The following is a 224,435-nucleotide window of genomic DNA, read 5'->3' as shown; positions in this document are numbered from 1 at the left end:
GGCTGGCGCGGTTGATCTCGTCCGCCAGCAGGATCTGCGCGAACACCGGCCCGGGGTGGAACACGAAGGCCTCGCGGCCCCGCTCGTAGACGGACACGCCGGACAGGTCGCTGGGCATCAGATCGGCCGTGAACTGCACGCGCGAAAACTGCAGCCCGAAGGTGCGCGCCAGCGCGTGGGCCAGCGTGGTCTTGCCGACGCCCGGCACGTCCTCGATCAGCAGGTGGCCACCGGCCAGCAGGCAGGCCACGCAGTCCTGGACTTGAGCGGTTTTTCCCACGATCACCGTGTTAAGCTGATCCAGGAGAGACTTCAATTTGGGCTGTGCAACAAGCATGGCAGGACGTTACACGAAATGACCAGCGATGGCCGGCAATCATGAATAAAACCGGATACTTCACCAGCCCGTCTTGTCGCCAGCACGAGATGGGCGAAGGCCACCCCGAATGCCCGGCCCGGCTGGACGCCATCGAAGACCGCTTGCTCATCACCGGCGTGGCCGACGCCCTGGAGCGGCGCGAGGCGCCTGAAGCCTCTCTCACCGATCTGGAACTGGCCCACACCCGCACCCACATCGCCGCGTTGCGCGGCCTGACCGACGGGCTGCGCGACGAGATCGACGCAGGCGGCCCGACCCATGCCCAGCTCGACCCCGACACCTCGCTATGCGTGCACACCTGGGACGCCGCTCTGCATGCGGCCGGCGCCGCGCTGGCCGCCACCGACGCCGTGATCGCCGGCGAGCTGGAAAACGCGTTCTGCGCCGTGCGCCCGCCGGGTCACCACGCCTGCCGCGATCACGCGATGGGTTTCTGCTTCTTCAACAACGTCGCGCTGGCGGCGGAATACGCGCTCGCGCGGCATGGCCTGTCCCGCGTGGCCATCGTCGACTTCGACGTGCACCACGGCAACGGCACCGAAGACATCGTTTGCGGCGACGAGCGCATTCTGATGGTGAGCTTCTTTCAGCACCCTTATTACCCCGAGGGCGGCTCGCTTTCCACCGCGGCCAACCTGGTCAACGTGCCGGTGCCGGCCTACACCAAGGGCATGGAGGTGCGCGAGATCATCGAAGCCGAATGGATGCCGCGGCTGGAGGCTTTCGAGCCGGAGATGATCTTCATCAGCGCCGGCTTCGACGCGCACCGCGAGGACGACATGGGGCAGCTGGGCCTGGTGGAGGCGGACTACGCCTGGATCACCTGGCGCGTCAAGGAAGTGGCCAAGCGCTACGCCAAGGGCCGCATCGTGAGTTGCCTGGAAGGCGGCTACAACCTGAGCGCGCTGGGCCGCAGCGTAGAGGCGCACGTGCGGGTGCTGGCCGATCTTTGAGCGCCGTCACCTGTGCATAAGGCCGTGACCGCAGGGACCCGAGTGGCATGGACAGCCTGCAGACTTGGCTCGCCGCGCTGACCCGCCCTTCGGCGCTGGCCGAAGGGACGGTGATCGCCGCGTGTGTGTTGGCCGCGCTGGGACTGGCCTGGGCCTTGCGCCGCGGCCTGGGCTGGCGCGAGGAAGGCTCCATCCTGTTCGGCCGCCGGCTGGTCGACGGCGTGTTGTTTCCCCTGTTGCTGCTGTGCCTGGCCTATGTCGCGCAGGCCCTGGTGGCGCACCGGCTGCCGCTGGCGGTGTTCCGCATCGCGATTCCGGTGTTGATCTCGCTGGCCGTGATCCGCCTCGGCGTGAAGGTGCTGCAGGTCGCGTTCAGGGATGCCCCGGTGGTGCGGGTGCTGGAGCGCACCATCTCCTGGGTGGCCTGGCTGGCGGTGGTCCTGTGGGTGAGCGGCCTGCTGCCGGTGATCCTCGAGCAGCTGGACCAGATCCGATGGAAGGTGGGCGGCTCGACGCTGTCGGTACGGACCATGATCGAAGGCGGCCTCACCGCCGGCACGGTGCTGATCATCACGCTGTGGATCTCCTCGGCCATCGAGGCGCGGCTGCTGCATGCGGCCACTGGAGGCGAACTGTCGCTGCGCAAGGCCGTGGCCAATGCCACGCGCGCGTCGATGCTGTTCGTGGGCCTGCTGGTGGCGCTGTCCTCGGTCGGCATCGACCTCACGGCGCTGTCGGTGCTGGGTGGCGCGGTGGGCGTGGGCATCGGCTTCGGGCTGCAGAAGCTCGCGTCCAACTATGTGAGCGGTTTCGTCATCCTGGCCGAGCGCAGCATGCGCATCGGCGACCACGTGCGCATTGACGGTTTCGAGGGCCGCATCACCGACATCAACGCCCGCTACACCGTGGTCAGCGCCCCCAATGGCCGCGAATCCATCGTGCCCAACGAGATGCTGATCACGCAGCGCGTGGAGAACTGGTCGCTGAACAACCGGCGCATCGCGCAGAACACGGTGGTGTCCGTCGGCTACGACAGCGATGTCGACCGCGTGATGACCTTGCTGGCCGATGCCGCGCGCGCCGAGCCGCGCGTGCTGGCCGAGCCGGCGCCCTCGGTCACGCTGTCCAATTTCGGCGCCGACGGGTTGGAGTTCACCGTGGGCTACTGGATCGAAGACCCGGAGAACGGCCTGGGCAATCTGCGCTCGGCGATCAACCTGGGCATCCTGCGTGCGCTGCGCGCGGGCGGTATCGAGGTGCCTTATCCGCAGCGGGTCGTGCATGTGCAGGGCGCGGGCGAGGTGGTGGAGAGCAACCGTTCCGGCACGTTGCCAGCGGCCGGAAACCAACCGGCGCGTCAGGGTTGACCTGGGTGTTCGGGGCCGGCTGGCGCGTTGCTGTGTGGATGGTGTCGGTGCTCTCCTACGTCGAGCAAGCTTACAAAATTTTTTCATTTGGCGAAATATTCAGACTACATCATTGAATTCAAAGGAAAATTTCTCCTGGTACGGCCCTTGCATGATGGTCTTCACTCAACATCAACCAGGGAGATTTCATGAAGAATCTGTTCGTCAAGGCCATGCTGGCTGCTGCAGCCGTGGCTTCGTTTTCGGCGCACGCCGTGTCGGTGAACTACACCTACACCAACACGAACGTCGCCGGTGGCGACCAGTCCGGCAAGACCAGCCCATTCCTGACGGCAGCCAATGTGGCCACGCCAGGCTCGAATGTGTTCGTGGAAACGTTCGGGGCCCGCAACGGCGGCGGCAACAGCCAAGGCTGCGGCCTGGACACCCCGTCCAATCTGGTCAGCCTGAACGGCGGCACCTATGACTTTCGCAAGGGCACCGTGGCCGGTGTCGCCGCGGCACCTGCCGGCGACAGCGGCTGCTACGCCTACGGCCCCACCGCGAACGGCTCGCTGCCAGACGTTGTGACGGTCAACTACTCCGGCTTGCTGTCCACGCTGGGCTCGAACGCCAGCCTCAACTATCTCGGCCTGTATTACGGCTCCATCGACACGTACAACGATCTGATGTTCTACAACGCCAATGGCGACCTGATCACCACGGTCACCGGCGCCAGCCTGATCGCGCAGTTCAACGGGACGTCGGGCAACCAGTCGGCAGATTCGTCGAACATCTACGTGAACCTGTTCTTCAGCCCTGCCGAGCAGTTCACCAGCTTTGCGTTCTCCACGACTGGACGGGCGTTCGAAATGGACAACGTGGCGGTCGGCATCAATGTGTCCAACAACGTCCCCGAGCCTGGCTCCCTGGCGCTGCTGGGCATCGGCTTGGCTGGCCTCGCGGCTGCTCGCAAGCGCAAGAAGGCCTGAGACTCAGCGCCCTGCAAAACCCGCTTCGGCGGGTTTTTTTTGACCGCCTGAAGGTCCTTCGGTCCCGGTGGTTGCATTTTTCAGGGCCAGCGCTGTCAGGGCGTCGCCCGAGTGTGGGTCCGGCGTCGCTCTATGGGGAATGTACAAGCGCCGGCCACCGTGGCGCTCGACCACTAGCATGGTGGCGGGCAAGCCGATCAGTCGCACGAAGTCCTGCAGCACCTGGGGCAGCAGTTCGGTCGACAGATCCGCCCATTCGCTCACGATGTGGCGCCTTTCGCCGTGGCGCGCTTGTGCCAGGACTTCAGGGCCTCGATGCGGGCTGTTAGAAGGCTAAGTCCACGACACAACAGCAGACTTGCTTTGCAAAAAATTTACCGCCAGCGTCGTTAATTCATCAGGCCGGCAGCAGCCCGGCGCTCCGGTAGCCGTCCATGAGCGCGTCGAAGAGCGCGATGTCATTGCGGCTCCGCGCCATGAGCTGAGCGCCGGCGACGGCGGCATAAATGGACTTGGCGCGCTGCTCGCTGGTTTCGGGCGAGAGGCCCATAGCAACAAGCACCTTCGTCAGCCACGCCACATTGACGTCAGCGAAAGCCTGAACCTCTGTTTTCACTTCGTCGGGGAGCTCGTCGTACTCCGCCGACATGAAGCTGACCAGGCACAAGCGGTTCTCGTTTTCAAGTGACTTTCGAAAAATGCTCGGGTAGTTGCGGAGCGCGGCGCGGCTGTCGCCGACCTCCGCGAGCATCGCATCTAGCCCAGCAGCGGTGTCTTGCCAGTAGCGCTTCGCGACAGCGGCAGCAAGGTCTCCCTTGGTTGCGAAGTGGTAGTAAAGGCTCGTGTGCTTGACGCCTACCGTCCCAGCCAACTCACGAAAGTTCAACCCCGCGTAGCCGCGCGACTGCGCAGCCAGCCTCGCGGCTTCCAGGATGGACTCGCGTGCGTTGTTCGGGTCTGGCTTCCGTCCCACGTTAATTTTCCCTTCGACGAAAAATTCTTTGACACGGGTCAATTCTACCGCTTATGATTTATCTACCAAGTGGTTGGTAATCAAATCTGAAAGGACTTTCATCATGGCTCAAGACCTCACTTTCCTCGACGCCACCAAGCTGGCTGAACTCATCCGTACCCGCGAAATTTCCTCCGTGGAAGTCGTCGCGGCGCACCTCGACCGCATCAAAGCGGTAGACCCCAAGGTGAACGCAATCGTGACTCTCGCAGACGGCGCGCTCGAAGCCGCAGAGCAGGCGGACGCCGACGTTAAAGCGGGCAAAGAGCTCGGCCCGCTGCACGGCGTCCCGTTCACAGCAAAGGACTCCATCGATACTGCCGGCGTGCTCACGCAGCGGGGCTCGCCCATCTTCAGGGGCCGTACGCCCGATGCCGACGCCGAGAGCGTGGCGCGCATGAAGAAAGCGGGTGGCATCCTGCTGGCCAAGACGAACCTCCCTGAGTTTTCCTACTGGATAGAGAGCGACAACCTGCTGTCGGGCCGCTCGAACAACCCTTGGGACCTGACCAAGACGCCTGGAGGCTCCAGCGGCGGTGAATCAGCAGCCATCGCCGCGGGCATGTCGCCGATAGGCCTGGGCACTGACTTGGCCATCTCCGTGCGCGGTCCAGCCGCTCAGACCGGTATCGTGTCGCTGAAGGCCACACACGGTCGTGTGCCGATGACTGGCATCTGGCCCCGCGTCCCACGCCGCTTCTGGCACGTCGGTCCTATGGCACGCAGCATTCGTGACTTGGCGCTGGCCTTCTCGCAGCTCGCCGGCCCGGACGGCAAGGATGCCTTCGCCACGAGCACGGTGCAGTTCGATGCTGGTATCGGCCGCCAGCCCGGCCGGCATCTGCGCGTTGGCTGGATGACCGGCCCCGGCTTCGGCCCGGTCGACCCAGAGGTGCGCGCGACCGTGTCCGCCGCCGCAGACGCGCTCAAGGGGCTGGGCATCCACGTCGAGGAAGTCGGCATCCCGGCTCTGGAGAAAGACTTCGCCCTCGATGTCTTCAACCGTCTGCACGTGATGGAAATGAAGGCTGCGTTCGCAGAAGCCACGGCCGGTCGTCATGACGACGAAATCTACAAGATGGCCAAGACCATGCTGAGTCTGCCGGATACCTCGATGACGGACTTCATCGACGCCGAACAGGGCGCAGAGCGCATCCGTGACGGCTACGCCGAGTATTTCAAGAGTTTCGACGTACTGCTCACGCACGTCCTTCCGATTCCCGCCCACAAGCACGGGATCGCCGAGTTCGTCATCGATGGGCACAAGGTCGATGCCACGTACCTTCAAGGTGCAACCGTCCCCCTGAACGTCACAGGTCTGCCAGGCATCTCGATGCGCTTCGGTACGAGCAAAGAGGGCATGCCTATCAACGTGCAACTGGTGGGGAGTTGGCTGGCGGAGTCGACCATTCTGCACGTGGCCTCGCTGCTTGAGGGCGTGAGCCGGGTTCGTGACCTGCATCCTGCGCTCTGACCCTCGTGCCGGTTGAAATGCCCAGCGCATGGGTAGCCGGCAGGTTGGCCAAAAGCTACGCGGCCTTCGGTCGAGTCAAACCGAGGGCTGCCCACGTGGGAACGCCATGGACAATTCATCCGAATCGCACGCCTATGCGTTCAAGGCGTGGTTGAGGCGACCAACTTGCAAAGCATTGACCCCGGGACAAACGAGGTTTCGCTCGACCGCATCGGCGGAGTGGCTCCGTCCAATCAAAAACAACTGGCTGCACAGATGCCGATGAAAAGCAGCCCGCCCTAATGCCGACGTACCGACTGTCTGCTTCTGGCCGAAAGCTACCATCGTATCAGGCACCTTGAGCGCTGGAAAAGTCACTCGAACAGGCTGACCTGATCGCGATTCACGTCAGCCGCGCGGCCGACAATGTTCCAGATTTGGCGCTCCGTCAGATGGTGCTCGGCGGCGAGTTTGCTGGCCGACTTCGGGCCGATCTCCGAGCGGATGCGCTGGTCGCGAAGGTGGCGCAGCGCGACCACGGCCTTGGGAATGTCGAAGTGGTCCTCGCGCCCGTACACCGCACTGAGCTGGGCCAGTTTGTCGACGCCGATCAGTTGCGCAAGATGATGATTCGGCGTCGCATTGAGCGGGATGTACAAGCGCCGGCCACCGTGATGCTCGACCAGCTGCATGGTGGCGGGCAGGCCGACCAGGCGCACGAAGTCCTGCAGCACCTGGGGCAGCAGCTCGGTCGACAGATCGGCCCATTCGCTCACGATGCGGCGCCTTTCACCGTGGCGCGCTTGTGCCAGGCCTTCAGGGCCTCAATCACCGCCGAAGCCTGCTTGGTGGGCAGGAACTTCAGGTCGGCGACACCCATGCCGGCGGTGCGCCCCACGAAAGCCATCATTGCGGCCTTCGAGCCGTCCTTCACGCCGCCTGCCTTCACCAGCTGCTGCCAGTACCAGTCGATCTTGTCGGCCTGGCTGAAGGGCTTCTTGGCAGGCTTCCAGCCGCTGGTTTCCAGGTGGGCAAGAAAGGCCTTGCGGCCAGCGGCGTCGAGCTGGCTGGCCGACGTGACGCCCGTCCTGGCCTGCAGGATGACGCGGTAGTCGTCGTCGGACCAACCCAGGGCGGCGACGCCGATGTGGATGCGCGCCAGGTCGGCGTTGCGATTGTCGCGGGCGAGCTTGCTCATGCGGGCTCCTGAAACAGCCGGTCAAGCAACGGATCGATGATCCACACCCAGATCCCGATCAGGCTGGTCACCAGGAAGCCGATCTGCTGCGCGAAGAAGAACCAATGGTTGTGGCTGTATCGCCAAAGAAAACGTTGGTCACTGCCAAAGCGCGCGGCGCGCAATTCAATGTGGGGAGGTGACCGTTTTGACATGACGGATGCGGGAGGGAAAAATTTCGGTCGCTAGATTTGGCGCGGGTTTCCGGGCGATTTGGGGTGTTTCGGGGCTGACGGTGGTTTTGGCACGGAATGGGACATCCAGGGCAGCGAAACGGCCAGTATGGGCACGGAACGGGCCGAAGTGGGCCGGTGGTGGGTGCGAGTGATTCAACGGGCCTAGAGGCCAGTTTTCATTGGGAAAACAGCTTGCAGCGCAGCGCGCAAAAGGCTTGTGACGGAGGCTTCGCTGTGGTCTTGATCGGGGCTGGAACTCGGACGTTGGGAACTCGGACGGGATCTCGCGTCCGAGTTCGAAAAAGCCAATGCTGTCATGAGGTTACGTACGCAGCGGCCGACAGGCTTCAACGTCCGAGTTCCGTGAACTCGGACGCTATCTCGGACACATTGGCTGGTTAAAGTCGGACGCTTCTCGGGCAGCGCAAGGCCGGCAGTTACAGTGATCGACGGGGCTGGAAAAGCCAGTCGAATAGGTTGACCTGGTCACGGCTTACGTCAGGGGCGCGGCCGACAATACTCGAGATTTGGCGCTCGATCGGGTGGCGACCGCCGGCCACTTTCGGCCGTAAGTTGACGCTGATACGATGACCCCTTTCGGCCACTACCGGACTTCGGCTCCGCGCAGGCTCAGCTGAATTCCACCCTCGACTTCTTCCACGGCTACTTCACGAATCGAAGCAGCGGCACGTCGGCACGCGTCGATGTCATTCGTTGCGTCCAAGCCTCCAAGGCGCACGGAACGCATGATGTCCAGACGCGCTATTTCCTCGAAGCGCACATCGGAACCAGCCTTGACCGTTTCCGGGCCGATGTCCATCCTCCTGGGCACGTACATGTAGAACGCCATGCCGGAATGAAGATGCCAGTGAGCTAGAAAGTGCCCGGCATCGGACAGGCTCGCGAGCACATCTTTCCAGTGATTCATGCGTCGATTATCGGGGTCGAGCAAGGTCCGGTATGGAGCGCGTCGGAAGACCGCTTCGGGCCCAAAGCTGCCGGTCGGCATTTCCCCAAAGCAGACATTGGTGAGTCCTCAATTGCAGCGACTCAGAATTTCTCACCGGGATGTTGTTTCGACACCGAAGCTTTAATGCAGTCAAGGAGTGCCATGCCATAGCTTTGTCGCCGCGCCATCGCGTTGTACTTTCCGAATGAAGGCCTCTGAACAGCTTCTCGCAACTGAGATTTTTCCGAGTCGGTGAAGCTTTCATAAGACGGCGACAAGGCCCGCCCTTGTTCAAAGGTGTCCTTCATAAGCTGCTTGCCAGACGCCAAAAATCTCACTCCGAGCGAAGACTCAAAAAAAGCAGTGAGTTCGGCAACGTCTTCGCCTGCTAAACCTTGGTTCGCCATTGCCCGAGCAATGCATGGAGTCGCATCGCCGAGTTCCGTAGTTGCGACGAATCCCATAAATCTGGCGTACTCCTCGTCACTTCCTTGCTTGCGAGCTCCAAAGACGCGCGATGACACTTCGGCGGAAGCTTTGTAGCTCTCAAGGTATTGGGATGCTCGAACTAGCCGCTCGAAATCTGGCACATCGGCTTGCTGGGCTGACGCAATGCTTGAAGCCATTGAAAAAACCACCGCGGACGCCAGGGAAAATGTTCCTACCGCTCGACTGCGGCGCAGCAACAAGTTAAACAGCGACCTTGAGGACAAGCAATCGTTTGAGGCCAAGGCTGGCTGAGAGTCGTTGTATTTCATGAATTAGCTGAGCGAAAGCAATGTCTGCTGTTGGCCGAATCTAGCCGTTGGGCCGAGAGTAGTCCACAGCCGCGCTAGGAAAGTGTTTTGCAACCACGCGTGGCCTGCGGTCGGATTGGTCCTCTTCCGGGTCCAACTGCTCGGGGTAAGAAAAATGGACTGAAAGCTGCGACCCAACAAGCCCGTATTCCAGGCCACGCCATGAACGGGCAGGCACCTTATCTGCACCGGTCTCCCAAAACTCGTACGTCAAGGTTTTTAGCTCTTCTGACGCAAATCGGAAATTGACTTTCCCTCCGGCATCTGAAAAAAGCACGGAAAGGCCGGTGACGCCGTCTTCTACCTCTGCGTAGAGAAGCAACTTACGCGCATCGACAGGGCACATTTTCTGCAGGGCAAGGCCGACGAGTTGAATGTAATCTTGCATCTGGAGCTAGTTTTAACTGACTGCTTTTGGCCGAATCCGGGCATCGTATCAGGCGGCACAGGGCCCAAAGCGGGCTTGCAGAATGCTCGATAGCTGTCGTTCAGAGACTCATTCCGTCTACAGTTTGTAGCATTGCCATCCGCTTTTCGCGCGGAAACATGCCCTTATCCAGAGCCAGAAATGCCTCCCTAACCACAGCGTACCGGGGAGGGTTCACGAGCTTTGCAAGTATCAAAGCCCTCATGGTTAGATGCTCAATTGGGCCACCAGCGGTCGGGTTCGTATCGGCCAAAGGCTTCTTATTTATCCATTCCTCGACCTCCTTGAGGTCAGCGAAGCGCGGATAAAAAACCTTCTCCGAATGGTCAAGAAGCTCCACTAACTGACCCGCAACTTTCTGGACGTCTATTTCGACCGAAGTCGGCGACACCGTCATGGGGGGTAAATTTTGCTCCCTGGGTTTGTAGAGCAAGGTCCATGTGTGCAACTGGTCCTCGCCGTAAACCATCCCCAACGTGTTCCAAAGTAGTTCGACCTTCTCATGACGTACATGGGCGAAGCAATTGATTTCGTAGAACTTCCCGGCTCCCCTTGCGGTGCCTTGGTTTACAACCACGAAGGAGTCCTCACCGTAATCTCGCTTCCGAACGAAGCAGTCCCATTTTTTCGAAAGCTCGAAGCCGTGTTCGACTAGCTTAGGTCGAAGAATCTTGGCAATTGCTCGCTCCATCCGGTCCATGTTTTCGATTTAGTCGTTGGCTTGTGCAACCGAATGACGGCTCTTGGCCGAAAGCTGCCATCGTATCAGGCACCTTGAGCGGTGGAAAAGTCACTCGAACAGGCTGACCTGATCGCGATTCACGTCAGCCGCGCGGCCGACAGTGTTCCAGATTTGGCGCTCGGTCAGATGGTGCTCGGCGGCGAGTTTGCTGGCCGACTTCGGGCCGATCTCCGAGCGGATGCGCTGGTCGCGAAGGTGGCGCAGCGCGACCACGGCCTTGGGAATGTCGAAGTGGTCCTCGCGCCCGTACACCGCACTGAGCTGGGCCAGTTTGTCGACGCCGATCAGTTGTGCCAGATGATGACTCGGCGTCGCGTTGAGGGGAATGTACAAGCGCCGGCCACCGTGGCGCTCGACCACCCGCATGGTGGCGGGCAGGCCGATCAGGCGCACGAAGTCCTGCAGCACCTGGGGCAGCAGCTCGGTCGACAGATCGGCCCATTCGCTCACGATGCGGTGCCTTTCGCCGTGGCGCGCTTGTGCCAGGCCTTCAGGGCCTCGATCACCGTCGAAGCCTGCTTGGTGGGCAGGAACTTCAGGTCGGCGACACCCATGCCGGCGGTGCGCCCCACAAAGGCCATCATTGCGGCCTTGGAGCCGTCCTTCACACCGCCCGCCTTCACCAGCTGCTGCCAGTACCAGTTGATCTTGTCGGCCTGGCTGAATGGCTTCTTGGCAGGCTTCCAGCCACATGCGGCCAGGTGCGCGAGGAAGGTCTTGCGGCCGGCCGCGTCGAGCTTGCTAGCCGATGTGACACCGGTCTTGGCGTGAAGAATGGCGTGGTAGTCGTCATCGGACCATTGCAGGGCGGCCACGCCGATGTGAATGCGCGCCAGGTCGGCATTGCGGTTGTCACGGGCGAGCTTGCTCATGCGGGCTCCCGAAACAGCCGGCCCAGCAACGGATCGATGATCCACACCCGGATCCCGATCAGGCTGGTCACCAGGAAGCCGATCTGCTGCGCGAAGAAGAACCATTGGTTGTGGCTGTATCGCCAAAGAAAACGTTGGTCACTGCCAAAGCGCGCGGCGCGCAATTCAATTTGCCAATCCAATTGACCGCCATCGCCCGCGCGACAGGCCAACGGAAAAGCCTCCCTCTATAATCGTTTGAAATAGCACGACCGTTCTTTTTTATGGCTGATCATCCGGCGATAGCGGGGTGATGGCCAAGTCGCCGGAGAGCTGCGGCATAGAATCTGCCGTGGTACGTCTCAGTCAAATTCAATAACTCTCTGGAGCCAAACTCATGAAAGTCCTGGTCGCCGTCAAACGCGTGGTTGACTACAACGTCAAGGTGCGCGTGAAGTCCGACAACACCGGCGTGGACATCGCCAATGTCAAGATGAGCATGAACCCCTTCGACGAGATCGCCGTCGAAGAGGCCGTCCGCCTGAAGGAAAAGGGCGTCGTGACCGAAGTCATCGCCGTCTCCTGCGGCGTCACGCAGTGCCAGGAAACCCTGCGCACGGCCATGGCCATCGGCGCCGACCGCGCCATCCTGGTCGAGACCACCGAAGAGCTGCAACCGCTGGCCGTGGCCAAGCTCCTCAAGGCCCTGTTCGACAAGGAACAGCCCGGCCTGGTCATCCTCGGCAAGCAGGCCATCGACGACGACAGCAACCAGACCGGCCAGATGCTGGCCGCACTCGCCGATCTGCCGCAGGCCACGTTCGCCAGCAAGGTGGAAGTGGCCGACAACAAGGCCACCGTCACCCGCGAGGTGGATGGCGGCCTGGAAACCATCAGCTTCAGCCTGCCGGCCGTGGTCACCACCGACCTGCGCCTGAACGAGCCGCGCTACGTCACGCTGCCAAACATCATGAAGGCCAAGAAGAAGCAGATCGACATCTTCAAGCCCGAAGACCTGGGCGTCGACGTGAAGCCGCGCCTGAAGACCCTGAAGGTCAGCGAGCCGCCCAAGCGCAGCGCCGGCATCAAGGTTCCCGATGTCGCAACCCTCGTATCCAAACTGAAAACCGAAGCCAAGGTGATCTGACATGACCGCACTCGTAATCGCTGAACACGACAACGCCTCGATCAAGGGCGCCACGCTCAATACCGTGACCGCCGCCGCCCAGTGCGGTGGCGATGTGCATGTGCTGGTGGCCGGCGCCAATGCCGGTGCGGCCGCCGCCGCCGCCGCACACATCGCCGGTGTGAGCAAGGTCATCCATGCCGACGCGCCGGGCTTCGAACACGGCTTGGCCGAAAACGTCGCCGCGCAGGTGCTGGCCATCGCCTCGAACTACAGCCATCTTCTGTTCCCCGCCACCGCATCCGGCAAGAACATCGCCCCGCGCGTGGCGGCCAAGCTCGACGTGGCCCAGATTTCCGACGTGACCAAGATCGACAGCGCCGACACCTTCGAGCGCCCGATCTACGCTGGCAACGCCATTGCCACCGTGCAGAGCAGCGACGCCACCAAGGTCATCACCGTGCGCACCACCGGCTTCGATCCGGCGGCGGCCAGCGGTGGATCTGCCGCGGTGGAAACCGTCAGTGCCGTGGCCGATGCGGGCAAGTCCAGCTTCGTTGGCAGCGAGATCGCCAAGAACGACCGCCCCGAACTCACCGCCGCCAAGATCATCGTCTCCGGTGGCCGGGCGCTGGGCAGTGCCGAGAAGTTCAACGAGGTCATGACGCCGCTGGCCGACAAGCTCGGTGCCGCGCTCGGTGCATCGCGCGCCGCGGTCGATGCCGGCTACGCACCGAACGATTGGCAGGTGGGCCAGACCGGCAAGATCGTGGCGCCGCAGCTCTACATCGCCGCCGGCATTTCGGGTGCGATCCAGCATCTGGCCGGCATGAAGGACAGCAAGGTCATCGTGGCCATCAACAAGGACCCGGAAGCGCCGATCTTCAGCGTGGCCGACTATGGCCTGGAGGCCGATCTGTTCACGGCCGTGCCCGAACTCGTCGCCGCGCTCTGAGTCGGCTTGTGAGCTGATGGACAAGGGCATCGCGTGCGGTGCCCTTTTTTTGACCCCAAACCCAGAAAAACCGCGAGAGACAAGCCATGAGCTACACCGCCCCGCTGAAAGACATGCTGTTCAACATCCGCCATCTGGCGGACATCGACGCGGTGGCGCGTCTGCCCGGCTTCGAGGACGCAGGTTTCGATACGGCGCAGGCGGTGCTCGAGGAAGCGGCCAAGTTCAACGAAGGGGTGCTGGCCCCGCTGAACTGGGAAGGCGACCGCAACCCCTCGAGCTTCAAGGACGGCGAGGTCACGACCACGCCCGGTTTCAAGCAGGCGTTCCGCCAATTCGCCGAAGGCGGCTGGCAGGGGCTGCAGCATCCCGTGGAGTTTGGCGGCCAGGGCCTGCCCAAGACCATTGGTGCGGCCTGCATCGAGATGTGCAACAGCGCCAACATGAGTTTCGCGCTGTGCCCGCTGCTCAGCGATGGCGCCATCGAGGCACTGCTGACTGCGGGCTCGGACGAACTCAAGGCTGTCTACCTGGAGAAACTGGTCAGCGGCCAGTGGACCGGCACGATGAACCTTACCGAGCCGCAGGCCGGCAGCGACCTGGCCATGGTGAGGAGCCGCGCCGAGCCGCAGGCCGATGGCCGCTACAAGGTCTTCGGCACCAAGATCTTCATCACCTACGGTGAACACGACATGGCCGAGAACATCGTGCACCTGGTGCTCGCGCGGGTGGTCGGGGCACCCGAGGGGGTGAAGGGCATCAGCCTGTTCGTCGTGCCCAAGTTCCTGGTGAATTCCGACGGCAGCCTGGGTGCGCGCAACGACGTGCACTGCGTGAGCATCGAGCACAAGCTGGGCATCAAGGCCTCGCCGACGGCGGTGCTGCAGTACGGCGACCAAGGTGGCGCCACCGGCTTTCTCGTCGGTCAGGAAAACCGCGGCCTGGAGTACATGTTCATCATGATGAACGCCGCGCGATACGCCGTGGGCGTGCAGGGCATCGCACTTGCCGAGCGCGCGTACCAGAAGGCCGTGCAGTTCGCGAAGGACCGCGTGCAGAGCCGGCCGGTGGATGGCTCCATCGCGGCCAGCGCGCCGATCATCCACCATCCCGACGTGCGGCGCATGCTGATGACCATGCGCGCCTACAGCGAGGGTTGCCGCGCCATGGCCACGGTGGCCGCCGCGGCCTACGATGCCTCGCACCACCACACGGATGCCGAAGTGCGCAGGCAGAACCAGGCGTTCTACGAATTCCTCGTGCCGTTGATCAAGGGCTACAGCACCGAAATGAGCCTGGAAGTGGCCTCGCTCGGCGTGCAGGTGCACGGTGGCATGGGCTTCATCGAGGAAACCGGTGCGGCGCAGTACCTGCGCGACGCGAAGATCCTGGCGATCTACGAAGGCACGACCGCCATCCAGGCGAACGACCTCGTCGGCCGCAAGACCGCGCGCGATGGTGGCCAGACGGCGAGGGCGATCGCCCAGCAGGTGGCCGCCGCCGAAGCGGATCTGCGGGCCCAGGGTGGCGACCATGCGCTGGCCGTGGCGCAGAGGCTGCAGGCCGCGCGTGAAGCCTTCCTGGACGCGGTGGACTTCGTGGTGGCCGGTAGCCGCACCTGTCCGAACGCCGTGTATGCCGGCAGCGTGCCCTACCTGATGCTCGCGGGCAACCTCGTGGCCGGCTGGCAGATGGGCCGCGCTCTGCTCGCGGCGGAGAGTTGTCTGGCCAAGGGAGAGGATGCGGCTTTCATGCAGGCGAAGATCGTCACCGCGCGCTTCTACGCCGATCATCTGTTGAGCAAGGCCCCAGGCCTGCGCAACAGCATCGTCGAGGGCGCGGACAGCGTGACCGCGCTGGCGCTGGAAGCCTTTTGAGGTACAGAGTCGCTATCAAAGGGATAGCGACTGTCGCGCCGTAGACAGGCGTTGCAGCCTGATTCTTCCTAAGATCGCACGATCACCTTCCGGAGACCGCATGTCCAGACTTCCCCCCGTCCTGAGCCATCTGCCGCTGCCCATCATCGGCTCGCCGCTGTTCATCATCAGCAATCCCAAACTGGTGATCGCGCAATGCATTGCCGGCGTGGTGGGCGCCATGCCGGCATTGAACGCGCGGCCGGCCGAGCAGCTCGAGGACTGGCTGGCCGAGATCACCGAAACCCTGGCGGCCTACAACCAGGCGCACCCGGATCGGCCGGCGGCGCCCTTCGCCATCAACCAGATCGTGCACAAGTCCAACGACCGGCTGGAGCACGACATGGCGCTGTGCGTGAAGTACAAGGTGCCGATCCTCATCACCTCGCTCGGCGCGCGCGAGGACATCAACGCCGCGGCGCACAGTTACGGCGGCGTGGTGCTGCACGACATCATCAACAACAAGTTTGCCAAGAAGGCGATCGAGAAGGGCGCTGACGGCCTGATCGCCGTGGCCGCGGGCGCGGGTGGGCATGCCGGCGTGAAGAGCCCGTTTGCACTGATCCAGGAGATCCGGCAATGGTTCGACGGCCCGGTGGCGCTGAGCGGGGCCATCGCCACGGGTGGGGCGGTGCTGGCTGCGCAGGCGATGGGCGCCGACTTCGCCTACATCGGCTCGGCCTTCATCGCCACCTTCGAAGCCCGTGCGAGCGACGCGTACAAGCAGGCCGTCGTCGACGGAAACTCCGACGACATCGTCTACAGCAATCTGTTCACCGGCGTGCACGGCAACTACCTCGCACCATCGATCCGCGCGGCCGGGCTGGACCCGGACGCGCTGCCCGAAAGCGACCCGACCAAGATGAATTTCGGCGGCGACGCACGCAAGGCCTGGAAGGACATCTGGGGTTGCGGCCAAGGCATCGGCGCCATCGACAAGGTGCAGAGCACGGCCGACCTCGTGGCCCAGCTCCAGCGCGAATACTTCGAGGCGCGGGCGCGGCTGGCGCTTTAGCCGAAGCGGATGCCGGGTGTGCCGGCACGCCAGGCTGGGTACTTGTGCATCACGCCGGCCAGCAGATCGGAAGCTTCGAACGCCGACAGCCAGGCCTGGAGTTCCGGCCAGGCTTGTGCCGAGAACCAGTCGGCATCGACATGCGCGAACTGCCGTACGAACGGCGCGATCGCCATGTCGGCCAGCGCGGGTCGGCTGCCGAACAGATGCGTGGTCTGGCTCAGCCGGGCTTGCAGCGGCGCCAGGATGGCGGCAGCCGCTTCCCGATGCGACACACCGGTCTCCGGATAGCGCTGCGGGTACTTGTAGCGGTCGAGGTGAAACTTGAACGGGCCGTCGATCTGCTCGATCAGGGCCAGCATGTCGTCCAGGTTGCCCAGCGGCGGCACCAGCCAATCCTCGGGATCGTGGCGTGTCAGCGCCCAGCGCATGATGTCCAGGCTCTGCTCGAGGACCGAGCCGTCCGCATCCACAAGTACCGGCACCGTGGCCTTGGCGGAAACCAGCCGTAGTTCGGCGGGTTTGTCGCGCAGCACCACCTCGCGCAACTCGCAGACCTGGCCGCTGACGCGCAGCGCCAACCGCGCACGCATCGCATACGGGCAACGGCGAAACGAATACAGCACCGGCAACGCCGCCATGTTCAAGTTCGCGGGTTCGGCGGGGCCTGGCGGGCGCCGATATGGGCCTGTTGGCGTTCCCGCGCCAGCGCCACCTGGCGTTCGCGCTCCAAAAGATTGCGTTTTTCGGCTTCGCTGCGGCTGTCGTGGCAGCGCGCGCAACTCACGCCGCGCACGAAGTGGGGTGAGGCGCGATCTTCGTCACCGAGCGGATGGCGACAGGAACGGCACAACTCGAGATCGCCGGGTACCAGACCATGGCCCACCGAGACCCGTTCGTCGAACACGAAACACTGGCCGTGCCAGCGGCTCTCATTCTCGGGCACGGTTTCCAGGTACTTGAGGATGCCGCCTTCAAGGTGGTAGACCTCCTCGAAACCCTGGGCACGCAGCAGCGCCGTCGACTTTTCGCAGCGGATGCCTCCGGTGCAGAACATCGCCACCTTGGGCTTGCCGGCGAGCGGCTGGCCCGGCGCCGAGGCCTGGCGCACCCATTGCGGAAGTTCGGTGAAGCGCTGTGTGTGCGGATTGAGCGCGCCTTCGAAACTGCCGATGCCGACTTCGTAATCGTTGCGCACATCGACGACCACCACATCCGGGTCGTCGAGCAGGCGGTTCCAGTCCTCGGGCTTCACGTACTGCCCGGCCATCAGACCGGGCCGCACTTCTGGCACGCCCATGGACACGATTTCGCGTTTCAGCCGCACCTTCATCCGGTAGAACGGCGCGTGGCTCGCGTGGGCCTCCTTGTGCTGGAGATCGTCGAATGCCGCATGGCTGCGCAGCCAGGCCAGCACATGCCGCACCCCCTGCACAGGGCCGGCAATGGTGCCGTTGATGCCTTCCTCGGCAAGCAGGATATTGCCCAACACGCCGTTTTCTGCGCACACCGCCATCACGCGGGGCTTGAACTCGGCAAAACCAGGCAATTCCACGAACTTGTAGAACGCGGCGGTCAGGAAGTCATTCATCGGATGGGAGGGGTTGCGGCCGAGAGTTTAACGGGGCGTGTCCGCGCTTTTGTCGAGGAAATTTACAAACTCGCGCCAGGTTGTCCAATGAAATGCGGAAAATCGAGAAAATCCATTACGAATCAATGGGTTATTCGCGGTAACGGGGTACGGCACAATTTATGCTACTTAGCTGCTGAAGCGGCATTGCGCTTTTGCGTATTGTGTGACTTATGCCATCGACGACCGAAATGCATCGGGTAGAGTCAGTGGCTGTTGAAATGGTTTGAAAAAAGGCTCGTATGAACGAAAAGAACGAAAACGTGGGTGAAGAAAAGATGTTGGAAGAGACCAACGCAACGCAGCCGTCCGTGCGTTTGCCTTCACGCCGCCGCCTGATCAAACTCGGTGCAGCCGGTGTCCCCGTCGTCGCTACCCTTGCAAGCAGCCCTGCCATGGCCTGGAGCTGCCGCGCGCCATCGGCCTGGGGTTCGAACATGACCGGCAACCTGACCAAAAGCCAGGCCGCCAACCCGGGCCAGAAGTTCTATACCGACGAAACCTGGACAGTGACCAACTGGGCGACCAACACGGCGCGTTCCAACACTGGATTCACCGCGGCCCCGTGGGTCCAGCTCAAGTCGATTCGCTCGAACATCTACTACGGTATCGACAGTTCCGTGGCAGACGCGGACAAGTACAAATACGTCACCATGTCTGCGCTGGTCAGCAACCTCGGTATCGTGCTGCCGCCAGGCGTGAGCGGCTCCACGCCGGTGGTCACGGTGCTCACGACGGCCGACGATTTCACGAAAGCCATCATCACGGCGCAACTGAACTACTTCTTCCCGAGTTCAGCAAACCAGATGAACACCTGTATCGTGGTGCGCGGTCAGAACCAGCTGCCGCTCATGGCCAGCGGTACCTACACCCCCGCGGGCGGCGGTGCACCTTGGGACAAGACCCAGATTCTGACCTACCTGCGCGGCAACTACATCGCCAAGCCTTGAGTCCGGGCCGCGCGGCGGTGGCGTTTGCGAACGAGCCCCTTGTTTGAACGCAGCCATGTCGCTGTGGTCGAGAGCAGGTTCGGGTGAGCACGTCTACCGTGAATGGCCCGATGAAGACCATGCGGTCGTTTATGACGCGGCCTCCGGAAGCACCCATCTGGTCGAATTACTGGGCATGGAAGTCCTTCAACTTCTAGAGTCCTCGCCACGCACACCAGCCGAAATCGCTGAAGTGCTGGCCGCTCGGTTCGACGAGCAGGACGGGCCGGCCATCGTCGAGTACATTAAGACGACGCTGCTGCAATTGCAGGACGCCGGTCTCGTTGTTTCCAAATCTCTTTGAAAATTTCCGAACTTACGCAGGCTGAGTTGAGCGGCGCGTTGCGTCGCGGTAGCCTGCTGCTCGATCTGCATCCTTTCGTCGCGCGGCTCAAGTCGAATCTGCCCACGCTGGCGCACGACCTGGCGCTGATGTACGCCGATTTCCCGGTCTTGCCGCCTGATACCTTCGCCGATTTCCATGTCGAGATCGCGCGTGAGGCGCCTTTGCGCAGCGGGTTCAAGCCCGAAGCCGTGTTCTATCTCGATGGCCGGCCGTTCTTCATTCCCCTGTCGCCGGGCCAGGCCTTCGCCGGGCTGGAATGGGGACTCAACTGGTGCGTGACTTCGACCAGCCACCAATACCTGATCTTCCATGCCGCCGTCATCGAAAAAGACGGCAAGGCCGCTGTGTTCCCGGCGCCACCCGGCTCGGGCAAGAGCACGCTGTGCGCCGGCCTGGTGATGAAAGGCTGGCGGCTGTTGTCCGACGAACTGGCCTTGTACGACATCGACAATGGCCTGATCTACGGCATGGCTCGGCCGATCAACCTCAAGAACCGATCGATCGACGTGATCCGCACCTTCGCGCCCGACGCATGCCTCACCGTGCCGGTGCCCAATACCAGCAAGGGCACGGTGGCGCTCGTCCGTCCACCGGTCGAGAGCGTGCTGCGCGTGCGCGAGCCCGCGCGGCCCCATTGGGTGGTGCTGCCCAAATACCAACGTGATGCCGCACCCGTCATGGCGCCGCACAGCCGTGCGCAAAGCTTCATGCTGCTGGCCGAGCAGTCCTTCAATTACCACCTCCACGGCCGGCGCGGCTTCGACGCCATCGGGCAACTGATCGACCAAGCCGGGTGTTTCCAATTCACCTACAGCCGACTCGAGGACGCAGAGCGCGCCTTCGAAGCATTGCGGCAAGGCGGTGCGGCATGAGCCAGCCGCGTAGGCCGATCCAGCGGGATCTCATCCTGCGCGCGTTGCTGGCGCCCGCATCGGTCACCGGTTTGTCGCCGCTCGAGTGGGATCTGTTGATCCGCCAGGGGCGCCGGGCCAACCTATTGGCGCGGCTGGCCTACCGGCTCGGCGATGCCGGCCTGATCGATGCCGTGCCCCCGCGTCCACGCCTGCACCTGCTGGCCGACAAGCTGTTGTCGGACCGGCAGATCGTGTCGGTGCAGTGGGAGGTCGAATGCCTGCGTCGCGAACTTGCCGACGCCAAGGTGCGCACCGTGCTGCTCAAGGGCGCGGCCTACGTGATGGCCGGCCTGCCCGCGGCTGCGGGGCGGACCTTCTCCGACATCGACATCATTGTGCCCAAGACCAAGTTGGCCGACGTGGAGAGTTGGCTCATGGCGCACGGCTGGCAGAGCGCGAAACAGGACGAGTACGACCAGCGCTATTACCGCCAGTGGATGCACGAGATTCCGCCGCTGACGCACATCCGCCGCGGCACCTCGCTCGACGTGCACCATGCGATCCTGCCCGAGACGGCGCGCATCCAGGTCAACACGCCGGCGCTGTTCGAAGGCATCGTGCCGCTGCCGGGCGCGGCGCACGTCGACGTGCTGCAGCCCTGGGACATGTTGCTGCACAGTGCCACCCACCTGTTCCACGAGGGCGAACTCGACAACGGCCTGCGCGACCTGTTCGACCTGGACAGCCTGCTGCGCCATTTCGGCGCCACGCCCGGTTTCTGGGAAGGCCTGGTGCCCCGGGCACTGCACCTCGGCCTGCAGCGCCCGCTGTATTACGCGTTGCGCTACACCACGCTGCTGCTCGAAACCCCGGTGCCCGAAGCCGTGCTGCAGGCGGCGACCGTGGGCCGGCCCGCATTCGGGGTGGCGGCGCTGATGGATGCTTGTTACACGCGCGCCTTGCGGCCGGCGCATGCCAGCACCAGCAGCCTGGGCACCTGGCCCGCCCGTTTCGCGCTGTATGTGCGGTCCCACTGGATTCGCATGCCGTTCGGCCTGCTGGCGCTGCATCTGGGCCGCAAGGCCTTCGTGCGGCCGAAGCGGCCCGAGCCTGAAAAAGTCGTCGATCCGCACGACGACACGCCGGCGCCAACAACCGCAGGCAAGCCTGCGGACACCGCTGCCGCGGGCTGATCCCGGCTCAGGCGCTGCGTTGCGCGCGCAGATCGCTTCCGGCGGCAGTTTCGGGCTGCTGCACGGCCTGCATGCCGCATACCACGTCGCCGATGATCATGATCGACGGGCTGCCCAGCCGTTCGCGCGCGATGGTCTCGCAGAGCGAGCCCAGGCTGGTCAGCGCCTGGCGCTGGGTGGCCAGCGTGGCGTTCTGCACCACGGCCACGGGCGTGCTGGCCGGCAGCCCGGTCAACAACTCGTCCTGGATGTGCCGCACGCCGCTCACGCCCATGTAGATCACCAGCGTCAGCTTGGCACTGTGGGCCGTGGCGGCGAGCGCGCGCCAGTCGGTGCCGGTGTCGCCAGGCTTGGCGTGGCCGGTGACGAACACCACGCCGTGGGCGTGCTCGCGGTGTGTCAGCGGCACGCCGACCGAGGTCACGGCCGCCAGGCCCGAGGTGATGCCGTTGACCACGTCCACCTCGATGCCGGCCGCGCGCAGGTGTTCCACCTCTTCGCCGCCGCGGCCGAAGATGAACGGGTCGCCGCCCTTGAGCCGCACCACGGTTTCGCCTTCGCGCGCGGCCATCACCATGAGTTTTTCGATGAAGGCCTGCGGCGTGGATTTGCAACCGCCGCGTTTGCCCACGTGCACGATGCGTGCGGTGGGTGAGGCGAAGCTGACGATGTCCTCGTTCACCAGGTCGTCGACCAGCAGCACGGTGGCGGCCTGGATCGCACGCAGGGCCTTGATCGTCAGCAGTTCCGGATCGCCCGGGCCGGCGCCAACCAGGGTGCAGCGGCCGCTGGCGCTGCCGGAGGGCCGTGCGTTCGGAAAGGCCCTGTCGGCTGCGGCGACGAGGCTGGCGGTGGATGCATCGGGAGGTGTGTTCATGCCGTTCATGCGGTTTGGGCCTCGAGGGCGGTGATCTGTTTCGTGAGGCGCAGCAGCAGCGCCACCTGCCGGGCAATGGGCGTGGGCACCGGTTTGCGGCCGGCCAGCACGTCCTGGATGTAGCGCGCGGTGGTGTCGGCGTCGATGTCCTTCGGCAGTTCCGGCACGGCGGCCAGGGGGCCGGCCTGGGCTTCCTGCAGCACGGTGGACTCGCCGGCCAGGAAGCCGGTCATCTGCGGCAGGCGGCGCGGATCGGCCACCACTTCGCCTTCGGTGCCGCGCAGCAGCATCGCGTGGCTCTTCATCAGCGAGAACGTGGCGCCCATCGACACCGCGTATTCGGGATGCGTGTAGCTGCTGACCACCAGGCTGGCGCCGGCGCAGGGGGACATCAGCTTGACCAGGCTGTGTGCCGGGTTGCGCAGGCCGACCACGCGGCGCACATCGAGCAGGCGTTTCAGGCCGGGGCAGAGCAGTTCGGTGGCCGCATAGGCGACTTCGCCATTTGCTACCTTTCTGATAGCAGACAGCGCAGGAAGATCAAGCGCTGTAAGCACATTTGGTACAAAAACGCGTTGCGATTCGGTGGCCGTGCCGTGCAGCAGCACCGGCAGGCCCTCGCGCGCCAGCAGCAGGGCCAGCAGCGGCGTGAGCACCGGCAGCTTGCGCGCCCCGTTGTAGCTCGGCAGCACCACGAGCGGGCGGTCCGAGGCGGGCAGGGCGTCGATGCGTGCCGCGGTGGCGTCGAGGAAGCCGGCCATCTCGGTCGGGGTTTCTCCCTTGATGCGCATGGCCAGGCAGAAGCCGCCGATCTCCAGGTCGGTCACGCTGCCGTCGAGCACCTGGCCGAACAGGTCCGCCGCCTGATCGCGGCTCAGCGAGCGCGCGCCTTCCTTGCCGCGGCCGATTTCCTTGATGTATTGGCTGATTCCCATGGGGCTCGATTGTCGGGTATGGCTGATGACTTTTGGTTATGAGATGGCTTTTGGCTTCGTCTGGGCCCGGCTTTCAGGCCGGCTGCCTTGCGGGCATGGCCATGCGCACCAGCCGGCGCACCTCCGGCAGGCAGGAGCCGCAGTTGGTGCCGCATTGGAGCGCGGCCTGCAGCGTCGCCAAGCACTTCGCTTCTGTGTCGACGACCGTGTTCGACTGCGACGCGATTTGTGCCTGGATGGCCATGTCGGTCACGTTGAAGCAGGTGCAGACCTGCTTGCCGCGCGCCTGCAACGCCACCGGCGCCTTCGCGCCCGGCACCAGCAGCAGCCGGCCGTAGGCCTGGGCCGGCAACTGGTCCTGCAGCAGCGTCTTGATCCAGCCTTCCGCACTGATGTCGCCGGCGAGCACGAAGCCTGCGACTTCGGCGCGCTCGGCTGTGCGCAGCAGCCGCACGGCGCGGCGCTGGCCCTTCCTGCGGTCGGCATAACGCAGGACTTCGGGGCCGCTCAGGCCGAGCAGGGTTTCGATGCGCGCCACCACCGCGTCGGGCGCGGCCTCGTATCCCGCCGCGCGGAACAGCAGGCCGGTGCGCTCGCGGCCGAAAGGCACGCAGGTGGCGAACGGAAACAGCGCCATCAGCTCGCGCAACTGCTCGCGCGCGGCCAAGGCATCGTCTTCGGGCAGCCAGGCCACGCCGAGCAGGGCCCAGGGCAGTTCGGCCTTCAGGATCTTCACCGCCGTGTGCTTGAGTTCGGGCTGCTTGGAGACCGGGCAATACGCCGGGTTGGTGACGGCGTTGATGCCGCCGAGCCGTTTACCGCTGGTGCTCACGCCGCTCAGGTATTCCTCTCCCCAGTGCATGGCGACGAAGGCCTGCGTCGGCGCGACCTCGGTTGACGTCTGCGCTGGCAGCATGATGGAGCCGCGGCGCGAGGTCAGGTGCACCAGGTCCCCGTCCTTCAGCTGGAGCCGGGCCATCGCCTGGGCATGCAGCTGCACGGCCGGCTCGGCCACGTGGCCGAACAGCCGGCCCAGGGTGCCGGTGCGGCTCATGCCGTGCCAGTGGTCGCGCAGCCGGCCGGTGGTCAGCGCGAAGGGATAACGCGCGTCGCGCGGCTCGGCCACGCCTCGGTAGGGTGTGTCGGCGAAACGCGCGCGGCCGTCGGCCGTGGGGAATACGCCGTCCGCGTAGAGCCGGGCCTGGCCAGTCGCCTCGCCTTCGCGCAGCGGCCACTGCTGCGGCCCCTTTTCATCCAGCATGGCGTAGCTCAGGCCGGTGATGTCGAGGTCGCGGCCGCGGGTGGACTCGCGGTGCTCGTTCCAGATGGATTCGGCGTCGGGATAGGGGAACAGGCTGGCGGCCGCGCCACGCGCGGGCATCAGGGCTTCGAGGCGACGTGCGAAGTCCACGGCGATCGACCAATCGTGGCGCGTTTCGCCCGGCGCGGCGACGGCGGGGCGCACACGGCTGATGCGGCGCTCGGAATTGGTCACGGTGCCGATCTTCTCGCCCCAGGTCGTGGCGGGCAGCAGCAGGTCGGCGTAGTCGCAGGTGGCCGTGGTGGAGAAGGCCTCCTGCACGATCACCAGCTCGGCGCGTTCGAGCGCGCGGCGCACCAGCGCCTGGTCGGGCAGGCTCTGCGCGGGGTTGGTGCAGGCGATCCACAGCGCCTTGATCTCGCCGTCGGCCGCGGCCTGGAACATGTCCACCGCGGTCTTGCCGGGCTTGGACGGCACATCGGCCACACCCCACAACGCCGCCACTTCGGCGCGGTGCGCGGCATTGGCCAGGTCGCGGTGGCCGCTGAGCAGGTTGGCCATGCCGCCGACCTCGCGTCCGCCCATGGCATTGGGCTGGCCGGTGAGCGAAAACGGGCCCATGCCCGGCTGGCCGATCTGCGCCGTGGCCAGGTGCAGGTTGATCAGCGCGGCGTTCTTGTCGGTGCCGGCGCTCGACTGGTTCAGGCCCTGGCAGTACAGGCTCAGTGTGGCACCCGAGTTGGCGAACCACCGTGCCGCGGTGAAGAGCTCCTCCCGGCCGATGCCGCAGACCTCGGCCACGCGGTCCGGCGTGCAGTCGCGCAGCGTGGCCTTGAGTTCGTCGAAACCGTTCGTGTGTTCATGGATGTACTGGCGCTGCGTCCAGCCCTCCAGCAGCATGATGTGCAGCATGCCGTTGAACAGCATCACGTCGGTGCCGGGCTGGATGGCCAGGTGCAGATCGGCGGTCCCAGCGGTATCGGTGCGGCGCGGGTCGACCACGATGACCTTCATGCGCGGATTGGCCGCGCGCGCGTCCTCGATGCGGCGAAACAGGATCGGGTGCGCCCACGCCGTGTTGCTGCCGGCGATGAACAGGCATTGCGCGTGGTTCAGGTCGTCGTAACACGCGGGCGGCGCGTCCGCCCCCAGCGTGCGTTTGTAGCCCGCCACCGCGCTGCTCATGCACAGCCGCGAATTGGTGTCGACATTGTTGGTGCCGATCAGGCCCTTGGCGAGTTTGTTGAAGACGTAGTAGTCCTCGGTGAGCAACTGCCCCGAAATGTAGAAGGCCACGGCGTCCGGGCCGTGGTCGCGCACCACCTGGGCGAACTTGCCGGCGGCCAGGTCCAGCGCCGTGTCCCAGGCCACGGGTTGCGGCGGCTGGCCGCGTTGCAGGCGCTGCATCGGCTGCAGCAGCCGCGTCTGGCGTGTGATCGCGGCCGTTGCCGTGAGGTGCAGGGTGGACCCCTTGGTACACAGCCGGCCGAAGTTCGCCGGATGGTCCGGGTCGCCGCGCATGCCGGTGATCTGGTCACCCGTGGATTCGATGACCACGCCGCAGCCAACGCCACAGTAGGGACAGGTGGATCTGGTTTCCGTCACGCCTCGGATCCTTGGTTCGCTTCCGGTTCATCGACATGGTTCTCGCCGAACATCAGCTTGTCGCGGATGTCGGCCACGTTGCGGCCTTCGCGCAGCAGCTTGAAGTAGAAGCTGCCGTCCACCGTGTCGCCATACAGGCAGGCGCCGACCAGCTTGTCGCCGCGCAGCACCAGCTTCTTATAGACGCCGCCGAACGGGTCGCTCATCACGATTTCCTCCGTGCCGTCGCCACCCTGGAACTGGCCGGCGCTGAACAGGTCGATGCCGGTGACCTTGAGCTTGGTGGAGGTCTGCGACCCGACGTAGCGGCCGATGCCGGATTGCGCGAGATGGTTGGCCGCCACCTTGGCCTGCTCGAACAGCGGCGCCACCAGGCCATAGGCGATGCCGCGGTGCGCGGCGCATTCGCCCACCGAGTAGATGCGCGCGTCGGTCACGGTCTGCATGGTGTCGTTGACCACGATACCGCGGTCGACGTGCAGCCGCATCTTCTCGGCCAGTTCGGTGTTGGGGCGGATGCCCACGGCCATCACCACCAGGTCGGCCGGGATCTCGCGGCCGTCCTCGAAGCGGATCGCCGTGACGCGGCCTTCCGGGCCGCCCACGAGTTCCTTGGTCTGCGCGCCCAGCAGGAAGCGGAGCCCACGCGCTTCCAGCGACTGTTGCAGCAGCCTGCCCGCGACATCATCGAGCTGACGTTCCATGAGCCAATCGTTCTTGTGCACCACCGACACCTTCATGCCGCGCAGGGCCAGGCCGTTGGCGGCCTCCAGGCCCAGCAGTCCACCGCCGATGACCACGGCGTTCTTGTACCGGGTGGCCGTGTCGATCATCTCGTTGGTGTCGGCGATGTCGCGGTAGGCGATCACGCCCCGGAGGTGGTTGCCCGGTACCGGCAGCATGAAGGCGTTGGAGCCGGTGCACATCAGCAGGCGGTCGTATTCGGCTTCGGTGCCGTCCTCGGCGCGCACGATGCGGTTCACGCGGTCGACTTCGACGACCTTCTTGCCCGCATGCAGCGTGATCTGGTGCTCGGCGTACCAGGCCCATGAATTCAGCACGATCTCGTCCAGCGTCTGCTCGCCGGCCAGCACCGGCGACAGCATGATGCGGTTGTAGTTGGGGTGTGGCTCGGCGCCGAAGACGGTGATGTCGTAGAGCTCGGGGGCGATCTTCAGCAGCTCTTCGAGGGTGCGCACACCGGCCATGCCATTGCCGATCATCACCAGTTTCGATTTTTTCATGGGGTAGCTCCAGGGCGTGCCGGGCGGCGATGCGGTGTCAGGCCAGGCCAGTCGTGGCGCGGGGGGCCGGGGCCAGGTCGGTTTCCGTGCGGCGCATGGCCAGCGCCGCGTCCAGCAGCTTCTGCTCGGCGGATTTGTGCTGTGCAGAGAATCTCACGGAGATCGCGCACAAAGAAGTGCCGGCCACGATCAGGCCGAGGATCAAGAGGGTTTGTTGCGGCGTGTCGGTCGCCTTGTTCAGGAAGCCCGCGGCCACCGCGCCGATGTTGCCGCCGGCGCCGATCAGCCCGGCCACGCCGCCCAGGGCCTTGCGGTCGACGAAGGGCATGACCGCATAGGTGGCGCCGCAGGCCATGTGCGTGAACAGGCCGAACAGCGCCATCGCGCCGATCGCCAGCGCCACGCTGTCGGCCTTGCTGAACAGCACCAGGCCGATGCCTTCGCCGAGCATCAGGCCGAACAGCAGCAGCGTTCGGCCGTCCAGGCCGCGGCGCGCGGCGATGCGGTCGCTGGCGATGCCGCCGAGCGCACGGGCGAACAGCGCCAGCGCGCCGAAGATGCCGGCGGCGAAGCCGGCGTTGGCGATCGACAGGCCGAAGCGGTCCACGTAGTAGCTGGCCGCGATGTTGTGGATGAAGATCTCCACGCCGAAGCAGGCGCCGTAGGTGGCGGCCAGCATCCACACGCGGTAGTTGCGGCAGGCCTGCAGGAAGATGGCCATGCCACCCTTCTTGCCGCCTTCGATCTGGATGCCCCTGGCGCGCAGGTCGACGATGTCGCCCTGCGGCGTGTCCTGCGTGTAGCGCGCATAGACGAAGGCCATCACCACCATCGCCACGCCGGGCACGAACATCGCCACGCGCCAGCCAAAGGCCTGCTCCACGCCGAGGCTCAGCACCGCCGCCACCACCAGCGGCATCAGGCTCTGCGCGGCGCCGCCGCCGGCATTGCCCCAGCCGCCCACGGTGGCGTTGGCCGTGCCGACCACGTTCGGTGCGAACATCACGCTCGTGTGGTACTGCGTGATGACGAAGGAAGCGCCGATCGCGCCGATGCACAGGCGGAAGAACAGGAACACTTCGTATGACTTGGCGAACGCCAGCCCGAACACCGGCAGGGCGCCGACCAGCAGCAGCCAGGTGTAGGTGCGGCGCGGGCCGTATTTGTCGCACAGCGGGCCGATGATGAGCCGCACCAGGATCGTCACCGCCACCGAGGCGATGTTGATGTTGGCGATCTGGTCCTTGGTGAGGCCAAATTCGGCGCGGATCAGCGGCATGAGCGGTGCCGCCGCGAACCACGCGAAGAAGCACACGAAGAAGGCCAGCCAGGTGACGTGAAAGGCCCGCATCTGCGGCGTGGAAAACGAGAACAGGTCGATGCGGTTGGCCTTCGGGCCGGTGGCATTGACGGTGGGGGAGGAAAACAACATGGCGACTCCGGGGCCGGCTGCGTTCGAGCCGGAGGGTGAGGCACACCATTCGCGCACTTCGTTGTGCGCTGGCCCGCGGTGCTGGGGCAAAGACCGAACGCTGCGTCGCGTTCAGGGAAAGCTCAGCAAAAGCCATGCCATATCATTGCCACTGCCTCGCCAGCACGGCCGCAAAGATGGTGCGCGACTTGCGTACAGCCTCTAGTCGAATGTCCTTTTCCCTCTGAAAGCCACGAATTTCCCCCATGATTTCTGCCCTTGTCGACCTGCACGGCCTGGAGGCCACGAAAGGACCGCATCCCCTGGTGGCCGACCTGGAGGCCGCGGGCATCCAGGTGCTCGGCGCCAGCATCGATCGCAGCAAATTGGTGCAGGAAGTGGTGCGCCATGCACCAGATGTGGTGATCTGCCTGGATCCGCTGCCCAGCGACCTGCTGTTCAGGACCACGCAGGCCATCGCCGACACCGCGCCGTGCCCGGTGATCGTGTTCACCAACGACGCGGGGGTGGAGCACATCGCGCGCGCCGCCGAGTCCGGCATCCATGCCTACGTGGTCAACGGCTATGGCGCGCACCGGCTGCGGCCGCTGATCCACATCGCGCAGGCACGCTTCAAGCGCGAGCGCGCGCTGCAGACGCAACTCGCCGACCTGGCCAACCGCTTCGAGGAACGCAAGATGGTGGACCGCGCCAAGGGCATCCTGATGCATGCGCGCCAGGTGTCGGACGACGACGCCTTCCAGATCCTGCGCACGGCGTCCATGCACACCAACCAGCGGCTCGGCCAGGTCTCGCAGCAGATCATCCACTCCGCGCGTTTCGCCGATGCGGTGAACCGCGCGGGCCAGTTGCGCATGCTGTCGCAACGGCTGGTCAAGCTGCAGTTGCTGCAGATCGCCGGCGCTGGGCAACAGGCGCAGCCGCTGCTGCAGGATTCGGTGCAACGCATCGAGGCCAACATCGCCGGTCTGGGCAAGACCCTTTCCAAACCCACCTTCGGCGACCTGCTGGGTCAGGTGGTGCGGGGCTGGGGCGAGCTCAAGGCCGCGCTCGATCCGCAAGGCGGCATCGATGCGCGCCAGGTGATGCGCGTGGACAGCCTGGCCGAGCGCCTGCTCGACGACGCCGAGCGCCTGACCAACGACCTCGAACACGCCGGTGCCGCGCCGCCCTTGCACGTGCTCAACGTGGTGGCGCGCCAGCGCATGTGGTCGCAACGCTACGCCAAGTACGCGCTGCTCGGCGCCATGGGTGCGGTCGGTGCCGGCGGCGGCGTGGCCGCGCGCAACCAGGCCGGCCTGCTGGAGGCGCGCACGGCCTTCGAACAGGCATTGAGCTTCTTGAACGGCATCCCGCTCACCTCCACCGGCATCCGCGCCTCGCTGGAAACCGGTGCTTCGCACTGGCGGCACATGGTGGTGGCGACCGACGGCCTCCAGGGTGGCGGCGCGGCGATCGGACAGCTCGCTGCAGCGAGCGAAGGTGTGCTCGATGTCTTCGAGCAGTTGACCGAGGACTATGAGAACAGCATGCAGATGCTGGTCGGCTGACGCAGGATTTTCGCGGGGCGGTTGACGCCCTGGTTTGATCGTGGAATACTGTGATTAACAACAGTACTTCATGAGCGACGCCCACATTCCCCTGCACGCCCTCAAGGGCCGCGGCGCGGCCACCCGGCTGGCGCACCGTTTCGAGCGTGAGCAGCGCGGCGCGTTCGACGACGGCTGGGGCACGCTGGAGGATTCGGAGAAGGACCAGGAAGAGGCCTCGGCGCCGCAGACCGAGGTGCGCTTCGAGGACGTGAAAAGCGCCATCACCCGCAACAGTTCGCCCGACATCTACTTCGACTACGGGCTCAATCCCTATCGCGGCTGCGAGCACGGCTGCATCTACTGCTACGCGCGGCCGACCCACAGCTACCTGAATCTTTCACCCGGCCTTGACTTCGAAACCCGGCTGATCGCCAAGCGCAACCTCGCCGAAGTCATGGCAAGTGAACTGCTGGCGCCGCGCTACGAGCCGCGCCTGATCGCCATCGGCACGGTGACCGACGGCTACCAGCCCATCGAGCGCGAACTCGGCCTCACGCGCGCGGCCATCGAGGTGCTGGTGCGCTGCCGGCACCCGGTGGCCATCGTCACCAAGGGCAGCGGTGTGGAGCGCGACATCGATCTGCTCGCGCCGATGGCGGCGCAGCACCTGGCCGCGGTGTATATCACGGTGACCACGCTCGACGGCGAACTGGCACGCAAGCTGGAGCCGCGGGCGGCCGCGCCCTACCGGCGGCTGCGTACCATCCGCATGCTGGCCGAGGCCGGCATCCCCGTCGGCGTGAGCGTGGCACCGCAGATCCCTTTCGTGAACGACGACATGGAGCAGGTGCTGGCCGCCGCCTTCGATGCCGGCGCGCGTTCGGCTTTCTATACCGTGCTGCGCCTGCCCTGGGAGGTGAGTCCGCTGTTCCGGCAGTGGCTCGAACTGCACTACCCCCAGCGCGCCGACCGTATCATGGCTCGGGTGCAGGACATGCACGGCGTCAGCGATGCCCAACGGCAGAGCGGCAAGGACTACGATGCGAATTTCGCCACGCGCATGAAGGGCACGGGCCTGTGGGCCGACCTCATCCGCCAGCGGTTCGAGAAAGCCTGCGCCCGGCTCGGCATGAACCGCGTGCGGCACGAACCCAGGCTGGACCTGTTCCGCCCGGCGAGCCTGCTCGGCCAGGCATCGCTGTTCTGACGGCGGTCAGGGGCTTTTCGTTGCCGCGGCCTGCCGGTCGGTACAGGGCGCGAACAGGTCGAGTGCCGGCTGGTAGACCGCGGTCTGCACGCCCAACATGCCCAGCACCGAATGGAAGTAGTTGTCGTGGCTGATGCGCTCGTCGGCGCGTTTTTGCAGGCAGCCGGTGCTGATGCGGCTGCGGGCCTCGAAGGCCGGCGACAGCCAGGTGATCCACGGCACGTGTTTCTGTACGTCCGGCGCGATGTTGTAGGGCATGCCGTGCAGGTAGATGTTGTTCTCGCCGAGCGATTCGCCATGGTCGGCCACATACATCATGGCCGGTGCCGACGCCGTTTCCTGCGTCTTGAGCCAGTCGACGGCCGAACTCAGGAAGTGGTCGGTGTAGAAGATGGTGTTGTCGTAGGCATTCACCAGTTGCGCGGGCGAACATTCCTGCAGCGCGTTGCTGGTGCATTCGGGCATGAACTTCTTGAACGCCGTCGGCGTGCGCTTGTAATACGCCGGGCCATGGCTGCCCATCTGGTGCAACACCACCACCACGCCTTTGGCGCGGCGCTCGGCGGGCAGGGCCTTGATGCGGCCGTCCAGGTCCTTGAGCATGATGTCGTCGAAACATTCTCCCTCGCTGCACAGCGCGGGATCCTGCAACTGCGTGGTGCTGACGTTGGGTATGCGGTCGCAGGCCCCCTTGCAGCCCGACTGGTTGTCGATCCACAGCACCGCCATGCCACTGCGCGAAAGCACGTCCATCAGGCCTTCGTAGTTGGCCTTGCGGTCTTCGAAGGCGGTCCGGCCGAGGTGCGAGAACATGCACGGCACCGAGGCCGCGGTGTTGGTGCCGCAGGACCAGGCGTTGCGGAAGCTGGTCAGGCGCTCGTCCGGCCGGGCGGCCAGGGCGGACAGGCCGGGCGTGGTCGGCCGCGCATAGCCGTTCAGGGCGAAGTTGCCGCTACGGCCGGTCTCGCCGAGCACCAGCAACAGCAAGGGCGGCTTGCTGGCCGTGTCCGTCGCGTCGGCGATCCGGGCGTCCTGACCGAGCGGCAGGATCCTGGTGTTGTCGCGTTCGAAGGGCTTGGCGGCCACCTTGCCCAGGGCGTAGAAGGAGTTCAGCGGATTGATGAGGTAGCGCAGCTGGGTGTGGTTGCGCATCAAGGACGACATGTCCTGGAACACGGCGAACAGCGCGCCGATCAGCACCGCCAGGCCGAGCGCGAAGCTCAGCAGGTTGCGCAGCAACTGCCGCAGCACCGGCGTGCGGCGCACCGGCTGGCGCCAGGCCCACCAGGCCGGCAGGATGCCCAGCACCACGATGGCGGCCGCGAACTGCCAATTCAGCAGGTCGCGCGTTTCTCGGGCGTCGGTCTGCAGCGCGTTGACCATCATCGTCGGGTCGATGACGATGCCGTAGGCCATCATGAAATAGCCGCCCGCGGCCGCCGACACCAGGAACAGCGTGATCGCCGGCTTGAGCGTCCAGCGCCAGGCGAAAAGGCTCAGCAGCGCCGTGGTGGCGCCGGCGATCATCACCGCGAAACACAGGCCGAACCACAGGCCGCGAACGGTCTGCAACTCGGGCAGTTTCAGCAACTCACGCCACAGCGGCAGGTTGCACACTGTGGCGATCCACAGGCTGGCGGCCAGCATCAGCCAGAGCGACTGGCGCTGCCGTTCGGGCCGTTGGGCCGGCGATGTGGAGGAGGGCGCGACTGCGGAGAAGGAAGGGGGCTGGGGCCGGGACATCCCTCCATTGTCGCGCCAGCCGAGGGCATTAAGCCTGCTTTAAGTCGATCGGCCCGCGCTTTGGCGCGATGAGGGCGGCGCAGCGCGGCCGGGCTTGGGCGGCTTGCCGGAGCGCAGCGCGGCTTCCCACGCGCGGCGTCCCCACAAGGCAGCCTCCGACCGGTCCTCGAAGACATCGGCCGGTGCCTGCCGGTAACTCATGGCCGTGATCCGGCCCTGGCGTTCGTAGCTGAAGGCTGGCAAGTCCAGCGCATCGAAGAACCCGGCGGTCTGCGCGTCTGCCTTGAGATAGAGCGTCTCGCGCACCACCAGGGCGAACATGCGGCCTTCATGGTAGATGCCATGGCCGCCGAACATGCGCCGGGCCTGGATGCGGCCCATGCCTTCGAAAACCTCGTGCAGACTCTGAACGAACGCGCTCATTGGGGCTCGCGCCGTTTCAGGCGCCCACCAGCGTCGCCGCGTGGTGGCGCAGATGGTCGGCCATGAAGCTCTGGATGAAGTAGTAGCCGTGGTCGTAGCCCGTATGGCGGCGCAGCGTGAGTGGCTGGCCCAGGCCTTCACAGGCGGCTTCGAACAGATGCGGATGCAATTGTTCGGTCAGGAATTTGTCGGCCAGGCCCTGGTCGATCAGGATGCCCTGCGGATAGGGCGCGACCGGCTGGTGCCGCATGAGTTGCGTGGCGTCGTGTTCGAGCCAGCGGCTCTGGTCGGCGCCGAGGTAGCCGCCGAAGGCCTTCTGGCCCCACGGGCATTGCGTGGGGGCGCAGATCGGCGCCAGGGCCGACAGCGACTGGAAGCGGCCGGGGTGGCGCAGCGCCAGTGTCAACGCGCCATGCCCGCCCATCGAGTGGCCGAACAGGCCGATGCGCTCGCTGTCGATCGGCAACGCGGCACCCACCAGCGGCAGCAGTTCCTGCATCAGGTAACTTTCCATGCGCCAATGCGTGGCCCAGGGGGCTTCGGTCGCATCGAGATAGAAACCGGCGCCGACGCCAAAGTCCCAGCTGGCGCCCTCGCCCTCGACCTGCGCGCCGCGCGGGCTCGTGTCAGGTGCGATCAACGCGATGCCGAGTTCGGCCGCGAGGCGCTGCGCACCGGCCTTGACCATGAAGGTTTCTTCGTTGCAGGTCAGCCCCGCGAGGTACATCAGCGCCGGCACCGGGCCTTGTCCTGGTTGCACGGCCTGCGGCGGCAGGAACACCGAAAAGCGCATCGGCAGGCCGATCTCGCGCGAGTCATGTTCGTAGAAGCGCAACACGCCGCCGAAGCAGCGGTGCTCGGACACCAGCTTCAATGTTTCAGCCATGGCTCAGTACAGAACCACGCCGCGGATCGACTCGCCAGCTTTCATCAAATCGAAACCCTTGTTGATGTCTTCCAGCGGCATGGTGTGCGTGATCAGGTCGTCGATGTTGATCTTGCCTTCCATGTACCAGTCGACGATCTTCGGCACGTCGGTGCGGCCGCGCGCGCCGCCGAAGGCCGAGCCTTCCCACTTGCGGCCGGTGACGAGCTGGAACGGCCGGGTGCTGATCTCGGCGCCGGCTTCGGCCACGCCGATGATGATGCTGCGGCCCCAGCCCTTGTGGGTGCACTCCAGCGCCTGGCGCATCACCTTGGTATTGCCGATGCATTCGAAGCTGTAGTCGGCACCGCCGTCGGTCAATTGCACGATGGCATCGACCACGTTCTCGGTGTTCTTCGGATTGATGAAGTGCGTCATGCCGAATTGGCGCGCCATGGCTTCGCGCTCGGGGTTCAGGTCCACGCCGATGATCTTGTCGGCGCCGACCATCTTCGCGCCCTGGATCACGTTCAGGCCGATCCCGCCCAGTCCGAACACCACCACGTTGGCGCCGGCCTCCACCTTGGCCGTGAAGATCACCGCACCGATGCCGGTGGTCACGCCGCAGCCGATGTAGCAGACCTTGTCGAACGGCGCGTCCTCGCGGATCTTGGCCAGCGAGATCTCGGGCGCGACGGTGTAGTTGCTGAAGGTGCTGGTGCCCATGTAGTGGAAGATCGGTTGGCCGTCGAGGCTGAAGCGGCTCGTCGCGTCAGGCATCAGGCCCTTGCCCTGGGTCCCGCGGATCAGCTGGCACAGATTGGTCTTGCGCGACAGGCAGAACTTGCACTGGCGGCACTCCGGCGTGTAGAGCGGAATCACGTGGTCACCCTTCTTGAGGGTGGTGACACCGGGGCCGACGTCGACCACGATGCCTGCGCCTTCATGGCCCAGGATGGCGGGGAAGATGCCTTCCGGATCGGCACCCGAGAGGGTGTAGTAGTCGGTATGGCAGATGCCGGTGGCCTTGATCTCGACCAGCACTTCGCCGAACTTCGGGCCTTCGAGGTCGACGGTTTCGATGGTCAATGGGGCGCCGGATTTCCAGGCGACGGCGGCTTTGGTTTTCATTCGGATGTTCCCTGCGGTGCGATGGACAAACCTGCACTATAGCGACGCCGACGAAGCACGGCCCGCCGGCGGCATGGCGCCGGGAGGGAACTAGATCGGCCGAGCGAGAATAGGCGCCCAGTTCTCCCAGGAGCCAGATTGCGAACCGCTTTTTCCATGTTCCCCGCCGCCGCCGTGCCGCGCCTTCGCCGTGCCGTGGCGGCCCTGCTGGCCGGCGCGGCGCTCGCCGGCTGCATGTCCACCCCACCGGTGGCGCCGCCAGCATTGCCCACGGTGCAGATTCCCAGCGCCGCGCTACGGCCGCCGCGCATCGGCCTGGCGCTCGGCGGCGGTGCGGCGCGGGGCTTTGCCCATGTGGGCGTGATCCAGGTGCTCGAGGAGGCCGGCATCCGGCCCGATCTGGTGGTCGGCACTTCGGCCGGCAGCCTGGTCGCGGCGCTGTATGCGAGCGGCAAGAGCGGCGCGCAGCTGCTGCGGGTGGCGCAGACCATGGAAGAGGCCGCATTCACGGACTGGACGCTGCCGATCTTCAGCCGCGGCATGCTGCGCGGCGAGGCGCTGGCGCGTTACGTCAACGCGCAACTCGGCGGCAAGCTGATCCAGGACATGCCGCTGCCCCTGGGCATCGTTGCCACCGACCTCAACAGCGGACAGGGCGTTCTGTTCCAGCGCGGCGACACCGGTACGGCCGTGCGGGCCTCCAGCGCGGTGCCAGCGGTGTTCCAGCCGGTGAAGATTTCGGGTCACGAATACGTGGACGGTGGCCTGGTCTCGCCCGTGCCGGTGCGTTATGCGCGGCAGATGGGGGCCGAACTGGTGATCGCGGTGGACATCTCCAGCCCGCCCGAGGGCAACCTGGCCGGCGACACGCTGCAGATCCTGCTGCAGACCTTCGCCATCATGGGCAAAAGCATCAACACCTACGAACTGCGCGACGCCGACCTGGTGGTGCGGCCCGGTCTCCTGGGCGTGCAGAGTGCCGACTTCAACGCCCGGCTGCGCTCCATCGAAGCGGGCCGGCAGGCCATGCTGCAGGCCTTGCCCCAGCTCAGGACGGCGATGGAAGCCAGGCGCAAATAGACCTTGAGTGACGACGCCAGACAAAAAAAGGCCCCGTCTTGCGACGGGGCCCTGCAAGGATCCCTGAGCCGGATGGCTACGAAAGGACCCGAGGAGACTCTCTGAAATCCGAGTCGTGCAGCGAATTAACGCTTCTTGGTGGCAGCGGCGCCAGCGTTCACGGCGGTCGTGGCCACAGCCTTGAAGTTGGCTTCGGCGACGTCGGAAGCTTGCTTCACGGCCTTTTGCACGGATTCGAAAGCGTTGTTGGCGGTGGCCATGGCGCTCTTCATCACGGCGACGGCGGATTCGGAACCGGCAGGCGCGTTCTTCACGGCGCTGTCGACCAGACCGGCGATCTTCTTCTGAGCTTCGGAAGCTTGCGATTCGATGGCCTTGGTGAATTCGGTGCCGGTGCCTTGGGCGATGTCATACAGGTGACGGCTGTAGGCGGCGGTCTTCTCGGCCAGAGGCTGCAGCAGGCTGGCTTGCAGGGCCAGCAGCTCTTGCGCGTCCTTCACGCTCAGCACGGCTTGCGAGTGCGAAGCGGCTTCGGACAGGGCAGCCTTGGAAGCGGTCACGTTCAGCTCGACCAGTTTTTCCACGCCTTCGAAAGCCTTGTTGGTCAGGCCGAACAGGGTTTCGACGGTTGCTTTGTGGGAAGCCAGAATTTGTTCTGCGGTCAACATAATCAATATCTCCAGTAAATAAAAAAAGGGAACCTAGGGACTGCTCCGACTGATCTTTCCGGCCGACCCGGTTATGTTGCAGTGCAGCATGGATTGAATTATAGGCACCGATTCCTGGCTGGCAAGCGCTTTTCGCTGCACTGCAACATATTAGGGCGCAGCTCCTAAACCGCGCGGCCGCCTCGATCCGGAGATAGCGCAGGCGTAAAAAAACCGCCCAGGCATTGCTGCACTGGACGGCGTAGAGGCTCTCGCCCTTCAATCCGATGTCGCGCCGATATGCTCCGGCGCGACGCTCCCTGATGGGTTACATGCCGTACTTGGTCTTGGCGTCGGCGATGCAGGTGTCCTTGGCATTGCCGCTCATGGCGTCGCAGCGTTCCTTGGCCGCGGCATACAGCGCCTTGCGGTTGTCGGCCGTGGCTTCCTGGCGGGTTTCGGCGACCTTGGCGGTGTTGCCGTTATTGGCCTTCATCGCCGATTCGGCGACCTTGGCATTGCCCAGGGCCACGGTGTGGGCCGCCTTGGCATCCTTCACGCACACGTCCTTGGCGTTGCCGGAGAGGTCATCGCACTTTTCCTTGGCCGTGTCGTAGGCGGCGTCGGCCTTGGCCTCGCGCACCTTCACGTCGTTCTTGGCGCTGGGCTTGTACTGGGCATCGTTTTCGGCCTTGGCGACCTTCTCGGCGCCCTTGGCTTCGGAGACGCAGATGTCCTTGGCATTGCCGCTCATGGCACCGCACTTGTCGCGGTTGACCTTGAAGTCGGCTTCGATACGCTCGTTCTGTGCCTTGTGCTCGGCCGAGGTCAGGGCCATGGCGCCCGTGGCGCAGCCCAGGGACATGGCGAGGGCGAGGACGAGCTTAGTGTTCTTGATATTCATGGTGTTATTCCTTCAGAGTCAAAGTTGTGATGGAGATGATTTGGGAAGCGGGATCAGGATTTCTCGAAGAAGAAACTGGGGTTCTTCTTCTCCCAATCCAGCACTTCACGGTCCGCGGCTTCCTGCGTCAGGCCGTGGCGCTGCTGGATGCGGCCGATCAACTGGTCGCGGCGGCCTTCGAAGACGTCGAGGTCGTCGTCGGTCAGCTTGCCCCATTGCTCCTTGAGCTTGCCCTTGAACTCTTTCCAGTTGCCTTCGATGCGATCGCTGTTCATATGGCTCTCCTTCTTTTTTGCGGTACATGTCCGCCGGCTGCAACGCGTCTTGCGTGGTCAGTTCCGGCGTGAGATGACTGTAGGCAGAGCGGCGCGGCCGGGTGGTAGGACGCGCCGATTGCGGGGCGTAGGCTGAAGCCGACATTCGTTGCCCGCCAGGGATGCCACAATGGCGCTTCAGAAATACGGTCCACCGCCTACCGCCCGGACAAGCGGAGTGCCCAGCCTGCCTCATCATGATCATCACCAGCCTGCTCGACACCGACCTCTACAAGTTCACCATGATGCAGGTCGTGCTGCACCAGTTTCCCGGCGCGCAGGTGGAGTACAAGTTCAAGTGCCGCAACCCCGGCGTGCAACTCGCGCCCTATGCGGCCGAGATCCGCGACGAGATCCGCTCGCTGTGCAGCCTGCAGTTCCAGGACGCCGAACTCGCCTACCTGCGCTCGATGCGCTTCATCAAGAGCGACTTCATCGATTTCCTCGGCCTGTTCCGGCTCAACGAGAAATACATCCAGGTCACGCCGCAGCCCTCGGGCGAGATCGAGATCTCGATCAAGGGGCCGTGGCTGCACACCATCCTGTTCGAGATCCCGGTGCTGGCCATCATCAACGAGGTCTATTTCCGCAACACGCAGACGGTGCCTGACTTCATCGAAGGCCGGCGGCGGCTCGACGTGAAGATCGGCGAACTGCATGCCGAGGGCCTGGGTGAGCTGAAGATCGCCGACTACGGCACGCGGCGCCGCTTCAGCAAGGCCTGGCACGAGGAGGTGCTGCGCGTGCTGGTGGCGCGGCTCGGCGCCGGGCCGCGCGGGCAGTTCGCGGGCACCAGCAACGTGTTGTTCGCCATGAAGCTCGGCCTGACGCCGCTGGGCACCATGGCCCATGAATACCTGCAGGCCTGCCAGGCGCTGGGTCCGCGGCTGCGCGACAGCCAGGTGTTCGGCTTCGAATCATGGGCCAAGGAATACCGCGGCGACCTGGGCATCGCGCTGTCCGACGTCTATGGCATGGACGCCTTCCTGCGCGACTTCGACATGTATTTCTGCAAGCTCTTCGACGGCGCGCGGCACGACAGCGGCGACCCGTTCCAGTGGGGCGAGCGGCTCATCGCGCACTACCGCAACAACCGCGTCGACCCGTTGACCAAGACCCTGATCTTCAGCGACGGCCTCACCGTGCCGCGCACCATCGAGCTGTACCGCCAGTTCCAGGGCCGCTGCCTGCTGGCCTTCGGCATCGGCACCAACCTGACCAACGACCTCGGCGATCCGCCGGCGCACGTGCCGCTGCAGATCGTCATCAAGATGGTGCGCTGCAACGGCCAGCCGGTGGCCAAGCTGTCCGACACGCCGTCGAAGAACATGTGCGAAGACGAGAAATACCTGGCCTACCTGCGCCAGGTCTTCGAGATCGCCTCGCCAACATGATGCGCCGCGCCATACTTTCGCTGGCGCTGTTGTCGCCGGGCCTGGCGCTGGCGGCCGAGGTGCCGGGCGCGCAGCTGTCGGCGCTCTGGGGCGTGCCGTTCGCCGGCATCCTGCTGTCGATCGCGCTGTGTCCGCTGTTGACGCCGGCCTTCTGGCACCACCACTTCGGCAAGATCGCGGCGGCGTGGTCGCTGGCCTTCCTGCTGCCCTTCGCCGCCGTCTACGGCCCGGCGCTGGCCGGCAGCAGCCTGGTCCACGCGCTGGTGGCGGAGTACATCCCGTTCATCATCCTGCTGACGGCCCTGTTCACCGTGGCCGGTGGCATCTACATCCGGGGCAACCTGCATGGCAGCCCGGGGCTGAACACGGCCATCCTGGCCATCGGCGCGGTGCTGGCCAGCTTCATGGGCACGACCGGCGCCTCGATGCTGTTGATCCGCCCGCTGATCCGCGCCAACGACAACCGCCTGCACAAGGCCCATGTGGCGATCTTCTTCATCTTCATCGTGTCCAACATCGGCGGCTCGCTCACGCCGCTGGGCGACCCGCCGCTGTTCCTCGGCTTCCTCAAGGGCATCGATTTCTTCTGGACGGTGAGCCACATCTTCCAGGAGACGCTGTTCCTGATCGGCGTGCTGCTCGCCTTGTTCTATGCGCTGGACAGCTGGTATTTCCGCAAGGAAGGCGTGCTGCGTGCCGACCCGACGCCCGACACAGGGCGCGTCGGCTTCGATGGCGGTCTCAACTTCTTGCTGCTGCTGGCCGTCATCGTGCTGGTCTTGCTCAGCGGCCTGTGGAAGTCTCCGGTGGCCTTCGACGTGGCCGGCACCGAGGTCGGCCTGCCCGGCCTGGTGCGCGACGCCGGGCTGGTGCTGGTCACGCTGCTGTCGCTGTGGCTCACGCCCGCCAAGGTGCATGCCGACAACCAGTTTTCCTGGGGCCCGATGCAGGAGGTGGCCAAACTCTTCGCCGGCATCTTCCTGACCATCATTCCGGTGATCGCCATGCTGCGCGCGGGCACCGACGGCCCCTTCGGCGCGGTGGTGGCGGCCGTCACCCGGCCCGACGGCCAGCCCGACCCGGCCATGTATTTCTGGGCCACGGGGCTGTTGAGTTCCTTCCTCGACAACGCGCCGACCTACCTCGTGTTCTTCAACACCGCCGGCGGCCATCCGCAGACCCTGATGACCACGCTGGCACCGACGCTGGCGGCCATCTCCGGCGGTGCGGTGTTCATGGGGGCGAACAGCTACATCGGCAATGCGCCCAACATGATGGTCAAGGCCATCGCCGAGGAACGCGGCGTGCGCATGCCGAGCTTCTTCGGCTACATGGCCTGGTCGGTCGGCATTCTGGTGCCTTTGTTCATCGTGACCACCTTCATCTGGTTCAAGTAGTGACCATTCCCAACATGTCCAAGCCCAAGATCCTCGTCGCCCGCGCCGTCTTTCCCGAAATCATCGCCCGGCTCGAACAGCATTTCGACGTCGAAGCCAACCCGTCGGACACCGTCTTCACCAAGGCCGGTCTCATCGAGCGGCTGCAGGGCAAGGCCGGCGCCTTCACCACCGGCAGCGAACGCATCGACGCGGAGGTGCTCGAGGCCTGCCCGGATCTCAAGATCTGCGCCAACATGGCGGTCGGCTACAACAACTTCGACATCGACGCCATGACGGCCGCCGGCGTACTGGCCACCAACGCGCCCGACGTGCTGACCGAAACCACCGCCGACTTCGGCTTCGCGCTGCTGATGGCCACGGCGCGGCGCATCACCGAGAGCGAACATTACCTGCGCGCCGGCTTGTGGACCAAATGGGGGGTGGACATGTTCACCGGTGCCGAGATCCATGGCAGCACCCTGGGCATCATCGGCATGGGCCGCATCGGCCAGGGTATCGCCAAGCGGGGCGCGCACGGCTTCGGCATGAAGGTGATCTACCACAACCGCTCCCGGCTCGACCCGGCGCTCGAAGCCGAATGCAAGGCCCGCTACGTCGGCAAGGAGGAACTGCTGAAGACCGCCGACCACGTGGTGCTGGTGGTGCCGTATTCGGCGGCTTCGCACCACACCATCGGCGCGGCCGAACTCGCGCTCATGAAGCCCAGCGCCACGCTGGTCAACATCGCGCGCGGCGGCATCGTGGACGATGCGGCGCTGGCCGTGGCCCTGCGCGAGAAGCGCATCGCCGCCGCGGGCCTGGACGTGTTCGAAGGTGAACCCGTGGTGCATGCCGCGCTGCTGGACGTGCCCAACGTGGTGCTCACGCCGCACATCGCCAGCGCCACCGTGCCCACCCGCATGGCCATGGCCCGTCTGGCCAGCGACAACCTGATCGGATTCTTTGAGGAAAACAAGCCGCTCACGCCCATCAATCCTGCGGTATTAGCTACAAAATAGATAGTATCGATGCCGTTTGACCTGTCTGCGCTGGGCTGGATCGCCATCGGTCTGGCCGTGCTGAATTTCATCCTGTTGGCGGTGCTGCTGCTGCGGGGCGCGCCGCGCTTCGATCCGGCCGAGGTGCTGGCTGGCGTGCAGCAGGGCAACGAACACATCGAGCGTGAACTGCGGCGCGAAATCACGGAATCCGGTCGTGCCGCGCGCCAGGAACTGGCCGGCAACATGGCCACTTTCCAGCGCACGCTGATGCAGCAAAGCGGCGAGGCACTGCGCACGCAGAACGCGCAGATCGACGCGTTTGCGCAGCAACTCACGCTGCTGCAGAAGACGCTCTCGGACACCCTCACCACGCAGTTGCAGAACCTGAGCGAGGCCAATGCGCGGCGCCTGGGCGAGGTGCGCGCGACGCTCGAATCGCAACTCGCCCAGTTGCAGCAAAGCAATGCCGCCAAGCTCGACGAGATGCGCCACACGGTGGACGAGAAGCTGCAGACCACGCTCGAGGCGCGGCTGGGCGAAAGTTTCAAGCAGGTGGCCGACCGGCTGGAGCAGGTGCACAAGGGCCTGGGCGAGATGCAGTCGCTGGCGCAGGGCGTGGGCGACCTGCAGCGGGTGCTGACCAATGTGAAGACGCGCGGCATCTTCGGCGAGGTGCAGCTCGGGGCCTTGCTCGAACAGGTGCTCACGCCCGAGCAATACGGCAAGCAGGTCGAGACCAAGCCGCGCAGCAACCAGCGCGTGGACTTTGCCGTGCGCTTCCCCGGCCGCCAAGGTTCGGATGGCGACGGCGCGCCGGTGTGGCTGCCGATCGATGCCAAGTTCCCGCGCGACGACTACGAGCGCCTGCTCGACGCGCACGAACGGGCCGACGCCGTGGCCGCCGAAATCAGCGCCAAGGCGCTGGAAGCGCGCATCCGCGCCGAGGCGAAATCGATCGCCGAAAGCTACCTCGCGCCGCCGCACACCACCGACTTCGCCATCCTGTTCCTGCCGATCGAAAGCCTGTATGCCGAGGTGTTGCGCCGTCCGGGCCTGATGGACAGCCTGCAGCGCGACCACCGCGTGACACTCGCCGGCCCGACCACCTTGCTGGCCATGCTGAACAGCCTGCACATGGGTTTCCGTACGCTGGCGCTGGAGCAGCAGGCCAGCGAGGTGTGGAAGGTGCTCGGTGCGGTGAAGACGGAATTCGAGCGCTACGGCGAATGGGTGGCGCGCATCCGCGAACAGGTGCAGAAAGCCTCCGACACGCTGGACAAGGCCGACACGCGCACGCGCCAGCTGCGCCGCGCCTTGAAGGTCGTGGAGGCGCTGCCCGACGCGCAGGCCAAGGCCTTGTTGGCCATCGATGCGGTAGACGAAGAAGATGCGTCCACCGGCAGTTCATGAGGCTTGAAGCATGAACGCTGCCCTGGCCCGCCTGATCCTGGCCCACGTCTGTGTGCATGCCTGCATGGCCGGCACCCGGCTGGCCGCGCCGTTGCTCGCGCTGAGTCAGGGTTATGGTGCCATGCCGGTCGGCTTCCTGCTGGCGCTGTTTGCGCTGACCCAGGTGTTCCTGGCGCTGCCGGCCGGACGTTATGCCGACCGCCACGGTCTGCGCCGGCCGGTGATCTATGCGGTGGTCGCCGCCGTGCTCGGCGCGGGCCTGGCGGCGGTGTTCCCGATCTACCCGGTGTTGTGCTTCGCGGCGCTCACCACGGGCGGCGCCACCGGCGTGGCCTCCATCGTGCTGCAGCGCCATGTGGGCCGTGTCGCCGAGGGCGCAACCCAACTCAAGCAGGTGTTCAGCTGGCTGGCCACCGGGCCGGCGTTTTCCAATTTCTTCGGGCCCTTCTGTGCCGGCCTGATGATCGACCACGCCGGCGCCACGGCCGGCGCGCTGTCCGGTTACCGGACCGCGTTCGCCGCCATGGCGCTGCTGCCCATCGTCAGCTGGCTGCTGGTGCGCACGGCGAAAGAGCTGCCGCGCATTCCGCATGTGCCGGGCGCTGCAAAGCCGCGGGTGTGGGACCTGCTGCACGAGCCCATGCTGCGCCGCCTGCTGCTGGTCAACTGGGCGCTGTCCTCGTGCTGGGATGTGCACACCTTCGTCGTGCCGATCCTGGGCCACGAGCGCGGATTGAGTGCGTCCCTGATCGGTGGCATTCTCGGCGCGTTCGCCATCGCCGCGGCCGCCGTGCGCGTCATCATGCCGCTGCTGGCCGAGCGGCTGCGCGAATGGGCGGTGATCACCGGGGCGATGGTCGCCACGGCGGTGCTGTTCGCGGTGTATCCGTTCTTGCCGACCGCCTGGACCATGGGCCTGGTGTCGGTGCTGCTCGGCCTGGCGCTGGGCTCGGTGCAGCCCATGGTGATGAGCACGCTGCACCAGATCACGCCCGAGCACCGCCACGGCGAGGCGCTGGGCCTGCGGCTCATGAGCATCAACGCCTCCAGCGTGCTGATGCCGATGCTGTTCGGCGCCCTGAGCTCGCTCATCGGCGTGGCCGGGCTGTTCTGGATCGTCGGCGCCTTCGTGGGTGGCAGCGCCCGCGGCGCCTGGCTGCTCAAGCCTCCAGCTGATAGAACGCTTTGATCGCGTCCCAGCCGGCCTGCGGCTCGTCCACGTACTGGAACAGCTTCAGGTCCTCGGGCGAGATCGCGCCTTCCTCGATCAACACGTCCAGGTTCAGCAGGCGCTTCCAGTAGTCGGAGCCGAACAAGATGATCGGCACCGGCTTGGCCTTGCCGGTCTGCACCAGCGTCACCACTTCGAAGAGTTCGTCGAGCGTGCCGAAACCGCCCGGGAAAGCCACCAGCGCCTTGGCACGCATCATGAAATGCATCTTGCGCAGCGCGAAGTAGTGGAACTTGAAGTTGAGTTCCGGCGAGACGAAGCGGTTGCCGCTTTGCTCGTGCGGCAGCGCGATGTTCAGGCCGACGGTGAGCGCGCCCATCTCGTGCGCGCCGCGGTTGGCCGCCTCCATGATGCCCGGCCCGCCGCCGGTGCAGATGTAGAGGCGATCGGCGGCTTCGCGGCCGGCGCTGTAGGTTGCGACGAGCCGCGCGAACAGCCGCGCCTGGTCGTAGTAATGGGCGTTGCGCATGCGCCGCTCGGCGACCTTGCGCATGGCCGGGTCGTCGCTCGCGCGTGCGGCGGCCAGTTCCTTCTGCGCATCTTCCGGTGCCGGAAAACGCGCGCTGCCGAAGACGACGATGGTGTTTTCGATGCCGAGTTGCTGCTGCTGCAGGTCGGGCTTGAGCATCTCGAGCTGGAAGCGGATGCCGCGGGTCTCGCGGCGCAGCAGGAACTCGGGATCGGCGAAGGCCAGCCGGTAGGCGTCCGCGGCCAGGGGATCACCGTTGTTGGCGTGCGCCTGAAGGTCGGCCCAGGCCTGGGCGAGCTTGCTTTCTTTGATATTTTCAGTGGTTTCCATAGGGGGCCATTGTGGGGGTAAAACGGCGGCTTTCCGTTGGCTTTGCTCCCGGCTGGGCGCGCAGGTTTTTCCTGGTGTCCTACAGCAGTCTCAGGCAACGCCGACACCTGTCGAGCACAGCTTAAATGATAGTGATCACAGGTAGATGACGGGTGTCAGTTACCGCAAACCACCGCAAAGGATTTGACATGAACAAGAACCAAGTTTCCGGCCGCGTCGACCAGGTCGCCGGCAAGGTGAAGGAAGTCGCTGGCAAGGCCGTCGGCAACGACCGGCTGGAAGCCGAAGGCAAGGTTCAGAAGGGCATTGGCAAGGTCGAGGCCACCGTGGGCGATGCCCGCGAGAAGGCCAAGGACACCGCCAAGAAAGCCGTCGACAAGTTGTGATCCGCACCGGCCAGCCGCTTCGGCGGCCGGTCGCCATTTGACCGGGAGACAGAAATGCATCAATTCAAGCAAGCGAACCCAGGCCTGCGCACGACCCTGGTGGCGGCAGGCGCATTGGCGCTGACCCTGGGCCTGTCGGCCTGCAACAAGCAGGACGGCGGCCAGACCGTGGGACAGAAGCTCGACAACGCCGTGGCCAAGACCGAACAGGCGGCGGGTGAAGCCAAGAACGACGCGAAGAACGCCATGGCCTCCGCCGAATCCTCGATGAAGGGTTCGGGCAGTGAAGCCAAGGCCGACGCGAAGGAGGCCGCCAACGCGGTGGCCAACACCGTGGACGACATGGCGATCACCACATCGGTTTCCGCCGCGCTGGTGAAAGATCCGGACCTGAGCGCCATCAAGATCAACGTCGACACCAAGAACGGCGCGGTCAGCCTCAGCGGACCGGCCCCGTCGGCTGCCGCGAAGGAACGCGCCACCTCGATCGCACAGGGGGTCAAGGGTGTGACATCGGTGACCAACAACTTGACGGCACCGGCTGGCTGATCCGATCCTGGTGACAGGGGCCAAAAAACTGCTTCCACGGAGGCAGTTTTTTTATGCCCTAGAAGCTGGGGAGGAGGGCCGCGACGACCGGCCAGGCGGTGGCATTTCGCCGGATCCTTCGCCGCAAGATGTGCAAAGACAAAGGGCAGGCTCTGGACGTTCCAGATGCCTGCCCTTGAAGGTCCGGCGGGGCACGCCCCGCGGTCCTGGCCTCGACGGCCGGGATTAAGGACGGATCACGAGGTTGTTGCGCACGCTGTTGACGCCCTTGACACCGCGAGCGATCGATTCGGCGGCAGACTTTTCGGTTTGCGACTTGGCGAAGCCGGACAGCGCCACCGTGCCGTTCAACGTCTGCACGTTGATGGCGCCGGCATCGACGGCCTTGGATTCGACGAACTGGGCCTTCACCTTGGTGGTGATTGCCGCGTCGTCCACGTACGCCCCAGCCGATTGCTGGTCGCGGACGACCGCGCAGCCGGTGGTGACGATGGTGATACCGGCCAGGGCGGCGAAAGCGAGAGCACGAGCGTATTTCATGATGATTCCTTCAGATATTTTGAGTTTGTGTCGGTGCGTAGTTGAAAGACATCCGGGTCTGCGGCACCACGCCGACCCGGCTGCAAAAAAGGATAGCGGACTTCATGCCCCGTCCGCGTTCGGCGGTGCGAACAGCGTCACGGCGGTCGAGGTGAATCCCGACGATTTCAAAGGCGCGAGCAGCAGGGCTGTCAACGGCAGGATCTTCCACGGCTTGATCACCATCGCCGCGGCGCCCACGGCCGCCGCGATTCCGACCATCTTGAACGGCTCCTGGGCCGCGTATTCATCGATCGAGGGGCGGGCGATCTGCACCGCGTAGTTGACTGGATGGTTGCGCCACCAGCTGCGCGCCAGGAACTTGAGCTTGCCCCAGGTGCCACGTGGCGCCAGCGCCGGATCTTCGCTCATGCGTTCGTCTTCATCGTGCTGTGGCAGGCGGCCCCTCGCCATGTGGCGGGAGATGGCGTTGCGGCTGAGGGCCAGGCGTTGCTTGGCACTCAGGGAGGTGATGTCCAGGCCTTCAACGTCCATGATGGCCTCCGGCGGCGCGCAAGGTGGCGACATCGCTTTCGATCTGCGACTTGAATTCGGCATAGTGGCCGCCCGACAGCGGTTTCCTGGCGAGCACGAAGGCGACGAGCGCCAACAGCAGCGCCACGCCGGGCACCGCCGCCAGTGCCCAGTGGAAGTGGCCGTGCATCACGCCCAGCATCACCGCGGTGCCGGCAAGCGTGAGGCACAACATCAGCATCAAGCCCATCATCACCCAGGCCATCGCCTTGACGACGAGCTCCGTACCCACGGACTTGGTTTCCTCGCCGAGCAGGGCGGTGTAGCCCGAGAGATGGTCCACGATGAGATCCGGTCGTGTGACCAGCGTGGAAAAGATGGGATGCAACATGGCGGGCGGCTTGGGTGGCTGATGGTGTTTAGGAAAGGCGAGGCCGCTTCTGGTCGACGGGCTGCGGGGCGGTCAGTAGTCGTTGTGGTTGCGACGCGAGACCAGCAGCGCCGCGATCACGGCGCCGGCGGCAGCGGCGATCAGCACCGACTTGACCGGTTGCTCGGCCACGTAGCGGGTGGTCACGTCGGCGTATTCGGCAAGGCGCTGCTGCGCCTTGGCGCGTGCATCCTGGGCGAGTGCGCTGCTGCGGCGTGCGAGTTCCTGGGCCCGGCTGGCGATGTGGTCGATGGCGGGATCGATGCTGGCGCGCAGGTCGCGGGCCTTGCGGTCGGCCCGGCCGATCGCGTCGTTGGCCAGGTCGCGGGTGCTGGTCACGGCTTCTTCGGCCGTTTGGAACACGGTGTCGGAGAGGTCACGGGTGGCGGACTTCAGGTCGTCAGTCTTGGAGAAAGGGGAGTACATGGCGATGTCCTTATAAAAATGTTCTTGCAAGAGGAGGCAGCTTCAACTCTTCTTGAGCAGGCTGATGACGAAACTCACCACGGCCATGATGGCGAAGATGAAGAACAGGATCTTGGCGATTTCCACGGCACCGGCGGCGATGCCGCCAAAACCGAAGATGGCCGCGATGAGCGCGATGACGAGGAACACCACGGAGTAATGCAGCATTTGTTTCTCCTAGTCGGGTCGAGGCCCTTGGGTTGCATTGGGACTCGGAATCGAATCGCCTGCCGCTAGGTTAAAGACACTGCTGTCGAGAGCCGATCAGTCTGGGGCGGCTCGCCGCGTCATCCGCTGCGCGGGTTGCGCGTAGGACCGGGCCGACGGTGCGGCCGGCCGCGCGGCGATGCGGCTCAAGTCGCCGAAGCCGCCGGCTTGCTGGTGGGCAATACGGCGGAGATGTGGGTGCCGCCGCTCACCGAGGAGGTGATCGTGAGCTTGCCGCCGGCGGCCTCCACGCGATGGCGCATGCCGGTCAGGCCATGGCCCGAAGGCGAGAAGTGGCTGGAGTCGAAACCCCGGCCGTCGTCGCCCACGTCCACCGAGATGTGGCCGCCATAGTTCTGCATGCTGACCGTGACCTGGCTGGCCTGCGCATATTTGCCGATGTTGGTGAGCGACTCCTGCACCAGCCGGTAGACGGTGAGTTGCGAGGATTCGTCGAGCTCCACCGGCTCGAGGTTGGTGGTGACCGGCAGGCCGGAGCGGTCGCCGAATTCGCGCGTGAGGATTTCCAGCGAGGCGTGCAGGCCGAGGTTGGACAGCGAGGAGGGGCGCAGGTCCTCGATGATGCGGCGCTTGAGCGCGATCACGCTGTTGAGCGTTTCCGTCAGATGCTGCAGCCGCTGCACCGCGTCGGGCGACTCGCTGCCCATGCGCGACTTGAGCCGCGCCACGTCGAGTTTGGCGGCGGTGAGCAGGGCGCCGAGCTCGTCGTGCAGTTCGCGCGCAAGATGGCCGCGTTCCTCCTCGCGCACCTGCTGCAGGTGGGTGGCCAGTTCGGCCAGCGTGGCCGTGCGTTCCTTGACCTGCTGGCCCAGCAGGTCGCGTTCGCGCTGCAGGCTCTGCTGCTCGCGCTGGTCCACCGCCTTGAGGGCATTGGTCTGGCGCAGGTACATGTAGAAGGCCAGCAGGCCGATGACGGCGACGATGGCGATGCCGATGCGCGACAGCTGCAGGGACTGCGTGATCTGCGACTGCCCGCTGGACAGCCGATGCCGGCTCACGTCGATGAGCTGGTAGGACTGGTTGCGGATCGCATCCATCTGCTCCTTGCCGACGTCGGTGGTCAGCACGAATTTCCAGGCGTCGTCATTGCCCTGCTTGCGCAGGCGCACGCTCACGTCCATCTCGGCGAGTTTGCCCTGCACGCTGCGCGACAGCATCGCGAAGCCGGCCAGTTCCTCGGGATGCGGCATGTACAGGCGGCGCAGCGTGTCGAGGTTGGTGTTGAGGTTGGAAGTGGCGAGCTGGTACGGCTCGAGGTAACGCGCATCACCGGTCAGCAGGTAGCCGCGCTGTCCGGTCTCGGCGTCCAGCATGTACTGCAGCAGCTTGTTGAGCTCGCTGCTGGTCTGCTGCGCCTCGGAGATGCTGCTGAGTGCATCGACCGAGCGCTTGTAGGCCGTCTCGTTGATGCCGACCAGAACACAGGCGGCAGCCACCGCAAGCGGCAGGCTGATCGCCATCTTTGGAATAGAAAACCATCGCATAGACGTGTCCAGTGACTTAAGCCAGTTAATTCGTGAATAATGAGCAACGTGCAATCGGCCGATATGACCGCAACCGCTGCAAATTCAAGTTCATGCCTGCGGCTGCAGGCACCCAAAAGAGAGAGAGATCCAGATGATCAAGATCGGCATTGTGGATGACCACGCCATCGTCCGTTCCGGACTGAAGCAGTTTTTTTCCGACCACGTGGACCTGCGTGTGGTGGGCGAGGCCGCGAGCGGCCGCGAGGCCATCGACCTGGTGCGCAACACCGAGATGGACGTGCTGTTGATGGATCTGTCCATGCCCGGGCAGACCGGCATCGACGTATTGGCCATGATCCGCGCCAAGGCGCCGGACCTGGGCATCCTGATCCTCAGCGGTTATCCCGAGGAGCACTACGCGATGAACCTGATCCGCCAGGGCGCGAGCGGCTACCTGAACAAGGAGTGCGACCCGATGGAGATCGTGAACGCGATCCGCACGGTGTCGATGGGCCGGCGCTACATCACGCCGGCGGTGGCCGAACTGCTGGCTCAGCAGATCAACCGCAAGGGCGACGCACCGGCGCACGAACAACTGTCGGAGCGGGAGTTCCAGGTGTTCCTGAAGCTGGCCAAGGGCGAGACGGCAGGAGACATCGCCAATACGCTTTCGCTGAGTGTGAAGACGGTGAGCACCTACCGCACGCGTCTGATGGAGAAGCTCAACCTGGCGTCCAACAGCGACCTGACCTACTACGCGCTGAAGAACAAGCTGATCGATTGATGGCCTGAGCGGCATCAGGCGGCTTCAGATCCTGGAATCAAGATCTCTCCGCCTGTTCGACGCAGAAGTCGATCAGGGCGTCGATTTCATTGGATTTGTCGAAGACCGCATCGACCCCGAGTTGCTCACAGCGCTTGCGGATGTCGGCGGTGGCATAGTTGCTCAACACCACGATCTTCTGGCCCGGCAGGCGTTGCCGCACCGCGGACAGCACCCCGAGCCCGCTGCCTTGTTTGAGGAAGAGATCGACGATCGCCAGATCCCAGTCGGCTGCATGCTCCGACAACCACGCCTTCCCCTCGTTTTCGGTTTCGGCCGTGCCTACGGCTTTGATGCCCGCCAGTTCTTCCAGCGTGGCGATCAGATTTTCGCGAATCGTCGGATTGTCTTCGACGATATATGTTCTCAGTCCCACGTTTAGCCCATGTCAAGCGGTTGGTGCTATGCATCTTCATCGATCGCGTGCAGTCCAAACCGGTAGCCGAAGGATTTGAAAAGCATTCTCTTGAACGTACCGCCTCGATCCATTGCATTGTGCCAGTGCCGAGGGTCGGAGTTCGTAGGACTCGGCCTACAGTCGCGCCGCTGTAGGCCAGTTCCCACGGCACTTTCCGCCGCGGACCCACCGCGCGGTGCAGCATCCGTGGCAACAATTTGTGAGCGACGGGCGTGATCCCGTCGGAACAACCAGCCCACGATCATGCAAGCCCTGTTCAACTCCGCGCTGGCCGCTGTGGCTACGCTCACCGCGGCCGCGTCGATTGCCTTCGGCGAAACCGCCACTGCGGATCTGGCCCTGGCTGGTGCCCGGCCATCCGGGCCTCCGGTGGTGCAGAAGCTCGACTTGCAGCGCTATAGCGGCGCCTGGTTCGAACAGGCACGCCTGCCCAACGTGTTCCAGCGGGAATGCGCCTCCGACGTGATCGCGCGCTACACGCCGCAAGCCGGGGGGCTGAAGGTGGTGAATGGCTGCCGCACGGCGAATGGCGGATCCCGGGAGGTCGAAGGAGAGGGCCGTCGCGTGGCCGCGCTGGGCTCGCCGGAAGGCCAGCTCGAAGTGCGTTTCGCCCCGCGCTGGCTCAGCTGGCTGTCTGCCGTCTGGGCCGACTACTGGGTGCTCGAAATCGACCCTGACTATCAAGTGGCACTGGTCGGCACGCCCGACCGCGAATATCTCTGGCTGTTGTCGCGCGCGCCATCGCTGCCCCAGGCCGAGCGCCGGCGCTGGCTGGCGAAGGCGGCGCAATGGGGCTATGCCGTCGACAAGGTGGTGCTCACGCCGCAGTCGCCCGATGGCGCGCCTGGCCCCGATCACACCGAGACCCACGGAACCCACGAGACCCAGGAAACCCACGAGACCGTCTCGCGACGCTGACAGGCTGCGCCGGGGCGCCGTATGCCGGCCCAGCCGGACCGGCATCGCTCTGCTGATAAGCTCGGCCGATGCCTGATCTCAGTCTTTCCGCGCTGCTGCGCCAGCGCGCCTTCGTCCGCATGTGGTTCGCGCGCTTGTTCGGCACCACCGGCAACCAGATGCTGATGGTGGCCGTGGGCTGGCAGATGTACGACCTGACGCACAGCGCTTGGGATCTGGGCCTGGTCGGCCTGTACCAGTTCGTGCCGGCGCTGCTGCTGACCCTGGTGGCCGGCCATGTCGCCGACCGAGTCCACCGCGGCCACATCGTCGCGGCCTGCCTGGCCACGCAGGGCTTGGCAGCCATCACCCTGGTGCTGGGCACGCAGGGTGGCTGGGCCAGCCGCGAACTGCTGCTCGCCGTGTCTGTGGCGCTGGGTGTGGCGCGTGCTTTCCAGATGCCGGCGCAGCAGGCGCTGACACCGATGCTGGTGCCGCCGGCAATGCTGCCACGCGCCATGGCGCTGAGTTCGGCCGGCATGCAGTCGGCCATCATCGGCGGGCCGGCCCTCGGCGGCGTGATCTTCGTGGCCGGTGCCAGCGCGGTCTACGCGACCTGCGCCGTCCTGTTCCTGATCGGCGGCGTGCTGGTTGGCGGCCTCCGCTACGGACACACGCCGGCGCCACGGGAGCCCGTGACGGTGCAGAGCCTGCTGGCCGGCGTGTCCTTCATCTGGCAGCGCAAGCCGGTGCTCGGCGCGGTGTCGCTCGACCTGTTCGCGGTGCTGCTCGGTGGCGCCACCGCGCTGTTGCCGATGTATGCCAAGGACATCCTGCACACCGGCCCTTGGGGCCTGGGCCTGCTGCGGGCGGCGCCTGCCGTGGGCGCGCTCGTCACATCGGTGGTGCTCACGCGCTGGCCGCTGGAGCGGCGCGTGGGCCGCACGCTGCTGCTGGCGGTGGGGTTGTATGGCGTGTGCATGCTGGTGTTCGGCGTGTCGCGCGACATCCGGCTGTCGATGCTGGTGCTGGCCATCTCCGGCGGGGCCGACATGGTCAGCGTGGTGGTGCGCCAGACCCTGGTGCAGCTCGAGACGCCGGACGGCATGCGCGGCCGTGTCAGCGCCGTGAACTCCGTGTTCATCGGCGCGAGCAACCAGTTGGGCGAATTCGAGTCGGGCGCCACGGCGGCGCTGTTCGGTCCGGTCGGATCCGTGGTGCTGGGTGGCATCGGCACCCTGCTCGTGGCGGCGGCCTGGACGCGTCTGTTCCCGTCGCTGGCCCGCCGCGACCGCATGGCGTAGCGCGGCGGCCGTTACTTTACGGTGCAAATCAAGCTGTCGGCGGAATGGAACCCTGTAGTTTCCCCAATGGCTTACTAAAATTGTGGGTTTAGATTGACCACAGGCCGTTCGCTGGTTGAACGGCTCATCACTCGAGACCATCCGACATGAGTTCTGCACCTCTTCACGCCAACGCTCCCGCCGGGAAGCGTCCCCTCTACAAATCGCTATACGTCCAGGTGCTGACCGCCGTGGTCATCGGTGTGCTGCTGGGTCATTTCTATCCGCAGACCGGCGAAGCCATGAAGCCGCTCGGCGACGGCTTCATCAAGCTCATCAAGATGATCATCGCCCCGATCATCTTCTGCACCGTGGTGGTCGGCATCGCCGGCATGGAGGACATGAAGAAGGTCGGCAAGACCGGCGGCCTGGCCCTGCTGTATTTCGAAATCATGAGCACCCTGGCGCTGATCGTCGGCCTGATCATGGTCAACGTGATCCAGCCCGGCTCCGGCATGAACGTCGATGCGTCCACGCTCGACACCAAGAGCATCTCGGCCTATACCGGGCCGGGCAAGATGACGGGCACGGTCGACTTCATCCTCAACGTGATTCCGTCCACCGTGGTGGACGCCTTCGCCAAGGGTGAGATCCTGCAGGTGCTGCTGTTCGCCGTGATGTTCGGTTTCGCGCTGCACAAGTTCGGCGGTCGCGGCACCATGGTGTTCGACTTCATCGAGAAAATCTCGCACGTGCTGTTCGACATCGTCGGCATCATCATGAAGGTGGCCCCGATCGGCGCCTTCGGCGCGATGGCTTTCACCATCGGCAAATACGGCATTGGCTCGCTGTTTTCGCTCGGCAAGCTGATGGGCACGTTCTACGGCACCTGCCTGATCTTCGTGTTCCTGGTGCTGGGCATCGTGGCGCGGTTGCACGGCTTCAGCATCTGGAAGTTCGTCAAGTACATCAAGGAGGAACTGCTGATCGTGCTCGGCACCTCATCGTCCGAATCGGTGCTGCCGCGCATGATGGAGAAGATGGAGAACCTCGGCGCCAAGAAGTCCGTGGTCGGCCTGGTGATTCCCACCGGCTATTCGTTCAACCTCGATGGCACCTCGATCTACCTGACCATGGCGGCGGTGTTCATCGCTCAGGCCACCAACACGCCACTGACCTTGTCGCAGGAGCTCACCCTGCTGGCGGTGTTGCTGCTGACCTCCAAGGGTGCGGCGGGCGTGACCGGCAGCGGCTTCATCGTGCTGGCCGCCACGCTGTCGGCCGTGGGCCATGTGCCGGTGGCCGGCCTGGCGTTGATCCTGGGCATCGACCGCTTCATGTCGGAGGCGCGCGCGCTGACCAATCTGGTGGGCAATGGCGTGGCCACCATCGTGGTGGCCAAGTGGACGGGCGACCTCGACAACCAGCGTCTGCAAGCCGGCCTGAACAACGAGACCTGGGTGGAAGCCAACGAGCCCGAAGCCGTGCTCGACCAGAAGACCGCCACGCTCGGCGGCGCAGGCTCAACCGGCCGGTGATTCCCGCGGGCCGTTTGGCGCTGCGGCGCCGAACAAAGCCCGCCGCGCTTCCTCGCTCAGTACCGGCGCCCGCAGCTCGCGGCCGAGCGCCAGCCCGCGCTTCACCGCCGGCCGCTGCGATACCTGGTCGTACCAGCGCTGCACCTGCGGAAAATCCTTGAGCGTCACCTTCTGAGCGCGGTGGATGCGCACCCAGGGCAGGATGGCGATGTCGGCGATCGAATACTCCGGCCCGGCCACGAACTGGCCGGTGCGTCCGAGCTGGGCGTCCAGCACCCCATACAGGCGGTGGACCTCGCGGCCGTAGCGCTCGATCGCATAAGGAATCTTTTCGGCCGCGTAGGCCAGGAAATGGCCGTTCTGCGCGGCCATCACCCCAAGGCCGCCCACCTGCCACATCAGCCACTGCAGCGTCTCGTGCCGAGCGCGCACCTCGGTGCTGAGGAAACGGCCCGTTTTCTGCGCCAGGTACATCAGGATCGCTTCGCTTTCGAACAACTCGATCGGCGTGCGGCCCTGGGTGGGATGGTCGTCGATGAGCGCCGGCATGCGGTGGTGCGGCCCGAGCAGCGCCATGAATTCGGGTGTGAACTGCTCGCCCCGGCCGATGTTCACCGGGACCATGCGATAGGGCAGGCCGCACTCCTCCAACATGATGGAGACCTTCCATCCGTTGGGCGTCGGCCAGTAATGCAGCTCTATCATTTCCATTCCTTAGCGCAGGTGCTGAGCGGGCCGAATCCCCGCACAACAAATTGGGTGCAGTCGCAGTATTTCATGCTTCACGGCGCGTGAAACGGTAAAAAGACCGTGCATTTGCATCAAAGCACAGACAAGTGTTGCGTATTACTTCAACCTGAACGACACGTCGCAGGCGACCGGGCAAGGTCGCGAACGGTCGCCATCCGGCTTCGTGCGGCACAATGATTCCATGAGACAAACCTCCGTACACCATGTGCCGGGCACCACGCCTCTGGTACTCGACTCGCCGCACAGTGGCGTGTGTTACCCCGACGATTTCGACCACGCCTGCGACTTCATGCTGCTGCGCCAGGCCGAAGACACCCATGTCGAGAAACTCTACGATTTCGCGCCCGCGCTCGGCGCGGCCTGGATCGAGGCGCACTTCCCGCGCAGCTACCTGGATGCGAACCGCGACACCACCGAAATGGACGTGTCGCTGCTCGACGCACCCTGGCCGCATCCGGTGGCCACCGACCCGCAGGTGATGGCCAAGGTACGGCTCGGCAAGGGCCTGATCTGGCGCACCACCGACGACGGCATGCCGCTTTACCGGCGCAAGCTCTCGGTGGCCGAGGTGGAGGCGCGCATCGCCAGCTGCTGGACGCCGTACCACGCGGCCGTGGCCGAAGCCATCGGGGCGGCGCACGCGCGCCACGGCTACAGCATCCACCTGAACTGCCATTCGATGCCGGCCGTGGCCTCGAAGTTCGCCACCGGCTTCCCCGGCGAGAAACATGCCGACTTCGTGATCGGCGACCGCGACCAGACCACGGCCAGCCCGGCGCTGTCGCGGCTCATCGTCGACCACCTGCAAGGCCTCGGCTACGACGTGGCCTACAACCATCCCTACAAGGGCGTGGAACTGGTGCGGCGCCACAGCGATCCGGCCGCGCACCGCCACAGCATCCAGGTCGAGATCAACCGCAAGCTGTACATGGTCGAGGAAACCCTGGAGATCACCGAGGGCTTCGCGCCGCTGCAGGCCAGCCTGCGCTCGCTGGTCGAGCTGCTGCGCACAACCGACCCGAGGGCCTTGTGATGGACCGCGTCGATTGTGTGGTGATCGGGGCCGGCGTGGTCGGCCTGGCGGCGGCGCGTGCACTGGCGTTGCAGGGGCGCGAGGTCATGGTGCTCGAGGCAGCCGACGGCATCGGCACGGGCACCAGTTCGCGCAACAGCGAGGTGATCCATGCCGGTATCTACTACGCGCAGGGCTCGCTCAAGGCGCAACTGTGCGTGGAAGGCAAGCGACGGCTGTACGCCTACCTGGATGAGCGCGGCCTGGCGCACCGCCGCTGCGGCAAGCTCATCGTGGCCACCGACGCCGCGCAGATGGCCGCTTTGCAGGGCATCATCCAGAAGGCCGCGGCCAACGGCGTGGACGACCTGGTGCTGCTGAGCGCGGCCGAGGCCCAGGCCATGGAGCCTGCGCTGCGCTGCGTCGGCGCCGTGTTCTCGCCGAGCACCGGCATCGTCGACAGCCACGCGCTGATGCTGTCGCTGCAAGGCGACCTCGAACATGCGGGTGGCCTGGTGGTGCTGAATTCGGCGCTCGACCGTGCCGCGTGCACGCAGGAAGGTATCGCGCTCGTGGCGCAGGACGGCACCGAGCTGCTGGCCACCAGCGTGGTCAACGCCGCCGGACTTGGTGCGCAGGCACTGGCCCTGCGTTTCGACGGACTGGCGCGGGAGCACGTGCCGCCGAGTTATTTCGCCAAGGGCAACTACTTCACCCTGGCCGGGCGCGCGCCGTTCAGCCGGCTCATCTATCCCGCGCCCGAAGCGGCGGGTCTGGGCGTGCACCTCACGCTCGACCTCGGCGGCCAGGCCAAGTTCGGGCCGGATGTGCAATGGGTGGACTCACCCGACGACCTGGTGGTCGATCCGGCCCGCGGCGACGCCTTCTACGCCGAAGTCCGCAAGTACTGGCCCGGTCTGGCCGACGGCGCGCTGATCCCGGGTTATGCCGGCATTCGTCCCAAAATCCAGGCGCCGCACGAGGCCGCGCACGACTTCGTGATCCAGGGGCCGGCCGTGCACGGTGTGCCGGGCCTGGTGAACCTGTTCGGCATCGAGTCGCCCGGCCTCACGAGTTCGCTGGCCATCGGCGAGCGGGTGGCCGGGTTGCTGGCCAGCGCTAGAGCGTCCGGTTGAACCACCACAGCGACAGCGCCGCCGCCACCACCGCCAGCAGCGCCGCGGCCAGCGCCAGCAGGCCCGACAACTCGGTTTCGCGCGCCTCCACCCGCATGCGGGTGCTGAGGTGCTCGTACACCGTGCGCAGGTTCTCCGCCGTGCCGGCGTAGAAGTATTCGCCCTGGGTGGTCGCGGCCACGGCCTTGAGACTGGGTTCGTCGAGCCGCAGGTACATGGACCAGCCTTCGGAGCTCGCGACCTCGCCGTCCACCGTGCCCAGTCCCACGGCATACACCTTCACGCCGTGGTCCGCCGCCATCTTTGCGGCCTGCTGCGTGTCCACGCCGGTGGTGCGCCGGCCGTCGGTGAGCAGGATGATGGCGGCCGAGGTATAGGAGCCCGGCGCCACGGGTGCAACTTCCTTCTTCGGAGGCTGATCGGCTTTTCCGGTCGCGTCCAGGGGCTTGCCGCGCTGGCGCCGCTCGCCGAATGTCATTTCGCCCAGGTCGATGCCTTCCTCGGGGAACAGTTCGGCCAGCGAGGCCACGATGCCGCTGCCCACGGCCGTGCCGGTCTGCATCTGGAACTTGTCGATCGCCGCGACCAGGTCTTCACGGTTCAGCGTGGCCGGCTGCACCAGTTGGGCCGAGCCCGCGAAGGTGACGATGCCGACCCGCACGTTCTTAGGCAATTCCTGGAGGAAGGCCTTGGCGGCCTCCTGCGCGGCGACCATCCGGTTGGGCTTGACGTCGTTGGCGCGCATGCTCAGCGACACGTCGATGGCCAGCATGATGGTGGCATGGTCGGAGGGCAGGGCGATCCTGGCCATCGGCCGCGACGCGGCCAGCACCAGCGCGGCCATGGACATCAGGAGCAGTGCCGGCGGCAGATGGCGCCGCCAGTGGATGCCGCCGCCCATCGCCTGCCGCACGGTGGACAGGTTGGAGAAGCGCAGCGTCCGCACCTTCCTGCGCCGCAGCAGCCAGACATAGGCCAGCACCAGCAGCGGCAAGGCGAACAGCAGCCAAAGGGTTTGCGGCCACAGGAAACTCATCGGAAGGTGCATGATTCCCTCGGGATGTCGGGCTGGATTGATGCGGTGCAGCATCCATTGTGTACCCGACTTCCAGGAACCGTGCCCGCGGGCCCGAGAAGCCCCCGGTTCCGCATCCGCAGGCGAGGGCGCTCAGCGCCGGACGCTGGCTCGGATCGCCTCGGCTGCCTGGCGCACCAGGGCCGGGCCACGGTAGATCAGGCCGGTGTAGATCTGCACCACGTCGGCACCGGCGGCGATTTTTTTCACCGCGTCGTCGCCGCTCAGGATGCCGCCCACGCCGATGATTGGGAAACCAGGGCCCAGCGCAGCGCGCAGCTGGCGGATCACCTGGTTACTGGCCTCGAACACCGGCGCGCCGCTCAGGCCGCCGGCTTCTTCGGCATGCGGCAGGCCGGCCACGGCCTCGCGCGAGATGGTGGTGTTGGTGGCGACCACGCCGTCCATGGCATGCCGTTTCAGCGTCGCGGCAATCACGGCCACCTGGTCGGCGTCGAGGTCGGGCGCGATCTTCACGAAGATCGGTACGCGCCGGCCGTGCTGCGTGGCCAGTGTCTCGCGGCGTGCCGCAACGGCCGACAGCAGGCCATCGAGGGCTTCGTCGCTCTGCAGCGCGCGCAGGTTCTTGGTGTTGGGGCTGGAAATGTTGACCGTCACGTAGTCGGCATACGGATAGACGCCATCGAGCGCGGCCAGGTAGTCCTGCGTGGCCTGCTCGATCGGCGTGGCGGCGTTCTTTCCGATGTTCAGGCCGAGCAGCATGGGCAGGCCGCGCGTGGTTTTGCGGAACCTGGCGCGCTGCACGTTGGCCAGGAACGCGTCCAGTCCTTCGTTGTTGAAGCCCAGGCGGTTGATCAGCGCATTTTTCTGCGGCAGGCGGAACATGCGCGGCCGCGGGTTGCCGGGCTGGGCCTTGGGCGTGACGGTGCCGACCTCGACGAAGCCGAAACCCATGGCGCCGAAGGCGTCGATGCAGCGCGCGTTCTTGTCCAGGCCCGCGGCCAGGCCGACGCGATTGGGGAATTTCAGGCCGGCGAGGGTGATCGGGTCGTCGATCCGGGCCTGTGCGAACGCGCATTGCAGCGGCGTGTTCTGCAGCCGGGCCAGGTTATCAAGGGTGAATTCATGCGCGGCTTCCGCGTCCATGCTGAACAGAAAAGGACGGGCGAGGCCGTAGGGGAGGAGGGACATCGGATAATTGGGCTTGTGATCGAGCAAACAACATCAGCAAAACCCGGATTTTCCCAGATGAGCACCACCAACTCCGTTTTGTCCCAGGACGCCCTCAAAACCCTGGTCGGCCTGGCCGCGCTGAAATATGTCGTGCCCGGCGAAATCGTCGGCGTGGGCACCGGCTCCACGGTCAACAAGTTCATCGATGCGCTGGCCACGATGAAAGACCAGATCAAGGGCGCCGTGTCGAGCTCCGAGGCTTCCACCGAACGCCTGAAGGCGCTGGGCATCCCGGTGTTCGATGCCGGCGAGGTGGCCGAGCTGTCGGTCTACATCGACGGCGCCGACGAGATCGACAGCCATGGCTTCATGGTCAAGGGCGGCGGCGCGGCGCTCACGCGCGAGAAGATCGTGGCGGCGCAATCCAGGCGTTTCGTGTGCATCGCGGATGCGTCGAAGCTGGTGCAGACGCTGGGCAAGTTCCCCTTGCCGGTGGAGGTCATTCCCATGGCCACGACCCGCGTGATCCGCCAGTTCGCAGCCATGGGCGGCACGGCTCAGGTGCGGATGAAAAACGGCGCACCGCTGGTCACCGACAACGGGCAACACATCGTCGACGTCACGGGCCTGTCCATCGTCGATCCCCTGGCTTTCGAGTCGGAAGTGAACCAGTGGCCGGGCGTGGTGACGGTCGGGGTGTTCGCCCACCAGAAGGCGAACGTCTGTCTTCTCGGGACCGACGAAGGCGTCAAGACCCTGACGTTCTGAGCCCCGCGGCTCAGAACTGGATGCCGGCCGGATTGGTGTTCGACGGCGCGTTGCGCGGCTGTTGGTCGGCCTGCGCCGCCGGTGAGGCATTGCCCGATGGTGCGGCGGCCGGTGCGTCCAGGGGTTTGGCAGCCACCAGCGGCGTGGCCGCCGGTGCGCGGTAGGTCGGGGGCAACTGCGAGGTCTTGGGATAGGCCGCGGCATCGAGGTACTGCGTCCACTCCACGTCCGAGAAGCCCTTGAGCTGCTGCCCGCCGATGGTGCCGAACGGCAGGTTGCTCTCGCCGCTGATGCGCTTGAGCGCGTCGATGTCCTCGTTGGTGGTGATGGTGCGTTCGCTGAAAGGCACGCCACGGCTCACCAGCAGGTTGCGCGCGGCCGCGCAGGGGTTGCAGTCGGGCGCGGTGTACAGCGTCACCGGGAACCGGCGCACGATCTGCTGCAGTTCGTAGGGCAGGCCGGCGCCAGCACTGGCGCCCGATGCGGCGCGTCCCCCGGTGCTGACACTGGCCTTGCCGGCCGCGGCGGGCGGCGGCGGCTGGTCGGAGAACGAGACCTTGCCGTCCGGCCCGACGATGCGGTAGACCGTCTGCGCCGATGCGCCCTGGCCGGCGATGGTCAACAGCGCCAGGCAAGCGGCGGTCAGGGTGATCTTCGACAGGGTCGGCAGGTGCATCGTCGTGGTGTCTTCAGAAGTGGATTCGAACAATCAAGCCATGCCCTGGTGCCGCAACAGCGCGTCGAGCGTCGGTTCCCGGCCCCGGAAGGCCTTGAACGACTCCATCGCCGGGCGGCTGCCGCCGGCCTCGAGGATGGCCTCGCGGTATTTTCGTCCGGTTTCGATATTTGGCAAGCCGTCGGTGCCCGCGGTTTCCTCGAAGGCCGCGTAGGCGTCGGCGCTCAGCACCTCGGCCCATTTGTAACTGTAGTAGCCGGCCGCATAACCACCGGCGAAGATGTGGCTGAAGGTGTGGACCGAGCGGCTGAATTCGGGTGCCGGCAGCACGGCCACTTCGGCGCGCACGGCGCGCAGCAGCGCCATGAAGTCACCGGAAGGATCGTGGTCGGTGTGCAGCAGCATGTCGAACAGCGAGAACTCGATCTGGCGCACGGTCTGCAGGCCGCTCTGGAAGTTCCGCGCGGCGACCATCTTGTCGAACAAGGCGCGCGGCAGCGGCTCGCCGGTATCGACATGGGCCGTCATGTGCTTGAGCACGTCCCATTCCCAGCAGAAGTTCTCCATGAACTGGCTCGGCAGTTCCACCGCGTCCCACTCGACGCCGCTGATGCCCGACACGTCGCGTTCGTTCACCTTGGTCAGCATGTGGTGCAGGCCGTGGCCGAACTCGTGGAACAGCGTGGTCACGTCGTCGTGGGTGAGCAGCGGCGGCTTGCCGTCCACGCCGCTGGCGAAATTGCAGACCAATTGGGCAATCGGCGTCTGCAGTTGGTGGTTGTCCGGCCGCAGCCAGCGCGCGCGCACGTCGTCCATCCAGGCGCCGCCGCGTTTGCCGGTGCGTGCGGACGGGTCGAGGTAGAACTGGCCGACGAGTTGCGGTGCCAGGCCAGGGCCTGCCGGGCGTTCGATGCGGTAGAACGCCACCGACGGATGCCACACCGGCGCCACATCCTGGCGGATCGACACCTCGAACAGGGTCTCGATGATCTTGAACAGGCCGGCCAACACCTTGGGCGCGGTGAAGTACTGCTTCACCTCCTGTTCGCTGAAGGCGTAGCGCGCTTCCTTGAGCTTCTCGCCCACGTAGGCCCAGTCCCAGGGTTGCGGGTCGGCCAGGTCGAGCTGGCCCGCGGCGAATTCGCGCAGGTCGGCCACGTCCTTCAGGGCGTAGGGGCGGGCGCGGGTGCCGAGGTCGCGCAGGAAGGTGATGACCTGTTCCGGCGAATCGGCCATCTTCGGCACGATCGAGACCTCGCCGAAGTTGCGGTAGCCGAGCAGTTGCGCTTCCTCGCGGCGCAGTGCCAGGATTTCGCGGATCAGTTCGGTGTTGTCGTACTGCAGCGCATCGGGCGCGGCCTGATCCGAAGCCCGGGTGACGTAGGCGCGGTAGAGCTTTTCGCGCAACTGGCTGCTCTGCGCGAACTGCATCACCGGCAGGTAGCAGGGCATCTTCAGCGTGAGCTTGAACAGGCCTTCCCGTCCGTCGGCCTTGGCCGCGGTGAGCGCGGTGGACAACACGTCTTCGGGCACGCCGGCGACTTCGTCGATGGTGGCGTAGTAGGCGTAGGCGTCGGTGGCATCAAGCGCGTTTTCGCTGTATTTCTGGCTCAGCTCGGCCTGGCGTTCCTGGATCTTGGCGAACCGTTCCTTGGCCTCGCCGGTGAGGTCGGCGCCGCTCAGCACGAAGTTGCGCACGGCATTCGCATGGGCGCGGCGCTGCTCGGGGTTCAATGCCGCAGGGTCGATGGCCTTGTACTTGGCGAACAGGCGTTCGTCGGCGCCCAGGCGCGTCCAGAACTCGGTCACGACGGGCAACGCGGCGTTGTAGGCTGCGCGCAGTTCAGGCGTGTCGGCCACGCTGTTCAGGTGGCTCACGGCGCCCCAGGCGCGGCTCAGTTCCTCGGTGGCGACGTCGAGCGTGGCGGCGATCGCCGTCCACTCGGCGGGGAAGTCGGGCTGTGTCACCTTCTCCAGCGCGGTGCTGGCGTTGGCCAGCAGGATGTCCATCGCGGGCTGTACATGTTCGGGCTCGATGCGATCGAACAGCGGCAGGTCGGAGAAATCCAGCAGCGGATTGGCGACGAGAGGATGGGAGAGGATCGGATTGGTCATGGTGTTTAGTTGGCGCCAGGGCGGTTTGGTTCAAGTGCAAGGTCGCATGCGGCTCAATCGCCGCGATAGCGCCCGGCCATCAGCGGCTGGCGTTCTCTGCCGCCGTGATGGTGTTGACCAGCAGCATCGCACGCGTCATCGGGCCGACGCCGCCGGGCACCGGCGTGATCCAGCCCGCGACCTGGCTCACGCCGTCGAAATCGACGTCGCCGCAGAGCTTGCCTTCGTCGTTGCGGTTCATGCCGACGTCGATCACCACCGCGCCGGGCTTGACCATGTCGGCCGTGAGCACGTTGCGCTTGCCGACCGCCGCGACGATCACGTCGGCCTGCAGCGTCATGGCCTTCAGGTCCGCCGTGGCGCTGTGGCAGATGGTCACGGTGGCGTTCTGCTGCAGCAGCATCAGCGCCATGGGTTTGCCGACGATGTTGCTGCGGCCGATGACCACCGCGTGTTTGCCACGCAGGTCATAACCGATGGATTCGATCATCTTCATGCAGCCGTGCGGCGTGCAGGGCCAGAAGCCGGGCTGGCCGACCATCAGCGCGCCGGCGCTGGCGACGTGGAAACCGTCCACGTCCTTGGCCGGGGCGATGGCCTCGATGACCTTGTGGCTGTCCATGTGTCGGGGCAGCGGCAACTGCACCAGGATGCCGTGCACCAGCGGGTCGTTGTTGAGGGCATCGATGCGCGCCAACAGTTCGGCCTCCGCCATGCTCGCAGGGTAGCGTTCCAGCGTAGCCTCCAGGCCGGTCTGCTGGCTGTCGTTGACCTTGTGCTTGACGTAGACCTGGCTGGCCGGGTCGTCGCCGACCAGCACCACGGCCAGGCGCGGCGCGATGCCGCGGGCCTTGAGCGCGGCCGTGCGGCCGGCGACTTCGGTACGGATTTTCTGGGCGAGGGCGTTGCCGTCGATGCGTTGGGCTGTCATGTTTGTGGCTCACCCCCAGTCTGCGCGCACGGCGTGTCGCTGCGCCAACCCCCTGGCAGGGGGCGAACCCAGTGGCCCGGCAAAGCCGGTTCCACGGGTTCCCTGGCATTCGATCCGTTGTGTCGTTGAATGGGAGCTGATCGTAAAAGTTGTTAAATGAAAACGCCCGCTGGCCTAGGCGAAACGGGCGTGGGTAGCTATGGTGTTGATAGCGTCAGGCAGGCATCAGGACTTTGGTGCCTGCTGGCCGAGTGCGATCTTCAGCAGGTCGGCCACCGTGTTGGCATTGAGCTTTTCCATGATGTTGGCGCGGTGCGCCTCCACCGTCTTGATGCTGATGCCCAGGTCGTCGGCGATCTGCTTGTTGAGCCGGCCAGCCACGATGCGCTCGAGCACCTGGGTCTCGCGCGAGGTGAGCTTGGACAGCAGCGCGCCGCGGCTGGCAGCCTGCTGATGGTCGGTGAAAGCGCCCTTGGCGTGTTCGAGCATGCGTTCGACCAGACCCACCAGTTCGTCTTCCTTGAAGGGCTTCTGGATGAAATCCATGGCGCCCTTCTTCATCGTGTCTACCGCCATCGGCACGTCGCCGTGGCCGGTGATGAACACGATGGGCAGCGGCGACTTGCGTTCGATGAGCCGGTCCTGCAGTTCCAGGCCGGTCATGCCGGCCATGCGGATGTCGACGATCAGGCAGGCCACCTCGCGCTGGTCGTAGCGGCTCAGGAAGGATTCCGCCGAATCGAAGCAGCGGACGCGGTAGTCCTTGCCTTCGAGCAGCCATTGCAGCGAGTCGCGCACGGCTTCGTCATCGTCCACGACGTAGACGGTGCCCTTTTTTGGAATCAAACTCATGCAGTCACTCCGGAGTCTTTAGGAAAATCTTTGAGGGAATTCGCGGGGTTGGCGGCCTGTTGCGCCACCGGCGTTCCGGCCGGGTGCGCAGCCTGTTGAGGGACCGTGCTCGAAGCGGGGTTCGACAGTGCCAATGCGGGTTTTGCCAACGGTATCCAGAATGTGAAGCGGCAGCCTGTGCCTTCCGTTCCATTGTAAAGGTTCTCGGCCTGCATCCGGCCCATGTGCGACTCGACGATGCTGCGGCACAGGTTCAGTCCGATGCCCATGCCTTCGGGCTTGGTGGTGAAGAAGGCCTCGAACAGCCGTTCCTTGACCTCGGGCGCGAGGCCGCGGCCGGTGTCGGTCACGGAAAACTCGATGCCGGGCTTGTCCTCCTCCAGCTTCGGCAGCACGCGCAGCTCGATGTTGCGGTGCGCCGTGGGCCGCTCGGCCAGGTCGATGGCTTCGGCGGCGTTGCGCAGCAGGTTCACCAGCACCTGCTCGATCAGGATCGGATCCACCAGGAGCCGTGGCAGCCGCGCCGCCACGTAGTGGCTCAGCCGCACATTGCGCCGGCGCAGTTCGATGTTGGCGAGCTCCACCGCTTCGAAGACCATATTCTCCACGTCGGACAGGCTGCGGTTGGGCTCGCTGCGTTTCACGAAGGACTGGATGCGCTGGATGATCTGGCCCGCGCGCTGCGCCTGGCGGGCGGTCTTCTCGAGTGCGGCGATCAGGTCGGCCTCGGCGATGCCCGCGCCGTTGATGCGCGAGATGATGCCGTTGCAGTAGTTGGTGATCGCCGCCAGCGGCTGGTTCAGCTCGTGGGCCACGCTCGACGCCATCTCGCCCATGGTGATGAGCCGGCTCGAGCTCTGGGCGCGCTCGGTCTGCGCCGCGTATTGCTCCTCGGCGCGCCGGCGCGGCGTGATGTCGGTGGCGATCACCATCTGCACCAGCCGGCCGTCGACCCAGCTCAGGTAGCGCGAACGCACTTCCAGCCACTTGCCGAGCGCGGGCGCGTAGATCTCGGCGCTTTCGACCTCGGTATTGGTCAGGCTGTCGGTGGGCAGGCCGGCGAAGGAGTCGACGTCGTCGAGCGCCTCGTCGTTATCTGGGTTCACCGGCATGCCGGCCTGGGCCACAAGTTCCTCGTGCCCGTCGGTCTGCACGCCGAACCAAAGGCGATAGAGCTTGTTGGCGAACAGCAGTTCGTGGCTGTTGATCGGCGCCACCGAGACCGAGGCGTCGAGCGCCTCGAGCACGGTGGTGAAGCGTTCGTACGAGGCGGAGAGCTGTTCGCGGATGCGGTTGGGCTCGGTGATGTCGGTCATCGAGGTCATCCAGCCGGTCTGCTTGCCCACCGCGTCGATGAGCGGTGACACATACAGCCGTGCGTCGAAGATCGAGCCGTCGCGGCGCTTCACCCGCACCTGGAAGCCGGTGGGCGTGGAGCGGCCGTTGAGTTCGTCCTCGAGCCGGGCCACCAGGTAGTCGCGGTCTTCCTCGGGCCAGTAGACGAAGGGCGCGGTCTTGCCGATCAGTTCGGACTCGTTCCAGCCCGTCATCTGGCAGAAGGCCGCGTTCACGTAGCTGATGCGGCCCTGCAGGTCCAGCGCACGCATGCCGGTGAGCATGGAGTTTTCCATCGCGCGGCGGAAGTTGGTCTCTGCGACAAGGGCTTGTTGCGCCTGCAATCTGCGCCGGGTGTGGCGCCAGTTGCCGATCAGCATCCAGGCGGTGAGCACGCTCAGGGCGCCGACCAGCCAGAACAGGCCGCTGCCGATCACGCCCTGCGAGGTGCGGTAGGCCTGTGCGCGCAGCACCAGGCCGTTGCCCACCGGCGACACCGGCACCTCGTAGGCCTCGGCCTGGCTCGACCAGGGCATGAAGCGACTGCCGACCGGGCGGATCGGCAGCGCATTGCCCGCCAGCACACGGCCGTTGCCGTTGAGCAGCGAGACGGCATATTTGGCCTGCACCTCGGACGGCACGCCATAGCGCAGCAGGCCCTCGTTCGCGTATTCCGCCAGCAGCACGCCGGAGAAGCGGCCGCGGTCGTTCAGCGGGATGTGCAACTGCAGCAAGGCCACGGCCTCGCTGCCCGCGGGTTGTGCGTAGATCGGCTGCTGCAGGTCGCGCGCCAGGCTGAAAGTGCTCTCGGTGTCGCCGCCAGGGCGCAGCACCTGGTCGGTCACGCGCGCCTGCGCCGGCGGCAGGCTGGGCGCGGAGTAGGCGGCGATGACGCGGCGGCGTTCGTCGATCCAGCTCACGGTCTGGACCTCGGGGTATTGCGCCACCAGCGATTCGGCGCGGCTCACGAATTCCTGCGCGTCGACCTCCTCGTTGGAGATGTCGCGGCCGATGCGCATCAGCTGTTCCTGCCGCTCGAGCAGGCGCAGGCGGATCTGCTGCTGCGTGTATTCGACGTCGCGTTTCACGGCCTCCTGCTCACGCTCGATTTCCTGCAGCCGCAGGTACATGAACGAGGAGCCGATCGCGGCGAAGAAAAGCAGCACCGCCACGAGCGGCGCGAGCATGGCGTAGCGGTCCTGCCTGTGCGGCGTCTGCCGCCTCCACCAGGTGCGCCACCAGTTGCCACGCCGCGACGGCCGCGGGGTCGGATTGAGAGGCGATGGGCGCGATGGCATCCCTGGAGTGTAGAGGAGCCGTGTCGCTTTTAACCGCAAAGGCGCGAGGCCGCGTGCGTAGTTCTTCGGATGGTAAAAATCACATTATGAAATCAATAATCGCATCTTGAAATCTCAAAACAATTATGAGAAACTCCCTTGCGTCAGTCGAAAAAACTGCCGTTTCAACCATCAGAATGACGTCACCAACAAGAGGAGACAACGCATGTCAGCATTACCCCTGAACGTCGGCGCAGCCGCGAACGACGCGGACAGCCAGGAAACCCGCGAGTGGATGGATGCCTTGTCCGCCGTGATCCAGAGTGAAGGTCCGGAGCGCGCCCATTTCCTGTTGGAGCAGCTCCTCGAGCACGCGCGCCAGAGCAGCATCGACATGCCGTTCTCGGCCACCACCGGCTACGTGAACACCATCGAGACCGACAAGGAAGAGCGTTCCCCCGGTAATTTGGAAATTGAAGAACGCCTGCGCGCCTACATGCGCTGGAACGCCATGGCCATGGTCGTCAAGGCCAACCGGCTGCACCCGGCCGACGGCGGCGACCTCGGCGGCCACATCGGCTCCTTCGCCTCGCTGGCGAGCATGTTCGGCGCCGGCTTCAACCACTTCTGGCACGCCGAGAGCGAAAACCACGGCGGCGACTGCCTCTACATCCAGGGCCACGTCTCGCCGGGCGTCTATGCCCGCGCCTACCTCGAAGGCCGCCTGACGGAAGAGCAGCTGCTTCACTTCCGCCAGGAAGTCGACGGCAAGGGCCTGTCCAGCTACCCGCATCCGAAGCTGATGCCCGAGTTCTGGCAGTTCCCCACCGTCTCCATGGGCCTGGGCCCGCTGATGGCCATCTACCAGGCGCGTTTCCTGAAATACCTGCACGCCCGCGGCATCGCCAACACCGAAAACCGCAAGGTCTGGGTGTTCTGCGGGGACGGCGAAATGGACGAAGTCGAATCCATGGGCGCGATCGGCCTGGCCGCGCGTGAAAAGCTCGACAACCTGGTCTTCGTCATCAACTGCAACCTGCAGCGCCTGGACGGCCCGGTGCGCGGCAACGGCAAGATCATCCAGGAACTCGAAGGCGAGTTCCGCGGTGCCGGCTGGAACGTGATCAAGCTGATCTGGGGCAGCAACTGGGATCCGCTGCTGGCGCGCGACAAGGACGGCGCGCTGCGCAAGATCATGATGGACACGCTGGACGGCGACTACCAGGCCATGAAGGCCAACGACGGCGCCTTCGTGCGCAAGAACTTCTTCGGCAAGGACCCGCGCACGCTGGAGATGGTCGCGAAGATGAGCGACGACGACATCTGGAACCTGCGCCGCGGCGGCCACGATTCGCAGAAGGTCTATGCCGCCTTCCACGCCGCCGTGAACCACAAGGACCAGCCGACCGTGCTGCTGATCAAGACCGTCAAGGGCTTCGGCATGGGCAAGATCGGCGAAGGCAAGAACAACGTCCACCAGACCAAGAAGCTCGCCGACGAGGACATCAAGGCCTTCCGCGACCGCTTCAACATCCCGATCCCGGACAGCCAGATCGCCGACGTGCCTTTCTACAAGCCGGCCGACGACACCCCCGAGATGAAGTACCTGCACGAGCGGCGCAAGGCGCTCGGCGGCTACCTGCCGCACCGCCGCACCAAGGCCGACGAGAGCTTCACCGTGCCGTCGCTGGACACCTTCAAGTCGGTGATCGACCCGACCCCCGAAGGCCGCGAGATCTCGACCACGCAGGCCTACGTGCGTTTCCTCACGCAGCTGCTGCGTGACCAGGCGCTGGGCCCGCGCGTCGTGCCGATCCTGGTCGACGAGGCGCGCACCTTCGGCATGGAAGGCCTGTTCCGCCAGGTCGGCATCTACAACCCCGCGGGGCAGCAGTACACGCCGGTCGACAAGGACCAGGTCATGTACTACAAGGAAGACAAGGCCGGCCAGATCCTGCAGGAAGGCATCAACGAAGCCGGCGGCATGAGCAGCTGGATCGCCGCGGCCACGAGCTACAGCACCAGCAACCGCATCATGGTGCCGTTCTACGTGTACTACTCGATGTTCGGCTTCCAGCGCATCGGCGACCTGGCCTGGGCGGCCGGCGACATGCAGGCCCGCGGCTTCCTCCTGGGCGGCACGTCGGGGCGCACCACGCTCAACGGCGAAGGCCTGCAGCACGAAGACGGCCACAGCCACATCCTGGCCAACACCATTCCGAACTGCGTGAGCTACGACCCGACCTTCGCGCATGAAGTCGGCGTGATCCTGCACCACGGCCTGAAGCGCATGGTCGAGAAGCAGGACAACGTCTTCTACTACCTGACCCTGCTCAACGAGAACTACGCCATGCCCGGCCTCACCGCCGGCACGGAAGAGCAGATCATCAAGGGCATGTATTTGTGCAAGCCCGGTGGCGCACAGAAGAACCGCGTGCAGTTGCTCGGCTCGGGCACCATCCTGCGCGAATCGATCGCCGCCCAGGAACTGCTGGCCAACGAATGGGACATCGCCGCCGACGTGTGGAGCTGCCCGAGCTTCAACGAGTTGACGCGCGACGGCCAGGACGCCGACCGCTTCAACCTGCTGCATCCGCTGGAGACGCCGCGTGTGCCGTTCGTCACCGAGCAGCTCGCCAAGAGCACCGGCCCGGTGGTGGCATCCACCGACTACATGAAGGCCTACACCGAGCAGATCCGTCCGTACGTTCCCAAGGGCCGGACCTACAAGGCCCTGGGCACCGACGGTTTCGGCCGCAGCGACTTCCGCAGCAAGCTGCGCGAGCACTTCGAGATCAACCGCCACTACATCGTGGTGGCCGCGTTGAAGGCCCTGTCCGAGGACGGCGTGGTGCCGGCGGCCAAGGTGGCCGAGGCGATCGCGAAGTACGGCATCAAGGCCGACAAGATCAACCCGCTCTACGCGTAAATTGCGCGTCAAAAGCTAGCTTCGAAGAACGGCGCCGTCTCCACGCGGCGCCGTTTTCCCCTGTTCCTGGAGACAAAACATGGCATTGATTGAAATTAGCGTCCCCGACATCGGCGACTTCGACGAGGTGACCGTCATCGAACTGCTGGTCAAGCCCGGCGACACGGTGAAGGCCGAACAGTCGCTGATCACGGTGGAAAGCGACAAGGCCTCGATGGAGATTCCATCGTCGGCCGCCGGTGTGGTGAAAGAAGTCAAGGTCAAGCTTGGCGACAAGGTCAAGGAAGGCTCGCTGGTGGTGATGCTCGAGGCCGAAGGCGGTGCCGCGGCCGCGCCCGCACCGGCTGCTGCGCCCGCAGCGGCCGCCGCCGCACCTGCGCCAGCGCCTGCTGCCGCGCCCGCTGCTGCGGCTCCTGCCGCGGCCAGCGGTCCGGTCGAAGTGTTCGTGCCCGACATCGGCGACTTCAAGGACGTGACCGTGATCGAGGTGATGGTCAAGACCGGCGACACCATCAAGGTCGAACAATCGCTGATCACCGTGGAGTCCGACAAGGCCTCGATGGAAATCCCTTCCTCCGCCGCCGGTGTGCTCAAGGAACTGAAGGTCAAGATCGGCGACAAGGTCAACATCGGTGACCTGCTGGCCGTGCTCGAAGGCGCGGCCGGTGCTGCACCTGCCGCACCAGCGCCAGCACCGTCGGCCGCACCTGCCGCCGCTGCACCGGCCCCGGCGCCTGCCGCCGCCGCTGCCGCGCCGGTGGCCGCCAGCGCTTCGGTGCCGGCCCACAACCCGACCACCGCACCCACCGGCGCACTGCCGCACGCATCGCCTTCGGTGCGCAAGTTCGCGCGTGAACTCGGCGTGCCGCTCGAAGAAGTCAAGGGCAGCGGACCCAAGGGCCGCATCACCGAATCCGACATCCAGTCCTTCACCAAGTCGGTGATGGCGGGTACGGCGCAGACCAAGGCCCAGGCCGCGAACGCACCCAAAGCCGCGGGCGGCGGTGGCGAGGCGCTCGGCCTGCTGCCGTGGCCCAAGGTCGATTTCACCAAGTTCGGCGAGATCGAGCGCAAGGACATGTCGCGCATCAAGAAGATCAGCGGCGCCAACCTGCACCGCAACTGGGTGCTGATCCCGCACGTCACCAACCACGACGACTGCGACATCACCGAGCTCGAAGCTTTCCGCGTGAGCATGAACAAGGAGAACGAGAAGGCCGGCATCAAGCTGACCATGCTCGCCTTCATGATCAAGGCCTCGGTGGCCGCGCTGAAGAAGTTCCCCGAGTTCAACAGCTCGCTCGACGGCGAACAGTTGGTGCTGAAGAAGTACTTCCACATCGGCTTCGCGGCCGACACGCCGAACGGCCTGGTCGTGCCCGTGATCAAGGACGCCGACAAGAAGGGCGTGATCCAGATCAGCCAGGAAATGGGCGATCTGGCCAAGAAGGCGCGCGACGGCAAGCTCGGCCCGGCCGACATGAGCGGCGCCTGCTTCACGATCTCCAGCCTGGGCGGCATTGGCGGGCGGTATTTCACGCCGATCATCAACGCGCCCGAGGTGGCGATCATGGGCGTGTGCAAGAGCCAGATCGAGCCCAAGTGGGACGGCAAGGCCTTCGTGCCAAAGCTGATGCTGCCGCTGTCGCTGAGCTGGGACCACCGTGTGATCGATGGCGCGGCTGCTGCGCGCTTCAACGCGTTCTTCGGCCAGGTGCTGACGGACTTCCGCCGGGTCCTGCTCTAAATGACCACGGTCGTTGTCGTCAAGAAGGCGGGCCAGGTGGCGATCGCCGCCGACACGCTGGTGACCTTCGGCGACACCCGCCTGGGCCACCGCTTCGAGGACAACAGCAAGATCTTCAAGGTGGACGGCACGGGCGGGCCGAGCTACATCGGCATGGCCGGCACCGTGGCGCATTTCCCGGTGCTGCGCAAGGCCATGACGGCCATGCCGAAGGACCAGTTGCACCTGGGCAGCAAGGACGATGTCTTCGAGACCTTCTCCAAGCTGCACGCTGTGCTGAAGGAAGGCTACTTCCTGCAGACCAAGGAAGACGACAACGACCCGTACGAATCGAGCCAGTTCACCGTGGTGGTGGCCAACGCCAGCGGCATCTATGGCCTGTATAGCTACCGCGAGGTGTTCGAGTTCAAGGAGTTCTGGGGCATCGGTTCGGGCCGCAGTTTCGCGCTGGGCGCGCTGCATGCGTCCTGGAACACGGCCAAGAGCGCACGCGAACTCGCGCTGCAAAGCGTGAACACGGCTTGCGAGTTCGACAAGAACTCGGCCGGCCCGGTGGAAGTGTTCACGCTCAAACTGAAGAAATGAGACGGTGAGCGCGCTGGCTGCGCTCGCCGACAACCCAATGTGGAGATGAAAAATGGCAGCCGTTGAAATCAAAGTTCCCGATATTGGCGATTTCGCCGAAGTCACCGTGATCGAATTGCTGGTCAAGGTGGGCGACACCATCAAGCCCGAGCAATCGCTGATCACCGTGGAGAGCGACAAGGCCTCGATGGAAATCCCGGCCTCGCAAGGCGGCGTGGTCACCGAGCTGAAGGTCAAGCTCGGCGACAAGGTGGCCGAAGGCTCCGTCGTGCTCGTGGTGGAAGCCGCCGGCGCAGCGTCCGCACCAGTTGCTGAATCAAAACCGGCTCCAGCGCAGGCAGCACCTGCGCCAGCTGCTATGAATACCGTAGCGGTACCAGCGCCCACTGCGGCCAGCTTCGCCGGCACCGCCGACCTGGAGTGCGACGTGGTCGTGATCGGCGGCGGCCCCGGCGGTTATTCCGCGGCGTTCCGTGCGGCCGACCTGGGCCTGAAGGTCATGCTGGTCGAGCGTTACGCCACGCTGGGCGGTGTCTGCCTCAACGTGGGCTGCATCCCGTCCAAGGCGCTGCTGCACGTGGCCTCGGTGATGGACGAGGTCAGCCACATGGCCGCGCTCGGCGTGGACTTCGGCGCGCCGACGGTGGACATCAACAAGCTGCGCACGCACAAGGAGAAGGTCATCGGCAAGCTGACCGGCGGCCTGGCCGCCATGGCCAAGATGCGCAAGGTCACCATCGTGCGCGGTGTCGGCTCGTTCGTCGGCGCCAACCACCTGCAGGTGGCCGAGACCACCGGCAAGGAAGGCCAGGAGCAGACCGGGAAAACCCAGACCATCGCCTTCAAGAATGCCATCATCGCCGCCGGTAGCCAGGCCGTGAGCCTGCCGTTCATGCCAAAGGACCCGCGCGTGGTCGACAGCACCGGCGCCCTGGCGCTCAAGGAAGTGCCCAAGCGCATGCTGATCCTCGGCGGCGGCATCATCGGGCTGGAAATGGGTACGGTGTACAGCACGCTGGGTGCACGCCTGGACGTGGTGGAAATGCTCGACGGCCTGATGCAGGGCGCCGACCGCGACCTGGTCAAGATCTGGCAGAAGATGAACGCGCCGCGCTTCGACAACATCATGCTCAAGACCAAGACCGTCTCCGCACGCGCCTTGCCCGAAGGCATCGAAGTGACGTTTGCTTCGGCGGAAGAGGGCGGCACCGCACCCGCGCCGCAGGTCTACGACCTGGTGCTGCAGGCCGTGGGCCGCACGCCCAACGGCAAGAAGATCGCCGCCGAGAAGGCCGGCGTGGCCGTCACCGACCGCGGCTTCATCAATGTCGACATCCAGATGCGCACCAACGTGCCGCACATCTTCGCCATCGGCGACATCGTCGGCCAGCCCATGCTGGCGCACAAGGCGGTGCACGAGGCGCACGTGGCGGCCGAAGTCATCGCCGGCGAACTGCAGGGCAACAAGGAACTCGCCGCGGCCGCGTTCAACGCCCGTGTGATCCCGAGCGTGGCCTACACCGACCCCGAAGTGGCCTGGGTCGGCCTCACCGAAGACCAGGCCAAGGCGCAGGGCATCAAGGTCAAGAAGGGCCTGTTCCCGTGGAACGCTTCCGGCCGCGCCATCGCCAACGGGCGCGACGAAGGCGTCACCAAGCTGCTGTTCGACGACTCCCCCGAGGCCCACGGCCACGGCAAGATCCTCGGCGGCGGCATGGTCGGCACGCACGCCGGCGACATGATCGGCGAGATCGCGCTGGCCATCGAGATGGGCGCCGACGCGGTGGACATCGGCAAGACGATTCATCCGCATCCGACGCTGGGTGAAAGCATTGGTATGGCGGCTGAGATTGCGCACGGCAGCTGCACCGACGTGCCGCCGCAGAAGAAGTAAGTTCTTCGCTTAGGTTGCTACTGATTCGGTAGCTGGCCGCGCAGGTTCCGAAAGGGCTGCGCGGCTTTTTCATGCCTGAATCGACGGTCGTCCCTGTTGCCGACCCTGTCCGTATTACCACTTTGGGCAGCCGTCATAGCGGCACGGCATTCGGTATATTCCTTGCTGCACAAATTGAAACAAATGCCCAGCCTTTCCCCGGCCCGTCGATGAGCCTTCGCCCCGAATCCGCCACCAAAGTCTTCGCCGCTCCCCTGGACTGGACCGCAACACCCGCCGAGGGCGAGCCCGAGAACCCGTGGCGCATCGCGCTCGAGGCGACCGGTGCCGGTGTGTGGGACTGGGATTTGCGCACCGGCGTGCAGCACCACTCGAAGCGATGGGAGGAGCTGCTGGGTTATGACGGCACGGCGCATCTCGAGGGTGGCTACCGCGAGTTCATCAATCTGGTGCATCCCGACGACATGCCGGCGCTGCAGGCGGCGTTGGGTGCCTGCCTGGACGGTTCGACGCCCGGCTTCCAGCAGGACGTGCGGCTGCGGCACCGGAACGGTGCGTGGATCTGGATCGCCTCGCGCGCCACCGTGGTCGAACGCGATGCGGCCGGCAAGCCGCTGCGGCTGATCGGCAGCCACACTGACATCACCGAGCGCAAGCAGGCGCAGATGGCGGTGCAGGACACCGAGAACCGCTGGCGACTGGCGCTGGAGAGCACCGGCGACGGCGTCTGGGACTGGCACATCCAGAGCGGCGCCGAATATTTTTCCAAGCGGTTGATGGAGATCTACGGCTTTGGCGAGGGCGAGATGGCGAACCTGGCCGAGGAAATCGACGGGCGCACGCACCCCGACGATCTCGCGCAGATGCTCAAGGACCGCCAGGCGCATTTCGACGGCCTCACCGCCACCTATTCGAACGAGCACCGGGTGCGCTGCAAGGACGGCACCTGGAAATGGGTGCTGAGCCGCGGCATGCTGATCAGCCGCGATGCCGAGGGACGGCCGCTGCGCATGATCGGCACCCACACCGACATCAGCGACCGCAAGGCCTCCGAGGTGCTGATCTGGCAGCAGGCCTTCTTCGACACGCTGACCGGCCTGCCCAACCGGCGCATGTTCCGCGACCGGCTGGAGCAGGAGATCAAGCACTGCCGGCGCGATGCGCAGCAGCTGGCCATCCTGTTCATCGACCTGGACCATTTCAAGGAAGTCAACGATACGCTGGGCCACGACAACGGCGACCTGTTGCTGGTCGAGGCCGGCCGGCGTATCCAGGCCTGCCTGCGCGAGCTCGACACCGTGGCGCGCATGGGCGGCGACGAATTCACCGTGATCCTCACCGAGGTCAACGACGGGCGGCGGCTCGAACCCACGCTGCAGAAGATCCTGCGCGCGCTGGAGCGGGTGTTCCAGCTCGGCAACGAACAGGTCTTCGTGTCGGCCAGCATCGGCGTCACCCTGTACCCGTCGGACGCGCAGGAGATCGACGGCCTGTTCAAGAATGCCGACCAGGCGCTGTACGTGGCCAAGGGCGCGGGGCGCAACCGCTACAGCTTCTTCACGCCTTCGCTGCAGGAGGCGGCGCAGACCCGGGCCAGGCTGGCGGCCGATCTGCGCCATGGCCTGCTGGAGCACCAGTTCCGCGTGGTCTACCAGCCCATCGTCGAACTCGCCACCGGGGCGGTCCACAAGGCCGAGGCGCTGATCCGCTGGCTGCATCCGACGCGTGGACTGGTCAGCCCCGCGCATTTCATCCCCATCGCCGAATCGAGCGGCCTGATCGTGGAGATCGGCGAGTGGGTGTTTCAGCGCGCGGCGCGGCAGGTGCAGACCTGGCGCGAGCGCCTGCATCCCGACTTCCAGGTCAGCGTGAACAAGTCGCCCGCGCAGTTCCAGCACGACGGCGAGGGACGTCCCTCCTGGGGCAGCCAGCTCGCCGCCATGGGGCTGCCGGGACGCAGCATCGTGGTCGAGATCACCGAAGGCCTGCTGCTCGACACCAGCCGGCGCGTCACCGACCACCTGATGGCGCTGAGCGATGCGGGCATCGAGGTCTCGCTCGACGATTTCGGCACCGGTTATTCCTCGTTGTCGTACCTGCAGAAGTTCGACATCGATTTCATCAAGATCGACCAGTCCTTCGTGCGCCACCTGGTGGCCGACTCGACCGACCTGGCGCTGTGCAAGGCCATCATCCTGATGGCCCACGAGCTCGGCATCAAGGTGGTCGCCGAAGGCGTGGAGACGGCACAGCAGCGCGACCTGCTGACCGAAGCCGGCTGCGACTATGCCCAGGGCTACCTGTTTTCGCGCCCGCTCTCGGCACCGGAATTCGAGGCCTGCCTGGCGAACCGGCGCTTCCTGCCGGTGACCTGATTCCACTTTCCCGAAAAAAACTTGCGCACGGGTGCATCCAAAACCGGCGCTGGCGTGTAGTACCTGCAGCAGCCGTGAAACGCTGCGTTCCGGTTCCCAACGTCAACCTTCGAGGAGATTTCCATGTCGATCAAAAAACTGTCCGCACTCTCTGCCGTGGCCGCCGCATCCGCTGTCCTGCTCGGCGCCTGCGGCTCCATGGGCGCTGCGCCCGCCATGATGTACAGCCAGGCCAGCCTGCCCGATGCCGTCAAGGTGCCGGCCGGCAACAGGGTGGCCATGGAGACCGTGGGCGTGGGCGAGGTCACGTACGAGTGCCGCGACAAGGCCAGTGCCCCGGGCATGCCCGCCGCGCCCGGCATGATGGAATGGGTTTTCGTCGGCCCGAACGCGGTGCTCAACGACCGCGGCGGCAAGGCCGTGGGCAAGTATTACGGCCCGCCGGCCACCTGGGAATCGATGGACGGCTCCAAGGTCACGGCCACACAGCTCGCGGTGGCGCCGGCCGGCGCAGGCAATCTGCCCTACCAGCTGGTGAAGGCCAATCCGGCCATGGGCAGCGGCGCGATGGCCGGCGTGACCCACATCCAGCGCGTGGCCACCAAGGGCGGCGTGCCACCGGCGACGGCCTGCAGCCCGGCCAACAAGGGCGCCAGGGAAATCGTGAAGTACCAGGCCGACTACATTTTCTGGAAAGCGGCCTGATCGGAAATTTGCCGCCGTCCGCAAAACATGCGGCCGGCGGCGGTTTCGTGGACTAACATCGGCGCGGGCGCTGTTGCCCTTCCAACCGACCGGGCCGAGCGGACCGACTTTTCCTTTCGTGACGACCGACGCCCACCACGCAGCCGACACCTTCGATTACGAACGAGCGTTGCAGCGGTGCGCGCGGGGCGATCGCATGGCGCTGCAGGAGATCTACCGCCGGGAAAGCCGCCACCTGCTGGGCGTGGTGCTGCGCATCGTGCGCCAGCGCCAGCAGGCCGAGGACGTGGTGCATGACGCCTTCATCAACATCTGGAGCCGCGCGGAGGGTTTCGACGCCACGCGGGGTTCGGGCCGGGGCTGGATCTACAGCGTGGCGCGCAATCTGGCGCTGAACGCGGTGCGCAACGGCGCGCGCGAGGTGTCGGTCGACGAGGAAACCGCGGAGGCTCTTGAAGTTCGACAAGCCATGGACGCCCATTCACAGACCGTCGACGCGTTTGCCCTGAATGCCAGCGTGGGCCGGCTCAACGATTGCCTCGCCCGGCTGGAGCCCGGCCGGCGCAACTGCATCCTCTACGCCTATGTGGACGGGTGCTCGCACGGCGAGATCGCACAGCGCACGCAAACCCCGCTGGGCACGGTCAAGGCCTGGATCAAGCGCGGCATGCACACCTTGAAGGAGTGCATGGGATGAGCGCAGCGCCGGGCGACGATGATCTTGCGGCCGAATACGTGCTCGGCACCCTGTCGGCCGCGCGCCGTCGAGAGGTGGAGGCGCGCATCGACGTCGACGCTGAACTGCGTGCCGAGGTGCTGGCCTGGCAGGAACGCCTGCTGCCGTTGACGGCGTTGGCCGAACCCGTGGCGCCATCGGCGCAACTCTGGCAACGCATCGAGCGCAGCCTGGCCCCGTCGAAGATGCTCCAGGCGCGTCCGGCGCGCGGACGCTTTGTTGGCTGGTGGGACAACCTGCAGCTCTGGCGAGGCCTGGCCGGTACCGGTTTCGCCGCGGCGGCTGTGCTCGCCGGCGTGCTGGTGACGCGGCTGTCGCCGGTGCCGGCGCCGCAATACATGGTGGTGCTGGTGGCGCCGCAGGACAAGGCGCCCGGCTGGGTGGTACAGACCAGCGACAGCCGACGGCTGAGCCTGATCCCGCTGGGCGCGACCGCGGTGCCGGCCGAGAAGTCGCTGCAGTTCTGGACCAAGGGCGACAATTGGAGTGGGCCGGTCTCGCTCGGCCTGGTCAAGCCCGGCGAGACGGTGCAGATACCGCTCGACAAACTGCCGCCGCTGCAGCCGAATCAATTGTTCGAGCTTACGCTGGAGCCGGCGAACGGATCGCCCATTGACCGGCCGACCGGGCCGATCCAGTTCATCGGCCGCGCCGTGAAGCTGATCTGAGGTGCGGCGCAGGGGCTGGGCATGTTAGATGCTTACGCTCGACTGACATCGGCCCGCACCGGGCCGCATCCAGCCGGGCAACACGGGAAGGGGTCGACGACAGTGGCAACGGGGCAAGGGTCTTCACCGATGGGAACGCCGGGCAGCGCGCGCGCGCGCCGGCTGTGGCGCCTGGTCGTGGCCGGCCTCATGGCGGCCTCGATGGTGACCACGATGTCCGCCCGGGCCGATCCAGCCTGCAAGCAACTGGTGGCTACCGGCAATCCGGAATACCCGCCTTTCCTGTGGCGCGACCCGGCCAACGAGACGCGGTTGATCGGCGCCAATGCGAGCCTGATGCAGTTGTTGTCCAAGGAAATCGGCGTGCCCATCGAAGTCCGTTACGCGGGCTCCTGGGCGCGGGTGCAGGAAGAAGCACGGCTGGGCCGCGTGGACCTGGTCGCCGGTGCGTTCTTCACCACCGACCGACTCGACTACATGGACTACGTCTACCCGCCGCTGCGCGAGACCAGTTCGGTGGTGTGGGAGCGCCAGGGTGCGACGCAGAAGTACCAGCAGTGGGCGGACCTCAAGGGCCGCGCCGGCGTCACCGTCATCAACAACAGTTTCGGCGAGGAGTTCGACCGTTTCGCGCGCGCGAACCTGAAGATCGCCACCGTGCCGAGCCTGGAGCAGGCGCTCAAGATGCTGCAGCTCGGCCGGGTGGACTACCTGATCTACGAGGAAGACCCGGCCAACGCCTACATCGCCCAGCTCGGCATCGGAGGGCTGGTCGCTGCCAGCCCACCGGTGAGCAATGAACGCCTGTACCTCACGCTGTCGCACAAGTCGAGCTGCAACACGCCCGAAATGCGCGCTGCGCTGGCCAAGGCCCTGTACAAGTTCGGCCGGCAGAACGTGATGAAGAAACTCGTCGACGCCGGCATCCAACTCTGGCGTACCCAGTAGGCGCTACGCCGATCGACCAAGCCGAGTAACGTGCCCAAGCTATCGCTCAGACAGGTCATCACGCTGGGCGTGGCGCTCGGCATCACCTTGCCCGCGCTGCTGCTGGGCAGCCTGGTGTTGAAGGAGCGGCACGAGCGCGAGCTCGCGCTGCGCATCGGGGAGCCGATGGCCCAGTACGCCCAACTGCTCTCCAGTGCGATGGCGATGCCGATCTGGAACGTCGACAAGGCGGTGGCCAAGCAACTGGTCGACTCGGTGATGCGCAACCCGGACGTGGTCGAACTCACGGTGATGGACGAGTTCGGCAACGTCTTCGTGAGCGCGGAGGAAAACACCCGGCGCAGGGGCACGGTGCTGCGCCAGCAGCGCGGAGTCAATCTCGATGGCCGGCCGATCGGCATGGTCACGGTGGCCTTGAGCACGGCGCGCATCGAGCAGCAATGGTGGGGCGATTTCGCGCAACTGGGCCTCGCGCTGCTGGCCCAGGTCGGTGTTTCCTTCCTGCTGGTGTTCTTGCTGGTCGACCGGCGCGTGGTGCGCCCGCTGTACAAGCTGCAGCTGGCCACCGCCAAGCTGGCGCGCGGCGAATTGGAGCAGCCGCTCGACTGGCACCGCCGCGACGAGATCGGCAGCCTGGCGCTGGGCCTGGACCAGATGCGCGCCGCGCTCGGCGCGCTGATCGCCGAACGTGACATCAAGAACGCGGACTTGCGCCAGGAACTGCACGATCGGCTGCAGGCCGAGGAAGCCCTGCGTTTGACCGACGCCAAGTTCAAGGCCATCTTTCACGCGTCGCCGCTGGCGATGACGGTGTCGCGACATGCGCCGGGTCACCCCATCGTCGACATCAACGATGCCGGCCTGCGGCAGTTCGGCGGCTCGCGCGAGATGCGGCTCGGCCAAAGCCACGGTTTGTTGTGGCGCCGAGCGCGCGACCAGGCGCATGCCCTCGAGGTGATCGAACACACCGGGGAGATCAAGGGTTTCGAAGCCTGGCTGCGCCGCATCGGCGATCAGGCCGGGGACGAGGATGACAATGCGATCCTGTGCGAGATCTCCGGGCGCATGGTGGCCCTGGGCAGCGAACAGTTGATCATCCTGGTGCTGGAAGACGTGACCGAGCGCAAGCGCGCGGCCGAGATGATCTGGAACCAGGCCAACTTCGACCGCCTGACGGGACTGCCGAACCGCCATCTCTTCCAGGAACGACTGGAGCAGGAAATGGCGGAGGCCGCGCGCGAGGGACGCTCGTTGGCGCTCGTGTTCTTCGACCTCGATCTCTTCAAGGAAGTCAACGACACGCTGGGCCACGAGATGGGGGACGTCCTGCTGCAGGAGGCCGCCCGCCGCCTGCGAGTGGGGGTGCGGCAGAACGACCTGCTGGCGCGGCTCGGCGGGGACGAGTTCACCCTGATCCTGAGCGGCCTGGCCGACATCGGCGACGTGCACCAGATCGTGCAGGACGCGCTGGAGCGGCTGGTCGAGCCTTTCGTGCTCGGCGGCCAGCAGGTGCACATCTCGACCAGCGCCGGCGTGACCTTCTATCCGCAGGACGCGACGCTGGTCGAGACCTTGCTGAAGAATGCCGACCAGGCCATGTATGCCGCCAAGAGCCAGGGCCGCAACCGCTACAACGTGTTCACGCCGTCGATGCAGGACGCGGCGCAAAAGCGCATGCGGCTGATCAACGACCTGCGCGTGGCCATGGCCGAGAAGCAGTTCAGCATCCATTACCAGCCGATCGTCGACCTGCGGACGGGCCAGGTCCACAAGGCCGAGGCCTTGATCCGCTGGCGCCATCCGGTCGAGGGCCTGGTGAGTCCGGCCGATTTCATTCCGATCGCCGAGGAGACCGGCATGATCGTCGAACTCGGCGACTGGGTGTTCCGCGAGGCGGTGAAGCAGGTGGCGGCATGGCGTCGGACGCACCATCCGCAGTTCCAGGTCAGCGTCAACGTCTCGCCGATGCAATTCCGCAACGAGGGCATCGACCAGGCATCGTGGCTCGCGCACCTGAGCGCGATGGGCGTGCCGGGCCAGGGGGTGCTGGTGGAGATCACCGAAGGCTTGCTGATGGATGCCGGGCACAACGTGAGTGGCCAGCTGCAGGTGTTCCGGCAAGCCGGCATCGGGCTGTCGCTCGACGATTTCGGCACCGGGTATTCGTCGCTGTCCTACTTGAAAAAGTTCGACATCGATTTCCTCAAGATCGACCAGTCCTTCGTGCGCAATCTCACCACCGACCCGGACGACATGGCGCTGTGCAACGTGATCATCGTCATGGCCCACACGCTGGGCCTGAAGGTGGTGGCCGAGGGCGTGGAGACGCCCGCCCAGCGCGACCTGCTGGCCGCGGCCGGCTGCGACTACGGGCAGGGCTATCTGTTTGCGCGGCCGGCGCCGGCCGGCGAGATGCCGTTCGCGCTGCCCATGGCGGGGCTCAACCGGCCTTGATCACGTCGGCCGGCAGATCGCGGCCGTGGTACTTCTTGTAGATGGCGTTGAGCTTGCCGTTCTTGAGGTTGGTGGTGACCCAGCCGTTGATCCACTCCTTGAGCTTGGGCTCGCCCTTGTTCATGGTGATGCCCAGGCCCGAGTCGAGCTGCGAGAACTTCAGCTCGAAATTCTTGCCCGGCGCGCGCTTGTTGATCTCGCCCATGTTCGACGGCGTGCTGGAGAAGATGTCGACCTGTCCGGTGACCACCGAGGTGATCAGCGTGGCGTCGTCTTCGTAGCGCATGATCTCGGCGCCCTTGGCTTCCTTGGTGGTCAGCGTGTCGTTGGTGGTGGCGCGGGTCAGGCCGATGCGTTTGCCGGCCAGGTCGGCGTAGCCAGTGATCTTCATGTCCTTGGGCGCGGCGACCATGATGGTGATGGCGGAGTAGGGGATCGAGAAGTCCACCACCTTGGCGCGCTCCTCGGTGATCGACAGGCTCGAGATGACGAGATCGGCCCGCTGGGCCTGCAGCGTGGGGATGCGCGCGGCGGTGGTGATCGGCACGATCTCCAGCTTCACGCCCAGATCCTTGGCGAGTTCGGTGGCCGTGTCCACGTCCGAGCCCGTGGGCTGCAGGTTGGCATCGGCATAGCTGAACAGCGGCGTGCCGATGGCGATGGCCACGCGGACCTTGCCAGCCTTCTTGATGTCGTCGAGCTGATCGGCCAGCGCGGCATGGGCGCCGAATGCGAGCAGGGCGGCCGCCAGCGCGGTGCGGGTGAGGATCTTCGAGTTGTTCAAGTCAGTCTCCTTGGGGTTGTGAATCGGGGGGAAGGAATGCGGTAGCTGTGGCCCAACGGCCGGCCTCAAAGCCCGTTGTCCAGGAAAGCCCTGAGCTCGGGGGTCTGGGGCGCGTCAAGCATCTCTCCGCCGCCGACCTCCCAGACCTTGCCCTGGTGCATGTAGATGATGCGGTCGGCCACGCGCTTGGCAAACGCCATCTCGTGCGTCACCAGCAGCATGGTCATGCCGCCAGCGGCCAGGTCTTCCATCACGCGCAGCACCTCGCCGGTGAGCTGCGGATCGAGCGCGGAAGTCACCTCGTCGAACAGCATCACCTTGGGCGACATGGCCAGCGAGCGCGCGATGGCCACGCGTTGTTGCTGGCCGCCCGAGAGCTGCTCGGGATAGGCGCCGGCCTTTTCCTTCAGCCCGACCTGCTCGAGCACCCGCAGCGCGACCTGGCGCGCTTCGGCCGTGGCCAGCTTCTTCACGTGCTTGAGTGCGAGCAGGATGTTTTCTTCCACCGTGAGGTGCGGAAACAGGTTGTAGCTCTGGAACACGATGCCGACTTCGAGGCGCAGCTGTTTCAGGTCGATGGCCGGGTCGTCGACCCGGATGCCGCAGACCTCAATGCTGCCCCGGTCGATGACTTCGAGCCGGTCGATGCAGCGCAGCGCCGTGCTCTTGCCCGAGCCGCTGGCGCCGATGATGGCAATCATCTCGCCCTTGGCGACCTCGAAGGAAACACCCTTCAGGACCTGGTTCGAGCCGAAGCTCTTGTAGACCTGATCCAGCTTAACGATGGCCCCCCGGCTGGCCACTGCGTGTGCTTCGCCACCCCCCGTGGGGAAGGCTTGTCCGCCTTGGGGGCGGCCCTGCGGCGTACTATCGATTGGCGACATTCAGTTTTCTCTCCATCGCTTCGCTCCAGCGCGAAAGCGGATAACACAGGGCAAAATAGAACGCGCCGACGATCGCGAAGATCAGGAACGGCTGGAAGATCGAGTTGTTGATGATCTGGCCCGCGCGGGTGAGTTCGACGAAGCCGATCACCGAGGCCAGCGAGGTCATCTTGATGATCTGCACCAGGAAGCCCACGGTGGGCGGCAGGGACAGCCGTACCGCCTGCGGGATGATCACCAGGCGCAGCGTCTGCCAGCGCGAGAACGCCAGGCATTCTGCGGCCTCCCATTGCGGCTTGGGCATGGCCTCGACACAACCGCGCCAGATGTCGCCGAGGTAGGCGCTGACGTAGATCATCATCGCGATGCCAGCGGCCGCCAGTGCAGGCAGCGAATAGCCGTACACCGACAAGCCGAAATACACGATGAACAGCAGGATCAGCAGCGGGATGCCCTGCACGCATTCGATGTAGACCAGCGCCATCCAGCGCAGCCAGGCCTTGTGCGAAATGCGCGCCAGCATCACGCCGAAGCCGCCGACGCTGCCGAGCACGAAGGCCAGGGCGGACAGCACCAGCGTCCACCAGATCGAGGTGAACAGGTACAGCAGGTGGGTCCCGGTGAAGCTGCCGAGGCCGAAGTTCATGCCGCACCCCCGCGGCTGGCCACCGCTGCCGTGGGCGGCAACGCCGTCGCCCGGCCGTTGCGCGCATTGAGCGCCGCGGCCTGGCGCACCACCCGGCGGCGGCGGAACAGGTATTCGCCGAGCAAGCTGGTCAGCAGCTTGATCGCCAGCGACAGGACCAGGTATAGCGCCGCCACCACGATGTAGGTTTCGAGGGAGCGGAACGTGTCCGACTGCACGGTGTTGGCGATGGCCGTCAATTCCTCCGCCGAAATCTGCGAGGCCATGGCCGAGGCCTGCATCATCAGCAGGAACTGGCTGGTCAGCGCCGGATACACCTTCTCGATCGACGGCTGGAGCATCACGTGCCAGCCGATGCGCCATTTGGACAGGCCCAGGCATTCTGCTGCCTCGATCTGGCCCCGGGGCACGGATTCGAGTCCGGCGCGGATGATTTCCGCGGCGTAGGCGGCGATGTTGATGATCATCGCCAGCACGGCCGCGGCGAAGGTCGGCATGCGCACGCCGAAGCTGGCCAGGCCGAAGTAAAGCAGGAAGATCTGCACCAGGAAAGGTGTGTTGCGCACGACCTCGATGTAGGCCGAGCAGATCTGCGAGATCGGCGTGATCCTGCTGCGCTTGGCGAACGCCACCAGGGTGCCGACCGCCACGCCGACCACGACCGCCACGGCCGTCATCTTCAGCGTCAGCCAGGCACCGTTGAGAAAGACCGGCCAGTAGGGCACGAGCGGAGAGAAGTCGAGGTGGTACTTCACGGCCGCACGCCCGGCGCAAAGGCGGTGGAATCCACCCGGTTCATCAGATTCATCAACACCCTTGCTTATCTGTTGTCGTACAACGAGAGCTGCGATTATGGGAGGATTGGTCAGGCCAAAAGGGGTGGGTAATCCCTGGGACGGGCCACGTAAATGCCATGACCTATCTCGATGCGACGGCGAAATCGAGGAACTTATTCACGGTTAGTTGTAACCGTTAAATTTCACTTATGTCGATTTTATTAACAGTTTTCGCCCAAAGGTTTTTGAATTATCAATGTAAGTAATTGATTTATAACAAAAAATTTCTTTGGCATGGCTTTTGCTTAACTGTTTCAACTCTAGATTCACTAGAAATAATCAAGGTCAAATATGAAAAAATTGTTTGTAAGTGCAACGTTCGCTGCCGTCGCTCTGCTGTCCGTTCCGGCGCAGGCCTTCACCGTGTCCTTCGCCTACACCAACACCAATGTTCCTGGTGGTGATCAATCCGGCAAGACCAGCGTTCTGCTCGGTGCCAACAACGTGGCGACGCCCGGCTCCGGTGTGTTCGTCGAAACGTTCAGCGCCTTGAATGGTGGCGGCAATTCACAAGGTTGCGGACTCGACACGCCTTCCAACCTGGTCAGCATCACCGGCGGTTCCTACGGTTTTCGCCAGGGCTCGGTCGCGGGCGCTGCAGCACCCGCCGGCGACAGCACCTGTTTTGCCTACGGTCCTGCCATCGGCGGCAAGCTGCCTGACGAAGTCAACATCAACTATTCCGGCCTGATCGCTGCCGCTGGTGGCAACACGCTGAACTATCTGGGCCTGTACTACGGTTCGATCGACACCTACAACGATCTGATCTTCTACAACGCGCAAGGCGGCGTCATCACCACGGTCACCGGTACCAGCCTGATCTCGCTGTTCAAGGGCACCTCGGGCAACCAGACGGCCGACTCCTCGAACATCTACGTGAACCTGTTCTTCAGCCCTCAGGAGCAATTCACCAGCTTCTCGTTCAGGACCACCGGCATTGCCTTCGAAATGGACAACGTGGCCGTTGGTTTCAACGTGAGCGCCGTTCCCGAGCCGGGCTCCATCGCGTTGATGGGCCTGGGCCTGGCCGCGCTGGGCGTGAGCCGCCGCCGCAAGAGCAAGGTCTGATCACGACCTGAGCGGCGGTCTCAGGACTCCCCGTTCGCCCAGAAGCCCGCCGGACGCGTCGTCCGGCGGGCTTCTGTCATTGGGCCGACGCGGCCCTCGCAACCGTTATCATCGGGGAGTGGACAGCACGCTGCCGGATTGGATCCGGCGTTTGCCGCCGCATCCACGCATCTGCCCGTAGCTCAGTTGGATAGAGCATCAGCCTTCTAAGCTGAGGGTCACAGGTTCGATCCCTGTCGGGCAGGCCAACCAATGGCCACCTTCACCATGTCGCGGCCATCTCATGTGGAAGCCCGCCTGGCAAGCGCGGCTTCATGGTTTTTGAGTACGCCGGTGAATCGCTTGCGCCAGAGTCGATGGCTTACGGTAGGATGTAACGAAACCCTTCGTCCTCGCCCGAGAATCGACGCTGATGCCCAATACCGCGAGCCTGCTCCCGTTCGCACGAGGCCGACAGATTCCTTCCTGGTGGTCTTGGCTGGCATTGAGCCTGGTGCTCATCGCTGGCGTGGTGCTATCGGTGCACGAGGCGCTGCGCATCCGTACTGCCGAGACGACGCTGTTGCAACGGAACTTCGACAAAGATGTGGACGATGCGCTGGCCTTGGTGCTGGCGCGGGTCGCCGCGCAGGAGCAACTGCTGCGGGCCGGCCTCGGGCTGTACACCGCTTCGGACGAAGTCAGCGCCACCGAATGGCAAACCTTCACCCAGCAGATGCGGCTGCATGGCCAGTATCCGGGCCTGCGCTCGTTCGGCTATGCCGGCCGCATCAAGGCGGTGCCATCGGCTTCGCCACCGGAGCAGATGCCGGTGGTGTACATCGAGCCGACCGACGAGGCCGCGTCCGGCGGTGCGCGCAACAGGATGCTGCGCGGACTGGACATGGCAGCGTTGCCGGTGCTCCAGTCGGCCATGGTGCTCGCGCGCGACAGCGGTGAAGCCGCCCTGTCCGGCAAACTCGAACTCGCCGGCATGCCCGGTGTGCCGGCCGAGGTGCAGTCGGTGATGTACATGCCGCTGTACGACGGCAATGCGGTGCCGGGGGAAGTCGCGCAACGGCGCCAGGCGATCCGGGGTTATGTGTTCGGTTTCTCGCGCATGGACGAACTGGTGGAGTCGGCGCTGCTGGGCCAGGTCGATGCCATGGCGGTGGAGTTGTTCGACGGGCGGCTTCCCGTGCCGGAAGGGCGCATCTACAGCGCCCGCACCGCCGTCGCGCGCGGCGAACCACCGGCGTTGGAGCGCGTGGCGCAGTTCGAGATGGGGCAGCGTGGCTGGACGCTGCGCTTCGAGGCCCTGCCAGCGTATGCCGCCACGATGCCTGCGGGCCGCTCGGCATCCGTGCTGGCGGCGGGCCTGCTGCTGACCTTGTTGTTCACCGCTGCCCTGGCCTTCCTGATGCGCCAGCGCGCCCGCGCGGAACGGCGGGCGGCATCCATGGGCAGTGCCTATCGGCGCAGCGAAGCACGCGCGCAGACCATCGTCGCCCACACCTCGGAAGGGATCCTCACCACCGACGCCGATGGTCGGGTGCTGAGCGCCAACCCCGCGGTCGAGGCGATTTTCGGCTGGGCTCCAGAAGCCCTGGTGGGGCGACCGCTGGAGAGCCTGGTCGCGTTGCCGCTGGGCGAACTTGGCCAGCCCGATACCGGCGATACGTTGCGCCGCGAACTGGCGGCCACTACCCTTGACGGCCGCCAGGTCCTGGTGCGCGCCGCAGCCAGCGTGATGGTGCTCGATGGCCAGAGGGGCTATGTGGTGATGCTCAGCGACATGACGCAGCAAAAGCTGTCCGAGCTGGCCGCCGCCCGCATCGCACAGCTCAACACGGCCATCCTGCAGAGTGCGCCATTCATGGTGGTGAGTTGCGACAAGGCCGGCGTGATCCAGAGCGTGAATGCGGCCACCGAGCGCATGTTGTGGTATCGGCGGGACGAGCTTGTCGGCCGCAGCGTGTTCGAGACTTTGCTGCTGCACGACGAGCTGGTGGCCCACGCGGCCCAGGCTTCGATCGATCTGGGCATGGAGGTGCCTGCGCGCGCCCTCGGCGCCCGCGCGTTGCGGGGGCTGGCCGACGAGAGCGAATGGACACTGCTGCGCAAGGACGGATCGGCGTTGCCGGTGAACTTGGCGGTCGCGGCGATGCGCGACGCGCGTGGCCTGCCAACGGGTTTTGTCGGCATCGCCTATGACATCAGCGAGCGCAAGCGTTCGGAAAACTACATCCGCCATCTGGCGCACCACGACGCGCTCACCGCGCTGCCGAACCGGCTCCTCCTGCAGGACCGCGTCGAGGTGGCCATCGAGCATGCCAAGCGCAGCGGCCGGCAGGTTGCAGTGATGCTGCTCGACCTGGACCACTTCAAGCAGATCAACGATTCCCTCGGGCATGGGGTCGGCGACGCGGTGCTGCAGGCCGTGGCCACGCGGCTGCGTGAGACGGTACGGCATTCCGATACGGTGGCCCGCATGGGCGGCGACGAATTCTGTGTGGTGCTCAGCGACCTCGACGATCGGGCCGAGGCGGTGCTGGTGGCCCAGAAGATTCTGGAGGCGGTGCGGCCGACGATGCCGGTCGGTGAGCGGGAACTGCACATCACGGTCAGCGTCGGCATTGCGGTGTTTCCCGACGACGGCCTGGCGCTGGCGGCGCTGCTGCAGAACGCCGACATCGCCATGTACGCCTCGAAGAAGCGCGGACGCAACGCATTCGAAGCCTTCGCGCCTGCGATGCAGGCCGATTCCAACCTGCGCATGACGGTGGAGGAGGGGCTGCGCACGGCGTTGGCGCAGGAAGAACTCGTCCTGCATTTCCAGCCCAAGGTGGCATTGGCCGATGGCCGCCTCCTCGGGGTGGAGGCGCTGCTGCGCTGGAACCGGCCCGGCCATGGCCTCGTCGCGCCCAGCGACTTCATCGGGCTGGCCGAGGATTCCGGCCTGATCCTGCCGATCGGGGAATGGGTGCTGCGCCAGGCCTGTGCCGACGCCGTGCGCATCAGCACGCGGCTGGGCTACGCGGTGCCGATGGCGGTGAACATGTCGCCGCGCCAGTTTCGCCAGCCCGGGCTGCTGCACCGGGTGGAGGAGGCCCTCGAGACTGCCGGCCTGGCGCCCGCGCTGCTGGAGCTCGAAATCACCGAAAGCGTGCTGATCGACGACACGGAAGTCGCCGCCGCGCTGTTGCAGGCGTTGCATCGCAAGGGCGTGCGCCTCACGATCGACGACTTCGGTACCGGGTATTCGAGCCTGAGTTATCTGCACCGTTTTCCGGTCACGACGCTGAAGATCGACCAAAGCTTCATCGCCGACCTGCCGAGCAATCCCTACAGCGAGGCCATCGTGGCGTCGGTGATCGGCCTGGCCCGGTCACTCAAGCTGCATGTGGTGGCCGAAGGCGTGGAGACTGCCGAGCAGCACCAGCGCCTTTGCGCCCACCAGTGCGAGGGCGGGCAGGGTTATCTGTTCAGCCATCCCCTGTCGCTGGAGGCGCTGTGCCAGATGCTCGAGCAGCGCCAGTCCGTCGAGGCTGATGTGACTTAGCCGGCAGGCCGGCGCTCGTGCTGGGTCTTGCCGAACAGGACCTCGCGGGCCTTGTCGTCGGTGATCGGCTTGCGCAGGCCCGCCAGCACTTGCACGCCGCGCTGCACCGCCGGCCTCGCACCGACGCGGTCGAACCAGTCTTTCAGGTGCGGATGGTTGGCCCAGTCGATGCCCTGGTTCTGCCAACTGCGCAGCCAGGGAAAGATGGCGATGTCGGCGATGCTGTAGGTCGCGCCGGCGATGTACTTGTGGCTGGCCAGTTGCGTGTCCATCACACCGTAGATGCGCCTGGCTTCGTTGGTATAGCGGTTCACCGCATAGTCGATCTTTTCCGGCGCATACATGCGGAAATGGTGGGCCTGGCCCAGCATCGGGCCGACGCCACCCATCTGGAACATCAGCCACTGCAGCACCTCGAACTTGCGCCGGTCCGACTTCGGCAGGAACTTGCCGGTCTTGGCGGCGAGATAGAGCAGGATCGCTCCGGACTCGAACAGCGCGATGGGCTGGCCGTCGGGGCCGTCCGGGTCGACCAATGCCGGGATCTTGTTGTTCGGACTGATCTTCAGGAACTCGGGCTTGAACTGGTCGCCCGCGCCGATGTCGACCGGAATCGCCTCATAGGCGAGCCGGCATTCCTCCAGCATGATGTGCACTTTGTGCCCGTTCGGCGTGGCCCAGGAATAGACTTGGATCATGGATTCACTCGCGATGAGAGTCGCTTTCCTGGCCGCAACGGCCAGGCTTCGCAAGCCTCGACTCTAGGCGAAATCGCATCTTTTCGCCGGCCAGGCCGGCCGGTGGCCCACCCAGTCAACGGGCATTGACGTCGGCGGCTCAGCCGGCGTACTTGCCCAGTTCGTTTTTCGCGATGGCGTTGCGGTGCACTTCGTCCGGGCCGTCAGCGAAACGCAGCGTTCGTGCATGGGCATAGGCGTAAGCCAGCGGGAAGTCGTCGCACATGCCGCCCCCGCCATGCGCCTGCATGGCCCAGTCGATCACCTGGCAGGCCATGCTGGGCGCCACCACCTTGATCATGGCGATGTCGTTCTTGGCCACCTTGTTGCCGGCCACGTCCATCAGCCAGGCGGTCTTCAAGGTGAGCAGCCGTGCCATGTCGATCTTGCAGCGCGCCTCGGCGATGCGTTCCTGCGTCACTGTCTGGGCCGACACAGGCTTGCCGAACGCCACGCGCGACGAACTGCGCCTGCACATCAGTTCCAGCGCCCGTTCGGCCAGCCCGATCAGCCGCATGCAATGGTGCACCCGTCCGGGGCCGAGGCGACCCTGGGCGATTTCGAAACCCCGTCCCTCGCCCAGGAGGATGTTGGACGCTGGCACGCGCACGTTGTCGAAAGTCATCTCCATATGGCCGTGCGGCGCATCGTCGTAGCCGATGACCGACAGCGGTCGGATCACCTTCAGGCCGGGTGTGTCGGCCGGAATCAGGATCATGCTCTGCTGTGAGTGCCGCGGCGCATCCGGGTCGGTCTTGCCCATGGTGATGTAGATCGCGCAGCGTGGATCACCGGCGCCCGAGATCCACCACTTGCGACCGTTGACCACGTAGTCGTCGCCATCGCGCTCGATGCGCGTTGCAATGTTGGTGGCGTCGCTCGAGGCCACGTCGGGCTCCGTCATGGCGAAGGCCGAGCGGATTCGGCCCTCGAGCAGCGGCTTGAGCCAGCGCTGCTTGTTGTCCTCCGAGCCGTACCGCGCGATGGTTTCCATGTTGCCGGTGTCGGGGGCGGAGCAGTTGAAGACTTCGGGGGCCCACGGCACGCGGCCCATGATTTCGGCCAACGGTGCGTATTCCTGGTTCGTCAGCCCCGCACCATCGAAGCCGGCCACGGCCGCGCTGTCCACGGGCAGCCACAAGTTCCACAGCCCGGCGTCGCGTGCCTTGGCCTTCAGGCCCTCAATGGTCTGCAGTGGCGTCCAGCGTTGGCCGGCGGCGGTGTTGGCCTGCAGTTCGGCGGTGAATTTCGGCTCGGCCGGATAGACATGCTCGTCCATGAACCGCAGCAGGCGTGCCTGCAGTTCCTTGGTCTTGGGGGAATAGTCGAAGTCCATCTGTTTCTCCGGAAGTGGATTGCTGGTTGATAGGCCGGTGCGCCCGGATCAGGCTTTTTGGGCGAACTGCCATGCCATTTCGGCCAGCGGCCGTGCGCCGGCGCCCGAGGCCACGGCCTGCGCGCTGGAGGCCGTACCGGCTTCCGCGCGTTTGGCAATGCCCTGAAGGATGGCGGCCAGGCGGAACATGTTGTAGGCCATGTAGAAGTTCCAGTCCGCCTGCAAGGCGTCGAAATCGGCGAGGCCGGTGCGTTCGCAATACCGGCGCATGTAGTCGGCCTCGGCAGGAATGCCCAGGCGCTGGAGGTCGAGCCCGCCGATGCCGCGGAACATGCCCGGCGTGATGTGCCAGGCCATGCAGTGGTAGCTGAAGTCGGCCAGCGGATGGCCGAGCGTGGAAAGCTCCCAGTCGAGCACGGCCAGCACCCGCGGCTCGGTCGGGTGGAACATCAGGTTGTCGAGCCGGAAGTCGCCGTGCACGATGCTGGTCTTGCTGTCGTCGCGTGCGCTGGCCGGCATGTGTTCGGGCAGCCAGGCCATGAGCTGGTCCATCGCCGGGATCGGCTGGGTGATCGAGGCAAGGTATTGCTTGCTCCAGCGGCCGATCTGTCGCTCGAAGTAGTTGCCGGGTTTGCCGTAGTCGCCCAGGCCGCGCGCCGCGTAGTCGACCTTGTGCAAAGCGGCGATCACACGGTTCATCTCGTCGTAGATGGCGCTGCGCTCGGCCGGCGCCATGCCGGGCAGCGCCTGGTCCCACAACACCCGGCCCTGCATGAATTCCATCACGTAGAAGGCCCGGCCGATCACGGATTCGTCCTCGCACAGGCAGAGCATCTGGGGCACCGGCACGTCGGTGCCATGCAGGCCGCGCATCACGGCGAATTCGCGTTCCACCGCATGGGCGGAAGGCAGCAGCTTGGCCTTCGGGCCGGGCTTGGCGCGCATCACGTAACTCTGCGCGGGTGTGACCAGCTTGTAGGTCGGATTGGACTGGCCGCCCTTGAAGATTTCCACCTTGAGCGGGCCGGCGAAGCCGGGCAGATGGTCGGCCAGCCAGGCGGCGAGCACGTCCTCGTCGAAGGCCTGGGCGCCGGTGACGGCGCGGGTGCCGACGAAGTGCTGGAAATCGGTCATGTGGATGCTTCCCGGATGAGGTTGAAGGCCACGCCGCCGACGGCCTTCAGTTGTTGTCGGCGTCGACGATGCGCATCAGCGCGTCGCGGTTGCGTACGGTGAGGCCGGCAGGTTCGATGCGGATGACCTCGTCGCGCTCCATCGCCTTGAGTTCCTGGTTCACGCGCTGGCGCGAGGCGCCGAGCAGTTGCGCAAGTTCCTCCTGCGCAAGCTGCAGGCTGATGCGCACCTCGCCCGCGTTGGCCAGGCTCTGCACGCCGTAACTGCGCACCAGGTGGATCAATTGCTTGGCCAGGCGCGCCCGCAGCGGCAAGGTGTTGAGGTCTTCCACGAGGCCGAACAACTGGCGGATGCGACGCGCGGAAAGCCGCAGCAGCGCCTCGTAGAGTTCGGTGTGCGTGGCGAGGATCTTCTTGAAGTCGGCCTTGGCCACACACACGATGGTGGTATCGCCATGCGCATAGGCGTCGTGGGTGCGACGGTCGCCGTCGAAGATCGCCACGTCGCCGAACCAGATGCCCGGCTCCACATAGGTCAGCGTGATCTGTTTGCCCGACACCGAGGTCGAGCTGACGCGCACCGCGCCCAGTGCGCAGGCGATCCATTCCTCGGGCGGTTCGCCACGGACGGCGATGAGTTCCGCGTCCTTGTAGCGTTTGACGTAGGCGCATCGAAGAATGTCGTGTCGAAGAGAAGGTGAAAGGGTGGAAAACCAACGCCCTGCGTTGATCGCCGCGCGCTCTTCGATGGTAAGAATCGGTTCGTCCATGGACTGTCTTCTGAGTGACTGCTGAAAGCGCGATTGTCACGCGCGGGACGACGCCGATGGCTCAGGGTTGTCACCTGAGCGTCTGGGGCGGGGCCGATGGCCTCAGTGGTAGCCTGGGGTCTGCTTGTTCAGGAACGCGTCGATGCCAATGCCGGCGTTGGCATGGAAGAGGTTCTTCACGAAATGGTCTCGCTCGCTGGCCAGTTGCTGCGTGAGCGTGTTCCCGGGTGCGTCGTTGACCAGTTCCTTGATGCTGGCCAACGCATTCGGCGCGCGGGCGTTGAGCCGCTCGGCCAGCGCCAGCGCTTCCGCCAGTGCCTGTCCGGCATCGACCAGGCGATTGACCAGCCCGAGCGAGTGCAGGCGCTCGGGCGGCATGCGTTCGCCGAGCAGCAGCAGTTCGGCCGCCAGCTGGCGCGGCAATGCCCGCGACAGACTCCAGCTCGCACCGCCGTCTGGTGAGAGCGCGACGTTGCTGTAGGCCATGACGAAGACCGCGTTGCGCGCCGCGACGACCAGGTCGCAGGCCAGCGCCAGCGAAAACCCGGCACCTGCGGCGGCGCCCTCGACCGCGGCGATCACCGGTTTGGGAAAGGTGCGGATGGCTTCGATCCAGTTGTGCAGGCTCTCCACACTCTGCGCCGGGACCTGTGGCGACAGCGCGCGGCTTTCCTTCAATCGCAGCAGGTTGCCGCCGGCGCAGAAGGTGCTGCCCTCGCCGGTAATGACCACGCTGCGCACATCGGGGCTGGATTCAGCCACGCTCAGCGCCTCCACGCCAGCCGCGTAGATTTCAGGGCCGAGGGCGTTGCGATGCTCCGGATTGCTGAGGGTCAGCACCATGGTCTGGCCATGGCTGATACTTTTGAGTTCGGCGGGCATGGAAATCCGTGGTGGCAGGAACGGGAAGCCCTGGCTATTTTTCCTCGTGGCGCAGGCTTAGGCCGATGGCGCCGCGGCGGCGCAGCCAGGGGCTGGGACGGTAGCGGGGGTCACCATACACGGTTTGCAGGTTGAACAGCACTTCCAGGACGTTCGTCGGGCCGTAGCGGTCGCCCATGGCCAGCGGGCCCAGCGGATATCCAAGGCCGAGCGTGACGGCCGTTTCGAGATCTTCGGGCGAGCAGATGCCCTGCTGGCACATGTCGGCCGCGATGTTGACGATGGTGGCGACCACGCGCTGGCTCACGAAGCCGCCGCTGTCGCGGATCACGCTGACCGGCTTGCCGTCGCGCGCGAACAGCGCATGCGCCGCGTCGCGCATGTCGATGCGGGTCGCCGGGTTGGTGGCCAACACGCGGCGCTTGGTGGCCGCGTCCTCGACCAGCATGTCGATGCCCACGGTGCGCGCGGGATCGAGCCGCTCCACCACCGCCACCGTGGTCACGTCGAAGCCCAGCGGCGCCACCAAGGTCAGCGCGGCGGGGGAGGGCGCGCTGCCGGTTTCGATCTTCGCACCCAGGTCTTTCAGGAGCTGCAGCAGTTCGGCCCGACGGCTCGCCCGCGGCGACACCCATACCGGCGGCAACTCGGCCACCGTGGGCACGGGCGGCTCGGCCGGCATCTGCGCCACGCCATCGGCATACCGATAGAAGCCTTCGCCGACCTTCTTGCCCAGCATGCCGCCGGCCAGGCGTTGCGCCGTGATCACGCTCGGGCGGTAACGCGGCTCCTCGTAATACTGGCGGTACACCGACTCCATCACCGGATGCGACACGTCGAGCGCGGTGAGGTCCATGAGTTCGAACGGGCCGAGCTTGAAGCCGATCTGGTCCTTCAGGATGCGGTCGATGGTGGCGAAGTCGGCCACGTTTTCCCCGACAATGCGCAGCGCCTCGGTGCCGTAGCCGCGGCCCGCGTGGTTGACGATGAAGCCCGGCGTGTCCTGGGCCTGGACCGGCGTGTGGCCCATCTGCTTCGCGTAGGTGGCCAGGTCGGCGCTGACGGCGGGCGCGGTCTTGAGGCCGGCGATCACTTCCACCACCTTCATCAGCGGCACCGGATTGAAGAAATGGAAACCCGCGAACTGCTGCGGCCGCTTGAGCTTGGCGGCGATCGCCGTGACCGAGAGAGAAGAGGTATTGGTGGCCAGCACGGCCGTGCTGGCCACGATGTCCTCGAGCTCGGCGAACAGGGCCTGCTTCACATCGAGCCGTTCCACGACCGCTTCGACCACGAGTTGGCAATCGGCCAGATCGGCAAGGCTCGTGGCGGACTGGAGGTTGGCCTTGGCCGCGCCGACTTGCTCCGCACTGAGCCGGCCTTTCTCTGCCAATTTGTCCCATTGCGCAAACACAGTGTTGCGCGCTGTTGTCACCGCGTCCGCCTGCATGTCGAAGAGTTTGACCGTGCTCCCAGCTTGTGCTGCAATTTGCGCAATGCCGCGGCCCATGGCCCCCGCGCCAACGATTCCGAGGACTGGATACATAATTTTCATGGCGCGAATTATCACTTCCTGTTTCTGATGGTATGGTGTGATCGGATCTATAAAAATTTGTAAAAAATTGCAGTGAAACTACGAAATACCCTCCTCGGATCCACCTTGCTGGTTGCCGCGTTTGGCAGCTCCGCGCTGTCTCTGGGACGTGCCCGTGGTGCGGTGGTTCTGGGGCAGCCGTTGGACCTGTTGGTCGACGTGCGGCTCGATCAGGCGGACGACGCCGTGGGCCAGTGTTTCGATGCCGAAGTGTTTCATGCCGACAGCCGGGTCGATGGCAATCGCGTGCAGGTGACGGTGCAGAACGTCACGCCGGCGCTCGGCGCGGTGGTGCGCATCCGCTCGTCGGCGATCGTTGACGAACCGGTGCTGAGCGTCACACTACGTTCGACCTGCGGGCAGACCGCCTCGCGCCGGTACGACTTCCTCACGGATTTTCCCGTCGAGACGCGCTCCAGTGCGGTGCCGACGGTGATTCCGTCGGCGGTCACGACGGGTTCTTCGAGTGCGGCCCCAGTGCCCCAGGACGCGCCAGCGGGTATTGCTTCTGCACCAGGCGCCAGCGCTGCACCAGCGCCAGCGCCAATTCGTGTGGCCCCGGCACCGGTTCCGCGCGCGGTGGTCGCGCCGCGTCCACCGCGACCCGCAGCCGCGGTGGCAACTCGCCCACCGGCGGCAGCTCCGGTGCGCGCCCGTGAACAACAACAGACGGCGCGCACGGCCCAGGCATCTGCAAGCGAGGCTGCGCAAAGTCGTCCGCGGCTGCGGCTGGATGCGGCCACCGTCGCGGAAGACCGGTTGGTGCCGCTCAAGTCGTCATCCGAACTCCTGAGCGCGCCGACCGACAATGCCCAGCAACGCGCCGAAGCCACCGCGGCATGGCGTTCGCTGAACCAGTTGCCGGCTGAGAATCCGCAGGACGAGAAAGACCGGTTGCGCCTGCAGGCGCTCGAGGCCGAGGGCAAGGCGCTGAAAGCACAGCTGGCCAAAAACGAAGAAGACTTCCGCTTGCGCCTCGAGCGGCTCGAAGCCAACCGCTACGACAGCAACATCGTCTATCTGCTGCTGGCCCTGTTGTTCGCCGCCTTGCTGGCCGCGGCCTTTTTCTGGAACCGGGCACGCAAGAGCGTGGCCCTGGTGGCCGACTGGTCGCGTCAGAACGATCCCCAGGTGGCTGCAGCCGATGCTGCCGCGCTCGCCGTTCAGGCCGGCACCGTGAACTCGCGCCAGGCGCCGCTGGAGCCCGAATACACCGCGGCTACCCGCAACCCCACGCGGCCGGCGCCACTCGCCCCGGCGGTACCCGCGGCAAAGGTGGCGGATCCGGAGATCGACGAATCGTTGTTCCAGGACCTGAAGAAGCTCAACACCATCACCTTGCCGCAGGTCCGACCAGCGGCTTCGGCCAGCCTTGGGGCCCCGGCGGCGGGCCATGCTGCGCGTGGCCTTTCGCCGGAAGATTTTTTCGACGTTCAGCAGCATGCCGACTTCTTCGTCTCGCTCGGCCAGTACGACCAGGCCATCGACGTTCTGAAGAAGAACATCGACGAGAACATCGAGGTCAGCCCGCTGGCCTATCTGGAACTGCTGAAGATCTATCACACGCTGAGCCGGCAGGACGACTACAACCACCTGCGTGACGACTTCAATCGCATCTTCAATGGCAATGTGCCGCCGTTCGCCTCGTTCAACGACGAAGGGCGCGGCCTGGAGGACTATCCCTCGGCCCTGCTGGCCATCGAAAACAACTGGGGTACGCCGCAGGTGCTGGACGTCATCGAGTCCAACCTGTACCGCGCGCCAGGTGCGTCGTCCGGCCCGGCCTACGACCTTGCGGCCTACCGCGAATTCCTGCTGCTGTACGCGATCGCCAAGACCATGGTGCGGCGCAGCGGCACGTCCTCCGTCGACATTCCCCTTGGCAGGGTGACGCGCGAGGCGCCGCTGGCGGCGACGGCTCCCGCAGTGCCGTTGAATGCGGCAGATGCAACCAATGCCGCGCTCGCCGCCAGCATGGTCGCTCATCCACCGGTCTCCAGGCCGCCACCGCCTTCCTTCGAGAACTCGCTGTCGGCCCTGCTTCTCGACGAGCCAGTGTCCCCCGAGCCCTCGGTCGGTGATTCGCCGACGCAGCCGATGCTGCTGATGGCGGACACCAGCATGCCGCCGGTGCAGCCCGCGTCGGGGGTGGATATTCCTTCCTACAAACAGCCGCTGGATCTCGACCTGGACTTGGACCTGAATCTGGATTTCTCGAATTCGGAGCTGCAGGTGATGGGACATTCGCACGATGTGAGTGCACCGCCGCTGCCGATGTTGGACTTGCCCGAATCTTTTCCACCGAGCCCGCCAGCCGGGTCGCCCGCGCCGGCAGATGTCCCTCCCGGCTTCCCGCCGTCGACTGGCCTGGACAGCAATCTGATCGAGTTCGACCTGTTCGATCCGAGCATCGAAGCCAAGATCTCGCCCAAATCGAAGTGAGCCGAGGCGGAAGTTTTCCGCCTCCGGATGTTCACGAGCTGTTCAACGCCTTACCTGCAGCGAGCCCGGATTCACGATATTCACCGGCGTGCCCTTGATGAAGTTCAGCACGTTGTCGAACGCGGCGCTGAAATACATCTCGTAGCTGTCCTGCTCCACATAACCGATGTGCGGTGTGCAGATGCAGTTCTCGAGCCGCAGCAATGCGTGGCCCTGCAGGATCGGCTCGCTCTCGAACACGTCGACGGCAGCCATGCCGGGATGGCCACGGTTCAGTCCGGCGAGCAAGGCGTCGGGCTCGATGAGTTCGGCGCGGGAGGTGTTGACCAACAGCGAGGTCGGCTTCATGCGTGACAGGTCGTCCAGCGTGACGATGCCACGCGTTTCCTCGTTCAGCCGCAGGTGCAATGAAACGATATCGGCCTCGGCGAAGAATGCTTCGCGGCTCATGGCCACGCCCAGCCCGTCGGCCAAGGCCTTCTGCCGCGAGGCTTCCCGGCCCCAGACCATGACGTTCATGCCGAAGGCCTTCGCATAACCGGCGATGATCTGGCCGATCTTGCCGTAACCCCAGATGCCGATGGTGCGCCCCCTGAGCACGGTGCCAATGCCGAAGTTGGGCGGCATCGAGCCGGCCTTCATGCCCGACTGCTGCCACGCGCCATGTTTGAGCATGCCGATGTATTGCGGCAGCCGGCGCGTGGCGGCCATGATCAGCGCCCAGGTGAGTTCGGCCGGTGCGATCGGCGAGCCGCCGCCTTCGGCCACCGCGATGCCTTTCTCGGTGCAGGCGCCCACGTCGACATGCGGGCCGAGCCGGCCTGTCTGCGAGATCATCTTCAGCTTGGGCAGCTTTTCGATGAGTTGGCGGTTCAGGTGGGTTCGTTCGCGGATCAGCACGATGATGTCGGCGTCTTTCAGCCTCACCGACAACTGGCCCAGGCCCTTGACGGTGTTGGTGTAGACCTTGGCGGCATAGGGTTCGAGCTTGGCGGCACAGTTCAGCTTGCGCACCGCATCCTGATAGTCGTCGAGAATCACAATGTTCATGGCGCCATTGTGCCTTGAGGCCATTTGATTTTCCGCCCGCAGGCCGCAAGCCAGGCCTTCAGGCGCGTAGCGTTAACACGCTTTTACAGCGGGGTCGCTGACCGTCAGCCCATGGCCAGCGCCGATGAGGTGCCCGCCTCGAGTGCGGCCAGGCGATCGAGTTCGGCGCAGACGTCGGCCATGCGGCCTGAAATCACCATGCGGCCGACGAGCGTCGACGAGGTGGACGCATCCATGACACGGACCACGCGCAGCGGCCGTTGCGCCCGCAGGCTGCGTGCAGCCTGCCGCGGCGCGGTGGGGCAAGGCAGCAGCGGCGCCGCCGCGTGATCGGAACCAAGTGAGACGAAGCCACCACCAGGTGTCATGTGGCCGGCGTGTGGTACCGCATGGCCGCTGCGGCCACGCGAGCGCGCGGGCCGATGCCAGACTGCTGGCGGTGCGTTATGCGCCGAAGCGGCCCGCTGGTCGCGCGGCGCAAGCCAGCCGATCACACCTTGCAGCGACTCGATCAGGTTGGCGGCAGAAAACAATGCGATTCCCATGTGAAAACTCCTTTGGTACCAGAGATAAGACACAGGCAGGATTGCAAAAGAACACGCCGCAACGGGGTTGCCGGCCGCTTGCACGGCCCAACGCCCGCCACCCGTTGTGGCATGGGGATGCGCGAGAGCGCTACATGAGCATGGTGTTGCGGATCAGCCCGACGGCCAGGCCTTCGATTTCGAAGGGTTCGCCGGGGGACACCACGATGGTCTGGAAGTCGGGGTTCTCGGGATGCAGCTCGATTGCATCCCTGGTGCGCCTGAAGCGCTTCACGGTGACCTCGTCGCCGAGGCGGGCGACGACGATCTGGCCGTTCTTGGCTTCCTTGGCCGACTGCACGGCCAGCAGGTCGCCGTCGATGATGCCGATGTCGCGCATCGACATGCCGCGCACCTTGAGCAGGTAGTCGGGCTTGTGCTGGAACAGGCTGCTTTCCACGTAATACGTCTGGTCGACGTGTTCCTGCGCCAGAATCGGCGAACCGGCGGCCACGCGTCCGACCAACGGCAGGGCCATCTGCGCCATGCCGGGCAGGGGCATGCTGTAGCGGCTGCGCGACTCGTTGATGGAGCGCAGCGTGTCGCTCTTGAGCCGGATGCCGCGTGACGTACCGCTGACGAGTTCGATGGCCCCTTTTCGCGCCAGGGCCTGCAAGTGCTCTTCCGCCGCATTCGCCGACTTGAACCCGAGTTCGGCAGCGATCTCGGCGCGGGTGGGCGGGGCGCCGGTACGCGACACTGCGGTCTGGATCAGTTCCAGGATTTGTTGCTGGCGGGCGGTGAGTTTGGCGGGAAACTGGGTCAAATCCATGTGTGGCTCCGGAGCAGTGCAGGGCATGAGGTTCTGGATCGTCAGGCTGTTTGAATATCCAGTACCTGTATTTTTGTTCAGTTTTTGAAAGATTGCAAGCGATGTCGGAAAAATCTGTTGAAACTTCCACGGCTCGCATCGTGGTGCTGGGCACCGGCGGCACCATCGCCGGCACGTCCGCCACGGCCGGCGACAACATCGGCTACACCGCGGCCCAGGTCGGTGTGGACCAATTGCTCGAAGCCATTCCTGCACTGGCCCGAAGCGGCTATGGCATCGTCACCGAGCAGGTGGCGCAGGTCGACAGCAAGGACATGGATTTCGCCGTCTGGCAGGCGCTGGCCGGCCGCGTGGCGCACTGGCTCGCGCAGGACGACGTGGCCGGCGTGGTGATCACGCACGGCACCGACACGCTGGAGGAAACCGCGCTTTTCCTGCAGGCCGTGCTCGATCCGGCCAAGCCCGTGGTACTGACCTGCGCGATGCGGCCGGCCAGTTCGCTGTCGCCCGATGGCCCGCAGAACGTGCTCGATGCCGTGGCCGTCGCCGGCAGTGCCGGTGCGCGTGGTGTGGTGGCCGTGTGCGCGGGCGTGGTGCATGGCGCCTTCGACGTGCAGAAGGTGCACACTTACCGGCTCGATGCGTTCGGCTCGGGTGATGCCGGGCCGGTGGGTTATGTGGAAGAGGGCGCGCTGCGACTGTTGCGCGCCTGGCCGTCGGGCCGATCGCTTGTTCCCGCGGGCATTGCGGGCAAGGTCGTTGGCGCCTCAGCCGTGGCTGCGGCGGACTGGCCGCGCGTCGAAATCGTCATGAGCCATGCGGGCGCGGGCGCAGGCCTGGTCGAGGCGTTGGTGGCGCAGGGCGTTGCTGGCCTGGTGGTCGCCACCACCGGCAACGGTACGGTGCACCATGCGCTGGAGGCCGGCCTGCTTGCGGCGCAGGCGCAAGGCGTGCAGGTGTTGCGCGCCACCCGCTGCACCGGCGGCCGCATCCTCACCACACCAGGCGCTGTGCTTCCCGATGCAGGCAGCCTGTCGCCGGTGAAGGCACGCGTGGCGCTGCTGCTGATGCTGCTCTCTCCAGCCCGCACATGAAAAAGGCCGCTCCTCGGAGCGGCCTGGTTTTGGTGCAAGGGCGTGTCGATCAGGACGAGAGGGCCTTGAGTGCGCGCGCGGTGATCTCGTCCACCGTGCCCATGCCGCTGATGGCACGGTACTTCGGGGCCACCTCCGGTTCGGCCTTGGCCCAGTTGGCGTAGTAGTCGACCAACGGGCGGGTCTGCGCGCTGTACACCTCGAGGCGCTTGCGCACGGTTTCTTCCTCGTCGTCCTTGCGCTGGATCAGCGGCTCGCCAGTCACGTCGTCCAGGCCCTCGACCTTCGGCGGGTTGAACTTCGTGTGGTAGGTGCGGCCCGAAGGTGCGTGCGAGCGGCGGCCGCTCATGCGTTCGATGATGGCTTCGAAGGGCACGTCGATCTCGAGCACGTAATCCAGCTTCACACCGGCGGCCTTCATGGCTTCGGCCTGCGGGATGGTGCGCGGGAAGCCGTCGAACAGGGCGCCGACCGCGCAGTCCGGCTGGGCCATGCGTTCCTTGACCAGGTTGATGATGAGATCGTCGCTCACCAGGGCGCCGGATTCCATGACGGCCTTGGCCTGCAGGCCCAGGGGCGTGCCGGCCTTCACGGCGGCACGCAACATGTCGCCGGTGGAGATCTGTGGGATGCCGTATTTCTGGCAGATGAAGGTGGCTTGCGTGCCTTTGCCCGCGCCAGGTGCGCCCAACAAAATCAATCTCATGGATGTCCTCGGAGTTTTAGAAGTCGTGGCGATGCTGGCCGCGCAAGTGGCCGCAACGCTTCATTGGAGAAGGATAGCATGCGCCACCCTGCAGCTGGCTGACAGGCGACGCGCGCGGCGTGTGTGCGCCCGTTCGGCTCAGCGTGGTGTCAATACAGTTTGCGTACCCGTTCCAGGTCGTCTGGCGTGTCGACACCCGGGCCCGGCGCATGTTCGGTCACATGCACCGCGATGCGGTGGCCGTGCCACATCGCACGCAGTTGCTCGAGGGCTTCGCAGACCTCCACCGGCGCCTGAGCCAGCGTGGGAAACAGCTTCAGGAAGCCGGCGCGGTAGCCGTAGATGCCGATGTGGCGCAGCGGGCTGAGCGCGGGCGGAAGCTGCTTGAAGCCGGGCAGGGCTCCGGGCACCGCGGGGACGGCGCCGTCGCGCCACCAGGCGATCGGTGCGCGGCTGAAATACAGCGCGCGCTGTTGTGCGTCGAGCACCACTTTGACGACATTGGGGTTGGTGTAGTCGGCCAACTGGTCGATGACGTGGGCGGCCGTGCTCATGCTGGCTTCGGGCCTGGCCTGCAGCAGCGCGGCGACCTCGTTGATCAGCACGGGCGCGATCAGCGGCTCGTCGCCCTGCACGTTGACCACGATGGCATCGTCGGCCAGGCCGAGCAGGTGGCAGGCTTCGGCCAGCCGGTCGCTGCCCGAGGGGTGGTCGTTGCGCGTGAGGATGGCGTCGATGCCGTGGGCCTGGCAGGCTTCGATGATCTCGGGGCTGTCGCCGGCCACCACGGTGCGCACAGCGTCCGACTGGCGCGCGCGCTGGGCCACGCGCACCACCATCGGCACGTCGCCCAGGTGGGCCATCGGTTTGTTGGGCAGCCGGGTCGAGGCCATCCGCGCGGGAATGAGGACGGTGAAGCTCATGGCGATACCTGCTTGCCGCTCACAAACCGAGCTCTTCGTCGCTGAGGGTGCGGGCCTCGGCCTCGAGCAGGATCGGAATGCCGTCTCGCACGGGATAGGCCAGCCGCGCGCTGCGCGAGCTCAGCTCCTCGCGCTCGCGGTCGTATTGCAGCGGCCCTTTGGTCACGGGGCAAACCAGCAGTTCAAGAAGTTTCGGATCCATGCGGAGGTTCAATCGGTGTTCGGGAGGGCGACCAGGGTGATCGTCAGGCAGACGCCGATGATAACGAGGCCGACCGCCCCTGCGTGAGCGCATCGACCCGCGCGTCCAGCGCGGCCAGGAAGCCGGCGTCGAGCGTCACGGCCAGCGGCACGGCCAGCGCATCGGGCGCGCGACGCCACAGCTTTACGGCGTCTTTTTCGGTGCAAATGAGCATTTCACGCTGATCCGGCTTGCGCTGCCAGCTATCGAAATCGGAGTGGTCAGGCAGGGCTTCCGTGTGTGACAGCGTGAGCCCGGCTTCGCGCAGCATGCCGAAGAAGGCCTCCGGCTGGGCGATGGCCGCCACCGCGTCCAGCGGCTTGCCGCGCAGCGTGGCCAGCGGCACCAGGGTGCCGTCCTGCCGCACGGCGTGGTCCGCCAGCGCCCGCCGCGCACGGAAGCCCGGGATCGTCGCCAGGGCCGGATGCGCGCCGGTGTGCAGCACCAGATCGACGGGCCGCGGCCAGGCTTCGCGCAGCGGGCCGGCCGGCAGCAGCCAGCCGTTGCCGATGCCGCGGTCATCGAAGACGCAGATCTCCAGATCGCGTTGCAGCGCGTAATGCTGCAGGCCGTCGTCGCAGACGATGAGATCGGTGTCGGGATACCGCGCCAGCAGCACCTGCGCCGCCTGCAGCCGGCGCCGCGCCACGAACACCGGCACGCCGCAGCGCCGCCGCACCAGCAGCGGCTCGTCGCCGACCTCGGCAGGCAGGCTGTCCGGCCGCACTTCGCGGCAGTCGTCCGCGCCTGGGGGCATCACCCGGCCATAGCCGCGCGAGATCACGCCCACGCGCAGGCCGCGCGCCGCGAGATGTCGCACCAGCGCCATCACCACCGGCGTCTTGCCCGAGCCGCCGGCGATCACGTTGCCGACGACGAGCACCGGCACGGCCGCGCGGCCGCTTTGCAGCAGGCCGGCGCGGAACAGCCGCCGCCGCAGGCGGCTCAGCCCGCCATAGAGCAGCGAGACGGGCCACAGCGCGCACGCCAGCGGGCCCCGGCCGCGCCAGGTGCGCAACAGGATGGATTCGATCGATGAACGCTGCATGCGCGCCCGCAGGCCGCTGCTCAGCGGTTGCCCGACAGGGCCGACTGGGTGGCGAAAGTGATCTGCGACAGGCCCGCGCGGCGTGCGGCTTCCATCACCGTGATCACCGACTGGTGCGCCGCGCTGGCATCGGCGCTGATGATCAGCACCATGTCCTTGCCGCCGCCCTTGGACGCATTGCCCAGCACCTGGGTCAGGGCGTCCAGCGTGCGACCTTCGACCAGGGTGCGGTTCACGGCGTACCGGCCGTCGGCGCTCACGGCCACGATGATTTCCTTGGGGCGGTCGCGCTGTGCCTCGGCGTTGGCCTCGGGCAGCTTGACCTGCAGTTCGGTGAATTTGCTGTAGGTGGTGGACAGCATCAGGAAGATCAGCACGACCAGCAGCACGTCGATGAACGGGATCAGGTTGATCTCGGGCTCCTCGCGGGAGCGGTGGCGGAAGTTCATGGCCACGGCGGGTTCAGCGCTTCTTCAGCGCGTTCAGGTGCCGCGCGAACTGGTCGGCGGCAAGTTCCAGCGTCAGCAGGTATTCGTCGACCCGGGCGCGGAAGTAGCGCCAGAAGATCAGCGAGGGAATCGCCACGATGAGGCCGAAGGCCGTGTTGTAGAGCGCGATGGAGATGCCCTGCGCGAGCTGCGCCGGGTTGCCGCCCGCGCCACCCATGCCGCCGGATGCGCCGCCCTGCGAGCCGAAGATCTCGATCATGCCGATCACCGTGCCCAGCAGGCCGAGCAGCGGCGCGGCGGAGGCGATGGTGGCCAACGCGCTCAGGTATTTCTCGAGACGGTGCGCGACCGCGCGGCCCGTGCTTTCCATCGCACCGCGCACTTCTTCGTCGCTGCTGCGCGGGTTGGTGTTGAGCGTGCGCAGCCCGCTGGCCAGCACTTCGCCCAGGGCCGAGTTCTGCGCGAGCTGGTTCACGATGCCCGGCGCCGGCACGCTGGTCTGGGCGACGGTCAGGACTTCGCCCAGCAGCTTGGGTGGGGCGATCCTGGCCGTCTTCAGGCTCACAAAACGTTCGATGACCAGCGCCAGGGCCAGGATGGAGCACGCCACCAGGGGCCAGATCGGCCAGCCTGCGGCTTGAATGATCGAAAACAAAATTAGGGCACTCCGCAGAGATAAACTCGACGCGATTATGGCCCAGCGACCGCGACGGTCGCAGACTTTGTACACCGCACCCAGTCAAGGTTGGGGGCCCGGCGCTCACCCACAGAAGTTGTGGATAACTTTGTGAAGAACTCATCTCAGGGCGCGCCAAAGCCAGCATTCATGCGGTTTCGTGTCAGATCGATGAAAAATTAAGCAGAAAAAAATCAATTGAAATCAATCACTTACCACGTAAATGCTGCGTATGGCGCGTGGTCCTACACAAGAGCGGGTGGTTTTCCTAGCACAGCCAGCGCTGTGGAGTACTACGAAATTTTTTGCTGCAAAGCAGCATGTGCGGGCGGCCGGCCTTGATCGAAAACCCAGCATCGGCGCCGCTTGTGTGGCCGGTTGGAGCGCTATGCCGCGCCATTGCTGACGCGCTGGAGGCGCGCTTCAATCCCGTGGCCGTGCGCGGCGAGATTTCGGGCTTCTCGCGCGCTTCCAGCGGGCATTGCTACTTCAACATCAAGGACGCACAAGGCCAGATCCGCTGTGCGATGTTCCGGCGTGCCGCCAGCTTGCTGGGTTTCGTGCCGCGCGACGGTGAGCTGGTCGAGGTGCGCGGGCGGCTCGACATCTACGGCCCACGGGGCGACCTGCAGCTCATCGTCGAAAGCCTGCAGCGCGCAGGGCAGGGCGCGCTGTTCGAACAATTCCTGCGGCTCAAGGCCAAGCTCGAATCCGAAGGCCTGTTCGACGCGGCACGCAAGCGCGGCCTGCCGGTCCTGCCGCGCGGCATCGGCGTGGTGACATCGCTTGGCGCCGCGGCGCTGCACGACGTGGTGACCGCGCTGCGCCGGCGCGTGCCGCACATCCCGGTGGTGGTTTCGCCGGCGCTGGTGCAGGGCGCGGGCGCGCCGGCGGATCTGGTGCGAGCGCTATTAAATTTGTATCACCTTGCGCAGGATGGATCAGCCCGGGAGGCCGATCCGACCATCGACGTGATCCTGTTGGTACGCGGTGGCGGCTCCATCGAGGACCTGTGGGCCTTCAACGACGAAGCCGTGGCGCGGTTGATCGCGCAAAGCCCGGTGCCGGTGGTCAGCGGCGTGGGCCACGAGACCGACTTCACCATCGCCGATTTCGTGGCCGACCTGCGCGCGCCCACGCCCACGGCGGCGGCCGAACTGGTGGCCGAGCCGCGCGACGTGTGGCTCGGCGCGCTGGCCCTGGCCGGCGAACGTCTCGCAGATGCCGTGACGCGCCAACTCGATGCGCGCGGTCAGCGGCTGGACCTGGCCGCATCGCGCCTCGGCCGGCCTTCGGGCTGGCTCGCACGCCAGCAGGCACACCTCGGCCAGCAGCAGCAGCGGCTGCGCTACGAGACTCTGGCCCAACTCGAGCGGCACCACAACCGCTGGCGCCTGCGCGAGGCCGAATTCCCGGCCAGGCTGCAGCAGGCGTTGACACGTTCGCGCGAACGGCTCGACCGCGCCGAGCGCAGCCTGGCGCTGCTCGATCCGCGGCTGGTGCTGCAGCGCGGGTATGCGCTGTTGAGCACGGCCGAAGGGCGACCGCTCAGCAGCGTGGCCCAGGCGACCCCCGGCCAACCCGTGCGGGCCGACCTGGCCGACGGCGAACTCGCTCTGACGGTGCAGACCGTGCGGCCCGGTTGAAGTCCTCGGGGCCGGCGCCGAATTGGCGGCCGGCCTACGACGGCGTTGCGCTTTAGTTTCTACAATCGCTTTTCCCACCACCAACTCACGAGGAAGAAAAATGGAACGTACCCTGCCACCATTGCCCTACGCACAAGACGCGCTGGCGCCTGCCTACTCCAAGGAAACCATCGAGTACCACTACGGCAAGCACCACAACGCCTACGTCGTGAACCTCAACAACCTGCAAAAGGGCACCGAGTTCGAAGAAATGCCCCTGGAGGACGTGATCAAGAAGTCCAGCGGCGGCATCTACAACAACGCGGCGCAGATCTGGAACCACACCTTCTTCTGGAATTGCATGAAGCCCGCCGGCGGCGGCGAGCCCAGCGGCGCGCTGGCGGCGGCCATCACCGCCAAGTTCGGTTCTTACGCGGCCTTCAAGGAAGCCTTCACGAAGTCGGCCGTCGGCAACTTCGGCTCCGGCTGGACCTGGCTGGTGAAGAAGGCCGACGGCAGCGTGGACATCGTCAACACCGGCGCCGCCGGCACGCCGCTGACCACCGCCGACAAGGCGCTGCTCACCGTGGACGTGTGGGAACACGCGTACTACATCGACTACCGCAACCTGCGTCCCAAGTTCGTCGAGACCTTCCTGAGCACCCTGGTCAACTGGGAATTCGCCGAGAAGAACTTCGCCTGATTGCAGGACGTTGCGGCAGGCATGCCGCAAACCAAAAAACCGGCCTCAGCGCCGGTTTTTTTATGGGAGACGAAGGCCGCGAATCACTTCGCGTCGAACGGCCGGCCGGTGAGCTTGCTGCCGGCCTTGATGCCCTTCTTGGCGAACCAGCCCTGGTTCATCTCGAGCACGTAGCGCACGGGCTTGGTCGAGCAGTGCGAATCGAGCGTCTGCGGCGCCATGTCGGCCATGTTGGCGATGGTGCCGTCGTCCTCGACGAAAGCCGCGGTCAATGGCAGCAAGGTGTTCTTCATCCAGAAGCACTGCTGGCTGGGCTGCTCGAACACGAACAGCATGCCTTCGCCCTGCGGCATCTCCTTGCGGAACATCAGGCCGATCTGGCGCTGCTCGGGCGTGAGGGCCACCTGGGTTTCGATGAGGTACATGCCCGCGCCGATCTTCACGCGCGGCAGGTTGGTCTGGGGGCCGTCCTGCGCGTGGGCCACGCCGCCAATCAAACAGGCCGCAGCCAACGCACTACGGAGCAGGGAAGACAAAAAAGTTTTCATCGGTCGTCGATTTCAGGGATGAAGGCGGCGCCATGAAAAACGCCCGCCGAAGCGGGCATTCTGACGCAAAGCTGTAAAGCTTGAGCGCTCGATGAGCGGCCGATTTAAGCGGCTGCCTTCTTGACGTGCTTGGTCTTCTTGGCGGAAGCGTGCACGGTACCCTTCTTGTGGGTGGCCTTCTTGGCGACCTTGGCTTCGGACTTGGCGGCCGGTGCAGGGGCGGCCGCGGCTGCGACAGGCGCGGGGGTGGCGACAGGAGCTGCCGGGGCGGCGGTTTGAGCGAAAGCGCCAACAGCGAACAGGCCGGCGATCAGAGCGGAGATGATTTTGTTCATGGTGAAATCCTTGGGTGCGAGACAGGTGAAGAGAGCGAGAGCGGTTTGAGGAAGCTCCTTCCGTTTCAAGCGGAAGGTCCATCCGTAACGAGGGGCATTTGTGCGTGGTTGACAGGGCTTCGAAAAAATATTCGGGCATAGAATCGGGCGGCTTTTCGCCAGCGCCAGGCCGCTGCGCCGCACGACCTCTGCATGCCCTTTTCCTGTGAACACCGGAGATTTCCTTTGACGTATCAGCACATCCAGGTGCCCGCCCATGGCACCCCCATTTCCGCCAACGCCGACATGTCGCTGAACGTGCCCGACGAGCCGATCATTCCCTTCATCGAGGGGGACGGCACCGGCGCGGACATCACGCCGGTGATGCTGAAGGTGGTGGACGCCGCAGTGGCCAAGGCCTATGGCGGCAAGCGGAAGATCCAGTGGATGGAGATCTATGCGGGCGAGAAATGCACCCGCGTCTACGGCCCCGATGTCTGGCTGGCCGACGAGACCTTGCAGGCGGTCAAGGACTACAAGGTGGCGATCAAGGGCCCGCTGACCACGCCGGTGGGTGGCGGCATCCGTTCGCTCAACGTGGCGCTGCGCCAGGAGCTCGACCTCTACGTCTGCCTGCGCCCGATCCGGTATTTCAAGGGGGTACCCTCGCCACTGAAGGCGCCGGAGAAGACCGACATGGTGATCTTCCGCGAGAACTCCGAGGACATCTACGCCGGCATCGAGTTCGAGGCCGAATCGGCCAAGGCCAAGCAGCTCATCAAGTTCCTGCAGGAGGAACTGGGCACGAAGAAGATCCGGTTTCCCGCCACCTCCGCGCTCGGCGTGAAGCCGGTGTCGATCGAAGGCACGCAGCGGCTGGTGCGCAAGGCCATCCAGTACGCCATCGACCATGAGAAGCCGAGCGTGACCCTGGTGCACAAGGGCAACATCATGAAGTTCACCGAAGGCGGCTTCCGCGACTGGGGTTATGCGCTGGCGCAGAAGGAATTCGGTGCCGAGCTCATCGACGGCGGCCCGTGGATGCGCCTCAAGAGCCCGAAGACGGGCAAGGAGATCGTGGTCAAGGACGTGATCGCCGATGCCTTCCTGCAGCAGATCCTGCTGCGCCCGGCCGAATACAGCGTGATCGCCACGCTGAACCTGAACGGCGACTACCTCTCCGACGCGCTGGCCGCGCAGGTCGGCGGCATCGGCATCGCGCCCGGCGCCAACATGAGCGACACCATCGCCATGTTCGAGGCCACGCACGGCACCTCGCCCCGTTATGCCGGCAAGGACTATGTGAACCCCGGCTCCCTCATCCTGTCGGCCGAGATGATGCTGCGCCACATGGGCTGGACCGAAGCGGCCGACCTCATCATCAGCGCCATGGAGAAGTCCATCGCCAGCAAGAAGGTGACCTACGACTTCGCCCGGCTGATGGAAGGCGCGACGCAGGTCAGCTGCTCGGGCTTCGGGGAGGTGATGATCGAGCAGATGCAGGACTGACCGGCCGACGCGGCCGTTAGAATCTATACCGTTCCGCGCCATGTGCGGAGCTCCGCTAGGGGTGTTGGCCTGGGTTGTCTGCAACCCGGTCCGACTGAGAAAGTCCCTTTGAACCTGATTGAGGTAATCCTCGCGCAGGGAAGCATTGAACAGGATCTGGCCGGGCACTCCTCTCCGCAGTGGAGGCCATCTCGAACGGCCGAGAACGGGTCCGCCAAGCTGCCTTGTGATGATGCCGAAGGCATGCCACGTGACCGCATACCGCGCTCCCTTCAAATTCGTGTTGACCCGCACCGCCATGGCCACCAGCCTGTGCCTGGCCTTGCCTGCCATGGCGCAAACCGCCCCCTCGCTCGCTCCCGTGACCGTCAATGCCGAGACCGCAGCCAGGCAGGCCGACGTGACCGGCTTCGGCGACACGCCGCTCGCCGAGGTGCCGCTGTCGGCCACCGTCATCGGTGCCGGGCAGCTGCAGGCTTCCGGCGCCCGCCGGCTGGCCGACCTGACGCAGTTCGACGCCTCGGTGGCCGACGCCTACAACTCGCCGGGGTATTGGGACTTTCTGAGCATCCGCGGCTTCACGCTGGACAACCGCTTCAACTACCGTCGCGAAGGCCTGCCGATCAGCGCCGAGACGTCGATCCCGCTCGACAACAAGGAGCGCGTCGAAATCCTGCGCGGCACGAGCGGCATCCAGTCGGGCACCAGCGCGCCGGGCGGGCTGGTCAACTACGTGGTGAAGCGGCCGACGGAACACGATCTGCGCAGCGTCACCCTCGAGGCCAGCGGCGGCGGCAGTGTGCTTGGTGCGGTCGACCTCGGTGGGCGCTTCGGCGTGGACCGCGTGTTCGGCTATCGGCTCAACGTCGCGCATGAAACGCTGCGCCCGCTGGTGCACAACCTCGACGGCCACCGTGATCTGGCGGCACTGGCCGCCGATTGGCGCGTGGGGCGCGATACCGTGGTCGAGGCCGAGTTCGAATGGAGCCACAAGTCGCAGCCGAGCCAGGCCGGCACCAGCCTCATCGGCAACCGCCTGCCGGCCGTGCCCGACCCGAAACTCAACCTCAACAACCAGCCGTGGTCCCAGCCCTCGGTGTTCGACGCCTTCACCGGCAGCCTGCGCATCGAGCAGGCCATCAACGACAACTGGCGCTGGACCGGCCAGCTCGGCAGCCAGAGACTCAAGACCGATGACCGCCTGGCCTATCCGTTCGGCTGCGGCGCGGAAGGCAACTACGACCGCTTCTGCAGCGACGGCACATTCGATTTCTACGATTTCCGCAGCGAAAACGAACGCCGCCTACAACAGGCGGCCAGCCTCGGCCTCAAGGGTAAGCTGCAGACCGGCGCCGTCTTGCACGACGTGAGCCTGGGCCTGATCCGAAGCCGCGTGCACAACCGTTTCGAACAATCGGCCTATAACTACGTGGGCACCGGCAACATCGACGGCACAGCCGTCGTGCCGGCCGATCCGGCGCTGACCACGCCCAACACCAACCGCGACGAACGTTCACTCGAACTCTCTCTCAGCGATGCCGTCCACTGGACGCCCGAGTTCACCACCTGGCTGGGTCTGCGCCACACACGGCTGAACCGCAGCAGCATGAGCACGGACGGCAATGAAGCCACCAGCTACGCGACCAGCCTGACCACGCCATGGGTCGCCGCCAGCTACAAACTCGCAGCCCAGGCCATGGTCTACGCCAGTTATGGCGAAGGTGCGGAATCGCAGGTTGTGCCCGACCGCCCGCTGCAATACGCCAACGCCGGACAGGCTCTGCCGGTGCTCAAGTCCCGGCAGTTCGAAGTCGGGCTGAAGGGCGGCGACAACCGTCTCGGCTGGCAACTCGCGTACTTTCGCATCCAGCGCCCGGCCACCAACATCGATGCCTGCGCGGCCACCACGCCGTGCGAAGCCACCTACGACGGAGACGCCGTGCACAAGGGGCTGGAGGCCAGCGGCCAGTGGCGTGCCGGCCCCTGGCAACTCGACGGCGGCGTGACCCTGCTCGACGCCAAGCGCCGCGGCAGCACGGCCGACCCCGCGGCCAACGGCAAACGCCCGACCAACGTGCCTGACTGGGCACTGCGCGCCCGCGCCGCCTATGCCGTGGCCGCCGTGGCCGGCCTGCGGCTCGAGGGCACCTTGTCGCACGAAGGTCGACGTGCCGTCCTGTCGGACGAATCCATCATGCTCGGCGGCTGGACCCGGGTCGATGCCGCGCTGCGCTACGACACCCGGATCGGCGCCACCAACACCGCCTGGACCTTCGGCGTCGACAACCTGTTCGACCGCCGCTACTTCCGCGAATCGCCGTACCAGTTCGGCCATGTCTACCTTTTCACCGGCGCGCCGCGAACTTTTCGCATCGCGATGACGGCCTCCTTGTAAAAACGACAAAAATGTGGCTATAATTTGAGGCTGTGATGTTCCTCAATAGCTCAGTTGGTAGAGCGCCGGACTGTTAATCCGTAGGTCCCTGGTTCGAGCCCAGGTTGAGGAGCCAGGAAATTCAAAGCCTCGCACGCAAGTGCGGGGCTTTTGTGTTTCTACTGGGGCGACACGGGGGGCGGTCGAATTCGATGGTGGAAGATGCGAAATCAACACCCATGGACCAGGATCACGCCATGTATTCGGTTTTCCATCGCCCATCAGGCTCTCGGCCACGCCCAGGTGGCAGCGGTCGGTTCAACGGCAGGGGCTGTGGTGGCTTGAGGCGCTGCATGATTCATTCTTCAGACGCTGTGCGATCCCGGCATTGATCTAACGCAAGTTATGCGCGAATTTTGAAACGTTTGCCCGCGTTGACGCGCTCAGTGCAACGACTCGGCTTCCTCGGCCGTCAAGCCGCTACCCATCGTTTGCATCAATTCCACCGAAAGCTTGCCGAACGCGGCCTTGAACAGCGAGGCCCGTAGGGCATCTCCCTCCGACAACGGGCTCGGCCGGGTCTGCGTCTCGTGTCGCGCCAGGGCCTGATCGAGGCCGTCCTGCAGCATCGCCATGGTCAAGGCGCGTTGCGTGGGCGACTGGGTGGCGATGCGCACGCGCAGCAGGTTGGCAAACCACTGCAGGATGGCGGTCTGTGCGGTGCCGTGCATTTCAGCGGCAATGGCATCGGCGTCGAGTGGCGTTGTTTCGGGCATGGCGGTCTCGTGGCGAGGGTGGGGATTCAATATACGCCCATCGCATTTGGCTGCGCTTGGCTTGCGCCATTGGCCTACAAGTCGCAGCCCGCCGCCGTCCGTAGAGTGAATGAAAGCTCATCTTCATTCCAGCACGAGGCAATGCCGAGCACCACCATTCTTGTCGAAGACAGCAGCAGAATCCGCGAAGTCCTGGTGCCGAGCATGGAGGAACTCGGCGACATGCGCGTCATCGCGGTGGCCGAGTCGGCTTCGGAGGCCATCGTCACGCTGGCGCGGCACGACGCGGTCTGGCAGGTCGCGGTGGTCGATCTCTTCCTGCGCGAGGGCTCGGGCCTGGACGTGTTGCGCGCGGTGCAGCACCGGCAGGCGTGGCAACGCGTGGTGGTGTTGACGAATTACGCAACGGCGGAGATCAGGCAGCGTTGCTTGGCGCTGGGTGCGGATGCGGTGTTCGACAAGTCTACCGAACTCGATGCATTTTTCGCGCTGTGCCAGTCCTACGGTAGCGCCTGAAGCTTCGAGTCGATCAGTCGGGCTGCGTTGGCAGGCGCGCCATCAACTGGCGGGCGGCGGCTTCGGGGTCCGGCGCCGCGACGATGGCGCGCACCACGGCCACCGAGCCGACGCCGCTTTCCAGCACGGCCGGAAACCGCTCGGCATCGATGCCGCCGATCGCCACCAGCGAATGCTCGCGCATCAGCCGCGCATAGGCCTTCAGCCGCGCCGTGCCCTGCGGCGCGGTGGCCATCTTCTTCAGTGTGGTGGGAAACACCGCGCCCATTGCGACGTAGCTCGGACTGCAGGCATCGGCGCGCAGCATCTCGGCGTAGCCGTGGGTGCTCACGCCGAGCCGCAGGCCGGCATGGCGCAGCGTGGCCAGCTCGGCCGGGGTCAGGGCGTCCAGGTCTTCCTGTCCCAGGTGGACGCCGTAGGCGCCGGCTTCGATGGCAGCCCGCCAGTGGTCGTTGATGAACAGCAGGCTTTGCGTACCCCGCACCGCAGCCACGGCGGCCTGCACTTCGCGGCGCACGGCTTGTGCGTCGTCCGACTTGAAGCGCAGCTGCAGCGTGGGCACGCCGGCACGCGCCATGCGTGCCACCCAGGCCGCATCGGGCAGCACGGCGTAGAGCCCGAGGCGGCGCGGGCCGGCGGGAAAGGCATCGGCGCGCGGCCACGGTGCGAGGCCGAAGTCGACCGGCGTGTCGGGCCACCGCGCGGCCTCGAACCGGCCGATGCGGTGGGTCTGCGCCTGCCAGGCGCGGGCCAGGCATTCGGCGTCGATCGCGATGAAGCCCAGCGCGGTGCAGGCCTGCTGCGCGGCGCGGTAGACCGGGTCTTCGCTGGTGAAGTGCGTGGTGGTTGAGGGGGCAACGGGTACATCGATCGCAGGGCCGTCGGTAAAGGTGGGAGCATGGGCTTCGAGGATGGCCTCGGCCATGGCCCGGATGGCAGTGTCGTCGGAAGACATGGGTCGGGGCTTTCTAGTTCTGGTGCCAGAACGGCGTACCCAGCACGGGTGTGCTGGGCTGGGCCGCATGCTGCTCGGCCATTGCGCCGCCCAGCCGTGCGCCGCGGCCCGCCGCCACCGCGTCGGCGAAGGCGCCGGCCATGCGCACCGGATCCTGCGCCAGCGCCACGGCGGTGTTGAGCAGCACGGCGTCGAAGCCCCATTCCATCACCTGGCAGGCGTGCGATGGCAGGCCCAGGCCTGCGTCGACGATCATGGGCACGTCCAGCCGTTCGCGCAGCATCTGCATCGCATAGGGGTTGACCGGCCCCTTGCCGGTGCCGATGGGCGCGGCCCAGGGCATCACGGCCTGGCAGCCCACGTCGACCAGGCGGCGGCACAGCACCAGGTCTTCCGTGCAGTACGGCAGCACCTTGAAGCCGTCCTTGATCAGGCGCTCCGAGGCTTCGACCAGGTTCAGCGTGTCGGGCTGCAGCGTGTAGTCGTCGCCGATGAGTTCGAGCTTGATCCAGTCGGTGGCGAACACCTCGCGCGCCATGTGGGCCGTGGTGATGGCCTCCTGCAGGCTGTGGCAGCCGGCGGTGTTGGGTAGCACCGGTACTTTCAACTGCCGCAGCAGTTCCCAGAAGGCGTTGGGCAGGCGCTCGGTGGTGGCCGAGCCCAGGTTCTGCCGCCGCAGCGAGGCGGTGACCATGGCCGGCCTGGCGCGGCGGATCGCCGCTTCCATCACGGCTGGCGACGGATAGCGGGCGGTGCCCAGCAGCAGCCGGCTGTCGAAGCGCTGGCCGTAGAGGACGAGGGCATCGTCTGGATCGATCGGGTGCATGTTCAACCTCCTGTGACGGGCTGGATGATTTCGATGTCGTCGCCGTCGCGCAGCAGTGTGGATGCGTGCTGCGTCGATGGCACGAATTGCTGGTTGACGGCGGTGGCGAACGGCGGGCGGGCTTCGATGCGGACCAGCGCGACCGCCAGGCTGGCGCCTTCTGGCAGATCGTGCGGCAACTGGTTGATCAGGACTTTCATGCGGCAGTTTCCAGGGGGTTCTCGATGCGCAGCGCGAAGCGCCGGGCGAGGGTGTCTTCACCGGTTTCAACCCACTGCAGCACCGCGTCGAGCACGGCCGGCGAGATCATGAAGCCGTGGCGGTACAGGCCGTTGATCTGCAGCACGTTGGGCGCCAGCCGGCGCAGTGCGGGCAGGTTGTCGGGCAGGGCGGGGCGGCATTGGGTGGCGATCTCGAGGATGCGCGCTTCGGCAAAACCGCTGTGCACGCTGTAGGCCGCGCTCAGCAGTTCGAGCGTGGAGCGCACGCTGGCCGGCGAGAGGTCGTCGGATTCGATCTCGGTGGCGCCGATCACGTAGACGCCGCCCGGCTTGGGCGCGATGTACAGCGGATAACGCGGATGGATCAGCCGTGTCGGCCGTGTCAGCATCACCTCGGGGGCCAACACGCGCACCACCTCGCCGCGCACACCGCGCAGGCCCGACCAGTCAGGCCGCGCACCCAGGCCGCGGCAGTCGAACACCCAGTGGGGCTGGCCGGTCGCGCCGGGCCTGAATTGTTCGGGCGCACGCGGGCTGTGCCAGTGCAGATGGACGCCGCTGCGCTCCAGCGTCTGCAGCAACGCGGCAAGCAGCGCGCGGTTGTCGAGCTGGCCTTCGCCGGGCAGGTAGAAGCCCTGGCCGAAACGGTGGCCCAGGCTGGGCTCCAGCGCGGCGATGCCGTCCGCGTCGAGCGCCTGCATCGCCGGCAGTTCGGGCAGTTGCCGCTGGGTGGTCTGCAACTGCTGACGCAGGCGGGCGGCCTCGGGCGCGTCCTGCCGGTGCCACAGGATCAGCGTGCCCTCCCGCTGGAAGAACACCGGGGCATCCGCGTGGCAATCGAGCTGCGCGATGAGTTGCGGCCAGCGCGCGAGCGCGTGGTGGCCCATGCGCACCACGCTGGCCTCGGTGACGGCCGATTCGGCCAGCGGCGCGAGCATGGCCGCGGCCACGCGCGCGGCGGAACCCTCGGCCTCGGGCCCGCCTGCATCGAACAGCGCCACCGCGCAGCCCTTGCGCACGAGCGCGAGCGCCAGCAGCCGGCCCATCAGGCCTGCGCCGAGGATGGCCACCGACGAGGAGGAGGTCAGAGCTTCCATAATTCAGGCATGAACCCTTCCGACACTTCGAATGAAAACGAGGGCGTGCCCCTGGCGCGTTATGTGCGCGTGTTGTCCATCGCCGGCTCCGACAGCGGCGGCGGCGCGGGCATCCAGGCCGACCTGAAGACCTTTGCCGCGCTGGGCTGCTACGGCATGACGGCCATCACCGCGCTCACCGCGCAGAACACCCGCGGCGTCAGCGGCATCCACGGGGCGCCGCCGTCCTTCCTCAAGGCGCAGTTGCAGGCCGTGCTCGACGACATCGGCGCCGACGCGGTGAAGATCGGCATGCTGCACGCGCCGGAGCTGGTCGAGGTGGTGGCCTGGGCCATCGACCACTACCGCTTGAAGAACGTGGTGCTCGACCCGGTGATGGTGGCCACCAGCGGCGACCGCCTGATGGCCGCCGAGACGGTGCAGGTGCTGGTGCGCCAGCTGTTTCCGCGCGCCACGGTGGTCACGCCCAACCTGGACGAGGCCGCGCTGCTGCTGGGCCGGGCCATCGAAGGGATCGATGCGCTGGACGACGCGGCCACGGCCCTGCTCGCCCTCGGGGCGCCGGCGGTGCTGCTCAAGGGCGGCCATCTGCCGGGCGAAGAAGTGCTCGACGTGCTGGCCCAGGCCGGCGGTGCGCGCCTGCGGCTGCCAACGCATCGCATCCCCACGCCGAACGGGCACGGCACGGGCTGCACGCTGTCCTCGGCCGTCGCCTGCTACCTGGCCCAGGGGCTGGCCTTGCCGCAGGCCGTGCAGCAGGCGCGCGGCTACATCCTGCAGGCCATCGCCGCCGGCGCGCAAGTGCGCACCGGGCACGGCCACGGGCCGCTGAACCATGGCTTCGCGCCGGTGGCGATGCACCTGTTGCCGCTGTGAACTCATGGCCTTGATGTGGCGGCCGGCCGGCTGAGCCAGGCCAGCGCGAAGGTGACGGCCAGCGTAGGCAGGGCCGAGCCCCACTGCGGCCAAAGCTGCGCGAGCGCGTGGTACAGCGCGATGCCGGCCAGCCAGGCCAGCGCGGCCGGCCAGTCGATCCTGCGGGCCTGCAGCGCGAAGCTGGCACCGCCCGTGCCGAGGCGGCCGAGGATGACGCCATACAGTGGCACGAACACCGAACTCAGCATCAACAGGAAGGGCTCGAGGCTGTGCATGGGCAGCACCAGGGCCAGCAGCGTGCAGGCCACGGCGATCAGCAGGCCCCAGCGACGCACGCTCCAGCGCGGCAGCAGGCTGTGCGAAGACACCGCGCCCGAATACACGTCGCCGTAGGCGTTGTCGAGCTCGTCCACGAGGATCAGCCCCAGCGCCAGCAGGCCGCCCTGGGCCAGCAGCAGCGCGGTGACGAGGCTCACCCCCGGCTCGGCCACGCTCACCACCATGACGCCGAGCGCATAGCACCAGATGTTGGCCAGCACATAACCGAGCCAGGTGCCGCCGAAGCTGCCGCGCCGGCTGCGGCCATGGCGCGCATAGTCGGCGACCAGCGGCAGCCAGGAGACGGGCATGGCGATCACCAGATCGAGCGCCGACATCATGCCCATGCTGCCGTCGCCGGGCCGCTGCCAGAACGCGGCGAAACCCTTGGCCGACAGGGCGCTGGCGAACTGCCAGCTCAGCCACAGCAGCGACACGATCACCAGCGGCAGGCCGAAGCGGCTAACGAAGCGCCGCACCAGGGTCAGCATCGAGCCGGCCATCAGCGCCGTGAGCACCGCGCCCCAGAGCAGCGTGGTCCACAGCACGCCGCTGGCACCGCTCAGCGTGATGCCGAAGCTCTGCTGGGCAATCGCGGCCGTGCCTTCGCGCATGATGACGAGTTCGAAGGTGGTCCAGCCGATGAGCTGCACGATGTTCAGGCCCACCGGCAGGCGCGCGAACAGGCTGCCGTAGCTCGCATGCATCAGGCCCGCGCTGGACAGGCCGCTGGCGCAGCCGATGCGCGCCGTCCAGGCCAACAGCCCTGCGCCCACGCACGAGCCCAATACGATGGCGAACAACGCTTCGCGCGTGCCCACGGCCGGCACCAGGTAGGCACCGACCTGCATCACCAGGAGCCCCACGCCGAGGCTGAACCACAGGGCCGCCTGGTCGCTCCAGCCCAGCGCGCGCTGGTGGCTCGCGAGCGGCGTCAGCGCTTCGTTGACAGGCGGGCTGGAAGGGCCGACAGGCAAGCCGGAGGAAGATAAGGACGGACTGTTCATGCACACGCTCCAGACGATGCGGCGGCAGGAACCCGGGCCGACAGGCGCCATGGCAAATGGACGGCGGTGTCTGGCCTGCTTCCCTGCGCGAGGATTACCTCAATCAGGTTCAAAGGGACTTTCTCAGTCGACATGGCGGGTCGATACGCGCCATGCCAACACCCCTAGCGAAAGCACCCACGCGGGGTGCAGGGCGCGATTGTAGGCCGATGCGGTCTGCGCAGATTTCTTCCGGCTGCGTCAACGAAAATACCGTATGTACAGTTATGTCCCGGGGCCGTATGGCGGCCTGCTGGCTGTTACAAAATACGGCGGTTTTTGCAGGAAGACGATGCCTTTTCACAGTGTCGCCACGGTTTTAGCCCCGGCCGCACCGATAATTACTTTAAAAATGTCAGCTAAGTCTTTGATCTTGTGAAATCTTTTCGATTTCTATAAACTCGCCACACCCTATTTCTCGCCTGGAGATGTTTTTCATGTCCTCCAACGAAAGCCCTGCCTTGAAGCGCCTCCTACAAATTGTTTCCATCTTTACCTGCGCCGCCGCGCTGGTCAGCCTGCCCGCCGAAGCGGCCCAGCGCAAGAAGGTCGTCATCCAAAAAAAGCAGACCACCACCGTGGCGGTCAAGCGCAACGCCAAGGCGACCGGCACCACCGCCAAGTCCGTGCGCGCCACCGGTAGCGGCAAGGCCACGCTGGCCGCCCGCCGCAAGGGCGTGGTGCGCGCCGCCGCACCGATCATTCCCGCACCGCAATCGTTCGGCCAGCTCGCCGGGCTGCATGCGGCCAACGACCCGCTGGATCTGAAGTCCAGCGTGGCGCTGGTGATCGACCAGGACACCCGGGAAGTGCTTTTCAGCAAGAACGAAAGCGCCGTGCTGCCAATCGCATCGCTCACCAAGCTCATGACCGGCCTGCTGGTCAACGAAGCCCATTTGCCGATGGACGAGATGATCACCATCACGCAGGACGACGTGGACACCGAAAAGGGCAGCCGTTCGCGCCTGACGGTCGGCTCCTCGCTGAGCCGCGGCGAGCTGCTGCACCTGGCACTGATGTCGAGCGAAAACCGCGCCGCCCATGCACTGGGCCGCACCTATCCCGGCGGCCTGGCCACCTTCGTTTCGCTGATGAACGCCAAGGCAAGGATGCTCGGCATGAAGGACACCAAATACGTTGAGCCGACCGGCCTGTCGAGCAACAACCAGTCCAGCGCCAACGACCTGGCGCTGCTGGTGAACGCCGCCTATGCCGAGCCCACGCTGCGCGAGCTCACCACCTCGACCGGTTATGAAGTCGACGTGGGCCGCCGCACGCTGCAGTTCAACAACACCAACCGCCTGGTGAAGAACCCGAACTGGGACATCGGCCTGCAGAAGACCGGTTTCATCAACGAGGCGGGCCAGTGCCTGGTGATGCAGGCCAAGATCGCCGGCCGCAAGCTGATCATGGTGTTCCTGGATTCGGCCGGCAAACTCAGCCGCCTGGGCGACGCCGAGCGCGTGCGCCGCTGGGTCGAGTCCAGCCCGACGGTGATGCACACCACCAAGCCGTTCACCGGCTGATCAGCGCTTGTAGCCCAGGGCCTCGGAGATTTCGTTGGCCGTGGCCTGCAGCTTCGGCAGCCAACCTTCGTCCAGCCGGTCGGCCGGAGATGAAATCGACAGGCCGGCCACCAGCCGGCTCTGGTCGTCGTAGATGCCCGCGGCCATGCAGCGCACACCCAATTCCAGTTCCTCGTTGTCGCGCGCGATGCCGTACTGGCGCGCCTTGGAGAGTTCGCGCTCCAGCATCGGCAGTTCGGTAAGACTGTTCTTCGTGTGGCCGCTCAGCCCGGTGCGGGTGGCATAGGCCCGCACGCGCTGCGGATCGTCGGCGGCCAGGAACAGCTTGCCGACGGAGGTCAGATGCAGCGGCGCGCGGCCACCGATGGCCCGCACCACCTGCATGCCCGAGCGTTCGCTGAAGGCGCGCTCCACGTAGACGATTTCATCACCCTGGCGCAGGCTCAGGTTCACCGGTTGCTGGATCAGGCGGTGCAGTTCGCGCATCGGCGCCAGGGCCGCGTCGCGCACGCTGAGTCGGCCCTTCACCAGGTTGCCGAGTTCGAGCAGGCGCATGCCCAGCCGGTAGCTGCCGGGCTCGGGCCGGTCGACGAAGCGGCCGGTGGCCAGGTCGTTGAGGATGCGGTGGGTGGTGGAGGGATGCAGGCCGGTCTTCTCGCTGATCTCCTTGAGCGACATCGCTTCCTCGCGCGAGGCGAGGGTGTCGATCAACTGGAACATGCGTTCGATGACCTGCACGGTGGGCGTGGCCTGGACGTTGGGATCAGACTTTCTCATGGGAATGGGGCCTGCTCAGCAAAGGTGATTTCATTTTACTTGGTGAAATGCCCGTTTGCACCATGCGAAACCCCTCCCGCCCGTCTCAACCGTCGTGCGAGTTGACGGGCAGCGACCACCGGCCGTCCACCAGCACCTCGTGCGGCCCGAACCGCGCCTTGTAGCTCATCTTCGGGCTCTCGGCGATCCAGTAACCCAGGTACACATGGGCCAGGCCCATCTGGCGTGCCTGCTCGATCTGCCACAGCACGTTGAAGGTGCCGTAGCTGGTGTGTTCTTCCGGCTCGTAGAAGGTGTAGACGGCGGAGATGCCGTCGTCGAGCACGTCGAGGATGGAGACCATCTTCAGCGCGCCGGCCGACCCGTCGGGTAGCGTCTCGCGGAATTCCACCAGCCGGGAATTCACCCGGCTCTGCAGCAGGAACTGCGTGTACTGGTCGATGCTGTCGTGGTCCATGCCGCCGCCGGCATGGCGGCCGTTCTGGTAGCGCAGGTACAGCGCATAGTGCTCGGGCAAGAAGCACAGCTTCAGCACCCGGGTCTGCAGCCGGCCGTGGCGCGCCCAGGCGCGTCGCTGGCTGCGGTCGGGCTGGAACCGACCCACCAGCACGCGCAGCGGCACGCAGGCCTGGCAGCCGTCGCAATAGGGGCGGTAGGTGAACATGCCGCTGCGCCGGAAGCCGTTGCTCACGAGTTCGGAGTAGGTCGTGTTCTGGATCAGGTGGCTCGGCGTGGCGACCTGCGAGCGCGCCTGCCGCGCAGGCAGGTAACTGCAAGGATAGGGTGCAGTGGCGTAGAACTGCAGGGTCTGCAGAGGCAGGTCGTTGAGATGGGTCACGCGGAGGCCTGTGGTTTCGCCAGAGCAGCTCGGTCCAGCTCGCACCAGTATAGGGGCTTGAATTCCCAGGTTGGCCCGGGCAGCAGCGCGTTGCGGGCGACCTGTTGCAGGAAGGCGGCACGTGGGATTTCTCGTGCGCCGAGCGTGGCCAGGTGAGCGGTGTTCTGCTGGCAGTCGATGATGGGAATCTGCTGCGCGCGGCAGAAGGCCACGAGCGCGGCGAGCGCGATCTTGGATGCGTCGGAAACCCGGGTGAACATCGATTCGCCGAACACCGCGCGGCCGATCGCCACGCAATACAGGCCGCCGGCGAGCTGGCCGTCGATCCAGGTCTCGATGCTGTGCGCCGTGCCGTGCCGGTGCAGGGCCTCGTAGGCGCGCACCATGTCCGGCACGATCCAGGTACCCGACTGGCCCGGCCGCGGGCTGCGCGCGCAGTGGCGGATCACCTCGCCGAATGCGGTGTCGAAGCGCACCTCGCAGCCGGGCTGCGCCTGGAAGTTGGCCAGGGTCTTGCGCAGGGAGCGGTGCAGCCGGAATTCGGCCGTGTGCAGCACCATGCGCGGATCGGGGCTCCACCACAGGATCGGCTGGCCGGTGCTGAACCACGGAAAGATGCCGTGGCTGTAGGCCTGCCTGAGCGTCGCCACGTTGAGCGCGCCGCCCGCGGCCAAAAGGCCGGGTGCGGGGTCGTGTTCGCCCCAGGCTTCGGCGGCGGGAGGGAAGCTTTCCCCCGGTGTCAGCCAGGGCAGCCTCGAGGCGGGTGATTGCATGGCGTTGGTCGGTGGCGGGTCTGCCGCAATTACACATCATCGCGGCACCGGTGTGCAGCCCTTGCGCCATTGGCAACAAGGGCAACCACGGCATCGCGGAAAAGAGCTATGGAAAAGATAGCGTCTCTCGCAGTTTCGGTCTGCGTCAGATGTCATTTCGGTCTAAATCCGGCGTGCTGGCGCCCGCGTCGGCCGCAGCGGATAAACTGGTCACCCATACAGCCCCCGTTGAACGCCGTCCATTTTCCCGTCCAGATGTCCGAATCCCACCATGCCACCGCCGCGCTGCAGGCCTTCGACCACGTGGTCCAGGCCGCGGGCGATTTCCGCAGCCGGCCCGGCCAGCGGCTGATGGCCGAGCGCGTGGCCCACACCTTCGCCGAGGCCACCCTGGGCAAGGTCGACGACGATGGCGACGAGCCGCTGCGCGCCATCGCCGTGGTGCAGGCCGGCACCGGCGTGGGCAAGTCGCTCGCCTATTGCGCACCGGCCATCGCCATGGCCATCGCGCGCAAGACCCGGGTGTTGATCTCCACCGCCACGGTGGCGCTGCAGGAGCAGCTCGTCACCAAGGATCTGCCGGCGCTGGCGGCGCTGATGCCCGAGCCGTTCCGTTTCGGCCTGGCCAAGGGCCGCGGCCGCTACGTGTGCAAGCTCAAGCTGGCGCGGCAGGCGGGCACGGGCGAGGGTGGCGCGGGAGAGGACGACGATCTGTTCGCCGACGAACTGCCCGTGGGCGGGATGGCCGGCGTGCGCCACGACGAGGAGGCGCGCCAGGCCTTCTACGCCGGCATGGTGCGCGACCTGGCCGGCAACACCTGGGACGGCGACCGCGACAGCCTGGCGCTGCAGCCCGAAGCCGACTGGTGGATGCCGGTGGCGGCCGAGGCCAGCTCCTGCACCGGCAAGCATTGCCCGGTGTTCAACGGCTGCACCTATTTCGAGAAACGCAAGGAACTGGTGGGCGCGCAGGTGATCGTGGCCAACCACGACCTGCTGCTGGCCACGCTGGGCACGCGCACGCTGCCCGATCTCGACAACTGCCTGCTGGTGCTGGACGAGGCGCACCACCTGCCCGCCGTGGCGCTCGACAAGTTCTCGTGCGCGATGGACCTGAGCCGCCTGGGCTGGATCGAGACGCTGGCCGGCCGCGCCAAACGCATCGGCGGGCTGATGCAGGTGTCGGAGGCGGCGGACGTGGGCCGGCAGGCCGCGCAGCTCAAGCAGTCGCTGCAGGACGTGGCCGCGCTGGTGCACGAGCTCTACGCGGGTGTCTTGGCCGAACCCCGGCCCGGCGGCTGGGGCGGCCAGGCACAGGGCCCGGCGCGGGTCCGGCTGCCGCAGGGCCAGTTGCCCGCCGAACTCGAGGAGCCGCTGCAGATGGTCGGCATCATGGCCGAAGGCTTTCTGGCCGTGCTCAATGCGATCTCCAAGGCCCTGCGCACCGAGATGCGCGACAGCCCGAACGAGGCGCGCCGGCTGTCGGTGCTGTATGCGCAGCTCGGCACCCTGAGCCCGCGACTGGAAGGCGTGCACGCTACGGTGCAGCTGCTGCTGAAGGAGGCCACGCCGCCCAGCGCGCCGGTGGCCAAGTGGTTCACGCTGCAGGAGAACGGCGGCGGAGGCACGGGGGCCGGCGCGGTGAACATCAAGGCCTTCGCCAGTCCGATCCTGCCGGGCACGCCGCTGCGCTCGCAGCTGTGGTCCAAGGTGCGCGCGGCCATCGTCACCTCGGCCACGCTCACCAGTTGCGGTGAATTCGATTTCTACCTGCGCGAGGCCGGCCTGTCCGACGACGAGGCCGTCACCACGCTCGAGGTCGCAAGCCCCTTCGACTACGCGACGCAGGGCCAGTTCGTCACCGTGGAGACGCTGGCCGATCCGCGCCATGCGGGTTCGTTCACCACCGAGATGGTGCAGATGCTGCTGCGCGACGCGGCCAAGGTGAAGCACGGCGCGCTCGCGCTGTTCACCTCGCGCGACCAGATGCGCCAGGCGGTGCAGGCCCTCACGCCGGTGCTGCGCGCCGTGGTGCTGGTGCAGGGCGAGCTGCCGCGCACGCTGCTGCTGCAGCGCCACCGCGAACGCGTGCTGCAGGGCGGGCCGTCGATCATCTTCGGCATGCAGTCTTTCGGCGAGGGGTTGGATCTGCCGGGCACGCTGTGCGAGACGGTGTTCATTGCCAAGCTGCCGTTCGCCTCGCCCGACGACCCAGTGGGCGAGTCGCGTGCGGAATGGCTGCGCTCCGTGGGCCGCGATCCGTTCACCGAACTCGTGGTGCCGGCCACCGCCATCCGCCTGGCCCAATGGGCCGGCCGCGCCATCCGCACCGAGACCGACAAGTCCTTCGTGTACTGCTACGACCGGCGCCTGTCCGGCACCTCCTACGGCCAGCGGCTCATGCAAGGGCTGCCGCCGTTCCTGCGGCTGCGCAAGGATGCGCGCGGGCAGATGACGCCGGCCTGAGTCAGGGCGCCAGCCGGTCGCGCACCAGCGTCGTGAAATACGCCGCGCCCACAGCCAGGATGCTGTCGTTGAAGTCGTAGCCCGCGTTGTGCAGCGGCAGCCCTCCGGGCTCGCCCGGTGCGCCGTTGCCGATGAAGGCGAAGTTGCCGGGCACGTGGCGCAGGAAAGTGCCGAAGTCTTCCGAGGCCAGGATCGGCGGCGTGTGGCCATCGACACGCGCAGCGCCCACCACCTTGGTGGCGGCGGCCACGGCGTAGTCCACCTGTTCGGCCGGGTTCACCGTCGGCAGGAACTCGTGGGTGTAAGTCAGCTTGCCTTGCGCGCCGTGCGTGGCGCACACACCTTGCACGATCTCACCCATGCGGCGCTCGAGCAGGGCCTGCACCGCGGATGCATAACTGCGCGTATCGCCGCGCAGCGTCACGTGGGTCGGTATGGCGTTGCGGATGCCGTCGGTGACGAATTCGGTGACCGAGACCACGGCCGGGTCTACCGGGTCGACGCTGCGTGCCACGATGGTCTGCAGCGCGAGCACGATCTCGGCCCCGACGACGATGGGGTCCACGCCCATGTGCGGCCGCGCTGCATGCGTGCCGCGGCCGACGATGTCGATCGTGAAGTTGTCTTCCGAAGCCATGATGCCGCCGGCACGTGTGACGATGTGGCCCGCCGCGATGCCCGGCATGTTGTGCACGCCGTAGATTTCGTCCATCGGAAAGCGCCGCAACAAGCCGTCGTCGAGCATGGCCTGCGCGCCCTTGCCGTGTTCCTCGGCGGGCTGGAACACGAACAACACCGTGCCTTCGAAGCCGCCTGCGAGCGCCAGCAACTGCGCCGCGCCGAGCACCATGGCCATGTGGCCGTCGTGGCCGCAGGCGTGCATGGTGCCGGCGATTTCCGACGCGTAGGCGCGCCCCTCGGCGCGTTCATGGATCGGCAGCGCATCCATCTCGGCACGCAAGGCGATGGTCTTGCGCCCGGTGAAGTTGCCGCGGCGCAGCACACCAACCAGGCCGGTGCCGCCGATGCCGCGGTGCACCTCGATGCCGAGCCGCGTAAGCTGCACGGCGACGTGGTCCGAAGTGCCGTATTCGGCGAAACCGGTCTCGGGACGGCGGTGGAAATGGTGGCGCCAGTTGGTGAGGGTTTGGCTCAGGGCCAGGGGCAGGCTTTCGGACATGGCGGAGCCTTTCAGAGGGTATCGAAACGAGAGGCCGGGATGCGTGCGGCGACTTCGGCGGCGCTCTGGCCCACGGCCGCGGCATAACGCGCCTCGTCGGTCGCGCCTTCGGTGTTGATCAGCAGCACACGCGCGGTTTCGTCGAGGCCGAGCGCGGTCTTGATGTCGGGCGCACCGCAGGCCGCGAGCAGGCCGGCCAGGCCGGCACTGCCGCTTTCGCCAGCCACTACAACCTCCGCATCCTTCAAGGGCCGTGCGAGCCGCCGCATCGCGGCCACGGCATCTTCGTCATCGACCGCCATGAAGGCGGTGGCCATCGGCTGCAACAGGTCCCAGGCGAGCAGCGACGGCTCGTAACATTCGAGCATGGCCATGGCCGTCGGGGCGTCGGCATCGATGCGCACGGCCGTGCCGGCTTCGGCGCTGGCCAGCAGGCAGGCGGCGCGTGTGGGCTCGACGATCACCACACGCGGCGCGGGCTCGAACACGCTGGCGAGGCTGGTCGCGAGCGCGGCGGCGAAGCCGCCCACGCCGGCCTGCAGGAACACATGCGTCGGTGCGGCGCCCAGTTGGCTGTGCAACTCATGGGTCATGGCGGTGTAGCCCTGCATCACCAGGGCCGGAGCCGTGGTGTAACCCGGCCACGAGGTGTCGGACAGCAAGGTCCAACCGTGGATCTCGCACTGATGCTTCGATTCGGCCACGGCATCGTCGTAGCTGCCCGGCACCTCGTGTATCTCGGCACCGAAGCGGGCGATGGCCTCACGCCGTTCGGCGCTCACACCCTCGTGCACGAAGATGATGGCCCTGGCGCCGACCAGCCGTGCGCCTGCGGCCACCGACTGGCCATGGTTGCCGTCGGTGGCACACGCGAAAGTCATGCCGGCTGCAATGGCAGCCACGGCGGAATGGCCGGGCCGATCGGCCGTGCCGTGCGCGGGCAGGGCCAGCGAACCGCTTGCCGCGCGCGGCAGTTCGTCGGCCGTGACGTTGCGGTTCAGGCGTCTGGAGGCTTCGGCCAGCACGAGCCGGAAAACCGCATAGGCGCCACCCAGTGCCTTGAAGCTCTTTAGGCCCAGCCGCGCGCCTTCGTCCTTGATGGAGACCATGGCCAGTCCCTCGCGTTCGGCGATGCCGCGCAGGTCGACCAGCGGTGTGGGCCGGTAATCGAAACATTCACGCAGCAGCGCAACGACAGCGCGTGCGGCGTTCGCGTCGAGCATGGGGTGGTCCGGCGGCACGGCGCCGGGCTGTGGATTGCTGAGGTAACGCATGTTGAGGTTCTAGCCTGCGATAGGAGGATGCTGCAATACTATTCATCCACCCTGGTTTCTTTACTCGAAAACAGGGTGTGTGGTGCAACGTTTTTGCGTTTTGAAAGAGAGCCCATGGAAGTCGCGATGCCGCAGGCCTTGACCCTGGATGCCTTCGACCTGCAATTGCTGGCGCTGGTGCAAGCTGACAGCCGCATGCCGCAGAGCGCGATGGGCGCGGCCGTGCACCTGTCGACGGCCGCGGTAAACCGGCGCCTGAAACGCCTGCAGAAGGCCGGGGTCATCGAGCGCTTCAGCGCCGTACTGGCGCCGCAGGCGATGGGCCATGGCCTGAGCATCGTGGTCGAGGTGGAGGCGGAGAACGAACGCATCGACCTGCTGGATGCGATGAAGAAGGCGTTCAAGGCCTGCCCGCAGGTACAGCAGTGCTACTACGTGACGAGCGAGTGGGACTTCATCCTGATCCTGTGTGTGCGCGACATGGCGCAGTACACCGCGCTCACGCGCCAGCTGTTCTTCGAGGGCAGCAACGTCAAGCGTTTTCGTAGCCTGGTGGTAATGGACCGGGTGAAGGTCGGGCTGGACGTGCCGGTCTGATGCTTGGCCGGCCGTCGGTCGGTCCAGACCCGTCAAGCCCGCCGCGGCGGCTCACCCAGCGGCAGCAGACCCGAGCTCAGGGCGCTCGAGGCTTTCTTCAGCGGGGCCTTGCGTGGCAGGCGCAGGGTGAAGACCATGCCGCCCTCGGCGAGGTTCGCGGCCTCGATGCTGCCGCCCAGGACGTCGTGCACCAGCTGGTAGACGATGTGAAGCCCGAGGCCGGTGCCGCCGGAGTGCCGGCTGGTGGTGTAGAACGGATCGAAGATGCGTGCCAGGCTGGACTCTGGCACGCCGATGCCATCGTCCGAGAACCAGATGCAGACATGGTCCGGCCCGTCGGCCAGCGCGCGCACCGTGATCTGCCCGCCGGGCCGGTTCACGAAGGCATGGGCCAGCGCGTTGTCCAGCAGGTTGGCGATCACCTGTTCGAGCGGGCCGGGGTAGCTCTCCATCTGCAGCCCGGGCGCGAGGTCCAGCTTCAGCTGCACCGGGTTGCCGTGGTCCCACTTGCGCAGGCGTGGGTCGGCGTCGAGCACGATCTCGGCGAGGTCGAAGCGGCGCTGTTCCATCGTGGTGCGGTCCACGGCCACCTGCTTGAAGCGCTGGACGATGCCGGCCGAGCGCCGCAGCGAGGTGAGTACCACGTCCAGGGCGGCGTGGCTCGAAGCCACATAGTCTTCGAGGTCGGACTTGCGCAAGCCCTGCTTCAGCAGCAGGGCCAGCACGTCCAGTCGCTGCTGCACCGTGGAGAGCGCCAGCGTGGCGGTGCCCAGCGGCGTGTTGAGTTCGTGCGCCACGCCGGCCACCATCAGGCCCAGCGAGGACAGGCGGTCGGCGCGTGCGAGTTCCGTCTGCACCGTCTGCAATTGTTCGTTGGCCTGGCGCAGTGCGCTGTTGGCGGCCTGCAGTTCCTCTTCGTGCGCCTTGCGGGCCGCCAGGTTGCGGCCGGTCTGCCAGCCCAGGCGCAGCGTGATGAGCACGGCCACGGCGAAGATCGTCGCCAGCACGGCCTTCCAGCGCCAGGTGCGCTGCAGCGCGGCCTCGGGGTCGATGCGCACCAGCAGCCGCAGGCCGAGCGCGCCATCCGCGACCTGGCCGCGCACGCCGGCCAGCGTCAGGTCCTGGCCGGGTGTGATGCGCTTGAAGGCCCAGGCACCGCCGGCGTCGCGCAGCTCGCCGTGGTCCTCCTGCTGCACGGCCTGCCACAACGCGGGCTGGCTGTGGGACAGCGCGCGGTCGGTGCGCCCCAGCTGGCCCGCCCAGTCGTCGGCCTTGTTCGGCCCCTGGATCCAGTAGCCCTGGGCATTGAGCAGGTACACGCCGATGCGCTGCTGCCGGCTGAGTCCGGCCAGCCGTTCGAGCAGCCGGTTGGCGCGGTAGTTGATGACCACGATGCCGCGGCGCTGGCCGTTCACCACCAAGGGGCTGGCCACCCGCAGCGTCGGCTCGAGCGGACGCTCGATCACGCCGTTCTCGACGTTCAGGTCCAGTTCGGAAAAATACACGCTGCCCGCGGGCAGACGCAGCGCTTCGTGGAAATACGGCCGGCTGCCCTTGTTCTGCAACTGGGCCGCCGAGACGACCACCGGCGGGCCGACGCGCTGGTTCACGCGCAGGCGCTCCATGCCTGTTTCGTCGATCCAGCGGACCTGGTCGTATTGCGGCGCGCTTGCGGCGAAGCTGGTGAAGAGTTGGGCGATGGAGGAGTTGGCCGAGACGTCGATCAGCGGTTGCCGGGCCGTGAGTTCGCTGAGAAAGGCCACGTCGCGGCGCAGGCTGCCGAGGGTGCGCACGATGATGTCCGAGGTGTCCTGCACGGTGTCGTCGCGGTCGCGCAGCAGCGGGCCCTCGAGCGCGGCATCGAGTTCGTGCCAGGCCAGCGGGAAGAGGATCAGCAGCAGGACCAGCCAGGGCAGCACCATGAACACCAGACGCCTGCGCACGCCGCGCATGGCTTCGAATTCGCGGCGCCAACGCGAGCGCGGGGGCCGATTCGGCTTGGACGCCAGCGCGAACGGCGGACGCGACCCGGCCGCTGTCTGGATGGTGGAAGGGTTCGACGCCGGCATCAGGCGCCCGGGCCCAGCCGGGCCATGAAGGCTTCGAGCGGTTCGGGGCGGCCAAACAGGTAGCCCTGCGCCAGACGGCACCCGCGCGCCTGCAACCAGTCGGCCTGCGCCTGGGTTTCCACACCTTCGGCCAGCACCTGCATTTGCAGCCGCTGGCCGAGCATGATGACCATGTCGGCGATCACCAGGTGCGGCGAGACCTGGCCGATTTCGGCCACGAAGCAGCGGTCGACCTTGAGCGTGGTCACCGGCAGCGCACGCAGGTAGCCAAGCGAGGAATAACCCGTGCCGAAGTCGTCGATGGCGATCGGGAATCCTGCCTCGCGCAGCCCGCCGAGGATCTCGCCCTTGGCCAGGTGATCCTCCATCGCCACCGATTCCGTGATCTCGATCTCCAGCTGCGCCGGCGCAACACCGTGGCGGTGGATGGCATCGGCCAGCTCCAGCGGGAACTCGCGGCGCGACAGCTGCAGCGGCGACACGTTGACCGCGATCGACAGCCGCGGATGGCCGGCATCGCGCAGCCGGGCGAGGGCGGCGCAGGCCAGCTCGATCACTTGGCGGCCAAGCGGCACGATCAGGCCGTTGGCTTCGGCCATCTGCACGAATTCGCTCGGCGGCACCTTGGTGCCATCGGCCAGGGTCCAGCGCGCCAGCGCCTCGGCGCCGACGATCCTGCCGGTGGCGAGTTCGACCTGCGGCTGCAGTTCGATGCGGATCTCGTTGTGGTGCAGCGCGTGGTAGAGGTCGCGCGACTGGTTGAACCGGCGGTTGCTCTCGCGCTCCATGCCCGGCTCGTAGTCGATCAGCTGGCTCATGCCCTGCGCGCGCGCCTGTTGCAGGAGCAGCGTGCCCATGGCCATGGCGCCGCGCGCCGAGCCGGCGTAGCGGTCGAGGTCGATGCGCGACGCACCCACGCCGATGAAGGGGGGGTGCGTCGGATCCTCCGGGTCCCAGGATTCGAGCTTGTCCACATATTCCGCGCGCAACATCGCGGTCTGTCCGAGGATGCCGAAGGTGTCGTCGTGCAGCCGCGCCACGATGCACGGCGGCGCGAACACCATGCGCAGGCGCTGCGCCATCTTCTGCAGCATCAGGTCGCCCTGTTCGATGCCGAGCGACAGGCAGCTCTGCGAGTACTTGTCGAGGTCGATGAACAGCAGGCTGCGGTCGCGCGGCGCGGCGGCGGCGAGCACGCTCTCGATGCCGCGCAGCAGCGCGTTGGCGTTGGGGATGCTCAGCAGGCTGTCCTCATAGGCCAGTCGGTCGAGCCGGCTCGTGAGGGACACGTTGATCAGCCCCGAGTTGATGTTGGAGGCGAACACGCTGAGCAGCTCGCGTTCCGTGGCGTCCAGCGTGCGGCCGGTGGCGAGGTAGGCGGCGGCATGCGGGCCGCTGTCCGCGCCGCGGAAGAACAGCACCTGGCTCACCGGCGTCTCGATATTGCGCTGTTCGGTGAGGCCGCGCACCAGCAGTTCGCGGATTCCTGCGTCCGATATGCGCGAGATTTCCTTGGCGATGCAGGAGGTGAAGCGCCCGGCCGCGCCCACCACACGCGCGGTCTGCGGATCGGAGCCGTTGACCTCCTGCACGCACATCATGCCGTCGGCTTCCAGGCCGAGCACCCGCGCGAGTTCTCGCACCATGCGGCCGGAGAAATCGGGCAGGTCCTCGGCCCGGGTCAGGCTGTTGCTGGCTTCGACAATGGTCTGCAGGCCGCGGCGCGCGCTGCGCAGGGCCCGGATCTGCTCCCAGGTGCGCAGGTTGCTCGTGAGGATGCCATGCAGCCGTTCATAGGTGAGGTCGGTCTTGAGCCAGTAGTCGCTGATGTCCAGCGTGTCCAGCGAGACCTGCATCGACGACACCCCGGGCTGGCCGGTGACCAGGATGATGCGGACCTCGGCGTTGCCGAGGATCTCGCGCACGCTCTTGACCAGCCGCAGGCCGGCGTCATCGGTCTCCATCACGATGTCGAGCACGATGACCGCGATGTCTGGAGACTCAGTCAGGATCTTGGCCGCCTGGGTGGCCGAACTCGCCGACAGCAGTTCGACCGCATGTCCCTGGTAGCGGAAGCTGCCCAGCGCCAGGCGCAACGAACGCTGGAAGTCGGCATCGTCGTCGACCGTGAGGACGGTCAGCGTGCGGTGGGCCGTCTGAGCGGGGGAGTTGGCCTCGCCGGCTTCCGGTGCGAATGCGAACGCGTCGGGCTCATGCCCCGTGCGGTGGCTGTCGGCACCTGTTCGGTGTGGTTGTCCCGCCTGATCGATGGCCATCGAATCGCTCCCTCCTGTGTGCAAGTCCGGCTGGTGCCGCGATGCCGGTCCGGAGCTGGATGCTGAAAACCAACTACGGACGTTACAAAAAATGCCGTATTCAGTTTATGCCCATTCGGGCTCGAAAGCTTCGAAGTTTAAATAGGAAATTTCTCTCTTCAGCCCAATGATTACCCTCGGTGGAGGACGCGGGCGAGGCATGCGGGTTAATGCCGGAGCGCCTTCGGATTGGGCGCCCTTCCCAGTGAAGATCCGTTTGTAGGATATGGCTTACAAAACGCGCACACCGATTATGTAAATCGAATGAGTCGATCGGGTAAATCCTTCATGAGCAATAAGGCCCGCTTGTCCTTGCCCAATTTCGCGCCGCCGGTGCATATTGCAGGTCTGTTCGATGATCGAACGAAATCGTAATAATCCCGCCCGCTGCGGTACGGCTCAGCGGGCCATCAGGGCTGCGGCCTGCGCCAACCAGGCGCGGCACCATGCGATCGCCGCCGTCTCGGGCGGCGTGTCGCTCAGCGCGTCGATCACGCAGATTTCACCGATGCGCCTGGCGCCGAGATCCTGCAGGCGCGCGTCGAAGCGCCGGCCGCCGCCGGCGAACGTCTCGCCGTAGCTCGCGTCGCCGAGCGCCACCACGCCGTATGGCACGTGGCCGAGGTAGCGCGGCTCGGCGTCGAGTGCGTCGTAGAAGGCCTGAGCGTTGTCCGGCACGTCGCCCGAGCCGAAGGTCGAGGTGCAGACCAGGTACAGCGTGCCTTCGGCGGCGGCGTCGAACACGTCCGGTCCGAGTCCGTCCATCGGCGTCACGTCGATGTCGTCGACGAGATCGGCGCAGTCCATCTGGATGGCCTGTGCGACGGAGGTGGCGGTGCCGGTCATGCTGCCGACGAGGATGGCGAGTTTCATCTGTGAAGAGGTTGGGGGATCGAGCGCGGATTGTCGCTGCTGCCAGCGGCCGACGATGCCAGCGTTGCCACGTCGGACAACTCGGCATGCCAGCGCCCGGCGCGCCGCGCTGTGGCAGCATCGGCCATGGCTCAAACAATCACCATTCCAACGAGCCCGGCGTCTTCGATGTCCGGTGCGACCCCGTATTCCGCCGCCGAAAAGCGACACCGCATCTTCTCGATCATGGCCGCGTCCAGCGGCAACCTGGTCGAGTGGTTCGACTTCTACGTCTACGCGTTCTGTGCCGTCTATTTCGCGCCTTCGTTCTTCCCCAAGTCGGATCCGACCGCGCAGTTGCTCAACACCGCCGGCATCTTTGCGGCAGGCTTCCTGATGCGGCCGATCGGCGGCTGGCTGTTCGGCCGCATCGCCGACCGCAACGGCCGCAAGAACTCGATGGTGATCTCGGTGGCGATGATGTGCGGCGGCTCCCTGCTCATCGCCTGCCTGCCCACCTACGACCGCATCGGCGCCTGGGCGCCGGCGCTGCTGCTGCTCGCGCGGCTGTTCCAGGGGCTGTCGGTCGGGGGCGAGTACGGCACCACCGCCACCTACATGAGCGAGGTCGCGCTGCGCGGACAGCGCGGCTTCTTCTCCTCGTTCCAGTACGTGACGCTGATCGGGGGGCAACTGCTGGCGGTGCTGGTGGTGGTGATCCTGCAGCAATTCCTCGACGAAGCCGAACTGCGCGCCTGGGGCTGGCGCATCCCATTCGTGGTGGGGGCGGTCACGGCGGTGGTGGCGCTGCTGCTGCGCCGCACGCTGCACGAGACGTCGACTGCCGAGACGCGGGCCAACAAGGAGGCCGGCACGCTGTCGCACCTGTTCAAGCACCACAAGGCCGCGTTCTTCACCGTGCTCGGCTACACCGCCGGCGGCTCGCTGATCTTCTACACCTTCACCACCTACATGCAGAAGTACCTGGTGAATTCGGCCGGCATGCCGATCAAGACGGCCAGCAACGTCATGACCGCCTGCCTGTTCGTCTACATGTGCCTGCAGCCACTGTTCGGCATGCTGTCCGACCGCATCGGCCGGCGCAACAACATGCTGCTGTTCGGCGCGCTCGGTGCGCTGGCCACGGTGCCGATCCTCACCGCGCTGCAGGGTGTGAGCAGCCCCTTCTGGGCGGGCGTGCTGATCGTGCTGGCGTTGGCCATCGTGAGTTTCTACACCTCGATCAGCGGCATCGTGAAGGCCGAGATGTTCCCGCCCGAGGTGCGCGCGCTCGGCGTCGGCCTGGCCTACGCGGTGGCAAACGCGGTGTTCGGCGGCTCGGCCGAATACGTGGCCCTCGGACTCAAGTCCATCGGCCATGAATCGGTCTTCTACTGGTACGTGACCGGCATGATGGTGCTGGCTTTCCTCGTGAGCCTGCGCCTGCCGCGCGAAGGCAAGTACCTGCACCACGATCATTAATTGCCGCAAATTTTGCGCCGTGGCCGAAGCACCGCAAAAACCGATGTAGAATCTAAGTCTTGTCGGGGCGTAGCGCAGCCTGGTAGCGCATCTGCTTTGGGAGCAGAGGGTCGTGAGTTCGAATCCCACCGCCCCGACCATTGATTCTGAAGGCCTTTTTCCTATTTTGGAAAAGGGCCTTTTTTCTAACAGAATCGCGCGTTTCTAACGGGTCGCCGTTATCTGAGTCGTCGCCATGCTGGCGATGTAGTCGGCGGTCTGTTGCTCGGTGGAGTGCCCGCCCATAAGCCGCGCCGCCTGCATTCCATCTCTCTTTTCCTTGTCGGTGAGCGATTTCGCGCGAATATCGTGGAAGTGGCAATTCACATATCCGGCACGCTCCACCGCCCGGCTCCACGCTGAGCTGGCCCCGCTGTACCGGTAGGGCTGGGCGTTCTTCGTGGTGATCACATACCGGATGTGGAGGTTGCCGATGGCCTTGATCCGGGCGATCACGGCCTTCAGCTTCGGCGTCCACAGGATCAGGATGCGCACCGCGGTGGAGTCCTCGGTCTTCCCGGGCTCGAATGTGATGCCGTACCGGTTGATGTTCGACCACTCCAGCGCCAGCAGGTCGCCGATCCGCTGCCCGGTCAGGTAGGCCAGGTCGATCAGGGCGCAGAGCATCGGCCCCGACTTCGTGCGCTTGCCGTCCTCGCCGTACATGGCGGCCACCTTGATCCGGCGCAGCTTGCTGTCCGTGATGTAGCGCCGACGCGGCTTGATCGACATCGTCTTCGTGCTGTCGACCGGGTTGCTCCCCGGGTCGCGCATGTCCTTCTCCTCGGCGAACCGCAGGATCTCGCGCAGCGTGGCGCGGTAGGCGTTGTAACTGCGCGGCATGGTCTTGTAGGCTTTCAGGAACTCGATCACGCTGGAAACCTTCACGTCCTTCGCCCGAAACTCCTTGAAGCTCTCGGACAGGACCTTCGACCGGTACAGGTCGTTCTCCTGGGTCTTGGCGCCGCGCGTGGTGCTCACCTCCTTCATCCAGGTAGCGATCAGCGCCGGCATGCTGTCGTCGGTAGCGTCGATGACCATGAGCTCAGCCAGGGCCCGGTACATCGCCGGCATGCCCTCCGAGACCCGGCTGAGCTTCGTCCATTTGCGGATGTCGCCCTGGGCCGTGACGTACCAATAGGTGCCGCTGCGCTCGAAAACACGCTTCGGCAGCTCTCGCTTCTTCATGCTGGGATCCCTTTGCGGCGCAGCGTCGGTGGCCGCACGCGCGGTTCGTTGACGGTGGCCGGCTTGCCGCCGGCGCAGACCGCATCGTAGTGCGCGCGCTCCAGGACGACGCGACCTGTAGTAGGCCCGATTCTGGCCCTGTAAAAGCCCTGTTTGCGCAGTTCCTCCTCCTGGTCGCCCGGGCGTTTGTAACCAGTGAGGGTCAGGATTTCTTCCTCGGTCATCAAGAGGCTGTTCATTTCTCGAGTTCCTTCAGAGCTTCATCGCGCGCAGCATTGAGTTCGGCCATCTTGGCCGGATCGCCGCCCCTGTCGGGGTGGTAGGCGCTGGCCAGGCGCCGGTAGGCTTCCCGCACGTCGGCGGCCGTGGGCAGCAGCAGCGCCTGCAGGCCCAGCACCACCTGCCAATCGCGCTTCATGCCGGCGACAATCGGCGCGGGCAGGGCGGCGAAGCCAGTGAAGGCACGCTCGAGCACGACGGCGCCGCCGTGCCGCTCGATTGCGCGCATCGCCTCGATGGTGGCCGCGAGCGCCGCGATGTTCTGTTCGACCTTGGTGTAGCGGTCGATGGCCATGCTGCGCGGCTGGCCGTTGTATGGGTCCTTCCAGTACACCGCGGCGCCCGGGTCGCGGGGCGCAGCCTGCGCGGACAGCGGGAAGCCATCGCGGCGCAGCTTCAGGTTCGTGCTCAGGATGACATCCTGCCGACGAACGGCCATGCGTTCCAATTCATCAAGCAGCCGCGTCGTGGCCTCGGCGATGCTGATGTCTTCGAGAGACGCGTAGGACCGGCCGGCCGAGCGGCGCCGGATGCCGAAGCGGCCAATCTCCCACTTCAGGGGGTCGGTACGGCGCCAGCCTGGGGGCCAGGTCAATGGGGAGGCTGTGATGCTCATGCAGTTGCTCCCGCGGCTTCTTCGCGCCGCTGCTTCTCTTCACGGCGGTGCACCTCCTCGAGCACAGCCTTCATTTGCTGCGGGCTGCTGTTCGCAATGAACTGGTCGTAAAGGTCGATCATCACCCCGAGTTCCAGGAAGGCCGGCCCATCCATACCCCAGCGGCCGGTCGCTCTCTGCCGCGCCTGCACCCGTTTCAGTGCAGCGGTGGCGGCGTCGCAGGCCTCGACGCATCGTTGATCGACCGACTCGCTACGCACGAGCGTGATGTTGGCCGTGTCCACCAGCGTGGCAAAGTCATCGACCGTGGCCTGGCCAGTTCGGAAGGCCTCGAAGGCAATCCGCGTCGGGATCAGGAGATTGGTCACCTCGGCCTGCAGGAACGGACCGACGCGGCCGAAGGCGCGTTCCATGGCACGGGGGTCGCGCTTGAATTTCGATTGCTTGCGGTGAGCGGTTTTCATCGAAAGCCCCTTCCGAAAATGGCCTGCATAAGCGCGATGTCGGGGCTGACCGTTGGCCGTGCCGTTGCGAACGCGGGCCCCTCGTCCGGCTCCTCATACGCGTCGAGCAGCTCCAGCGCACGTGTGGCCATGGCCGCCGCTGACTCAATGGACTTCAGCATGGCGTTGTGCCGGTCCAACTGGCCTGTGATGAGCATGTCGACCAGGTTGTCCCCGGTCTTCACCTTGACCTTCCCGCGGCGTTTCTCCAGCCGCGTGATCTTGGTCTTGGTGTCCGCCTTCTCACGATCCGCGTTCGCCAGCATGTCTTTCAGGCCGGCGCGCACATAGTTCACGATGTGGCCCTCGCGCTCGATTGCCTCCGAGAAGATGTCGACTAGCAGTTGCGTGGCCTTGTCCATCAGGCTGGGCCCCGTGCGGTCCTCGCCGGTGGCGTCATAGTGCGCGCGGCGCTCGGGGTCGAGCAGCACTTCGCGCGCCTGGTTGACCTTGGCCATCGCGGCGTCGCTGCCGCCTTCGCGATCAGGATGCGCGGCGCTGGCGGCGCGGCGTGCCGCCGACTTCAATTCGTCGGGTGTGGCATCGGGCTTGCAGCCCAACGTGTCGTAATGCGTCATGGTGCTTTTGGCGCTTGGCCAACCTCCTTGCGTTTCAGATTGGTGCAAATCTCGACCACGCGCTTGCACTGGTCGAGGTCGAAATAGCCGATGTGGGTTTCCTTCTTCGTCAGGCCCATCTGCTGGGCCAGCCAGGCGTAGCCGGCACGCCTGGCCTGACCCTGCTTGACCTTGTCGCGAACCATCTTTCGCTGCCAGAGCGGGTCGAACGCGGCATGCGCGGCTTGCTTGGCCTTCCGTAGCGGCGCGTCGGCAAGCCGGCCCAAGGCGTTCTCGGTACCAGGATGGCACCCGCACCAGGCCTGGCACGGCACGCATACCCACATCGGACCGTAGTCGCGCTGGTAGGGGTAGCCAGGCTGGCCCAGGCGCAGCAGGTGCGCTTCATCGTGGCATTCATCGCAGCGCTTCATTGCGCAGCCCATCGAACGCCACAAGCCGCGGTGCAGCGACCGTCGCTCAGGCCGGTGGCGGCCGAGACCGTGAACACCAGCTTGCTGCCGCACCGTGGGCACGGTTCGACGCCTTCGACGTCAGCCGCTGGCCGGAATGCCGGCGGCGCGCAGTGGGCCAGCTTCACCCGCGTGAGGGCCTGGGCTATCTTGGGCTGCAGGTGCAGGAATGCGGTCGTGGTCATGCCTTCAACTTCCGGTCAAAAGTGGCGCAGAGCTGCGCGTCGCCGCCGGTCATGATCCGTGTGCGGCCCAGCGCGTCGGTCTTGTCGGCCAGGATGAACATCGCCTTCCGGCCATGCTCCCGGCACAGATCGCGGAATGCCCGGTCGAAGTCGACGGTGTGCGCCATCGGCTGTGCGGGCAGCGCTTTGTCGTTGTCGATGCCCATGGCCTTGTGCAGCATCTCGTGGGCCTTGCCGATATCGCCCTTGTGCAGTTGGTCGTGGGCCTGGATGGCGAACTCGGCCACTTCAGCGGCAGTGGGCGCGGTCATGGCTTGATGACCTCGAAGCTGACGGCCCACACCCACGGGTTCAAGTTCCATGATCCGTAGCCGTTGATCGACTCCCAGAGAGCGCGGTAGGCTTCCCGAGCTGTCTTGAATCCAAGCTGGTCCCAGTCGTCCAGGTCGTGCGGGTTGTGCTCGCGCCAGTGCCATCCGCCGCGGATGTGAGGAATGATCCCCTCGGCCTTGGCATCCTCCTCGCTGATATCCCCCAGGCGCTCGACGCGCACCTCGGTGATCTCCAGCAACATGCGACTGGCCCAGCGCGGCATGTGGATGGAAGGCGTCCAGCGATGGGGCTGTCCCTTCCAGTCAGCGGCGTAGATGACATGGAGAGGATTGCGAAAACGCTCCGGCACGCCGGCGATCTTTCCATCGCGGCATCCGGCCCACGAGGTGTAATTCCAACTGCCGTCGTCGACCGGGTCGGGAGCCCAGGACTCGCGAACCCACAGGAGGTCGCCTGGCCGGCCGTAGGGGCACGGTATCCGCGCGATCGTCTCGTGCACATCATGGCCTGGGCCATCGCCCCACAGCCACGACAGTTCTGCGACACCGGGTGCGTCGTCGTCCATGCCGACGCTCAGGCTCGGGCCGGTAGCCTGCTTGAACACGCGCCGTGTCTGCCTCTTCGCGCCGGCCAGGATGGCGCGCACCATGTCGCCCTGGAACAGGATGGGCCGCTCGCGCGGCTGTGTGACGGCGTTCATGCTGGAAACCCTTCCCACGTGCGGCCGTCGAGCATCCGCCCGGCGGCCTTCTTGCCTACGTGATCGACCACGCCGAGCGGGAAGGGCTGACCCGGAACGAGCGGAACACAGCTCAGCTTCTTGTCGCTCTTGGCCACCTCCGCCATCGTCCGCTCGCTGGGCGCGAACTCGCCCCACTGCTTGAACAGGAACGGCACACCTGCCGATTCGCACTGGTCGCGCAGGCTGCGCGCCCAGTGCGGGTGCATCGGCCGCGCGCCGGGGCCGCTCTCACCGCCGACGATGACCCAGTGGACAGCTGGAGCATCTCGATCGGCCCGGCGCAGCACGTTGGCAGTAATGATCGGGTCGAACTCGTGATGGCCGCTTCCTGCGACAGGGATGCTCGTCAGGTTCACCGCGCCCAGGAGCGGCTCCATGCTCAGGAAGCGCACACGCGCCGGCACCTGCAGCAGCTTCGTGATGTCGCGATCGGCCTCGGGCTGGTTCACGATCGTGGCACCCAGCCACACGTGGGCCGGCCATCCGCCCGGCTGCAGCCAGCGGACCGGGACCATCTTGCGGACATTGCCGATGCGCTTGGTGAGCACCAGCAGGTCCAGATTCGTCGCGGCCTCCATCTCGGCGAAGAACGCATCGCGCCATTCCTGCGGCACCTCGTTGTCGAACACGTCGGACAGGCTGCTGCAGAAGACGCGGCGGCGCACCGGATCCATGTCGCGGGAGCCGCAGTCCGGGCATTCAGCGCCGTGGTCACCGGCGCCCATGTTGGGCCCGAAGTCCATGAACGGCTTGCCTTCGCTGCGGGCGCCACAGTCGCCACACTGGAAGAACTCGCGCTTGTTCCAGCGGCGCAGGCTGTTGCGGTTGTGCTCGCTGGTAAGACGGCGCGGCGCACCGGGCCCCCAGTTCACCGACTGGCCGCCGCCGAAGCGCGCGTTGCGAGCCTCTGCGTAGCAGTGGTTACAACCAGGGCCGACCTTTGTGCAGCCTTCCCACCAGTTCAGGGTGGAGTCGGTCCATTCGATCTTGCTGGCGGCGCTCATACAGCACCTCGCACGCTCAGGCCCACTGCCACGTTGCGCACCCAGATGGGCTGCGACGACAGCATGAAGGTCTCGCCCGACCAAGCCAGCAGCAGCGTGGTGCCCATCACCTCGCCGATCGCCTGGGCCGCATCGCTCGGCACCGCGTTGCCGATACGCTCGCGCCATGCCTGATCGCTCAGGCCGTCCAGCTCGAGCTGGTCCTCGGGATCGACAAGCGACTGCAGCGCGGCCAGCTCCAGCGTGGTGAAAGGCCGGTGCCAGGTGCCGTCCAGGGACTGAATGCGGCAGATCAACTTCTGCGCCGGCGCGGGCATGATCTGTTTTTGGACCTCGGATGTAGGCGCGAAATCGGGAGTTCGCGGGTCAGCTACATTCCAGCGGCCGTTGTCGTGGCCGGCGGCAGCGCTCACCGCGCCAGCCGCTTCTTCCCACGGCACCACGCCATAGTGGCCGGCCGTCAGGTAGGCGTCGCCCTTGTCGCGCTGGATGCCGCTGCGAGGGTCGGCCACCGCGAAGGCTCCTTCTCCGGACGTGCTGCCGGCGATCACCGCCCGGGCGTCCTTCTCCCATGGCGTGACGTGGTAGCGGCCGTGCAGCTTCGCGGGATCCTCGCCGCCACGCGGATCGGCGACGGCCTGGCCAGTGCCGTGCGCGCTGGTGACGGCCATTGCGGAACCCGACCAGGGCACGATGCGGTATTCGTTCGAATGCTTGGCTGGGCCACCGTGGCGCGGATCGGCGACGGCGTAAGCACCCTGGCCAGGATTCTGCTGGCCAGCGATCGCACCGGTGCTGTCTCCCCAGGCATGCACGCCGTACGCTTGGCCGTCGCTCCACTTGGCCGACTGCGAAAAGCGCACGTCCGCCACCGCGAAGCGCCCATTGCTGGGCAGCGACTCGCCCGACACGGCGCCGGCGGTATCCTCCCAGCGGTTGACACCATAGCCGGCGGCGTAGAGCTGCTGGCGCGGGTCCGCGATCGAGAACGCGCCATTGCTCGGCGAGCTGCGGCCGGCGACGGTGCCGGATGTGCCATCCCAGCGCTGTACGCCCAGGTAGCCGTGGTGGAACTCGGGCACCACCAGGTAATCGCGCAGGTGGCCGTTCTCGACGGCCAGCTTGTTCAGGCTGCGCCAGTCGGAGCCGGCCTCGACGAAAGCCAGGCGCACCCAGGTTTTCCACTGCAGGGAGGGCACGCGGTGCATCGGGCCGGCGCGCAGGTCACCAGGCAGCAGCATGCGGCCCAGAACGTCGCCCACGGCGCGCAGGTTGCGCTTCTCAGGCTCGTACAGGAAGGGCGGCACCTTCTCCATGTGACGGGCCACCAGGAGGAAGCGCTTGCGGCTCTGCGCCAAACCGCCGATCTCGCCGCAGTCGTGGGTGGTTTCGGCCACCGCGTAGCCGTAGGCGCGCAGCAGGTCGACGATCTGGTCCAGGAGGTGGCGCCCGCGCGTGGCGATGCGCGGCACGTTCTCGAACAGCAGCAGCTCGACCGGATCGTCCTTGAAGGCTTCGAGCAGCAGCCACACGCCGCGCAGCGTCAGCCGGTTCAGGGCCTGGTACTTGCCGGTCAGGCTCTTGGTCTCGGAGAGCAGGCCGCTGAAGCCCTTGCACGGCGCCGACAGGAACACGATGTGCGGCCGTTCGCCGCCGAATGCGCGGTGGATGTCCGCCGTGGTGGCTTCGCGCCAGTCGGCCGGCGGCTGACGATCGTGGAAGGCGACGTATTGCTCGCGGTCGAACATGTCGAGCACGGTGCCGGCCACGCCGGTGAGCTTGCCGAAGTCGCGGATGCTGGCCGGGTCCACGTCGATCCCGCCGATGCAGCGGAACTTCGCGCGCTTGTTGCCCACGCACGGCCGGGCCCGGTTGAAGCCCTTGGCGCCGCCGCCGAGGCCGCAGAATAGGTGTCCGTGGCGAATTTCTACTTGTTCGATCATGATTTTGCGTTTTCGTAGGCCGCGTCGATCAGGGCGTTCGCGTTGAGCCGCGTCGCACGCTGGCCCCTGATGACTTTCAGCCGTTTGAAGTGCTGCAGGACATCCATGCGCACCTCGAGTGGGAAGGGAGAGAAGGGCGGCGTGCACCTGGCATCCAGGAAGAGAACGCCATCGATGACGACGAACTGAAGGAAGGCATAGCACCAGCCGTGCAATTTGCCGCCGGCGATCACGCCGGTCTGCGCCAGCACGCCCGTCCAATGCACGCGGCCCGTCGTCATCGCTCGTCTACTTCGCTACTGCCAGGCGGGAGGGCCGGCGCGTGGTCACCTTCGGAGCTGGTGCGCTGCTGGCGCCGGCGGTCGCGACGAAAGCTTGCTCGGGCGTGAGAGGCGACGCCGCGGTGGTGCCGGGCTTGTCACCCTTGATCGGGAAGGGGTTGTCATCCACCTTCGCCGCGGCACCGGACTCCTCGCCTTCCTCGTCCTTCTTGTCGTCGAGTGGGATCGACTTCTGCTGCGCGACTTGTGGCGCGGTCAGTTCGATCTCGACCTCGTGCTGGTGGAGCATGTTGAGCGCGCCCGACGAATCGCGGTCGACATCGGTCGAATACAGCGTGAAGAAAACCTGCGTCGTCCCGCCGTCCTTGGCCACCAACTTGAAGCTGTCAACCTTGGAGTCGCGCAGCTTGATGTTGGATGGGCCACCGATGCCGTGGTCGATCGAGAAGACGCAGCCGGTCATCTCGTCGTTCCAGTGCAGCGCGCCGAGCCGTGCGCCGGCTTGGCGCAGTTGCGGCAGGTCGCTGACGATCTCGATGCCTTCGAGCTGCTTCTGCACCTTCACGCTGGACGGCGTCTTTTCGTAGAGGAAAGTGCGCAGCGACGGATCGAACATCTCGAGCACGTTGTTCGGCACCGTGGCCATCACGCGGATCTTGATGCCAGGGATCAGATCCTTCTGGCCCATCTTCTTTGCATAGGGCTCGACCTTGCACAGCTTGGCTCTGGTCTTGCCGATTAACTCAAATCGCATGGATTTCTCCTGTGGTTGCGGGGTTGGGAAAGGGTCAGGACATGCGCCAGACGCGCGCTTCGGTCTTGGATACGCGCGAGACCTTGAAGACGCCGGGGAGCTTGTCGCGCGAGCGCTTCAGGATGGCCGCGCTGATGCCACCCATGTTGTCCGCCGGGACGAGGGTGGAGTCGCCCGGCTCGGCGAGCATCTGGAACAGCGGTTCCCACTTGCCGGTCAAACGGGGCACCCGCTTGCGGTAGGGGATGCCCTTCTCCACCTTGAGCGTGGAGAAGTCGAAGGGTTTGGCGGCGCGGGAAGTGGCCGCCGGCTTGGGCTCCGCAGCCTTGGGCGCTGCTGGCGCCGGCCGCGCGAAGGGGTTGTGTGCGCCGTGGCGTGCGCCGGCGCGGATGGTGTCTTGGATCGATTCCATGGCGATCAGAAGAAGTCGCCAGCGACGGCTTCAGCGGCAGCGGGCGCGGCAGCGGCGGGCGCTGTGGCTTGCGTGGCCGGCTTGTTCAGGTCCTGGATGGCGAAGAACACATCCAGCGCCGCGCGGGTGTCGGCCAGGGCGCTGTGGGCGTTCTCCAGCGGTTTGCCCATGAAGAACTGGTAGGCCTCGCCCAGGTTGGCCGACTTGTGGTGGTTGCGGCGGGCCGCGACCATCTTGGGCGTGGGCGGCAGCTTCAAGATGGGCGTGCTGAGAATCTGCGTGCAGTGGGCCTTGCAGGCCTTCCAGTCGTCGCGCTGCTGGTCCGAGAAGTGCTCGGGGAAGCGGTGCTGCGCGATGCGTACGATGCGGCGGTCGAAGCTCTCGTTGTGGGCGATCAACGGGCGGCCAGCCCACAGCGCCATGAACATCTCGACGGCCAGGTCTTCGGCGATGCCGACGTCCATCGCGTGTTCGTGCGTGATGCCGTGGATGGCGGCCATCTCTTCGGTGATCACCCAGCCTTCAGGCCGGATCACCACGTCCATGCTGGCGACCGTCCGCCGGGTGTCGAGGTCGACCAGCAGGCCAGCCAGTTGCACGATATGTGGCTGGTCAGGGTGTTCGCTGGGCGAGCTGAAAAGGGGGAGGCCGGACGTTTCCGTGTCGTATCCGAGTGCGAGGTTCATGCTGATCCTTGGTGGTGGAGGAGTTAGGCAGCGGCGGTGGCGCTGATGGATTCGAGGCGCTGGACCATGGCGGCCAACATGTGCGGCCAGTCGCGCTCGTGGAACAGCACGGCGGCTCGGTCTTTCGCGGCAGGCGTGAAGCCAAGCAACCGCAGGCCTTCGGCCGAGGTGGACAGGCCGCAGGGCAGCAGGCGTTCGTTGATGACGCCCAGGCGCAGGGTCGGCGGTGAGAGCGGTGCGGGCACCGGCGCAGCGGCGCGTGGCTTCAGGGCAACCACGGCCGGCGCTGCGACGGGAGCTGGTGCTGGCGTGGCGGCCACCGCGATGGGTTCGGCCTGGGCAACAGGCGCGGCGGCGCTGGCCTCCCGATCGGCCAGCATCTCGCGAATTTCCGCGACGACGCGATCCTTGGTGCTCTGGGCGGTGCCCATCAGCGAACCGAAGTTCTCCTCGTCGATGACCCAAGCCTCCGTCTCGGCCAGGGTGTCGCGGATGCATTCGATGGTGCCACCCTTGCGTACGCCAGCTCGGCCCAGCACGGCAATCATGGCTTGTTGCTGGATGCCCTGGATCTGCTGCAGCGCCATCTCGTTACGCTGGCGCTGCTGTTGCTCGGCCCTCGCACGCTCTTCTGCGGCGATGCGCTCGCGCGTGTCCTCTTCTTCCTTGGCCTTGGCCGCCTTGTGGTTGGCGATCCGCGTGGTGACGATCAGCTTGAAGTCGTCGAGCGGCTTGAAGATGATGAGTTGCAGGTCGGCGAACAGAAACCCGTAGCCCTCGGCCGCGGCTTTCGTCCAGGCGCGTTTCTCGCGCACGTCCTTGGCGCAGGTGTCGGCCGCGATCTTGCAGCGCGCCAGCTCGGTGTTGACCGCATCCTGGATGCTGGCCAGGGAGCGCTTGTTCTTCACCACAGCGTCGAAGTCTGGAATCGCCGTCTGCAGGACGATCGGGCTCACTTCCTCGTTCAGGCCGGCGAGGTGCGCCTGGAAAGCTGCGCGGCCAGTGAGCACGATGTTCTCGCGGCGCGCATCTTTCTCGCGCTTCACGCGTTTTTCCAGATCGACGGCTCGCTCCGTGGCCAGCCTGTCCAGATGCTCCAGCGTGTTCAGCACCTGGTCCACGCTCTGCATATCGGCGCGCACGCGGGCCGCCGCCTGCTTCATGCCAGCGGAAACTTCGCGCAGCCATTTCGCGTCGGCGTCTGCATCAGAGAACTGTTCGTCGGTTTCGAGGACCGTGTTGATGCCCTGAATGCGGTCCAGCGCGATGGCCTTCCACTCGTCCAGGTTGCTGTCGGTGATTTCGCCCTTGGCATTGACGCGAAGTGCGGGCAGGGCTTCCTGCAACTTGGGCACCGGTTTGTTTTCGATCACCACACTGGAAGGGCTGTAGGCGGCCAAGTCCTTTTCAAACTGTTCCCAGCCGGCCGCGACGTCGGCGGCCAGGGCCGCGTCAGGCTCGTACCAGCAGTGGCGTTCCTCGACCAGCGCCTCCCCGCGCCACTTCGAGGCCATGAACAGGGACCGGCTGGAGCCGGACACCATGTGCTGGTGCTCCATCTGCACGCGGTACATCAGCGGCAGGTCGGCGCCGGTCGCGCCGTCGACCATGGCGGCGCGCAGCGCGTCATTGAGCGTCTTGTGCTCGTAGTTGATCGACTCGTCCATCGTCAGGCCGTCGAACGACGCCGACAGCTTGCCCTTCGAGCCGACCACGGGATACAGCGGCTGGCCGATGAACTCCTCGGCGAGCGGCCGGGCCAGGCGCTCGAAAGCGTGGCCGTTGTCGAAGCGCTTCTGCAGCTCTGGGCTCACCTCCTCGGTGAGGCCGGTGTGCAGGCGATGCAGCAGCTGGTCCCGCGTCTCGTAGGGTGAGCACCCCATCATGGCCGGCGCGTCGCTGGCGTTGAAGTGGTTGCGGCGATAGGCGTGCCATTCGGCACTCCCTTGTTTGAGGTTGTGCTGAATCACTCGGCTTCTCCTTGGGTGGCAGGGACGGCCCACGAGGCGATTTCGACCTTCTGGTCGGTGGTCAGCCGCTCGCGGGTTTCGATGGTGGCAATGAGGTCGTTGACCGACTTCCTGCCGTTGGCGACCGTAGCCTTCCAGGCTGCGGTGTTCTTGGCGAACGATTCCGGCGTGCAGATCGGCACCCCGTCGTCGGCGTCTTGGTCGGCGCCTGCCTGCTGTTCGGCGGGATCCGGTTCGTTGATCGTGACGAAGTTGCCGTCGATCACGGCGCCGCGGCCTTCTTCTGCGGCATTGCTGACGGCCAGCGCGTTGCTCAGCTCGATCGACGTCGGCATGTACTTCAGCACCTGCAGCAGCGGCACCTTGCGGGCGTACATCTCGGGGTCGCGGTAGCTGTAGTGCTTCTGGCCGACCTTGTTGTACTGGTTGCGGTGCTTCCAGATCTTCTTGATCGTCCAGACTTCGATCACCGGCCAGTTGCTGCCGTTCACGCGGCCGACGGCGTACACGTGCGTAATCTTGGTCGGGTCGTCTTCGTCGCCTGGCTGGTGCCGCACGAAAGGTGTGTCGCCCAGCGAGTAGTCGAACGTGTCGCCTTCGAACACCGCCCCGGTCCACACCGACACGCGGCCGCTGCGGTTGGCGATGTCGACCAGGCCCTTCCAGCCAGGCACGAATGTGCAGGTCGTACCGTAGGGCACCAGGAAGCCCTGGCCGTTGACGCCTGGCTCCAGGCCCAAGGTGGCCGCCGTCATGATCGAAGCCGCGATGCTGTTCGGGTTGCAGAGCTGCAGCTTAGGCGTGCTGCTGAAGGCGGTGAGCGCCAGCCGCGCCATACGGTCGGCCGTGAGGTGCTTCGGCAGCGCGAGCGCCATCTGGGGTTTGAGCCGGTCCATGAAGCGGCTCATCTCCGCAATAGGATTCGGCGCACGGGTATTCGTGACACTGGTGTTCATGAGGGTGCTTTCAGAAAAAGGTGGAGAAGAAGAGGCTGGCCAGGCGGCCGTAACCCCAGAAAAGGAGGCCGCAGGCCGCGATGCAGGCGAGGGCGTACCAGCAGAGCTCGCGGCGGGCGCGCTCCTCGAGGCGGCGGTGTTCTTCGAGCGTCATGGCTTGATCTCCCGAGCCGCGGCGTTTGCTCGGGCCACTGCAGCCGCGGCGCGAACGATGGCTGCTCGTGTGGCCGCGCGGGGGTCGCCGTCGCTGTGGGCCATCGACCAGGGGCGTTCGTCGCCTTCGCGTGCCACGCTGCCGTAGGGCTGGATCCGAATGTTCAAATTCAGCGCGACGGCCAGCCGCAGCGCGTCACCGTCGCTTTTCAGCGGGTTCCACGAATCGGTGTCGATGCCGTTCGCGGAAAGGACCAGCATTCCCCGCTCCGGGCAGTCCCATTGCGCGCCGTTGCCCACGGCCTGGGCCGCAAGTTCGAGAAGGTCGCGGGCGCTCATTTCGCAGCCACCTTCGGCGCGCGGAGTTCGCAGCCGGTGACCACGCCGTTGGCGTCGGAGATGATCTGGTGGCGCTTCGCATCGAAGGGTTCACCGCATATCGCCGCGAGCGCTTCTTTCAGCGGGCCAGGGTCGGCCATGGCCGCAGACTTAGCCGGAGCTTCCACGCTCGGGCAGACGATCACGATGGCCAGGCCCAGCGCCAGCGTGAAGCCGCAGGTGTAGTGCTTGAGCTTCATACGCGCACCACGAACTGGATGAAGTTGGGGTGCAGCAGCTCGACCTTGCCGTCGGGATGCTCCACGATCGCGGCCGTGAAGATGGGCGCGCCGGTTTCGTCTTGGTTGTAGTCCACGCCCCAGCCGAGGAACGTGCCGTTGGAGTGCGGCGTGAGTTCGTTGCGACCGGCGGTTTCGTTCCGGACGTAGCGCAAAATGGTGACTGCGCGAGCTGCGGGCATCGCGGGGACAACCGGCTCTTCGCAGAGCATTTGGATGGGCAGCGTGCAGGAGAGCGACTGCGGCACGGCTTCGAGCAGCGAAACCACTTGGCGCCGAACGTCCAGCATGGCGCTCATTGATTTGGCGTACGTCGTCGACTTGTCGGTCAACACCCGATACGACTGCTCGGCGCTGGCCAGTTTCATCCTGGCGTTGGTCAAGTCCTGCTTGATCCACAGCGGATAGAGGTCGGCCGCGTTCACAGCACACCACCGAAAGGCTGGTTCACCTGGGCTTCGACCATCCGCTGCTCGCGACGTACCTTCTCGGCCTGCGCCTGCAGCTTCTCGACCACCAGCTCGACGCACTGCTGCACCGTCAGGGCGTTCATCACCTCGCGGTCGTCAAGGACCACGTTGAACTCGTCTTCCAAGTCCATGCACAGCTCGACGCGATCGAGCGAGTCGGCCATGCCGGCGTCCTCGATCAGCCGCGTGGCCGACGTGACCGTGAAACGCTCGACGCATGCCGAGGCCGCCACGACATTGCAAACGCGCGTCTCCACGCGGGCCCGCTCTTTTTCGTCCATTGATGTGCTCCGTCCAGTTGAAGGGAGAGAGCCATCAGGTCGGGCCGCTGTGTTGGCGCAGGGACAGTGCCACCGCTTGCGCCGCGTATCGCACGCGGCCACCGAAACCATTGCCGCAACCGGCCCGACCTGATGACTCTCTGAACAAACCGTCGCTGCGGGATGTCTGAACGAATTAAACTATAGTTAAAGACGGTGTGTCAACTATAGTTCATGTGACCACGTGAATATTCCCGAACAACTTGAAGTGGAGCGGGGCCGAGCGTAAAAAAAGCCACCCGAAGGTGGCTTAGATCGTGAGAGGCATGGAAGGCAAAAACCTCGCGCCCTGGGGCGACATCATCTTGCGGGTTCGATTTCGTCCCTGGGGTCGTCGAGGTTCGTATCGATTTCTTCCCTCTCGCAGCTCATCGCCGAGGTCTGCGTCTTGGCGTCTCGCCAAACCGTGCACCGCTGGGTGTGGAGCAGGAGCCCGTCGAGCTGACTCGTCGGAATTGCAATTTGAATTACGTCGCCCTCGGAAGTGGGATTCACTTTTACCGTGGGTCCAGCCGCGGCTGTGGCTTTGTTCTTGCGGACCTGTTCGGTAAGGGCCGCAGATCTCGCCTTCGCATGCGCAGTTGGAGTGCTGCCAGCGAGCTGGTACAGCCAGAGCCCGCCGGCTCCCACCACGATCCAGAACGCGACATGTGAAAGATCAGATAACTTGATCAAGTTCAACCTTGGTGAAAATTACCCGTCACGTTGTGAGAGGTGAACAGACTGTAAGCGGACTCTTACAAAATCCGCCATGATGACGACGTTAGTCGACATTTTTACTGGACCTGGCGTCGTTGGGTATCCATCTCGGTGTCGATTTCCCCCAATAGTTTGGCCAGCCGTTCGATGTTTTTTGATGCGTCGTCAGGCCTGGTAGCCAGAGCCTCGAGAACAATCGCAGCCATCTTTCTGTCCGTCTCGTCAAGGGTAGAGAGCTTGTCGACCAGCAAACGGGCGATGTAGTGAATGCCGGGCTCCGGCGGAATCAGCGCGACAGGCGCTGGAGCGGGCGTGACGCTCGCCTTCGGTTCGCGCATAGGCCCCTTGCCTGTTGCGAGCCACTTCGGACTCACCTTCAAGAAGTTCGCGGCCTTCTCGTTGTTGATCGCCGTGAAACCGCTGGACGCGCCCGTCGTCATTTTTTTCACGGCTTGATAGGACACGCCCAAAGCAGTAGCCAGCGCCGGAATCTTGACGCCGGCCTCCTTCATTGCCAGAAGTAGTCGGTCCTTGTGCTCAACCATAGTTGGCACGATAAGCGACGCGCGTCTAACTATAGTTGCTTCTTTCGATGAACTATAGTTTAATTCCGTCATGCTCAAAACCAAAGCCATAGAACTTCTCGGGGGCTCGATCAGTGCCGCTGCCGATGCCATCGGCGTCTCCTATCAAGCGGTCGACAAATGGCCTGACGAGCTTCCGGCGCGTATCGCTGACCGCGTGCTTGCGGTGCAGGCGCGCAAGCACCTGTCACCTGAGTTGATCGGGGAAGAGGGCGCTGCACCCACCGAAGCGCCGTCGGCGTCGCGTGCACTGCGATAGACGCCATGCGCTCTCGTTGCCATTGCGCGAGATTGAGTCAGTAGGCGCCAGTTCGATGGCGCTCCCCGTTCCCACTTTCCGGACAGACCCATGCCACACCCCGATGAAGATTTCAGTCCGCAAGATGCGTTCGCGCGCGGCGGCATCACCAGCCCCTTCGGCAAGCTCACGCAGCCGCTGAAGACACACGTAGACGAGAACACCGAGACCGAGTTCATGCGTCGCGCGACTGCGATCGATCAAGTGCCGGGCGAGCGCCTGCGGGATTTGGTCTACCTTGATGTCCATGGGATGACTTATTTGGAGATGGTGGCGAAGCATCGCCGCGATCTGCTCGACCAGCAAGGCACACATTCGGGCCGCGATCGGACCAAGTCATGACCAGCCTCACGGATCGCAAGACCCTTGAGGCGTCGGCCCAGGCTGCCGCCAAGGAGCAGCTCGAAACCGGCGTGCCACAGCACAACCCGTGGGCCGAGCTGAGTGACAACGGCGTGGTGTGGCGCGAAGCGTTCGACGCGGAGATGGCGAAGTCACCGGCCGGGGCGGAAGCCTGATGGACGCGTACACCGCCTTCCTGAAGGCCAAGGTCACCCTGGCCACGGAGACCGGCTTCCCGTGCGAACCGCACGAGGTGAACCCGATGCTCAAGCCGCACCAGGTGGCGTCGGTGTGCTGGGCGGTGCGCGGCGGCTGCCGCGGGCTGTTCAAGGCGTTCGGTCTGGGCAAGACCTTCGACCAACTCGAGATCGTGCGCATCACGCGCAGCAAGGCCGGCGGCATGGGCCTGATCGTCATCCCGCTGGGCGTCCGCCAGGAATTCCTGCGCGACGCGGCCAAGCTGGGCATCACGGTCAAGTTCATCCGCCGCATCGAGGAATGCACCGACCCCGATGGCATCTACCTCACCAACTACGAGACGATCCGGGACGGCAAGCTTGACCCGACGCTGTTCACCGTGGCCAGCCTGGACGAGGCGAGTTGCCTTCGCGGCTTCGGCGGCACCAAGACCTTCCGCGAGTTCATGGCGCTGTTCGCCGGCGACCGCAAGACGATGGTGGCGCGCACGCGCAGCGCCGGCGTGCGGTACCGGTTCGTGGCCACGGCCACGCCGAGCCCGAACGAATACATCGAGCTGCTGGCCTATGCTGCCTTCCTGGGCATCATGGACGTGGGCCAGGCCAAGACCCGGTTCTTCAAGCGCAACAGCGAGAAGGCCGACCAGCTCACCATCCATCCGCACAAGGAACGCGAGTTCTGGCTGTGGTGCGCGAGCTGGGCGCTGTTCGTGCAGCGGCCGAGCGATCTTGGCTTCAGCGACGAGGGCTACGAGCTGCCGGCGCTGGACGTGCGCTGGCACGAGATCGCCGCGGACCACGACGAGGCCGGCCACGAGGTCTACGGCCAGGCCCGCATGTTCAAGGCCGAGGCGATCGGCATCATCGAAGCCAGCCGGGAGAAGCGCGACAGCCTGTCGGCGCGCGTGGCCAAGATGATGGAGATCCGTGCTGAGGACCCGGGCGCGCACCGGATCCTGTGGCACGACCTCGAGGCCGAGCGTCACGCCATCGAGCGGGCCATTCCCTCGTCGGTCAGCGTCTATGGCAGCCAGGACCTGGACGAGCGCGAGCAGGCGATCGTCGACTTCAGCGACGGCAAGTTCCAGGAACTGGCGGCCAAGCCGGTGATCGCGGGCAGCGGCTGCAACTTCCAGCGGCACTGCGCCTGGGCCATCTTCCTGGGCATCGGCTTCAAGTTCAACGACTTCATCCAGGCGATTCACCGGATCCAGCGCTTCCTGCAGACGAAGCCGGTGCGCATCGACCTGATCTACACGGAGGCCGAGCGCCAGGTCCGCCGCGACCTGGAGCGCAAGTGGTCCCAACACATCGAGATGGTAGAAAAAATGTCTGAAATCATTCGCGAATACGGTCTGTCGCAGCTCGGCATGGCCGAAAGCCTGACGCGGGCCCTGGGCGTCGAACGCGTGGAGGTGAAAGGGCAGGGCTTCACCTGCGTCAACGACGACTGTGTGAAGGAAACCGCCCGCATGGCGAGCGACAGCGTCGGCCTGGTGCTGACCAGCATCCCGTTCAGCACGCAGTACGAATACAGCCCGAACTACGCTGACTTCGGCCACACCGACAACAACGCGCATTTCTTCGAGCAGATGGACTTCCTGGTGCCGGAGCTGCTGCGCGTGCTGCAGCCAGGCCGCATCGCCGCGATTCACGTCAAGGATCGGATCGTGCCGGGCAGCATGACCGGGCTGGGCTTCCAGACCGTTTACCCCTTTCATCTCGACACGATCCAGTGCTTCCGCAAGCACGGCTTCGGCTACATGGGCATGAAGACCATCGTCACCGACGTGGTGCGCGAAAACTCTCAGACTTACCGGCTCGGATGGTCGGAACAGTGCAAGGACGGGTCCAAGATGGGCGTCGGCATGCCGGAGTACTTGCTGATCTTCCGGAAGCCGCCCACCAGCACCGAAAAGAGCTACGCAGACCAGCCAGTCGTGAAGAGCAAGCCCTTTTCGCTGGATGCCGAAGGCAATCAGGTGCCATTCGACAAGAAGCTGCAGATGGTGGCTGGCACCGGATATTCCCGTGCGCGCTGGCAATTGGACGCCCACGGCTTCACTCGCAGCAGCGGCAATACGCTGATCGAGCCGGCGCATCTGGAGAACCTGAGCCACTCCGCCATTTTCAAGCTGTTCAAGAAATTCAGTCTCGAGCAGGTTTACGACTTCGAGCACCACGTGCGCGTGGGCGAACATCTTGAAGTGCGCAGCAGGCTGCCAGTGGACTTCATGCTTCTGCAGCCGCAGAGTTGGAGCCCGGAGGTCTGGAGCGACATCACGCGCATGCTGACCCTGAACGGCGCGCAATCGGCCAAAGGTCGCGAGATGCACCTGTGCCCGATGCAGTTCGACATCGCGGACCGTGCCATCAATCAGTGGTCAATGCCAGGGGAGGTGGTCTACGACCCTTTTGGTGGCCTCATGACAGTGCCATATCGGGCCATCAAGGCCGGGCGCGTGGGCTACGGCTGCGAACTGTCTACCAAGTACTTCCTGGATGGTGTGTCGTACTGCGAAGCCGCGGCCCGCGAGATGGCCATGCCGGACCTGTTCGCGGCGCTTGAAGCCGAAGACACAGCCGAGGCCGCATGACCGAGTTTGAAAAAAACAGGGCGGGTGCAGGGGCCAGTTCGGATTGCCCCACACACAGCATCGCCGCCGCGAATTTCAACGTATGTAGGCAAACACAGCAATGCCTATCGGATGGCGCCTACAAATCGACAGCGCGCCTGATCGACGAGGTGCGCGCGGCGGCTGCAACGCTGGCCGGCAAGCAAATGGAACTCTGCTACCGCTTCGGCGACATCCACGGCGCCAAGCGGCACATGCGCGAGATGCACGCGCAGATCGAAGCGCGCCGCGCCGCTCGCGATACCGGCTGCTACTTCACCGAGCAGGGCCATGCCGACGGCACCGCGCTGCGCCAGGAGGCCGACCATGGCTGAATCTTGGATCAGGATGCGGGGCAGCCTCGTGAACAACCCCAAGGTCATCAAGATGGCTCGGGTGCTGCTGGCGGACGCTGAATTCATGGAGTGGTTTGGGTGTGACGGCGTCACGTCGGCGTCACGCTGCGTCACGGAACGTCACGCCAGCGTCACGCGGCGTCACGTTTCGGTCGTGACGCGCGTCACGGTCGGAGCGCTCGTTCCGTTGTGGTCGATGGTCAGAGAGTGCGCCTCCAGCGACGAAACGCTGCGCGACATCACGCTTTTCGAGGTCGATGAAATGGCCGGAGTGCCCGGTTTCGGCCGCGCGATGGTGGCTGTCGGGTGGCTGTTGGAGCAGGCTGATGGCAGTCTCCAGTTTCCCAACTTTGGAGAGCACAACACCATTACGGAGAGCCGTTCTACCGAGGCAAAGACCCCTGCGGAGCGAGCCCGCGAATATCGCGAGCGGAAGAGAAAGGAGAGCGATTCCGAGCATCACGATTCCGTCACGCTCGATTCGTCACGCGGCGTCACGCACGCGTCACGTGACGCCGTCACGCAAAAACGTGACGCGTCACGTGACACCGTCACCACAGAGAAGAGTAGAGAAGAGAAGAAGAATACCTCTACGTCGACAGCCAAGCTGCCGACCTGCCCGAACGACACGATCGTTTCGATCTACCACGAGGTGCTGCCTGAACTGCCGTCCGTCAGGCTGATGACCGTGAAACGGAAGCGCGCCATGGCCACGCTGTGGAGCTGGGTGCTGACATCGAAAAAGAGCGATGGCAGCCGGCGGGCCGAGAGTGCCGACCAGGCCGTCGAGTGGCTGCGCAACTACTTCGAGCGAGCCCGCGACAACGACTTTCTGATGGGGCGCACGCCGCGCAACGGCGAGCACGCGAATTGGCAGTGCGACATCGACTTCCTGCTCAGCGAGAAGGGCATGAAGCAGGTCATCGAAAAGACGCGTGAGGTGGCCACCACATGAACGCCCCCTACGAACCCGAGATGCTCGACGCCATCGCGAGCACCGAGGCAGAGCAGGCGCTGCTGGGCGGCCTGCTGATGGACGACCGGCTGTGGGACGCGGTCGGCGACGTGCTGAAGCCCTCCGACTTCTTTGGCGAGCTGCATCAGTCGATTTTCTCGACCCTCATGGTGCAGATCATCGCGAACAAGCCCGTCGACGTGATTAGCGTGTTCGACACGATGCGCGGCCAGGTCGAGCTGAAGTACCTGCACCGCTTGAGCCAGTTCGCGCCGTCGTTCTCGAGCATGCGGCAGTACGCCGGCATCATCCGCGAGCGATCGGTGAGCCGCGATTTGCTGGCTGCCGCCGCCGAGATCCAGGACTTGGCCCGCGATCACACCATCCCGTTCGAAACGCGAATGGACGAGGCTGCCGGCAAGCTGGCCAAGCTGCTGCCGGACTCGCCGCGCGACGACTGGCAGGATGCTGGCGACGGCATGATGCAGTTCCTGGAAGGGATCGATCGCGCGCACAACGGCGAGGAGGACTTTCTTCCGACCGGGCTGAAAGAGATCGACGACAAGCTCGATGGCGGCATGCGCAAGGGCGAGGTGATCGTGATCGCCGGCCGGCCAGGCATGGGCAAGACAGCGCTGGGCATGACCATCTGCGAGAACGTGGCCGATGCCGGCGAGCAGGTCGGTTTCCTGTCGATGGAAATGCCGAAGGCGCAGGTCAACCGGCGCCGCGTCGCGATGAAGTCCGGCGTGCCGTTGCACAAGCTGAAGCGACCGGAACGCATGAGCGACTTCGACTGGTCGCAGATGACGGCCGCCGTCGAGAAGGTGCGCCTGTCCCCCATGGACGTGAGCGACCAGGGCGGCCTGAACATCAACCAGGTGCGCCTGAAGGCTCGGAAGCTGAAGCGCCGCAAGGGCCTGCGGGTCCTGATGATCGACTACATCGGCCTGATGGAAGGCACGGACAAGAAGGCCAACCGTAGCACGCAGCTCGGCGAAGTCAGCCGCGGCATCAAGGCGCTGGCCAAGGAACTGGACTGCACGGTGCTGCTGCTGGCCCAGCTCAATCGCGACGTCGAGAAGCGCCCAAACCAGCGCCCCATGATGTCCGACCTTCGGGAATGCGGCGACATCGAGCAGGACGCCGACATCATCCTGTTCGTCCACCGGCCGATCCACATCAAGCCCGACCTGGGCCCCGAGTGGAAACGCTACGCCGAGATCATCCTCGGCAAGCAGCGCGACGGCGACAGCGGGATGGTGCTGGACATGCAGTACGTCGGCGAGTCGGTGCACTTCTTCGACTGGGTGGGCGAGCGGCCGACCTCCCTGGTGCTGACCAAGAGGTCCGAGCTGTGATCACCACGCCGATCCCTCCCATCACCCCGCCCGTGGTCCCCGCGCAGCCGGTGCCGGCCGCGGTGCTGCAGGTCTACCACTACCGCGACGGCGACCAGCTCCGGCTGAAGCCGGTGCAGGCCTTCGACTTCTACCCCAAGGAAAAACAATGATCGTTGTCTCGATTGACCCTGGCTTGACGGGCGCCTGCGCCGTGCTCGGCCACAACGGCCTGCGCGCTGTGTTCGACCTGCCGACCATGAAGATCCCGAACATCGGCCCGAAGGCGATGGTGCAGAACAAGATCGACGGCCGCGCCCTGTGCTCGCTGCTGTTGCAGCACTGCCCGGCAGCGGAAGGCACGCCGACCGTCGTGATCGAGGCGGTGGGCACGATGGGCGGCGCGAACAACGCCGTGCAGACCCAAGGCTCTCTGCTGCGCTCGCTGGGTGCCATCGAGACGGTGGCCGAATGCCTGAAGTTCCCGGTGGTGTACGCCAACCCGCAGACCTGGAAGCGCTGGTACGGGCTGATTCAGAACGGCGCGCTCACCGAACTCACCGCGTCGCAGCGCACGGCGGCCGCGAAGCGCAAGGCGATGGACACCGCGCGGGCGCTGTTCCCGGGTTGCGCCGAGATCTCGCGCGCGAAGGACCACAACCGGGCCGAGTCGATCCTGCTGGGCCACTGGTGGCGGCGGAACCACGTGGAGCAGGGCGCCGATGCCCTGGAAGCAGCATGAGCGGCCCCTGCATCATCCTCGAGGTGTCCGACGCCGAGCAGTGGCCGCCGTTTCGCGGCTGCAAGAAGATTCGGGAGGCCCGCCGGCCCACGGTGTTGCACCCCAGCCGTGAAGTGGCCGAGCAGGAAGCCCTGCGCCTGGCGGCCGAGAACGTGCACAGCCGCTTCCTGGTGCTGGAGGCCTCGGTCGTAGCGGCAGCCGTGAAGGTGCCGACACACATCACGCTGGGCGGCCGGGTGGTTGCAGAGCGTTTCATGCCGGCATTGATGCAGGTCGACGAGGACGAGGTGCCATTTTGATCGCCCAGTTCTGCATCGGCCTGTTCGGCCTTACCGCGCTGGCCATGACGATGTTCGGCAACGAGCGCGCGCGCCGCTGGTCGCCGATCGTCGGGATGTGCGGCCAGCCCTTCTGGATCTACTTCTCTGTAACCAGCAGCGCATGGGGCGTGCTGGTTCTGTCGGCTGCCTACGCGTTGGTCTACGGCAGCGCCATCTGGGTGCACTGGGGATGGAAACGGTGAGCACGATACACGTCATTTCCGTGTCTGGCGGCAAAGACAGCCTGGCAACGCTGCTGATTGCCATCGCGCGCTGCGGTCTTGCCAACGTGGTCGCGATCTTCTGTGATACCGGCAACGAGCACGACGACACCTACGCCTACCTCGACTATCTCGAGGGGGTGCTCGGCATCAAGATCGTCAGGCTAAAGGCCGACTTCACCGAGCAGGTTCTGGCGAAGCGGCAGTTCATCGCCCGCGATATGCGCACCCGTCGGGAATACGACACGCGCCTGGTATTCGAGGCCGACGGCGTGACGCCGGTGCCAAAGCGCGACGGCCGCGGCGTGATCGTGTTGAACAAGAAGGGCAAGCCAGTGCAGAAAACGGTGAAGGTCGGCGGCGGCCGGCGTGTCCGCTGGAGCAACAAGGCGAAGCGTCGCGCGCTGTCGGTCATGTTCCCGACTGGCAACCCATTTCTCGACCTGTGCATGTGGAAGGGGCGTTTCCCCAGCCGCAAGGCGCAGTTCTGCACCGAGGAACTGAAGCGCAACATGGCTGTCGGCTTCCAGATGGAATTGATGGATGCGGGCCATAACGTCGTGAGCTGGCAGGGTGTACGCCGCGACGAGTCGGAAAACCGGCGTGACGCGAAGAAGATCGAACGCGTCGGCCGCGGTCTGTGGATCTTCCGGCCCATCGTGGAATGGTCGGCGGCGCAAGTTTTCGAGCTGGCGGCCTCGCGCGGCATTCGCCCAAATCCGCTTTACCTCCAGGGCATGGGACGCGTCGGTTGCCTGCCGTGCATCAATTGCAGCAAGCCCGAACTGCGCCAGATAGCCGCACGCTTCCCAGAGCATCCAGCCCGCATCGCCGAGTGGGAGCGCATCGTCGGAATGTGCTCCAAGCGCGGATACAGCACCTTCATGACCGATGCCCACCCGGCCAAGGATCGCCGCGTCATCTTCATGGCGTTGAACATCGAAGCTCGCGTGGAATGGTCCAAGACCACGCGCGGCGGCAAGCAGTTCAACCTGCTCGACGAAGTGGAAAACGACGGCGAGGCCGGCTGCAGCTCGTCCTACGGCCTATGCGATCAGGGAGAGACCGCGTGAACGACAACGTCAAACAATTCCCCGGCACCGAGCCGCTGCCGGTCAACCCGATCACCCTCGAGGTGCCTCCTTTCGGCCACTGCGCGCACGACCTCATCACGCTGGACGGCCACAACCGCACGGTGCGCTGCACCACCTGCAGCAAGGTGCTCGACCCGTTCAACTTCCTGAAGGACAACGCGCTGACGCTGCAGACGGCCTGGCGCAACTACCGGATGGTGATGGAGAGCGTCCGCCAGAAGAATGAGCTCCTCGAGGTCCTGAAAAAGGAAGAGGCTCGGCTGAAGGGGCTGATCCGACGCCACAAGGAAAAGGTCGAGCCGCCGATCGACACGCGCGGGAGGCATCTTTGAACGCTCCCGCCTGGGTCCTTTGGATCATCTTCTGGCTGTGGTTCGGCGCGTATGTGTTGCCGGGCATCCTGGGGGTGTTCGTGTGACCGTCCTCCTGAAACCAGTTGGCCGCGGGCGCTGGAACATCCTCACCATGCGCATCGAAGGCGTGCATCTGGCGCCGTTCACGGTGGCCGTCGGCGCAATCTGGGTGCTCGGCGGGGTGAACTTCAGGGTGTCCGAGGTGTTGCCGTGATCGAGCAGCGCCTCGTCCAGGATCGGCACAGCGCGCACGAGGCCGCGCTTTCGCTCTACGCCGTGGCGAAGCACGGCACGAAACGGGGCCGCCGCTTCGTGATGCAGCTCGTGAGCGACGAGCCTGATCGCCGGCACCAGCTCCGCAAGTTGTTTCACGGCCCGGTGCTGGCCGACATCTCGCAGCAGGTCAGGCTTCCGGACCCTGACACCGGCCTGGTCGTGCGCTACACGCCCAAGGCGTGGAAGCAGCTCTTCGCCGAGATGTTCATCGAGCCGCGCTTCGAGCGCCAGGTGGTGCGCGGCCGTCGTGTCGTCGTCGAGCTGCCGCGCAGCACCGAAGCGCTGACAGATGACCAGTTCGCGAAGTTCACGCTGCAGGTGATCGTGTTCGCCGTGGTCGAGCTCGGCGTGGAGTTCACGGAGGAGGGTGCCCAGCCATGAAGTGCGCTTGTGAGGGCGGCTGCTTGCTCGCCGGTGATCCCCGCAACTACCTGATCGAAGTGGACGGCAATCGCTTCCATTTCGAGATGCACCACTGGTGCGGCCCGGCCGTGCTGACGGCTGGCGGCGATATCGCGACGAACCAGCCCGGCCCGCGGCACCCGTTCTGGACGGCTGTCACCTTGTGGGGATGGCAAGGCCGCAAGGTCGATGCCGATGGCCTGTGCGTCTGGGAGAAGCCCGTCGAGCCCGAATACGTGCACATCGTCGGGCGTCACTACGCCGCCGCGAACAGCGCTCTGGCCAAGAGGTTCGGCAAATGACGGCCGTCATTCTGACCTTTGCTCAGCGCGTGCAGCACGGCGCCGGCGAGGCTTTCTGCCTCGGCTGTGGCCATACCTGGGCTGCAGTCGCTCCCACTGGGGTCACTGAATTTGAGTGCCCTCGTGCCACGCGATCAAGGGCAAATGGAAATTTGAGTTTTCTCCCAGCCCTGGCCAGCTCGTACGCGAGTGCGCCTGTGGCAACCAATATTTCTACCTCACGCCGGAGGGCCACATGTGCGCCAACTGCGGGATCTACCAACAGTACTGAACAGCGAAGTGGCCGCGCTCCCTCGGCCGCACAACTGAAAGATGAACATGGACACCTCAAACCTCCCCCAGTGGAAATGCCACAAGGTCGTGCGCGCGGCCAAGATCGACTCCGTCACGGTGGGCCACTTCTCAGGCGCCAAGCTGTATCTCGCCGGCGTGCCAGATCCAATCGATGTTTCAGAGGAGTGGCAGACCAAGCACGCGCCGCGCGCCGGCGGCTACTTTGTGGTGTACGACGACAGCTATTCGAGCTTCAGCCCGGCCAAGGCCTTCGAGGAAGGCTACACGCTTCAGTTGCCTGTTGCCGGGCCGATCATGCGCAACGGGGCAGCGGCCGATCCGGAGAAGTTCGGCGAGGTCGTGATCGACAGTGCCGCTCCGCGAGCCTTGGCTGCGCACCAGCAGCGCGTCATCGATGAGAAGAAGGACCTGGACGAGAAGCTGCAGAAGCTGAGCGCCTTCTATTCCACGCCGATCTTCCACGGCCTGCCCGAGTCTGAACAGACCCGGCTGCTGCGCCAGGGCGTGGCCATGCGAGCCTATTCTCAAGTGCTCGGCGAGCGCATTGGTGAATTCTGACCATGCGCCGCAAGCAAGAGATCCACCTGCAGCCCGGCAACTTCGGACGCTCCGTCGAGGTCCGGGTGATCACGCGCAACGCCGATGGCGACGTTGACTTCGAGGCGCTGCCGCTGACGTTTGAAAAGTTCGAGCCCAACCAGGAATGGCGTGCGCCCGTCCTGGAGATGGATCGTGACGCGGCCCAAAGTTTGATGGACGAGCTCTGGAGGATGGGCTATCGGCCTGAGCGTGGCCATGTCACAGCCAGCCAGATCGCCGCAACGGAGAAGCACCTGGACGACATGCGCGCCATCGTGTCGAAGCTGGTCAAGGTGGAGTTGCCGACGTGATTCCGCTATTCGCCTGGCTTCAGAGCAAGCTGCAGGTCTTGCTGGTGCTGCTGTTCGTGTTCCCGTTGATCGTGCGTCACTGCCTGGGCCGTGCCTATGTATTCAGGGACGCGCCGCTGTGGGTGGTCGAGGCCGTTGCAAAGCAGCCGCTTCATGAGGATGCCGATTTCGACGAGTTCATCAAGGACGCTCAGGAGGAGCTGGTCTTGCGGCAGCGTCGCCGGCGGCTGGAGGTCGACCGATGATGCGCCGCACTGCGATCCGGTCGAAGCCGCGCCAGCGCGAGAAGGCCGAGCGCGTCTACAAGACGCCCACGGTCGCCATCGGCCGCTTCCGGCTGCCCGCGCCGGTGAACGACGAGGTGCGCGCCATCCCGAAGGAAAACGCCCTGGAGTGCGAGGCCTACCTCCGCCTGGTGGCCAGCCTGCCGTGCATCCGCTGCTCGATCGTCGGCTACAGCCAGGCCGCGCACCCGCCGCCGACCGGCAAGGGCATCAAGCGCGACGACCGCTTGTGCTTCCCGCTCTGCACGGTTCGCGTGGGCATCAAGGGATGCCACGGGCCATTCGACAACTACGAGCTGATGTCCCACGCCGATGCCGTGCGGCAGGCGCTGGTCTGGGCTGCCCAGGTGCGCGCCGTGATCGTCGGATTCCGGCTCTGGCCGAAGAACCTGCCCATGTGGGACGAAGTGAATTAGCTATGAAAACAGGAGTGAAACCCACCATGACTACGACGGCAGAAGCAGCGCAGGACCGTCAATCTGCAGCCATCGACCTGCGGCTCAACGAGCTGCTGGTCATGTGGCACCGCCACCAGCAGGGCTACCGGCTTTCGGCAGGGTATTCGTCGTCGGACGCCACGTGCCGCGACTTCCGCACGCCCGGGCACTGGGACTGGCAGAACGGGGCCAGCGCCAGCCGCGCCGACGACCTCGAGGTGCAGGCCATCAAGGACGCCATGGAGCGCATTCCGAACACGCCGCACCGCTGGCATACCGCGCTGGCCTTCCAGGCGCGCAACCTGGCCACCGGTTTCGACGTGTGGCATTCGCCGGTCCTGCCGAAGACAGAAGACGAGCGCGAGGTGCTGCTGATGGAAGCGCGCACCAAGCTGCTGATCCAGTTGCGCCGTGATGGCGCAATTGGGTGACCGGACCAGATAAAAACGCGCGCACAAGTTATCTAACTGTCTAGGAAGACTTGCGCTAGAGTCGTTGAGACATCCCACAATTTGGAGGCATATTGGAACCACTCGTCGCAAATCTTAAGACGGTTCAGGACTGCAAAAATCTCGCCCAGAATGCACTCGCACTTGGCAAGCCAGAGATAGCGGAGCAGTGTAGAAAGCGAGGAGTTCAGATCCGGGCAGAGGCGTATGGGGCCGAAAGCGACGTTCAACGCGAGTGCATCGAAGCCGTCTACGCCTACGAGGAAGTCCTTGGCGTGAAGAAGGGCCGACATCAGCGCGCCAGCCGAACTTGGCCGATGATTAAAGAATTAGGGATCATCCCTGCGGTCGAGAGAATAGTTGCCCTGCGAAAACCCTCCGCCGGCTTCGTGACTTTGGAAGAGATGGGCCTGAAGGAGTTTGCATTCGAAGCCGTTATTCTTAGGCATCCGATGCATTTCTCGGTCGAGGCCGTGCGCATTTCCGAAGCTCGCATGAAAGTGGCTTGAAATCATTCTTCGAACCGTCTTATATCCGCCCATGGGTGTGTTCCATGACACCTGATATTCTTTTAGGCTTTCTCTCCTATCTCGGCAAATCCATGCAAATTCGTCACCCTGTACTCCTTATCGTCCTGGTAATCATTGGCTTAGGCATGGTGAACAGCATGTTCAATGAACCGACGAAAATCGATCCGGCGGAGCAGGCAAAAATGGCAGATGAGAAAACCAAGTCCAAGATGGAGCACTGCGAGAGTAAGGGCCTCATCTACACCGAGCGAGCTGGCGCTTCAGATGGAGAGTGCGTCACTGCCGCGGAACTCATGAAGGTGGGCCTTGAAAGCCAGCGCAAGCTTGAGGAAGCACAGAAGGCTGCAGCCAGCCGCGGCCTGAAGTAACTGGCGCTGCCGGGCCCGACGCATGTTGAGTTTGTAGGACAACACCTTGACACAACGTTAGTTTTCAAATCCAATCGCGTCCGGTGGGATAGGTGCCACCAAAATTTCAAGGCCAGCGTCATTGCTGGCCTTTTTCGTTTCTCGGCATGAATACGCGAGCTTTGTCCTGGCCGGGATCCTATCGAGTGACAAGCGTGGGCCTGGCGAACCCTTTGTGCAGCAGTCAGCCTTCCCTCCATGACCGCCTGAGAGCGTCGCAGCTTGGGCTTAACCGCTGGTGCAATACCGCCGGATCGAGTAACCGGCACAGTTTCATCGTGGGGTACCGCAAGGTACTTTCGCCCGCCCTCCGGTAACGGTCGGCGGGCTTTTTTCTTTTTAAATCCGCTCAGCACAAACCGACCGGCCGCCTTCCCATTTGCGGCTCTGGAAGGCAACGAGCGGCCGTCGCAGTGTGCACGGCGAATACACCTGCCCCGGTAGGCCTGTAGCACAGCTCCCACTCCTCCCTAGGGACGCTGCAGGCCGCCCGGCCCACTTGTCTCCTCTGGTGCACTGCGCAATCGGTGCATCAGTTTTTCGACCCGTCCGGCTCACCCCGGGCGGGTTTTTTTACTTGAAGGATCGCCCATGGCCACCAGGAGCGAGTGCGATACAGGCTGGGGCGACGCCAACGTGGTCGGCAAGCGCCACATCAGCACGCTGCCGCGGTATTGGATGACGCGCCTGTACGTGGCGCTCTCCACCCTGACCGGGGTCTACACCATGTGGACCGAGCCTTCCGCGCTCACGCACCGCCTGATCGAGAAGAGCGGGCAGCAAGGCTGGATGCTGGCGGCAGGCCTGGCGGCCGTCGCGATGGTCGCGATCGCCGACGTCATCGTCAATGACTTGATGCCCGAGCGGTTCCGCCTGGTCACCGCGAAGAACAAGCGGCACCTGGTCTATTGCTTCCTGGCGCTCGGCATCTTGTGCATGACGTACGTGTTCGTCTCAGGCGACGGTGGCTGGTACCGCCCGCTTGTCCTTCCCTTCTGGATCGACGCCCTGTTCGCGGTGGGCGTCGCCTTCTTCGATTCGTTCCAACGCCACCGGGCCCCCCAATGATGCGCAAACTCCATGACCGGCTGACCACACAGGCCAGCGCGCGCCTTACCGCGTCCCTCCTGCGCCGCCTGATTTGGGGCCTGATCGCCATGGTGTGGCTGCCCCTGGCCGCGCTGCCGGCGCTGGCCGCCATCTCGCCCGGCGCCGTGGCGTTGGTCGATCCGCTGAACATCCAGCCGGCGCTGCTGTTCACTGCCGTGGTGATCAGCACCATGTCCGGAGCGACGTCGCTGCTGATGCGCATCGACCGCGAACTCTCGGCCGCCGCCGGCAAGCCGCTGCCACGCCCTTGGATCATGAGCAGCTCGCACATGTTCGGCGCCTGGCTCGCCGGCATTCTGGCCTTCATCCTGAGCCAGCAGTCCGGATTCGGCCTGTGGTCGACGCTCGGCTCCGTGCTCAGCGCGAGCTTCCTGGGCTCCAAGTTCCTGGAAGTGATGACCGAGAAGTACCTGTCGGCTGGCTCATACCGCAAGAACGTCGACCCGGCTTGAAGGAGATCGCCATGAAGACCACCAACGACTGGCTCCGCATCCTGACGTCCTGCAACGTGAAGCCGGCCACGGCGATCGCGTGGGCGCCAGTGTTCGCCAACACCATCAGCGACGACACATTCAGCAGCCCCGACGACTTGGCGCCGTTCCTCGGCCAGATCCTGGTGGAGTCGCGTCTTCTCGAGAAGCTCGAAGAGGACCTGAACTACACCACGGCCGAACGCATTTGCGCCGTCTGGCCACGCCGCTTCCCGACGCTGGCCGATGCCCGCCCGTACGTGCGCAACCCCGAGGCCCTGGCCAACCGCACCTACGGCGGCCGGATGGGCAACGTAGAGATCGGCGACGGCTGGCGGTACCGGGGCCGCGGCTTCCCGATGATCACCGGCCGCACCGGCTACGCCTTCACCGGCGACCTGATCGGCCAAGACCTGGAACACACGCCCGAGCTGCTGACGCAGCCGCACTTCGCGCTGCAGGCCGGCATCCAGTGGTGGGAGAAACGCATCCCCGACGCCATCCTGAACGACCCCGAGGCCGTGACGAAGAAGGTGCAAGGCGGCGATGAGGCCCTGGCCCGCCGCATCGAACTCACCGACCTGGCCCGCGCCGCACTGGCATGAACATCCCGACCTCTCCACTGGCCGTGCTGGACATCGTGCCCGGCTGGGCCTGGGCCGCGCTGCTCGCCGCATACATGGTCCACGGCTGCGCAGTAGGCCATCAGCGTGACGTCGCCCGCCTGGACGCGCAGGCCCAGAAAACCAGGGTGTCGGACCTGAACACCGCTATCGAGCGCAACAAAGGCGAGGCCGCCCAGAAGCTGGCCGCCGAATCCGAACGCGTGCGCAACGCCGAACGCGCACTGCAAGCCCAGAAGGACGCACAGGAGATCCGTGATGCACAAGCCAAGACCGTTTCCGATGACCTGCGCCAGAAGCTGCGCACTGCTGCTGGTCCTGCTGGCCGGCTGCGCGACCCAAACGCTCCCACCTGCACCGGAGGTGGGAGCGGTGGTGCTGGCGCCGAAGGCGCAGCTCCCGGCCATCCCGCTGATCGTCCAGCAGACGGAGCCGAAACCGGCGGGCTACTTTCAACGGACCTTACTGGACTACTTCAACGGCTCACCCGCGAAGCCGACGCCATCAACGACGCCTACGCCAGTTGCAAGCCCACGGTGATCAACGACAAGACGGCGAACTGAGATGACGACAGCGAAGCGGCTCCGACCGGCCCAAAAGGCGGCGATTGCACAGAAAACAGGCAAAACCGGTGCGCGTACGCCGATTCTGAGCAAGCCAGCAGCACCAGCACGCACACCGCAGCCGCTGACGGCTCAACAGCGCCTGTTCATCTCGGAGTACCAGAAGGACCGCAACGCCACGCAGGCCGCCATTCGCGCCGGCTACAGCAAGCGCACGGCCGCGCAGCAGGGCAGCCGCCTGTTGATGAATGTTGAGATCAGCACCGCCATCGAAGCGCAGATCGTGAAGCGGATCACGGCAAACGACCTCACAGAGGACCGTATCGCACGCGAGCTGGCTTGTATTGCCTTCCTCGACCCGCGCCGGCTTGTCGATGCGAACGGCGTTTCTGTGCCTCTCCATGAGCTGGATGAGGACGTCGCAGTGGCGCTGGCTGGCGTGGAAGTGGTGGAGGAGTGGGCCGGCACGGGCGACGAACGCAAGCTGGTGAGCCGGGTGAGGAAGTACCGGATCGCCAGCAAGGTCGACGCGCTGGACAAGGCCATGCGTTACCGCGGCCTGTTTAAGCGTGACAACGACCAGGCGCGGCCGATGGTGGTGATCAAGGACTACACGGGGCGGAAAGCTGCATGATTTGCGCGATTCGTCCCAGCTTGGTATGGCAAAAGCCGGCTTTCTATGCCTCGGCACGCTCGATCTGTCCTAAAGCATGACGCCGCAGATCGAATACACGTACGTGCCGCAAGGCCCGACGTTGGAGCAGTACATCCTGAGCACGGCGCAGCGGACGTTCATCTGCGGCCCGCTTGGGTCCTCGAAGACGAATGCGAGCTGCTGGAAGTCGTTTCGCGTGATGCTTGGCCAGGCGCCCGACAGCACCGGCGCCCGCAAGACCCGCATCCTGGCTGTCCGCAACACCTACAGCGATCTCTTCAGCACCACCATCAAGGACTGGCTGGAGATGTTCGAAGGCCTGGGCAAGTTCAACCGCGGCGGCCTGGAGCCACCGACACACCACGTGTCGTTCGATCTGCCCGACGGCACCTTCGTCGATGCCGAGATGATCTTCCTGGCACTCGATCGGCCCGACCACATCAAGAAGCTGCGCGGCATGCAGCTCACCGCGGCCTGGCTGAACGAGGTGAAGGAACTGGTGTTCGCCGTGCTGGAGATGATGGACTTGCGCGTCGGCCGCTTCCCGCAAGCTGTGCCGCCGACCTGGTACGGCATGTTCGGCGATACCAACGCGCCGGACAACGACCACTGGTATTACCGGCTGGCCGAGGAGGTGAGGCCTGAAGGCTGGGTGTTCCTGAAGCAGCCCGGCGGCCTGACGCGCAAGAACAAGGATGCGGCCTGGGAGCCCAACCCGCTCGCCGAGAACGTCAAGAACCTGCCGCTCAACTACTACATCAACGGTGCGCAGGGCAAGACCGAGGCCTGGATCCTGGTCAACCTGGCCAACGAATACGGCTTCGTCGCCGACGGCAAGCCGGTGTACCCCGACTACCGCGACAGCACGCACTGCAAGGAATTCGAGCTGGTGCCGAATCTGGGCCTGCACATCGGCCTGGACTTCGGCCTGACGCCGGCGGCCTGGATCGGGCAGCACCTGCCCAACGGTCAATGGCGCATCCGCTACGAGCTGGTGACCACCGACACCGGCGTGATCCGGTTCGCGCTCGAGCTGAAGCGTTTCCTCAACGAGAAGTGCCACGGTTTCCCCATCGTCTCGATCACTGGCGATCCTGCTGGTGACCAGCGCCAGGCCGGCGACAAGGAAGAACGCACGGTGTTCCAACTGCTGGAGGCGAACGGCATCCCTGCGGTTCCGGCCCACACCAACGTGTTCGCGACGCGCACCGAAGCCGTGAACGCACCGATGCGCCGAATGATCGACGGCCAACCCGGGTTCCTGCTGCACCCCGACTGCAAGGTCAGCCGCAAGGGCATGCAGGGCGACTACAAATTCCGCCGCATGAAGGTCAGCGGCGACGAGCGCTACATGGACGTGCCAGTGAAGAACGCGTCGAGCCACCCTTGCGAAGCCGGCCAGTACCTGATGTTGGGCGGCGGCGAAGGCGTTGCCGCGCTGACCGTGCACAACCCCAACACGGCCGCGGACGCCGCCAAATTCCGACGCCTGAGAGGTAACCGATGACCCCATTGAAGCCATACGACGACCGGGCGGGCGACACGTCGCGCGACTCGGCGAGCGGCGGTTACAGCCTGTACGCCCTGGAGCGCATGCTGCACGACTGCGGCGGCCAGCCGCTCTGGCGCGACCGCGCCGACCTGTGCGCCGCCTACTACGACGGCAAGCAACTCAGCCCGAAGCAGGAGCAACAGTGCATCGCCGAAGGCCTGGACCTGCGCGCCACGAACCTGATCCGGCCGGTGATCAACTCCGTCCTCGGCCAGGAGGCGAAGAGCCGCACCGACGTGAGCGTGCAGGCCGACGACGACAGCTACACCGACGTCGCCGAGGTGATCGGCGCCAAGCTCAAGGAAGCCGAGCGCGAGACATCGGCGCACATGGCGGTGTCGAACGCCTATGCGTCGATGGTGAAGACGGGCATCGGCTGGGTGCACGTCAGCCGCAACGCCGACCCGCTGGCCTACCCGTACAACGTCGAGGACGTGCATCGCAACGAAATCTGGTGGGACTGGCACGGCCAGAAGGGCAACACGCTGTTGAACGGCTGCCGCTGGCTGGTGCGCAAGCGCATGATCGACCTCGACGAGATCACCGCGGCCATGCCTGAGTTCAAGGGCGTGCTGGAGCGCGCCGTCTCCGGCTGGGATTCGCTGATCGCCGAAGGCTATTTCGTCGGTGAGCCTGACCAGATGCTGGTCGATGCGCTCGATCGCGAACGCCGCTTCCGCGTCGCGCGGCAGGACTGGGTGGACACGGCGCGCAAGCAGGTGAAGATGTACGAGGTCTGGTACCGCGTGCCCGCCAGCGTCGTGGTGCTGACCCTGGCCTCGGGCAAGAAGGTCGAATACGACCCGAAGGACCAGCGCCACAACGAGGCGATCTCGCGCGGCCTCGTGCAGGTCACCAAGGGCGTGACGTCGCAGGTGCGCATGGCGCTGTTTGCCGGCCCGCACCGCCTGATCGACATCGGCACCAAGAAGCGGGTGTTCCCGTACTTCCCCTTCTTCGCCTTCCGCGAGGACGGCGACAAGAGCCCGTACGGCCTGATCGACGGAATGATCAGCCCGCAGGACGAATACAACGAGCGTCGGCTGCGCATCCAGTGGATGCTGAAGGCGAAGCAGGTCTTCGTCGAAGAGGATGCGCTGGCCACGCAATACAACACGATCGCCGACCTGGCCGAGAGCGTGATGCGTCCTGACCTGGTGGCCGTCCTGAGCAAGACCCGCACCAACCCCAACGGCGGCCTGACCGTGAAGAACGAACTGTCCATGCAGCCCGAGCAGTTCACGGTGATGGGCGACGCGAAGCAGTTGATCCAGGACACGGCTGGCCGCTACGGCAGCCAGCTCGGCAGCGCTCAGGTCCAGTCCGGCGTGGCCAACAGCATCCTGGTGGAGCAGGGCGAGCAGTCGATGGGCGAGATGAACGACAACTATGTGTTCGCGCGCCGCTCCGTCTTCGAGTGCTTGAAGGAAGACATCGCCGCGGACCACCAGCAGCCGAACCTGCAGGTGCCGCTCGGTTCAGGCCGCACGCGCCGCATCATCGTCCTGAACGCCTGGGACCGGCAGACCAACCAGCCGGTGAACACGGTGAAGGATGCCGATGTCCGGACGGCGCTGGCCGAGGTGCCCAGCACGCCGGCCTTCCGTGGCCAGCAGCAGCAGCAACTCGCCACGATCATCCAGGCGCTGGCCGGCAACCCGAAGGCAGTGGCCATCCTGGCACCCGCGTACCTCGAAAGCTCGAACCTCAACAACCGCCAGCAGATCGCGGACGACCTGCGCAAGGCCGAAGGCTTGCCGGTACCAGGCGACAAGGCCGGCGCCGAGGCGGCCGAGCAGCAGCAGATGGCCGCCGCGCAGAAGGCCCAGATGGCGCAGGAAGCGATCGGCCTGGCCAATGTGCAGGGCGCGCAGGCCAAGGCCCGGCTCACGGCCGCGCAGGCCGGCGAGATCGAGCAGCGCGTGCAGTCCGGCGTGGAGGCCAACGAGACGCGCGCCAACACCGCGAAGCTGATCACCGATGCGCAGCTCAACCAAACCAAGTCGGTCGAGATCGAGGCGGCCCTGGCCAACCCCGTCGACCACGCCGCATTGATCAAGGAGGCGCTGCACGAAGCCATCGCGTAGCGCCTTCACCAACCTCATTCACGAGCCCGCCCTGTGTGGGCTTTTTCGTTTCCAGCCGCCGATTCAGTCCCACGGGGATCGGTGTGTACGCAGTGGCAGCCACCCGCGGTCCTCTCGTCCAGGCCGTGGGTGTTGTTCTTTTGGACGGTGGCGAAAGCCTCGGTGATCGACCGTAAACGACAGGAGTGGTAATGACGACAGCGCAATTTGACAACGGCGAACGCGAGATCCTGAAGCAGTTGGAGAGCGACTTGAAGGACGAGGGTGAGCTGGACCACCAGCAGACCGACCCGCAAGACGATCCGAACGCAGGACAGACCGACCCCGCAGCAGCACCTGCAGCAGCCCCAGCACCGGCACCCGCCGCTGCGCCGGCCGCGGCACCGGCTCCCGCCCCAGCAGCACCGGCACCAGCGCCGGCCCAAGTGGACACGCAGCCGCCGCAAGGTGACACGCGTGCCGCGCTCCGGGCCTCACGCCATGCCGAACGCCGCGCGAAGGCTGAAGCCGAACGGCTGCGCCAGGAACTGGCCGACATCAAGGCCGGCAAGGCCCCACCAGACACCAGCATCTCCGACGAGGAGCTGGCAGACCTGGAGAAGGACTTTCCGGTCGTGGCCAAGGTCGCCCGACGCAATCGCCAGTTGGAAGGCCAGGTGGAGAGCCTGCGCCAGCCCGTCGAAGAAGGCTTCGTCCCGCCCACGTACGAGGACCCCAGCATCCAGGACGCGATCGACACGGTGCCCCAGTTGGTGGCGTGGCAATACGACCCGGATGCGCAGGACAAGTTTGCCCGCGCCATCGAACACGACGAGCTGCTGAAGGTGGAACCCGCCTGGCAGAACCGTCCGCTGGCCGATCGGCTGGTCGAAGTCACGCGGCGCGTCCTCGCCGAAGCGGCACCCGCTCCTCAGACCCAACGCAAAGACCCGCAGGCGGTGATCGCCGCTGCGCCCACGCAGTCGCCCCAGCAGATCAGCGACTTCAAGGGCGGGGCACTGCCCAACAAGACCGAGCCCGACTATTCGAGGATGAGCGACGAAGAGATCATTCGCTCGCTGCCTCGGATGTGACGGCCATTCCATTTCATAGGAACCCGAAATGTCCAACACCTCCGTGCCATCCGGCAATCCTCTTGCCAACAAGCAGTACTCCAAGGCCCTCTCGGCCATGGCAGTGCGCCAGCCCACGCCCCTCGCGGCGCTCACCGGCCCAATGCCGAGCGAGAAAGACGCGATGGACAAGCTGGCCAAGCAGCAAACCACGACCGACATGCCCGTCGTGCGCGTCGATGAACTGGCCAAGGGCCCGGGCGATACCGTGCAGCTCGACTGCGCGCACGTCGTCAAGCTCCGCGCCGTCATGGGCGACCAGAACGCCGAAGGGAAGGGCGCCGCGCTGAAATACAGCACCCAGGACATCAAGATCGACATGGCCACCCTCCCGGTGTCCGGTGGCGGCAAGATGACCCAGCAGCGCACGCCGCACAGCATGCGTCAGAACGCGCTGGCGCAGCTCAAGTCCGGCATGCCGCGCTTCCGGTGGCAGCGTTGCCTGACGCACCTGGCCGGTGCCCGTGGCAACCAGGACAGCACCGACTGGATCCTGCCGCTGACCAGCGATCCCGAGTTCGTCGAGCAGATGGTCAACACCGTCCGCGCCCCGACGTTCAACCGCCACTTCGTGGTGAACGCCGGCGGCCTGACGCAGGGCGGCGCGCAGCTCGCATCGCTGGCGACCACCGACCTGCTGAAGCTCTCCTGCATCGACGAGCTGGCCGCGATCTGGGGCGAAATGGCCGTGAAGATGGCGCCGATCCAGATCCCTGGCGACCCGGCCGCCGGCGATGACCCTATCAAGGGCATCCTGCTGATGGACGAGCTGGCCTGGGACGCCATGATCACGGACACCACGTCGAGCAACAACATCCGGACCTTCGAGGTCAACGCGATGAAGCGCGCCGAATACGGTGACCTGAAGCGGCATCCGCTGTTCTCGGGCTCGCCGATCCTCTGGAACGGCATCCTGATGCGCAAGATGCAGTTCGGCATCCGCTTCAACGCCAGCGAGCAGACCAACATCGTGACGCAAGCCAACCGGCTGACCGCCACGGAATCGGCTGTGACGATTGCTGCCGGCCTGAGCACCACGCACCAGGTCAGCCGCTCGCTGTTCCTGGGTGCGCAAGCCCTGGGCATCGCCTCCGGCGCGAACCGCACCAGCGAGGAAACCTACTCGCTGCTGGAGAACTACACCAACTTCGGCCGCAACCTCGAGTTGGCCGGCGAGGTGATGGGCGCCGAGCAAAAGCTGCGCTGGTCTCTGCCGAACCCCTCCGGCGACCTGGAGCCCACCGACTTCGGTGTGGCCGTCATCGACAGCGTGGTCAAGCGCCGCAACGTCAGCTAAGCCGCTGACGCCATCGACGGGGCTCCGGCCCCGTTCGCATTCCCTTCCCATTTCAGGAGTAATTCATGGCTTCCATCAAAGCACTCAAGGCGACTGCACCGCAGTTCATGGACAACGACGGTCGCGCCCACTACAACACCGACAAGGTGATCCTGGGCGCCGCGCCAGGTCTGGGCGTGCCGGCCGCGGGCGACACCATCGACTTTCGCATCCCCGGTGGTGCGCAGGTCGCCAGCCTGGCCCTGCAGATCGACGACTGCGACACCGGCGCGGCCTTCGTGTTCAGCGTCGGCTATCGCCCGGTCGATCCGAACAGCTCGCTCGCGCCCAACGCCACCTACTTCGCCGCCGCTGGCCAGACCACCGGCCAGGCCGGCGGCCGTCTGGTGTGCGCGTTCAAGCCGATCAAGTTCGAAGAGGATGTGTACGTGCAGCTCGTGGTGGGCACGGCGCCCGCCGGCATCGCGGGTAACCCCGAGATCCACATGATCGCTGGCTACAACTGCGTCGGCCAGAAGTAACCCGTCGCATCCGACTGCAACCCCGAAGGGCTGGCCATGGTGGCCGGCCCTTTTTCATTCCTCAAAAGGAGCACACCATGACAAGAATTCGCTACGTCGGCGCCAAGGATGCCGAACGTGCCTTCATCGACAAGACCGGTATCGTGTGGACGCCCGGCGATGAACACGAGATCGAAGTGGGCACGGCCTCGCGCATGCTGCAGCACCCCGATGTGTTCGCCGATGCCGAGAAGTTCGCCGCGGCTCAGAAGTTCCAGGCCGAGACCCAGGTCGCCGTGGTGCTGGGCGCCGGCGCAGGTGCTGGCCTGGCTCAAGCGATCGCGAACATCCCCGGCGTGCGCGTCACCCTGATGGACGAGGACGTGCTCAACGGCTTCGATCTGTCGAACCTTAGCCCCAGCGAGTGGAACGCTCTGGACGAAGAGGCCCGCCTGCAGTGGATGGCCGACGCGGACAGGCTGATCGACACGCCGCCCGGTCCCGATGCGCCGCAGTTCACCATCCTCGTTGACGGCAAGGTCACCGCCCTGGATGACCTGGACAAGACGGCGCTGCACGCTCTGGCGAACCAGTTGGGCGTGAAGGTGCACCACAACGCTGGCGCCGAGAACGTGCGCAACGCGCTGCTGGCCGCGCACGCGCCGCCCGCAGACGGCGAGAAGGCTGCTGATACGACCGAGACCGCAGGCGCAGCATGAGCCGGACCGTCCAGCAGGCCATCGACTCGGCCCGACTCACCATCAATGACAAGGACGCCTCGCGCTTTGCCAACGCCGACATGGTCGGGTTCCTGGTGGACGGTCTCAATTACGCGCGCCAGATCCGTCCCGACCTGTTCCTCGGCAATTTCGGCACCGATATCGACACGCTGGTGCTCACCGCCCCGTTGCCCATCACCTCGCAGTACTTCCGCCCGATGGTGGATTACCTGATCGGCCGCTGCGAGATGACCGACGACGAATACGCATCGAGCGGCCGGGCTGAACTGATGGCCAAGCTCTCCACCGGGTTCCTGACATGACTGCATTCGCTGCCTTCTACGACCACCTGATGCCCGAGCTGAACGGCGTCACGACGGCGATGGTCGACCTGCACCTGCGCATGGTCGCGCGCGAGCTCTGCCACGATGCGCTGGTGTGGCGCGTGCCGTTTACGCCGATCAACCTGGTGGGCGGGCAGGCCGCCTATTCGCTGGCGACGGCAGAGACGATGGCCGAGCCCGTGAAGGTGCTGAGCTTCAGCCTGGCCGGCGTGCCGATCTACGACGCCGAGTATGTGCCCGCCGACTGCTGGTGGAACAGCGCCGAGACCGAGGCCAAGGCGCCGAAGTACCGGGATGGCAGCACGCCCTTCGCCCTGTCGCTGGACCTGGCACAGATCATCCTCGATGACGCCGAGAAGCCGACGGCCTCCCTGGCCGGTGGCCTCAAGCTGATCGGCGCGCTGCAGCCGACGCAGGACGCCACCGCGCTGCCCGACTTCCTGTTCTCGCGGCACCTGGACACGCTGCGCGCCGGCACGCTGGCCCGCCTGATGGTGATGGCGCAGCGGCCCTGGACGAATCTCACGCAAGGCGGGATGTACATGTCGGCCTTCACGGCGGGCAAAGCCTTCGCCGCGAAGGAAGCGCGGTATGGCCAGACCCGCAAGGCGCTGCGCGTGCGCAAGTGGGGGTGATCCATGAAGCTCATGGTGTCGCAGTTCCTGGGTGAGAACCGAGCGCTGCATGAAAAGCTGCTGCCCGCGACCGTCGGCGTGCGCTCGCTGAACCACAAGCCAGGCTCCGGCGACTTCCGGCCTTGGCGCAGTCCTTCCACCGTGGCCACGGTACCGGCCGGGCGCCAGACGATCTACCGCATGGGCCGCGACGTGGCGAGCGATGCGCGCTACTGGCTGTCGTGGACCGGCATCGTGCATGCCGTGCGCGGGTTCGACCCCGACGACACGACCGAGCGCACCTATTACACCGGCGACGGCGTGCCCAAGGTCACCGACAACCTGGCGCTGGATGGCACCGATCCGCAGGTGAACCCCGCCGCGCCCCGCCTGCTGGGTGTACCCGCTCCGGTCTCGGCGCCGATCGTCACGACCGATGCCGGCACCGGCACAGGCGATGTGTCGGCCTACTACTACGTCTACACCTACGTCACCGACCGTGGCGAGGAGAGTTCGAACAGCCCGGTCAGCGCCATCAACAACCGCCAGTCCGACCTGACAGCCACGCTGTCCGGCTTCGCAGCACCTCCGGCTGGCAACTACGGCATCACGCTGATCCGCATCTACCGCACCCAGACCGGATCCAGCGGCACGGCCGACTTCTTCTTCCTGCGCGAGATCGCCGTGGCCACGCCGACGACGTCGGATGATGGCCGCGCGCTTGGCGAGACGCTCTCCACTTCCACGTGGCTGATGCCGCCGGCGGACCTGAGCAACCTCACCACGCTGTGGAACGGCATGCTGGCCGGCATCAGCGGCAACGCGGTGCGTTTCTGCGAGTCCTACGTGCCGTACGCCTGGCCGATCGCGTATGACACGGTGCCGCCGGACGGCAAGCCCGTCGGCCTGGGCGTGTTCGGGCAGAGCCTGCTGGTGCTGACCACCGGCCGGCCGGTGCTGGTCACCGGTTCGACCCCGGATGCCATGGATGCCACGCCGCTGGAGATCCCGCAGGGCTGCGTGTCGTCGCGCTCCGTGGTCGGCATGGGCTCGGGCGTCGCCTGGGCCAGCAACGACGGGCTGTGCTTCTACGGTACCGGCGGCGCGCGCATCCTGACCGCAGGCATCATGACCCGGGCGAACTGGCAGGCCTTGAACCCGGCCAGCATCACCGGCTGCATGTACGAGGGCCTGTACTTCGGCAGCTACGACGATGGCACGGGCCGCAAGGGCTTCATGGTGGACCCGAGCAACACCGCGGGCATCTACTTCCTGTCGGTCGGCTATCCGGTGGCGCACTTCGACGAGCTGCAGGACCAGCTCTACGTCCTGAACGGGGTGAACGTGCAGCGCTGGGACGCCGGCGAGGCCATGACGGCCACCTTCCGCAGCAAGGTCTTCCACCTGGCCAACCCATCGAACATGGTGTGCGGCGAGGTTGTAGCCGACACCTACCCGGTGACCATGCGCGTTTATGCCGATGGCGTGCTGAAGTTCACCAAGACGGTCCCGGACGCACGCATCTTCAAACTGCCGGCCGGCTTCAAGAATTCGGACTGGCAACTGGAGATCGAGACCACGGGCACCGTGCAGTCGGCAGCGCTGGCGACCAGCATTCCTTCGATGGCGGCCACGGCATGATCGACGATCGCAAGGACCTGCCGTCCCCGGACTCGCCGAACTTCCTGGGGCGCGTGCGCGAGGTGCTGCAGACCTACATGGGCAGCCAGGGCGATCCGCTCAAGCGCGGCGTGATGATCGGCGACTTGACCGATGCGGGCATCGTCGCGCTGCGGCCGGGCTACAAGGGGGGAAAGTACCCGATCGCCGGCATCGGCGACGCCATCGGCACCGGCCTGCAGGGGCCAGCCGGCCCGCCCGGCCCAGCGACCCCCTACGAACCCGACCTGACGCCGCCCCCCACACCCACTGGATTCGCGGTCAGCTCGGCGATCAGCAACATCTTCATCGAGCATGACGCGCCGGCGTACACCCAGGGGCATGGCCACGCGCGCACCGTCGTGTATGGAGTGGTCTACAGCGGCGGCGCCTTGCCGGTGTTCGACGATGCGGCCGAGATCACCGAGTTCAACGGCACCGTCTTCGCCTATGCCACCAACCCTGCCACCACCTGGCACCTCTGGATCAAGTGGCGCAGCGTCGATGGCGTGCTGTCCGCGACGCCCGCCGGCGGCGTCAACGGCCTGACGACGACGACCGGACAGGACGTCAGCAAGCTGGTGCTCGCGATGACGGGCCCGGGCAATCCCTTCACGGTCGTGCCCGCCGAGGTCACTTTGCCGGACGGCAGCGTGGTCCCCGCCGGAACGTACACCGCAGACGCGTTCATCCACAACGGACAGATCACCAACGCAAAGATCGCAAACCTGGCGGTCGACAACGCGAAGATCGCCAACCTGAGCGTGTCGAAACTGACGGCGGGCTCGATCGCCGTTGGCCAATACATCCAGAGCACCAGCTTCGTCTCAGGATCTTCAGGCTGGCGGATTCACGGCAATGGCACGGCTGAGTTCGCGAATGCCATCGTCCGCGGCGCGATCTACGCAACGTCGGGAACCTTCACGGGCACCCTGAACGCCTCCACCATCAATGGCGGGACCATCAACGGCACGACCGTGAGCGCCAGCACCATCAATGGTGGAACCATCAATGCGACGCAGTTGAACTCGGTCTACGTCGCGTCGGCCTATATCACCGGAGCACAACTCGACATCTATGGGGATGGCGGAACAGGATACGGTTACATCCGCAACGTCGGGAAGTGGTGGGGGGACGGTAACAACGGCTGGGTGTTTTCGCGCAACGGCAATGACGGTTCCGTGTTCGCGGAGATCAAAGCCGGCGCTGGCCGTATTTGGATGGCGTCCTGGGGCGATTATGGAATCCAATTCCCGGGCATCCTGATGACCGGTGGCGGCCTCACCATCAGCCAGGTCGACGTCATCAACACACTGAACGTCGCGGGTAATGCGATCACGGTGCCTGTGGCGGTGTACACGTCAGGCGGTTTCGCGCCGGTGGCGGGGGTATGGACGAGCGCGCAAGCGGTGGGCTTCAACTGCAGTGGCGGTGCTATCCAAGTACTCGGTCTTGTCAACTTCTTTCCGGAAGGTGGAGCCGAAGGCAGCAGCCCTGGTTCGTGCGTCCTAGGCCTATATCGGGACGGCGCCCAGCTTCAGGTTAGCAACACAACAGCACCCGGAAATTTGGTGGGAATGATCGTGGACTACCCGGGGGCGGGCTACCACGTCTACGAACTGCGGGTGATCACCGGTGGAGCCAGCGGGACCATCTCGAACAGGACGATTTCTCTTCTGGAGGTGAAGCGATGAGCGTGGGCCGCTATGCAATCTACGCTGCGCCCACCGGGCCTATCAGCCGCGTGCTCACGGCACCTTTGGCGCAGATGCAGTACCAGACCAGCGGCACCGAACAGTGCGCGCTGCTCGATGAGGGCGACGACGCCACGCACTACATGCGCGACGGCCTGCCGGTTCCCTACCCGACGCGCCCCGAGGGCGCTTACTGGACGTTCGACTACCAGGCCGGCTCATGGCTCGACCCGCGCGACCTGCAGGCCAAGAAGGACGCCCGGTGGGCGGTCATCAAGGCCGCCCGCGAACAGGCCGAGTTCGGCGGGTTCGCCTGGGACGGGTCCACATTCGATTCGAACGCCATCAGCCAGTCCCGCATCCAGGGCGCTGTACTGCTGGCCGGCATGGCGCCGGACTTCACCATCACCTGGACGCTCTCCGACAACAGCACCCGGCTACTCGATGCGGCAGGCATGGTCGCCGTCGGCGCGGCGCTCGGCGTGCACGTCGGCACCCAGTTCGAGATCGCGCGGCAACTCCGCGACGCGATCTATTCCGCAACCACTCCGGAGGCCGTCGCTGCTGTGACGTGGCCCGCATGATCGGCCGCGAGCTCTTCTGCACGCTGCTCGCCCAGCACGCCGGCCAGGCGCTGACGCGCGAAGTCGCTGTGGACCTGATCAACGCCATCTTTCCAGATCGCTCGATCGACCCGGCACGCTTCGCCCCTGTCGAATACCGGGGCCTGGTGTTTCAGGTCGAGCGCTTCCGTGACATCGAGACGGAGATTCACGCGCTGCATGCCATGCACTGGGCCGAGACGGAGCGCTACCGCGACGCGATGGCCATGGTGCCGGACTACGAGGGGTTCAAGGAAAAGGAGCGGGACGGCGGGCTGATCCAGTTCACCGCCCGCGCGGACGGCGCGCTGGTCGGGAACATCCGCATGTACCTGTTCCGCAGCATGCACACCCAGCAGCTCGCCGCGAAGGAAGACACGTTCTTCCTGCTGGCCGCGCATCGCAGCGGCTTCACCGCGATCCGCTTCTGGCAGCACATGGAGAACGTGCTGCGCGCCCTGGGCGTGAAAGAGATCACGACCGACAGCAAGGTCACCAACAAGGTCGGTCGGCTCAATGAGTACTTGGGCTATGCCCACGTCGCCGACGTTTATCACAAGCTTCTTTAGGAGAGCAATATGTGCAGTGCAGACGCCCCCGACATGACCGCGTCGAACGCGATCGCCGCGAGTCAGGTCCAGCTTTCCCAGGAGCAGCTCGACTGGGCGAAGCAAATCTACGGTGAGACCGCGCCCGACCGCGCCGCTGCCGCGCAGCGTGCGCAGCAAGTGTCCGACGCGCAGCTCGCGTCGATGAACACCCAGACGCAGATCGCCCAGGAGTCGAACGACTACCAGAAGGGCACCTTCCGCCCGCTCGAGCAGGGCATCGTCGCGGATGCGCAGAACTACGACACGGCCGCGCGCCGCGACGAGAAGGCCGCTCAAGCGATCGCCGACGTTTCGCAGCAGGCCGGCCTGGCCCAGGCCTCGACGAATCGGGATCTTGCACGGAAGGGCGTGGTCCCCGGCAGCGGCAAGTCCCTCGCGCTGAACAACCAGCTCGCGCTGGGCACGGCCACGGCCAGCGCTGCGGCCTCGACCAAGGCGCGCGACGCCGTGGAGCTTCAGGGCTACGCGCGCAAGCTGGACGCGGCGAACTTGGGCCGGGGCCTTTCCAGCAGCCAAGCCACCAGCGCAGGTCTCGCCCTGACGGCCGGCAACAGCTCGTCCCAGAACGCGAACGCCGCGCTGGGCGCCACGACCTCGGGCACTGGCCTCGTCCAGCAGGGCTACCAGGGAGCGCAACAAGGCCTGTCCTCGGCCGGAAACATCTACGGGCAGGTCGCCAACATCGAGAACCAAGCGAACAACAACAGCGGGGTCATGGGCGCGCTTGGGCAACTGGGGGGCGCTGCGATCTTCAAATATTCCGACAAGCGGATGAAGCACTCGATCAGGAAGATCTCCGGCAAAAAGGCGTTGAAGGCGCTGAGCAGCGCGAAGCCTTCCACCTGGAAATACAAGAAGGGCTCGCCGGCGGACGACGGTGGCAAGACCCACGCCGGACCGATGGCGCAGGACATGCAGCGCGCGCTCGGCGACCGCGTGGCGCCCGGTGGCCGAATGATCGACATGGTGGCCGAGAGCGGCGTGCACCACGCGGCCATCAACGAGCTGCACAAGCAGGTCAAGGGCTTGGCATCCGCTGTTCGCCGCCAGTCCAAGGCTCACTGAGCCGCTGCAAATTTAGGAGCACATCATGGGTAAAGGACTCGCATCGTTCGCCGTCGGTTTCGGTACCGGCTACCTCAACGCCTCGCGTCAGAAGGAGATTGACGACGAACGGAAACAAGACCGCGCGAATCGCCAGATTGAATTCGACGCGCGAATGGATGACGTGAACCGCGCGAAGCAGGAGCGCAGCGCGATCGTCGACGCTGTGAAACCGGCCGCCGTCAATGAGAGCGCCGCAACGCTGGACATGGGCGATGGTCCCAAGGTGTACGACGACGCCGGCGTGGCCAACTCGGACATGCGCCAGGCGCGCACCATGGGGCTGTCCGACGTGCAGGCGCCGCAGCAGACCATCGCCGTTAACGGCCAGTCGTTCGCCACGCGTCCGGAGGCCGATGCCGCGGCAGCGGCGTACAACGCGCCCGAGGCGACCGACAAGCGCGTCGGCTTGGCCATGGCGAAGTCGGGCAACGTGCTGGGCGCGAAGCAGTACGAAGCCGCATCGCGTCAGAGCCAGACCGGCGCGATGGCGCTGGCCGACCAGCTCTACAAGCGCCAGCTCGGCGAGGCCATGCAGGCCGGGCACGAAGGCATCGCGAACTGGATCTCGAAGAGCGGCGGCGACGGCCTCAAGGACCACCAGTTGACCGTCATCCCCAGCGCGGACGGCAAGATGGTCACCTACGGCAAGGTCGGCGAGGACGGTACCGTCACGCCGCTGCCGCGCCTGACCTTCCCCAACAACCAGGACGGCGCTGTGATGGCCGCCCACCTGCTGGACAAGACGCTGACGCCCGATCAGCGCTACAGCCACATGGTGACCGAGCAGAAGACGGCGGCCGCCGCGACGCTCAAGCTGCAGGAACTGGATCTGAAGCGCCGGCAACTCGAGGAGGTTGCCATTCCGAACGCCGAGACCAAGCAGCAGCTCGCCGACGTGAAAACCCAGATGGCCGACCTGAAGGGGCAGGGCGCCTCGGACAAGGTCAGCCGGGAGGAGCGGCTGCGCTACACGACGCTCTTCACCGACGCCGGGCGCCGCGCCGCTGAAGCGCAGAAAGCGCTGACGGCGCTGCAGAAAGACCCGCTCTATTCGATGGCCAAGGAGGGCTCCCCGCAGTTCGTCGAGATGCAGGGCCTGCGCGACGCCATCGCGTCGCACCAGGAGGAGCGCGGCATCTACCAGAAGCTGCTGGCCGGATCGCAGAGCGGCGATGCGCCGGCGCCCGCACCGGCAGCAGCACCAGGTCCCGCGCCCGCCTCGTCGCCCGGGCTGGGGAACACGAGCAGCACCACCATCCCGAAGGCCGTGCAGACCGCGCGCGACGGGGACAGCCTGAGCATCCTGAACGGCGAGCTGGCCAAGGCGCAGCAGCGCGCCGCGCAGGGTGACACCCGCGCCGCTGGCGACGTGGAGGCCATCCAGCGTGAGATTGCGGTGGTCTCCAAGAAGGCCGGCCGCGCCGCGCCGGCGCCGGGCCTGGCCAACGTCAAAGCCGCGGTGTCTGGCGCGAAGACGCCCCCGAACGATTACAGCCAACTCTGGAAGTGACCCATGCCCAAACCGTGGAGTGAAGTCGCCGGGTCCGATGGCTTCAAGGCCCTCGCGCCCGAGCAGCAGGACGCCGCACGCCGCCAGTACTTCGACGATGTCGTCGCGCCGCGCGTGCCGGCCGAGCATGTCGACGATGCCTGGAACCAGTTTGCCACCGACGCCGGCGTGGGCCGGCGCGAGCTGCCGGCTAGTGTCGCGCCGTCGTCGGCTGGTGCTGGTCGCGGCAGCGTGTCGCCGCCGGTGGCCGGTGAGGCGCCGGTACCAAGCCGCGCCGAGCGCATCGCGGCCATGGACGCGGAGACCGACCCGTCGAACCCCGCGTACATGCCGATCACCGAGAACGCGCAGAACGCGGTGCGCGCCGACGCGCGGGGCCTGGGCGATGCGAAGCGCACCCGATACCCGGGCCGCGTCCTCGATCGCGACATTCCTGCGGTGACCGCCGGCGGTGCCGCGCGCGATGCGGTGGCCGGCGCGCTGCAGATCGGCCCGACCGCCGTCAAAGGCGTGGGCGACCTGGCGCGGCTGGCCACCGGCGATCGCTTCGGCAAGGGCATCAGCGATTTCGCGGAGGCCGGCAACAAGGCGATTCAGGAAGTGGTCGGCTCCGATCGCGCCGCCGCGCAGCGCACGCGCTTCGAACAGGACATGGCTGACCCCGCGCTGAATCCCGCCGATGTCATTGTCGGCAACCCCGGCGCGCTGGCCGACCAGGTGCTCCCGAACGTCGGCAGCATGGCGCTGCCGGCAGGATCCGCGATGGCGGCCGGCAAGTTGGCGCAGGCCAGCAAGGCTGCCCAGCTCGCCAAGGTGATCGACGAGGGCACGGTGCTGGCCCGCGCCGAGCGCGCGCGTGAAGCGGCCACGATCGGCACCACCGTCCTGCAGAATGCCGCCGACACGTACGGCACGGTGCGCGACGCCGGCGGCGATCAGGGGCAGGCCTACCTGGCAGCGGGTATCACGGCACCGGCCACCTACGTCGCAGGCCGGCTCACCGGCGGCGGCGCCGAAGGGGAGATTGCCCGCGCCATGGGTTCGAAGTCGGTGGCGCATGGCGTGCGCGAGATCGGCAAGGGGATGGCCAAGGAAGGCGCGCAGGAAGTCGGCGAAGAGGCCGGCCAGTACCTGGGCGAGACGGTGGGCAAGGGCGACGCCTTCGACGCCGGCGCGGCCGGCAAGCGCCTGGCCGTGGCCGGCACGCTCGGCGCGGTGATGGGCGGCGGCGTCGACGCCACGATCCAGGCTCGAGACTTCGCGGCGGCCGCGCTGCGCATCAAGCGGCTGCGCGACGCGGGCGAGGACGGCCCGGCCGACCTGCTGCAGGGCAAGCTGGATCGCCAGCAGGCCGCTGCGGCGGTGGACACGGAGCTCGCCGGCATGGCGCCGCACACAGAGTTCGCCCAGCAGCCCGGCTTCCAGGCCGATTACCGCCAGCACCGTATCGACGGCGTGAAGCCGGTGGAAGCGGCAGGCCGCTCGGCGCTGACCAGCGGCTTCCGCGCCGCGGCCGGCGATGCCAACGTGCCAGCCGACGCCGTGGACGCCGCGCTGGCCGCCGCGCGCGACATGCCGATCGACAAGGTGCCGAGTTTTTTCCAGAAGTTCACCCAGCGGCTGGCCGCCAAGGGCGTGATCGCTCCGGTACAGAACGCCGAAGGCCTGGGCGCGCTGTTGGCCGAAGCGCGCGATGTGGCCATGGACGCGGCGATGGAGTCGGTCTACAAGCCGGACGACGTGCGCGGCACCATGAACGCCGTGCAGGAACTGGAAAATGCAGGAAACCCGGCTGGCGATGCGGAAATCGGCCCCTCCGATGCAGGAAATGCCGCTTCTGAAACGCCGATCGCCAATCTTGATCCGGTTCGTCCGGAGATCGAGGCGGCCGCACACGAGGCCGCGACCAGCCCGCTGAACGATTTGCCTGAGCCGACGCCGGCGCAGAAGGAAGCAGGGAACTACCGCAAGGGCCACATCAACGTGCATGGCATGGACGTGGCCATCGAGAACCCGAAAGGCTCGGAGCGCCGCGGCGTGAGCCCTGACGGCACCGAGTGGGCGAACACCATGGGCGGCCACTACGGCTACATCAAGGGCACGGTCGGGGCCGACAAGGACCACGTCGACACGTACATCGGGCACAACCCGGACAGCAACCGCGTCTTCGTCATCGACCAGGTGAATAAGGACGGCAGTTTCGACGAGCACAAGGTCATGATGGGCTACGACACGCCCGAGCAGGCGCGCGAAGCCTACATGAGCAGCTTCATGCCCGGCTGGACAGGCCTGGGCGCGATGACCGAGCTTCCGGTTTCGGCATTCAAGTCCTGGGTGCACGACGGCGCGAAGAAGAAGCCGCTCGGCACGCTCGATGTGCCGGCCAAGGCCGCACCGGCCGAGGCAGCGCCCGATCCTGGAACGCCGGCGCCTGCCAATGTTCCAGCGGATGTTCCAAGCGCTCCCGTTGGACCTGTTGGTCGTGACGGCACCGCGCTCGCCGATGGCGGCAAGCCGTTCAAGACGCGCCGCGCGGCCGGCGATGCGCGCAAGCTGCAGCCGCACCTGCGCGTGGTGTCGGTCGACGGTGGCTTCGCCCTCGATGAGAAGACGCCGGCGCAGCTCGCGGCCGAGGAAAAGGCAGCGCGGCGCCTGCGCACCGGCGGCGCCAGTGAAGCCGGCATGCCGATCCCGGCGCACGCTTTCATCGCCGACCAGGGCGGCCTGGCCAAGTCGGTGATGGCCGATGCGGGCTTCGACCGGAACGTACGTGTGCGCAGCAAGTGGCTGTTCGCCGGCGCCGGCAAAGGCTTGACGCTGGAGCAGGCAACTGGGACACTCGCGGCGGCGGGATACCTGCGCGCCGATGCATCGCAAAACGATGCGCTGGCGCTGATTCGCAAGAGCCTCACCGAGCCGCAATACACGCCCGAAGGCTGGGAACGAATCGCCGAGGCCGAGCAGGAGGCTAGGCGGCTGCAGGCGTTGGATGACGCGGACCCGGATGTCCAGCAGGCGGCGGCAGACCTTGCCGAAGCCAGCGATGACTTCCTCGATCGCTTGAACGACGATGACATTCCCGACATCTGGGCCCGTGGCCAGGTGATGACCGAAGCCGATGCCGATTTACTTTTTGGAGTGCCCAGTGAACAAACAGCCGACACCAACACCGCAGGACCGCAAGGCCTTCGTGAGCCTGTCGAAGCTGACGCCGGAGCAGCGCCGCCGGGTGATCGACCGAGAGACGGTGAAGCGGGCAGCCCCCGCGAAGAAGTAAGCCAGAACCCCGCCGACGCGGGGTTTTCTGTTTCTGGGGCCACCGAAGAGGATGCGCCCACTGGCCTGACGGCACCCACCAAGGCAGACATCCTCGCCCAGCAGCAAGCCAAGGCCGACGGCGACAAGGTGGCCGAGGATGCTGCACGCGCCGCCGATGCCAAGGCCAAGAAGGCGACCGAGCAGCGCGAGATCGATGCTCGCCAGGAAGCCAGCGCCGACAACTTTCAGCTCGGCCAAGACCCCATGGATTCGCTCACTGGCCAGACCAGCATGTTCGATCCACCCCCATCCGGAGATGCCGCTGAAAAGCCGGCCCAAGAGCGCGCGGACGTCGAGCTCCGCAAGCGCCTTTCCATCCTCAAGTCGATTCGCAAGTGCCTTACGGCATAACCATTTTCAGGAGTTCATCATGAGTTATCCAGACGCTGTGCGCGGCAAATACGATGCCGCCGGCAAACTTCGTGCGTTGATCAAAGACCAGTTTGGCTTAGAAGAGATAGCACTCGACGGCCCGGCTGGGGGTGGGAGTGCCGGTGCGTCGAAAATGACGATTGGCCCTGATGTCACTGGCAACCGGCCTTTGGCGGCATCTGACGACAACACGGTCGTTCCGCTTGCAAGCCCCGGCCTAACGCTGACCATCCCTCTCGGTTTGGACGGCGCTGACCTAAACACAAGATTCGCTTGCGCAATCCGCCTGAACGGCACTTCGGGCTTTGCATTCGCCGCTGGCGTGACGGTGAACGATGTTCTCGGCCCGGGCACTGTGTACCGTGCTGCGTCTGCTGGGCGTACGGTCTTGCTTTACGGCATCGCCGCCAACAAGTTTGAGTTAGCCGGCGTCGATGCTGCGGCGCCCGCCGATGATGCAGATTTCACTGCGTTTATGGCTGCGGTCACAGGCAACGGTGGAACGGTGCAAACGTCTTCCCAAAACGTTCAGAAGGCCAAAATTGCTAGCCTTAAAGCGAACAGCAGCGAACTGTGGAATTTGATCCGCCGGGCCAACTCCTGCATCGGTGACTTTCCAGCTACGTTTGTACCGCTGAAAAAATCGGTTGGCGGCGCGCTGGACGTCAACCACAGTCTGGTCTCAGGCGACTACGCCGAGAACGCGGGTTGGAGCACCGACGGAAGCACGAAGTGGATCGATACGACCTATGTACCTACGGAGCCAACAGGTGGGATTCACGTCTACTTGCGAACCCCGGTGACTTCCAGCACGACCATTCGGAGCGTTGTTGCTGCGGCGGATGCCGCTGGCCAGTTTGGCTTGAGCGCCAACACAAGCGGCACCGGGAGCGGCGTGTCTGGCAACTATCGTGGCAAATGGGGCGGCGCCTATGCTGTTACCGGGCCGTTCAACAGCGGCGGTATGGCAGCCGGGTTCTACAGCTTGATCCGATCCTCCGCCACGCTTGCGCGGCTGTACAAAAACGGCGTCCTGGCGGCCGAGGCCACGACAGCAACCACCGTTGCGGCCCTGGCTACGGCATTTGCTCTGTTCTGCCGGAAAACTGACACTGGCCAAGACAACTTTCTTGAGTCCGGCGCGCGGATTTCTGGCTACTACTTTACCGACGCGATGACGGATGCCCAGGTGTTAGCGCTGTATAACGTCGAACAAACGGCTCAAACGTCTCTGGGGCGTAACGTATGAAGACGCTGGCCATCCATTGGGCCGGCCTATGGGCCGGGGCGCCTGGCACCTACGGCGCCTATGAAAATGGGATCCTTGGCCCGACGACCTGGGAATATCGGCGTCCATACTATGCGGTCCGCTCTGGCTCCGCGATATTTGCCAACTGCAATTCCCAGGATGTGATTGATCTCGACTTGACGCTGATGCTGTCGTCGGGCATTTCGCCGATGTACCTGCCGTACGTCAGCGAGCCGAATTGGCTGCTTCCCGGTTTTGGAACAGAAGATCCCGTTTTTGCAGCGGGGATGAACGGAAGCATTAAGGGCTACTTCAACAGCACGTTGGCGTCGAAACCTCAATTCTGCGTGCTGATGGAGGGATACCGCGCATGGTGGACGCCCAACACGAACGTGACCGGGGACTGGCTGCAGTTCATGCGTGCCTGGGTGGACAAGTTCTTCTCCAACCCCAACTACTACAAGTGGAACGGGCGGCCGGTCTGGGGCATGCTGAACTGTGCCAACTTTGCGCAGTACACCTCGGGCAACGACTATGCGGTGGCGAAAGCGAAGATTGACGCCCTGCGCGACTACTCCGTCGCCCAGGGCTACGGTAACCCATACTTCATTTGCCTCGACAACAACACCAGTTCAGGACAATACCTGGGGTGCGATGCCTACAGCCAATACGCCGCCACATACAACAACGCGAGCAACAGCCAGTATCCGTATTCCACGCTGGTGGCGCCGACTCAGGCCAAATGGACCAACGACAAGAACACAAACAGCGCCCTGACCGGTCTTCCCCTGAAGGTCGTGCCGCACATTACGACTGGGTGGGACTTCAGGCCGCGAATCGGCAGTGGCAGCAACGCAGGCGGGGAGAACAACCCAGCCTCCTGGATCGCGACGCCAACCACGGCAGAGTTCATGGCGCACTACGGGGCAGCGAGCGCTTTCATCAATGCCTACCCTACCGCATGCGAGAGTGGGCTGTCGATCTGCTACGCCTGGAACGAGTTTTCGGAGGGCGGGTGGTTGTGCCCGACGGCGGGTGACAACTATGGTGATCGCATCCGGGCAATCGCTGCTTTCCACGGTCTTGCTGGGCCGCCTGCAGCCAGAATCAATATGTCACTGCAGGCTCTGATGCTGTCGGCCTAGCCGTTTGAGGGCGATGCGTCATGCAAGTTGTCAACGCCGGATTGGCACTGAACTTGCATTCCGCGTCATCTCGTATAGGCAATAGCAGCCTATGATGCCTCGCATGCCAAATCCGCCTACCCATTCCACAAACAACCTTGACGTCCAACGGTTGGTGTTCGCCACTGCGGTGCTGCTCTCGCACTCATTCCCTTTGACAATGGGGAGCAATGCGGGCGAGCCGCTCTTCGCTTTGTTTGGAACGTTGACGTTGGGCGAGGTTGCTGTCGACTGTTTCTTCATACTTAGCGGTTTTTTAATATCGAGAAGTTGGTTGTCGGAACCCCGAGTGCTGCCGTATTTGAAGAAGAGGATATTGAGGATTATTCCTGGCTTCGTAGTTGCATTCCTTTTTTCGGTTTTTATCGCGGGATGGATCGGCTCGACTAACGGAGTGTCGTATTTATCTCAATTGAATATGCTGAGCTTGGCATCGAATGTCCTAAATCTAACTCAGCCGAACGCACCTCCAACGTTTGAAGGATCGTTTTTTCCAGATGTTAATGGTTCGCTGTGGAGCATCAGGTACGAATTTGTTTGCTACCTGCTGGTGCTGTTGTTGGGACTGATGTCAATCATCAACAGGTCCTTCATCATGGTGTCGTTGTGGATCTTGTCATTGGCCGCGTTTCTCATTTTCAGAGTTGGCTACGCGGATGCCTCGGCTGTAGGTGCGATACGTGGCGGCGACCGAGTGATGCTCTTGAGACTGCTTCCTATGTTTCTCAGTGGCGCCGTGATAGGACTGCTGGATCTGCATCGCAATGCAAGTTGGAAGTGGCTGGCATTGGCAGCCTGTCTGTTAATCGCGGGCCTGACCTACCGGTATACGGCTGAAATAGCGTTAGCAAGTGCGGGCGCCTATTTGGTGCTAGGCGTCGGCTTCAAGAGCGGCAAACCTAAGTTTATTGAAAATCTGCCAGATATTTCATATGGCGTTTATCTCTACGCGTGGCCCATACAGAAACTCGTGGTGCATTTCGGATTTGCAAATGGTCCTTGGAAGCTATTCTTTATCTCACTTGTGCTTTCAGTGTCGGCGGGGGTGCTAAGTTGGCACCTGATTGAGAAACCGGCACTTTCGTTGAAAAAAAATAGATTCCTGCTTTCGAGACTTGCTGGAGTGAAACCGTCCTAAGTGAAAACTAGGGTGGGCCCACCCAATCTTCCCAGGCATTCTGAGCCACCTTCGGGTGGCTTTTTCGTTTCTGAAAGGCCACCATGCGCACGATCAAAGCTTTGTTGGCCACCGCACTGCTATGCGCGATGTGCTGCGTCTGGCTGGCCGCCGGCCGCTGGCGTCAATGGCGCGGTCTCCCGGTGAAGGACAACTGCTTCACCTGGGCCGTTCGCAATTCCAGCTACGACGCGGGGGACGGCCTGATGCTCCACAAGTCGTCGAGCGGCTGGTTCCCCCACGTGTCGGTCGTGCGCGGTGCGCGCAGCAAGTCGCGCACGCGGATCGCGATCGAGGAGTTCATCCCCCGCCACCGGGTGCCGCAACAGCGCCCGCCCACCACGTTCGATGGGCAGGTGCGACGCACCGTCCTGATCCGCGAGTCGGAAAGCCTCGACGTCGAGTTCTGATCGCTCTCATCCACCGGAGATTCCATGTCCCTGAAACGATGCCTCTCCAAGGCAGGCGCAGCCTTGCGCACCCAAGACCGGGAGGCCATCGAAGCGCGGGCCGCCGCCCTGCAGGCCGACGGTACCGACCAGGCCGTCGCCGAGGCTCAAGCCGTCGACGAGCAGATCGCTGCTGTCGAAGCGCTCCTGGCCAAGCCCGCGGCGAAACCGGTATCGGCCCCAGCGCCTGCGAAGATCGACGACTTCGGCGAGAAGTTGGCCGGTGCCCGAAAGGACTATGCGACCGTCCTCAAGGAAGCGGGCGACGTGAGCGTATCGGCCGAGCCGCTGTCCAAGTCTTGGCCGGAGCCGGACTACCAGAAGCTGCTCGACGCCGGTACTGACCCCTGGACCGTCGCCTTCCTGCATGCCGTGCGCGACAGCGTGCCGACCAAGCCGCAGAACAGTTGGAAGTTGAAGCGCTGGGTCAGCGACGTGGAGACCAAGCGGAACTTCGCCGAGAAGCTGGCCAGCGGGCTGTGGAAGCGCGACGCGGTGGAGCCGTTCGTCCGCCCGGGCGGTTCGATGCGCGACATCGGCGCGAACATCGACCTGTACGAGGACCTGGGCCACGCTCGATCGTTCAAGGGCATCGAGGTCAGCAGCGCCGCGTACAGCATGTACCAGGGCAAGGCATACAGCCCGGCGAAAATCATCTGGACGGTTTCGCAGAAGGCGAAGGCGACGGCTTTCGGCAACTGGCCCCGGGAGCTGGCCAGTGGCGACACGCGCGCCGAGGCTATGGCGAACTTCAAGGCTAAGCTGGACATGCTCGACCTGGGCACCAAGGCCAAGGGTCAGCCGCAGTACCAGATCTATCGCCGGCGCAGCGCCGGTACCGACTACATCATCGGCAAGAAGATCGGACGCGAGACCATCGACCTGAAAACCCTGCCCGACCTGAAGGCCGCGCGCGAGTTCATGGCCAACAACGGCGCCGAGCTGGACGCCCTGCTGGCGAAGTACAAGCAGACGCCGCTCGAGCGCCGGCCCGACAACCAGCCGCGCGTCGGCGACGATCACCGCAACGGTGCGCCCGTCACGCCCAACAACTTCGCGGACACGTTCGGCTTCCGCGGCGTGCAGTTCGGCAACTACGTCGAGCAGGGGCGCCGGCAGTCCGACCTCAACGAGACCTACGACGCCCTGATGGACATGGCGGCCGTGCTCGGCATTCCGGCCCGGGCGCTGTCGCTCGGCGGCCGGCTCGGACTGGCCTTCGGCGCGCGCGGCCGCGGCGGCAAGAACGCGCCGGCCGCGCACTACGAGCCCGGCACCGTGGTGATCAACCTGACCAAGGCGGGCGGGCCAGGCTCGCTGGCGCACGAGTGGTGGCACGCCCTCGACAACTACTTCGCCAAGGAAAGCGGCGGCGGCGGGTATGCCACGGACGGTGGCGCGATCGATGAGCTTCGCGCCGAGATGCAGGCCGCCTTCCGCGCCGTCAGCGCTGCGACCCAAGCCAAGGGCCTGCGCGATCGCTCGCGGGAACTGGACAAGCGCCGCGGCAAGCCCTACTGGGACACGCCACTCGAGTTGTCGGCCCGGTCGTTCGAAAGCTACGTCGTGGCCAAGCTGCAGGACCAGGGCGCCGCCAACGACTACCTGGCCAACGTGGTGAACGCCGAGGCGTGGGACATGGAAGAGAATGCCCGAGCCGCCGCACTGGGCAAGGAAGCGCCCCCATCGTTCCCATACCCGGCGATGGCCGAAATGCCCGCCGTGCGCGCCGCGTTCGACAACTTCTTCCATACCGTGCAGACCAAGGAGGACGCCGACGGCAACATCGCGCTGTTCTCCCGCGACGGCGACACGGCGCCGCTGGGCGGCATGCCCGTCAACCAGGTGAAGCAGATCGTGGCTGACATCACGGCCGGCTGGTCCAACATGCCGCCGGTGCGCGTGGTTGCAAAGCGCCTGGACCTGCCCGTGCACGCCCCCTACGACACGCGGGGGTTCTACAACGGCCAGGTCTGGATCGTGGCGCGCAATATGCATTCGCCCGAGGACGTGGCCAAGACCCTGGCGCACGAGGCGATCGCGCACCACGGTCTGCGCACGGCGCTGGGCAATACCGAGTTCGCCAAGTTGACGCGGCAGATCCAGATGGCGATCAAGACCGGGAACAAGCCGCTCTCCGAGATTGCCCGCTACGTCCGCGAGACCTACGTCGACGAGGCCGGCGACTTCAACCTGAACCCGACGCAGGAAGCAGACGAGATCGCCGCCAAGGTGGTCGAGGACGCGGTGGACGCGAGTGGCCAGTTCCGCCCGGGCTTCGGCTTCGTGAAGCAGGCCTATGCGCGTCTGGCGCAATGGCTGCGCGAGACGATGGGCATCAAGGTGCCTTTCACCATGGCCGAGCTCCACGGCATGCTGGTGTCGGCGCAACAGGGCTTGCAGGTCGGCTCCCGCACCGGTGGCCGCATGGCGCAGCCGAGGGAACTGGGAGAAGCATTTCAACGGGGTGAGGAAGTGGACGGCGCGTTCGCTCGCGGCCCTGGCAACGGCAATACAGGTCAAGCCAGCTTGTTCCAGCCGAACATCTGGAGCACCCCGGAGCCGACCCGCATCGACCGGATCATCTACGAGCTGCAGGACGGTCGCGTCGACCTGAAGCGCGTGCAGACCGCGATCGAGCAGTCCGGCCAGCAGATCAAGGAGGAGTTCGACGCCCGGCTGGCCGAGACCCTGTACCCCGGCCGCGTAGCGTATCGCAGCCAGAGCTTCCTGGATAGCGAGGCCAAGCCGCTGCTGCAGGCCATGTCGCGCAACAAGGTGTCGATGGACGAGCTCGCCGACTACCTTCACGCGCGCGGCGCCGAAGAGCGCAACGTACAGGTGGCGAAAGTGAACCCGAACATGCCGGACGGCGGCGCCGGTACCAACACCAAGGGTGACCTGATGACCACGGCCAACGCCGCGGCGTATCTGGCCGGCATCTCGCCGCAGCGCATGGTGCTGCTGAAGGCGCTGGCGGCCCGGGTGGACGCCATCACCGCGGGCACGCGCGAGCTGCTGGTGGCCGAGGGCCTGGAAAAACAGGAGACCATCGACGCCTGGACGGCGGCCTACAAAAACTACGTCCCGATGTTCCGCGACGAGGCCGCCGCCGGCGCACCGCATCCGACGGGATCCGGCTTCACCGTGAAGGGCAGCGCCAGCAAGCGCGCCACCGGCAGCACCAAGGAGGTGACGAACATCCTGGCCCACGTGCTGATGCAGCGCGAGGCCGCCATCACCCGGGCCGAGAAGAACCGCGTGGCGCTGGCGCTGTATGGCCAGGCGCTATCACATCCGAACCCGGAATTCTGGACCACCATCAAGCCCAGCATGACCGCGGCATCCATCGGCGCCGAACTGCAGGCCATGGGCGTGGATCCGATGACGGCACAGGTCGGCATGGAGGGGGTGCCCACCATCCGCACCGTCGACCCGGTGACCGGCAAGATGACCGACCGGCCGAACCCGCTGTACAAGAGCCTGCCCGGCGCCATCCCGCTGAAGGTGAACGGCGAGGACCGCGTGCTGATGCTGAACACCACCGGCGAGCGCGGGCAGCGCCTGGCGGAAAGCCTGAAGAACCTCGACGGCCTGACCAAGCTCGACCTGGCCAACAGCATCATCGGCAAGGCCACGCGATGGCTGGCCGCCGTGAACACGCAGTACAACCCGGCCTTCGGCTTGGCCAACCTGACGCGCGATGTGTTCGAAGGCGCGATCAACCTGGGCAGCACGGCGCTGCGCGGCCATTCGACGCGGGTCATCGCCGGCGTGCCGTTCGCGATCCAGGGCATCGCGCGGGAACTGGCCGGCAACAGTAAGGGCAATCCATGGGGCGACCTGTACCGGCAATTCGTGGCCGACGGCGGCCAGACCGGGTACAAAGAGAACTTCCGGGACGCCAACGACCGCGCCGCAGCCATCGAGAAGGAACTCGCGGCCGTCGGCCGGGGCAAGCTGTCGCCATCGCTGTACGCGCACGCCGCGCTCGAGCTGCTCGAAGGCTTCAACACCTCGATGGAGAACGGCGTCCGGCTGTCGGCCTACAAGGTGGCGCTGGACAACGGCATGAGCCGGGGCCAGGCCGCGCGCCTCGGCCGTGAGCTGACGGTGGACTTCAACCGCAAGGGCAGGGCGGGGCGCGAGATCGGCCCGCTGTACGCCTTCTTCAATGCCAGCGTGCAGGGCTCCGAGCGCGCGCTGCGCACGCTCACCGGGCCCACGGGCGCCAAGATCATTGCCGGTGGCCTGGCGCTGGGCGTCATCCAGGCGCTGATGCTGGCCGCGGCCGGCTATGACGACGACGAGATCCCGGAATTCGTGAAGACGCGGGCGCTGATCATCCCGGTGTTCGGCGCCAAGGAAAAGCGATACGTCAGCATCCCGATGCCGCTGGGTTTCCTGTGGGTGCCGAACACGGGGCGCGTCGTCACCGAGCTGGTGTTGAACGGTGGGAAACAGGTCGCCAAGCGCATCACCGGCGCGATCGGCGAGATTGCCGGCACCTTCAATCCGCTGGGGGGCGGCAACATCTTCACGGCCGACGGTGCTCTGAAAACCGTAGCGCCGACGCTCGTTGACCCGCTGATCGAGATCGGATTCAACAAGAATTTCGCGGGCGGCACAATCGAGAAGCAGAGCTACGGCGGTGAGACCGACGGCCGGCCGGGTGTGGCCCGGGCCAAGGAAAGCACCATGCGGACCACGACGGGCCAGGCATACATCGGCATCAGCAAGGCCTTGAACGCCATCGCCGGCGGCACCGACTACGAGGCCGGCGTGGTCAGCCCGACGCCGGAGCGCTTGCGCTACATCGCGCAGACCGTGGGCGGCGGCGTGCTGCGCGAGATCGAGAAGAGCGTGAACGCCAGCACGGCCGCCAGCCGCGGCGAGCCGGTCAAGCCCAGCCAGATCCCGGTGCTCGGCCGGTTCTATGGTGAGGTCGACCCCGACCAGGTGCAGACCAGCCGGTACTACGAGTCCACGAAGCGGCTGAAGACCCTCGACAGCTCGTTCAAGGCGATGGCCAAGGCAGGCGACCGCGAGGCGCTGCAGAAGTTCATGGACGAGAACCCGGATGTCGTGATGGCCAAGGCCGTCAACACCATCCAGAGCAAGGTCTCGGCGTTGAACAAGATTGCGGTTCAGACCGTGGGCGATCCGGCCATGACGAAGCAGATCGACGACGCCCGCGTGCAGAACATGACGGCGTTGAACGATGCGATCAAGGAGATGGAGCGCTCGACCTCGGCGCCCACGCTGGGCGACAAGCTCCGCGCCGCCATGAAGCCGAAGGCGGCCGAAGCGGCGCCGTGATCTTGCTGCCGTCCAGTGGACGGGTCACCAGCCGAACTGCTGCTTCACCGCCAGGCACCGCAGGCGTTCAGCCTCGCTATTCACGAACAGCGTGCCTTTGTGGTCGTGATCGGGCGGCCCGGTGAGGTAGCAGCGTTGGTCGGCCGCCGCCCAGTCCAGGAACCGCCAGAGCACGTCGTCGGGGAGCATCAGCAGGGCCTGCACCTCGTTGATCGCGAGCCGTTGCTTGTCGATCTGAGCATTGGCCAGCACATGCTCCCACCAGTGCCGGTACTGGCCGTCGGGTGACGTCGGCGGGTTGCGTCGGTTGTATTCGGCCTGCAACTCCATCGTGGAGGGGCGCCGGCAACTCCAATGACGCACCGGCCCGCTGTCCGGGTCGCCCTCTCGCCCCACGAGCACCACGTATTCATCGCTGACTTCCGCAAGCCGCACGCGCTGCAGGGGCGGCAGCTTCGATGTTCCCTGTCCCGCCAGTTGCGATCCCAGCGGCACCAACAGCGCCGTGCGAATCTTCGTTTCCACAGACGATGTGATGCGAAGGTTCCCCCACGTCTCAACGGTGGTGACCTCGTGCCGGGCACGTTCCGGCGAATGAGCGATGACTGCAAAATCCACTGTGTGAGCATACAGTGGTTTTGCGGTAGGATGGGCTCATGTGCAACCGCTACACCAGTCCGGAAGATTTGGACATCGAGCGTTTCTGGAACACGCCCAGGGGAAAAACGCTGCCGCTATGGCCGCCGACGCAGTTCCCGCGCAGCCCAGGACCGTTCATTCGCCGTGCGCGGGATGACGCCGGCTATTCGCGCGAGCTTGTGGTCGGGCAGTGGGCCCTGATCCCGTGGTTCGCCAAGACTGCGAAGCTGCCGTACAGCACGAACAACGCGCGCAGCGAGGACATGGAGAAGACGGCCAGTTACAAGCAGCCATGGGCCCGCGGCCAGCGCTGCATCATCCCGGCGCTGGACTTCGACGAGCCGAACTGGGAGAGCGGGAAAAACGAGTGGTGGCGATTTCGCCGCGCCGATGGAGACCCCTGGAGCCTGGCCGGCCTGTGGAATACCTGGACGGACAAGGCGACGGGCGAGGTGCACGAGAGCTACACCATGCTCACCCTCAACGCCGACCAGCACCCGCTGATGCGCCGCATGCACAAGCCAGACCCGAAGCTCGGGCCCGACCAGCAGGACAAGCGCAGCGTGATACCGATCGAGATGGCTGACGTGGACACGTGGCTGGTGGGGACCCAGGAAGAGGCGAGGGTGCTTCTTCGGCTGTCGGTTGCCGACTTATTCGATGCAGGTCCAGTCCACGCTTGATGTGCAGATTGCCATCGGAAAGCGCGCCGTCCGGCTGAGATACTGCCGGCATGATCAGTAAATTATTCGACGACGGGCCGGTCAAAGCGGTGTTCGACCACGTGCGCAACGCCGGCATTGCTGCGGCCGTGTTTTCAGCAGCTTCCTGGATGCTCAAGAGCGTCGAGTGCGATCCGGTTAGGCACGCGCTCAACGTCATCGGAGGCGTGGCCCTGGGGATCGGCGGCCTGTGCCTGCTGACGTTGGTTCTGGTAAGCGGGCACAGGAAACTGGTTAGGTCGAACTTGCCCCGGTCCTGGAGATGGGCTTTGAACGCAATCCAGTGGGTCGGTTGGGTCCCGTTTTTGTGGGCAGTCGCAAGCCGTCAGAGCTGATCTAAATAATTAATTTGGAAATCTAACGCAAGCTTCTGATCAGAGCGAGAAACTATGTCGAACGGGACATTTCGCGTTAGAGAAAATTAAACTAGCTTGTTGATTTACAAGGATTTTGAGACTGCTTTGGGAGCAGAGGGTCGTGAGTTCGAATCCCACCGCCCCGACCATTTTTTCAAAGGCTCCAGCCGTTCGGCTGGAGCCTTTTTTCGTTGGGGAAAGCGCGATCGTGCTGCTGGTTGCCGGTTTGAAGTCGCTGCGCGTTCAACCCCTGCGCAGTGTTGCGGCCAGCAATTCCTTCCAGCCGCCGACCTGGAGCGGCCGTTTGCCGACCCACTTCATCGCCATGCCGAAGGCATTGCCGTACTGTTTCCGGCCACGGTAGAAGTAGCAGTGATCCTGCATCACCATGTCGAGCCGCCGCACCAGGCTGGCCCGGTGCGCGCCGGCGAGTTCGCCCTGCAGCAGCATCTCGATCATCAGGTCTTCCTTGAGGTAACGCGGCGTCTCGCCGTGGGTCAGGCTCGCGGCGTGGATGCGGTAATAGCTGATCTCGTAGTCGATGCGCCACAGATCGTTGGCCACCGCGCACTGGAACCACAGGTGGTAGTCCTCGGCGCGGTGCAGCTTTTCGTTGAACAGGCCCATCTCGTTGATCAGGTCGCGTTGGATCAGTACCGCCGTGGTCTGGATCAGGCACTCCTTCGCGAAATCGAGGAAGGGCCGGGGCAGGTGCTCGAGCCTGGGGTACTGCGACGTGCCGGCCATGTCAGCCGCGAGCCTGGCGCAATCCGCCTGGTACTGGGCCAGCGTCAGCTCGGTTCTCAACAGCTTGAAGCGGCCTGCGATCCAGCGGATGCCCGGGTTGCTTTCGATGTAGTGCCAACGCAGCGCCAGCGCATACGACAGCCAGATGTCGTCGGAGTCGATGAAGCCGATCCAGGCGCCGCTCGCCTGCGCGATGCCGGTGTTGCGCGCGCCTGCCGCGCCCTTGGACCGCTGGTTGGTGATCACCCGCACGCGGTCGTCCATGCCGGCGATCTCCGCAAGCATGGCCACGGTGCGGGCGTCGGTACTGTGGTCGTCGACGATGATCAGTTCCAGGCTCGGCAGCGGCCGGTCGTCGATCGGCAGCTGATGCAGTACCGAGTGCACGGCCTCGCGCAGGTAGTCGCCGGAATTGAAGACGGGCATGACCACCGAGACGTCTGGTTGGGGACTTGAAGCTGCGGGCATGTCGGCGTGGTGGGATGGAGTGGCGCTGACGAGGGCCGTCAACAGCGCAAATTTTACAAGCGCGCTGGCTATACTCCGCACTGCTCCGGGGTGCCTTTGCGCTGAGACGGCTTTGATGCCGAACCCGATGAACTTGAACCGGTTAGTACCGGCGGAAGAAGAGCGTTTCCTGTTGCGGCATCACGTGCACGGCCCTGGCGCCGCTCCGTGGGCCCGACCGCAGGGGCACTACCGGGGCATCCACCAGCACCTGAAAGGCCCCGATGAACGCTCCCGACCGCCTCGACCCCGCCAAGTTCGCCGAACTCCTGGCACTCACCCGCGAACCTTTTCCAGCCTCGCGCAAGGCCTACCTGCGGGGCCGGCTCCACCCCGATCTGCGCGTGCCGGTGCGCGACATCGCGCTCTCCAATGGCGAGGCGGTTTCCGTCTACGACACCTCCGGCCCCTACACCGACGCCGGTGCGAGCATCGACGTGCGGCGCGGGCTCGAAGCCTTGCGCGCGCCATGGATCGCGGCGCGTGGCGACACCGAGGCCTACGCTGGTCGCGCGCCGCAATCGCTCGACGATGGCACGCGCGACGAAGCCCACGCGCGCCTGGCCGCGCTGCGCCTGGAAGCCGCCGGCCTGCAGCGCACGCCACGCCGCGCCAGGCCTGGCGCCAACGTGACCCAGATGCACTACGCGCGCCGCGGCATCGTCACGCCCGAGATGGAATACGTGGCGATCCGCGAGAACGGCCGCCGCGAATGGATGGCCGATTACCTCGGCGACACCACGCGCGAGCAACGCCTCGCAGGCAACCCCATGGGTGCGCAGATCCCGCGCATCATCACGCCCGAGTTCGTACGCGACGAGGTGGCGCGGGGCAGGGCGATCATCCCGGCCAACATCAACCATCCCGAGATCGAGCCGATGGCCATCGGCCGCAACTTCCTGGTGAAGATCAACGCCAACATCGGCAACTCCGCCGTCACGTCCAGCATCGACGAAGAGGTGGAGAAACTGGTGTGGGCCATCCGCTGGGGCGCGGACAACGTGATGGACCTGTCCACCGGCCGCAACATCCACACCACGCGCGACTGGATCGTGCGCAACAGCCCGGTGCCGATCGGCACGGTGCCGATCTACCAGGCGTTGGAAAAGGTAGGCGGTGTGGCTGAGGACCTGACCTGGGAGATCTTCCGCGACACGCTCATCGAGCAGGCGGAGCAGGGCGTGGACTACTTCACCATCCATGCGGGCGTGCGGCTGGCCTACATCCACCTCACGGCCGGCCGGCGCACCGGCATCGTCTCGCGCGGCGGCTCGATCATGGCCAAGTGGTGCATCACCCACCACAAGGAAAGTTTCCTCTACACGCACTTCGAGGACATCTGCGACATCATGAAGCAGTACGACGTGAGCTTCTCGCTCGGCGACGGCCTCAGGCCCGGCTCGGGTGCGGACGCCAACGACGAGGCCCAGTTCGCCGAACTGCGCACGCTGGGCGAACTCACGCAGGTGGCCTGGAAACACGATGTGCAGACCATGATCGAAGGCCCGGGCCACGTGCCGATGCACATGATCCAGGCCAACATGGTCGAGCAGCTCAAGCACTGCCACGAGGCGCCGTTCTACACGCTGGGCCCGCTGACCATCGACATCGCGCCCGGCTACGACCACATCGCCAGCGCCATCGGCGCGGCCATGATCGGCTGGTTCGGCACAGCCATGCTGTGCCACGTCACGCCCAAGGAACACCTGGGCCTGCCGGACCGCGACGACGTCAAGGCGGGCATCATCGCGTACAAGATCGCCGCGCATGCGGCCGACGTTGCCAAGGGGCATCCGTCGGCGCGCGCGCGGGACGACGCCCTGTCCAAGGCGCGCTTCGAGTTCCGCTGGAGCGACCAGTTCAACCTCTCGCTCGACCCGGACACCGCGCGCGACTTCCACGACGAGACCCTGCCCAAGGACTCGAGCAAGGAAGCGCATTTCTGCTCGATGTGCGGCCCGAAGTTCTGCTCGATGAAGATCACCCAGGACGTGCGCGACTATGCGGCGCGGCGCGGCGTGAGCGAGGAGGTGGCCTTGCAGCAGGGGCTGCGGGAGAAGTCGGCGGAGTTCCGCGATGCGGGCGGCGAGTTCTACATCCCGATCCGCCCCGTCACCGGTGCCACATCGTCTTAGCGCGTTCATGATTGCGTTAACATGAAAGCATGAAGTCAGCGGCGTCGCCCAAATCCATTGCCAAGCCGGGCCAGCGCGCCCCGCGGCGTGGCACGGGCGGCATCACGCTCAGTGACGTGTCCAAGCTCGCGGGCGTGTCGGCCATCACCGTGTCGCGCGCGCTCAACACGCCGGCCATGGTGTCGCCCGAGACGCTGGAGCGCGTGCGGGATGCGGTCGCCCGCACCGGCTATGTGCCCAATCTCATGGCCGGCGGCCTGGCGTCCAACCGCAGCCGGCTGGTGGCGGCGCTGGTGCCGACCATTGCCGGGCCGGTGTTCCTGGAGACCATCCAGGCGCTCACCGAAAGCCTGGCCGAGGCCGGCTGTCAGCTCATGCTGGGACAGAGCGGCTACGCCGATTCGCGCGAGGACGCCCTGCTCGACGCCATCATCGGCCGTCGCCCCGACGGCATCGTGCTGACCGGCATCATGCATTCGGCGCAGGGGCGGCAGCGCCTGCTGGCGTCCGGCATTCCGGTGGTGGAAACCTGGGACCTGACGCCCACGCCGATCGACATGCTGGTCGGGTTTTCGCACGAGAAAGCCGGGGCGGCGGTGGCCGATCTGCTTTTCGAGCGCGGCTACCGGCATCCGGGCCTGGTCACGGCCGACGACCATCGCGCCACCTTGCGCCGCACGGGATTCGTCGAGCGCCTGCGCGCGCTCGGCGTGGCCGAGGTGCCGGTTGTGGTGGCACCGCCGCCGACCACGCTGGAGGGCGGGCGCACCGGCCTGGTCGAACTGCGCAAGGTGTGTCCACGGCTCGACGTGGTGTTCTGCAGTTCCGACGCCCTGGCCCACGGCGTGATGACCGAAGCCCAGGCGCAGGGGCTGACCGTGCCGCAGGACGTGGCGGTGATGGGCTTCGGCAACCTCGGCTTCGCGGCCCACACCCATCCGGCGCTGAGCACCGTGCACATCGACGGCACGGCCATCGGCCGCCAGGCGGCCCGATTCATCCTCGACCGGGTCGATGGGGTGGACACGGGGCCGCGCATCCGGGACATCGGGTTTTCACTGATCGATCGGGCCAGTCTGTAGGTTGACGCTGCCGGGTGGTTTCGTTAACATCGATTTGTTAGCGCTAACATAACTACGGCAGCAAAATTCCATGACCACCCGCAAAACCCCCGAGACCCTGCGCAGCCACAAGTGGTACGGCGTGAAGGACCTGCGTTCGTTCGGCCACCATTCGCGCACCGCGCAGATCGGCTACCACCGCAGCGACTACATGGGCAAGCCCATCATCGCCATCATCAACACCTGGAGCGATATCGCCTCCTGCCACAGCCACTTCAAGCAGCGCGTGGAAGAGGTCAAGCGCGGCATCTGGCAGGCCGGCGGCTTCCCGCTGGAGATGCCGGCCATCACGCTCAGCGAGGCGATGCAGAAGCCCACCACCATGCTCTACCGCAACCTGCTGGCGATGGAGACGGAGGAGTTGCTGCGCTCGTATCCGGTGGACGGCTGCGTGCTCATGGGCGGCTGCGACAAGACCACGCCGGCGCTGATCATGGGCGCCATCTCCATGAACCTGCCCAGCATCTTCATGCCGGCCGGCCCGATGCTGCGCGGCGACTACAAGGGCAAGGTGCTGGGCAGCGGCTCCGACACCTGGAAGTACTGGGCCGAGCTGCGTGCGGGCAACATCACCGAAGAAGACTGGCAGGACGTGGAAAACGGCATCGCCCGCTCGCCCGGCCACTGCATGACCATGGGCACGGCCTCCACGCTGACCGCCACGGTGGAGACGCTGGGCCTGACGCTGTCCGGCGCCACCTCCATTCCCGCGCCCGATTCGCGCCACCAGCACATGGCCACGCTCACCGGCAAGCGCATCGTCGACATGGTCTGGGAAGACCTGAAGCCGCTCGACATCCTGACGGCCACTTCCTTCGACAACGCCGTCACCACCGCGCTCGGCCTGGGCGGCTCGACCAACGCCATCGTGCACCTGATCGCCATGGCGCGCCGCGCCGGCGTCGACCTCACGCTGGCGCGCTTCGACGAGATCGCGCGCAGGACGCCGGTCATCCTCAACCTGCGGCCGACGGGCAAGTATTTGATGGAAGACTTCTATTACGCCGGCGGGCTGCGCGCCTTCCTGGTGCGCATGGGCGACATGATCGACGGCAGCACCAGGACCGTCAGCGGCCGGACGTTGGCCGAAGACATCGCGGGTGCCGAGGTCTACAACGACGACGTGATCCTGACCCGTGAGACCGCGCTGGTCGCGAAAGACGGCCTGGCCGTGCTGCACGGCAACCTCGCGCCCGGCGGCGCGGTCATCAAGCCCGCGGCCATGGAGCAGCAGTTCCGCAAGCACACGGGCCGGGCGGTGGTGTTCAAGGACTACAACGACATGGCCGCGCGCATCGACGCGCCCGATCTCGACATCGACAAGGACAGCGTGATCGTGCTGCAGAGCGCCGGCCCGCAGGGCGCGCCAGGCATGCCCGAATGGGGCCAGTTGCCGATCCCGCAGAAACTCCTGAAGGAGGGCGTGCGCGACATGGTGCGCATCAGCGACGCGCGCATGAGCGGCACCAGCTACGGCGCCTGCGTGCTGCACGTCACGCCCGAGTCGCACATCGGCGGCCCGCTGGCCCTGGTGCGCACCGGCGACCTGATCACCCTCGACATCGAGGCTCGGCGTATCGACATGCAGGTCAGCGACGAGGAGATCGCGCAGCGCCGTGCCGCCTGGAAGAAGCCGATCCCGAAGTTCTCGCGCGGCTATGGCGTGTTGTACCTGAAGCATGTGCAGCAGGCCGACAAGGGCTGCGATTTCGACTTCCTCGAGCCCGACTACGTGGACCCCTCCGAGGTCGGCACCGACGCCGGCCCGGCCGGCGAGCCCGAGATCCACTGAACCAGCCGCGGCACAACACCCTATCAACTTCGGAGACAAATCCATGCCATCCTTCAACATCCCGGCCCGGCCGCCCCAGCGTACCTCACGTCATCCATCGCCGCGCCGCTTCCTGCTCAAGTCGCTCGGCGGCCTCGGCCTGGTTTCGATGCTGCCGTCCCTGGTGCGGGCGCAGTCGGCCGAAGCAGGCTATCCCAGCCGCTCCGTCACCTACGTCGTGCCGTTCACGCCGGGCGGCTCCACCGACGTCATCGGCCGTGCGCTCACGCAGAAGCTGTCGGAGCGACTGGGCCAGCCTTTCGTCGTCGACAACAAGCCCGGCGCCGCGGGTGCCGTCGGCGCCGGCATCGTGGCCCGGGCCAAGCCCGACGGCTACACGCTGTTCGGCGGCACCATCAGCACGCATGCGATCAACGCCAGCCTGTACAAGAATCTACCGTACGACCCGGTGAAGGATTTCGAGCCCGTTTGCCTCGTGGCCATGCTGCCCAATGTGCTCATCGTCGACCCCAAGCTCGGCGTGAACTCGGTGGCCGAACTCGTGGCCCTGCTCAAGCGCGACCCGAGCAAGCGCAACTTCGCCTCCAGCGGCGCCGGCACCTCGACCCACCTGGCCGGCGAAATGTTCGCCGACCTCATCGGCGTGAAGCTCGACCACATCCCCTACAAGGGCACGCCGCCGGCCATGATGGACGTGTCGGGCGGCCTGGTGACCTTCATGTTCGACCAGATGACGGGCGCCGCGCCGCTGGCTGCCGGCGGCAAGCTCAAGCTCCTGGCCGTGACCACCGGCAAGCGCATCGCGTTGGCGCCGCAGCTGCCGACGATGATCGAGTCCGGCATCGCCGGCTTCGAGATGTCGTCCTGGCAGGCCGTCTACGCACCCAAAGGCACGCCCAAGGCGATCGTGACCAAGCTCAACAGCGAGATCGTGGCCATCCTCGCGCTGCCCGATGTGAAGGACAAGCTGCAGACCCAGCTCGGCATGGAGATCGTCGCCAGCAGCCCCGAGCAGCTGGCCGCGCACATGGCCAAGGAGATTCCCCGCTGGGGAGCGCTGGTGGCCAAGTCGGGGGCCAAGGCCGATTGATGTCTTGACGCTCCTGCGCACCCGTTCGCCCTGAGCCCGTCGAAGGGCATTCGGCCCCGAGCTGATCCGAGCCCTTCGACAAGCCCAGGGCGAACGGGAAAAGTAAACCGCTTTATCAACCATCGACGCCACACCATGTCCGACCTGAACCCCACCACCCTGGAAAACCTGCGCCACGTGAGCGTGGCCACCCTGTGCACGCAGCTGTTCAAGCGCGGCTTCCGCAATGTCTTCCTGCAGGGCATCGCGCGGCTGACCGACCCGAGCGGCGGCAATCTGGTCGGCCCGGCCTACACCATGCGCAACATCCCCGCGCGGGAAGACCTGGACCAGATCAGCGCGTTCCAGGACCCGAACCATCCGCAGCGCAAGGGCATCGAGAGCGTGCCGCCCGGCCATGTGCTGGTCATCGACTGCCGCGGCGAGACGCGCGTGGCCTCCGGCGGCGGCATCCTGACCACGCGGCTCCAGGTGCGCGGCGCGGCCGGCCTCGTCTCCGACGGCCCGGTGCGCGACAGCGGCTTCATCGCCGAGATGGATTTCCCCGTCTACTGCGCCGGCGGCAGCGCGCCGCTGAACCTGATCCACCACCATGCGGTGGACCTGAACGTGCCCATCGGCTGCGGCGGCGTGGCCGTGTACCCGGGCGACGTGGTGGTCGGTGACGACGAAGGCGTGGTCATCATCCCGGCGCACCTGGCCGACGAAGTGGCCCGCGACGCGGTGGAGCAGGAAAAGATGGAGGTCTTCATCCTGGAGAGAGTGCAGGGCGGCGCCAAGCTGGCCGGCACCTATCCGCCGAATGCCGAGACGCTGGCGGCCTATGCCGAATGGGCCAAAACCCGGGGCGCCTGATGGGCCCATCTGCTATCGATTAAATAGCTGACGACGCCGGTTCCACCAGCGCCAGAGGCCGATTTGACCTCAAATTCCGGAGACAAGATGAAAACTTCCCTGCTCGCTTTCTGCGCCGCCGCGCTGGCCGCCTCCGCGCCAATGGCATCCGTGGCACAAAACTTCCCCACCAAGCCGATGACCATCGTCGTGCCGGCCTCCCCCGGCGGCGCGATCGACCTGGCGGCGCGGCTGATCGGCCAGAAGCTCACCGACGCCTGGGGGCAGCCGGTGGTCATCGACAACAAGACCGGCGCCACCGGCATCATCGGCACCGACTTCGTGGCCAAGGCCGCACCCGACGGCCATGTCCTGGCGCTGGTGGCCAGCAGCCATGCGATCAATCCGAGCATGGTGAAGAAGCTGCCGTTCGACACGCTCAAAAGCTTCGAGCCGGTGATCCAGACCCATGTGGTGCCGCTGATGCTGGTGGTGTCGAACACGCTGCCGGTGAAGAGCGTCATGGAACTCAAGGCCTACGGCCTGGCCCATCCGGGCAAGCTGTCCTTCGCCTCCAGCGGCTCCGGCGGCGCGCCGCATTTCTCCGGCGAGCTGTTCAAGAGCATGGCCGGCATCGACATGGTGCACATCCCCTACAAGGGCAGCACGCTCGCGCATCCCGACGTGATCAGCGGCCGCGTGTCGCTGATGTTCGATACCGTGGCGGCGATCAACGTGCAGGTCAAGGCCGGTACGGTGCGCGCGCTGGCGGTGACCACGGCCAAACGCGCCTCGGTGGCCCCCGACGTGCCGACCATGATCGAGGCCGGCATGCCCGGCTACGAGACCAGCACCTGGGGCGGCCTGCTCGCACCGGCCGGCACACCGAAGGCGGTAGTGGCCAAGCTCAACGCCGAGGTCAACAAGATCCTGCTGATGCCCGACGTGCGCCAGCGCCTGCTCGATGCCGGCATCGAACCCGGTGGCGGCACGCCGCAGCAATTCACCGACTTCATCGGCACCGAAATGGTGAAGTGGGCCAAGGTCGCGAAAGACGCCGGTATCAGTCCAGAATAAGTGTCCTGTCCACTGCCCACGCACAAGCCCATGAAACCATGCCTCCTCCAGGTCGGCGCCCTGCTGCCCGCGCTTGAAACGACACTGAACGAACGCTACGACATCGTCCCCCTCTGGAAACAGCCCGATCCGGCCGCCTACCTGGCCCGGCACGGCGCCGAATTCGTCGGCGCCGTGACCTCGGCGCGCTTCGGCGCGGACACGGCGCTGATCAACGCGATGCCCAACCTCAAGGTCATCTCCAGCTTCGGCGTGGGTTACGAGACGATCGACATCGCACTGGCCAGGTCGCGTGGCATCCCCGTGGGCTACACGCCCGACGTGCTCAACGACTGCGTGGCCGACACCGCCTTCGGGCTGGTGATGGACGTGGCGCGTCAGTTCAGCGCCTCCGACCGTTTCGTGCGCCGCGGCGACTGGCAGAAGGGCACCTATCCGCTGACCACCAGGATCAGCGGCAAGCGCCTGGGCATCATGGGCCTGGGCCGCATCGGCCGCGTCATTGCCAAGCGCGCTGGCGGCTTCGACATGGAGGTGCGCTACCACAACCGCAAGCCGGTGGCCGACGTGGCCTACGCCTACGAGCCCACCCTCAAAGGCCTGGCCGAATGGGCCGATTTCCTGGTGATCGCGAGTGCCGGCGGGCCCGAGACCCGGCATCTGGTGTCGAAGGAGGTGCTGGCCGCGCTCGGGCCGCAAGGCTTCCTGGTCAACATCTCGCGCGGCTCGGTGGTGGACGAAGCCGCCCTGGTGCAGGCGCTGGAGGCCAGGACCATCGCCGGCGCCGGGCTCGACGTGTTCGGGGACGAACCGCGTGTGCCCGAGCGGCTGTTCGCGCTGGACAACGTGGTGCTGCTGCCGCACCTGGCCAGCGCCACCCACGAGACGCGCAAGGCCATGGGCGACCTGGTGCTGGAGAACCTGCGCCGCTTTTTCGAGACCGGCCGGGTGGCGGTCGCCGTGCCTTGAGGGCGGCGCCGCGTGAACGCCCGGTCAACGCGGGTGAAGCTGCGGTAAAGGGGACGAATGGCAATTGTGCGGCGTGCCCGACAGGTCTATAACGGAAGCCGTCGCATCCAATAACCTACACCAATGCGACGGGCCTTTTTGTGGACGGCATCCGCCCCGGAAGGGCCGGGTGTTGACTTGAAAGGGTTCCATGTCAGACCTTCCTCTCCCCACATTCCGCTTCCCAGCAGGCACCCACATCGTTCAGGTCCAGCCGCCGCAACGCGGCGCGGTCACGATGGCGTCCCCGGCGCTCGACGTGTTCACCGACCTGGCCCAGATCCGCGCCGCCACCGTGCAGCCGCAGAGCGGCCTCGGTCAGGCCGAGCTGAAGATGATCCACCAGGGTGTGCGGCTGCTGTTCGTGGTCTCCGACATGCCATCGGTGGACGGCATCCTGACGGCCGCCGACATCGCCGGCGACCGTCCGATGCGGCTGGTGACGCAGCGCGGCGTCAAGTACCAGGAGCTCACCGTGGCCGACGTGATGACGCCGCTGTCCGAGATCGATGCGGTCACCTTCGCCTCGCTGCAGCGCGCCACGGTGGAGCAGGTGGTGGGCACGCTGCTCAGCCGGGGCCGGCCGCACCTGTTGGTGATCGACTCCGAAACCGCCGACGGCTCGCCGCGCATCCGCGGCCTGATCTCGCAGACGCAGGTGGAGCGCCAGCTCGGCCGGCAATTGCAGCAAAGCGGCATGGCCCGCACCTTCGCCGAAATCGAACAGGTGCTCGCCGGTCACTGAACGCACGGCGGATCGGGCCGGCGGCGATCCACAATCACCGCATGCGCACCTTTCTGCTTTTCGTCGCCACCGCGGTCTGCGAGATCGTCGGCTGTTACCTGCCCTGGCTGTGGCTCAGGCAGGGTGGGCCGATCTGGCTGCTGCTGCCCGCGGCGCTGTCGCTGGCGGCCTTCGCCTGGCTGCTGACGCTGCACGGCACCGCCGCCGGCCGTGTCTACGCGGCCTACGGCGGGGTGTACATCGGCGTGGCCATCGCCTGGCTGTGGGCGGTGGACGGCATCCGCCCCACGCCGTGGGACATCGCCGGTTGCGCCGTGGCACTCGCAGGCATGGGATTGATCATGTTCCAGCCGGATTGACGGCGCCGCTTCGTCTACAGTCGGGCTTCCAACCCAGGACGAACCACAGAAGGAAAACGCCGACCCATGCCAGCCGATGCGCCCGTGCGCCCGACCGCCGCCCTGCCCAGGCCCCGTATCTACCTGGCCGGGCCGGACGTGTTCTTCCGCGATGCGCCGCGCATCTTCGAGAGCCTGAAAGCCGCCTGCGACCGGCTCGGCCTGATCGGTGTGGAGCCGTCCGATGGCGGGCTGGCCGACGGCTTCCAGGGCAACGATGAAGCGCTCGCACAACGCATCTACGAGGGCAACATCGCCTTGATCCGCGAGGCCGACGCGGTGCTTGCCAACCTGCAGGATTTCCGCGGCCATGAGCCGGATTCGGGTACGGTGTTCGAAGTCGGCTTCGCGGTGGCCCTGGGCAAGCCGGTGGCCGCCTATGGCGTGGGCGCGGGCAGTTATGCGGACCGTGTGAGCGCGCTGATTCCGTGTGAAAAAGACAACACCGGCATCTCGCGCGAAAAGGCCAGCGGTACCATGGTGGAAGGGCTGGGCCAGCGGCTCAACCTGATGTTGTCGCGCTCCACGGCCATTGAGGCCTCCGCGGAGGCCGCACTCGCGCGGCTGGCCTGGATGCTGGGCGTGGGCGATCCAAACTGAGGTGCACTGCATGAGGTTTCACCGATTCCAGCGGGCGCAGCGCATGGCGCTGGTGGTGTTGCTGCCGGTGTGGCTGCTCGGCTGCGCGACCCGCCCGCCCAACAACCACGTGCCGGCCAGCGGTTTCGGCAACGAGACGGGCGGGGCCGACGTCGCCTCGCGCCTGTCGGCCGACCAGGCCAACGACGTCACCATCTACGCGGTCAGCCTGGTCGGCACACCGTACCGCTACGGCGGCAACACGCCGGATGCGGGCTTCGATTGCAGCGGCCTGATCGGCTACGTGTACCGCGAGCGCGCCGGCCTCAAGGCGCCGCGCACCGTGGCCTCCCTGGTGAACTGGGGCCAGCCGGTGACGGCCGGCACGGTGCGCACCGGCGACTTGGTGGTGTTCGGCCGCGGCTCGAACGTCACCCATGCGGGCATCTACGTCGGCGAAGGGCGCTTCGTGCACGCGCCCTCCAGCGGCGGCGAGGTGCGGCTCGACCAGTTGGCCTCGAGCTACTGGTCGCGCCAGCAGATGGCGTTTCGGCGACCCTGAAGTTGCCCTGGAGTTGGGGACGTCCTGGCAACTGCCGGGCTTGTCCTACAGCGTTTTCCTTCCTGCGTGTTATGGTTTTTTCACAAAAAACAGTCACGTCGAAAAGGGAGGATTCGGAATATGCCGAGGATGTTCAACAGGCCGCGCCTTGCCGTGCGGAAGCTGGCCTGCGCCACGGGCGCCATGGCCATCGTCGCGTTGCTGGGGCCGGCGGCGGCCCAGGCCGCGAAGCTCACTTTGGGCAATGGGGACCAGGTCAGCGGCGAGATCCTCGACCTGAAAGACCAGACGTTGCGGCTCAAGTCGCCGCTGTTCGGCGAGGTGAAGATTCCCTGGTCGCAGGTGGCCGAGCTGAGATCCGACGAAGGGGTGCGCATCCGGCTCGCCGACGGCACGGAGCTCCAGGGCCAGCTGGTGCTGCAGCCCGATGGCAAGGTTGTCGTCGCCCAGGGTGCCGCACCCGCGCGCGACCTCGAGCGTGCCGATGTGGCCCTGCTGAACCCGCCTGTGGCGGACAACGCGACCAAGTATTCCGGCCATGCCACGCTGGGCGGCACCTTCAACCGGGGCAATTCGCGCGACGATGCCCTGAACCTCGATGCCGAACTCGTGGCCCGCGCGCCGACCAACCGATACACGCTGAACGCCGAATCGCACGAGGCGAAGTCCACCGGCGTTACCACCACCTCGAACCGCCTGTTGTCCGGCCAGTACGACCGGTTCCTGACGCCGAAGGACTACCTGTTCGTCAACGCCAAGGCGCAGACCGACAAGCAGGCCGACCTCACCTTGCGCAGCACGCTAGGCGCGGGCTACGGCCGGCAGTTCTTCGAGACCGACGTGAAGAAACTGTCGGCCGAGGCCGGCCTAAGCTATGTCAACGAGAACTACGACCTCGCGGCCAACAAGTCCTTCCCGGCGCTGAGCCTGGGCCTGAACTACGAACAGAAGTTCTTCGACAACCGGCTGGTGCTGTTCAACAAGACCGATGTCTCGGTGAGCCTGAGCAACACCCAGGACACCTTGCTGAAGAACAAGTTCGGCTTCCGCGTGCCGATCGCCAACGGTCTCAACCTGAGCACCCAGCTCAACATCTCGTACGACCATTCGCCGCCGCTGGGCGTGAAGAAGACCGACACCAACGTGGTCGTCGGCGTCGGCTACGCGTTCTGACGGGCGTCAGGCCGGCTCGACGCCGTTGCGCAGCTTGGCCTCGACGGAAGCCGGCGCCACCATGAAGGCCAGCAGTTCGCGCACCGCCTCTGGCTGTGCGGAGGTGGCTGCCAGGCCGGCCGAGAAGGTGGTGATGATCTGGATCGCGTCGGGCAGCGGGCCGAGCACGTCGATGCCGGCCAGGTGGACCAATTCGCTGAGCTGCTGAAAACCGAGCGCCACCTCGCCCTTGGCCACCAGCGAGCCGACCGGGACGCCGGGCGGCGCCTGCACGATGCGCGGCTTGATCTCGTCGGCAATGCCCCAGCTTTCGAACAGCTTCACCAGGTGCACGCCACTCGGGCCGGTGGAGTAGCTCACCGTGGGCGCGGCCAGCACGGCGCGTTTCACGGCGTCTTCGCTGCCCACGTCTGGATGCGGCGTGCCGCTGCGCACCGCGATCGACACGCCGGACTTGGCCAGATCGACACGGCTGCCGGCGACGATCTTGCCATCCTTGGTCAACGACTCGATGGCGTTGGCGGCCAGCACCACGATGTCGAAGGCCTCGCCGGCCTGCACGCGTTTGGCCGCGTCCACGCCACCGACGGATTCGAGCACGACCTCCTGCGGGGACGATTTCCTGAATTCGGCAACGAGTTCGGCCAGCACCTGTTTGGTGGCCATGGAGGAAATGATGCGGATGGGGCTCGGCATGGGGTCTCTTTCGAAAAATGAAGGTGTCGGAACGACGGCGCCGCAATTTTGCCTTCAGCGGCACTTCGGCGCATGCACGGCGCGGCTCAGTGCGCGAGCGCCATGCCCGCACAGGCCGCCGACAACAGCGACGCGGCGGTGCGCACGTGGTTCCAGCGCAGCCACTCGCGCAGATAGACCGGCCAGTAGGCCGCGGCCTGCGGTGAGTCGGGATCCATGGGCCTGAGCTTCTCGTTGCGCGGCACGTTGCAGGCGCCGGTGACGACGAAGGCACCGAGGAAGAAGAGCAGGCCAGAGGCCAGCAGCCAGGCCGATCGCGCCGTGCCCCACGGGTAGAAGCCCGCAAGCACGCAGATGGCCGACAGCACCGTGGTGCCGATGAAGATCGCCATGAACAGCGGTTTCAGTACCACCAGGTTGATGCGCTGCATGGCCGCGACGCCCTGGTGCGCGGGCAACTGAGCCAGCGCCTTCATCACGAAGGCCGAGAACGCGAAGAACACGCCGCCGACGACGGCGGCGCCCAGACAGGCCAGCAGGGGCAGGGTGGACAGCATGCGGCGGCGCCTCAGTGCTGGGGCGTAGCGGCGCGCAAACGCAACTGCCACAGCGCCACCACCAGCCCGGCGATGAGCGCCAAGGCGACGATCAGGTGCTCATGGTGCCTCAGGTTGCCGATCGCACGGTGCGCGAGTTGGCTGATGGCCACGCCGAAGAAACTCACGACAAAGGCCCACAGCAGCGCCGCCACGGCCGACAGCGGCACATAGACGGCGGCACGCATGCGGCCCATGCCCAGCGCGATCGGCAGCACGATGCGCAAGCCCCAGGCGAAGCGCATGCCCATCACGATGGCCACCGGATGGCGGTCCACGAAACTTCGCACCTTGTCCAGCCGCTGCTGGATGCGCGGGTACTTCTCTCCGATGGTGGCGCCGCGGCGCCGCCCCAGGAAGAAATAGAACTGGTCGCTGAGGAAGGCCGCCGCGGCGCCGCAGGCCACCACCAGCGGCATCTGCAGGTAACCCTGGTGCACGGCGTAGGCGCCGAGCAGCAGGATGGTTTCGCCTTCGAACAGGCCGGCGAAGAAGATGGCGTAGTAGCCGTATTCCTGGAGGAGGTGGGAGGTGTGCATGTCAGTGACGCCCGGCCGCCCGAAGGCACTGGAGCGCCCCCTCGGGGGGCAGCGATACGCGAAGCGATGAGCGTGGGGGCTGTTTCATGTCAATGGCTGGAATCTGGGTGCGTCGGGTGGATCGACGCGTACATGGCATGCTATCGCCTTTCCTCCGTCAGATTCCGATGCCGATGACCCGATTGTTTTGTTTCCCACCGCCGCGCAGCCTGTTTCTGGCCGTGTTGATGGCGCTGTGCCTGGCTTGCGGCGCGGCCCGTGCGCAGCAAGCCGCCGCGGCGCCCGTCGACGACGATGCGGCCCTGGATCAGGCACGCAGCCAGATCCAGCTGGTGCAGAAGAGCCTTGCGACGGCGCGCGACGACGACAGCCTGCTGGCTTTGCGCACCGCCGCCCTGGCCGCGCGCGACCAGGCCGATGCCACCGCCACGCGGCTGGCCCCGCAACTGGCCGGCGTGCAGGCGCGGCTGGCCGAACTCGGTGCGCCGCCGGCCGACAAGAAGGAGCCGGCCGACATCGCCAAGCTGCGCGCCGACCTCGAAAAAAGCCGGGTGACGCTGGATGCGAACGTAAAGCTCGCGCGGCTGCTGTCGGTCGAAGGCGAGCAGGCGGCCGACCAGATCTGGGCGCAGCGCCGCTCGCAATTCCAGGCCCATCTCGGCGAACGCACGGCTTCGATCCTGGCCAAGCCGTTCTGGTCGGAACTGGCCGACAACTTCGTGCAGGATGCCGGGCGGCTGTCGAGCCTGGGTGCGCAGCTGTCGGCCGCCGTGGCGCGGACCACGGCCGGCGTCTGGGCCGGCGGGCTGCTGGCGGTGGTCCTGATCGTGGGGCTGCGCCTGTGGGCCGGCCGCGCGGTGTTGCGCGTGGTGACGACCCGGGTGCCCCCCGGGCGGCTGCGGCGTTCGCTCTATGCGCTGCTGCATACGGCGCTGGCCGCGCTGGCACCGGGCCTGATCGCGATGGTGGCGTACCAGGTGCTGGTCTGGGACGCGCCGCTGCCCGATACCGCCGACGAACTGCTCACGCACACCGTCGGCTTGCTGATCTTCGGCGGCTATGTGACCGGCCTGGGCAACGCCCTGCTGTCGCCGGCGCGGCCGAGCTGGCGGCTGTCGCACATGCCCGACGGCGTGGCGCGCGGGCTGCGCGCCTTTCCGCTGGCGCTCGGGGTGATCACCGTGGCAGGCTGGGTGGCCGAGCGCTTGTACGCGCTGGTCAACGCCAGCCTGGCGACCACGGTGGCGCTGAACTGCATCCAGGCGCTGGCCCTGGGCCTCGTGATGGTGTGGGTGGTGATGCGTGGCGAACGGCTGCGCCGCATCGAGGAGGCCGAGACCAAGCCGCGCGAGGACGGCCCGCCCCGGCGGCCGACCTGGCTGGCCGCGCTCACGGCGGTGGTCTGGCTGGTCCTGGTGACCAGCATCGGCAGCCTGGTGCTGGGCTACGTGGCCTTCGGCAGTTTTGCCGTGCGCCAGGTGGCCTGGTTCGGTGTGGTCGTGCTGTCCGCCTACTTGCTGTCGGTGTTCATCGACGACGTGTGCATGGGCTGGCTGGCCGTGCGCGAGCCCGAAGGCGCGGCGGACGCGCCTGCGAATGCCGCGGACAAGCCCGTCGTCTGGCGCTTGCGCAACCAGTTCGCGGTATTGCTGTCGGGCGCGCTGCGTGTGTTCATCGCGCTGGTGGCGCTGATCCTGATCGTGGCGCCGTTCGGGGAGGGGCCGTCCGAGCTGTTCCAGCGCACCGGCGAGATCAGCGCGGGCCTGTCGATCGGCGAGGTCAACCTGCGCCCGGATGCCGTGCTACAGGCCCTGCTGGTGCTGGTGCTGGGCTTGACGGCGGTGCGCCTGCTCAAGGGCTGGCTCACGGCCAAGCTGCTGCCCACCACCAGCCTGGACGCCGGCATGCAGACCTCGGCCGTCACCCTGTTCAACTACGCGGGCGTGGTGCTGGCCGTGGCGCTGGCAATGTCGGCCGTGGGCATCGGGCTGGAACGCATCGCCTGGGTGGCGAGTGCCCTGTCGGTGGGGATCGGTTTCGGCCTGCAGGCGGTGGTGCAGAACTTCGTCTCGGGGCTGATCCTGCTGGCCGAGCGGCCGGTCAAGGTCGGCGACTGGGTGGCGCTCGGCGGCGTGGAGGGCGACATCCGCCGCATCAACGTGCGCGCCACCGAGATCCAGATGGGCGACCGCTCCACGGTGATCGTGCCCAATTCCGAGTTCATCACCAAGACCGTGCGCAACGTGACCATGGCCAGCCCGCTCGGCCTGGTGCAGATCAAGCTGCCGATGCCGCTGGACACCGATGCGCTGCGCGTGCGCGACCTGTTGCTGGCGGCCTTCCAGGCGCACGGCGACGTGCTGGACAGCCCCGCGCCGAACGTCGCGCTGGACGGCATCGACAACGGCCGGCTGGTGTTCAACGCCACCGGCTACGTGAACTCGCCGCGCCTGGCCTACAACGTGCGCAGTGCGCTGCTGTTCGAGGTGCTGCAGCAGTTGCGCGAGGCCAAGCTCACGCTGTCCAACCCGTCGACCATCCTGATGGGGCCGGGCCTGACAGGGCTGGGCGGGCCCCCCGCCGTGCCGCCGCCGCTGGCGTAGCTACTGCTGCTGGCCCTGCCGCGCGCGTCGCTCGCGCAGCACGGTGACCGAATCGCCGCCTTCGCCCCAGTTGTCGGGATCGACCTCGTCGATGATGACCACCACGCTGTCCCGGCGCTTGTCGAGCACGTCCTGCATCAGTTGCGTGACGCCGGCGATCAGGGCGGCCTTCTGTTCGCGGGTGGTGGGTTTCTCGCGGCGAGTGAGGCGGATGTTGACAAGAGGCATGAGGGCTCCGTTGAACGCGAAAGTGGTGACAAAAGGGGGCGAGAGGCGCCTTGCCATTCTCGCCCGGAACGGGTTCAGGGTGTGAAGGTCGGCAGCCCGAGCTGGCTCAGCACGGCGTTGCCAGCAGTGCCGTTCAGGCGCACGGTCTTGACGGTGCTGAGGCGGTCCTTGAACCCCCAGTACACCTGGCCGCCCCGCTCGACGAACACCCGTTCATAACTCAGTGCCGCAAATTTCGTCGGCAGGCCGCTGAAGGTCATCACGCGGCCATCGCCGAGGGTCGTGATGGTGTAGGTGCCGGTACCGGCCACGGTGCAGTTGCGAGTCGAGTCGTTCGAGGCACGTTGCAGGCAGGTGTAGTAGGTGGTGGCATTGCTGCTGCCGCCCGCAAAGGACACCCGCAGCCTGGTGTTGGTGGTGTAGAAGCCCGCCGTGGTGCCGGGGCCGACCGGTGCATTGCCCAGCGTGCCCATCGAAGTCGTGGTGTTGCCCCAGCCTTCGTTGGGTGTCAGGCTGGTGTAGCTCTGCCCATTCAGGCCACTGTCGGTCTGCTGGTTGTAGATGCATGGCGTGCCCGGATTGCGCGCGATCATGGTCTCCAGCGTGACGGCCTGCGACGCATTGTTCCCGCTGACGTTGCAGGCCACCTGGCGGTTCACTGTGGCGTTGCCGCCGGCGGCGACATCCGCGTCGGCGACGGTGACGATGTTGCTGGTTCGCACGTCGTAGCCGATGGCCGTGGCGGTGGTGGTGTCGGTTTGCGAGATCAGGCGTGACTCGGCGGGGAAGGTCGCGGTGCCCACGCTGGCCGTCACCGCACCGGTGAACCAGGTCGGCGCCTTGCCCCAGTTGCCGCCGTCGGTGCGGGTGCTCTGGATCAACGCGAAGATGTCCGCCATCGACCGGCTGGAGATGTCGGACGTGACGCGTTGCGTCGTGCCGAGGTTGCGGCCGTCGCAATTGTTGTAGCTGCTGCGGCCCTGCGCGTCGCGCACGGTGCTGGTGTTCTGGAAATCCACCGTGCAGCCGACCCAGGCCGTGCCGCTCCAGTGCAGGTCGCCGGCGCGCGCCGGGTCATTGTTGATGTTCCAGATCGTGTCGACGCCGGCGACCCTGGCGTGTCGGATCGAGCGGTAACGGGTCAGGCCGTTGGCGTCCGGCGTGGCTTCGGCGGCGGTAGAGGTGAAGATGCGCGTGTACCAGTTGGCGGTGTCGCCCGCGTTCACCCAATCCAGCGAGAAGCTGGCCACCGGCGTGCTGCTTTCGGTAACGGCCGGCGCAGTGGCCAGACTCACGGCCGCGGCTGCGGTGGCGGGCGTGAGGCCGGCGTCGGCCACCACGGTGCCGACGGCGCTGGCGATAGCCGATTTGCAAGCGGCCGACTTCCTGTCCCCACAGGCGTCGGCCACGCTGGCGTCGCTGCCCGCCAGCACGGCGGCTGTCAGCAGGTTGGTGGCGTTGGCCAGGATCGCCTTCTGGATGTCGGCGGAACTGCCCAGTGCAACGGTCTGGCTCTGGATGGCCGCCACCAGGATGCGGGCTGCGTTGGCCGATTGCGCATCGGCGGTCGCCGCCGCCACGTAGTTGGCCAGGGGGGAACTGCTCAGGCCTGCCTGCGCCTGCAACGTGTCCGCCGCCGCTGCGGGGCTCAAGCCCAGGGTGCTCACCATCTGCTGCACAAGGGTCGTCAATGGGCTGATGACCGGGTTCGACACCGGGGCCGTGAGCCGGTAGGCCGTGGCGACCGGGGTGTTCGGATCGTCTTCATCGATCGCGCCCACCGGCACTTCCGCCACGACCGGGTACTTGCCCAGAGCCGAAGCGAGCACCGGGAAACTGACAGCGCCGCCCGCCGTGCTGGTGCCGAAGGGTTCGTCGGCGTCGCAGGCGCCATTGCCGTTCAGGTCCAGGCACACCTTGGCGCCGCTGAGGGGGCCGTCGATGACCGTGAGCGACAGCATGCTGGTCTCAGGGGCCGGCGCAGGGGCTGGCGCGGCAACTTCTGCGCCGCCACCGCTACCGCCTCCGCAGGCGGCCAGCAGGCTGGCCGCCGTCAGCAGTGCAAGTTTCGTACGTGTTTTCATGGCTTTGTCCTTGAGATGTTGGTACTTCGGGCTGAAGCAACAACATGTTCGGGAGACCCACCTGACGCGTCATCCTTCCGTCATGCGATGAAAGCGCGCGTGCTCCGTCAAACGGTGGATGAAACCGTGCCCGCTCGCGCGGTGGCCCACATCACCCCACGGAGATCAGGCCACTGCGCAACCGGTGGCGGCCTGCCAGATGTGGTACCACTGCTGGCGGTCCAGGCGCAAATCGGCGGCGCCGGCGGCGATGCGCACCCGGGCCGGATCGGTCGTGCCCAGCACCGGGATGACGCCGGACGGATGGCGCATCAGCCAGGCCAGGGCCACCTGGTCCGGCGTGGCACTGCCGAGGGCTTCGCCGACCTCGGCGAGCGCGGTGCGCAGGCGCTGCATGTCCGGGGCGTCCGCGGTGAACAGCGCGCCGCCGCCCAGCGGCGACCAGGCCATGGGGATGCAGTGCTGCTCCTGGCAGAGGTCGAGCGTGCCGTCTTCGAACGGCGCGCGGCGCAGCACGGAGAGCTCGATCTGGTTCGCCGCCAACTCCGGCAGGCGCGCGGCCAGCAGCCGCTGCTGAGACGGGCTGAAGTTGGAGACGCCGACATGCCGCGCCTTGCCGGCCCGTACCATCTGGCGCAGCGTGTCGGCCAGTTCGTCCGCGTCGAACAGGAAATCGGGCCGGTGCACGAGGAAGAGGTCCAGGTGGTCGGTGCGCAGTTTCTGCAGGGACGCGTCGAGGCTCGCGCGCAGGTGGGCCGCGCCGTTGTCGTAGTGCTTCACGCGGTGCGCGGGCCGTGCGTCGGAGACCAGGCACACGCCGCCCTTGCTGACCAGGCGGACCCGGTCGCGCGGGACGCGCGATGCGGCCAGGGCGTCGCCGAAAGCCTGTTCCCCAGCGTAGTTGCCATAGATGTCGGCGAGATCGAAGGTGTCGATGCCGACATCGAGGCTGGCGGCGATCAGTTCGACCAGGCGAGGCCGTGGCAGCTGCACGCGGCCGGCGCGCCAGAGGCCGAGTACCAGGGGCGATAAGCGCAGGCGCTCGTCGGGACGGGCGTCGGGTTGAGGTTGTGGGATGGTGTGCATGGATGAAACCGGTGATGGGAAAAGGGCAGTCGGAAATCGGGAATGAGAGCTCGGATCGTATGCCCTATCCCGGCGGGGCAGGCGACGCAGCCGCCGGTGCAGCGGCCCGTACCACCGCCAGGAAGGCGGCCAGCGCGGCGTTGTCCTGCGGAGTTTTCCAGACGCAGTAGGCCTGCGAGTTGGCGGTGGAGCGGTCCAGCCGCACGAACACGGCACCGTCCATGCCCGAACGCCGCAGCGCCGCCGGCACCAGGGCCACCCCCATGCCCTGGGCCACCAGGGACACCACGCTGAGCCAGTGCCGCACCTCGTGGCGTACGTCGGGGGTGAAGCCCGCATCGGCGCAGATACCGAGGATGCGCTCGTGGTAGTCGGGCGAGGCGCTTCGGGCGAACAGCACGAAAGGCTCGTCGCGCAACGCTTCGAGGGCGACACTGCGCTTGCGCGCGAGCCGGTGGCCGGCGGGCAGGCAGCAGACGAAGGCCTCGTCGGCCACCAGGATCTGCGCCATCTCGTCGGCGACGCGATGGGTATGCACGAAACCCACGTCGAGCCGCCCATGGGCGAGTTCGCCGAGCTGGTCCTGCGAGTTCAGCTCCTTGAGCACCACCCGGACCTCGGGGTTGCTGGCCTGGAACCGGCCCAGCATCTGCGGCAGGCCACGAAACAGCATGGCCCCCACGAAGCCGACCTGCAGCCGCCCGGTCAGTCCCTGCGCCACGTCGCGCGCGTGCCGTGCCGCATCCGCGGCGTGGTCGAGCAGGGCCCGCGCCTCTGGGACGAAGGCCTTGCCGGCGGCGGTGAGCCGCACTTCCTTGCTGTTGCGTGTGAACAGCCGCGCGCCGACGGAGGCCTCCAGCTGCTGGATGTTCAGGCTCAGCGGTGGCTGCGAAATCGACAGGCGGCGGGCCGCCCGGCCGAAGTGCAGCTCGTCGGCCAGGACCAGAAAGTAGCGCAGATGGCGGAATTCCATGATTAAAAAATTGTATCGTCGAAGAGATATTCGGGATTGGACAAGCATCGACGGGTTTTCAACAATGGGCCCAGGAGACAACGCCCATGAACGCAGACACATCGAGGCCAGGCGCGCATACGGCGGCCGCCGCGCCGATCCCTCACCCGCATCCGGTGCCCGACCAGTCCGGCGTCAACCTGTTCACCAGCGACCCCGGCCTGCAGGCCCTGCTGTCGGCCTATCTCGCGCCGGAACTGCTGGCCCATCTACAGCCCCGGCTGACGCAACTCGGCGCGCTGGCCGGGGGCACCCTGGACGCGCTGGCCCACACCGCCGACAAGAACCCTCCCGAGTTGGTCCATCGCACGCGCGCCGGCATCGACAGGCAGATGATCGTCAAGCACCCGGCCTACGTCGAGATGGAGCGGCTCGCGTTCGGCGAATATGCCCTGGCCGCAATCTCGCACCGTGATGACGTGCTCGGCTGGTCGGGGCCGCTGCCGGCCACGGTGAAATACACGCTGACCTACCTCTTCGTGCAGGCGGAGTTCGGCCTGTGCTGCCCGGTATCGATGACCGATTCGCTGACCCGCACATTGAAGAAGTTCGGTGCGCCCGAACTCGTGGCGCGCTACCTGCCCGCGCTCACCAGCCTGGACATGGACACGCTGGCGCAGGGGGCGATGTTCATGACCGAGCAGGGCGCGGGTTCGGACATCGCCACCACCGCCACCATGGCCTATCCGGTGGACGGAGCGCCAGGGGCTTACCGGCTCGAAGGCGACAAGTGGTTCTGCTCCAATCCGGATGCCGCCTTGGCCATGGTGCTGGCCAGGGTCGACGGCGGCGCGCCGGGCCTGAAGGGGGTGTCGCTGTTCCTGCTGCCGCGCGAACTGGAGGACGGCACGCGCAATGCCTATCGCATCATCCGGCTGAAAGACAAGCTGGGCACGCGCTCCATGGCCAGCGGCGAGATCCGGCTGGAGGGCGCGAGGGCCTACCTGGTCGGGGAGCCGGGGCGTGGCTTCGTGCAGATGGCCGACATGGTGAACAACTCGCGCCTGTCCAACGGGGTGCGCGCCGCCGGCCTGATGCGCCGCGCGGTGAGCGAGGCGCTGTTCATTGCGCGCCATCGCGAGGCTTTCGGCCGCAAGCTGATCGCGCTGCCGCTGATGCGCCGGCAACTGATGAAGCTGCTGCTGCCGAGCGAGCAGGCGCGCAGCATGGTGTTCCAGACGGCCGAGGCGCTGCGCCGCGCCGACGCCGGCGATGCCCAGGCCTACGGCCTGGCGCGCATTCTCACGCCGCTGATCAAGTTCCGCGCCTGCCGGGACGCACGCAAGGTGACGGGCGACGCGATGGAAGTGCGTGGCGGCTGTGGCTACATCGAGGAATGGAGCGATGCGCGGCTGGTGCGCGACGCGCACCTGGGCTCGATCTGGGAGGGCACGAGCAACATCGTGGCGCTGGACGTCATACGCGCCATCAAGCGCGAGAACGCCTTGCCGATTCTGATGGCACACCTGGCGCAGCTGCTGCAGGCGGCGGACCTGGCAACCGTGGAGCGCGATGAATTCAGCGGGCTCATGGGCCGCGTGCAGCGCCTGGCCGAGGCCGCCGCGGCGGACGGCGGCGAGCCGCTGGCCCGGCGCGCGGCGTCGGCGCTGTACCACCTGGCCTCGGCGGCGGCGATGCATTGGGAGGCGGCCCGCATCGGCACACTGGAACGCCGGCATCTGGCCGGGCTGGTGGTGCGCCACCGCCTGCTGCCGGCCGATCCGACGGCGGCCGGTGCCGCCGACACCGCCGCAGAGCGGTTTTTCCTGGGCGACTGATTTCCGGCACGGCCGTGGCGGTGCATTTCCATTTCAACAAGGAGACAAAAATGACCCAACGCAGAACCTGTCTGCTCGGCGCTGGCGGCTGGCTGGCCGCTTCGCTGCTGCCCCTGTCCGCCCT

Annotated in this window: 228 protein-coding genes, 3 tRNA genes, 1 pseudogene and 3 riboswitches (2 of these 235 cut by a window edge); of the genes and pseudogenes, 121 read left to right on the top strand and 111 right to left on the bottom strand. The window is 65.8% G+C overall.

The window, feature by feature from the left end; genetic code table 11:
* A protein-coding gene (locus RD110_RS16520; protein WP_076200482.1) for an AAA family ATPase crosses the window boundary here: on the bottom strand, window positions 1-337 show its 5' end (the start). The gene continues 587 nt to the left of window position 1, outside the view; 337 of the gene's 924 nt are visible here — the first part of the coding sequence; it begins with the start codon at window positions 335-337; the stop codon falls past the left edge of the window.
* 41 nt (window positions 338-378) lie between these two features.
* Here RD110_RS16520 and RD110_RS16515 point away from each other — a divergent pair, with 41 nt between their 5' ends.
* The 3 genes from RD110_RS16515 to RD110_RS16505 all read left to right on the top strand — a co-directional run bounded on the left by RD110_RS16515 (window position 379) and on the right by RD110_RS16505 (window position 3,670).
* A complete protein-coding gene (locus tag RD110_RS16515) occupies window positions 379-1,332 on the top strand; it encodes a histone deacetylase family protein (protein ID WP_076200481.1) in 954 nt (317 codons plus the stop codon).
* A 47-nt stretch (window positions 1,333-1,379) separates the two neighbouring features.
* Window positions 1,380-2,699 carry a mechanosensitive ion channel family protein gene (locus tag RD110_RS16510; protein WP_076200480.1) on the top strand — a complete coding sequence of 440 codons (1,320 nt, stop codon included), beginning with the start codon at window positions 1,380-1,382 and terminating at the stop codon, window positions 2,697-2,699.
* 188 nt (window positions 2,700-2,887) lie between these two features.
* Window positions 2,888-3,670, top strand: coding sequence for an Npun_F0296 family exosortase-dependent surface protein (locus RD110_RS16505; RefSeq protein ID WP_076200479.1), 783 nt, complete (start codon window positions 2,888-2,890; stop codon window positions 3,668-3,670).
* 3 nt (window positions 3,671-3,673) lie between these two features.
* Here the strand turns inward: RD110_RS16505 and RD110_RS28060 are convergent, their stop codons facing one another.
* Both RD110_RS28060 and RD110_RS16500 read right to left on the bottom strand, forming a co-directional pair.
* Window positions 3,674-3,934, bottom strand: a complete 261-nt coding sequence (locus RD110_RS28060) for a hypothetical protein (RefSeq protein ID WP_157900220.1) — start codon at window positions 3,932-3,934, stop codon at window positions 3,674-3,676.
* Window positions 3,935-4,067: 133 nt separating this feature from the next.
* Entirely contained in the window at window positions 4,068-4,604 is a 537-nt protein-coding gene (locus tag RD110_RS16500) for a TetR/AcrR family transcriptional regulator (protein ID WP_239467294.1), read from the bottom strand.
* 142 nt (window positions 4,605-4,746) lie between these two features.
* Between RD110_RS16500 and RD110_RS16495 the strand changes: the two genes are divergently transcribed.
* On the top strand, window positions 4,747-6,156 hold the full coding sequence (locus tag RD110_RS16495) for an amidase (protein WP_076200478.1): 1,410 nt from the start codon (window positions 4,747-4,749) through the stop codon (window positions 6,154-6,156).
* Between the two features lie 353 nt (window positions 6,157-6,509).
* Here RD110_RS16495 and RD110_RS16490 read toward each other — a convergent pair whose 3' ends face one another.
* From RD110_RS16490 to RD110_RS16455, 10 genes are all read right to left on the bottom strand, one after another.
* On the bottom strand, window positions 6,510-6,911 hold the full coding sequence (locus RD110_RS16490) for a Mor transcription activator family protein (protein WP_239467050.1): 402 nt from the start codon (window positions 6,909-6,911) through the stop codon (window positions 6,510-6,512).
* Window positions 6,908-7,333 (bottom strand): regulatory protein GemA, encoded by a 426-nt coding sequence (locus RD110_RS16485; protein WP_076200476.1) that lies wholly within the window; start codon window positions 7,331-7,333, stop codon window positions 6,908-6,910. Before RD110_RS16485 ends, RD110_RS16490 begins: the two co-directional genes overlap by 4 nt.
* Window positions 7,330-7,497, bottom strand: coding sequence for a hypothetical protein (locus RD110_RS28055; RefSeq protein WP_162277364.1), 168 nt, complete (start codon window positions 7,495-7,497; stop codon window positions 7,330-7,332). Before RD110_RS28055 ends, RD110_RS16485 begins: the two co-directional genes overlap by 4 nt.
* Window positions 7,498-8,152: 655 nt before the next feature.
* Entirely contained in the window at window positions 8,153-8,476 is a 324-nt protein-coding gene (locus RD110_RS16480) for a hypothetical protein (protein WP_157900218.1), read from the bottom strand.
* A 122-nt stretch (window positions 8,477-8,598) separates the two neighbouring features.
* Complete coding sequence (locus tag RD110_RS28050) at window positions 8,599-9,255, bottom strand: hypothetical protein (protein WP_157900217.1); 657 nt, start codon at window positions 9,253-9,255, stop codon at window positions 8,599-8,601.
* Window positions 9,256-9,295: 40 nt separating this feature from the next.
* Entirely contained in the window at window positions 9,296-9,682 is a 387-nt protein-coding gene (locus RD110_RS16475) for a hypothetical protein (protein ID WP_076200474.1), read from the bottom strand.
* Window positions 9,683-9,782: 100 nt separating this feature from the next.
* Window positions 9,783-10,421, bottom strand: coding sequence for a hypothetical protein (locus RD110_RS16470; protein WP_076200473.1), 639 nt, complete (start codon window positions 10,419-10,421; stop codon window positions 9,783-9,785).
* Window positions 10,422-10,511: 90 nt separating this feature from the next.
* Entirely contained in the window at window positions 10,512-10,913 is a 402-nt protein-coding gene (locus RD110_RS16465) for a Mor transcription activator family protein (protein WP_083686314.1), read from the bottom strand.
* On the bottom strand, window positions 10,910-11,335 hold the full coding sequence (locus tag RD110_RS16460) for a regulatory protein GemA (RefSeq protein WP_076200472.1): 426 nt from the start codon (window positions 11,333-11,335) through the stop codon (window positions 10,910-10,912). Before RD110_RS16460 ends, RD110_RS16465 begins: the two co-directional genes overlap by 4 nt.
* The gene (locus RD110_RS16455) at window positions 11,332-11,547 is read right to left on the bottom strand and encodes a hypothetical protein (RefSeq protein ID WP_157900216.1); all 216 of its coding nucleotides are present in this window, start codon (window positions 11,545-11,547) and stop codon (window positions 11,332-11,334) included. Before RD110_RS16455 ends, RD110_RS16460 begins: the two co-directional genes overlap by 4 nt.
* Window positions 11,548-11,711: 164 nt before the next feature.
* Between RD110_RS16455 and RD110_RS16450 the strand changes: the two genes are divergently transcribed.
* The 4 genes from RD110_RS16450 (at window position 11,712) to RD110_RS16435 (ending at window position 16,326) form a co-directional block, all read left to right on the top strand.
* Window positions 11,712-12,461: an electron transfer flavoprotein subunit beta/FixA family protein gene (locus RD110_RS16450; RefSeq protein WP_076200470.1), complete on the top strand. Its 750-nt coding sequence runs from the start codon at window positions 11,712-11,714 to the stop codon at window positions 12,459-12,461.
* A gap of 1 nt (window position 12,462) precedes the next feature.
* Window positions 12,463-13,395 (top strand): electron transfer flavoprotein subunit alpha/FixB family protein, encoded by a 933-nt coding sequence (locus RD110_RS16445; RefSeq protein WP_076200469.1) that lies wholly within the window; start codon window positions 12,463-12,465, stop codon window positions 13,393-13,395.
* 86 nt (window positions 13,396-13,481) lie between these two features.
* On the top strand, window positions 13,482-15,272 hold the full coding sequence (locus RD110_RS16440; RefSeq protein WP_076200468.1) for an acyl-CoA dehydrogenase: 1,791 nt from the start codon (window positions 13,482-13,484) through the stop codon (window positions 15,270-15,272).
* Between the two features lie 100 nt (window positions 15,273-15,372).
* Window positions 15,373-16,326: an NAD(P)H-dependent flavin oxidoreductase gene (locus RD110_RS16435; protein WP_076200467.1), complete on the top strand. Its 954-nt coding sequence runs from the start codon at window positions 15,373-15,375 to the stop codon at window positions 16,324-16,326.
* Here RD110_RS16435 and RD110_RS16430 read toward each other — a convergent pair.
* Entirely contained in the window at window positions 16,323-16,967 is a 645-nt protein-coding gene (locus tag RD110_RS16430) for a glutathione S-transferase (protein ID WP_076200466.1), read from the bottom strand. The two genes, RD110_RS16435 and RD110_RS16430, sit on opposite strands and share 4 nt — an antisense overlap.
* Before the next feature lie 2 nt (window positions 16,968-16,969).
* Entirely contained in the window at window positions 16,970-17,917 is a 948-nt protein-coding gene (trhO, locus tag RD110_RS16425; protein WP_076200465.1) for an oxygen-dependent tRNA uridine(34) hydroxylase TrhO, read from the bottom strand.
* Between the two features lie 434 nt (window positions 17,918-18,351).
* Here trhO and RD110_RS16420 point away from each other — a divergent pair, with 434 nt between their 5' ends.
* From RD110_RS16420 to RD110_RS16405, 4 genes are read left to right on the top strand one after another with little or no spacing between them, the layout of a single operon-like run.
* Window positions 18,352-18,906, top strand: a complete 555-nt coding sequence (locus tag RD110_RS16420; RefSeq protein ID WP_157900215.1) for a hypothetical protein — start codon at window positions 18,352-18,354, stop codon at window positions 18,904-18,906.
* A 43-nt stretch (window positions 18,907-18,949) separates the two neighbouring features.
* Window positions 18,950-19,249: an HPr-rel-A system PqqD family peptide chaperone gene (locus RD110_RS16415; protein ID WP_157900214.1), complete on the top strand. Its 300-nt coding sequence runs from the start codon at window positions 18,950-18,952 to the stop codon at window positions 19,247-19,249.
* Entirely contained in the window at window positions 19,246-20,163 is a 918-nt protein-coding gene (locus RD110_RS16410) for an HprK-related kinase A (protein ID WP_076200462.1), read from the top strand. The genes RD110_RS16415 and RD110_RS16410 overlap by 4 nt, the downstream gene beginning before the upstream one ends.
* On the top strand, window positions 20,160-21,338 hold the full coding sequence (locus RD110_RS16405; protein ID WP_076200461.1) for a nucleotidyltransferase domain-containing protein: 1,179 nt from the start codon (window positions 20,160-20,162) through the stop codon (window positions 21,336-21,338). Before RD110_RS16410 ends, RD110_RS16405 begins: the two co-directional genes overlap by 4 nt.
* Before the next feature lie 7 nt (window positions 21,339-21,345).
* Here the strand turns inward: RD110_RS16405 and cobA are convergent, their stop codons facing one another.
* The 5 genes and pseudogenes from cobA to RD110_RS16380 all read right to left on the bottom strand — a co-directional run bounded on the left by cobA (window position 21,346) and on the right by RD110_RS16380 (window position 28,692).
* Complete coding sequence (cobA, locus tag RD110_RS16400; protein WP_076205133.1) at window positions 21,346-22,215, bottom strand: uroporphyrinogen-III C-methyltransferase; 870 nt, start codon at window positions 22,213-22,215, stop codon at window positions 21,346-21,348.
* A 5-nt stretch (window positions 22,216-22,220) separates the two neighbouring features.
* Complete coding sequence (gene ybiB, locus RD110_RS16395; protein ID WP_076200460.1) at window positions 22,221-23,150, bottom strand: DNA-binding protein YbiB; 930 nt, start codon at window positions 23,148-23,150, stop codon at window positions 22,221-22,223.
* Window positions 23,151-23,223: 73 nt separating this feature from the next.
* The gene (locus tag RD110_RS16390) at window positions 23,224-26,016 is read right to left on the bottom strand and encodes a nitrate reductase (protein WP_076200459.1); all 2,793 of its coding nucleotides are present in this window, start codon (window positions 26,014-26,016) and stop codon (window positions 23,224-23,226) included.
* A gap of 26 nt (window positions 26,017-26,042) precedes the next feature.
* Window positions 26,043-27,260, bottom strand: a pseudogene (locus RD110_RS16385) (NAD(P)/FAD-dependent oxidoreductase); the annotation flags it as partial.
* A 37-nt stretch (window positions 27,261-27,297) separates the two neighbouring features.
* Complete coding sequence (locus RD110_RS16380) at window positions 27,298-28,692, bottom strand: MFS transporter (protein WP_076200458.1); 1,395 nt, start codon at window positions 28,690-28,692, stop codon at window positions 27,298-27,300.
* Window positions 28,693-28,937: 245 nt separating this feature from the next.
* On the opposite strand from RD110_RS16380, the gene RD110_RS16375 reads away from it, so the two are divergent.
* Window positions 28,938-30,242 carry an ANTAR domain-containing protein gene (locus RD110_RS16375; protein WP_076200457.1) on the top strand — a complete coding sequence of 435 codons (1,305 nt, stop codon included), beginning with the start codon at window positions 28,938-28,940 and terminating at the stop codon, window positions 30,240-30,242.
* 70 nt (window positions 30,243-30,312) lie between these two features.
* Complete coding sequence (locus tag RD110_RS16370) at window positions 30,313-31,431, top strand: PA0069 family radical SAM protein (RefSeq protein ID WP_076200456.1); 1,119 nt, start codon at window positions 30,313-30,315, stop codon at window positions 31,429-31,431.
* 6 nt (window positions 31,432-31,437) lie between these two features.
* Here RD110_RS16370 and RD110_RS16365 read toward each other — a convergent pair whose 3' ends face one another.
* Genes RD110_RS16365 through RD110_RS16350 form a run of 4 tightly spaced genes read right to left on the bottom strand, consistent with a single transcriptional unit; the run spans window position 31,438 to window position 35,593 of the window.
* Entirely contained in the window at window positions 31,438-33,174 is a 1,737-nt protein-coding gene (locus RD110_RS16365; protein ID WP_076200455.1) for a phosphoethanolamine transferase, read from the bottom strand.
* A gap of 39 nt (window positions 33,175-33,213) precedes the next feature.
* Entirely contained in the window at window positions 33,214-33,597 is a 384-nt protein-coding gene (locus RD110_RS16360; protein ID WP_076200454.1) for a TfoX/Sxy family protein, read from the bottom strand.
* A gap of 16 nt (window positions 33,598-33,613) precedes the next feature.
* Window positions 33,614-34,483 (bottom strand): S-formylglutathione hydrolase, encoded by an 870-nt coding sequence (gene fghA / locus RD110_RS16355; RefSeq protein WP_076200453.1) that lies wholly within the window; start codon window positions 34,481-34,483, stop codon window positions 33,614-33,616.
* 3 nt (window positions 34,484-34,486) lie between these two features.
* Window positions 34,487-35,593: an S-(hydroxymethyl)glutathione dehydrogenase/class III alcohol dehydrogenase gene (locus RD110_RS16350; protein ID WP_076200452.1), complete on the bottom strand. Its 1,107-nt coding sequence runs from the start codon at window positions 35,591-35,593 to the stop codon at window positions 34,487-34,489.
* A 156-nt stretch (window positions 35,594-35,749) separates the two neighbouring features.
* Here RD110_RS16350 and RD110_RS16345 point away from each other — a divergent pair, with 156 nt between their 5' ends.
* Window positions 35,750-36,673, top strand: a complete 924-nt coding sequence (locus RD110_RS16345) for a patatin-like phospholipase family protein (RefSeq protein WP_083686313.1) — start codon at window positions 35,750-35,752, stop codon at window positions 36,671-36,673.
* A 125-nt stretch (window positions 36,674-36,798) separates the two neighbouring features.
* Here the strand turns inward: RD110_RS16345 and phaP are convergent, their stop codons facing one another.
* The 3 genes from phaP to RD110_RS16330 all read right to left on the bottom strand — a co-directional run bounded on the left by phaP (window position 36,799) and on the right by RD110_RS16330 (window position 38,499).
* Window positions 36,799-37,344, bottom strand: a complete 546-nt coding sequence (phaP, locus tag RD110_RS16340; RefSeq protein ID WP_076205128.1) for a TIGR01841 family phasin — start codon at window positions 37,342-37,344, stop codon at window positions 36,799-36,801.
* Between the two features lie 304 nt (window positions 37,345-37,648).
* Window positions 37,649-38,218: a hypothetical protein gene (locus RD110_RS16335; RefSeq protein WP_076205125.1), complete on the bottom strand. Its 570-nt coding sequence runs from the start codon at window positions 38,216-38,218 to the stop codon at window positions 37,649-37,651.
* Window positions 38,219-38,277: 59 nt separating this feature from the next.
* The gene (locus RD110_RS16330; protein ID WP_076200451.1) at window positions 38,278-38,499 is read right to left on the bottom strand and encodes a CsbD family protein; all 222 of its coding nucleotides are present in this window, start codon (window positions 38,497-38,499) and stop codon (window positions 38,278-38,280) included.
* A 236-nt stretch (window positions 38,500-38,735) separates the two neighbouring features.
* Here RD110_RS16330 and pncB point away from each other — a divergent pair, with 236 nt between their 5' ends.
* From pncB to RD110_RS16305, 5 genes are read left to right on the top strand one after another with little or no spacing between them, the layout of a single operon-like run.
* On the top strand, window positions 38,736-39,932 hold the full coding sequence (gene pncB / locus RD110_RS16325; RefSeq protein ID WP_076200450.1) for a nicotinate phosphoribosyltransferase: 1,197 nt from the start codon (window positions 38,736-38,738) through the stop codon (window positions 39,930-39,932).
* The gene (locus RD110_RS16320) at window positions 39,929-41,329 is read left to right on the top strand and encodes a sodium:proton antiporter (protein ID WP_394329417.1); all 1,401 of its coding nucleotides are present in this window, start codon (window positions 39,929-39,931) and stop codon (window positions 41,327-41,329) included. The genes pncB and RD110_RS16320 overlap by 4 nt, the downstream gene beginning before the upstream one ends.
* 14 nt (window positions 41,330-41,343) lie before the next feature.
* Window positions 41,344-42,330, top strand: coding sequence for a 2-hydroxyacid dehydrogenase (locus RD110_RS16315; protein ID WP_076205120.1), 987 nt, complete (start codon window positions 41,344-41,346; stop codon window positions 42,328-42,330).
* A gap of 9 nt (window positions 42,331-42,339) precedes the next feature.
* The gene (locus RD110_RS16310; protein ID WP_076200449.1) at window positions 42,340-43,722 is read left to right on the top strand and encodes a DNA recombination protein RmuC; all 1,383 of its coding nucleotides are present in this window, start codon (window positions 42,340-42,342) and stop codon (window positions 43,720-43,722) included.
* A 10-nt stretch (window positions 43,723-43,732) separates the two neighbouring features.
* Window positions 43,733-44,911, top strand: coding sequence for an MFS transporter (locus tag RD110_RS16305; protein WP_076200448.1), 1,179 nt, complete (start codon window positions 43,733-43,735; stop codon window positions 44,909-44,911).
* On the opposite strand, the gene RD110_RS16300 is transcribed toward RD110_RS16305, so the two are convergent.
* Window positions 44,883-45,752 (bottom strand): LOG family protein, encoded by an 870-nt coding sequence (locus RD110_RS16300; protein WP_076200447.1) that lies wholly within the window; start codon window positions 45,750-45,752, stop codon window positions 44,883-44,885. The genes RD110_RS16305 and RD110_RS16300 overlap by 29 nt on opposite strands.
* Window positions 45,753-45,940: 188 nt before the next feature.
* On the opposite strand from RD110_RS16300, the gene RD110_RS16295 reads away from it, so the two are divergent.
* Entirely contained in the window at window positions 45,941-46,138 is a 198-nt protein-coding gene (locus RD110_RS16295) for a CsbD family protein (protein ID WP_076200446.1), read from the top strand.
* A 54-nt stretch (window positions 46,139-46,192) separates the two neighbouring features.
* On the top strand, window positions 46,193-46,687 hold the full coding sequence (locus RD110_RS16290) for a BON domain-containing protein (RefSeq protein WP_076200445.1): 495 nt from the start codon (window positions 46,193-46,195) through the stop codon (window positions 46,685-46,687).
* 225 nt (window positions 46,688-46,912) lie between these two features.
* Here RD110_RS16290 and RD110_RS16285 read toward each other — a convergent pair whose 3' ends face one another.
* From RD110_RS16285 to RD110_RS16260, 6 genes are all read right to left on the bottom strand, one after another.
* Window positions 46,913-47,227: a BON domain-containing protein gene (locus RD110_RS16285; RefSeq protein ID WP_076200444.1), complete on the bottom strand. Its 315-nt coding sequence runs from the start codon at window positions 47,225-47,227 to the stop codon at window positions 46,913-46,915.
* A gap of 102 nt (window positions 47,228-47,329) precedes the next feature.
* On the bottom strand, window positions 47,330-47,761 hold the full coding sequence (locus RD110_RS16280) for a hypothetical protein (RefSeq protein WP_083686312.1): 432 nt from the start codon (window positions 47,759-47,761) through the stop codon (window positions 47,330-47,332).
* Entirely contained in the window at window positions 47,751-48,131 is a 381-nt protein-coding gene (locus RD110_RS16275; RefSeq protein WP_076200443.1) for a hypothetical protein, read from the bottom strand. Before RD110_RS16275 ends, RD110_RS16280 begins: the two co-directional genes overlap by 11 nt.
* A gap of 72 nt (window positions 48,132-48,203) precedes the next feature.
* Entirely contained in the window at window positions 48,204-48,596 is a 393-nt protein-coding gene (locus RD110_RS16270) for a hypothetical protein (protein WP_083686311.1), read from the bottom strand.
* Window positions 48,597-48,638: 42 nt separating this feature from the next.
* Window positions 48,639-48,803: a DUF1328 domain-containing protein gene (locus RD110_RS16265; protein WP_076200442.1), complete on the bottom strand. Its 165-nt coding sequence runs from the start codon at window positions 48,801-48,803 to the stop codon at window positions 48,639-48,641.
* 185 nt (window positions 48,804-48,988) lie between these two features.
* Window positions 48,989-50,347 carry a sensor histidine kinase gene (locus RD110_RS16260; protein WP_076200441.1) on the bottom strand — a complete coding sequence of 453 codons (1,359 nt, stop codon included), beginning with the start codon at window positions 50,345-50,347 and terminating at the stop codon, window positions 48,989-48,991.
* 133 nt (window positions 50,348-50,480) lie between these two features.
* Here RD110_RS16260 and RD110_RS16255 point away from each other — a divergent pair, with 133 nt between their 5' ends.
* Window positions 50,481-51,113 (top strand): response regulator, encoded by a 633-nt coding sequence (locus RD110_RS16255; RefSeq protein WP_076200440.1) that lies wholly within the window; start codon window positions 50,481-50,483, stop codon window positions 51,111-51,113.
* 37 nt (window positions 51,114-51,150) lie between these two features.
* Here RD110_RS16255 and RD110_RS16250 read toward each other — a convergent pair whose 3' ends face one another.
* Complete coding sequence (locus RD110_RS16250; RefSeq protein ID WP_076200439.1) at window positions 51,151-51,528, bottom strand: response regulator; 378 nt, start codon at window positions 51,526-51,528, stop codon at window positions 51,151-51,153.
* A gap of 285 nt (window positions 51,529-51,813) precedes the next feature.
* Here RD110_RS16250 and RD110_RS16245 point away from each other — a divergent pair, with 285 nt between their 5' ends.
* From RD110_RS16245 to RD110_RS16235, 3 genes are all read left to right on the top strand, one after another.
* Window positions 51,814-52,488 carry a lipocalin family protein gene (locus RD110_RS16245; RefSeq protein ID WP_076200438.1) on the top strand — a complete coding sequence of 225 codons (675 nt, stop codon included), beginning with the start codon at window positions 51,814-51,816 and terminating at the stop codon, window positions 52,486-52,488.
* A gap of 68 nt (window positions 52,489-52,556) precedes the next feature.
* Window positions 52,557-53,771, top strand: a complete 1,215-nt coding sequence (locus tag RD110_RS16240) for an MFS transporter (RefSeq protein WP_076200437.1) — start codon at window positions 52,557-52,559, stop codon at window positions 53,769-53,771.
* Window positions 53,772-53,917: 146 nt separating this feature from the next.
* Window positions 53,918-55,288, top strand: coding sequence for a dicarboxylate/amino acid:cation symporter (locus RD110_RS16235; RefSeq protein ID WP_076200436.1), 1,371 nt, complete (start codon window positions 53,918-53,920; stop codon window positions 55,286-55,288).
* Here the strand turns inward: RD110_RS16235 and RD110_RS16230 are convergent.
* A complete protein-coding gene (locus tag RD110_RS16230; RefSeq protein WP_076205113.1) occupies window positions 55,274-55,993 on the bottom strand; it encodes a glutathione binding-like protein in 720 nt (239 codons plus the stop codon). The genes RD110_RS16235 and RD110_RS16230 overlap by 15 nt on opposite strands.
* A gap of 226 nt (window positions 55,994-56,219) precedes the next feature.
* On the opposite strand from RD110_RS16230, the gene RD110_RS16225 reads away from it, so the two are divergent.
* Both RD110_RS16225 and RD110_RS16220 read left to right on the top strand, forming a co-directional pair.
* Window positions 56,220-57,071 (top strand): N-formylglutamate amidohydrolase, encoded by an 852-nt coding sequence (locus RD110_RS16225; RefSeq protein ID WP_076200435.1) that lies wholly within the window; start codon window positions 56,220-56,222, stop codon window positions 57,069-57,071.
* On the top strand, window positions 57,071-58,186 hold the full coding sequence (locus RD110_RS16220) for an NAD(P)/FAD-dependent oxidoreductase (protein ID WP_204249979.1): 1,116 nt from the start codon (window positions 57,071-57,073) through the stop codon (window positions 58,184-58,186). Before RD110_RS16225 ends, RD110_RS16220 begins: the two co-directional genes overlap by 1 nt.
* Here RD110_RS16220 and RD110_RS16215 read toward each other — a convergent pair.
* Both RD110_RS16215 and RD110_RS16210 read right to left on the bottom strand, forming a co-directional pair.
* Complete coding sequence (locus tag RD110_RS16215; RefSeq protein ID WP_076200433.1) at window positions 58,170-59,222, bottom strand: VWA domain-containing protein; 1,053 nt, start codon at window positions 59,220-59,222, stop codon at window positions 58,170-58,172. The genes RD110_RS16220 and RD110_RS16215 overlap by 17 nt on opposite strands.
* 132 nt (window positions 59,223-59,354) lie before the next feature.
* The gene (locus RD110_RS16210) at window positions 59,355-60,413 is read right to left on the bottom strand and encodes a quinone-dependent dihydroorotate dehydrogenase (protein ID WP_076205110.1); all 1,059 of its coding nucleotides are present in this window, start codon (window positions 60,411-60,413) and stop codon (window positions 59,355-59,357) included.
* A 57-nt stretch (window positions 60,414-60,470) separates the two neighbouring features.
* Between RD110_RS16210 and rpiA the strand changes: the two genes are divergently transcribed.
* Window positions 60,471-61,163, top strand: coding sequence for a ribose-5-phosphate isomerase RpiA (rpiA, locus tag RD110_RS16205; protein WP_076200432.1), 693 nt, complete (start codon window positions 60,471-60,473; stop codon window positions 61,161-61,163).
* A 10-nt stretch (window positions 61,164-61,173) separates the two neighbouring features.
* Here the strand turns inward: rpiA and RD110_RS16200 are convergent, their stop codons facing one another.
* From RD110_RS16200 to RD110_RS16180, 5 genes are all read right to left on the bottom strand, one after another.
* Window positions 61,174-61,839 (bottom strand): glutaredoxin family protein, encoded by a 666-nt coding sequence (locus RD110_RS16200; RefSeq protein WP_076205107.1) that lies wholly within the window; start codon window positions 61,837-61,839, stop codon window positions 61,174-61,176.
* Between the two features lie 33 nt (window positions 61,840-61,872).
* Entirely contained in the window at window positions 61,873-63,954 is a 2,082-nt protein-coding gene (locus RD110_RS16195; RefSeq protein WP_076200431.1) for a M3 family metallopeptidase, read from the bottom strand.
* Window positions 63,955-64,033: 79 nt separating this feature from the next.
* Entirely contained in the window at window positions 64,034-64,885 is an 852-nt protein-coding gene (gene folD / locus RD110_RS16190) for a bifunctional methylenetetrahydrofolate dehydrogenase/methenyltetrahydrofolate cyclohydrolase FolD (RefSeq protein WP_076200430.1), read from the bottom strand.
* Window positions 64,886-65,110: 225 nt separating this feature from the next.
* Window positions 65,111-65,737 (bottom strand): response regulator transcription factor, encoded by a 627-nt coding sequence (locus RD110_RS16185; RefSeq protein WP_076200429.1) that lies wholly within the window; start codon window positions 65,735-65,737, stop codon window positions 65,111-65,113.
* Window positions 65,734-68,370: a sensor histidine kinase gene (locus RD110_RS16180; protein WP_083686310.1), complete on the bottom strand. Its 2,637-nt coding sequence runs from the start codon at window positions 68,368-68,370 to the stop codon at window positions 65,734-65,736. Before RD110_RS16180 ends, RD110_RS16185 begins: the two co-directional genes overlap by 4 nt.
* A 205-nt stretch (window positions 68,371-68,575) precedes the next feature.
* On the opposite strand from RD110_RS16180, the gene aceE reads away from it, so the two are divergent.
* From aceE to RD110_RS16130, 10 genes are all read left to right on the top strand, one after another.
* Window positions 68,576-71,278, top strand: coding sequence for a pyruvate dehydrogenase (acetyl-transferring), homodimeric type (gene aceE, locus RD110_RS16175; protein WP_076200428.1), 2,703 nt, complete (start codon window positions 68,576-68,578; stop codon window positions 71,276-71,278).
* A 79-nt stretch (window positions 71,279-71,357) separates the two neighbouring features.
* Window positions 71,358-73,025, top strand: coding sequence for a dihydrolipoyllysine-residue acetyltransferase (aceF, locus tag RD110_RS16170; protein WP_076200427.1), 1,668 nt, complete (start codon window positions 71,358-71,360; stop codon window positions 73,023-73,025).
* On the top strand, window positions 73,026-73,610 hold the full coding sequence (locus tag RD110_RS16165) for an Ntn hydrolase family protein (protein ID WP_076200426.1): 585 nt from the start codon (window positions 73,026-73,028) through the stop codon (window positions 73,608-73,610). It abuts the gene before it with no gap.
* 52 nt (window positions 73,611-73,662) lie between these two features.
* Window positions 73,663-75,504, top strand: coding sequence for a dihydrolipoyl dehydrogenase (gene lpdA / locus RD110_RS16160; RefSeq protein WP_076200425.1), 1,842 nt, complete (start codon window positions 73,663-73,665; stop codon window positions 75,502-75,504).
* 209 nt (window positions 75,505-75,713) lie between these two features.
* Window positions 75,714-77,879: a putative bifunctional diguanylate cyclase/phosphodiesterase gene (locus tag RD110_RS16155; protein ID WP_157900213.1), complete on the top strand. Its 2,166-nt coding sequence runs from the start codon at window positions 75,714-75,716 to the stop codon at window positions 77,877-77,879.
* A gap of 123 nt (window positions 77,880-78,002) precedes the next feature.
* Window positions 78,003-78,584, top strand: coding sequence for a DUF3455 domain-containing protein (locus tag RD110_RS16150; protein WP_157900212.1), 582 nt, complete (start codon window positions 78,003-78,005; stop codon window positions 78,582-78,584).
* 118 nt (window positions 78,585-78,702) lie between these two features.
* The gene (locus RD110_RS16145) at window positions 78,703-79,281 is read left to right on the top strand and encodes a sigma-70 family RNA polymerase sigma factor (protein ID WP_076200423.1); all 579 of its coding nucleotides are present in this window, start codon (window positions 78,703-78,705) and stop codon (window positions 79,279-79,281) included.
* Window positions 79,278-79,988 carry an anti-sigma factor gene (locus RD110_RS16140; protein WP_076200422.1) on the top strand — a complete coding sequence of 237 codons (711 nt, stop codon included), beginning with the start codon at window positions 79,278-79,280 and terminating at the stop codon, window positions 79,986-79,988. The genes RD110_RS16145 and RD110_RS16140 overlap by 4 nt, the downstream gene beginning before the upstream one ends.
* Before the next feature lie 129 nt (window positions 79,989-80,117).
* The gene (locus RD110_RS16135) at window positions 80,118-80,936 is read left to right on the top strand and encodes a substrate-binding periplasmic protein (RefSeq protein WP_076200421.1); all 819 of its coding nucleotides are present in this window, start codon (window positions 80,118-80,120) and stop codon (window positions 80,934-80,936) included.
* A 30-nt stretch (window positions 80,937-80,966) separates the two neighbouring features.
* Window positions 80,967-83,390 carry an EAL domain-containing protein gene (locus tag RD110_RS16130; protein WP_076200420.1) on the top strand — a complete coding sequence of 808 codons (2,424 nt, stop codon included), beginning with the start codon at window positions 80,967-80,969 and terminating at the stop codon, window positions 83,388-83,390.
* On the opposite strand, the gene RD110_RS16125 is transcribed toward RD110_RS16130, so the two are convergent.
* The 4 genes from RD110_RS16125 to RD110_RS16110 all read right to left on the bottom strand — a co-directional run bounded on the left by RD110_RS16125 (window position 83,377) and on the right by RD110_RS16110 (window position 86,459).
* The gene (locus tag RD110_RS16125) at window positions 83,377-84,174 is read right to left on the bottom strand and encodes a transporter substrate-binding domain-containing protein (RefSeq protein ID WP_076200419.1); all 798 of its coding nucleotides are present in this window, start codon (window positions 84,172-84,174) and stop codon (window positions 83,377-83,379) included. The two genes, RD110_RS16130 and RD110_RS16125, sit on opposite strands and share 14 nt — an antisense overlap.
* Window positions 84,175-84,239: 65 nt before the next feature.
* Window positions 84,240-85,058 carry an amino acid ABC transporter ATP-binding protein gene (locus RD110_RS16120; RefSeq protein WP_083686307.1) on the bottom strand — a complete coding sequence of 273 codons (819 nt, stop codon included), beginning with the start codon at window positions 85,056-85,058 and terminating at the stop codon, window positions 84,240-84,242.
* Window positions 85,042-85,704: an amino acid ABC transporter permease gene (locus RD110_RS16115; RefSeq protein ID WP_076200417.1), complete on the bottom strand. Its 663-nt coding sequence runs from the start codon at window positions 85,702-85,704 to the stop codon at window positions 85,042-85,044. The genes RD110_RS16120 and RD110_RS16115 overlap by 17 nt, the downstream gene beginning before the upstream one ends.
* A complete protein-coding gene (locus tag RD110_RS16110; protein ID WP_076200416.1) occupies window positions 85,701-86,459 on the bottom strand; it encodes an amino acid ABC transporter permease in 759 nt (252 codons plus the stop codon). The genes RD110_RS16115 and RD110_RS16110 overlap by 4 nt, the downstream gene beginning before the upstream one ends.
* 372 nt (window positions 86,460-86,831) lie before the next feature.
* On the opposite strand from RD110_RS16110, the gene RD110_RS16105 reads away from it, so the two are divergent.
* The 3 genes from RD110_RS16105 (at window position 86,832) to RD110_RS16095 (ending at window position 91,149) form a co-directional block, all read left to right on the top strand.
* Window positions 86,832-87,608 carry an Npun_F0296 family exosortase-dependent surface protein gene (locus RD110_RS16105; protein WP_076200415.1) on the top strand — a complete coding sequence of 259 codons (777 nt, stop codon included), beginning with the start codon at window positions 86,832-86,834 and terminating at the stop codon, window positions 87,606-87,608.
* Between the two features lie 171 nt (window positions 87,609-87,779).
* Window positions 87,780-87,856, top strand: a tRNA-Arg gene (locus tag RD110_RS16100).
* A 164-nt stretch (window positions 87,857-88,020) separates the two neighbouring features.
* Window positions 88,021-91,149 carry a bifunctional diguanylate cyclase/phosphodiesterase gene (locus RD110_RS16095; RefSeq protein ID WP_083686306.1) on the top strand — a complete coding sequence of 1,043 codons (3,129 nt, stop codon included), beginning with the start codon at window positions 88,021-88,023 and terminating at the stop codon, window positions 91,147-91,149.
* Here the strand turns inward: RD110_RS16095 and RD110_RS16090 are convergent.
* The 6 genes from RD110_RS16090 to RD110_RS16065 all read right to left on the bottom strand — a co-directional run bounded on the left by RD110_RS16090 (window position 91,146) and on the right by RD110_RS16065 (window position 97,562).
* On the bottom strand, window positions 91,146-91,847 hold the full coding sequence (locus tag RD110_RS16090; protein WP_076200413.1) for a glutathione S-transferase N-terminal domain-containing protein: 702 nt from the start codon (window positions 91,845-91,847) through the stop codon (window positions 91,146-91,148). The two genes, RD110_RS16095 and RD110_RS16090, sit on opposite strands and share 4 nt — an antisense overlap.
* Before the next feature lie 139 nt (window positions 91,848-91,986).
* Entirely contained in the window at window positions 91,987-93,222 is a 1,236-nt protein-coding gene (locus RD110_RS16085; protein ID WP_076200412.1) for an acyl-CoA dehydrogenase family protein, read from the bottom strand.
* 48 nt (window positions 93,223-93,270) lie between these two features.
* On the bottom strand, window positions 93,271-94,356 hold the full coding sequence (locus RD110_RS16080; protein WP_076200411.1) for a phosphotransferase: 1,086 nt from the start codon (window positions 94,354-94,356) through the stop codon (window positions 93,271-93,273).
* Window positions 94,357-94,402: 46 nt separating this feature from the next.
* Entirely contained in the window at window positions 94,403-95,125 is a 723-nt protein-coding gene (locus RD110_RS16075) for a Crp/Fnr family transcriptional regulator (RefSeq protein WP_076200410.1), read from the bottom strand.
* 102 nt (window positions 95,126-95,227) lie between these two features.
* Complete coding sequence (locus tag RD110_RS16070; protein ID WP_076200409.1) at window positions 95,228-96,007, bottom strand: oxepin-CoA hydrolase, alternative type; 780 nt, start codon at window positions 96,005-96,007, stop codon at window positions 95,228-95,230.
* A gap of 34 nt (window positions 96,008-96,041) precedes the next feature.
* On the bottom strand, window positions 96,042-97,562 hold the full coding sequence (locus tag RD110_RS16065; protein WP_076200408.1) for a 3-hydroxyacyl-CoA dehydrogenase: 1,521 nt from the start codon (window positions 97,560-97,562) through the stop codon (window positions 96,042-96,044).
* A gap of 180 nt (window positions 97,563-97,742) precedes the next feature.
* On the opposite strand from RD110_RS16065, the gene RD110_RS16060 reads away from it, so the two are divergent.
* On the top strand, window positions 97,743-100,043 hold the full coding sequence (locus RD110_RS16060) for a hypothetical protein (protein ID WP_076200407.1): 2,301 nt from the start codon (window positions 97,743-97,745) through the stop codon (window positions 100,041-100,043).
* Between the two features lie 42 nt (window positions 100,044-100,085).
* Here RD110_RS16060 and RD110_RS16055 read toward each other — a convergent pair whose 3' ends face one another.
* From RD110_RS16055 to lexA, 3 genes are all read right to left on the bottom strand, one after another.
* Window positions 100,086-101,093: a D-2-hydroxyacid dehydrogenase family protein gene (locus RD110_RS16055; protein WP_076200406.1), complete on the bottom strand. Its 1,008-nt coding sequence runs from the start codon at window positions 101,091-101,093 to the stop codon at window positions 100,086-100,088.
* Between the two features lie 104 nt (window positions 101,094-101,197).
* Entirely contained in the window at window positions 101,198-101,638 is a 441-nt protein-coding gene (locus tag RD110_RS16050) for a hypothetical protein (protein WP_076200405.1), read from the bottom strand.
* 130 nt (window positions 101,639-101,768) lie between these two features.
* Window positions 101,769-102,449: a transcriptional repressor LexA gene (gene lexA, locus RD110_RS16045; protein ID WP_076200404.1), complete on the bottom strand. Its 681-nt coding sequence runs from the start codon at window positions 102,447-102,449 to the stop codon at window positions 101,769-101,771.
* A 101-nt stretch (window positions 102,450-102,550) separates the two neighbouring features.
* Between lexA and RD110_RS16040 the strand changes: the two genes are divergently transcribed.
* Window positions 102,551-103,543, top strand: a complete 993-nt coding sequence (locus RD110_RS16040) for an asparaginase (RefSeq protein ID WP_076200403.1) — start codon at window positions 102,551-102,553, stop codon at window positions 103,541-103,543.
* 49 nt (window positions 103,544-103,592) lie between these two features.
* Here the strand turns inward: RD110_RS16040 and adk are convergent, their stop codons facing one another.
* From adk to RD110_RS16010, 6 genes are all read right to left on the bottom strand, one after another.
* Window positions 103,593-104,249, bottom strand: a complete 657-nt coding sequence (adk, locus tag RD110_RS16035) for an adenylate kinase (protein WP_076200402.1) — start codon at window positions 104,247-104,249, stop codon at window positions 103,593-103,595.
* Between the two features lie 149 nt (window positions 104,250-104,398).
* Complete coding sequence (kdsB, locus tag RD110_RS16030; protein ID WP_076200401.1) at window positions 104,399-105,172, bottom strand: 3-deoxy-manno-octulosonate cytidylyltransferase; 774 nt, start codon at window positions 105,170-105,172, stop codon at window positions 104,399-104,401.
* Window positions 105,173-105,191: 19 nt separating this feature from the next.
* On the bottom strand, window positions 105,192-105,374 hold the full coding sequence (locus RD110_RS16025; RefSeq protein ID WP_076200400.1) for a Trm112 family protein: 183 nt from the start codon (window positions 105,372-105,374) through the stop codon (window positions 105,192-105,194).
* A gap of 43 nt (window positions 105,375-105,417) precedes the next feature.
* On the bottom strand, window positions 105,418-106,461 hold the full coding sequence (lpxK, locus tag RD110_RS16020) for a tetraacyldisaccharide 4'-kinase (protein ID WP_076200399.1): 1,044 nt from the start codon (window positions 106,459-106,461) through the stop codon (window positions 105,418-105,420).
* Between the two features lie 20 nt (window positions 106,462-106,481).
* Window positions 106,482-106,910, bottom strand: coding sequence for an ExbD/TolR family protein (locus RD110_RS16015; RefSeq protein WP_076200398.1), 429 nt, complete (start codon window positions 106,908-106,910; stop codon window positions 106,482-106,484).
* A 13-nt stretch (window positions 106,911-106,923) separates the two neighbouring features.
* Window positions 106,924-107,565, bottom strand: coding sequence for a MotA/TolQ/ExbB proton channel family protein (locus RD110_RS16010; protein WP_076200397.1), 642 nt, complete (start codon window positions 107,563-107,565; stop codon window positions 106,924-106,926).
* Between the two features lie 341 nt (window positions 107,566-107,906).
* Between RD110_RS16010 and xseA the strand changes: the two genes are divergently transcribed.
* Entirely contained in the window at window positions 107,907-109,232 is a 1,326-nt protein-coding gene (gene xseA, locus RD110_RS16005; protein ID WP_076205105.1) for an exodeoxyribonuclease VII large subunit, read from the top strand.
* A gap of 100 nt (window positions 109,233-109,332) precedes the next feature.
* Window positions 109,333-109,914: a superoxide dismutase gene (locus RD110_RS16000; RefSeq protein WP_076200396.1), complete on the top strand. Its 582-nt coding sequence runs from the start codon at window positions 109,333-109,335 to the stop codon at window positions 109,912-109,914.
* Between the two features lie 83 nt (window positions 109,915-109,997).
* Here RD110_RS16000 and RD110_RS15995 read toward each other — a convergent pair whose 3' ends face one another.
* Complete coding sequence (locus tag RD110_RS15995; protein ID WP_076200395.1) at window positions 109,998-110,462, bottom strand: DUF192 domain-containing protein; 465 nt, start codon at window positions 110,460-110,462, stop codon at window positions 109,998-110,000.
* 104 nt (window positions 110,463-110,566) lie between these two features.
* Window positions 110,567-110,797 carry a hypothetical protein gene (locus RD110_RS15990; protein WP_076200394.1) on the bottom strand — a complete coding sequence of 77 codons (231 nt, stop codon included), beginning with the start codon at window positions 110,795-110,797 and terminating at the stop codon, window positions 110,567-110,569.
* Between the two features lie 285 nt (window positions 110,798-111,082).
* On the opposite strand from RD110_RS15990, the gene icd reads away from it, so the two are divergent.
* From icd to RD110_RS15975, 3 genes are all read left to right on the top strand, one after another.
* Complete coding sequence (gene icd / locus RD110_RS15985) at window positions 111,083-112,285, top strand: NADP-dependent isocitrate dehydrogenase (RefSeq protein WP_394329458.1); 1,203 nt, start codon at window positions 111,083-111,085, stop codon at window positions 112,283-112,285.
* A 47-nt stretch (window positions 112,286-112,332) separates the two neighbouring features.
* Window positions 112,333-112,443: riboswitch (TPP riboswitch) on the top strand.
* A 92-nt stretch (window positions 112,444-112,535) separates the two neighbouring features.
* Complete coding sequence (locus RD110_RS15980; RefSeq protein WP_239467049.1) at window positions 112,536-114,680, top strand: TonB-dependent siderophore receptor; 2,145 nt, start codon at window positions 112,536-112,538, stop codon at window positions 114,678-114,680.
* 39 nt (window positions 114,681-114,719) lie between these two features.
* Window positions 114,720-114,795 (top strand) — tRNA-Asn (locus tag RD110_RS15975).
* Window positions 114,796-115,102: 307 nt separating this feature from the next.
* On the opposite strand, the gene RD110_RS15970 is transcribed toward RD110_RS15975, so the two are convergent.
* Window positions 115,103-115,435 carry a hypothetical protein gene (locus RD110_RS15970; protein WP_076200392.1) on the bottom strand — a complete coding sequence of 111 codons (333 nt, stop codon included), beginning with the start codon at window positions 115,433-115,435 and terminating at the stop codon, window positions 115,103-115,105.
* Window positions 115,436-115,576: 141 nt separating this feature from the next.
* Here RD110_RS15970 and RD110_RS15965 point away from each other — a divergent pair, with 141 nt between their 5' ends.
* On the top strand, window positions 115,577-115,951 hold the full coding sequence (locus tag RD110_RS15965) for a response regulator (protein ID WP_076200391.1): 375 nt from the start codon (window positions 115,577-115,579) through the stop codon (window positions 115,949-115,951).
* A gap of 13 nt (window positions 115,952-115,964) precedes the next feature.
* On the opposite strand, the gene RD110_RS15960 is transcribed toward RD110_RS15965, so the two are convergent.
* From RD110_RS15960 to RD110_RS15945, 4 genes are read right to left on the bottom strand one after another with little or no spacing between them, the layout of a single operon-like run.
* Window positions 115,965-116,906 carry a thiamine phosphate synthase gene (locus RD110_RS15960; RefSeq protein WP_076200390.1) on the bottom strand — a complete coding sequence of 314 codons (942 nt, stop codon included), beginning with the start codon at window positions 116,904-116,906 and terminating at the stop codon, window positions 115,965-115,967.
* Window positions 116,907-116,919: 13 nt separating this feature from the next.
* Window positions 116,920-117,732 (bottom strand): thiazole synthase, encoded by an 813-nt coding sequence (locus tag RD110_RS15955; RefSeq protein ID WP_076200389.1) that lies wholly within the window; start codon window positions 117,730-117,732, stop codon window positions 116,920-116,922.
* 2 nt (window positions 117,733-117,734) lie between these two features.
* Window positions 117,735-117,932 carry a sulfur carrier protein ThiS gene (thiS, locus tag RD110_RS15950; protein ID WP_076200388.1) on the bottom strand — a complete coding sequence of 66 codons (198 nt, stop codon included), beginning with the start codon at window positions 117,930-117,932 and terminating at the stop codon, window positions 117,735-117,737.
* Window positions 117,929-119,050 (bottom strand): FAD-dependent oxidoreductase, encoded by a 1,122-nt coding sequence (locus RD110_RS15945; RefSeq protein WP_076200387.1) that lies wholly within the window; start codon window positions 119,048-119,050, stop codon window positions 117,929-117,931. The genes thiS and RD110_RS15945 overlap by 4 nt, the downstream gene beginning before the upstream one ends.
* A 9-nt stretch (window positions 119,051-119,059) precedes the next feature.
* On the opposite strand from RD110_RS15945, the gene thiD reads away from it, so the two are divergent.
* Window positions 119,060-119,926 (top strand): bifunctional hydroxymethylpyrimidine kinase/phosphomethylpyrimidine kinase, encoded by an 867-nt coding sequence (gene thiD / locus RD110_RS15940; protein ID WP_076200386.1) that lies wholly within the window; start codon window positions 119,060-119,062, stop codon window positions 119,924-119,926.
* Between the two features lie 2 nt (window positions 119,927-119,928).
* Here thiD and RD110_RS15935 read toward each other — a convergent pair whose 3' ends face one another.
* Window positions 119,929-121,251 carry a purine-cytosine permease family protein gene (locus RD110_RS15935; RefSeq protein WP_076205099.1) on the bottom strand — a complete coding sequence of 441 codons (1,323 nt, stop codon included), beginning with the start codon at window positions 121,249-121,251 and terminating at the stop codon, window positions 119,929-119,931.
* Window positions 121,252-121,314: 63 nt separating this feature from the next.
* Window positions 121,315-121,427: riboswitch (TPP riboswitch) on the bottom strand.
* 300 nt (window positions 121,428-121,727) lie between these two features.
* On the opposite strand from RD110_RS15935, the gene pbpG reads away from it, so the two are divergent.
* Complete coding sequence (pbpG, locus tag RD110_RS15930; protein ID WP_076205097.1) at window positions 121,728-122,816, top strand: D-alanyl-D-alanine endopeptidase; 1,089 nt, start codon at window positions 121,728-121,730, stop codon at window positions 122,814-122,816.
* On the opposite strand, the gene RD110_RS15925 is transcribed toward pbpG, so the two are convergent.
* The 3 genes from RD110_RS15925 to aat form a co-directional block, all read right to left on the bottom strand.
* A complete protein-coding gene (locus RD110_RS15925) occupies window positions 122,817-123,593 on the bottom strand; it encodes an IclR family transcriptional regulator (protein ID WP_076200385.1) in 777 nt (258 codons plus the stop codon). It abuts the gene before it with no gap.
* A gap of 85 nt (window positions 123,594-123,678) precedes the next feature.
* Window positions 123,679-124,431 carry an arginyltransferase gene (locus RD110_RS15920; RefSeq protein WP_076200384.1) on the bottom strand — a complete coding sequence of 251 codons (753 nt, stop codon included), beginning with the start codon at window positions 124,429-124,431 and terminating at the stop codon, window positions 123,679-123,681.
* Window positions 124,428-125,204: a leucyl/phenylalanyl-tRNA--protein transferase gene (aat, locus tag RD110_RS15915; RefSeq protein WP_076200383.1), complete on the bottom strand. Its 777-nt coding sequence runs from the start codon at window positions 125,202-125,204 to the stop codon at window positions 124,428-124,430. The genes RD110_RS15920 and aat overlap by 4 nt, the downstream gene beginning before the upstream one ends.
* Before the next feature lie 255 nt (window positions 125,205-125,459).
* Between aat and dinG the strand changes: the two genes are divergently transcribed.
* On the top strand, window positions 125,460-127,670 hold the full coding sequence (dinG, locus tag RD110_RS15910; protein ID WP_076200382.1) for an ATP-dependent DNA helicase DinG: 2,211 nt from the start codon (window positions 125,460-125,462) through the stop codon (window positions 127,668-127,670).
* 1 nt (window position 127,671) lies between these two features.
* On the opposite strand, the gene RD110_RS15905 is transcribed toward dinG, so the two are convergent.
* The gene (locus RD110_RS15905) at window positions 127,672-128,850 is read right to left on the bottom strand and encodes a M20 aminoacylase family protein (protein ID WP_076200381.1); all 1,179 of its coding nucleotides are present in this window, start codon (window positions 128,848-128,850) and stop codon (window positions 127,672-127,674) included.
* A gap of 11 nt (window positions 128,851-128,861) precedes the next feature.
* A complete protein-coding gene (locus tag RD110_RS15900) occupies window positions 128,862-130,124 on the bottom strand; it encodes a diaminopropionate ammonia-lyase (protein ID WP_076200380.1) in 1,263 nt (420 codons plus the stop codon).
* Window positions 130,125-130,238: 114 nt separating this feature from the next.
* On the opposite strand from RD110_RS15900, the gene RD110_RS15895 reads away from it, so the two are divergent.
* On the top strand, window positions 130,239-130,721 hold the full coding sequence (locus tag RD110_RS15895) for an Lrp/AsnC family transcriptional regulator (protein ID WP_394329416.1): 483 nt from the start codon (window positions 130,239-130,241) through the stop codon (window positions 130,719-130,721).
* A 32-nt stretch (window positions 130,722-130,753) separates the two neighbouring features.
* Here RD110_RS15895 and RD110_RS15890 read toward each other — a convergent pair whose 3' ends face one another.
* From RD110_RS15890 to RD110_RS15880, 3 genes are all read right to left on the bottom strand, one after another.
* Entirely contained in the window at window positions 130,754-132,790 is a 2,037-nt protein-coding gene (locus RD110_RS15890; protein ID WP_076200379.1) for a sensor histidine kinase, read from the bottom strand.
* The gene (locus RD110_RS15885) at window positions 132,790-135,066 is read right to left on the bottom strand and encodes a putative bifunctional diguanylate cyclase/phosphodiesterase (protein WP_083686305.1); all 2,277 of its coding nucleotides are present in this window, start codon (window positions 135,064-135,066) and stop codon (window positions 132,790-132,792) included. Before RD110_RS15885 ends, RD110_RS15890 begins: the two co-directional genes overlap by 1 nt.
* A 438-nt stretch (window positions 135,067-135,504) precedes the next feature.
* Window positions 135,505-135,978 (bottom strand): flavodoxin domain-containing protein, encoded by a 474-nt coding sequence (locus tag RD110_RS15880; protein WP_076200378.1) that lies wholly within the window; start codon window positions 135,976-135,978, stop codon window positions 135,505-135,507.
* A 126-nt stretch (window positions 135,979-136,104) separates the two neighbouring features.
* On the opposite strand from RD110_RS15880, the gene RD110_RS15875 reads away from it, so the two are divergent.
* Together RD110_RS15875 and RD110_RS15870 are read left to right on the top strand one after the other, a co-directional pair.
* The gene (locus RD110_RS15875; RefSeq protein ID WP_076205091.1) at window positions 136,105-137,439 is read left to right on the top strand and encodes an MFS family transporter; all 1,335 of its coding nucleotides are present in this window, start codon (window positions 136,105-136,107) and stop codon (window positions 137,437-137,439) included.
* 63 nt (window positions 137,440-137,502) lie between these two features.
* A tRNA-Pro gene (locus RD110_RS15870) sits at window positions 137,503-137,579 on the top strand.
* A gap of 64 nt (window positions 137,580-137,643) precedes the next feature.
* Here RD110_RS15870 and RD110_RS15865 read toward each other — a convergent pair.
* From RD110_RS15865 to RD110_RS15755, 24 genes are all read right to left on the bottom strand, one after another.
* Window positions 137,644-138,666: a tyrosine-type recombinase/integrase gene (locus RD110_RS15865; protein ID WP_076200377.1), complete on the bottom strand. Its 1,023-nt coding sequence runs from the start codon at window positions 138,664-138,666 to the stop codon at window positions 137,644-137,646.
* Complete coding sequence (locus tag RD110_RS15860) at window positions 138,663-138,905, bottom strand: DUF4224 domain-containing protein (protein ID WP_076200376.1); 243 nt, start codon at window positions 138,903-138,905, stop codon at window positions 138,663-138,665. The genes RD110_RS15865 and RD110_RS15860 overlap by 4 nt, the downstream gene beginning before the upstream one ends.
* Window positions 138,902-139,561 carry a hypothetical protein gene (locus RD110_RS15855; protein ID WP_076200375.1) on the bottom strand — a complete coding sequence of 220 codons (660 nt, stop codon included), beginning with the start codon at window positions 139,559-139,561 and terminating at the stop codon, window positions 138,902-138,904. Before RD110_RS15855 ends, RD110_RS15860 begins: the two co-directional genes overlap by 4 nt.
* Window positions 139,558-140,025 carry a hypothetical protein gene (locus RD110_RS15850; protein ID WP_076200374.1) on the bottom strand — a complete coding sequence of 156 codons (468 nt, stop codon included), beginning with the start codon at window positions 140,023-140,025 and terminating at the stop codon, window positions 139,558-139,560. Before RD110_RS15850 ends, RD110_RS15855 begins: the two co-directional genes overlap by 4 nt.
* Entirely contained in the window at window positions 140,022-140,642 is a 621-nt protein-coding gene (locus tag RD110_RS15845; protein ID WP_076200373.1) for a J domain-containing protein, read from the bottom strand. Before RD110_RS15845 ends, RD110_RS15850 begins: the two co-directional genes overlap by 4 nt.
* A complete protein-coding gene (locus tag RD110_RS15840) occupies window positions 140,639-141,055 on the bottom strand; it encodes a zinc-finger-containing protein (RefSeq protein ID WP_076200372.1) in 417 nt (138 codons plus the stop codon). Before RD110_RS15840 ends, RD110_RS15845 begins: the two co-directional genes overlap by 4 nt.
* The gene (locus tag RD110_RS15835) at window positions 141,052-141,279 is read right to left on the bottom strand and encodes a hypothetical protein (RefSeq protein ID WP_076200371.1); all 228 of its coding nucleotides are present in this window, start codon (window positions 141,277-141,279) and stop codon (window positions 141,052-141,054) included. Before RD110_RS15835 ends, RD110_RS15840 begins: the two co-directional genes overlap by 4 nt.
* Window positions 141,276-141,590, bottom strand: a complete 315-nt coding sequence (locus RD110_RS15830) for a hypothetical protein (protein ID WP_076200370.1) — start codon at window positions 141,588-141,590, stop codon at window positions 141,276-141,278. Before RD110_RS15830 ends, RD110_RS15835 begins: the two co-directional genes overlap by 4 nt.
* Window positions 141,587-142,312, bottom strand: a complete 726-nt coding sequence (locus RD110_RS15825) for an ASCH domain-containing protein (RefSeq protein ID WP_076200369.1) — start codon at window positions 142,310-142,312, stop codon at window positions 141,587-141,589. The genes RD110_RS15830 and RD110_RS15825 overlap by 4 nt, the downstream gene beginning before the upstream one ends.
* The gene (locus tag RD110_RS15820) at window positions 142,309-143,358 is read right to left on the bottom strand and encodes a phage Gp37/Gp68 family protein (protein ID WP_076200368.1); all 1,050 of its coding nucleotides are present in this window, start codon (window positions 143,356-143,358) and stop codon (window positions 142,309-142,311) included. The genes RD110_RS15825 and RD110_RS15820 overlap by 4 nt, the downstream gene beginning before the upstream one ends.
* A complete protein-coding gene (locus RD110_RS15815) occupies window positions 143,355-145,301 on the bottom strand; it encodes a DNA cytosine methyltransferase (protein ID WP_076200367.1) in 1,947 nt (648 codons plus the stop codon). The genes RD110_RS15820 and RD110_RS15815 overlap by 4 nt, the downstream gene beginning before the upstream one ends.
* Complete coding sequence (locus RD110_RS15810) at window positions 145,298-145,582, bottom strand: hypothetical protein (RefSeq protein ID WP_076200366.1); 285 nt, start codon at window positions 145,580-145,582, stop codon at window positions 145,298-145,300. Before RD110_RS15810 ends, RD110_RS15815 begins: the two co-directional genes overlap by 4 nt.
* Window positions 145,583-145,589: 7 nt before the next feature.
* The gene (locus RD110_RS15805; RefSeq protein ID WP_076200365.1) at window positions 145,590-146,336 is read right to left on the bottom strand and encodes a hypothetical protein; all 747 of its coding nucleotides are present in this window, start codon (window positions 146,334-146,336) and stop codon (window positions 145,590-145,592) included.
* Between the two features lie 34 nt (window positions 146,337-146,370).
* Window positions 146,371-146,748 (bottom strand): hypothetical protein, encoded by a 378-nt coding sequence (locus tag RD110_RS15800; protein WP_076200364.1) that lies wholly within the window; start codon window positions 146,746-146,748, stop codon window positions 146,371-146,373.
* Window positions 146,749-146,753: 5 nt separating this feature from the next.
* Window positions 146,754-147,434 (bottom strand): 3'-5' exonuclease, encoded by a 681-nt coding sequence (locus RD110_RS15795; protein WP_076200363.1) that lies wholly within the window; start codon window positions 147,432-147,434, stop codon window positions 146,754-146,756.
* A 23-nt stretch (window positions 147,435-147,457) separates the two neighbouring features.
* Window positions 147,458-149,404, bottom strand: a complete 1,947-nt coding sequence (locus tag RD110_RS15790) for a YqaJ viral recombinase family protein (RefSeq protein ID WP_076200362.1) — start codon at window positions 149,402-149,404, stop codon at window positions 147,458-147,460.
* Complete coding sequence (locus RD110_RS15785; RefSeq protein ID WP_076200361.1) at window positions 149,401-150,360, bottom strand: recombinase RecT; 960 nt, start codon at window positions 150,358-150,360, stop codon at window positions 149,401-149,403. The genes RD110_RS15790 and RD110_RS15785 overlap by 4 nt, the downstream gene beginning before the upstream one ends.
* 10 nt (window positions 150,361-150,370) lie before the next feature.
* A complete protein-coding gene (locus RD110_RS28045) occupies window positions 150,371-150,514 on the bottom strand; it encodes a hypothetical protein (protein WP_157900211.1) in 144 nt (47 codons plus the stop codon).
* Window positions 150,511-150,852: a hypothetical protein gene (locus RD110_RS15780; protein WP_076200360.1), complete on the bottom strand. Its 342-nt coding sequence runs from the start codon at window positions 150,850-150,852 to the stop codon at window positions 150,511-150,513. Before RD110_RS15780 ends, RD110_RS28045 begins: the two co-directional genes overlap by 4 nt.
* Window positions 150,849-151,091, bottom strand: coding sequence for a hypothetical protein (locus RD110_RS15775; RefSeq protein ID WP_076200359.1), 243 nt, complete (start codon window positions 151,089-151,091; stop codon window positions 150,849-150,851). The genes RD110_RS15780 and RD110_RS15775 overlap by 4 nt, the downstream gene beginning before the upstream one ends.
* The gene (locus RD110_RS15770; protein ID WP_076200358.1) at window positions 151,088-151,555 is read right to left on the bottom strand and encodes a hypothetical protein; all 468 of its coding nucleotides are present in this window, start codon (window positions 151,553-151,555) and stop codon (window positions 151,088-151,090) included. The genes RD110_RS15775 and RD110_RS15770 overlap by 4 nt, the downstream gene beginning before the upstream one ends.
* Complete coding sequence (locus RD110_RS15765) at window positions 151,552-151,881, bottom strand: acyl carrier protein (protein WP_076200357.1); 330 nt, start codon at window positions 151,879-151,881, stop codon at window positions 151,552-151,554. The genes RD110_RS15770 and RD110_RS15765 overlap by 4 nt, the downstream gene beginning before the upstream one ends.
* A 339-nt stretch (window positions 151,882-152,220) precedes the next feature.
* Window positions 152,221-152,595 carry a hypothetical protein gene (locus RD110_RS15760; RefSeq protein WP_076200356.1) on the bottom strand — a complete coding sequence of 125 codons (375 nt, stop codon included), beginning with the start codon at window positions 152,593-152,595 and terminating at the stop codon, window positions 152,221-152,223.
* A gap of 101 nt (window positions 152,596-152,696) precedes the next feature.
* Window positions 152,697-153,164 (bottom strand): hypothetical protein, encoded by a 468-nt coding sequence (locus tag RD110_RS15755; protein ID WP_157900210.1) that lies wholly within the window; start codon window positions 153,162-153,164, stop codon window positions 152,697-152,699.
* A 70-nt stretch (window positions 153,165-153,234) separates the two neighbouring features.
* Between RD110_RS15755 and RD110_RS15750 the strand changes: the two genes are divergently transcribed.
* From RD110_RS15750 to RD110_RS15515, 48 genes are all read left to right on the top strand, one after another.
* Window positions 153,235-153,462: a helix-turn-helix domain-containing protein gene (locus RD110_RS15750; RefSeq protein WP_076200354.1), complete on the top strand. Its 228-nt coding sequence runs from the start codon at window positions 153,235-153,237 to the stop codon at window positions 153,460-153,462.
* Window positions 153,463-153,552: 90 nt separating this feature from the next.
* Window positions 153,553-153,843 (top strand): hypothetical protein, encoded by a 291-nt coding sequence (locus RD110_RS15745; RefSeq protein WP_076200353.1) that lies wholly within the window; start codon window positions 153,553-153,555, stop codon window positions 153,841-153,843.
* Window positions 153,840-154,019, top strand: a complete 180-nt coding sequence (locus RD110_RS15740; RefSeq protein ID WP_076200352.1) for a hypothetical protein — start codon at window positions 153,840-153,842, stop codon at window positions 154,017-154,019. Before RD110_RS15745 ends, RD110_RS15740 begins: the two co-directional genes overlap by 4 nt.
* Window positions 154,019-156,637, top strand: a complete 2,619-nt coding sequence (locus RD110_RS15735; RefSeq protein ID WP_076200351.1) for a DNA methyltransferase — start codon at window positions 154,019-154,021, stop codon at window positions 156,635-156,637. Before RD110_RS15740 ends, RD110_RS15735 begins: the two co-directional genes overlap by 1 nt.
* Window positions 156,634-156,990 (top strand): hypothetical protein, encoded by a 357-nt coding sequence (locus RD110_RS28370; protein ID WP_204249978.1) that lies wholly within the window; start codon window positions 156,634-156,636, stop codon window positions 156,988-156,990. The genes RD110_RS15735 and RD110_RS28370 overlap by 4 nt, the downstream gene beginning before the upstream one ends.
* Window positions 156,983-157,966 (top strand): hypothetical protein, encoded by a 984-nt coding sequence (locus RD110_RS15725; protein WP_076200349.1) that lies wholly within the window; start codon window positions 156,983-156,985, stop codon window positions 157,964-157,966. Before RD110_RS28370 ends, RD110_RS15725 begins: the two co-directional genes overlap by 8 nt.
* Window positions 157,963-159,327: a replicative DNA helicase gene (locus RD110_RS15720; protein WP_076200348.1), complete on the top strand. Its 1,365-nt coding sequence runs from the start codon at window positions 157,963-157,965 to the stop codon at window positions 159,325-159,327. The genes RD110_RS15725 and RD110_RS15720 overlap by 4 nt, the downstream gene beginning before the upstream one ends.
* A complete protein-coding gene (locus RD110_RS28035) occupies window positions 159,324-159,479 on the top strand; it encodes a hypothetical protein (protein WP_157900209.1) in 156 nt (51 codons plus the stop codon). The genes RD110_RS15720 and RD110_RS28035 overlap by 4 nt, the downstream gene beginning before the upstream one ends.
* A complete protein-coding gene (locus tag RD110_RS15715) occupies window positions 159,476-160,048 on the top strand; it encodes a RuvC family protein (RefSeq protein ID WP_076200347.1) in 573 nt (190 codons plus the stop codon). Before RD110_RS28035 ends, RD110_RS15715 begins: the two co-directional genes overlap by 4 nt.
* Window positions 160,045-160,347, top strand: coding sequence for a hypothetical protein (locus RD110_RS15710; RefSeq protein WP_076200346.1), 303 nt, complete (start codon window positions 160,045-160,047; stop codon window positions 160,345-160,347). Before RD110_RS15715 ends, RD110_RS15710 begins: the two co-directional genes overlap by 4 nt.
* Window positions 160,344-160,571: a hypothetical protein gene (locus RD110_RS15705; RefSeq protein ID WP_239467048.1), complete on the top strand. Its 228-nt coding sequence runs from the start codon at window positions 160,344-160,346 to the stop codon at window positions 160,569-160,571. Before RD110_RS15710 ends, RD110_RS15705 begins: the two co-directional genes overlap by 4 nt.
* A complete protein-coding gene (locus RD110_RS15700; RefSeq protein WP_076200345.1) occupies window positions 160,559-161,662 on the top strand; it encodes a phosphoadenosine phosphosulfate reductase domain-containing protein in 1,104 nt (367 codons plus the stop codon). The genes RD110_RS15705 and RD110_RS15700 overlap by 13 nt, the downstream gene beginning before the upstream one ends.
* Entirely contained in the window at window positions 161,659-162,015 is a 357-nt protein-coding gene (locus tag RD110_RS15695) for a hypothetical protein (protein ID WP_083686303.1), read from the top strand. Before RD110_RS15700 ends, RD110_RS15695 begins: the two co-directional genes overlap by 4 nt.
* Window positions 162,016-162,097: 82 nt before the next feature.
* A complete protein-coding gene (locus RD110_RS28030) occupies window positions 162,098-162,250 on the top strand; it encodes a hypothetical protein (RefSeq protein ID WP_157900208.1) in 153 nt (50 codons plus the stop codon).
* Window positions 162,247-162,693: a hypothetical protein gene (locus RD110_RS15690; protein WP_076200343.1), complete on the top strand. Its 447-nt coding sequence runs from the start codon at window positions 162,247-162,249 to the stop codon at window positions 162,691-162,693. Before RD110_RS28030 ends, RD110_RS15690 begins: the two co-directional genes overlap by 4 nt.
* Window positions 162,690-163,016 (top strand): hypothetical protein, encoded by a 327-nt coding sequence (locus RD110_RS15685; protein WP_157900207.1) that lies wholly within the window; start codon window positions 162,690-162,692, stop codon window positions 163,014-163,016. The genes RD110_RS15690 and RD110_RS15685 overlap by 4 nt, the downstream gene beginning before the upstream one ends.
* A gap of 318 nt (window positions 163,017-163,334) precedes the next feature.
* Window positions 163,335-163,868, top strand: coding sequence for a crAss001_48 related protein (locus tag RD110_RS28365; RefSeq protein WP_204249977.1), 534 nt, complete (start codon window positions 163,335-163,337; stop codon window positions 163,866-163,868).
* A gap of 2 nt (window positions 163,869-163,870) precedes the next feature.
* Window positions 163,871-164,200, top strand: coding sequence for a hypothetical protein (locus RD110_RS15670; RefSeq protein ID WP_076200340.1), 330 nt, complete (start codon window positions 163,871-163,873; stop codon window positions 164,198-164,200).
* On the top strand, window positions 164,197-164,445 hold the full coding sequence (locus tag RD110_RS15665) for a hypothetical protein (protein ID WP_076200339.1): 249 nt from the start codon (window positions 164,197-164,199) through the stop codon (window positions 164,443-164,445). The genes RD110_RS15670 and RD110_RS15665 overlap by 4 nt, the downstream gene beginning before the upstream one ends.
* Window positions 164,442-164,900 (top strand): hypothetical protein, encoded by a 459-nt coding sequence (locus RD110_RS15660; protein WP_076200338.1) that lies wholly within the window; start codon window positions 164,442-164,444, stop codon window positions 164,898-164,900. The genes RD110_RS15665 and RD110_RS15660 overlap by 4 nt, the downstream gene beginning before the upstream one ends.
* Window positions 164,901-164,926: 26 nt before the next feature.
* A complete protein-coding gene (locus tag RD110_RS15655) occupies window positions 164,927-165,352 on the top strand; it encodes a hypothetical protein (RefSeq protein WP_076200337.1) in 426 nt (141 codons plus the stop codon).
* 92 nt (window positions 165,353-165,444) lie between these two features.
* The gene (locus RD110_RS15650) at window positions 165,445-165,879 is read left to right on the top strand and encodes a hypothetical protein (protein WP_076200336.1); all 435 of its coding nucleotides are present in this window, start codon (window positions 165,445-165,447) and stop codon (window positions 165,877-165,879) included.
* Window positions 165,876-166,268 (top strand): hypothetical protein, encoded by a 393-nt coding sequence (locus RD110_RS15645; RefSeq protein ID WP_157900206.1) that lies wholly within the window; start codon window positions 165,876-165,878, stop codon window positions 166,266-166,268. Before RD110_RS15650 ends, RD110_RS15645 begins: the two co-directional genes overlap by 4 nt.
* Window positions 166,269-166,898: 630 nt before the next feature.
* Window positions 166,899-167,375, top strand: coding sequence for a hypothetical protein (locus RD110_RS15640; protein ID WP_076200334.1), 477 nt, complete (start codon window positions 166,899-166,901; stop codon window positions 167,373-167,375).
* Entirely contained in the window at window positions 167,375-167,869 is a 495-nt protein-coding gene (locus RD110_RS15635; protein ID WP_157900205.1) for a hypothetical protein, read from the top strand. Before RD110_RS15640 ends, RD110_RS15635 begins: the two co-directional genes overlap by 1 nt.
* Before the next feature lie 11 nt (window positions 167,870-167,880).
* The gene (locus RD110_RS15630; protein WP_157900204.1) at window positions 167,881-168,492 is read left to right on the top strand and encodes a glycoside hydrolase family 19 protein; all 612 of its coding nucleotides are present in this window, start codon (window positions 167,881-167,883) and stop codon (window positions 168,490-168,492) included.
* Window positions 168,489-169,073, top strand: coding sequence for a hypothetical protein (locus RD110_RS15625; protein ID WP_076200331.1), 585 nt, complete (start codon window positions 168,489-168,491; stop codon window positions 169,071-169,073). Before RD110_RS15630 ends, RD110_RS15625 begins: the two co-directional genes overlap by 4 nt.
* Window position 169,074: 1 nt before the next feature.
* Window positions 169,075-169,707 (top strand): terminase small subunit, encoded by a 633-nt coding sequence (locus RD110_RS15620; RefSeq protein ID WP_076200330.1) that lies wholly within the window; start codon window positions 169,075-169,077, stop codon window positions 169,705-169,707.
* A gap of 76 nt (window positions 169,708-169,783) precedes the next feature.
* The gene (locus RD110_RS15615) at window positions 169,784-171,235 is read left to right on the top strand and encodes a TerL (RefSeq protein WP_076200329.1); all 1,452 of its coding nucleotides are present in this window, start codon (window positions 169,784-169,786) and stop codon (window positions 171,233-171,235) included.
* Complete coding sequence (locus RD110_RS15610) at window positions 171,232-173,367, top strand: portal protein (RefSeq protein ID WP_157900203.1); 2,136 nt, start codon at window positions 171,232-171,234, stop codon at window positions 173,365-173,367. The genes RD110_RS15615 and RD110_RS15610 overlap by 4 nt, the downstream gene beginning before the upstream one ends.
* A 191-nt stretch (window positions 173,368-173,558) precedes the next feature.
* Window positions 173,559-174,440 carry a hypothetical protein gene (locus tag RD110_RS28020; protein WP_157900202.1) on the top strand — a complete coding sequence of 294 codons (882 nt, stop codon included), beginning with the start codon at window positions 173,559-173,561 and terminating at the stop codon, window positions 174,438-174,440.
* A 28-nt stretch (window positions 174,441-174,468) separates the two neighbouring features.
* Window positions 174,469-175,776 carry a phage capsid family protein gene (locus tag RD110_RS15595; RefSeq protein ID WP_076200325.1) on the top strand — a complete coding sequence of 436 codons (1,308 nt, stop codon included), beginning with the start codon at window positions 174,469-174,471 and terminating at the stop codon, window positions 175,774-175,776.
* A 65-nt stretch (window positions 175,777-175,841) separates the two neighbouring features.
* Entirely contained in the window at window positions 175,842-176,297 is a 456-nt protein-coding gene (locus RD110_RS15590; protein WP_076200324.1) for a hypothetical protein, read from the top strand.
* Window positions 176,298-176,374: 77 nt separating this feature from the next.
* On the top strand, window positions 176,375-176,995 hold the full coding sequence (locus tag RD110_RS15585; protein ID WP_076200323.1) for a hypothetical protein: 621 nt from the start codon (window positions 176,375-176,377) through the stop codon (window positions 176,993-176,995).
* The gene (locus RD110_RS15580) at window positions 176,992-177,318 is read left to right on the top strand and encodes a hypothetical protein (protein WP_076200322.1); all 327 of its coding nucleotides are present in this window, start codon (window positions 176,992-176,994) and stop codon (window positions 177,316-177,318) included. The genes RD110_RS15585 and RD110_RS15580 overlap by 4 nt, the downstream gene beginning before the upstream one ends.
* Complete coding sequence (locus RD110_RS15575) at window positions 177,315-177,974, top strand: hypothetical protein (RefSeq protein WP_076200321.1); 660 nt, start codon at window positions 177,315-177,317, stop codon at window positions 177,972-177,974. The genes RD110_RS15580 and RD110_RS15575 overlap by 4 nt, the downstream gene beginning before the upstream one ends.
* Before the next feature lie 3 nt (window positions 177,975-177,977).
* Window positions 177,978-179,594, top strand: a complete 1,617-nt coding sequence (locus tag RD110_RS15570; RefSeq protein ID WP_076200320.1) for a hypothetical protein — start codon at window positions 177,978-177,980, stop codon at window positions 179,592-179,594.
* Entirely contained in the window at window positions 179,591-181,306 is a 1,716-nt protein-coding gene (locus tag RD110_RS15565; RefSeq protein ID WP_076200319.1) for a phage tail tip fiber protein, read from the top strand. Before RD110_RS15570 ends, RD110_RS15565 begins: the two co-directional genes overlap by 4 nt.
* On the top strand, window positions 181,303-181,890 hold the full coding sequence (locus RD110_RS15560) for a DUF4376 domain-containing protein (RefSeq protein ID WP_076200318.1): 588 nt from the start codon (window positions 181,303-181,305) through the stop codon (window positions 181,888-181,890). The genes RD110_RS15565 and RD110_RS15560 overlap by 4 nt, the downstream gene beginning before the upstream one ends.
* Window positions 181,887-182,477 (top strand): hypothetical protein, encoded by a 591-nt coding sequence (locus RD110_RS15555; RefSeq protein WP_157900201.1) that lies wholly within the window; start codon window positions 181,887-181,889, stop codon window positions 182,475-182,477. Before RD110_RS15560 ends, RD110_RS15555 begins: the two co-directional genes overlap by 4 nt.
* Before the next feature lie 33 nt (window positions 182,478-182,510).
* A complete protein-coding gene (locus RD110_RS15550) occupies window positions 182,511-183,584 on the top strand; it encodes a tail fiber domain-containing protein (RefSeq protein WP_076200316.1) in 1,074 nt (357 codons plus the stop codon).
* A gap of 25 nt (window positions 183,585-183,609) precedes the next feature.
* Complete coding sequence (locus RD110_RS15545; protein ID WP_076200315.1) at window positions 183,610-185,136, top strand: hypothetical protein; 1,527 nt, start codon at window positions 183,610-183,612, stop codon at window positions 185,134-185,136.
* Window positions 185,137-185,304: 168 nt separating this feature from the next.
* A complete protein-coding gene (locus RD110_RS15540; protein ID WP_204249976.1) occupies window positions 185,305-188,805 on the top strand; it encodes a hypothetical protein in 3,501 nt (1,166 codons plus the stop codon).
* Window positions 188,806-188,824: 19 nt separating this feature from the next.
* Window positions 188,825-190,075 carry a hypothetical protein gene (locus RD110_RS15535; protein WP_076200313.1) on the top strand — a complete coding sequence of 417 codons (1,251 nt, stop codon included), beginning with the start codon at window positions 188,825-188,827 and terminating at the stop codon, window positions 190,073-190,075.
* On the top strand, window positions 190,072-191,220 hold the full coding sequence (locus tag RD110_RS15530) for a glycoside hydrolase family 71/99 protein (protein ID WP_076200312.1): 1,149 nt from the start codon (window positions 190,072-190,074) through the stop codon (window positions 191,218-191,220). Before RD110_RS15535 ends, RD110_RS15530 begins: the two co-directional genes overlap by 4 nt.
* 103 nt (window positions 191,221-191,323) lie before the next feature.
* Window positions 191,324-192,397 carry an acyltransferase family protein gene (locus RD110_RS15525; protein ID WP_157900200.1) on the top strand — a complete coding sequence of 358 codons (1,074 nt, stop codon included), beginning with the start codon at window positions 191,324-191,326 and terminating at the stop codon, window positions 192,395-192,397.
* Window positions 192,398-192,480: 83 nt separating this feature from the next.
* Window positions 192,481-192,846, top strand: a complete 366-nt coding sequence (locus RD110_RS15520; protein WP_076200310.1) for a hypothetical protein — start codon at window positions 192,481-192,483, stop codon at window positions 192,844-192,846.
* Between the two features lie 24 nt (window positions 192,847-192,870).
* Window positions 192,871-198,204: an LPD5 domain-containing protein gene (locus RD110_RS15515; RefSeq protein ID WP_076200309.1), complete on the top strand. Its 5,334-nt coding sequence runs from the start codon at window positions 192,871-192,873 to the stop codon at window positions 198,202-198,204.
* A 24-nt stretch (window positions 198,205-198,228) separates the two neighbouring features.
* Here the strand turns inward: RD110_RS15515 and RD110_RS28015 are convergent, their stop codons facing one another.
* Window positions 198,229-198,822 (bottom strand): hypothetical protein, encoded by a 594-nt coding sequence (locus tag RD110_RS28015; RefSeq protein ID WP_157900199.1) that lies wholly within the window; start codon window positions 198,820-198,822, stop codon window positions 198,229-198,231.
* A 38-nt stretch (window positions 198,823-198,860) separates the two neighbouring features.
* Between RD110_RS28015 and RD110_RS15505 the strand changes: the two genes are divergently transcribed.
* Entirely contained in the window at window positions 198,861-199,526 is a 666-nt protein-coding gene (locus RD110_RS15505) for an SOS response-associated peptidase (protein WP_076200307.1), read from the top strand.
* Between the two features lie 50 nt (window positions 199,527-199,576).
* The gene (locus RD110_RS15500) at window positions 199,577-199,900 is read left to right on the top strand and encodes a hypothetical protein (protein WP_076200306.1); all 324 of its coding nucleotides are present in this window, start codon (window positions 199,577-199,579) and stop codon (window positions 199,898-199,900) included.
* A gap of 264 nt (window positions 199,901-200,164) precedes the next feature.
* On the opposite strand, the gene RD110_RS15495 is transcribed toward RD110_RS15500, so the two are convergent.
* Window positions 200,165-201,136, bottom strand: coding sequence for a glycosyltransferase family 2 protein (locus RD110_RS15495; RefSeq protein WP_083686300.1), 972 nt, complete (start codon window positions 201,134-201,136; stop codon window positions 200,165-200,167).
* Between the two features lie 76 nt (window positions 201,137-201,212).
* A riboswitch (TPP riboswitch) is annotated at window positions 201,213-201,313 on the top strand.
* Window positions 201,314-201,399: 86 nt separating this feature from the next.
* On the opposite strand from RD110_RS15495, the gene thiC reads away from it, so the two are divergent.
* The 12 genes from thiC (at window position 201,400) to RD110_RS15435 (ending at window position 213,689) form a co-directional block, all read left to right on the top strand.
* The gene (thiC, locus tag RD110_RS15490) at window positions 201,400-203,310 is read left to right on the top strand and encodes a phosphomethylpyrimidine synthase ThiC (protein ID WP_076200304.1); all 1,911 of its coding nucleotides are present in this window, start codon (window positions 201,400-201,402) and stop codon (window positions 203,308-203,310) included.
* Window positions 203,311-203,339: 29 nt separating this feature from the next.
* Window positions 203,340-204,392 carry a LacI family DNA-binding transcriptional regulator gene (locus tag RD110_RS15485; protein ID WP_076200303.1) on the top strand — a complete coding sequence of 351 codons (1,053 nt, stop codon included), beginning with the start codon at window positions 203,340-203,342 and terminating at the stop codon, window positions 204,390-204,392.
* 70 nt (window positions 204,393-204,462) lie between these two features.
* Complete coding sequence (gene araD, locus RD110_RS15480) at window positions 204,463-206,223, top strand: L-arabinonate dehydratase (RefSeq protein WP_076200302.1); 1,761 nt, start codon at window positions 204,463-204,465, stop codon at window positions 206,221-206,223.
* Window positions 206,224-206,371: 148 nt separating this feature from the next.
* A complete protein-coding gene (locus RD110_RS15475; RefSeq protein WP_076205086.1) occupies window positions 206,372-207,313 on the top strand; it encodes a Bug family tripartite tricarboxylate transporter substrate binding protein in 942 nt (313 codons plus the stop codon).
* 135 nt (window positions 207,314-207,448) lie between these two features.
* Window positions 207,449-208,168, top strand: coding sequence for a ribonuclease activity regulator RraA (locus RD110_RS15470; protein ID WP_076200301.1), 720 nt, complete (start codon window positions 207,449-207,451; stop codon window positions 208,166-208,168).
* Between the two features lie 87 nt (window positions 208,169-208,255).
* Window positions 208,256-209,224: a tripartite tricarboxylate transporter substrate binding protein gene (locus tag RD110_RS15465; RefSeq protein ID WP_076200300.1), complete on the top strand. Its 969-nt coding sequence runs from the start codon at window positions 208,256-208,258 to the stop codon at window positions 209,222-209,224.
* Between the two features lie 30 nt (window positions 209,225-209,254).
* Complete coding sequence (locus RD110_RS15460) at window positions 209,255-210,193, top strand: 2-hydroxyacid dehydrogenase (protein ID WP_076200299.1); 939 nt, start codon at window positions 209,255-209,257, stop codon at window positions 210,191-210,193.
* Window positions 210,194-210,383: 190 nt separating this feature from the next.
* A complete protein-coding gene (locus tag RD110_RS15455; protein WP_076200298.1) occupies window positions 210,384-210,977 on the top strand; it encodes a CBS domain-containing protein in 594 nt (197 codons plus the stop codon).
* A 41-nt stretch (window positions 210,978-211,018) separates the two neighbouring features.
* Window positions 211,019-211,336, top strand: coding sequence for a YnfA family protein (locus tag RD110_RS15450; RefSeq protein WP_076200297.1), 318 nt, complete (start codon window positions 211,019-211,021; stop codon window positions 211,334-211,336).
* A gap of 66 nt (window positions 211,337-211,402) precedes the next feature.
* Window positions 211,403-211,975: a nucleoside 2-deoxyribosyltransferase gene (locus RD110_RS15445; protein ID WP_076200296.1), complete on the top strand. Its 573-nt coding sequence runs from the start codon at window positions 211,403-211,405 to the stop codon at window positions 211,973-211,975.
* 43 nt (window positions 211,976-212,018) lie between these two features.
* The gene (locus tag RD110_RS15440; RefSeq protein WP_157900390.1) at window positions 212,019-212,516 is read left to right on the top strand and encodes a C40 family peptidase; all 498 of its coding nucleotides are present in this window, start codon (window positions 212,019-212,021) and stop codon (window positions 212,514-212,516) included.
* Window positions 212,517-212,636: 120 nt separating this feature from the next.
* A complete protein-coding gene (locus tag RD110_RS15435; protein WP_083686296.1) occupies window positions 212,637-213,689 on the top strand; it encodes a DUF481 domain-containing protein in 1,053 nt (350 codons plus the stop codon).
* Window positions 213,690-213,695: 6 nt separating this feature from the next.
* On the opposite strand, the gene RD110_RS15430 is transcribed toward RD110_RS15435, so the two are convergent.
* The 3 genes from RD110_RS15430 to RD110_RS15420 form a co-directional block, all read right to left on the bottom strand.
* Window positions 213,696-214,385: a substrate-binding domain-containing protein gene (locus RD110_RS15430; protein WP_076200294.1), complete on the bottom strand. Its 690-nt coding sequence runs from the start codon at window positions 214,383-214,385 to the stop codon at window positions 213,696-213,698.
* An 86-nt stretch (window positions 214,386-214,471) separates the two neighbouring features.
* On the bottom strand, window positions 214,472-214,942 hold the full coding sequence (locus tag RD110_RS15425; protein WP_076200293.1) for an anthrone oxygenase family protein: 471 nt from the start codon (window positions 214,940-214,942) through the stop codon (window positions 214,472-214,474).
* 11 nt (window positions 214,943-214,953) lie between these two features.
* A complete protein-coding gene (locus RD110_RS15420; protein ID WP_076200292.1) occupies window positions 214,954-215,520 on the bottom strand; it encodes a DedA family protein in 567 nt (188 codons plus the stop codon).
* 173 nt (window positions 215,521-215,693) lie between these two features.
* Here RD110_RS15420 and RD110_RS15415 point away from each other — a divergent pair, with 173 nt between their 5' ends.
* Complete coding sequence (locus RD110_RS15415) at window positions 215,694-218,123, top strand: DUF3772 domain-containing protein (protein WP_157900198.1); 2,430 nt, start codon at window positions 215,694-215,696, stop codon at window positions 218,121-218,123.
* Here the strand turns inward: RD110_RS15415 and RD110_RS15410 are convergent, their stop codons facing one another.
* The 4 genes from RD110_RS15410 to RD110_RS15395 form a co-directional block, all read right to left on the bottom strand.
* Entirely contained in the window at window positions 218,124-218,351 is a 228-nt protein-coding gene (locus RD110_RS15410; protein WP_076200290.1) for a tautomerase family protein, read from the bottom strand. It abuts the gene before it with no gap.
* A 74-nt stretch (window positions 218,352-218,425) separates the two neighbouring features.
* A complete protein-coding gene (locus RD110_RS15405) occupies window positions 218,426-220,435 on the bottom strand; it encodes a hypothetical protein (RefSeq protein WP_076200289.1) in 2,010 nt (669 codons plus the stop codon).
* A gap of 165 nt (window positions 220,436-220,600) precedes the next feature.
* Entirely contained in the window at window positions 220,601-221,521 is a 921-nt protein-coding gene (locus RD110_RS15400) for an aldo/keto reductase (RefSeq protein ID WP_076200288.1), read from the bottom strand.
* A gap of 64 nt (window positions 221,522-221,585) precedes the next feature.
* The gene (locus RD110_RS15395) at window positions 221,586-222,494 is read right to left on the bottom strand and encodes a LysR family transcriptional regulator (RefSeq protein WP_076200287.1); all 909 of its coding nucleotides are present in this window, start codon (window positions 222,492-222,494) and stop codon (window positions 221,586-221,588) included.
* 86 nt (window positions 222,495-222,580) lie between these two features.
* Here RD110_RS15395 and RD110_RS15390 point away from each other — a divergent pair, with 86 nt between their 5' ends.
* Both RD110_RS15390 and RD110_RS15385 read left to right on the top strand, forming a co-directional pair.
* Window positions 222,581-224,311, top strand: coding sequence for an acyl-CoA dehydrogenase family protein (locus RD110_RS15390; protein ID WP_076200286.1), 1,731 nt, complete (start codon window positions 222,581-222,583; stop codon window positions 224,309-224,311).
* 50 nt (window positions 224,312-224,361) lie between these two features.
* A protein-coding gene (locus RD110_RS15385) for a Bug family tripartite tricarboxylate transporter substrate binding protein (RefSeq protein ID WP_076205082.1) crosses the window boundary here: on the top strand, window positions 224,362-224,435 show its 5' portion. Its footprint extends 919 nt past the window's final position; the window shows 74 of its 993 coding nt (coding positions 1-74); it begins with the start codon at window positions 224,362-224,364; its stop codon lies off the right edge, out of view.

Origin of the sequence: Rhodoferax koreense (assembly GCF_001955695.1) — a bacterium.
In the GTDB taxonomy this organism is placed as follows: domain Bacteria; phylum Pseudomonadota; class Gammaproteobacteria; order Burkholderiales; family Burkholderiaceae_C; genus Rhodoferax_B; species Rhodoferax_B koreensis.
This window is presented reverse-complemented; position numbering and strand designations above follow the sequence as displayed.

Bases quoted from the DNA above. Each gene is read 5' to 3' on its own strand.
- RD110_RS16365 (WP_076200455.1), bottom strand. From the start codon at position 33,174: ATGTCCCGGCCCCAGCCCCCTTCCTTCTCCGCAGTCGCGCCCTCCTCC.
- RD110_RS15585 (WP_076200323.1), top strand. From the start codon at position 176,375: ATGACAAGAATTCGCTACGTCGGCGCCAAGGATGCCGAACGTGCCTTC.
- RD110_RS16135 (WP_076200421.1), top strand. From the start codon at position 80,118: ATGGGAACGCCGGGCAGCGCGCGCGCGCGCCGGCTGTGGCGCCTGGTC.
- aceE (WP_076200428.1), top strand. From the start codon at position 68,576: ATGTCAGCATTACCCCTGAACGTCGGCGCAGCCGCGAACGACGCGGAC.
- RD110_RS16080 (WP_076200411.1), bottom strand. From the start codon at position 94,356: ATGACCGATTTCCAGCACTTCGTCGGCACCCGCGCCGTCACCGGCGCC.
- RD110_RS16210 (WP_076205110.1), bottom strand. From the start codon at position 60,413: ATGTCCCTCCTCCCCTACGGCCTCGCCCGTCCTTTTCTGTTCAGCATG.
- RD110_RS16085 (WP_076200412.1), bottom strand. From the start codon at position 93,222: ATGGACTTCGACTATTCCCCCAAGACCAAGGAACTGCAGGCACGCCTG.
- RD110_RS16040 (WP_076200403.1), top strand. From the start codon at position 102,551: ATGTCGGAAAAATCTGTTGAAACTTCCACGGCTCGCATCGTGGTGCTG.
- RD110_RS16025 (WP_076200400.1), bottom strand. From the start codon at position 105,374: ATGGATCCGAAACTTCTTGAACTGCTGGTTTGCCCCGTGACCAAAGGG.
- RD110_RS15390 (WP_076200286.1), top strand. From the start codon at position 222,581: ATGAACGCAGACACATCGAGGCCAGGCGCGCATACGGCGGCCGCCGCG.
- RD110_RS15630 (WP_157900204.1), top strand. From the start codon at position 167,881: ATGAAGACCACCAACGACTGGCTCCGCATCCTGACGTCCTGCAACGTG.
- RD110_RS16015 (WP_076200398.1), bottom strand. From the start codon at position 106,910: ATGAACTTCCGCCACCGCTCCCGCGAGGAGCCCGAGATCAACCTGATC.
- RD110_RS15945 (WP_076200387.1), bottom strand. From the start codon at position 119,050: ATGGAAGCTCTGACCTCCTCCTCGTCGGTGGCCATCCTCGGCGCAGGC.
- RD110_RS16495 (WP_076200478.1), top strand. From the start codon at position 4,747: ATGGCTCAAGACCTCACTTTCCTCGACGCCACCAAGCTGGCTGAACTC.
- RD110_RS15780 (WP_076200360.1), bottom strand. From the start codon at position 150,852: ATGAGCGCCCGCGACCTTCTCGAACTTGCGGCCCAGGCCGTGGGCAAC.
- RD110_RS15545 (WP_076200315.1), top strand. From the start codon at position 183,610: ATGGGTAAAGGACTCGCATCGTTCGCCGTCGGTTTCGGTACCGGCTAC.
- icd (WP_394329458.1), top strand. From the start codon at position 111,083: ATGTCGCTGAACGTGCCCGACGAGCCGATCATTCCCTTCATCGAGGGG.
- dinG (WP_076200382.1), top strand. From the start codon at position 125,460: ATGTCCGAATCCCACCATGCCACCGCCGCGCTGCAGGCCTTCGACCAC.
- RD110_RS16440 (WP_076200468.1), top strand. From the start codon at position 13,482: ATGAGCTACACCGCCCCGCTGAAAGACATGCTGTTCAACATCCGCCAT.
- RD110_RS28370 (WP_204249978.1), top strand. From the start codon at position 156,634: ATGACCGAGTTTGAAAAAAACAGGGCGGGTGCAGGGGCCAGTTCGGAT.
- RD110_RS15470 (WP_076200301.1), top strand. From the start codon at position 207,449: ATGTCCGACCTGAACCCCACCACCCTGGAAAACCTGCGCCACGTGAGC.
- RD110_RS16450 (WP_076200470.1), top strand. From the start codon at position 11,712: ATGAAAGTCCTGGTCGCCGTCAAACGCGTGGTTGACTACAACGTCAAG.
- RD110_RS15550 (WP_076200316.1), top strand. From the start codon at position 182,511: ATGACCGCGTCGAACGCGATCGCCGCGAGTCAGGTCCAGCTTTCCCAG.
- RD110_RS15900 (WP_076200380.1), bottom strand. From the start codon at position 130,124: ATGCGTTACCTCAGCAATCCACAGCCCGGCGCCGTGCCGCCGGACCAC.
- RD110_RS15580 (WP_076200322.1), top strand. From the start codon at position 176,992: ATGAGCCGGACCGTCCAGCAGGCCATCGACTCGGCCCGACTCACCATC.
- RD110_RS15845 (WP_076200373.1), bottom strand. From the start codon at position 140,642: ATGACGCATTACGACACGTTGGGCTGCAAGCCCGATGCCACACCCGAC.
- RD110_RS15560 (WP_076200318.1), top strand. From the start codon at position 181,303: ATGAGCGTGGGCCGCTATGCAATCTACGCTGCGCCCACCGGGCCTATC.
- RD110_RS15655 (WP_076200337.1), top strand. From the start codon at position 164,927: ATGACTACGACGGCAGAAGCAGCGCAGGACCGTCAATCTGCAGCCATC.
- RD110_RS15515 (WP_076200309.1), top strand. From the start codon at position 192,871: ATGTCCCTGAAACGATGCCTCTCCAAGGCAGGCGCAGCCTTGCGCACC.
- RD110_RS15710 (WP_076200346.1), top strand. From the start codon at position 160,045: ATGAGCGGCCCCTGCATCATCCTCGAGGTGTCCGACGCCGAGCAGTGG.
- RD110_RS16300 (WP_076200447.1), bottom strand. From the start codon at position 45,752: ATGGAAACCACTGAAAATATCAAAGAAAGCAAGCTCGCCCAGGCCTGG.
- RD110_RS16505 (WP_076200479.1), top strand. From the start codon at position 2,888: ATGAAGAATCTGTTCGTCAAGGCCATGCTGGCTGCTGCAGCCGTGGCT.
- RD110_RS15590 (WP_076200324.1), top strand. From the start codon at position 175,842: ATGGCTTCCATCAAAGCACTCAAGGCGACTGCACCGCAGTTCATGGAC.
- RD110_RS15570 (WP_076200320.1), top strand. From the start codon at position 177,978: ATGAAGCTCATGGTGTCGCAGTTCCTGGGTGAGAACCGAGCGCTGCAT.
- RD110_RS15835 (WP_076200371.1), bottom strand. From the start codon at position 141,279: ATGACCACGACCGCATTCCTGCACCTGCAGCCCAAGATAGCCCAGGCC.
- RD110_RS15535 (WP_076200313.1), top strand. From the start codon at position 188,825: ATGAGTTATCCAGACGCTGTGCGCGGCAAATACGATGCCGCCGGCAAA.
- RD110_RS16215 (WP_076200433.1), bottom strand. From the start codon at position 59,222: ATGAGTTTCCTGTGGCCGCAAACCCTTTGGCTGCTGTTCGCCTTGCCG.
- RD110_RS16380 (WP_076200458.1), bottom strand. From the start codon at position 28,692: ATGTTGTTTTCCTCCCCCACCGTCAATGCCACCGGCCCGAAGGCCAAC.
- RD110_RS16375 (WP_076200457.1), top strand. From the start codon at position 28,938: ATGATTTCTGCCCTTGTCGACCTGCACGGCCTGGAGGCCACGAAAGGA.
- RD110_RS16235 (WP_076200436.1), top strand. From the start codon at position 53,918: ATGAGTTCTGCACCTCTTCACGCCAACGCTCCCGCCGGGAAGCGTCCC.
- RD110_RS16360 (WP_076200454.1), bottom strand. From the start codon at position 33,597: ATGAGCGCGTTCGTTCAGAGTCTGCACGAGGTTTTCGAAGGCATGGGC.
- RD110_RS16245 (WP_076200438.1), top strand. From the start codon at position 51,814: ATGCAAGCCCTGTTCAACTCCGCGCTGGCCGCTGTGGCTACGCTCACC.
- RD110_RS15425 (WP_076200293.1), bottom strand. From the start codon at position 214,942: ATGCTGTCCACCCTGCCCCTGCTGGCCTGTCTGGGCGCCGCCGTCGTC.
- RD110_RS16330 (WP_076200451.1), bottom strand. From the start codon at position 38,499: ATGAACAGCGATCGCATCGAAGGCAACTGGAAAGAGTTCAAGGGCAAG.
- RD110_RS15815 (WP_076200367.1), bottom strand. From the start codon at position 145,301: ATGATCGAACAAGTAGAAATTCGCCACGGACACCTATTCTGCGGCCTC.
- RD110_RS16305 (WP_076200448.1), top strand. From the start codon at position 43,733: ATGAACGCTGCCCTGGCCCGCCTGATCCTGGCCCACGTCTGTGTGCAT.
- RD110_RS16485 (WP_076200476.1), bottom strand. From the start codon at position 7,333: ATGAGCAAGCTCGCCCGCGACAATCGCAACGCCGACCTGGCGCGCATC.
- RD110_RS15990 (WP_076200394.1), bottom strand. From the start codon at position 110,797: ATGAACAAAATCATCTCCGCTCTGATCGCCGGCCTGTTCGCTGTTGGC.
- RD110_RS16435 (WP_076200467.1), top strand. From the start codon at position 15,373: ATGTCCAGACTTCCCCCCGTCCTGAGCCATCTGCCGCTGCCCATCATC.
- RD110_RS15455 (WP_076200298.1), top strand. From the start codon at position 210,384: ATGTCAGACCTTCCTCTCCCCACATTCCGCTTCCCAGCAGGCACCCAC.
- RD110_RS15820 (WP_076200368.1), bottom strand. From the start codon at position 143,358: ATGAGCGCCGCCAGCAAGATCGAATGGACCGACTCCACCCTGAACTGG.
- RD110_RS15795 (WP_076200363.1), bottom strand. From the start codon at position 147,434: ATGAACCTCGCACTCGGATACGACACGGAAACGTCCGGCCTCCCCCTT.
- RD110_RS16320 (WP_394329417.1), top strand. From the start codon at position 39,929: ATGATGCGCCGCGCCATACTTTCGCTGGCGCTGTTGTCGCCGGGCCTG.
- RD110_RS15410 (WP_076200290.1), bottom strand. From the start codon at position 218,351: ATGCCTCTTGTCAACATCCGCCTCACTCGCCGCGAGAAACCCACCACC.
- RD110_RS16105 (WP_076200415.1), top strand. From the start codon at position 86,832: ATGAAAAAATTGTTTGTAAGTGCAACGTTCGCTGCCGTCGCTCTGCTG.
- RD110_RS15765 (WP_076200357.1), bottom strand. From the start codon at position 151,881: ATGGACGAAAAAGAGCGGGCCCGCGTGGAGACGCGCGTTTGCAATGTC.
- RD110_RS15525 (WP_157900200.1), top strand. From the start codon at position 191,324: ATGCCAAATCCGCCTACCCATTCCACAAACAACCTTGACGTCCAACGG.
- RD110_RS15505 (WP_076200307.1), top strand. From the start codon at position 198,861: ATGTGCAACCGCTACACCAGTCCGGAAGATTTGGACATCGAGCGTTTC.
- RD110_RS15905 (WP_076200381.1), bottom strand. From the start codon at position 128,850: ATGTCCGAAAGCCTGCCCCTGGCCCTGAGCCAAACCCTCACCAACTGG.
- RD110_RS15970 (WP_076200392.1), bottom strand. From the start codon at position 115,435: ATGCCCGAAACAACGCCACTCGACGCCGATGCCATTGCCGCTGAAATG.
- RD110_RS15640 (WP_076200334.1), top strand. From the start codon at position 166,899: ATGGCCACCAGGAGCGAGTGCGATACAGGCTGGGGCGACGCCAACGTG.
- RD110_RS15810 (WP_076200366.1), bottom strand. From the start codon at position 145,582: ATGACGACGGGCCGCGTGCATTGGACGGGCGTGCTGGCGCAGACCGGC.
- RD110_RS15855 (WP_076200375.1), bottom strand. From the start codon at position 139,561: ATGAGCATCACAGCCTCCCCATTGACCTGGCCCCCAGGCTGGCGCCGT.
- RD110_RS15595 (WP_076200325.1), top strand. From the start codon at position 174,469: ATGTCCAACACCTCCGTGCCATCCGGCAATCCTCTTGCCAACAAGCAG.
- RD110_RS15475 (WP_076205086.1), top strand. From the start codon at position 206,372: ATGCTGCCGTCCCTGGTGCGGGCGCAGTCGGCCGAAGCAGGCTATCCC.
- RD110_RS16420 (WP_157900215.1), top strand. From the start codon at position 18,352: ATGGCCTGGAGCTGCCGCGCGCCATCGGCCTGGGGTTCGAACATGACC.
- RD110_RS16150 (WP_157900212.1), top strand. From the start codon at position 78,003: ATGTCGATCAAAAAACTGTCCGCACTCTCTGCCGTGGCCGCCGCATCC.
- RD110_RS16350 (WP_076200452.1), bottom strand. From the start codon at position 35,593: ATGAAAACCAAAGCCGCCGTCGCCTGGAAATCCGGCGCCCCATTGACC.
- RD110_RS16460 (WP_076200472.1), bottom strand. From the start codon at position 11,335: ATGAGCAAGCTCGCCCGTGACAACCGCAATGCCGACCTGGCGCGCATT.
- RD110_RS15865 (WP_076200377.1), bottom strand. From the start codon at position 138,666: ATGAAGAAGCGAGAGCTGCCGAAGCGTGTTTTCGAGCGCAGCGGCACC.
- RD110_RS15435 (WP_083686296.1), top strand. From the start codon at position 212,637: ATGCCGAGGATGTTCAACAGGCCGCGCCTTGCCGTGCGGAAGCTGGCC.
- RD110_RS15750 (WP_076200354.1), top strand. From the start codon at position 153,235: ATGCTCAAAACCAAAGCCATAGAACTTCTCGGGGGCTCGATCAGTGCC.
- RD110_RS15755 (WP_157900210.1), bottom strand. From the start codon at position 153,164: ATGGTTGAGCACAAGGACCGACTACTTCTGGCAATGAAGGAGGCCGGC.
- RD110_RS15925 (WP_076200385.1), bottom strand. From the start codon at position 123,593: ATGAGAAAGTCTGATCCCAACGTCCAGGCCACGCCCACCGTGCAGGTC.
- RD110_RS16225 (WP_076200435.1), top strand. From the start codon at position 56,220: ATGAGACAAACCTCCGTACACCATGTGCCGGGCACCACGCCTCTGGTA.
- RD110_RS16270 (WP_083686311.1), bottom strand. From the start codon at position 48,596: ATGTACTCCCCTTTCTCCAAGACTGACGACCTGAAGTCCGCCACCCGT.
- rpiA (WP_076200432.1), top strand. From the start codon at position 60,471: ATGAGCACCACCAACTCCGTTTTGTCCCAGGACGCCCTCAAAACCCTG.
- RD110_RS15885 (WP_083686305.1), bottom strand. From the start codon at position 135,066: ATGGCCATCGATCAGGCGGGACAACCACACCGAACAGGTGCCGACAGC.
- RD110_RS15450 (WP_076200297.1), top strand. From the start codon at position 211,019: ATGCGCACCTTTCTGCTTTTCGTCGCCACCGCGGTCTGCGAGATCGTC.
- RD110_RS15555 (WP_157900201.1), top strand. From the start codon at position 181,887: ATGATCGGCCGCGAGCTCTTCTGCACGCTGCTCGCCCAGCACGCCGGC.
- RD110_RS16310 (WP_076200449.1), top strand. From the start codon at position 42,340: ATGCCGTTTGACCTGTCTGCGCTGGGCTGGATCGCCATCGGTCTGGCC.
- cobA (WP_076205133.1), bottom strand. From the start codon at position 22,215: ATGAACACACCTCCCGATGCATCCACCGCCAGCCTCGTCGCCGCAGCC.
- RD110_RS15850 (WP_076200374.1), bottom strand. From the start codon at position 140,025: ATGAAAACCGCTCACCGCAAGCAATCGAAATTCAAGCGCGACCCCCGT.
- RD110_RS28365 (WP_204249977.1), top strand. From the start codon at position 163,335: ATGGACACCTCAAACCTCCCCCAGTGGAAATGCCACAAGGTCGTGCGC.
- RD110_RS16120 (WP_083686307.1), bottom strand. From the start codon at position 85,058: ATGTCGCCAATCGATAGTACGCCGCAGGGCCGCCCCCAAGGCGGACAA.
- RD110_RS16405 (WP_076200461.1), top strand. From the start codon at position 20,160: ATGAGCCAGCCGCGTAGGCCGATCCAGCGGGATCTCATCCTGCGCGCG.
- RD110_RS15880 (WP_076200378.1), bottom strand. From the start codon at position 135,978: ATGAAACTCGCCATCCTCGTCGGCAGCATGACCGGCACCGCCACCTCC.
- RD110_RS15840 (WP_076200372.1), bottom strand. From the start codon at position 141,055: ATGAAGCGCTGCGATGAATGCCACGATGAAGCGCACCTGCTGCGCCTG.
- RD110_RS16180 (WP_083686310.1), bottom strand. From the start codon at position 68,370: ATGCCATCGCGCCCATCGCCTCTCAATCCGACCCCGCGGCCGTCGCGG.
- RD110_RS15825 (WP_076200369.1), bottom strand. From the start codon at position 142,312: ATGAACGCCGTCACACAGCCGCGCGAGCGGCCCATCCTGTTCCAGGGC.
- RD110_RS15440 (WP_157900390.1), top strand. From the start codon at position 212,019: ATGGCGCTGGTGGTGTTGCTGCCGGTGTGGCTGCTCGGCTGCGCGACC.
- RD110_RS15805 (WP_076200365.1), bottom strand. From the start codon at position 146,336: ATGCGATTTGAGTTAATCGGCAAGACCAGAGCCAAGCTGTGCAAGGTC.
- pbpG (WP_076205097.1), top strand. From the start codon at position 121,728: ATGTCCTCCAACGAAAGCCCTGCCTTGAAGCGCCTCCTACAAATTGTT.
- RD110_RS16240 (WP_076200437.1), top strand. From the start codon at position 52,557: ATGCCTGATCTCAGTCTTTCCGCGCTGCTGCGCCAGCGCGCCTTCGTC.
- RD110_RS16295 (WP_076200446.1), top strand. From the start codon at position 45,941: ATGAACAAGAACCAAGTTTCCGGCCGCGTCGACCAGGTCGCCGGCAAG.
- RD110_RS16220 (WP_204249979.1), top strand. From the start codon at position 57,071: ATGGACCGCGTCGATTGTGTGGTGATCGGGGCCGGCGTGGTCGGCCTG.
- RD110_RS15395 (WP_076200287.1), bottom strand. From the start codon at position 222,494: ATGGAATTCCGCCATCTGCGCTACTTTCTGGTCCTGGCCGACGAGCTG.
- RD110_RS16280 (WP_083686312.1), bottom strand. From the start codon at position 47,761: ATGGACGTTGAAGGCCTGGACATCACCTCCCTGAGTGCCAAGCAACGC.
- RD110_RS15620 (WP_076200330.1), top strand. From the start codon at position 169,075: ATGACGACAGCGAAGCGGCTCCGACCGGCCCAAAAGGCGGCGATTGCA.
- RD110_RS16200 (WP_076205107.1), bottom strand. From the start codon at position 61,839: ATGCACCTGCCGACCCTGTCGAAGATCACCCTGACCGCCGCTTGCCTG.
- RD110_RS15575 (WP_076200321.1), top strand. From the start codon at position 177,315: ATGACTGCATTCGCTGCCTTCTACGACCACCTGATGCCCGAGCTGAAC.
- thiD (WP_076200386.1), top strand. From the start codon at position 119,060: ATGAACCCTTCCGACACTTCGAATGAAAACGAGGGCGTGCCCCTGGCG.
- RD110_RS15735 (WP_076200351.1), top strand. From the start codon at position 154,019: ATGGACGCGTACACCGCCTTCCTGAAGGCCAAGGTCACCCTGGCCACG.
- RD110_RS15520 (WP_076200310.1), top strand. From the start codon at position 192,481: ATGCGCACGATCAAAGCTTTGTTGGCCACCGCACTGCTATGCGCGATG.
- RD110_RS15725 (WP_076200349.1), top strand. From the start codon at position 156,983: ATGGCTGAATCTTGGATCAGGATGCGGGGCAGCCTCGTGAACAACCCC.
- RD110_RS15955 (WP_076200389.1), bottom strand. From the start codon at position 117,732: ATGCACCCGATCGATCCAGACGATGCCCTCGTCCTCTACGGCCAGCGC.
- RD110_RS28020 (WP_157900202.1), top strand. From the start codon at position 173,559: ATGACGACAGCGCAATTTGACAACGGCGAACGCGAGATCCTGAAGCAG.
- RD110_RS16430 (WP_076200466.1), bottom strand. From the start codon at position 16,967: ATGGCGGCGTTGCCGGTGCTGTATTCGTTTCGCCGTTGCCCGTATGCG.
- RD110_RS15465 (WP_076200300.1), top strand. From the start codon at position 208,256: ATGAAAACTTCCCTGCTCGCTTTCTGCGCCGCCGCGCTGGCCGCCTCC.
- RD110_RS15420 (WP_076200292.1), bottom strand. From the start codon at position 215,520: ATGCACACCTCCCACCTCCTCCAGGAATACGGCTACTACGCCATCTTC.
- RD110_RS16185 (WP_076200429.1), bottom strand. From the start codon at position 65,737: ATGAGTTTGATTCCAAAAAAGGGCACCGTCTACGTCGTGGACGATGAC.
- RD110_RS15610 (WP_157900203.1), top strand. From the start codon at position 171,232: ATGACCCCATTGAAGCCATACGACGACCGGGCGGGCGACACGTCGCGC.
- RD110_RS15720 (WP_076200348.1), top strand. From the start codon at position 157,963: ATGAACGCCCCCTACGAACCCGAGATGCTCGACGCCATCGCGAGCACC.
- RD110_RS16055 (WP_076200406.1), bottom strand. From the start codon at position 101,093: ATGAACATTGTGATTCTCGACGACTATCAGGATGCGGTGCGCAAGCTG.
- RD110_RS16165 (WP_076200426.1), top strand. From the start codon at position 73,026: ATGACCACGGTCGTTGTCGTCAAGAAGGCGGGCCAGGTGGCGATCGCC.
- aceF (WP_076200427.1), top strand. From the start codon at position 71,358: ATGGCATTGATTGAAATTAGCGTCCCCGACATCGGCGACTTCGACGAG.
- RD110_RS15500 (WP_076200306.1), top strand. From the start codon at position 199,577: ATGATCAGTAAATTATTCGACGACGGGCCGGTCAAAGCGGTGTTCGAC.
- RD110_RS15530 (WP_076200312.1), top strand. From the start codon at position 190,072: ATGAAGACGCTGGCCATCCATTGGGCCGGCCTATGGGCCGGGGCGCCT.
- RD110_RS28045 (WP_157900211.1), bottom strand. From the start codon at position 150,514: ATGACGCTCGAAGAACACCGCCGCCTCGAGGAGCGCGCCCGCCGCGAG.
- ybiB (WP_076200460.1), bottom strand. From the start codon at position 23,150: ATGGGAATCAGCCAATACATCAAGGAAATCGGCCGCGGCAAGGAAGGC.
- RD110_RS15740 (WP_076200352.1), top strand. From the start codon at position 153,840: ATGACCAGCCTCACGGATCGCAAGACCCTTGAGGCGTCGGCCCAGGCT.
- aat (WP_076200383.1), bottom strand. From the start codon at position 125,204: ATGCAATCACCCGCCTCGAGGCTGCCCTGGCTGACACCGGGGGAAAGC.
- RD110_RS16515 (WP_076200481.1), top strand. From the start codon at position 379: ATGAATAAAACCGGATACTTCACCAGCCCGTCTTGTCGCCAGCACGAG.
- RD110_RS16255 (WP_076200440.1), top strand. From the start codon at position 50,481: ATGATCAAGATCGGCATTGTGGATGACCACGCCATCGTCCGTTCCGGA.
- RD110_RS16445 (WP_076200469.1), top strand. From the start codon at position 12,463: ATGACCGCACTCGTAATCGCTGAACACGACAACGCCTCGATCAAGGGC.
- RD110_RS16065 (WP_076200408.1), bottom strand. From the start codon at position 97,562: ATGAAAATTATGTATCCAGTCCTCGGAATCGTTGGCGCGGGGGCCATG.
- kdsB (WP_076200401.1), bottom strand. From the start codon at position 105,172: ATGAGCTTCACCGTCCTCATTCCCGCGCGGATGGCCTCGACCCGGCTG.
- RD110_RS15485 (WP_076200303.1), top strand. From the start codon at position 203,340: ATGAAGTCAGCGGCGTCGCCCAAATCCATTGCCAAGCCGGGCCAGCGC.
- xseA (WP_076205105.1), top strand. From the start codon at position 107,907: ATGTGCGGGCGGCCGGCCTTGATCGAAAACCCAGCATCGGCGCCGCTT.
- RD110_RS15890 (WP_076200379.1), bottom strand. From the start codon at position 132,790: ATGCCGGCGTCGAACCCTTCCACCATCCAGACAGCGGCCGGGTCGCGT.
- RD110_RS15615 (WP_076200329.1), top strand. From the start codon at position 169,784: ATGACGCCGCAGATCGAATACACGTACGTGCCGCAAGGCCCGACGTTG.
- RD110_RS28050 (WP_157900217.1), bottom strand. From the start codon at position 9,255: ATGAAATACAACGACTCTCAGCCAGCCTTGGCCTCAAACGATTGCTTG.
- RD110_RS15445 (WP_076200296.1), top strand. From the start codon at position 211,403: ATGCCAGCCGATGCGCCCGTGCGCCCGACCGCCGCCCTGCCCAGGCCC.
- RD110_RS15430 (WP_076200294.1), bottom strand. From the start codon at position 214,385: ATGCCGAGCCCCATCCGCATCATTTCCTCCATGGCCACCAAACAGGTG.
- RD110_RS16370 (WP_076200456.1), top strand. From the start codon at position 30,313: ATGAGCGACGCCCACATTCCCCTGCACGCCCTCAAGGGCCGCGGCGCG.
- RD110_RS15895 (WP_394329416.1), top strand. From the start codon at position 130,239: ATGGAAGTCGCGATGCCGCAGGCCTTGACCCTGGATGCCTTCGACCTG.
- RD110_RS16140 (WP_076200422.1), top strand. From the start codon at position 79,278: ATGAGCGCAGCGCCGGGCGACGATGATCTTGCGGCCGAATACGTGCTC.
- RD110_RS16345 (WP_083686313.1), top strand. From the start codon at position 35,750: ATGTTCCCCGCCGCCGCCGTGCCGCGCCTTCGCCGTGCCGTGGCGGCC.
- RD110_RS15700 (WP_076200345.1), top strand. From the start codon at position 160,559: ATGGAAACGGTGAGCACGATACACGTCATTTCCGTGTCTGGCGGCAAA.
- lexA (WP_076200404.1), bottom strand. From the start codon at position 102,449: ATGGATTTGACCCAGTTTCCCGCCAAACTCACCGCCCGCCAGCAACAA.
- RD110_RS16510 (WP_076200480.1), top strand. From the start codon at position 1,380: ATGGACAGCCTGCAGACTTGGCTCGCCGCGCTGACCCGCCCTTCGGCG.
- lpxK (WP_076200399.1), bottom strand. From the start codon at position 106,461: ATGCAGCGTTCATCGATCGAATCCATCCTGTTGCGCACCTGGCGCGGC.
- RD110_RS16230 (WP_076205113.1), bottom strand. From the start codon at position 55,993: ATGATAGAGCTGCATTACTGGCCGACGCCCAACGGATGGAAGGTCTCC.
- RD110_RS16470 (WP_076200473.1), bottom strand. From the start codon at position 10,421: ATGGACCGGATGGAGCGAGCAATTGCCAAGATTCTTCGACCTAAGCTA.
- RD110_RS15860 (WP_076200376.1), bottom strand. From the start codon at position 138,905: ATGAACAGCCTCTTGATGACCGAGGAAGAAATCCTGACCCTCACTGGT.
- RD110_RS15635 (WP_157900205.1), top strand. From the start codon at position 167,375: ATGCGCAAACTCCATGACCGGCTGACCACACAGGCCAGCGCGCGCCTT.
- RD110_RS15745 (WP_076200353.1), top strand. From the start codon at position 153,553: ATGCCACACCCCGATGAAGATTTCAGTCCGCAAGATGCGTTCGCGCGC.
- RD110_RS16315 (WP_076205120.1), top strand. From the start codon at position 41,344: ATGTCCAAGCCCAAGATCCTCGTCGCCCGCGCCGTCTTTCCCGAAATC.
- lpdA (WP_076200425.1), top strand. From the start codon at position 73,663: ATGGCAGCCGTTGAAATCAAAGTTCCCGATATTGGCGATTTCGCCGAA.
- folD (WP_076200430.1), bottom strand. From the start codon at position 64,885: ATGACAGCCCAACGCATCGACGGCAACGCCCTCGCCCAGAAAATCCGT.
- RD110_RS16275 (WP_076200443.1), bottom strand. From the start codon at position 48,131: ATGTTGCATCCCATCTTTTCCACGCTGGTCACACGACCGGATCTCATC.
- RD110_RS15625 (WP_076200331.1), top strand. From the start codon at position 168,489: ATGAACATCCCGACCTCTCCACTGGCCGTGCTGGACATCGTGCCCGGC.
- RD110_RS15405 (WP_076200289.1), bottom strand. From the start codon at position 220,435: ATGAAAACACGTACGAAACTTGCACTGCTGACGGCGGCCAGCCTGCTG.
- RD110_RS16260 (WP_076200441.1), bottom strand. From the start codon at position 50,347: ATGCGATGGTTTTCTATTCCAAAGATGGCGATCAGCCTGCCGCTTGCG.
- RD110_RS16075 (WP_076200410.1), bottom strand. From the start codon at position 95,125: ATGGACGAACCGATTCTTACCATCGAAGAGCGCGCGGCGATCAACGCA.
- adk (WP_076200402.1), bottom strand. From the start codon at position 104,249: ATGAGATTGATTTTGTTGGGCGCACCTGGCGCGGGCAAAGGCACGCAA.
- RD110_RS15995 (WP_076200395.1), bottom strand. From the start codon at position 110,462: ATGAAAACTTTTTTGTCTTCCCTGCTCCGTAGTGCGTTGGCTGCGGCC.
- RD110_RS15775 (WP_076200359.1), bottom strand. From the start codon at position 151,091: ATGAAGCTCAAGCACTACACCTGCGGCTTCACGCTGGCGCTGGGCCTG.
- RD110_RS15670 (WP_076200340.1), top strand. From the start codon at position 163,871: ATGCGCCGCAAGCAAGAGATCCACCTGCAGCCCGGCAACTTCGGACGC.
- trhO (WP_076200465.1), bottom strand. From the start codon at position 17,917: ATGAATGACTTCCTGACCGCCGCGTTCTACAAGTTCGTGGAATTGCCT.
- thiS (WP_076200388.1), bottom strand. From the start codon at position 117,932: ATGAAAGTCCTGATCAACCAGTTGCCGCACGATCTGCCAGAAGGCGCC.
- fghA (WP_076200453.1), bottom strand. From the start codon at position 34,483: ATGGCTGAAACATTGAAGCTGGTGTCCGAGCACCGCTGCTTCGGCGGC.
- RD110_RS16090 (WP_076200413.1), bottom strand. From the start codon at position 91,847: ATGATCCAAGTCTATTCCTGGGCCACGCCGAACGGGCACAAAGTGCAC.
- RD110_RS16000 (WP_076200396.1), top strand. From the start codon at position 109,333: ATGGAACGTACCCTGCCACCATTGCCCTACGCACAAGACGCGCTGGCG.
- RD110_RS15460 (WP_076200299.1), top strand. From the start codon at position 209,255: ATGAAACCATGCCTCCTCCAGGTCGGCGCCCTGCTGCCCGCGCTTGAA.
- RD110_RS16155 (WP_157900213.1), top strand. From the start codon at position 75,714: ATGAGCCTTCGCCCCGAATCCGCCACCAAAGTCTTCGCCGCTCCCCTG.
- araD (WP_076200302.1), top strand. From the start codon at position 204,463: ATGACCACCCGCAAAACCCCCGAGACCCTGCGCAGCCACAAGTGGTAC.
- RD110_RS15965 (WP_076200391.1), top strand. From the start codon at position 115,577: ATGCCGAGCACCACCATTCTTGTCGAAGACAGCAGCAGAATCCGCGAA.
- RD110_RS16070 (WP_076200409.1), bottom strand. From the start codon at position 96,007: ATGCCCGCCGAACTCAAAAGTATCAGCCATGGCCAGACCATGGTGCTG.
- RD110_RS15565 (WP_076200319.1), top strand. From the start codon at position 179,591: ATGATCGACGATCGCAAGGACCTGCCGTCCCCGGACTCGCCGAACTTC.
- RD110_RS16475 (WP_076200474.1), bottom strand. From the start codon at position 9,682: ATGCAAGATTACATTCAACTCGTCGGCCTTGCCCTGCAGAAAATGTGC.
- RD110_RS16285 (WP_076200444.1), bottom strand. From the start codon at position 47,227: ATGAAATACGCTCGTGCTCTCGCTTTCGCCGCCCTGGCCGGTATCACC.
- RD110_RS15935 (WP_076205099.1), bottom strand. From the start codon at position 121,251: ATGAACAGTCCGTCCTTATCTTCCTCCGGCTTGCCTGTCGGCCCTTCC.
- RD110_RS15685 (WP_157900207.1), top strand. From the start codon at position 162,690: ATGAAGTGCGCTTGTGAGGGCGGCTGCTTGCTCGCCGGTGATCCCCGC.
- RD110_RS15400 (WP_076200288.1), bottom strand. From the start codon at position 221,521: ATGCACACCATCCCACAACCTCAACCCGACGCCCGTCCCGACGAGCGC.
- thiC (WP_076200304.1), top strand. From the start codon at position 201,400: ATGAACGCTCCCGACCGCCTCGACCCCGCCAAGTTCGCCGAACTCCTG.
- RD110_RS16265 (WP_076200442.1), bottom strand. From the start codon at position 48,803: ATGCTGCATTACTCCGTGGTGTTCCTCGTCATCGCGCTCATCGCGGCC.
- RD110_RS15960 (WP_076200390.1), bottom strand. From the start codon at position 116,906: ATGTCTTCCGACGACACTGCCATCCGGGCCATGGCCGAGGCCATCCTC.
- RD110_RS15415 (WP_157900198.1), top strand. From the start codon at position 215,694: ATGACCCGATTGTTTTGTTTCCCACCGCCGCGCAGCCTGTTTCTGGCC.
- RD110_RS16050 (WP_076200405.1), bottom strand. From the start codon at position 101,638: ATGGGAATCGCATTGTTTTCTGCCGCCAACCTGATCGAGTCGCTGCAA.
- RD110_RS15495 (WP_083686300.1), bottom strand. From the start codon at position 201,136: ATGCCCGCAGCTTCAAGTCCCCAACCAGACGTCTCGGTGGTCATGCCC.
- RD110_RS16480 (WP_157900218.1), bottom strand. From the start codon at position 8,476: ATGAATCACTGGAAAGATGTGCTCGCGAGCCTGTCCGATGCCGGGCAC.
- RD110_RS16115 (WP_076200417.1), bottom strand. From the start codon at position 85,704: ATGAACTTCGGCCTCGGCAGCTTCACCGGGACCCACCTGCTGTACCTG.
- pncB (WP_076200450.1), top strand. From the start codon at position 38,736: ATGATCATCACCAGCCTGCTCGACACCGACCTCTACAAGTTCACCATG.
- RD110_RS15800 (WP_076200364.1), bottom strand. From the start codon at position 146,748: ATGGAATCGATCCAAGACACCATCCGCGCCGGCGCACGCCACGGCGCA.
- RD110_RS15830 (WP_076200370.1), bottom strand. From the start codon at position 141,590: ATGACCGCGCCCACTGCCGCTGAAGTGGCCGAGTTCGCCATCCAGGCC.
- RD110_RS15715 (WP_076200347.1), top strand. From the start codon at position 159,476: ATGATCGTTGTCTCGATTGACCCTGGCTTGACGGGCGCCTGCGCCGTG.
- RD110_RS16195 (WP_076200431.1), bottom strand. From the start codon at position 63,954: ATGACCAATCCGATCCTCTCCCATCCTCTCGTCGCCAATCCGCTGCTG.
- RD110_RS16095 (WP_083686306.1), top strand. From the start codon at position 88,021: ATGCCCAATACCGCGAGCCTGCTCCCGTTCGCACGAGGCCGACAGATT.
- RD110_RS15660 (WP_076200338.1), top strand. From the start codon at position 164,442: ATGATGCGCCGCACTGCGATCCGGTCGAAGCCGCGCCAGCGCGAGAAG.
- RD110_RS16290 (WP_076200445.1), top strand. From the start codon at position 46,193: ATGCATCAATTCAAGCAAGCGAACCCAGGCCTGCGCACGACCCTGGTG.
- RD110_RS15875 (WP_076205091.1), top strand. From the start codon at position 136,105: ATGGCTCAAACAATCACCATTCCAACGAGCCCGGCGTCTTCGATGTCC.
- RD110_RS15785 (WP_076200361.1), bottom strand. From the start codon at position 150,360: ATGAACACCAGTGTCACGAATACCCGTGCGCCGAATCCTATTGCGGAG.